Source organism: Mesorhizobium delmotii (assembly GCF_900149755.1).
Classification (GTDB): Bacteria; Pseudomonadota; Alphaproteobacteria; order Rhizobiales; family Rhizobiaceae; genus Mesorhizobium; species Mesorhizobium delmotii.
In genome coordinates, this window is the sequence record NZ_FUIG01000103.1 from 464 (window position 1) to 172768 (window position 172305).

Consider the following 172305-nt stretch of genomic DNA (forward strand, 5'->3'; position numbering starts at 1 on the left):
CGCCTTCGCCCAGGAGACGGCCGAGGCCGCCAGCACCCAATGGCGCGCCGTCGCCGACCAGATCCGGCCGAAGGTGCCCAAGCTCGCCACCATCATGGACGACGCCGAGCCCGACGTGCTCGCCTACATGACCTTCCCCAAGGAGCACCGCGCCAAGCTGCATAGCACCAACCCGATCGAGCGCCTCAACGGCGAGATCAAGCGCAGGACCGAGGTCGTCGGCATCTTCCCCAATGACGAGGCCATCGTCCGTCTCGTCGGCGCCCTGCTGCTCGAACAGAACGATGAACGGGCCGTGCAGCGGGCCCGCTACATGACGCTTGAGACCATCAGCCAGATGAGCGATGATCCGCTCATCAGCCTGCCGGCAGTGGCGCGCTGATCAGTCCGGCCCATGCCGGAGAGCACGGCGTCCAATGCCGTCAGCTACACCACGCCAGTGGGCACGATCGATTGTCGTGCGATACATATCCGCGCAAGCCAACAGGGCAAGTCGTAATGAGGCAGCCTCATTCAAGATTCATGCGGCATTCGGCGACGCTACAGACCCGCGAACGCGGCCATGTGGAAGGCCTGAACCTGTGGTGGATAACGGTAGGCCGCGCCGTACGGACAGGCGTTGCGGTCGAGGCAGCCGCCGGTTCGGCAAGGCGCGCCGTTTTGCCCACGCACATGCGCCAGACAGGTTTTGTGCGCGAAACCATCCGCAGAATAAGCGTCGACCGGACAGGACTTCAGGCAAGGTTTGTCGACACATGCATCGCAAAGGTGAATCACGTCGCGAGGTTCCGGAAGCTCAATCTCGTCCTCGAACAGCAGCGCGCCGCGATAGGCGTGCCAGAGCCCGTATTGCGGATGCATGAGGATGCCGAGCGGCGACGGCCGCAAGCCCTCCGCCCGCATCGCCCATTGCTGGAACGGCAGATATGGCCTGTCGGAGGGCGAAGCGGCGCGCGCCCCGAATGTCTCAGCCACCGCGCCGATTACTTCTCGCGACCATGTGTCCAGCGGATTGGCGATGGTCCGTGATCGGCTTTCCTTCCAGCGCAGGAAATGCGGCCACGGCGCGGCGCCCGCCTGACCCACCAGCAGAGCGGATTTGGCGGCAGCGCCGGACGCGCCAGGCGGAGGCGGGTCACTGGTTGCGAAATTGAAGCTGCCGCGAAGCACGAGGCCGTGGGCGGAAAGCGCTGCCGCGATATTTTCGATCAGGCTGCGCGCAGGAGTCACCCCTTCTTGTCCGGCTCGGAAAAGGCGCTCCGCCAGACTTCCTTGTGGATGATGTTGGCGACTTTAGCCCCGCCTGACTCGGGCTCCTTTCAGGTGAAGGCGTCGGCCATCGACGCCTTCTTCCTGGCGATGAACTCCTTCAGCCCATCGTCGATACCCTGATCGAGATGCGGCGCCTCGTAGCTTTCCAGCCAGCGGCGGGCGAGTTCGTTGGCGCGCTGCGGCGCGGTTTTTTCGCCCTCGGCCAACCACTGCTCGTAGGAATTGTTGTCGGCAATATTGGAACGGTAGAAGGCGGTCTGGAAATTGGCCTGGGTGTGGTCACAGCCGAGATAGTGGCTGCCCGGACCGACCTGGCGGATGGCGTCCATCGCCTGGCCGTTCTCCGACAGGTCGACGCCTTCGGAGAACTTCTGCGTCATGCCGAGCTGGTCGATGTCCATCATGAACTTTTCGTAGCAGGAAGCGAGCCCGCCCTCGAGCCAGCCGGCCGAATGCAGCACGAAATTGGTGCCGGCGAGGATCGTCGAGTTCAGTGTGTTGGCGCTCTCATAAGCCGCCTGCGCGTCCGGTATCTTCGAAGCACACAGCGAGCCGCCGGTGCGGAACGGCAGGCCAAGCCGGCGGGCGAGTTGCGCCGCACCATAAGAGACGAGCGACGGCTCCGGCGTGCCGAAGGTCGGCGCGCCCGACTGCATCGAAATCGACGAGGCGAAGGTGCCGAACAGCACCGGCGCGCCCGGCCGGATCAGCTGCGTGAACGACGCGCCGGCCAGCACTTCGGCCAGAACCTGGGTCAGCGTGCCGGCGACCGTCACCGGGCTCATTGCGCCGGCGAGAATGAACGGCGTGACGATACAGGCCTGGTTGTGGCGCGAATAGACTTTCAGCGCGCCCAGCATGGTCTCGTCGAACACCATCGGCGAGTTGGCGTTGATCAGGCTGGTCAGCACCGTGTTGTTCTCGACGAAATCGTCGCCGAACACGATCTTGGCCATCGCAACCGTGTCTTCGGCGCGCTCCGGCGCGGTGACCGAGCCCATAAACGGCTTATCCGAATATTTGATGTGGCTGTAGATCATGTCGAGATGGCGCTTGTTGACCGGCACGTCGACCGGCTCGCACACCGTGCCGCCCGAATGGTGGATCGACGGCGCCATATAGGCGAGCTTCACGAAATTCTGGAAATCCTCGATCGTCGCATAGCGCCTGACGCCATCGAGGTCGCGCACGAAGGGCGGGCCGTAGACCGGCGCGAAGACCGTGGCGTTGCCGCCGATCTGCACCGAACGTTCTGCATTGCGGGCATGCTGGGTATAGACGGACGGCGCGGTTTTCAAAAGTGAGCGGCAGAGCCCCTTCGGGAAATGCACGCGCTCGCCCTTGACGTCGGCGCCGGCTTCTTTCCAGAGTTGCAGCGCCTCGGCGTCGTCGCGAAAGATGATGCCGATCTCCTCGAGCACCGTGTCGGTGTTCTTCTCGATCAGCGCCAGCCCTTCCTCGTCCAGCACCTCATAGACGTTGATCTTGCGCTTGATGTAGGTGAGCTGGGTGCCGGGGCCGCCACCCGAGCGCGCCGCCCGCCGGGCAGCGGCGCCACCGCTGGCGGCGCGTCCGCGCCGCGCGTTTGACGCTTCCTGGTCGACCGGCGCGTTCTCACTCATGATCGTTCTTCCCTGACTTTGTTCTGGCGCAATTGTTACGGCCGCATATCGCGGCTTCTGGCCGGATCGTAGTCATGCACCCTATTCGAAACGGCCCGCCAGCGCCAACGCCTGTCGCAAAATCGACAAGAATTCCAATAGATTTGCAGTCGCTTTCCTTTTGCGGGAAGTCGCAAATCAGCTATGGACGCAAGCCTGTAGCGGGTTAGGTATTGACGTGATATTTGAGGCCCCGCAACTGTATCCGTGCGGCAAGGAGCTGGATTAAAAATGGCCGACGACGAGATCATCCTTTCCGAGCTTTCCGACGACGAGCTCGTGCAGCAGATGCACGACGATCTTTATGACGGGCTGAAGGAAGAGATCGAGGAAGGCACCAACATCCTTCTCGAGCGCGGCTGGGCGCCTTACAAGGTGCTGACCGAGGCGCTGGTCGAAGGCATGCGCATCGTCGGCGAGGACTTTCGCGACGGCATCCTGTTCGTGCCGGAAGTGCTGTTGTCGGCCAACGCGATGAAGGCGGGCATGTTCATCCTGCGTCCGCTGCTCGTCGCCACCGGCGCGCCAAAGCAGGGCAAGATGGTGATCGGCACCGTCAAGGGCGACATCCACGACATCGGCAAGAACCTTGTCGGCATGATGATGGAGGGCGCCGGCTTCGACGTCATCGACCTCGGCATCAACAATGCGGTGGAAAAATATCTCGACGCCATCGAGCAGCACCAGCCCGACATCATCGGCATGTCGGCGCTGCTGACGACGACCATGCCCTACATGAAGGTGGTCATCGATACGATGAAGGAAAAGGGCATCCGCGACGACTATGTCGTGCTGGTCGGCGGCGCGCCGCTCAACGAGGAGTTCGGCAAGGCAGTCGGCGCCGACGCCTATTGCCGCGACGCGGCGGTGGCGGTCGAGACCGCCAAGGACTTCATGAAGCGCAAGCACAACGTCCGCGCTTCGGCCTGAGCTTTTTAACGAATTCATGCAACAATTTCAAATACTTAGACTCAGATCTGTTACCAGGCTTAGCGCAACACGTTGCAACATATTCCGCGCATTTCCGCGCTTTGCAACGTGTTGCAATTCAGTCCATGCAACACAGACGCAACACAAAACCAAAAAGCCCGCGCGAGGCGGGCTGGTGGACGCGGCAGATGTTGCCTGAGCCGCCGGCATCGGTGTTGCCGAAAACGGTTCACCGCCGCGCCCGACTTGAGACTACGGTGAATCGGGATCACGGCGGTAGTGACGAATTGTGTCTTCGGGAACCGGCGCAGTGTTCAAGCGCCACGCGTTTAGGTTCGTTTCCTGTGCATTGACCATCATTCGCGGTTGCCGCAACCTGACATTGCGTTAGGTTGACGCTGCGACTCGTATGTACCAAACCGACACACTATATAACGGAAGTCGCCCGCACATTAACGGCAAGCCGTCGATTGGAAGAGATCACCACGCTTTCGCCCAAAACAAAGGGAGAAGCGATATGACCTTCAACCGCGCAACGGATCCAGCACAGCTTTCAATGCTTGCCGCGGTGGTCGACGATTATTGCCATCAGGCCGGGATAGCAGTTGGCGATCCGGCCAGGAGGCGTCTTGGCCGTCAAATTATCGAGTTATTCCAAAGCGGTATCAACAAGCCAGACGAGTTGTTGTTCGCCTTAAACCATCACTACGACGAGTGGCTCGGTGAGGTTGGCCTACCGTCGTCTTCTTCAGAACTGACAGCCGAGGCTGGTCCTTCTAAGGAACTGGCGCATTACCCTTCAGTTTCTCCGCAACGCTTCCCTCAACGAAAAACCCCGCCGAAGCGAGGTTTCTAGGTTGCGGTGCGAGGCGGTCAGGCGACGCAGTATGCCCAAGTGCCTGCCACGTAGCCCGGTCCCATGCACTCGGCAGCATAAACTGCCGTCTCAATATCTGGCGCCTTTCCAATCCATTCCACCGGCAAGCCACGCTCATCCACCAGGAGCGCATGGGGCACGCGTCCGTTGCGATCACGGCTGGCACATACGCGCATCTATTTCCGCGCGGCGACGATGCCGAGGAACTCGCCTCTGGCGTGGCCGCGATCCTTGGCTAGAATGCAACATCTGGCAACATAATCGAGATTCAGGCAATAAAAACAACGATAAAAGGCGGACACAACGTCCGCGCTTCGGCCTGAGCTTTTTAGCCAATTCCCCGCAGGGACTGGCCCGGTGCCGTCGGCCCCGCGCCCCATCGCCACTGGATTTCTCGATCGGCATAGGCATTGCCGTCGTCATGGCGCTGGCCGGCTAGCTATTGGAAGCACGGTACTTCCGCGATCACGCCATACCCACGGTCCTAACCTGTGTTAGCTTATTCGTACGGCGGACCCCAACGCCGCCCGGCCGGCGCCCTACAAGGCACTCTACCCCAACGCCCCCCAAAGCGGCGCCGGCCACCCCTTATCTGCATCGCACTGACAAGGAGAGGCCCGCGCTCCTCCTCTGAGCGCGGGCCGATCTGGCTGCGGCCCGATCTGCAGCGGGAGGCTAAGCGGGGGGATAGGTCCACTGCTCCCAGACAACAGTTAGAAACTACTAATGTTCCGCTTGATCAGCACCGCAAAACGGAGGCGGGATGCCGGTCACTCTTCCTCCCGTTAGGCACCAAATTGACTCTAGGCTCATCCGGTTTGATGACTAAGGGAACGGATCATGACCATTTTACTAAATTAGAAATGTTGCATGAAATGCCTATAGTTCGGCCCAACCGGCGAACGGACCCAATTGCCCGCTGGTTAGGCCCGGCGGCCAGCTTGTCGCCCCCCGATTGGCTGTCGGGCCGTCTATCAAACGCACGGTAGCGACCAAACGTGAGACGAGATCGAATCAACAACCCCGCAACCAGCGTCAAGGGCAAGCGCCACGGGACGCCTGCCAACGACGAGGAAGGCTACCTCGAGTTCTGCCCCGTTTGTGGCCAAACGTTCGACAAGCGGAACCTTGCCGAGGTGCTGCATCATCATCTCCCCCACCACGAGCCGCTGCCGGCCGAACAATAGGTTCCGCCAGCCTCTCGACATGGGGGCAAAATGCGGCTCCTCATAGTCCGCTGGCCTGCCTTGAGCAGATTGAGCGCCCTTCGGATGTCCAGCATCAGGAACATGCTGACGAACAGCGTTCGTTCGAATGATGCTATTCCGTTGCCGTGAGCGTAAGTTTTTGGTCAGCCAGCACAGCGCCTCCTCTTAGGTAGCTGGTCAAGGCCCAGCGGCCTCCAGCTGCCAGTCCCCCTCGCAACCAAGCCGCTGGGCCGTTCCCGCTAGAGCGAAGCGCGTTGTCTCGTATATCAGCAACCTCTTGACGTGGTGGCGATCACAGCCACAGTGCGAAGGCGGGTAAGCGAGGGACCGCGCAAGCGTCTCCATCCCCTCCTACGGATTCCCGCACTCCATCCGCGATTCTACAAAGGTCAAGCGCGGCCAGCATATTGAGCTTTCTGGCGAGATTACGCGCATAGACGAGGGGGCCGGCAAGGTGACGATCGACCTTGGATCGCTGGTTACGGTGGGTTTGGATAAGGTCAGGCGGGTGGAGAAATACCGGCCGCAGGAGCGCAAGAAGCCGCTGCGTGACATGGTGGGCTAGCATGGAAGTCCAACAGAACATCCGCAGCGCCTGGGCCGCCCTCAAACTTGTTCGCATGGCTATTGAACAGACCTGCCGGCCCGGCTTGCTTCCAAGCGAGGAAGCAGTTTTGTTGCTATTCGGTTCCGAGCCTGTCCATGAAGGCGAAGCCCTTGCCAAAGCCATCATTGAGACGGTTGAAAGGCTGGCCCGATGATTCGCCTTGAATCAGTGCCGCGACGAGGAGCGAGCAATCGAGCTCCTCCGGAAACGAAACATTCAAGTCACTCTGAGTTGCCATGCGAAGGGATTTCAATCTTGCCGTCTTTGCGGCGCGTTCGGCGCGCTCAGCCTCAGCGATTACCTTCGCGGAGCGCCTAACTGTGCTATTTCCCAGCCAACACATCTATTCGATCCAGCAGAATTCCGATGCGCCGGTCATGCCCTGACTCTTTGAGATTGTCGCCGTTCATTGTGATGAAGTCGGTTTCGATCGGTGAGGTTAAAACCTGCACTCCCGCCATGCGCGGGCCGATCGCCTTGGGAATAGCCGTTGGCTTGGCGCGCGCCGCCTAAAGCCGACCCTTGGGCGCGCGTCTGGACTCCAATCGGCAACAAACGCATTGCTGACTCTGGGAGTGGGAGGAGTGGAAAAATCGCGCTACGATAATCGGTCTGGCCAGTGGCGAAAGCGCGCTAGACACCGCCGACACTGGCGACCTTCGCGCAATGCGACTTGGTGGGCGTCGATTGCTGCGGCAAGCGCAATCCTGATCGGCCTGATCGCCCTGAAAGGCGGATCTCCCTAGGCGCACTGCAAACGTTCATTTGCCACCACCCTAGGTGCCATAGCCACCACGCCAGCACCACCTGTTGCTGCTTCCTCGTCACGGCGTTGCAATGGGCTTATGGGAATAGCCGTTGGGATGGCGATCGCAGGATATTTAGATATTCCGCCCGCGCGGCTGGGGGATGGCAGACCAGGGAGGAGACCGAAGCATAAGTACGACAGCCCGTACTTATGCTATGCTAGGCCGAGGCGGCGCGCGACGCTGGCATGTCTTGACATCGACAAGCAACAGCGCCCCGCAGCGAACATACCCGGTGAAACTTTGGACGGGAAGTTGAGCGCGGCAAGCCTCGCTCGGAGCGTTCGGGCCGGTTGAAGCGCCTATTCTGACTCTTTCGCCTCTTCCTTTTTCAGGATCGGCGTTTCGGCAGTTGTCGGCGTATTCGCGACGCTTGCGACTTTGGTCTGCTGATCTACGCTTGCAGCTTTGGTTTGCTGATCTACGGAAGCCGTCGTTTTAGTGTGGCCAACACATTCCGCTGCGGCGCCAGACACCGAAAGGCCCAGAGCGGCGACAACTAAGAGAGCGGTCTTCATCCTATGGCTCCTAGCTTCGTTGTTGAGGGTACAGGGAAAGATTAACGGCATATCCCCCGCTCGAAAAGTCAACTTTTCGTGCCCGCCCCAACGAAAATAATTGCAATAGGCGGACACGACGTCCGCGCTTCGCCCTCATCTGGGCGAATTCGGCATGGACCATAAACCGATCCGCGCCTTGCAGCACGACTTTCTTGTTCCCAGATGTTACAAGGACTTAATGCGCATCGCTTGAACTGTCTTGAGAGCAATGCGCTTTGGCGAGACTGCGGATCAGGGGTTCTCGACCGTGTCCTCAACCGCGTTGGCTGTCGATTTGACGTCCCTGCCGACGCCACGGACAGTGTTGGCACAGGCCGAAAGTGCCAGCGCGCAAGCGAGAATGGCGATCGGTGCAATGCGTAGCGGTTTCATGAATGGTATCTCCCTCAACAGATAGATTCGTGGGACAGCAACGAAAATCGGTTAGACTGGTTCCATGAGCATTGCGCGAAAGCTACAACCCGATCAAGGCGACAGGCTGCTTGTCATCGCCTGCGGGATGATTGCGCGCGAAGTTCTGGCCGTCAAGGAGCAGCTGGGGCTCGACCATCTCGACCTGACCTGCCTGCCGGCGGAGTTCCATTTCTACCCGGACCGCATCGCGCCGGCCATGGACAAGGCAATTGAGAAGGCCAAGGCGGACGGCTATAGAAACATCTTCGTCGGCTACGCCGATTGCGGCACCGGCGGCCTGCTTGACCGCGTCTGCGAGAAGCATGGCGTCGAGCGCATGGCCGGTCCGCACTGCTTTGCCTTCTACCAGGGCATGGACGCCTATGCGAAGGTCGCCGACGACGACATGATGTCGTTCTACATGACCGATTTCCTCTGCCGGCAGTTCGACGCCTTCTTCATGAAGCCGCTCGGCCTCGACAGGCATCCGGAGCTGATCAAGGACTATTTCGGCAATTACGAGAAGCTGGTCTATATCGCCCAGACCGACGACCCGGAACTCGACAAGGTCGCCGAGAAAGCCGCAAAAATGCTCGGCCTCGCCTATGAGCGCCGCTCGACCGGCTATGGCGACCTGACGACGGAGCTGGCCAGCGCCGCGGCACACGGCTGACCGTTCGATCAGGCGGCGCCATCTTCCGCCGCAAGCGCGGCAAGCACATTGGCAAAGCTCGTCTTGCAGACGAAGCCCAGCCTGTCCCGCGCCCGCGAGGCGTCGTAGACACGGTCGATCGAGGAAAACATCGTCCAGCCCTTTCGCGCATAGAGCGCCGGAAATTCCGGAAAATGGCGGGCGACGACGGGCGGCGCGTCAGCGATCAATGCCTCGCAATCATCAGGCCGGAACGGCGTTGGCGCCGAGATGATGAAGATGTCGAAGCCTAGTTGTGGCGCCTTCTCCAGCGCCGCGACATGAGCCTCGGCGGCATCTTCCACGGTCAGCCGGCGGAACAACAGTTCATTGGCCTTGGTGTTGGCGTCCGACTGCTCGATCGCATGCGCCATGTCGTCTGCTTCGGGAAAGAACCGGGCAGTGCGCAGCACGATCACCGGCAGTCCGGACTGGATGTGATAGAGGCGGCAAAGATGCTCGGCCGAAAGCTTGGTGACGCCGTAGATGTTGCGCGGCTCGGGCGACATGTCTTCCGTCAGCCAGGCGGCCTTGCGCGTACCGCCGGTCAAGCCGGCGCGTATGGCTTTCGAGATCATCAGCGAGGTCGTCGACGTGAAGATGAAGCGCTGAACGCCTGATACCACCGCCGCGTCGAGCAGGTTGAGCGTGCCGCGCACATTCGTCTCGATGAAATCCTCATTACGTTGGTGTTCGATGTCAGGCTTGTGCAGCGCGCCGCTGTGGATGATCGCCTCGATGCGGTTTTCCCTGACCGTCCGCATGACCAGATCACGGTCGGCGACCGAGCCGATCACCTGCGTTTGCGCCGACGGGGCGGGATCGAGGCCGATGACGCCATGGCCAAGAGCCCGCAGGCGCGGCGCTAGCGCGCTGCTCAGCCAGCCTGACGATCCCGTAAGCAAGATCCGCATCGGCGAAATCACGATTTTTAACCCGATCGCTGTTAAGCACGGATGACAGGTCGCCGCGAACGGGTAAGTTGTATGCCAAACGAGAAAACAGGCTGATCCAGCTTTCGACTAGGAAACGCATCGATGGTCGCTCGCCTCCTGATTGCCGCAGGCGTTGTCTGCTTCGCTCTGCCCGCGCTCGCCGATGGCGAGGTGCAGAAGCTGATCACGCCCGCCGACAAGGTGCGGCTCGACAAATATGACGAGACGCGCAAGGCAGCCTTGACGAAGCCAGGGCTGGCGACGCCGCCGATATCAAGCAGCTCGACGCCTTGCTGGCAAAGCCGTTGGTCTCGTTTTCCGACAAGGACCTGACCGGCAACTGGCAGTGCCGTACCATCAAGGCCGGCGGGCTGAGCCCGCTCGTCATCTATGGCTGGTTCAAGTGCAAGGTGAGCGACGACGGTTCGGGCTGGATGCTGGAAAAAATCACCGGTTCGCAGCGCACCAAGGGACGTTTCTTCGACGACGGCGAAAAGCGCTCGATCTATCTCGGCTCCCTTTCTGTCAACGACGATCCTGCAAAACCCTATGGCGGCGGCCCACAAAGCGATCAGGTCGGCTATACCTTTCGCAACAGTGCCAACGAATGGCGCATCGAGTTCCCGGCGCCCTATTATGAATCGAAGCTCGACATCCTTGAATTCAAGCGCTGAGCCCGCGATCCCTGGCTTGCGGCGTGCTGCGGCAGGTGCGCGGCAAGCCTGAGGCAGGCGATACGATTTCAAGCTACGCGCTGCGGCAGGCGGCATTCTCACGCGATAGCATCGAGGCGGTCAGGGATGCGCAGCCGGCAAGTTTGCCACATCATATCCCGGCCTGCCCTCGAAACAGTGGCCATCCGACGATCTGGTTCTATTTCTGGACCGGCGTAAAAACCGGCGTCTGTTAACGAGCACCGATTTACCGGACAGCGCCCCGGCGATAAGCTTGGCCCCCATGAGCGAAATCGACCACCGCACCATCATCGCCAGTCTGTCGGTAGAGGATCGTCGCGACCTCACCGCCAAGCTGGACAGGCCCGGCATTGTCCGGCTCGCCGTGCATGGCGGGCTGGTTGTCGTGCTGGGCGTGCTGATCGCCGCGCGCATTCCGTTCTGGCCGGTTCTCATGCTGCCGCAGGGAATCCTGATCGTCTTCTTCTTCACGCTGTTGCACGAGACCATCCACGAAACGGCATTCAGGACGCCGTGGCTCAATCGCGCCATCGCCACCGTGACCGGCTTCCTGATCCTGCTGCCGCCCGCATGGTTCCGCTATTTCCATTTCGCGCACCACCGCCACACGCACGATCCGGACAATGATCCCGAACTGATGAGCCCGAAACCGGAGACCATTGCCCAGTATCTGCGCTATCTCTCCGGCGCCCCCTACTGGACCGGCATGGCGCGCGTGATCGTCGTCAACGCGGCCGGCCGCAACCGCGACGGCTTCGTGCCGGACAAGGGCCGCGACAAGGTGATTTCGGAAGCACGTTGGTTTCTGATCGCCTATGCGGTGCTGCTGGCGGCCTCCCTGGCCGTGCAGTCGGCGCTGCTACTGTGGGTCTGGATTGTGCCGGTGCTCGTCGGCCAGCCGTTTTTGCGGGCCTATCTGTTGGCCGAGCACGCGCTCTGCCCGCAAGTCGCCAACATGCTCGAAAACACCCGCACCACCTTTACCACACGGCTGGTACGCTTCGGGGCGTGGAACATGCCTTACCACTCCGAGCACCATTCCTATCCGGCCGTTCCCTTTCACCGCCTGCCGCGTTTCCACCAGATTGTCGCCGAACATCTGCGCACGACCGAGCGAGGCTATGTCCGCTTCCACAGGAAGCTTGTCGGCAGCTTCGATCGTCGCGCCGGCTGATCCATACCAAGCCAAATACCGAAAACTTTCATCTTTCCCTAGCGGCCTCCAATTGCGTCGCTTTTGAATGCGCGCGCGTCGTCCCATAACAAGCAGCCCAACAGCGCTTCCGGCAATGCTCGGAACCACTGCATCGGCCCGAAGATCGATCTCCGGAAAGCACGATGCAGCTGAGTCAAAGTAGTAGAGCGTCCTTTGTCCATCCGATTGGACGCACGGCGCTCTACGGGAGTAGGAATTCATGGCCGATCTGATCGTCGTCTACTGGCGCGACATCCCCGCCCAGGTCATCGTCAAGAAAGGCCGGCAGAACGCCAAGCGCGAACTGCCGCTGCGCTTTACCGAGGCGATCGACATGTGCGCGATGCGCACCGGCGCCGGCGGCACCGACGACTACCTGGCCGAATGGCGCAAGGCCGACCCCGTGCCGGTCAGCGACGATCTTGAAGGCGAGGCTGAAAAAGCCTTTCAGGACATCGACGCGAAATACGACCGCGAGCGGCTGGTCGCTCTGGTCAAGGCGGGCGGAAAAGAAGATGTCTGAAACGACCCCGGCGATTACCCAGGCCACTCTGGTCAAGAAGGCAGCGCCGAAATCCGACTACAAGCCGGCCGACGTGTCGCCGCAGCGGCGCGTGCAGCGCTCCTTCGCTGTCCGGCTGTGGTCCGTCCGCCACTCGCGACTGCTCGAATGGTTCTACGCCAGGTTCTCCGACATGTTTTTGCTCCTCCATCCGCTGTGGAAGGGCATCGGTTACGGCCGCGTCGAAGGTCCGATCAAATTCGTCGAAAAACGCGTCAAGGGTTTTATGTTCGACTGCCGCATGTGCGGCCAGTGCATCCTTTCTTCTACCGGCATGTCGTGCCCGATGAATTGCCCCAAGCAATTGCGCAATGGCCCTTGCGGCGGTGTGCGCGCCAACGGCAATTGCGAGGTCGAGCCTGATATGCCGTGCGTCTGGGTCAAGGCCTGGGAAGGTTCGCGAAACATGGTGCATGGCGACAAGATCCTCGACGTGCAGAAGCCGGTCGACCAGTCGCTGCGCGAGACCTCGGCATGGCTGCGGGTGACCGCACAGGCCGCCGCCGCGCGCGAGACCGCGCGCAACGCTCCGAACACCGGGGCACCGGCATGATCGGCCGCCAGCCCGACGAGAACCCGGCCGGCATCCATCTGCCGCTCGACCCGCTGCCCGGCCACACCTCGCGCGGCCGGCTGGAGCGCGTCCTGAGGCGCGGCGAGTTCGCCGTGACGACCGAGCTCAACCCGCCCGACAGCGCCGATCCGGAAGACGTCTACAACCGCGCCAAAATCTTCGACGGCTGGGTCGACGCCATCAACGCCGTCGACGCGTCGGGCGCCAACTGCCACATGTCGTCGGTCGGCATCTGTGCGCTGCTGACCCGCATGGGTTATGCTCCGATCATGCAGATCGCCTGCCGCGACAGGAACCGCATCGCCATCCAGGGCGACGTGCTGGGCGGGGCGGCGATGGGCGTCGCCAACATGCTGTGCCTGACCGGCGACGGCGTGCAGGCCGGCGACCAGCCAGGCGCCAAGCCGGTATTCGACCTCGACTGCATGTCGCTCCTGGAAACCTGCCGCATCATGCGCGACAACGGCAAGTTCCTGTCCGGCCGCAAGCTGACGACGCCGCCGCAGCTTTTCCTCGGTGCGGCGATCAACCCTTTCGCGCCGCCGATCGATTTCCGCCCCTACCGGCTGGGCAAGAAGATCGCCGCCGGCGCGCAGTTCGTGCAGAGCCAGTACTGCTTCGACGTGCCGATGTTCCGCACCTACATGCAGCAGGTCCGCGATCTCGGTTTCACGGAAAAATGCTTCATCCTGTGTGGCGTCGGGCCGCTGGCCTCGGCCAAGACGGCCAAGTGGATCCGCTCCAACGTGCCGGGCATTCATATCCCCGATTCGATCGTCAAGCGGCTGGAAGGCGCCCAGGACCAGAAAAAGGAAGGCAAGCAGCTCTGCATCGACATCATCAACGAGGTGAAAGAGATTCCCGGCGTCTCCGGCGTCCATGTGATGGCCTATCGCCAGGAGGAGTACGTCGCCGAGATCGTCGATGAATCGGGCGTGCTGAAGGGCCGCCAGCCCTGGAAACGCGAAATCCGCCGCGACGACCAGCTCGTCGCCGACCGTCTCGACCACATACTACACGACGAGATCACCGAAACGCAGGTCGACATGGTCAAGACCGCGCATTGATGGCGCGGACGGTCACCATTCGCTTGATCGAAATCAGAAACGATATAAAGAAGTCTTTATATCACGAGGGAGAGATTTCATGACCCGGACGATCGTCGCCTCGGCGACACGAGAAATCATTATCGGCTTCGACCAGCCCTTCTGCGTGATCGGTGAGCGCATCAATCCGACCGGGCGCAAGAAGCTCGCGGCCGAGATGATCGCGGGCAATTTCGACACCGTCATCAGGGACGCGCTGGAACAGGCGGCCTGCGGCGCGACCATGCTCGACGTCAATGCAGGCGTCACCTCGGTCAACCCGAACGAGACCGAACCCGGCCTGCTGGTGCAGACGCTGGAAATCGTGCAGGGGCTGGTCGACCTGCCGCTGTCGATCGACAGTTCGGTGACCGCGGCGATCGAGGCGGCGCTCAAGGTCGCCAAGGGCCGGCCGCTGGTCAACTCCGTCACCGGCGAGGAAGAAAAGCTCGAAGCCATCCTGCCGCTGGTCAAGAAATACAATGTTCCGGTGGTCGCCATCTCCAATGACGAGACCGGCATTTCGATGGATCCGGACGTGCGTTTCGCCGTCGCCAAGAAGATCGTCGAGCGCTGCGCCGATTTCGGCATTCCGGCGCATGACGTGGTCGTCGACCCACTGGTCATGCCGATCGGCGCGCTGGGCGATGCCGGCCGCCAGGTCTTTGCCCTCCTGCGCCGGCTGCGTGAAGAGCTCAAGGTCAACACCACCTGCGGCCTGTCAAACATCTCGTTCGGCCTGCCGCATCGCCACGGCATTAATGCCGCCTTCATCCCGATGGTGATCGGCGCCGGCATGACCTCGGCGATCATGAACCCGGTGCGGCCGCAAGAGATGGAGGCCGTGCGCGGCGCCAACGTGCTGAACGGCACCGACGAGAACTGCACCAACTGGATCAGGACCTACAAGGACTACAAGCCAGCCGAAGGCGGCCAGGCGATCGCGGCGCCCACACAAGTCAATGCGCCGGGCGAAGGCAATGGCAATGGCGGCCGCCGGCGCGGTGGCCGTGAAGCCCGTATGGCCCGAGGATAAGCGCGCAATCGTGAACTCTCCTGCCAACATCACCGATCCGCTCGTGCTGTTCATGCCGTCCGGCAAGCGCGGGCGGTTTCCGGTCGGCACGCCGGTGCTCGATGCCGCACGCCAGCTCGGCGTCTATGTCGAGAGCGTGTGCGGCGGACGCGCCACTTGCGGGCGCTGCCAGGTCGAGGTGCAGGAAGGCAATTTCGCCAAGCACAAGATCGTCTCCTCCAACGACCACATCTCGCCCAAGGGCGCCAAGGAAGAGCGCTACGAACGCGTGCGCGGCCTTCCCGAACGGCGCCGCCTGTCCTGCTCGGCGCAGATCCTCGGCGATCTCGTCGTCGACGTGCCGCAGGATACGGTCATCAACGCACAGACCATCCGCAAGGACGCCGACACCAGGGTCATCGCCCGAGATTCGGCAATCCACATGTGCTATGTCGAGATCGAAGAGCCCGACATGCACAATCCATCAGGCGATCTCGATCGCCTGAAGATCGCGCTGATGAAGGACTGGGGGCTCAAGAGCCTCGATTTCGACTTCCATCTGTTGACGCAGGTGCAAGGCATATTGCGCAAGGGCAACTGGACCGCGACCGCAGCCATCCACAAGGATGCCGAAAGCGAGACCGCGCGGGTCATCTCTTTGTGGCCCGGCCTCAAGAACGAGGCCTACGGGCTTGCCTGCGACATCGGTTCGACCACCATCGCCATGCATCTGGTGTCGCTGCTGTCGGGCCGCGTCGCCGCCTCGTCGGGCACGTCGAACCCGCAGATCCGCTTCGGCGAGGATCTGATGAGCCGCGTTTCCTATGTGATGATGAACCCCGACGGTCGCGAGGGCATGACGGTCGCGGTGCGCGAGGCGATCTCTGGTCTCGTCGACAAGGTCTGCGCAGAAGGCAACGTCCAGCGCAACGACATCCTGGATTCCGTCTTCGTCGGCAATCCGATCATGCACCATCTGTTCCTCGGCATCGACCCGACCGAACTCGGCGGCGCGCCTTTCGCGCTGGCCGTCTCGGGTGCCGTGCACATCAAGGCCTCGGATATCGGCCTCAAGCTCAACCAGGGTGCCAGGCTCTACCTGCTGCCTTGCATCGCCGGCCATGTCGGCGCCGACGCTGCGGCGGTGACGCTGTCCGAAGGCCCGCACCGCCAGGACGAGATGATGCTGATCGTCGACGTCGGCACCAATGCCGAGATCGTGCTCGGCAATCGCCAGCGGGTCGTGGCGGCCTCCTCGCCCACTGGCCCGGCCTTTGAGGGCGCGGAAATCTCGGGCGGCCAGCGCGCCGCTCCCGGCGCCATCGAGCGCGTCCGCATCGATCCCGACACGCTGGAACCGAAATTCCGGGTCATCGGCTCGGAACTCTGGTCCGACGAACCCGGCTTCCTCGACAGCGTGCAGGCGACCGGCGTCACCGGCATCTGCGGCTCCGGCATCATCGAGGTGGTAGCCGAAATGTATCTGGCCGGCATCATCTCCGAGGATGGCGTCGTCGACGGCGGGCTCTCCGCCCGCTCGCCGCGCGTCACCGCGAATGGCCGCACCTTCTCCTACGTGCTGAAGGAGGGTGAGCCCAGGATCACCATCACCCAGACCGATGTGCGCGCCATCCAACTCGCCAAGGCGGCCCTCTATGCCGGCACCAAGCTGTTGATGGAAAAGCAGCATGCTGATCATGTCGATCGCATCCACTTCGCCGGTGCCTTCGGCTCCTTCATCGATCCGAAATACGCCATGGTGCTGGGACTGATCCCCGACTGCGATCTCGACAAGGTCTCGGCCGTCGGCAATGCCGCCGGGGCCGGCGCGCGCATGGCGCTCTTGAACCGCGGCTATCGCCGCGAGATCGAGGAAACGGTGAGCCGGATCGAGAAGATCGAGACCGCTCTGGAGCCGAGATTCCAGGAGCATTTCGTCTATGCCATGGCGCTGCCGAACAAGGTCGACCCGTTCCCGAAACTATCGGCGGCGGTGAAACTGCCACCGCGCAAGACCGTCAGCGAGGACGGCATTGCCGGCGATGCCGCCCCGCGGCGGCGTTCGCGCGAAGGCCACGCGGCACGGCGCGGCCGGGGGTAGCATCCCGCCGGCGAAAGCCGCACTTCGTCCTCATTTTCATTTGCATGCAAATGTTTCCGGATCAGCTCAAACTGAAACAAGACGCTGTTTTCCGTGAAATCCACCAGATACATGCACGGCGCATTTAACCGGCATCGAACGGCAGGCAGGAAATAACTTTCAGCCGCCGCAGCACTCCAAGGGAGATGAAGATGTCGATGTTCGAAAGCCTCGGCCGCTATGGTATGGCCATCAAGCATGCACACAACAGGAACAAGTCGGTCCGGGCCATGAACAGCCTGCCGCCCGAAATTCAGAGGGACATCGGCTGGCCCGTGTCGCCGCGCAACGACCCGCAGGCCACCTTGTCGGCCCTGCTTCTCGGTTCAGCGCGCTGATGACCTTCGCTGACAAATTTAAGCGACTGGCCAAGCGCCGGAGCCGTCATGCGGCTCCGTAGCAAGCGACCGTCGGCTGCGCGCCGCACTGCTGCCCCCGCGATGAGCGTTGCGGCAGCACATGGGCAATGACCACCGCCGGTCTTTGCTTATGGCTGGATCACACAACCGTGTTGAAACCGCGCAAATCTTGACATTCTGGGCGAAGGCACGATCTTCGATAGCGAGGGGTTCTCTTAGTCGGCTCAGCCGAAGTCCGTGTGTCCGCATGCCCAGTATCAAAAGCCACGTCGTTTCCTTCGTGCTCAGGTATAGCCGCAAGAAAGCCTTTTCCAGCCCGGAAAACCTGCAGCGCTGGATCGCCTATGCGCGCAAGACGGAGAACCATCAGCCGCCCGCCTCGCTGCGATCACGTTTCGACATCACGACGCGCAGCGTTGACGGCTTTCCCGTCTACGAAATCGCGCCCAAGGCCGGCGAGCGAAAGCGTATCCTCTACCTACATGGCGGTGCCTATGTCTTTCAAATCACGTCCTATCATTGGGGGCTGATCGCCGATATGGCCGACCGGCTGGGCTTCGGCATCACCGTGCCGATCTACCCCATTGCTCCCGAACACGATTTCCACGCCATGTTCGGCATGGTCGGCGAGGTCTACCGTCAGATGCTCGACGAAACGGAAGCGCAGGACATCGTCTTCATGGGCGATTCCGCCGGCGGCAACATGGCCGTGGTGCTGACCATGATGGCCGCGGAGGAAGCCCTGCCCTTGCCGTCGCGCCATGTGCTGATTTCGCCAGGCCTCGACATGTCGCTCGCCAACCCCGAAGTATTCGAGGCGGAACGCAACGATCCCTGGCTGGGCATTCCGGGTGGCCTCGAGGCGATCCGGCTTTACAGCGCCGGCATAAATCCCAGCGACTGGCGCATCAGCCCGCTTTACGGCGACCTCTCGGTGTTGCCGAAAACGCTGCTTCTGACCGGTTCGCGCGATATGCTAACCCCTGACAACCTGATCTTCGCGCAAAAGGCCGGTGCCGCCGGTGTCGAGATAGAGGTCGTCCACGAGCAGGGCATGTTCCATGTCTGGCCGCTGATCGACATGCCAGAGGCGCGGCGCGCGCGGGACAGCATCGTGACGTTCTTGACCAGCGACAGCGAAAGCTATCACGCCAAAGCCGGCGAATTGGCGCTGCAAGCAGCAGGTAAAGACGTGACCGCTCACGACCTGGCTGCGCCCTTGAGGTTATAGCTAAGTCAGAACTTGCCGGTTTCCCTGAACACTTCGAAGGTCGCGCGGATATGGTCGGCGACGGCCTTCACTGGCGCGCTGGCGTCCGGCGCCACGACCATGGCCAGATTGTAGGTGCCGATATCCGGCATGCCGTCCTTCGGGCAAAGCTCAACCATGTCGCTGCCAAGGAACGATTTCGGCAGCGGCGCCACCGCGAGGTCGGACATGATCGCGGCGCGCTGGCCGGCCGTGTGCGCGCTCATGTAGGCGACGCGATAGTTGCGGCCCTCACGGCCGAGCGCCTCGAGTGCCCCGGCCCGCCAGGCGCAGCCCTCTTCCCACAAGGAGACCGGTAGCGGCTCGCGCAGATGCGCGCAGCCGCCCTTGGCGCCGGCCCAGACGATCGGTTCGGTGAGCAGCACTTCGGCGCCGAGCGCGCTGGTCTTGTAGGAATTAGTGAGCAGCGTGATGTCGAGCGCGCGGTCGTCCATGCGCCGGCGCAGATTGCTGCTCTGGTCGATGGTGACGTCGACCGCGATCGAGGGATGCGACTGCGCAAAACGTTTCAGCACATGCGGCAGCACGCGCTCGCCATAATCGTCCGGCGAGCCGAGCCGCACCACCCCGACAATGTCGGGGATGATGAACTTCGACACCACCTCGCGGTTGATCGACAACAGCCGACGAGCGTAGCCGAGCAGCATCTCGCCATCCGTGGTCAGCGTCACCGAGCGCGCGTCGCGCGCGAACACTGAACGGCCAAGAATGTCCTCAAGCTTCTTGATCTGCATGGAAACGGCCGAAGGTGTGCGGAAGACGGCATTGGCCGCGGTGGTGAAACTGCCGGTCTCGGCGATCGCCACGAAGGTGCGCAAGACGTCGAGATCGAGCAGCGGCAACGGATGATTGAGTGGGGCGTTCATTGGGATTGACCTTCAATTTTTCTGATGCAAACTATCATTCCATTTCGTTTGATTGAACATCACTTTGGGAGGATAGTCAACTCCATCGAAGGCAGACGTATCGAAAGCGCCTTGAAACGGCCGATGACACGGATCTGCAATCGACACGAAATGAAGCTGAAACAAACCTGAAGTAGCGCTTCGTATGTGGAGCGACCGGCAAACTCCCGGCTCAACGTAAAGGAGAATGAAAATGTCCATCCTGTCATCCATTGGCCGCATCGCGACCGAATTCAGCGCGGCCCGCGCCCGCTACCAGACCGAACGCGCCATCCGCTCTCTGCCGATCGAACTGCAGAAGGATATCGGCTGGCCCGAAGCCGCCGACACCAAGACCGGCACTCGCTATGGCGTTGGATCCTGGGCTGGTGGAGCAAAATAGATCGTGTGTATTCAAAGCTGAAGGCCTGCCGCGCAGATCATGTCCGGCAGGCCTTTTTATTTGTAATCAAATGTTTTTTGAGCCATGTCACCGCTGCATGTCGCATATGAGCAGGCTGCATAGCAGCCCACATTTCGAGCTAACGCCTTGTAAGTGATCACAAATCTTGGCAGTTGCCAAAATTTGTCGCATTCCGTGTCGCTTTTCATGTCAAGTGCTTCGCTTTTGCGATCTAGTTTCCCCTTACGTAAGCCTATATCAGCGCCAGCCAACGAGCTGCCCCACTCCATCAAGCGAAGGCGACCCGTCTGAGCAACCGAATGGAGATGATCATGAAGCTTTTTGCCCGCCTTTTTGCTCGCCGTGAAATGAACCTGACGACCGCGCTCGAGCGCCAGCGCCTTGCCAACACCATGCCTGGCCAGACCGGCGCCGTGGCCGCCGCGCGGCTCGGCTTCGTCGCCTGATCTGACAAGTTCGCAAGCGGCGCTCCCTGCTGCTTCGAAGTCGATCACAGCGCCGCTTCGGTTTGCCGAGGCGGCGCATTTTTTCATACGCCAACCACATGCGGCATATCTGCTCAATCCGGCAGCATGTTGGGTCGGTCACCGCATAGCGATTGCCCATTTGCGACCCATGTCGCAAATAAAGTCTTTCCGTTGCAGCCTAGCCAATTGACAGGAAAGGTTTTTCCTGATGTCGCTATGCTGATCGCGACATCCTGTTCGCGCCATTGCAGCGTGAGGGCTACCCTGTGAACGTCGTAAATCATCCGATCAGGCGATCGTTTGTATTCTTCCTGGTCCCCGATTTCACCATGATCGCCTTTGCAACGGCGCTCGATCCGTTGCGCTCGGCCAACCGGATGCTCGGCTACGAGGCCTACCGCTGGCGGCTCGCCAGCATCGACGGCAAGCCGGTGCGCGCCTCTAACGGCGTCGAATGCGCCGTCAACACCTCGCTGGAGGACGAACGCAAGAAGATGTCCGGCCCCGAACGGCCGAACATGGCGGTCGTCTGCAGCGGCATCAATGTCGAGCGCTACCAGAACAGATCGACCTTCGCCTGGCTGCGCGAGGAATACAACCGCGGCGTCGCCATCGGCGGCCTGTGCACTGGCGCACATATACTGGCCGCCGCGGGCCTGCTGTCCAACAAGCGCTGCGCCATTCATTGGGAGAACCTGCCGGGCTTTTCCGAGGCGTTCCCGAAGGCCAATGTCTTTGCCGACCTCTTCGAGATCGACCAGAACATCTACACCTGCGCCGGCGGCACCGCGGCGCTCGATATGATGCTGAAGCTGATCGGCGACGATTTCGACGACAACCTCGTCAACCGGGTCTGCGAGCAGGTTTTGACTGACCGCGTACGCAGCCCGACCGATCGCCAGCGCCTGCCGCTGCGCGCACGCCTTGGCGTGCAGAACTCCAAGGTGCTGACCATCATAGAATTGATGGAGGCAAACCTGTCCGAGCCGCTGTCGCTGATCGAGATCGCCGATCATGTCGACCTGTCGCGCCGGCAGATCGAGCGCCTGTTCCGCACCGAGATGGGACGATCCCCTGCCCGCTATTATCTGGAGATCCGCCTCGACCGGGCCCGGCACTTGCTGATCCAGTCATCGATGCCGGTGGTCGAAGTGGCGGTCGCTTGCGGCTTCGTCTCCGCCTCGCATTTCTCCAAATGCTACCGCGAGCTCTATGCGCGCTCACCGCAGCAGGAGCGCGTCGACCGCAAGCAATTGCTGGTCGCGTAAACAAGCAACATCTTGAATGTGTGGCCGCCGGCGGGGAATGCTCGCCAGCTCTAGCGGATGTCGAACATCCAGCTTCGGTCGCGCCACATTTTCTCGCCGACCAGGCAGTCGGTGGCCGGCTTGTCTTGCGCCAGCACGACCGGCGGATGCGCCGCTTCTTCCGCCGCCCATCGCGGTGAGTCAGGCCCGGCAAGCTCGAGCACCAGCTTGCGGCGGATCGCTTCGGGAAACTGCGTCCACTCATTGACCGGGATCATGAACGCGCCGGGCCCACCGATGACGCAGTCGGTGTAGTAGCGGTCGAGATAGTTGACGTCGTAGACGCTGGTGAAGCCGCTCCGGGTCATCAGCGGCAGGCCGTTGATGGTGATGCCTTGCTTGACCAGCCCGTCACGGGTGATGTCGACGGGAGCACCTTGATTGTTGGGGCCATCGCCCGAAATGTCGATGACGCGCTTGACGCCTTGAAAGCCGCTTTCGGCGAAGAGATCGCTGCCGAATTGCAAGGCACCGGAAATCGAGGTGCGCCGGGCGCTGTTGGGCATATGGGCGGAGAGTTGCTCGACCACCCGCTCGGCGTCGGCACGATTGGCGATTACCGTCCACGGCACGATGACATGCTGCCAGGTCGTGCCGGCCCATTCGACATAGGTGACGGCAATCTTGCCATGGGCGCCATCGGCGATGGCCTGCAGCACCGTGTCGTGCGTCAGCGCCGCGACATAGCCGCGACGCTGGATTTCGAGTTCGGCCGGCGACATCGAGAGCGAAACGTCGACCGCCAGCACCAGTTCGATGTCGACGGGTTCGGCGGCGCGGGATTCCGGCGCCAGCCCGAGCGTCAGCGCCAGCGCGGCGGCGCCTGAAAGGAGATGTCTTGCGCGGGCAAAAGCAGACATGCCGCAAGGTAAGCGAGAATCGTCGTGCCACAAAGCGAAAAGCCCAGCGCCGGGCTAATGCATGTCGCCCAAAAGTGCGCAGCGGCTTTGGGATAACGACATGCATAAAAACAAGGACTTAAAGCGCGTCGCATGAATCCCTTCAGACGCAACGCGCTTCAAGTCTTTGCGTTCACATTTTTGCGAGTCCGCACCTTACCCTCTTGTGGGGATCGCTAGACAACCGACGCTCAGCTGCGTGGGTTGAGGTTCTCCGGGTCGTAGAGCGGCCTGTAGCCGACGGCGGCCACTTCGACCGGGTATTTCTCTCCGAAATATTCGACAGTCAGCTTGCGGCCCTCCTGGCAATACGCCCAGGGCAGATAGGCGAGGGCAATGTTCTTGCCGATGGTCGGGCCGTAGGCGATCGAGGTCGTGAAAGACCGGCGGCCGAGTTCGTCGACCAGCGTCTCACCCGTTTGCGGGTCCATCACCGGCATCGTGCCGACGGGATAACGGGCAACGCCCCTGGAATCGACATTATCCGTCATGACAAGCGTGCAAAGCATGGCCGGCTGATGCGCGCGGGCGCGATATTCCAGATGCTTTGCCTTGCCGCTGAAATCAGCCTCCTTGACCTTCGGGCGGGCAAGATCGGCCTCCAGCAGATTGTACTCGGTCAGAAGGTCGGCATTCTGCAAGCGCAGGCTCTTCTCCATGCGACGAGTGTTGGCATAGGTCTCGACGCCAAAAGCCATCACGCCGGTCGAACGCAACGCGTCCCATACGGCCAGGCCGTCTTCGTATCGCATATGCAGTTCCCAGCCCTGCTCGCCGACATAGGAGATGCGGAAAGCGGTCACGTCCTTTCCGGCGATCCTGACAGGCTTGATTGCCGCAAAGGCAAAGTTCTCTGGCGTCAGGCCATCCGGGTCTTCCACGACCTTGCTCAATGTTGCCCGGGCGTTTGGGCCCCAGATGCCGACGGTGACGTACTTCTCGGTCACATCGGTGATGGTGACGTCGAACCCTTTGTCTTCTGCCGTCCGCCGCATGTACTGGAAGTCGCGCGGGCCGGCATCTGCGCCGTCGATGACCCGGCAGCGGTCGGCCATGCGGATGACCGTCAGGTCGGCGCGCACCATGCCGTGATCGTCGAGGAAATGGGTGTAGATGCCTTTGCCGATATTGCCGTCGCCGCCGATCTTGGCCGCGCACAGCCATTCCATCAGCGCGACATGATCCGGGCCTTCCACATCGTACATCGCGAAATGCGATAGATTGACGATGCCGCAATCCTCGCTCATTGCGAGATGCTCGGCATTGGAGACGCGCCAGAAATGGCGGTTGTCCCACTCGTTTTCGCGTAACGGCACCCGGTTGCCGTATTTTTCGAGGAGGTGCTCGTTGGCGGCATAGCCATGGGCGCGCTCCCAGCCGCCGAGCTCCATGAAATAGCCGCCGAGTTGCTTCTCGCGCTCCCAGAAAGGCGAGCGGCGCACGTCGCGGGCCTTGGAGAAGGGCTCGCGCGGATGGACGGCTGGATTGTAGACCTTCATCGCCGTTTCGGTGCAGCGGTCCCAGATGAACTGCTCTTGCGTCTGGTGCGGATAGAAGCGCGAATAGTCGATGGCGTGGTGGTCGATCGACGTCCGGCCGTCCGTCATCCAGTCGGCAATGAGCTTGCCCATGCCGGGGCCGTCCTTGACCCAGATCGCGACGGCATACCAGAGGCCCCGCACCTTTTGGCTCTCGCCCATGGAGGGGCCGCCATCTGCCGTCACCTGCAGAAGCCCGTTGAAGGAATGGCTCTCATTGTAGCCCAGTTCGCCCAGGATCGGCGTCAACTCCATGGCCCGCTCGAGCGGGGCGAGGATCTGTTCCATGTCGAGGTCGCGCTGCGAGGGCGAAAGACGGGCCTGGTCCTTCTCCAGAAGGTCGCGCGGATGGCAAAGGCGCGGATTGGTCTCTTCGTAGTAGCCCCACTCGATCTGCCCGCCTTCGGCGGTCTTGGGATCGCCGGTGTCGCGCATGTAAGCCGAGTTGCCCTGGTCGCGCAGCAGCGGCCAGCCGATCTCCTTGCCGGTCCCGGCGAACTCGGTATACGGCCCGAAGAAGGTGAGCGGATGGTCGATCGGCATCACCGGCAGGTCCTCGCCCACCATTTCCGCGATCAACCGGCCCCAGATACCCGCGCAAACAATCACGTAGTCGGCTTCGATTGTGCCGCGATCGGTCACCACGCCCTTGATGCGACCGTTCTCGACGATAAGTGACCTAGCCGGCGTGTTGGCGAAGGATTTGAGTTTGCCGGAGGCTTCCGCCTGGTCGACCAGCTTGCCGGCGACCGTTTGCGAGCGCGGGATGACGAGACCGGCATCGGGATCCCAGAGGCCGCCCTGCACCATCTCTTCTTCGATCAGCGGGAACTTCTGCTTGATCTCGGCCGGTTCGATCAGGCGGGCACGCGTGCCGAAAGCCTTTGCCGAGGCGATCTTGCGCTTGATCTCCTCCATGCGGGCGTCATCGCCAACGCGGGCGACCTCAAGGCCGCCGATGCGGGCGTAATGGCCCATCTTTTCGTAGAAATCGATGGAGTAGAGCGTCGTCCAGCAGGACAGGAAATCATGGCTGGTCGTGTAGCAGAAGTCGGAGGCGTGCGCCGTCGAGCCGATATCGGTCGGGATGCCTGATTTGTCGATGCCGACGAGGTCGTCCCATCCGCGCTCGATCAGGTGGTGGGCGACCGATGCACCGACAATGCCGCCCAGCCCGACGATGACGACCTTCGCCTTTTCCGGAAACCCTGCCATTGCCCGCGACTCCAAAAGTGCTGCTGCGGGCGCCAGGCGCCCCGGTTGATCGGCGCACAATATGCAGGCGACGGCCATCGTGCTACCGCCTGTTTGCGACACGCTGCAGGTGCGGCGCGACCCCGGCGCATGACCCCGAAAAATCGGAACCGATTTTCGCTAGGATCATGCGCAGAAAAAATTCTACAGCGTCCTTTGCGCGTCCAAAAGGAGGCGCGGCACTGGTGGTTGAGATCGGCGCTTCAAAGGAAAATGATGCGCGCCAGGCTGGGAACGGAACTCATGATCCATTTTTTGGAACGATGTGCAACACTGCGGCGCGATGCCCTTTGATGCTCGCCCACAGCGCCATGAAGGGACCGGCGAGCAGCAGGAACGGCGGGATCAGATTGGGAAAGTAGATGCGGGTGTCGTGGGCCAGCACCCCGAGCACCAATGCCGTAGACAGGACGCCGGCGGAGCGGGAATCGTTAAGTTTCGATGATCCAAAACCATAAAAGCCGGGCATTTGCCCGGCCTTCGAAAAACAAGTCGTCAATGTTTTTTGACGCGGTTACTTGATACGGGCGACGCCGCCTGAGATTTCGATCGTTTCCGAACCGGTCAGCGCCTCGAGGTCGCCATTCGGCATGGTAACGAAACAGCCGGTCGGGCAGAATTCCGCGGTTTCGCCGGCGGCCAGCGCCAGCTCCGTCTTGCCACCGCCTTCGGTCACGACCAGTGTGCGGGTCTCGGCGTCCTTGTTGGTCGCGCTGGCGGCGAAGGCTGAACCGCCCACGGCAAGAAAAGCGATGGCGGCGACGAGAGACTTCCACATTTGCAATATCGGTGTTTCCACCGCCTCTGTTGCATTTCGCAAGGCATTCTCGCCCTTTGCATGTGAGCTTATATGAGATGCAAGCTGAACAGCAACTGAATGCCGCATTCATGCCGCAATTGGTTTTCGGAACGTTCAGCCGAAGCGCCGTGTCGTTCCACAGCAGTGTTGGGAAGTGAAATAGATGAATGGCAAAAAGCCTTATCCATACCCGCCGCACACCAACCGTGAACTGGAGATGATGCTTGCTGGGGCCAAGCCCTTTGCGATGTTCGCCCACGAGCGCGTGGACGGCTTTGAAAAATCCGATGCATTGGCCAATCAGGACTTCGCGACCCATGTTGCAAATGGAACGCTGTCCGAGCATCTCCGAGCTTTCGAAGCAAAAGGACCGGGAGGAACCCGGCTCAACATCGACTATTATTTCTACGCCCGCGAGGGCGAAGCATGGAGAGTGGAAGCCTTTTCGCTGCTTCTCGAGCTTCTACACCGCGACGCCTGGTGCCCGCAGTTGGAATGGCTATCGGGAAAGCTCCTCGGATACACCGACGAGCAGAACCGGCATCACCTCTCAAGAACCTATCCGTCAGATCAACTCGATCACATAAACTTCTAGGGTGATCCGCCTTCCACGCTTTTGCTTGGATCTCAGCCTTCAATCGGGATCCGGCTTGCGGGTCTTGCGCCCGGATCTAGCCAGGCGTTTCGTCTCGGCCGCGGCTTCAGCAGCCGCGCGTTCCTGCTCGGCGAATTCGGCCTCGATCTGATCGTCATCGATCGGCCACGCCTCATGCTTCTTCTTCTCGACGACGGCGCGCGGCGCCGATGGAATTTCGATATGCTGGTCGGCGAACTCATCGAGGACGGCAAACCGGATGTCGTTCTGCACGATGTTGCCGTTCATCACGTCGGCCAGGAACACGCGGATTTCGAATTCGAGAGCGGCCGGCCCGAAATTGGTGAACAGCACGAAGGGTTCCGGATTTTTCAGCACCAGCGGATGGCCGCGCGCAATCTCCAAAAGGACAGCATGGGCCTGCTTGACGTCGCTGCCGTAGGCGACGCCGACCTTGATGTCGATGCGACCGAGCTTGTTGCGGTGCGTCCAGTTGCCGACGGCATTGTTGATCAGGTTTGAATTGGGCAGGATCACCGACTGCCGCTGGAACGTCTCGATCTCGGTAGCGCGCACGCTGATCTTCTTGACCGTGCCGCTGATCTCACCGGCGACGATCCAGTCGCCGACCTTGAACGGCCGCTCGGCCAAAAGGATCAGACCGGAGACGAAGTTGGAGACGACATTTTGCAGGCCAAAGCCGATACCGAGCGACAGGGCGCCCGCGACAAGCGCCAGATTGGAGAGATCGATCCCCGCCGCCGAGACGCCGACGAGTGCTGCGAGCGCCACGCCGGCATAGCCGACCGCCAGCCGGATCGAGTTGCGCACGCCGGTATCGACCTTGCCGCGCGCCATCACCGAGCCGTCGAGCCAGCCCTGGAACCAGCGCGTCAGGAAATAGCCGATAATGAAGACAATGATGCCGGTCAGGATGCCGGTCACAGAGATCGTCACCGAGCCGATGGTGAGGCCCGTCGCCAGCTTGTAGCCCCAGGCCTGGATGTCGCCGGGCTGGAAGCCCCACATCAACAGGATCAGCGGCAGGAACACCAGCACGATCATCAGGTTGATGGCGACGCTGACGACCAGGCCGAGCTGGTCGAGCGCGGACTCCTCATAGCTGGAATTGGTCGATAGCCAGCGCCCGATCGACGTGTTGGCAAAGCCGCCTTCCTCGCTGATCGCCCGCGCCGACAGGAAGCCGATATAGGCGGTGACCAGAATGGTTCCGGTGACCACGACCTGCCGCGAGACGAAGATGGCGAGGCCGATATAGCCGAGCAGCGCCGTGGCGATCGTGAAAACGCCGAGCGCGACGGCCGTGTAGCGCAGCCACGCCGGCCAGGGACGCCAGCTTCCGTCGGCGGCCTTGAACGGTTTCAGCAGCCCCATCAGGATCAGGATGACGCCGACGATAATGGTGGCGACAAAACTTCTGGCGATGGTCAGCGACAGCGGCGAGCCCATCTTGTCGTTGACGACCGACAGGAAATTGTTGACGCCGATCACCACCGCCATAGCGGTCGTCAGCCGCACCAGCCAGCGGGCCGGACCCGATTCAACAGGTATCAGCCGCCAGTTCGGCAGCCGCGGTTCCAGCGCCGCATTGGTCAGCCGGTTGACGCAGAACACCACCGCGATGACCGCAACCACCGCATTCAGGAAAACGCCAATGTCGCCGCGCAACACGTTGTAGTAGTTGAAAAAGAACACGGTCGAGACCAGGAAGACGCCGACCGCCAGCGTCGGCAGCAATGTCGACCAGAACGCCACCGACAGCCGGCTGAGATAGGACGGATCCTCGACGGAAGGGTCAGCTTCGAAGACACGCCCGAACAGGCGCCGCCCACCGACAAAAAGTACCGCCGCCAGGGAAAGTGCCGTCAAGGTCGCGGCCAGAACGGCCTGGAACTTGAACTTGAAGGCGAAGGTCAGCCACGATGACACCGCCTTGTAGAAGCCGGTAAATTCACCGTTGGCATCGGAAATGACCTCAGGGCTCAGGGCGTCGGACAGCACGTAGTGCTTGGTGAGCAGATTGCGAAACAGCTCGCTGCGCATATTGGCGATCTTGGCGATGAGGCCGCTGATGCGGATCGACAGATTTTGCGCCGCGGCGATGACAGCATTGATCTCGGCCTTTTCGGACGCCAGCGCCTGGCGTTCGCTGGTCACGATGTCGGGCTCGGGCGGCTGGCCCGCAGCCGGCAGCGCCCCAAGCTGATCGAGCCTTGCGTTGATCTCCGAAAGGCGCGGGCGGAAGGCAAGCGCGCTGTTCAGCGCACCTCGCGACATTTCCTCGAGCTGCAGGCGGATATCGACGAGGCTGGCGTCGTCGTCACCGTCCTCCTGGACTTTCTTTTCGAGATTGTCGGTCCTCGTCGTCAGGTCCTGCAGGATTTTCTGCTGGTCGGCGACCACCCCGGAGGCAGCCTGGTCAAGCCCCTGCGCCACCGCATCAAGCGACAGCGGCGCCGAGGCAACGATCGCCAGGACCAGAACGAAGCGGAGCAGTCGGAAAAGCATGATCGTTTGGCGACTCACAGGCGGCAAGGCGTTCTAAAGCTCGTCCTTGATAAAGACGCTCATACCAGGGAGCAAGCCGTCCCGCTCTGCTCGTCGATCTTGGCGTCGGCCAGTCGAAAAGCGATGGCGCAATATTGGCTTTGCGGCAGCGGCCTGCTCTATAGTGTGCCGCATCGCCCAAAACGGATGACAAAAAGCCAGAACGGATAACAAAAAGAATGGCGGAATATTCGGCCTTCTCGCTTCTCAAAAACGCGCTGACCGGCAACAAGGACTGGAAACCGGCCTGGCGCAAGCCGGACCCGAAGGCGTCCTATGACGTGATCGTCATCGGCGGCGGCGGCCATGGCCTGTCGACCGCCTATTATCTGGCCAAGGAGCACGGCATCACCAATGTCGCGGTGCTGGAAAAGGGCTGGCTCGGCTCCGGCAATGTCGGCCGCAACACGACGGCCGTGCGCTCCAACTATCTGCTGCCGGCCAACACGCGCTTCTACGAACATTCGATGAAGCTGTGGGAGAACCTCTCGCACGACCTCAACTACAACGTCATGTTCTCGCAGCGCGGCTGCCTCAACCTCGCGCACACACCCGCCCAGCTCGACGATTTTGCCCGCCGCGGCAACGCCATGCGCCATCTCGGCGTCGACGCCGAACTGATGACCACGGCCGAGATCGCACGCCTGGTGCCGGCGCTGGACGTCTCCGCCACGGCGCGCTTCCCAATCGTCGGCGGCCTGATGCAGCGGCGCGCCGGCACCGCCCGCCACGATGCCGTCGCCTGGGGCTATGCGCGCGGCGCCGACCGTCGCGGCGTCGACATCATCGAGAATTGCGAGGTCACCGGCTTCCTGCGCGACGGCGACCGCATATCAGGCGTCTCGACCTCGCGCGGAGAGATCCGCGCCAGGAAGGTGGCGGTCGCGGTGGCCGGCAGCACCGGGCAAGTCATGCGGCTCGCCGGCATCGATACGATGCCGATCGAGAGCCATGTGCTGCAGGCCTTCGTGACGGAATCGCTGAAGCCGTTCATCAACACGGTCCTGACTTTCGGCATGGGCCATTTCTACATGTCGCAGTCGGACAAGGGCGGCCTTGTCTATGGCGGCGACCTCGACGGCTACAACAGCTACGCCCAGCGCGGCAGTTTGCCTGTTGTCGACGAGGTGATGAGCGAGATGCTGGCGCTGTTTCCAGCTCTCGCCCGCGTTCGCATGCTGCGCTCCTGGGGCGGCGTCTGCGACATGTCGATGGACGGCTCGCCGATCATCACCATCGGCCCGCTGCCGGGCATGTATCTCAACTGCGGCTGGTGCTACGGCGGCTTCAAGGCGACGCCCGCCTCCGGCTGGTGCTTTGCCTGGACCATCGCCAAGGATGAACCGCACGACATCAATGCGCCATTCACGCTGGATCGCTTCCATCGCGGCCTGGTGATCGACGACAAGGGCCAGGGCGCGACGCCGCGGCTGCATTAGGAATTTCCATGCTGATTACCTGCCCCTATTGCGGCCCGCGCGACGTCATCGAGTTCACCTATCAGGGTGACGGCAACCGTGAGCGCCCTCAACCTGCCTCGCAGGACCTCGATGCTTGGAACGCCTATGTCTACGACCGGTTGAATCCGGCGGGTGACCACAACGAGATCTGGCAGCATTCCGGCGGCTGCCGCGCCCATCTCAGGGTCGTTCGCAACACGCTGACACACGAGATCTCCAGCGTCGCCTTCGCGCGCGGCGACCACAAATCCGTTGCGCGGCACAAGACGGAGGGCAAGTCATGAGCCCGCGCCGCACCGATTCCGGTGGCCGGATCGACCGGCTGCGAACCATCCGGTTCACCTTCGACGGCGCGCCCTACACCGGTCATGCCGGCGACACGCTTGCCTCAGCGCTGCTGGCCAACGGTGTCACCCTGTTCGGGCGCTCGTTCAAATATCACCGCCCGCGCGGCGTGCTGACATCAGGCGTCGAGGAGCCGAACGCCCTGGTGACGGTGTTGCGGGACGAGGTTCGCGAGCCCAACATCGCCGCAACCATGGTCGAGATCTATGACGGGCTGACCGCCGTCAGCCAGAACCGCTTTCCATCGCTGGCCTGGGATGTCAGCGCCGCCAACCAGCTCGGCGGCAGGCTTCTGTCCGCCGGCTTCTATTACAAGACCTTCATGGGACCCGCGATCGGCCCGCTGAAGAGCACGCGTTTCTGGATGTTCTGCGAGCATTTCATCCGTCGCGCCGCCGGTCTCGGCCGCGCCGGGACCGCTGCCGACACGGCGCGTTATGAGCGCATGAACGCTTTCTGCGATGTGCTGGTGGTCGGCTCCGGTCCGGCCGGGCTGATGGCCGCCAGGGCAGCCGCCGATCAGGGCGCGCGTGTCATCCTCAGCGAGCTCGAACCGCGTTTCGGCGGCTCGGCCAACTGGTCGGGCGAGACGATCGACGGGATGCCCGGGGCGGACTGGGCAGCGCGAGCCGCCGGCCAGCTCGAAGGCTATGACAATGTCCGCCTGCTGCCGCGCACCACGGTCTGGGGCTATTACGACGGCAACGTGCTCGCCGCGCTCGAACGGGTTACCGACCACAAGGAGAGGCCCGGCAAGGGCGAACCGCGCCATCGCTACTGGATCATTCGCGCCAAGTCGGTGGTCCTGGCCACCGGCTCCTTCGAGCGGCCGCTGGTGTTTCCGGGCAACGACCGGCCAGGCGTGATGCTGGCCCAAGCCGCCGAGCGCTATGCCAACGAGTACGGCGTGCTGCCGGGCCACAGGATCGCGCTCTTCACCAACAATGACAGCGCCTATCGCTCCGCCCTGGCGCTGAAGAAGGCCGGTGCGGCGATTGTCGCCATCGTCGACGTGCGGCCGGAGCTTTCGAGCGAGATGCGCGAGCTGGCAGATGAAGCGGAAGCCAAAATCCTTTCCGGTCACGCCGTGGTCGCCACCGAAGGCGGCAAGGCGCTGTCCGGCATCAAGGTGCAGCGCTTCGACATGGCCAACGGCGCGCTTGCCGGCGAGGCGCGCAGCATTCAAGCCGACTGCCTGCTGATGTCGGGCGGCTGGTCGCCGACCATCCATCTGGCCAGCCAGGCCGGCGCCAAGGCGGAATGGAATGCCGCCCGACAGGCCTTCCTGCCACCGAAGCCAACACAGCAGTGGCCAACCCAGCGATGGATTGGCGCCGGCGCCTTCACCGGCAGTTTTTCCACCGCCGAGGCAATCGCCGAAGGCCGCGCCGCCGGCCTTTCCGCGGCGGGTGGAACGGGTACGCCAGCGGCCTTGCCGGTCGTCGAAGCCGCACCCGGCGATCCCGATCCGGCGCCGGTGTTCGAGATCAGGGCCGATGGAAAAAGCTTCGTCGATTTCCAGCACGATGTGACCGCGGAGGATGTGCGGCTTGCGCATCGCGAAGGCTTCATCTCGGTCGAGCATCTGAAGCGTTACACCACGCTCGGCATGGCGACCGACCAGGGCAAGAGCTCCAACATACCCGGCCTCGCCATCATGGCCGAAGCGTTGGGCAAGCCGATTCCCGAAGTCGGTACGACCCGTTTTCGTCCGCCCTTTTCGGCCGTGTCGATCGGCTCGCTGGCCGCCGAACGGTTCGGCGACCTGAGGCCCGAGCGGCTGACGCCGATGCATGACTGGCATGTCGCCAACGGCGCGACCATGTATTCGGCCGGCCTCTGGCATCGCCCGATGATCTACGGGCTTTCAGGCGAGACAATCGAGCAGGCCTATGTGCGAGAAGCCAGGGCGACGCGCGAGAGCGCCGGCATCGTCGATGTCTCGACGCTGGGCAAGATCGCCGTGCAGGGCCCGGACGCGGCAGAATTCCTCGACCGGGTTTACACCAACATGTTCTCGACATTGGCCGTCGGCAAGGCCCGCTACGGGCTGATGCTGCGCGAGGACGGCCTCGCCTTCGACGACGGCACGACGTGGCGGCTCGGCGAACAGGACTTCTTGATGACCACCACCACCGCCAATGCCGGCAAGGTGATGCAGCATCTGGAGTATTTCCTCGACGTCATCTGGCCGGAGCTGAAGGTCCATGTCACCTCGGTGACCGACGAATGGGCGGGGGCGGCGATCGGCGGGCCAAAGGCGCGAGCCATTCTTGCTGCTTGCGTCACCGGCACTGCCGTCGACAACGCCGCACTGCCCTTCATGGGCATCGTGCACGGCAAGATATCAGGCGTGCCGGTGATGATCTGCCGGCTTTCCTTCTCCGGCGAAATGGCGTTCGAAGTTTACTCCGGCGCCGGCTACGGCACCCATGTCTGGGAAGCGTTGATCGAAGCCGGCAAGCCGTTCGGACTGGTGACTTACGGGCTTGAGGCGCTCGGCACGATGCGCATCGAGAAAGGCCACGTCACCGGCGCCGAGATCGACGGCCGCACCACGGCACGCGACCTGCATCTCGACTGGATGCTGTCCAAGAAGAAGCCCTTCATCGGCTCGGCGATGATGGATCGCGAGGGCCTGATCGCGCCCGGCCGTCTGGAACTCGTCGGCCTGATTTCGCTGGACAACCAGCCGCTCAACGGCGGCGCGCACATCGTCGAGGCGCTTGACGAAGCCAATCCGCACGACTCCATCGGCCACATCACCGCTTGCTGTTATTCGCCGGCGCTCGGCAAGTACATCGCGCTCGCTTTGGTCAAGGACGGCAAGGCGCGGCGCGGCACGCGCGCCCATATCTCCGATCCCCTGCGCAACCGGTTCGGCCCGGTCGAGATCGTCTCCAACCACTTCTTTGATCCGGACGGGAGCCGCATGCATGGTTGAGCGCCAATCACCGCTCGAGTTGGCACCGCTTGAGCCGGAACTGCGCACCGGCTCGCACGGCGATTTCGAACACGGCGTCGATGTCATCCTCTCCGAAACCAGGCCGGGGTCGATCCTGCAGCTCGCTGCCTGGCCGGGCCAGGAGAAGGAGTTGATATCAGGTATCCGCGCCGTGACCGGCCTCGCTCTGCCCGATGGCGCCGGCGCCGGCAGCACCGACGGCGTGAGGTCGGTGTTCGGCTTTGCGCCGGGAAAATTCACTGTCGTCGATGAGGCCGAAGGCTTGGCATCGGCCTTTGCCAATGTCGTCACCCCGGCGATCGGCACGGTGACCGACCTGTCGCATGGCCGCACCGCGATCCGCATCGCCGGACCGAAGGCCGAATGGGTGCTGGCGAAATTCTTCGCCATCGACTTCGCGCTGCCGGCCTTCCCGGTCGGTGCCGGCCGCTCGACCATGCATCATGACGTCTTCGCCCAGATCCAGCGCACCGGCGCCGACCAGTTCGACATCTATGTATTCCGTTCGTTTGCGCGCTCGTTCTGGAAGGCGCTCTGTCACGCCAGCGAGGAAGTCGGCTACGAGGTACAGTAGACCGAGACGGCGTATCGTCACCCTCACTTGGCGAACGTCACCCACTCTTCCAGCGGCGCGCGGTCAGTGCGGAACTCGTTCTCGGGCTTGGACGTGTCCTCATGGCCGAGCGCCATGCCGCAGACGACGATCTCCTCGTCGGGAATGTTGAGCACCGGCCTGATCTGCTTGTGATAGGGTGCAAAGGCGGCCTGCGGGCAGGTGTGCAGGCCCCTGCCCCGTGCCGCCACCATGATGTTCTGCAGGAACATGCCGTAGTCGATCCACGATCCCTTGTTCAGCCGCCGGTCGACGGTGAAGATCATGCCGACCGGCGCGTCGAAGAAGACGAAGTTGCGGTCGTGCTGCGCGCGCATCCTGTCGACCTCGCGACGGCCGATGCCGAGCACGCCGTAGAGACCGAAGCCGTTGGCCCGCCGCCGGGTGAGATAGGGTTCGAAGAACTGGTCGGGATAGTAGCGATACTCGTCCCAATCGGCCTTTTCGGCGCGGATGCCGGAGTTGAGGATGGCGTCGGTGATCTGCTGCTTGACCTCGCCTTTGGTGACGTAGACCCGCCAGGGCTGCATGTTGGTGCCCGAAGGTGCACGCGCGGCAACAGAGAGAATGGCGCGGATCGTCTCGTCATCGACCATGTCAGGCAGGAAGGCACGCACCGAACGGCGCGAGGTTATCGCCTCGTCGACGATCGCCGCATCCTTGGCAATTCGGGTGTTGTTTTCCAGCATGGGCCGTCCTTAGCGCATGACCCCGGAAACCGGAAATCGGTTTCCGGAAAGGATCATGCGCAGTCTAGAAATGATAGAGCGTCCTTTGCGCGTCCAATTGGACGCGCGGCGCTCTATCGTGGGTCTCGACCGGGCGCCCTCACTCGCCGTTCGTGGCCGAGCCTTTGCCTGAACCGTCAAAATGGCGCAAGCAAATCTTGTGGCCTCATGAAAATCCTCTTGATTTTTTCACGAACTTGACCTCTCATGAAATTTGCCCCGAATTTTTCACCAAGAGAAATTTCATCAAGAAAAATGGCTTTGCCCTCATCCGCCGTCAGATCGGAGCAGGAAAACCGCGAACGGCTGCTGGCCGGCGATATCAGGGCGCTGCGCAGGGCGCGCGGGCTGACGCTTGCCGAGACGGGACTGAAGCTCGGCCGCTCCGTCGGCTGGGTCAGTCAGGTCGAGCGCGGCCTGTCGATACCATCGCTTAGCGATCTGCGCGCCTTCGCAGAATTGTTCGGCGTGCCGGTCAGTCTGTTCTTCAGTCACGACGTGCCCGTCGAGAACGAGCGCGGCGTGGTCGTGCGCGCCGGCAGCCGCCGCACGCTTGGCACAAGCGATTCCGGCCTGGTGGAGGAGCTTCTGTCGCCCGATCTCGGCGGTAGCTTCGAGATGCTGCGTTCGGTCTTCGCGCCGGGTGCTGAACTGAAGACCGAAGCGCGCCGACCGACGGAGGAAGCCGGATATGTCGCTTCCGGCAGCTTCGACATCGAGATATCAGGCGTCTGGCACAAGCTTGGCGAAGGCGACTCCTTTCGCTTCGACGGCAAGCCGTTCCGCTGGCGCAATCCTGGAGCGGAGCCAGCGGTAGTCATTTGGGTGGTTTCGCCACCTGTTTATTGAAGGTTTGGAGAAGAATATGGCCGGTTTTCCGACCACGGCACGTGTGGTGATCATCGGAGGCGGTGTTGTCGGCGCCTCCTCGCTCTATCATCTCGCCAAGGCGGGCTGGACCGACTGCTTGCTCCTGGAAAAGAACGAGCTCACCTCCGGCTCGACCTGGCATGCGGCCGGCAACGTGCCGACCTTCTCCTCGTCATGGTCGCTGATGAACATGCAGCGCTATTCGACGGAGCTCTATCGCGGGCTGGCCGACGCGGTCGGCTATCCCATGAACTACCACGTCACCGGCTCGCTCAGGCTGGCCCATACGGCCGAGCGCATGCAGGAGTTCCAGCGCGCCAAGGGCATGGGCCGCTATCAGGGCATGGACATCGATGTGGTCGGGCTCGACGAGATCAAGCGCCGCTACCCGTTCATCGAAACGCATGAGCTGAAGGGCGCGCTCTACGATCCGAGCGACGGCGACATCGACCCGGCGCAGCTGACCCAGGCGCTGGCCAAGGGCGCCCGCGACATGGGTGCGAAGATCATTCGCTTCTGTCCAGTCACCGGCGTGCGCCGCGAGAAGGACGAGTGGGTGGTCGAGACCGCGCAGGGCGAGATTCGCTGCGAGATCGTCGTCAACGCCGCCGGCTACCGTGCGGCCGAAGTCGGCAAGATGTTCGGCCGCGACGTGCCGATGATGGTGATGAGCCATCAATATATCCTGTTCGAGGAAATCCCCGAACTGGCCGCGTGGTCGAAAGAGCAAGGCAAGAAACTGCCGCTGCTGCGCGACGTCGACACCTCCTATTATCTGCGCCAGGAAAAGAACGGCATGAATCTCGGCCCGTATGAGCGCAATTGCCGTGCGCATTGGGTCGGCCACAATGACCCGATGCCTGATGATTTTTCGTTCCAGCTGTTCCCCGACGATCTCGACCGGCTGGAGGACTATCTGGCCGATGCCGTTGCCCGCGTGCCGATTCTCGGCACCGCCGGACTGTCCAAGGTCATCAACGGCCCGATCCCCTACGCGCCGGACGGCAACCCGCTGATCGGCCCGATGCCCGGCGTGCCGAACGCCTTCGAGGCCTGCGTCTTCACCTTCGGCATCGCCCAGGGTGGCGGCGCCGGCAAGGTGCTGGCCGAATGGGTGACTGGGGGCCAGACCGAATGGGACATGTGGTCCTGCGATCCGCGCCGCTTCACTTCATTCGCCGCCGCGCCGGACTATTGCGTCGCCAAGGGCATGGAGATCTACGGCAACGAATACGCCATCCAGTTTCCGCGCCATGCCTGGCCGGCTGGGCGCGACCGCAAACTGTCGCCGATCCACGATCGCATCAAGGCAATCGGCGCCTGCTTCGACGCCTATAATGGCTGGGAGCGCGCCACCTGGTACGCACAAGCCGGCGACGACGTCTCGGAAGCCGCGACGCTGACCTTCCGCCGCGACGGGCCCTGGCAGCATCGCGTCCGCGAAGAGTGCCTCGCCGTGCGCGATGCCGCCGGCATTTTGGATCTGCCCGGTTTCAGCCGCTTCAATCTCGACGGTCCGGGTGCCGCCGAATGGCTGAGCCGACAGGTTACCGGGCTGGTGCCGAAACCCGGCCGCATCGGCCTCGTCTACTTTGCCGACGACAAGGGCCGCATCGTCACCGAAATGTCGGTGGTGCGCCACGACGAGAATTTGATGACGCTGATTACCGCCGCAGTGGCGCAGTGGCATGATTTCGAGTGGCTGAAATCCCGCATGCCGAAGGACGCTTCCTTCAAGCTGATCGATCGGACGGAGGAATACGCCACGCAGATCCTCGCCGGTCCCAACGCGCGAAAAATCCTCGCCGATGTCTGCGCCGCCGACCTTGCTCTGCCCTGGCTGACGCACCAGGAGACGACAATCGCCGGCCGTTGGGCAAGGCTTATGCGTGTGTCCTTCGCCGGCGAACTCGGCTGGGAAATTCACACCAAGGTCGACGACACCGCCGCGGTCTTCGACGCCGTCTGGGCGACCGGCCGGAAGCATGGCCTGAAGCCGTTCGGCATGTACGCGCTGGATTCGCTGCGGCTCGAAAAAGGCTACCGCGCCTGGAAAGGTGACCTGTCGACCGACTATTCGATCCTGCAGGGTGGGCTGGAGCGCTTTGTGAAATGGGACAAGCCGGATTTCCGTGGCAAGGCGGCACTGCAGAACGAGAAGCAGCAGGGCGTAAAGAAGCGTTTCGTCACACTGGTCGTCGAAAACCCCGGCGACTGCGATGCGCCCGCCATGTCGACGCTGTGGCATGACGGCCGGATTGTCGGCGAGACAACGTCCGGCGGCTGGGGTCATCGCATCGACAAATCGATCGCGCTCGGCATGCTGCGCGCCGATCTTACTGAGCCGGGAACCGCGGTCGAGGTCGAAATCTTCGGCGAGCGCTTCAGGGCAATCGTGCAGAAGGACGAACCGCTGTGGGATCCAAAGAACGAGAGGTTGCGCGCGTGAAGACTGTCATTCTCACCGATGGCGGCATGGGCCAGGAACTGGTATGCCGCAGCAGCTCCGAACCCACCCCGCTATGGTCGGCCAGGGTGCTGATCGACGAACCGGACCTGGTGCGCGACCTGCATGCGGAGTTCATCCGGGCCGGCGCCCGCGTCATCACCATCAACACCTATTCCGCGACGCCCGAGCGGCTGGCGCGGGAGGGCGCGGAAGAGCTGTTCAAGCCGCTGCAGAAGCGCGGCATCGAGCTGGCAAGGCAAGCTCGCGACCAGGCCGGCGATGCGGCCATCGCCGGCTGCCTGTCGCCGCTGTTCGGCAGCTATGCACCGGCACTGACGATCTCCTTCCAGGATACGCTCGACATCTACCGCCGCATCGTTGCCGAGCAGGCTGACGGCGTCGATCTGTTCCTGTGCGAGACCATGGCGTCGGCCGAGGAGGCGCGCGCCGCTGTCACCGCAGCTTCGGAAAGCGGCAAGCCGGTGTGGGTGTCGTGGACGCTTGCCGATCACGGCACGCCGCGCCTGCGCAGCGGCGAAGCCATAGCGGCTGCGTTGAGCGCTCTCGACGGGCTGCCGGTCGCAGCTAGACTGATCAATTGCTGCCGGCCCGAAGCGATTGCTGCAGCACTGCCCGAACTGATCGGCCTCGGCAGTCCGGTTGGCGCCTATGCCAACGGCTTCACCTCGATTGAGGCGCTCAAGCATGGGGGCACCGTGGAGGTGCTGCACGCCCGCCACGACCTCGATCCGGATGCCTATGCCGGCCAGGCGGTCGGCTGGGTCGAGGCCGGCGCCGCCATCGTCGGCGGCTGCTGCGAAGTCGGACCGCCCCATATCGCCGCCCTGCGCGACCGGCTCGAACAGGCCGGCTACGAAATTTCGGGAGTAGCATAAATGCCCAGACCATCATCGCGCATTTCCGGCATCGTGCCTTCCGGCAAGGACGGCTGGGAGGTTCATTCCGCCGCCTGGGCGCGCAAGCAGGCCGGCGAGGACATCATCATGCTGTCGGTCGGCGACCATGATTTCGACACGCCGGCGCAGACGATCGAAGCCTGCGTGACCGCGGTTCGCGCCAGCAACCACCACTACACCCCGCTTGCCGGCATTCCGCGCCTGCGCAAGGCAATGGCCGCGGCCTCGACTGCGTGCACCGGCGTTACGACCAACCCAGATCAGGTCATCGCCACACCAGGCGGGCAGGCAGCGCTGTATGCGGCGGTGCAGGCCGTTCTCGACCAGGGCGACCATGCCATCGTGGTCGCGCCCTATTACGCGACCTACCCCAACACGTTCAGTGCAGCGGGCGCCGATTTCACGGTGGTCGAGACGCCCGCCGAGGATGGTTTTCAGCCGCGAGAAGCCGACATTCGCGCGGCGCTTCGGCCGAACACGCGCGCCATCCTGATCAACACGCCGAACAACCCGACGGGTGCTGTCTATTCGCGCCAGCGGCTTGAAGAGCTGGCGCAGATCTGCCGGGAATATGACCTCTGGCTGCTGTCGGACGAGGTCTATTGGACGCTGGGCGGTGGCGAGCACATCTCGCCGCGTTCGTTGCCCGGCATGGCGGATCGCACGCTGGTCATCAATTCGATGTCGAAGAGCCACGGCATGACCGGCTGGCGCATGGGCTGGCTGACCGGGCCCGAAGAGATGATCTCGCTGCTGACCAGCCTCAATCTGGTGACGACCTACGGCCTGCCGGCCTTCATCAGCCTCGCTTGCGCCGAGGCGCTGGAAAACGGCTACGGCGTCAAGGAAATTGCCGAACGCTATGCTGCAAGGCGCACCGTCGTCCTCGATGCCATGCGCGGCATGAACAACGTCACCGTGCGCGGCTCCGAAGGCGGCATGTATGTCATGCTCGACATCTCGGCTCTGGAGCCGGACGACGAGAAATTCGCCTGGGCTCTCCTCGACAAGAAAAAGGTCGGCGTGATGCCGGGCTCAAGCTTCGGCGAGGCGGCCGCCGGCCATATTCGCGTCAGCCTCTGCCAGCCCGAGGCGGTGCTTTTGGAAGCAGCCCTTCGGCTGCGCCGCTTCGCGTCCGGCTATCGCCGTGAGGCCGCATGAGCGCCCCGTCCCTCAAAACCATTCCGACCAGGGCCATTCCTCCCAAGGCAAGGGCTGTCATCATCGGCGGCGGTGTCTCAGGCTGCTCGGTCGCCTACCATCTGGCCAAGCTCGGCTGGACCGACATCGTGCTGCTCGAACGAAAGCAGCTGACATCGGGCACGACATGGCACGCCGCCGGCCTGATCGGCCAGTTGCGCGGCTCGCAGAACATGACGCGGCTGGCGAAATATTCGGCCGATCTCTACGTCAAGCTGGAAGCCGAGACCGATGTCCGCACCGGCATGCGCCAGGTCGGCTCGATCACCGTGGCGCTGACCGAGGAGCGCAAGCACGAGATTTATAGGCAGGCGTCTCTCGCCCGCGCCTTCGATGTCGACGTGCGCGAGATTTCGCCTGGTGAAGTCAAGGAGATGTATCCGCATCTCAACATTTCCGATGTGGTCGGCGCCGTGCATCTACCGCTCGACGGCCAATGCGACCCGGCCAATATCGCCATGGCGCTGGCCAAGGGTGCGCGTCAGCGCGGTGCGACGATCGTGGAAAATGTGAAGATCACGAAAGTCCATACCAGGGATGATCGCGTCACCGGCGTTTCCTGGACGCAGGGCGACGAGCAAGGCATGATCGAAGCCGATGTCGTCGTCAATTGCGCCGGCATGTGGGCGCGCGAGCTCGGGCGCCAGAACGGCGTCACCATCCCGCTGCATGCCTGCGAGCACTTTTACCTCGTCACCGAACCGATCCCCGGCCTGGCCCGCCTGCCGGTGCTGCGCGTGCCGGACGAATGCGCCTACTACAAGGAAGACGCTGGCAAGATGATGCTCGGTGCTTTCGAGCCGGTGGCCAAGCCCTGGGGCATGGACGGCATAAGCGAAGATTTCTGTTTCGACCAGTTGCCCGAGGATTTTGAGCATTTCGAGCCGATCCTCGAAATGGGCGTCAACCGCATGCCGATGCTGGCCAGCGCCGGCATCCACACCTTCTTCAACGGTCCCGAGAGTTTTACCCCCGACGACCGCTATTATCTTGGCGAGGCGCCGGAGCTTTCCGGCTACTGGATGGCGACCGGCTACAATTCGATCGGCATCGTCTCCTCCGGTGGCGCCGGCATGGCCCTGGCGCAATGGATCAACGACGGCGAGGCACCCTTCGACCTGTGGGAGGTCGATATCCGCCGCGTCCAGCCGTTCCAGAAGAACCGCCGTTACCTGAAGGAGCGCGTGTCCGAGACGCTCGGCCTGCTCTACGCCGACCATTTCCCGTACCGCCAGATGGCGACCTCGCGGAACATCAGGCGCTCGCCTCTCCACGAACATCTGAAGGCGCGCGGCGCCGTGTTCGGCGAAGTCGCCGGCTGGGAGCGCGCCAACTGGTATGCTAGGCCCGGCCAGGAGCGCGAATACCGCTATTCCTGGAAACGGCAGAACTGGTTCGACAACCAGCGCGACGAACATCTGGCCGTCCGAAACGGCGTCGGCCTGTTCGACATGACCTCGTTCGGCAAGATCCGCCTCGAGGGCCGCGATGCCTGCGCCTTCCTGCAAAAGCTCTGCGCCAATGACATGGACGTGGCGCCGGGCAAGATCGTCTACACCCAGATGCTCAACCAGCGCGGCGGCATTGAGAGCGACCTCACCGTCTCGCGCCTGTCGGAAACGGCCTTCTTCCTCGTCGTGCCCGGCGCGACGCTGCAGCGCGATCTCGCGTGGCTGCGCAAGCATCTCGCCGACGAGTTCGTCGTCATCACCGATGTCACCGCTGCCGAAGCCGTGCTCTGCCTGATGGGTCCGGATGCGAGGAAGCTCATTCAAAAGCTGAGCCCGAACGATTTCTCCAACGAAACCAATCCGTTCGGGACGTTTCAGGAGATTGAAATCGGCATGGGGCTGGCCCGTGCCCATCGTGTCACCTATGTCGGCGAACTGGGTTGGGAGCTTTATGTCTCGACCGACCAGGCAGCCCACGTGTACGAGGCGATCGAGGAGGCCGGCGCCGATGTCAGCCTGAAGCTTTGCGGCCTGCACACGCTGGATTCCTGCCGCATCGAAAAGGCCTTCCGGCATTTCGGTCACGACATCACCGACGAGGACAATGTGCTGGAGGCAGGCCTCGGCTTCGCAGTGAAGACCGTCAAGGGCGATTTTCTTGGCCGCGATGCCGTGCTGAGGAAGAAGGAAACCGGATTGAACCGACGGCTGGTCCAGTTCCGCCTGAAAGACCCTGAGCCATTGCTCTTCCATAATGAAGCGATCCTGCGCGACGGCAAGATCGTCGGCCCGGTCACCTCGGGCAATTACGGCCATCATCTCGGCGGCGCCATTGGGCTCGGCTACGTGCCGTGCCAGGGCGAGAGCGAGGCGGATGTGCTGTCGTCGTCCTACGAGATCGAGATCGCCGGCGAGCGCTTCGCCGCCGAGGCGTCGCTGAAGCCGATGTATGATCCGAAGGCGGAACGGGTGCGGATGTAACCTTTTTCCTTCTCCCCTTGTGGGAGAAGGTGGCCTCGCGAAGCGAGGTCGGATGAGGGGTGTTGGACGGATCGCTGCGCCGAAAAGCTAAGCGCCTCGAAACGGTTGACTTTCCCATGGCCTCGTTTCTTCCAGCACCCCTCATCCGTCTCGGCGCTGCGCGCCGATCCACCTTCTCCCACAAGGGGAGAAGGAAATTTCCGCCGGCTCAAAACCGCTCCAGCTTCGTTCGCACTTTCTCCAGGAACGCCGCCCTCGTCTTCGGTGTCGACGCATCCATCAGGTAGTGCGCCAGAAAGAACGTCCTGCAGCGGGTGGCGCAGAGCGCCCGCATGCCGCGCAGGATTGTCTTGCGTCCCGGCTGGCCGACGACGACGCTCCACCAGGTCGGTGCGCCGCAGGTCGTGATCACCCCGATCTTCGTCACATGCCTCACCAGCGACTGAATCCGCCCCTTGCCGGCCGGCAGCCGGAAGGCGACGTCGGTCGCCCAGACCCGGTCGAGCCAGCCCTTCAGCATTGCCGGCAACCCGTACCACCATGTCGGATAGATGAAGAGGATTGCCTGGGCCCAACTGAGATTTTCGATATGCGGCTTGAGCGCCGGATCCTGCGGGGCGTGTTCATTGTAGGAGCGTCGCTCGCCGCAGCCCATGACCGGATCGAAATTCTCCGCATAGAGGTCGAGCAGCCGCACCTCCCAGCCCCTCGCCTTCAGCACCTCGATGGCACTATCCCGGATCGAGGCGCAAAAGCTTTCGGGCACAGGATGGCAGTAAACCACCAAGACCCGCATCAGAACGCTTCCATGCTGGCCGCGACCTTCGCCGTGAATCTCTTCCGCGTTTCATCGGTCGACAGGTTCATCGAATAATGTGCCAGATAGGACACCGAGGCACCTGGCTTGACCGCGGCGCGCAACACACGCTTGACCAGCTTGCGCGGCGGGTCGCCCATCAGCATGGCGTGGAACCGGCTGCCGCCATAGGTGGTAACCGCCGCCAGCTTGCAGATGTTGTGCAGCGACGGCTGCACCTTGCCATTGGCCAGCTTGAACGACACGCCGGGCAGGAAGACGCGGTCGAAAAAGCCTTTCAGGATCGCCGGATAGCCGAAGTTCCACACCGGAAACGACAGCACCAGCGCCTCTGCCCGCAGCAGGCGCTCGACATAGGGCGCTGCCGGATCACCGGCGCCGCGCTCGTCATGATAGCCGAGCCGCTCGGCCCGCGTCAGCCGCGGATCGAAATTCTCGGCATAGAGATCGCAGTCGTCGACCGCGTGGCCGGCGGCCGTCAGCCGCTCGACGATCACCTTGTGCAAACCGGCATTGAAGCTGATCTCGACCGGATGGGCGTAGAGAACGAGGATGTTCATCACCCCGCCTTCTGCAACCCCTTGAACAGGAACGACTTGCCCGAGCGATAGTCGTAATCCGGGTTTTCCCAGGCGATCATCTTGCCGGGGTTGAGCAACCCTTGCGGATCGGTCTCGCGCTTGAAGGCGAGCTGCACCTCGTCCGTCTGCTTCATGCCGCCCTCTTCCAGCGTGTAGCGGTGTGGATTGAAGACCCAGCAGCCATTGTCCTCGTGGATGCGGATGATCTCGTCGAGCCGCTCGGCCGTCGTGAAGCGGACCAACGGCAGTCCGGCCACGCCGATCGCGCCGTCGAAGCGGATGAATTCGAGATGTGTCGGCACTTCGTCGCCGAAGCGGTCGATCATCGCCTTGACGTGAGCGAGATGATCCGGCGACGGGTAGCGGGTCTGCAGATATGTAATCGTCGGGTCGACCCTGATGGCGCGCAGCGTCGTGTGGTTCCAGGTCAGCTCATAGGCCGGCGGCAGGCCCTTGAGATCGGCCTCCTTGTCGGCGCGGAAGACGATCTCGCCCTTGCTGCGTCCCGTGAGGGCGACAAAGGCGGCCATCGCCTGCGGCGCGATCATGCAGACGACGATGCTTTGCTCGCGCCGGAAGAACCTTTGATGCCGCTTGAAATAGTCATAGGGGATCGGCGCGGCGATCGGCGTGATCAGCTTCGCCAGAATGCCGTCCTGGATGGCCAGGTCATTGCCGAAGCCGGCCGCATCCATGAAGTCGTCGAAGCCGACGATGACGTCGATCCAGTCGTAAGCAGCGGTCAGCGGCATCTCGACCTCGGTGATGATGCCATTGGTGCCGTAGGCGTGCATCACCTTCAGCACCTCCTCGCCGCTAAGTTCCATGATGCGAGGCTCCGCCTCCATCGTCACGGTCCGCAGCCGGATGACATTGCCGAGGTCGCGCAGGCCACCCCAGCGGATCGAGCCGACACCGCCCGAACCGCCGGCGACAAAGCCGCCTATGCTCGCCGTGTTGTAGGTCGATGGCGACATCCGCAGCTCCTGGCCGGAATGCGCGCGCGTCGCTCTGTCGATCTCGGCGAGGACCGCACCCGGTCCGGTCACGACGCGGCCGGGCGCGATCGTCTTGACTGCGTTCATCTCGGCGAGATTGAGCACGACGCCGCCGGACAAAGGCATCGCCTGCCCGTAATTGCCGGTGCCGCTGCCGCGCGGCGTCACCGGAACGCCATGCCGGTGGCAAGCGGCAAGCACACGGATCACCTCGTCTTCCGTCTTCGGTGTCACGATCATGTCGCCGGTGACATGGTCGAGTTGCTGCTTCAGCACCGGACTGTACCAGTAGAAGTCGCGGCTCTTCTGCTGGACGATCGCCGGATGGTCGTCGATCTTCAGGCCGTCGAGATCGCTTTTCAGGGCAGCCAGGTCCATCATTCCACCATCAGATCATCGAGTTCGGCATAATCGGGCAAGCGGCGTTCGATGGTGCGACCCTCGCGTACCACGATGCGATCCGATTCGGGCCGCGACAGCAATTCCGTCCAGTTCCGTCCCCTAAAGACGACGAAGTCAGCAGCACCGCCGGCGGCGAGCGTGCCGAAGCCATCGAGCCGCATCATCTGGGCTGGTGTCGAAGTCACCGCTTGCGGCCAGTCGCCGACCGGGTGATCGAAATGCAGGATGCGCGTCGCCATGCGGTAGACCTCCAGCATATCGAGATCGCCATAGGCGTAGAACGGGTCTCGGGTGTTGTCGGAGGCGACGGCCACAGGAATGCCGCGCGCCTTCATCTCGTGCAGCAGCGTTACCCCGCGCCAGCGCGGCGTGGTCTTGTCGCTGCGCCGGTCCTGCAGATAGAGATTGCACATCGGCAGCGAGACCACAGCAAGCCGCGCCTTCGCCACCTTGTCCAGCGTGTCGAGCACGTCGAGATCGGGCTGGCGTGCCAGCGAGCAGCAATGGCCGACGAGGATGTTTCCCTCAAAACCGTTCCACAGGGCCGCCTCGGCGATCTTCTTCAGCGAGATCGCCGAGATATCATCGGTCTCGTCGGCGTGGAAATCGAGGTCGAGGCCATGCTTGATCGCCTGCGCGAACACCTGGTCGAGAAGCTCTTCCAGGTCCGGCAGCATATAGGTGACGACGCCGAGCACACCCTTGGCCGCAGCGACGCGTTTGGCCAGTCTCTCGAACCATTTCTTGTCGCGTACGCCTTCGATGCCGAGCAGGCAGGCCGCCTGCAGTTCGATGCGGCCACGCCATTTCTCCCGTATCGTCTCGAACACCGGCCAGGAGATCTCTTCCTGCGGCGCGACGCTGTCGAGATGGGTGCGCAGTGCCCTGGTGCCGTGCGCGTAGGCGCAACGCAGCGAAAAATCCATGCGGCGGGCGACGTCGTCGGCGCTCCAGCGTGCAGCACGATCGGCGCCGGTGGCGTTCAGCGCGCCCATGAACGTGCCGTCCGGATTGGGTTTTCGAGGCCAGATATGGCCTTTGTCGATATGGGTGTGGCAGTCGACGAAGCACGGCATGACGATACGGCCGCCAAGGTTGATGGCGCCTGCGGGCGTATTGGACTGGCGATTCGCGACGATGCTGGAAATCCTGCCGTCGGCAATGGCTATGTCGGCGAGCGCAAACCCATCGCTGTCATAGGCAGCGGAGAGTCCCGGTGCCAGAGATGAATGAAGCCGGGCGTTGGTGAGATGATAAGGACCAGAGGCCGGTATCTCGAACATTTCATCGCTCCTGCTTCAGCGCGCTTTCATGCCAGCGCCGCAGGATCAGATGCGAGATCAGCGACAGCACCAGGAAGATCAGAATGCCGGTGAACGAGATCAGGATCAGCGCCGCGAACAGCCGCGGTGCGTTGAGCCGGTAGCCGGCCTCGATGATGCGCGAGGCAAGCCCCGACGACTGGCCGGTGGCCCCGGCGACGAACTCCGCCACCACCGCGCCGATCAGCGACAGGCCGCCGGCAATCTTCAGCCCGCCGAGGAAATAGGGCATCGCCGCCGGCAGGCGCAGATAGCGCAATTGCTGCCAGCGGGTCGCGCCGTTGAGCTTGAACATGTCGCGCAGGTTGCGGTCGACGGAGTTGAGGCCAAGCGTGGTGTTGGACAGGATCGGGAAAAAGGCGACGATCCAGGCACACAGCAGGAGCTTCGTCGTCTGGTTGTCGACATAGATGTTGATCAGCGGGAAGATCGCGACGATCGGCGTCACCTGCAGGACGATGGCAAACGGGAAGAACGACATCTCGACCCATTTCGATTGCGCAAACAGCACCGCCAGCCCGACCCCGCCGATGACGGCCAGAAGCAGGCTGAGGAAGGTGATCCTGAGAGTCACCAGCAGCGAGGAGAACAGCAGCCCGGCATCGTCAAACAGCGTTTGCAGCACCACGCCGGGGCGCGGCAGGATATATTTCGGGATGCCATTCCAGACGCAGATGCGGTCCCACAGCCAGATCGCCAGGATCATGATCGCCAGCGGCAGCACCCATCGGCCGATCCGCTCGAGCCGCTCCTGGCGCACGCGACGCGCCTCCTCGGGATCCAGGGTTACGGCAGGATGATCAATGGCCGTCATGATGCGGTCCGGCAGTTGAGTTGATGGCGCCGATCAGCACATCGGACGCCTTTCGGCAGAGCGCGGCATAGTCGGGCGAAGTGCGGAAGGCTTCGTTGCGCGGATAGGGCGCCTCGATGACGAGTTCTTTGAATACCCGGCCCGGTCGGGCCGCCATGACAACGACGCGGTTAGAGAGGAAAACGCTTTCGAAGACGCTGTGGGTAACGAAGACGACGGTAAAACGCTCGTCCTGCCACAGTTCCAGAAGATCATTGTTGAGCTTGAAGCGGGTGATCTCGTCCAATGCCGCGAACGGCTCGTCCATCAAAAGCACGCGCGGCTTGGTCACCATGGCGCGGGCGATCGAGACGCGCATCTTCATGCCGCCGGACAGCTCGCGCGGCACGGCATTCTCGAATCCGGTCAGGTGGACCCGCGCCAGCATCTCCATCACGACAGGCGCAGCCTTGGCCCGCGACACGCCCTTCAGCCGGAGCGGCAGCCAGACATTGTCGAAGACATCGGCCCAGGGCAGCAGCGTCGGCTCCTGGAAGACGAAGCCGATATTCGAGCGGTCGACAGAGCTGCTGCCGCGCCAGTCGAGCAGGCCGGAGGTCGGCGTTGCAAGACCCGCAATGAGGCGCAAGGCCGTCGACTTGCCGCAGCCGGACGGGCCGAGAAGGCTGAGAAAGTCGCCTTCCCGGATCGTCAGGTCGACGGCGCTGAGCGCTGTCACGCCATTGGAAAAGACCTTGCCGACGCCGCGCAGCGCGAGCAGCATCGGACCCTTGCCCGATGCGCTCGCCGGCGCTTGCGCCACTTTTTCCTGCATCATGCCTGGGCGCTATTTCTTCAGCTCGATCCCGACGCCCTTGTTGACGAAGGCCAGCGTGTAGGACTTTTTGATGTCGACGCCGGCCGGCACGACCTTGGCCTTGACCATCTTGTCGTAGAAGCTCTGGATGCGCGCGTCAGTCATCGCGCCGATACCGAGTTTTTCGGTGTCGCCGGAATCGACGATGCCGAATTTCTTCATCTGCTCGATCGAAAACGCGATCTGCTCGTCGCTGATGTCGGGGTTGTCCTTCTTGATCGCGGCGTTGGCGGCAGTGTTGTCGCCGTAGAGATAATTGTACCAGCCCTTGGCCGAGCCATCGACGAAGCACTGAACCACTTCCGGCCGCTTGTCGATCGTGGCCTGCATGGTCTCGATCGTCGTCGCATAGGTGTCGAAGCCGTAGTCGGCGAGCAGGAACAAATTGGGCTGGAAGCCGCCTTCCTTGGCGACGGCATAGGGCTCTGAGGTCACGTAGCCTTGCTGGATCGATTTTGGATTGGCGATGAAAGGTGCGGGATTGAAAGTGTAGGGCACGCGCTTGGCCGGATCGAAGCCGAATTCCGTTACCATCCATTGGAAGAAGCTCTGTGCACCTTCGTCAGCGATGATGTACTGGTCCGCGTTCTTCAAATCTTCCCATCTGTCGAGCCCCTGACCTGGATGGGCCATGATCACCTGCGGCTCTTTCTGGAAGGAGGCGGCGACCACGCGCAGCGGAATCTCCTGCTGAACGGCGTCGAAGGCCTGCAGCATGTTGCCGCCCATGTAGAAGTCTATCTTGCCGGCGAGCAGCAGCGGCCGACCGCTGACCTGCGGGCCACCTTGCATGATCGTTACGTCGAGCCCGCAAGCGGCATAGGTGCCATCAGCGGCCGCCTGATAGTAGCCGCCGTGCTCGGCCTGGGCGAGCCAGTTGGTGCCGAACGTGACTTTTTCATTTGCTGCCGCGCTCAGCGTGCTTGCGGCAAGCAGCACGATCGCGCCCACCGAAATCTTAAGTTTTCCGTCCATCCACACCACCCTCTGTTGGCTCCGGCGCGCCACGCACCGGGCTCGACACCATCGATTCAAGAAGCAAGACACATGCCATCGCCGAGACCGCCCGCCTGCGCAACGGTGGTGCGCGAAGGCCGGACGGTCATGCTGTACCGAAGGCATCGTGCCTATTTTTTGAACGCCTGTCCACAATCGCCCTGATAACATGCACTGCATCTTGAAGGGGCCGCCAATCCGGCTTTAAGCTGGCGGCAGACTGGAGATTGTCGTGTTCAAATTCCTCACGCCGAAGTCGATCAAGCCGCCCTTCGCCCGCTACAGCCATGGCGTCGAGGTGCCTCCCGGCAAGAGGCTGGTGCTGTGTTCGGGCCAGGTCGCCATCACTCCGGACGATCAGATCCCGGAGGATGCCGGCGCGCAGGCCGAACTCTGTTTTCAGAACATCGCCGCGATTCTCGGCGAGGCCGGACTTGGACTCTCCGACATCGTCCGCATCAACGCCTATGTCACCGACCACGCCTTCCTGCGGCCCTATATGGACGTCCGCGACCGGTTGTTCACCAGCCAGGCGCCGGCTTCGACGCTGATGATCGTGTCCGGTTTCGCCCGGCCGGAATTCAAGGTCGAGATTGAGGTCATCGCGGCAGGGCAAGGAGCGCTGGCCGAAGGCTGAGAATCGACAGGCCAGCGATCTCAAGTTACACGACAAATGCTGGTGCTGCCCCTCATCCGCCTGCCGGCACCTTCTCCGCGTTAGTGATTGGGAGAAGAGGCTGGCCGCAACACTGGCGATCCCCTCTGCCCGTCCTTTACGGGGAGAGGGCAAGGGTGAGGGGCAGCGCAGACGCGTATTCAGTCTCTTCGAGGTTCAAAATGGCCGGAACAAAAAAACGCGTGTGGTGGGGCGATTACCGGACCACCGAATACGCCACCGTCGATCCGGAGGCGACGATCGCCGTCCTGCCGGTGGCGGCGATCGAACAGCACGGGCCGCATCTGCCGGTTTCGACCGACACCTCGATCATGAACGGCATGCTGGAAACGGTGATCGCTCGCCTGCCCGGCGATCTCGACATCCGCATCCTGCCGGTCCAGGCGGTGGGCAAGTCGAACGAGCATCTGCATGCACCGGGAACGCTCACTTTGCCGGCGGCGACCTTGATCGAAGCCTGGACCGAGCTTGGCCTGTCGATTGCGCGGGCCGGCGTCAGGAAACTGATCGTCGTCAACTCGCATGGCGGTAACGAGGAGATCATGGGCATCATCACGCGCGAATTGCGCGTGCGCGCCAAAATGCTGGCGGTGAAGACGAGTTGGCAGCGCTTTGGCCGGCCGGCCGGCATGTTCACCGAGCTCGAGGACCGTCACGGCATCCATGGCGGCGACGTCGAGACCTCGCTGATGCTGCATTTCCGGCCGGAACTCGTCGACATGGCCAAGGCCGACAATTTCATTTCCAACGTCGCTCGCGCCGAAAAGGAGTTTTCGCTGCTGCGCCATACGGGAACGCACGCCTTCGCCTGGATCGCCACCGATCTCAACCCGAACGGCGTGGTCGGCGACGCCGGCATTGCAGCAGCCGAAAAGGGCCGGCTGACCGCCGAGCATCAGGCCGACGGTTTCATCGGCCTGATCAGAGATGTGAGAAAGGCCAAGCTCGCCGACTGGCTGACCTAGAGCAATTCCAGGAAAAGTGTGAAACGGTTTTCCGTCCGGAATTGCGTCAAACAAAGAGTTAGAGCGGTTCATCGTTTCCGTGAAACGATGAACCGCTCTAGGTGTTTGATCCCAACAGCTCAGGCCTCGCTCACGAGGGGCGATTCCATTCGCGCGCGAGGGTCCTCACTTCACCTCTTGAAGCGGCGACACCGTGTAGATTTCGTCCAGTATCTTCACCATCAAGGTGTTGGCGGTCGCCTGGCCGTCGAGCGCGAGAGTCAGGTTGGTCCATATGACCAGGGTGACGTCATTAGCCGGATCGTAGCCCATGAAGGACTGGTAACCGGGCATCTCGCCTTCGTGATAGTAGATTTCGTTAGGCCCGAAGGTCAGCGTGAGGATGCCATAGCCGTATTTTTGCATGGCAGGTTCGCCCGGCTCCGGCGCCTCAGGGCTTGCTAGCCACTGCCGCTGGAAGTCGGCATTGAAGAGCTTGCCCCCGACCAGCGCGCGCATCCAGGTCGCGAGGTCATCCGCGGTGGAGATGACTCCGCCAGCCGCAAAATAGGCGGACGGATTCTGCCATGTATCGTCGTTGGGTTTGAGCGTTCCCGCCCTGGCCGCAGCCTGGAGGTCGTCCGGATAGGGCGAATCAGCCAGGGCGTACGAGGTACTGCCGTAGAGGTAGCCGTTTGAGTATGGCTCGGGGATGTCGTTCGACGTGGCCGGCGGCAACGCCGTGTTCTTCATGCCGAGCGGCCCGAACAGACGGTCCCGGAAGATGGTCGAGAGCGGCTTGCCGTCGATCTTCTCGGCAACAAGGCCGAGCAGATAGTAGTTGGTGTTGTTGTACTCGAATTCGGCACCCGGCGCGAAGTCCGGCGGCCGTTTGAACGCCATGCCGAGTACTTCGTCAGCGGTCCATACCCTGTAAGGTTCCTTGTCCAGGCTTTCGGCAAGTTCCGGCGCATTGGTGAAGTTAGGGAGGCCGCTCCGCATTGTTATGAGCTGCCGAATGGTGATCTCGTCGCCGTTGGGAACGCCCTGGACGTATTTCGAGATCGGATCAGCGAAACTCAGTTTCCCTTCCTGCACCAGTTGCACGATGACAGCGGCGGTCATCGTCTTGGTGTTCGAGGCCGCACGGAAGTGGGTATCGGCGCGCGGCGGGTTCGTGGCACCCAGTTCAGTCGTACCGTAGCCGAAGACGAGGTTGCCCCGCGGAGTCGTGAGCAAAACCATGGCACCGGGCAGCATAAGTTCCTTGGCCAAACCTTCGACGGTGGCTTGGAGCGCTGCCAGGTCGATCGACTTGAGAGCCGGCATGGACGCGGCCGTGGCGCTGCCTGTCGCGCAGACCACGCTAACAAAGATGGCCAAAATTCTCCCGATCATCATTCGCCCCCTTTGGCCGCGTCCTAGAACTCCTACGCACTTTTCCTGAAATTTGTTTTTAGGCTCAGATTCTCAATTCGAACGGCGTGCCTTCGAAAGCATCCGCGCCGCGCCCGATCGCCTGGATCGCTTCGATCATCCGGCCGTTGCGATCAAGCAGCGTGTCGGCCACCGAAATCAATCGCGGATTGGGTGTTGCCGAGGGCGACAGCGCGCGCAAAGTCTCAGCCAATTCGACCTCGTCGCGCTTCGGCGCCAGTGCTGCCGCAATGATGTAGGCCGAGGCGGTCGACCGGCTGATGCCGGCATAGCAATGCACGACCAGCGGCCTTGCACGATCCCATCGGCGCGCGAAATCGAGCAGGTTGCGGACATGCTCCTCGCCCGGCATGGTCATGCCCTCTTGCGCCACGGCAATGTCGTGCATGACCAGATGCAGATGGTTTTCCCGGGAGATCGAGGCCGGGCGCGTCACTTCGGTACCGGCGGCCAGCAGAGAAAGCAGCCACTCGGCGCCGGTCTTCGCGACTGTTTCCTCGATTTTCGACAGCGAACAGACATGGATCATTGTTTGATCTCCTTGGCGTCATCGTCGCGCTGTTGCGCCCAGTCGGCAAGAGCCGATTCGAGCCGCTGCCATTCCTCGTCGCCGCCCGGCAGCCCGGCGCGCAGCACATGCGGACGGTCGGAGAAATGGCGAAGCAGGATGCCGCGCTCGCCAAGCACCGAAAACAGACCGGCGGCGTCCGACAGCCTGATATAGCGGAACAGCGTGGTGCCGCCGGCAACAGCAACGCCGAAGCGGCCGAACAGCGCATCGACCCGCGCGGCATCCTCTGCCAGACGGCGCCGCATTTCGGCCTGCCAGCCGCTGTCGGCAAGCGCGCGGAGCCCATATTCGAGCGCCGGTCCGGCAACCGCCCACGGCCCGAACTGCGCCTCCAGCCGTTCGACCGTCAGCGCGTCGGCCAGTGCAAAGCCAAGCCGCAGGCCGGCAAGACCAAAGAACTTGCCGAAGGACCGCAGCACGACAACGCCACCCTGGCCGACATCGCCGGCCAGGCTTTCCGCGCGCGGGCCGACATCCATGAACGCCTCGTCGACGACCAGCAGACCGCCTCTGGCGCGCAATTTTCCGGCAAGCTCAAGCAGCCTCTTGCGTGCGATGACGCGCCCGTCCGGATTGTTGGGGTTGACGACGATGGCGAGGTCGGCTCCTGCCAGGGCCTCGAAATCGTCGACCTCCATCACCGCATGACCGACGATCGCCGCCGCCCGCTGATGTTCGGCATAGGTCGGCCCGAGCACCAGCGCCTTGCCGGGGCTCGCCAGCGAGGCGACGCGCGGCAACAGGATCTGCGTGCCCGGCGCGGCCACCACATTCGCTGCCGATGGCGCGCCGTAGGCGCTTGCCGCAACGTCGGCCAGATCACGGACCCGCGCAGCTTCCGGCAATCTTGACAGAGCGGTGGCGGGCAACTCAAAAAACGGGTAGGAGTGCGGATTGATACCGGTCGAGAGGTCGACAAAGGGCTGCGGCGCATTGGGAAAAAGCGCCATCGCCCGGCCAAGGCTTCCGCCGTGATCCAACACTGCCGCCGCTCCATCAAGAGACTTCATGTCGATCCTGATCGCTTTCCTGTCACTGGTTGTTGAATTCGCTGTCGGCTACCCGGGCTGGCTGCTTGGCGCCATCGGCCATCCCGTCACCTGGTTCGGCAGGCTGATATCCTTTCTCGACCGCAGGCTCAACCGCGCCACTGATTCCGACGCCGTCCGTCGTCGGCGCGGCATTGATGCACTGCTGATCATCGTGCTGGTGCCGGCCACCATCGCTTTCGCGGTTGAAACCGTGCTTTCGGGCATTCCAGCCGGACTGGTCCTCACGGCAATTCTGGCGACATCGCTGCTGTCGCAGAAGAGCCTGGCCGAGCATGTCGAGGCGGTGGCCGACGGGCTCGACAATGGCGGACTCAAAATCGGCCGTGCTGCCGTCTCACGGATCGTCGGCCGCGATCCGGAAAAGCTCGACAGAGCCGGCGTCTGCCGCGCGGCGATCGAAAGCCTGGCCGAGAATTTTTCCGACGGCGTCGTCGCGCCTGTCTTCTGGATCGGCGTCGGCGGGCTGGCCGGCGGCGTCGCCTACAAGGCCGCCAACACCGCCGATTCGATGATCGGCCACCGCACGCCGCGCCACGAGGCCTTCGGCCGGGCGGCGGCGCGCTTCGACGATCTGATCAACCTGCCGGCGTCGCGACTGACCGCACTGCTCATCGTGCTGGCCGCCTTCCTCGTCAAAGGCGCCGATGCCGGTAACGCCTGGCGCACAGTGCTGCGCGACGCGAAGAAACACCGCTCGCCCAACGCCGGCTGGCCTGAGGCCGCGATGGCCGGCGCGCTCGGCCTGGCGCTAGCCGGGCCGCGCTCCTATGACGGCGTCATGGTCGACGATGCGTTCATGGGCGAAGGCGGCCACCGCGATGCCGAGAGCGCCGATATCCGACAGGCGCTGAAACTCTACCGGGTTGCCGATTTTCTGCTGATCGCGCTGTTCGGCTTGCTGTCGGTGATCGTCATCGCTGCGTGACGTCCAGTCCAGACCTGCAACGCGGCCGGTCGACATCGGCTGAAACAAAAAACCCGCCTCGGAGGCGGGTCGCTGGGGCAAATCAGCAGCATATTCATTTCAATAGCATAACTGCCGGCACAAAGCAAGAACAAAATAGGAAGCCTTCAGCCTTGGAGGTTGGTAAGCCGAGACGGAGAGGGGGAACCGCGCTCTACGACAAGCCCCCTCTCCGGCCGCTTGGCGGCCACCTCGGTGGGCGAGGAACCCACGTCTTGAGGCTTCGAGGGACAGCACCCCTTCTGCCCTGCCGGGCATCTCCCTGCAAGGAGGAGATCGGCCGCTTCGCCGATGACGCCTCCTTCGGAATGTTCAGAACTCTATGCCTTGCTGTGCCTTCACGCCGGCGGAAAAGTGATGCTTGGTCACGCCCATCTCGGTGACAAGATCGGCGGCATCGACCAGCGCCGGCTTGGCGTTGCGGCCGGTGACGACAACATGCAGGTTTTCGCGGCGCCCTTTCAGCGCCGCCACCACTTTGTCGAGATCAAGATAATCGTAGCGCAGTGCGATGTTCAGCTCGTCGAGCACCAGAAGGCTGATCGAAGGATCGGCCATCAATTCGAGCACCTTGGCCCAGGCAGTTTCGGCGGCAGCGATGTCGCGCTTCAGATCCTGCGTTTCCCAGGTGAAGCCCTCGCCCATTGTGTGCCAGACGACCCGGTCGCCGAAGGCGGCAAAAGCATCCTTCTCGCCGGTGTGCCATTTGCCCTTAATGAACTGGACGACGCCGACGCGCCTGCCGTAGCCGAGCATCCTCAGCGCCAGCCCGAAGGCGGCAGTGGTTTTGCCCTTGCCGGGCCCGGTGTTGACGATCAGCAGCCCCTTCTCGACCGTCTTTGCCGCGACCTCTGCGTCCTGCACCGCCTTGCGCTTGGCCATCTTGGCGCGGTGGCGTTCCTCGTCCCGGTCGTCGATATCGGTCATCTCATTTCACCTTGAGCGGCAGTCCCGCCACCATCAGCAGCACTGTGCCGGCGACGGCCGCGACCTGCTGGTGGAGCCGGCCGGCGGCATCGCGAAACCGGCGAGCCAGCGCATTGTCGGGCACGATGCCCTGGCCAACCTCGTTGGAAACCACGAACCACGGCCCTCGCGGCCGCGACAGCACATCCGCCAGCCATCGGCATTCGGCCTCAATGTCATGTTCGGCCAGCATATGGTTGGTCAGCCACAGCGTCAGGCAGTCGATCAGGACGGGCCGGCCGTCAGGCAGCGCCTTGATCGCGCCGACGAGATCGAGCGGCGCGTCGATGGTCGTCCAGCCCTCGTCGCGCCGCGACCGATGCAGCGCGATGCGTTCGCGCATCTCGTCATCATAGGCTTGCGCCGTGGCGATATAGGCCCACGGCGCCGGACAGGCCGTCACCAATCTTTCGGCATGCGCGCTCTTGCCGGAGCGCGCACCGCCGATGACCAGGGTCAGCCTCCCGCCGGGAGCAACGGGATCAGGCAAAGCTGTCGCGCAGGCCGGTCGCGGTGCCGGTCAAGCGGCCGCGCACCGCGCCGACGACGGCGCCGAGCACCAGCCAGAACACCAGATTGGTCAGCGTCACCGCCACCACGAACTGGTGGTGCAGGCCTTCCGGGATCGGCGATTTGAAACTGTCGGGCTGCGGCGCGCCGACGATATGCGGCGCCACGATCAACGCCATGGCAAGCAGCGCCAGCGGCAGCGATTTGCGAAATGCGAGCAGCCCGAGACCGGCCGCGGTCGCCACCACCGTCGCCGTCCACCATATCTGGCGCTGGGTGAGATCGGCCGCCGGCATAGCCGGCAGTTCGGGCGGCAGGCCGAGGTTTGGAGCCAGCGTGAACACCGCAAAGCCGGCAAGGCCCCAGAACAGGCCCTGACGCCAATTGCCGATGCCGCCGGCGAACTCCGAAGCGGCGACCAGGATCAGCGCAAAGCCGATGCCGGTGACGACGTTGGCAACGACATTGAAGGCGAATCGTTCAAAACCGTCGGCCGGCGCCCAGCCTTCGTCTTCCGCAGCCGGAGCGGCAGCTTCGGCCGGTTCGGCGCTGCTCATTGCATTGGCGTCCGTGGCGTTCGCGGCGGGCGCCGCGGTATGGTCATGCGTGTGACCACCGCCGGCCTGTTCGTAGACTTCCGCCTTGAGGATGAGCGGCACGGTGGCAAAGGCCTGCATGCAGGCGAGAACGACGCCAGCCACAAGCCCTGCGATCGCCGCGATGAACACGACGTTGCGAAACAGTGTCATGATGTCAGCCCCTCGTCAGTGGCAGGGAAACGCCATCGAATGGCGATAGTCGTGGGCGGCATTGTGGACCGCATCGATATGCGAGAAGCCGACAAAGCCCATGACGAAAATGCCGAGAAATGCAGCAAGCGCCAGCTGCACGAAGCGCGACTGCGAGGAGACGGAAGCGCCGAGCGAGACGGAAGCGGTATTCATGTCTTGTCCTTTCGCCCTCCACCCGAGGGCATAGAAGTCAGTTCTCCTGTCGCCGGCAGGTCTCCTGGCTCGCGGATCAGCGCCCTTCCCCACCTTCCCGAAGAAACTCTTCAGTGGCACATGGAGAGGACTACCGCACACAGTTGCGGGGGCAGCCACGGCATTGGGCAAAAAAATCGCCCTCACCGCATTCCCTCTTGGTTCCAAAACGGAACCGACGACGGCTGCGACTATAGGCAGAATCGCTGCGCCCGGCAAACCAAATTCCGCCAGCTACCAGCGCGAAAGCGCCACTTGGCTTCAGCCTTCCAATGAGACGATCTGATTGCTTCAACGCTTCAACGCTGCAACGCTGCAACGCTGCAACGCTCCAAGGTCACGGCCGTGGAGTGCTGCGATCCAGAGGTTAAAAGCGAACCTTGGGGCGGTACCGGCGATAGCCCGCCTTCTTTTGTCCGGGGCAACCATGATAGTCGTCTTGCAGTGCTGAATCAGATTGCGAGATCATGAGCATTCCTACGCCGGCCGTTCAGGACCGATCCAAGCGCATCATCTCCATCGACGTCGCACGCGGCTTCGCCTTGCTAGCCATGGCGAGCTACCATTTCACCTGGGATCTCGAATTCTTCGGCTACACCGATCCCGGCCTGACCGCCTTCGGCTGGTGGAAATTCTACGCGCGCTGCATCGCTTCGACCTTCCTGTTCCTGGTCGGCGTCAGCCTGTTCCTTGCCCATGGCAAACAGATCCGCTGGAGCGGCTTCTGGAAACGCTTCGCCATGGTCGCCGGGGCGGCGCTCGCCATATCGGCCGCCACAAGGCTTGCCACGCCCGACAGTTTCATCTTCTTCGGCATCCTGCACGAGATCGCGCTCGCCAGCCTGCTCGGCCTGGCGTTCCTGCGGCTGCCGGCGCTGCTGACGCTGGTTGTCGCGGCTTTCGTCATCACCGCACCGCTCTACCTCAGGTCCGAGATCTTCGATCATCCGGCCCTGTGGTGGGTCGGCCTGTCGGCAACCAATCCGCGCTCCAACGATTATGTCCCGCTGTTTCCATGGTTCGGCGCCGTGCTTGCGGGCATCGCGACGGCAAAACTCGCCTCCGCTTCCGGCCTGCTGGCGCGGTTGGCAGGCCTGACGCCCGGCCGCTGGACAAATCCGCTGGTCTTTATCGGCCGGCACAGCCTCGCCTTCTATCTGATCCACCAGCCGGTGCTGATCGGCTCGATCTGGCTTTTTTCGCAAGTCATGCCGGCACCGGTCGAGACCAGGCAGGTCACCTTCCTGAAAGAATGCCAGACTTCGTGCGAGCAATCGCGCGACACGGAGTTCTGCTCCAGCTATTGTGTGTGCATGCTCGATACGCTCGAGGGCGAGGCCACGCTTGATCGGCTCTACCGCAACGACCAGGCTGCGGAATGGAAGGCACATCTCGACGAGCTCGCCGGCGCCTGCACTGCCAAAGCCGACAGCACTTTGATGGAGGGAGGAGCACAATGACCGACCATCAACAGAAACCTGGGCAACAGAAACCGGGGCAGCCGAGACCGGGGGGTATACCCTGGCCGCCGCTGATCTATGTCGCGGCCATCGCCGTCAGCGTCGCGCTTGGCTTGCTCTATCCGCTGCCATGGATCGGCGGCCTTTTGGGCGACATCCTGTTCGCGGCCGGCTGGGTGGCATTGTTCGGCGTCGTCGCGCTCTGGTTCACGGCGATCCGCACCATGATCCGGGCAAAGACGACTCTCCACCCAAACGCCGTGCCCGATCACCTGGTCACATCAGGCCCCTTCGCCGTCAGCCGCAACCCGATATATCTGGCCAACACGCTGCTGCTGATCGGCGTGGCCCTTATCTCGGGGATCGTATGGTTCCTGCCGCTGGCGATCATCGCCGCCTTCGCAACGCAGAAGATGGCGATCGAGGGCGAGGAAAGAGTTCTGACGGCGAAATTCGGCAAGAAATACCGGGATTACGCTAAAAAGGTGCGGCGCTGGATTTGAGGCGTGCGGCAAGGTCTTTTTAAGAATTCGCTCTGGCAGAAAACCACGCTAGCTGAGCGCCAGTAGAATTATCAAAAATGCCGCTCAGGTGTTGACGCCGAGTTCCACCAATCGCTCGACGCAGGATTCCTCGGCCTGGTCGAGTTCGGCCAAGGTCTCTTCGAGGTCGCGGCGCTTCTGGCGCAGATCCTCGCGCTTTTCCTCGATGCGCTTGATCATCAGGTTGAGCTGACCGACCTCCCCGGGCGGCTCCTTGTACATCTGGATGATTTCGCGGATTTCGTTGATCGAGAAGCCGAGCCTTTTGCCGCGCATGATCTGGCGGATGAGGTGCCGGTCCGACGGGCGAAACAGCCGCGTGCGGCCGCGCCGTACCGGCTGCACCAGCCCTTCGTCCTCGTAGAAGCGCAGAGTCCGCGTCGAAACATCGAATTCGCGGGTCAGTTCGGTGATCGAATAATATTCCCGCATCGTTACTCCAAAACCCCGGAAAACGGCGCGATTGCCATCATGCGGCGATGCCTTCATTCACAAAAGGGCTCGTCCCGCACCGGAATCGACCGGCAGCTCTCCATCCAAACCTCGCACGCAACTTACGTAAAAGTCAATTGAAACGCCTTATCCGGCTCCCGCGCCCAGATGCAACCACCAGGTGGCAAGGCTAAGGAAGGCGAGGAAACCGATAACGTCGGTAATCATCGTCGTGAAGATTGATGATGAAATCGCCGGATCGGCGCCGAGCCTGTCGAGGAACAGCGGAATCAGAATGCCGCCGAGTGCCGCAGCCAGCATGTTCACGATCATCGCCGCGGCAATGACGAAACCGAGATCGGGATTGTGAAACCAGAGGCCGGCGACCAGCCCGAGGATCGCCGCAATGACCATGCCATTCAGCAAGCCGACCACAACCTCGCGGCGAATGACGCGACCGGCATTGTAGATATCGAGGTCGCGTGTGGCGAGCGCGCGCACGGTCACTGTCATCGTCTGCGTGCCGGCATTGCCGCCCAGCGAGGCGACGATCGGCATCAGTGCGGCAAGTGCGACCATTTCCTCGATCGTCGCACCGAATATACTGATCACCGAGGCCGAGATGAAGGCCGTCCCGAGGTTGACCAGAAGCCACGGAACGCGCGAGCGCGAGGTCGAAAGAATGCTGTCCGACAGTTCTTCATCGCCGACACCACCCATGCGCAGCAGATCCTCCTCTGCTTCCTGCTGGATGACGTCGACGACATCGTCGATGGTGAGCACGCCGACCAGCCGGTCATTCTCATCGACGACGGCGGCGGAGAGAAGGTCGTATTGCTCGAATTCGCGCGCCGCCTCTTCCTGGTCCATCGTGGCCGGAATGGCGTGCCTGGTCTCATGCATCACCTCTTCGACCTTGATCGAGCGCTTGGTGCGCAGGATCTGGTCGAGGTCGATGGCGCCGAGCAGCTTGAAGCTTGGGTCGATGACGAATATCTGGCTGAAGCGGTCGGGTAGGTTCTGGTCCTCGCGCATGTAGTCGATGGTCTGGCCGATCGTCCAGAACGGCGGCACCGCGACGAACTCCGTCTGCATGCGGCGGCCGGCGGTCTCTTCGGGATAGTCGAGCGAGCGGCGCAGCCTGATCCGCTCGGTGAACGGCAGTTGCGACAGGATCTCGTCCTGATCTTCCTTTTCGAGATCCTCGAGAATGTAGACCGCGTCGTCGGAATCGAGATCCTGCACCCCCTGGGCAATCTGCGCGTTGGGCAGGCTGTCGACGATGTCGCGGCGGATCGCCTCGTCGACCTCGGTCAGCGCGGAAAAATCGAAATCGGCGCCTAGCAATTCGACCAGCGCGCGGCGCTGTTCGGGATGAAGCGCCTCGAGCAGATCGCCGAGTTCCGATTGGTGCAGGTCGTCGACTTCACGCTTCAGCGTCAGCGTGTCGCGATCGGCGATCGCGGCGCCGATCTGGGCCAAGAACGACGACAGAATGGCGCCGTCCTCGCCATAAATGTCGGCATGGCTGCCGTCAGCGGCCCTGGCGCCGGTCGTCTGTTCGTCCTGGCCTTCCACCAGCGCCTCCCGCCATCAGAATTCCGGAAAAGGTGCCTGTCACGTCTAGAACATTGGACCCAAAAGTGGAAACCGGTTTTGGGAAAAATCCGATGCTCAAACACAAAGATAGTGCGGCGGCACGATTCGACCTGAGAGTCCGCCTCTGCGCAACGCGTGGGAATATCAAACGAAATACGCCCTTCCCCGCCGTGGAGCGAAGGCTGGTGCAACCGGATCGCCCGACAGACGTTGATGCCGCACTCGGCCCTCTCCTCAAGGACGCGAAGGCTCGGGCGATGAGGTCAGAGACCAACGGGCGCAAGGGATGACAGACTGATCGAAATGGCAGCCGTTGGACACCGTAAATCCTCGAAGAACCGTCGAACGTCGATTCCAGGCAACTCGGTGACCGAAATATGCGACAGAGCCGGTTTGCCTTATCATCACGTCAAATGCGTTGACCTGAGCGCATGCTCGGAATTTGCGAATGGAGGGTGGAATCCTTATAGTTGTGAATTGGCGCACGCTTTCGACTGCGGGCGTGCAGAATCGTAGAGAAGGATACAGATGCCGGACGTCAACTCGGATGCGGCGACACCTCGAATTGCACTCATTTCAACCCACGGCTACGTAGCTGCCAACCCACCACTCGGCGCGGCCGATACCGGCGGACAGGTGGTCTACGTCCTGGAGCTTGCAAAAAAGCTGGCCCAGTTGGGCTATGCCGTCGATATCTGGACGCGGCGATTTGAAGACCAGCCTCCTGTCGATGAAGTGGCAGACGGGGTTCGTGTCCTGCGTGTCGCCTGTGGCGGACGCGATTTTATTCCGAAGGAATATCTTCACCGCCACCTTCTCGAGTGGTGTGAAAACGCGCTACGCCTCATTCGCAGGGAAAACCTCTCCTACGACTTCATCAACAGCCACTACTGGGATGCGGGCGTGGCGGGGCAGCGACTGTCGGAAGCGCTCACTATCCCGCACATCCATACGCCGCATTCCCTCGGCATATGGAAGCAGCGCCAGATGAAGACGGACTACCCGGACAAGGCCGATACATTCGAGGCCGAGTTCAATTTTACGGAGCGCATAAAGCACGAGACGATCATCTATCGAAGCTGCGCGATGGTGATCGCAACAACGCCGCCGCAGGTGGACATGCTGGTCGAAGACTACAGTCTCGAGCGCGACCGCGTGCACATGATCCCGCCCGGTTACGATGACAACCGGTTCTTTCCTGTCAGCGAGGCTTCTCGCCGGCTGATCCGCCATCGGCTCGGCTTCGAGGGGCGAACGATCCTGGCGCTCGGCCGGCTCGCCACCAACAAGGGCTACGACCTGCTGATCGACGCATTTTCCGTGGTGGCGCCGCGCGTGCCGGATGCGGTCCTGAGGCTCGCTGTCGGCGGCGAGAATATGGACGAGCAGGAACAGAAGATCCTGAACCAGCTCAAGGAACAGGTTGAACAGCTAGGCTTGCAGGATCGTGTCGTCTTTTCAGGCTATGTTGCCGACGAGGATCTGGCCGATACTTATCGGGCGGCTGACATGTTCGTCCTGTCGAGTCGCTACGAGCCGTTCGGCATGACCGCGATCGAGGCGATGGCCTGCGGAACGCCGACCGTGGTTACGATCCATGGCGGCCTCTATCGCGGGATCAGCTATGGCCGCCACGCGCTTTTTGGCGATCCGTTCGACAAGGAAGATCTCGGCATCACCATCGTCAAGCCTATGAAGCACCCGCGCCTCTATGGCCGACTGGGCCGCATGGGTGCGCACAAGGCGCGCAGCCTGTTCACCTGGACAGGTATCGCGCAGCAGCTGGTCAGCCTTGTCGAGGGACGTCCAGTGTTGAAGGCGGTCGACGACCATGATTGGGACGAGCCGTGGAACGACGGCGATTGAAACCGATCGCGCTTCTATCGAGTGATCTCGACGGGACTCTGGCGGGCGATCCGCCGGCGACGTCACGCTTTCGGTTAAAATGGGAAGCTCTCGATCCCGAGCACCGGCCGGTTCTCGTCTACAACAGCGGTCGTCTGGCCGACGACATTTTGAACTTCGTCGACGAAGTCGCCCTGCCAGCGCCGGACTACGTGATCGGCGGTGTCGGTACGATGCTCGCCGGTCCGCGGCACACCTCGCGCCTCGGGCATTTTACCCAGAGGTTTTCGGAAGGCTGGTCTCTTGAAAAGGTCGATGCGGTGCTCGGATCGCTCGAAGACACCGTCCGTCAACCCGACGGCTATCAACACGCCTTCAAATCGAGTTGGTACCTGCTCGACGCAAGTCCGGAAGCCCTTGCCAGCATCGAGCGTGCTCTGGCCGAAGCCGGCCTGTCGGTGACGATGGTTTATTCGAGTGGACGCGATCTCGACATCCTGCCGCGTTCAGCAGACAAGGGGCAGGCGCTGGCCTGGCTCTGCAATGAACTCGGCATCGGTCTGGATGAGGTGGTGGTCGCCGGCGATACCAACAACGATCGCAGTATGTTCGACCTGCCGGGTGCGCGTGGGATTGTCGTTGCCAATGCCCTTCCCGAACTGCTTGACATGGCGCGGGACAACCCGCTGATTTACAGCGCGAAGAAACAGTTCGCCCTTGGCGTCGTCGAAGGCCTCGCTCATTGGTCGGTGTTTGCGGACGCCCGATCCTGAGCTGAAAATATTGATCTCCCTGTCAAGGTTTGAGCGCCCATACCGTCGCGTGTAGAACGGCCCCCGTCTCGGCGATGAGACGTGCCGATTGTACCGGCTCAAAACCGCTGATCCGCTTCGTGCCAGCCCAACGACCGCGATCCGCAAAAACCTCTATCGATCCGTAGTCGAGGAATATCCGCAGCCGTTTTGGACGGGCTCCCTTGGCGATATAGTGAGGAGATTCCGCTGCGCCGCCGTCTTCATGACAAATGGCAAGTCCCTCGTCGTCAACCACAACTTCAAGTCGGACAGTTGGATGTTGGAGTTTCAGGCGGAAATGGGCACCCGGCCTTTCCAACTCGAACAGGATTTCGACGGCGCCATTGATAAAGCTTACCTGCTCTCCGGCTGCAAGGCGTGTTCGGTCCAGAATATGGCTCCGCAGGCTCTCGGCAGCACCGATGGGCGGGGTATGCAACTCGCCTGCAGACAGATGGATATTGCGAGGTAACGTCATGGCTGTGGGGAAATCGATCGCCGGTCCGGTGTCGGCCCAGTTGGCAAGCCATCCTATACCGACAATGGCATCACCGTCGACGAAGGCCTGGAAGGCGTAGTTATCCGTCCCGAAGTCCAGTTCCTGTTCGAATTCCTTGGCAAAGGTCTGACCATCGAACCAGCCGACAATAGCCATTGTCAGGTTCTTGCGCCGGGTGGACTGGTCCTCGCTGTTCATCAGCCCGAGAATTAGAACCCAGCGCGTCGCGGGATCGGTCGCGGGCCCGTCGAGCGGCAGCAGACAGGGACATTCGATCGCCGTCGTCCGATAGTGTTTCTCGACCAGAAGCTTGCCGATATATGTCCAGCCGGTGGCGGCCGTATGGTCATGGGTTTCGTAGAGCAGGACAACGCCACCCTCATCGCTCTGGCTGCCCAGCAGCATTTTCCAACGGCCATCCGGTCCCTTGAAGACGTACGGGTCGCGAAAATCGGTGGTCAATCCTTCGTCAAGCGGGCGGTAGGGCAGGATGACGTCAGCATTTCCCGCCGTGATGAGGTCGCTGGAAGTGGCAGTGAGCTGGATTTGCTGTTCCGGGCTACGGTCCTGTACCTGCTCGGTGAAAAAGACGCGAATGCCCGGGCCATCGGCAAGCGGGACGGCTGAGCCGGAATATGCACCGCCCCGTTTGTCGGGCCTTGCGGTAAGATCTTCCGACGGGAACAGGAAGATGGGCATGTGACGCCACCGCAAATAGTCGGAAGAGACGGCGTGGCCCCAATGCATCGTATTCCACCGAAGTCCATGTGAATAATGCTGGTAAAAGAGATGTGGGCGACCTCCAAACCGACCGAATCCGTTTGGATCGTTCATCCAGCCGAAGGGCGGACGAAAATGATAGCTGTCAGGGATGTTCGGCGGCGCATTTCCGGGATTGGTGTGGAGAACTGTAATGCCTGTCTCCAGCACGTCGGCCAATGCGAACCAATAGGCAACCGATACCGATGTTTGGTAGGTGTCGTAATCCAGTTCGACACTGCCGCCGCCGAAGACGTGAAAAATTCTGAATTCATACTCTTCGGCGTTCGTAACGCTCACCTCGCCGAACTTGCCACGGACATTGGAAAAAGACAGCGAGCCCGGAACGTCCGGCTTGGTCGCCTTAAGCCAGATATGGAACGTGGCGTTGACTGGCAGGTCGGCATGCAGGCTTCGAATGGTGTCCCCTCCTGCAATCCTCACCTGGCTGTCACTCATAAAGATGCCTCCATTGCGTCCGGCTTTCCCAGGCAGGTCGAGTATCAAAACCGGGTGCTCGACCTGGAATGCGTTGCGGAAGGTTAAAGCTGGATTTTCACTTTGGCAAAGTCATTCCCCGGATCGACGCAAGACCTTCCCTTTTCCGCGGGTTGCCTCTGGCTGACATTGCCAGGCGCTGCGCACCTAACCTTCTATGGGTTGGCGTATCACAAACTGTGTCTCAATTTGCGCTGGCCGGCGTCCGGTTACCCACCAGATCACCGACACCACAATGATGGAGACGTAGCCGTCAACAGCATAGTGCCATCCGGTATATACCGAACCGTACATTATCAGGGCTGCGAAGATCCAACCGAGAACACCGAGCCAGCGATTGAGGGAAGAAAGCAGATAGGCATTCAGTGTGGCAAAGGCGACGTGCATGCTTGGCATGGCCGAGATGCCGCCGCCAAGGTCTGGCCGGCCGCTCTGGTAAGCCGTCAGCAGATATGCAGCGGGCTCCCGCACCATGTGGCTATAGTCGAGACCGTCCATGGCGGCGTTGAGTCCGTTGAAGCGGTCTTCGCCAACAAACTGGTGGTAGTAGATCGGCCCAACCGATGCCAGCGCCAAGGCCAGGACAGTGCCGAGGATGGATAACGTCAGCGCGGCTGCCCAGAGGTAGCGGACGCGGCCAATCTTGTCCGACCAGAGAGACACGAAAAGCATGGTGCCGAACCACTGGAAAAACCAAATGACCTCATAGCTGTTGAAGACGACGATCGACCAAGTGTTGCTGTCGAGCTTGTGCGTGAGTTCCCACGGCGCTGCCCCGTGCAACCATTCATCCAGATCGGCTAACCAGTTGTCCGCATAGAATGGAACGACGAACGGGATGGCCATCTTGTAGGTAGAGAACGCGGTCAAGCTGGCGAAGAAGAACAGCAGCACCAGAAAACAGCCACGCCAGCGCGCTCGGACCAAATCTACGGCGTAGCGAGTTGGTTTTCCTCGACCATAAATAAGCGCAGCGGAACAGACACCAGCAACAAACAAGATCGGAATACCGGCGGCGAACTTCTGGGCATAAACCAGCGTTAGGTGGAAGAAAGACTGTGGACTTATTGCAGACGCGCACACCACGTAGATTGCTAAAAAGAACGCAAGGCGCAATGACCATTTTGTCGATGGACTGTAGTCCCCTGCCTCCGCAATTAAGAGCATACTAATTTACCAAGGTTCAAATGCCGACATCGGTAGCATTATGAATGTGATAGCGAAGCAAGCTTACCATGCGGTTACTTCAATGCCTGGCTGTCACTCAAAAGATGGCTCCGTTCCGCACTGGCACGACAACGAGCAGATCCTTGTCATGGTATCGGGCATGTGTAAGCTCACCATTGACGGCAAGATCTTCGACGCACATCCGGGCGACCTTCTTTTCTTTCCCGCCGGCCCCGCCATTGCGCGATCGGCACGGGACCGGAAGGCTGCGTCCATTACGAAATCTTCGCGCCCGCCCGTCCGGACCAACTGCCGGGTTGGATCGGACCATCGGTCCTGCGCTACGACTGAAAGCTGAATTTAGGAGGATCTCATGGCCATCGGTCCTGACACCAAAGGTGTCTACACCATTGCCCCGACGCCGTTCGAGGCGGATGGCAAGATCGACTGGGAATCACTTGATTCGATGGTCGATTTCTACGAGCGCTGCGGCGTCGATGGGATGACAATCCTCGGCATCATGGGTGAGGCCCCGAAGCTCGACGCCGGCGAATCGCTCGAGATCGTCAAACGTATCGTGGCGCGCACTAAGCTGCCGGTCATCGTCGGCGTCTCTGCCCCTGGCTTCGCCGCCATGCGCAGCCTTGCGCGCGCCTCGATGGAAGTTGGCGCGCAGGGCGTGATGATTGCGCCGCCGCCGGCGCTGCGCACCGACGACCAGATCGTCACCTATTTCCGCAACGCATCCGAAGCGGTCGGCGAGGATGTTCCTTTCGTCCTGCAGGACTATCCGCTGACCCTCTCGGTCGTCATGACGCCGGCCGTCATCCGCCGCATCGTCACCGACAATCCGGCCTGCTTCATGCTCAAGCACGAGGACTGGCCGGGCCTGGAGAAGATCAGCGCGCTGCGCGGCTTTCAGAAGGACGGCTCGCTGCGGCCGCTGTCCATCCTCACCGGTAATGGCGGACTCTTCCTCGACTTCGAGATGGAGCGCGGCGCCGATGGCGCGATGACCGGCTACGCCTTCCCCGATATGCTGGTCGACGTGGTGAAACTGTCTGCCGCCGGCGAGCGCGACAAGGCGCACGATCTTTTCGACGCCCACCTGCCCTATCTGCGCTATGAACAGCAACCCGGCGTGGGACTTGCGGTACGCAAATATGTGATGATGAAGCGGGGTGCCATCGCGTCCGATGCCCAGCGCAAGCCGGGCAGTGCGTTGTCGGCGGCGGCCAGACAAGAGGTCGACTACCTGCTCTCGCGGCTGGAAAGCCGCGTCTAGAGCGCTTGCGTCTCGATGGAACCAAAACCGCGCTCTAACTCTTTGTTTCAACGCATTTTGTCGAACGCCAGACGAAGACGTTTTGGCTGCCTAACGCTCTAGCTTTCGTCTTCAGCTTTTTGACTTTTGGTCGCGGGCGTGAGCCTCGACCGAGGGCGCATTGACGCCGGGTCCGGTCGGCGAACCCGCCAAGGGGAGCGAGTGGCACCACCGGACTGCGCTACGGGCCAGGATCCGCAGAGCCTCGGCTCGCGCCTGGCGCGCCCTATGCTCCAGCGCCAGCAGATCCAAAGGACCCTGCCGCTGCCGCCAGTTGAACAGAAGATCATCGGTTTCTCGGGTTTGCCGATCCTTGTTCGGACACATCGGTGTTGTCCCTCCCGGCTCGTTGGGAAAAAGCGATACCGAACCGAGTCAGCGGCTGGATCGCTGATAGCCGGCGTGTTTTCGGCGCGAGCCGTAGCGCTTCTCGTAAAGCGGTCGCAGCAGCGACTGAATGTCAGGATCTGACACGCGCCTGCCTGCGGTTCTTGCCGAGTTGATTCCCTTGATCTGTCCATCGAGGGCTCGGCGCACTTCGTGCGGAAAAATGCCGTTTCGATACATCGCGCTCTCCTGATTGACGAGAATGTTGGGCGCGATAGTCGATGGGCGGCACTACGGAATAATTTCAAGGAGGAGGAATTTGATTACAGTTGTAGCAACGGAGATCAGCGCATTGTCGCCGGCAACCACAGGGCAATCTGCGGGAAGATGATCAGCAGCACTGTCGTCACGCCGAGCGCAATCGTCAGGATGCTGGTGCCCTTGTAGACCTTCGTCAGGTCGGCTCCCGCGGTTGTGCCAACGACGAACGCGACAAGGCCGATCGGTGGGAAGACAAGCCCGATAGTGACCATCATCATGGAAACGACGCCGAACCAGATCGGATCGAAGCCGAGCGAAGTGATGAGCGGGAACGTCAGTTGCAATGTCAGAAGCAGCAGCGGGATCTCGTCCATGAACATGCTGATGACGAAGTAGACCGCCAAAATGGCGATGATCACCACCCAGCGATTGAGATCGATAGCGGTCACCAACGCGACGATCTCCTGCGGGATACGGCTGAGCGTCATGTAGTGGCCGAACAAGGTCGCGCCGATCAGGATCAGGAAAATCATCGCGGAGATGCGAATCGTCGATTTCAGCGCCTGCAACACGTCGTGCGCCGACAACCTGCCTAATGCGACGCCGATCACGCCCGCCATCAACGCGCCGACCGCACCGACCTCGGTCGGAGTCGCGATTCCGAGGTAGAGCAACGCGATCACGACGACGATGAGCAACAGGCTCGGCCATACGCGCGCCAGGCTTGCCCAGCGCTCCCTGGCCGGAGCGCGATAGGTCTTAGGCGCATGCGCCGGGCTGATCGTGACCCAGAGATAGATCGTCAATGCCAGCAGGATGCCGGCCAGAATGCCGGGCACGATGCCGGCGACCAGCAGCTTGCCGACGGAAGTTTGCGTGGCGAGCCCGTAGATCACCATGGCGACGCTTGGCGGGATCAGGATGTCGAGCGTCGCGCCGACGCCGATCGCGCCGGCGGCAAGCTCGTCGGAATAGCCGTGCCGGCGCATCTCCGGCATGGCGATGTTCGACATCACCGAGGCCGCGGCGACGCTCGCACCAGACATCGCGCCGAAAACCCCGCAGGAGAACATGGTGGCGATAGCAAGCCCACCGCGGATGAGCGACAACCAGTTGCTCGCCGCCGTGTAAAGGTCGCGCGCCAGCCCGCTCGAAGCCGAGAAATAGGCCATCAGGATGAACATCGGGATCGTCGTGAGCGCATAGTTCGCCACCGTATCGAACGGCGTCAGGGCGACGATGCCCAGCATCTTGGCGAGATCGCCGGTCACCACATAAATGCCCAGCATGCCCGACGCGGCAAGCGCGACCGCGATCGGCACGCCGAGCAGCAGAAGCGCGACCAGGGCGACAAGGGGAAGCGCGGTAAGCATCGGCTAACGTTCACGATGCGGCGGACCGGTCAGGACGCGGCGGACTGGTCAGGATTGCCAGCACAAGAACAAGGAAGCCGAGCGGCGCCAGCAAGTACGCCGGGCTGACCGGAACTGGAAGCGCACTCAGTGTCGTTGGGTCGGAGAGCGAGCGGTATGCCTGCTGCACGGTCGCCGCCGCGAATACCAGGCAGCACAGTATGGCAATGACGTATGCGAGGTGCTCAGCAATCGATCGCAGCGACAGCGAAAGCCGATCCACCAGAAAGGTCACCCGGACGAAGGCTCCGCCTCGAAATGCGGAGGGCAGGCCGAGAAAGATTGCCGCGGTCATCAAGTATTTCTCGGTGAGCTCGTAGGCGATCAGGATCGGGCTGTTCAAAAAATAGCGACAGGCGGCGTCGGCGCTGGTCAGCAGCATCATGATTGCGGTCGCGGTGACGGCGACGTAAGCGAGCATGAGCTCGCAACGCCGCTGCCACGTCTCGATTCGTCCAAAAACGGTCATGTCGTGGGAAGGTGGCATCGTGTCGGACATCGGCTTCTTGAAGGATGAATTTTCGTCGAGGCGTCGTCTCGCTCTGGGAACCGGCGACCGTCAGTCGTTCAACATCTCGACGGTGGCTTCGAGAATCTGTCGAGCCTCCCCGTGGCCCTTGGCTTCCATTTTTTTTGACCCACGCGTCCCAGAGCGGCTGAGCGGCGATCTTGTTCCAGCGCGCCACCTCCTCCGTCGGCATCGCGTAGCGGATCATCTCACGGTTTTCCGCCTCGGCCCTGTCGAGGGCTGCCTGTTCGGCTGCGTCGAAGAAGTTCCTGCCCCACAATTTCGAACCTTCGAGGCCGCTGACGCTCATGATGGCGTCGCGGATGTCCGTGGGCAGCCTCTCCTATTTCTGTTTGTTGGCGCACAGCGAGCCGTACACGGCAGAAAGCGGCGCGATCGTGTCGTATTTCGCGACCTCGTAAAGCCGGAAGGCATTCACCGCCTCCCAGGGCGCTCCCATGCCGTCGACCAAGCCCTTGTCGAGAGCCTGGTAGACATCCGGCATCGGGACCAGTGTCGGCACGGCGCCCAGCGCCTTCATCTGCTCGGTCGGCGGTCCGCCGGTCACGCGTATCTTGAGACCCTTCAGGTCATCCAGCGTCTTCACCTGTTTGCTAGTGGTGAGGAGGAAGTACGGATGGCTCGTCCGCAGCGCCAGCGGCTGGATCTCGGCATATTCCTTCCGCATGGCGGGGAACTTTTCGTAGAGCTTCCACAACACCTCGCTGCCTTTTTCGGCGGACGTGATCGGCAGGCCAGGCAGGGTGATCACGTCCGACAGCGGGGTGATGTCCGGCCAGTAGCCGTGGAAGCACCAGCCGATGTCGACGATGCCGGCGCGCACCGCGTTCCACGTTTCCGTCCCTTTCACCAGGGTCTGGCCCGGATAGTCGGCGGATTCTGGTCGGCCACCGTCAGTGTCACTTCCTGCGCGGGTGCCGCCGCGATCAGAGCAAGTACGGTGGCCATGATCCCGACCGCCGAGACAAGGTTTCTGACGACGTTACATGACTGGTGATAGGCTCATCCTTCGCGCTCCGCTGCTCTCATGTCGAGAACGGCATTGTCTCGGAGAATTTCGCTACAGAATGATTTCAGCGAAACGGAGTTTGGTTACGTCTGTAACAACGGGGAGCTTCGTTGTTGATCGCCCGCGGCGCCTTATGGCACTTTGCTGTGGAAGGAGGCGGGCCGCTTGGCGCCGATGCTGGCCCAACGTGAGCGTCAATAGCAACCAGCGGCAATAGCGATTGGGGAAAAACCCATGGCCAAGGCAGAGGAACTCCGGACCTACATCATCAAGGGTGGCGAGGAGGGGCGGTCGCGGCTCACCCTCATTTCGCGCGTGCTGGCGCCGGCAACCCGGGCGCTTCTCGACCGCTTCGAACCACTGAACGGAATGTTGGCGCTGGACGCCGGTTGCGGCGGCGGTCACGTCAGCTTCGAACTGGCGGCTCGGATCGGTTCAAACGGCCGCGTCGTCGGATTCGATCTCGACGAAGAGAAGCTGGCGGCGGCCCGCGAAGAGGCAGCCAACCGCGGCCTCGCCAATGTCGCGTTTCACCAGGCCAGCGTGCTCGATCCGTGGCCGGTCTCGGGCGCCGCGTTGGGCTATATCCGGTTCGTACTCACGCATCTCGCGAGGCCGGAGGACGTGCTGGCGAGAGCGAGGGCGGCACTGGCGCCCGGCGGGGTCTTGATCGTCGAGGACATCGACTATGCCGGCCAGTTCTGCGATCCGCCTTGTCCGGCCGTCGACCGCTATCGCGAGCTCTTTGTCGCGACGCTCAAGGCGCGCGGCGGCGACCCGTTCATCGGGCGCAGGCTGGTCCGCCTTCTGGAGAGCGCGGGCTTTGCCAGTGTCGACTCCTGTCTCGTCCAGCCCTTCGGGCGAAGCCGCGACGTCAAGCAGACCACGTCGCTCACCATGGCGGCGATTGCCGAGGCGATCGCGACATCGGGCATCGCCTCCGCCGAAGAGGTCGACCATGTGACGCGCGAGATCAAAGCCTTTGCCGACCGGCCGGACACGACCATATCCCTGCCGCGCATCTTTCAGGCGTGGGGGCGAATGAGTAGCTGAGAGATGCATTGCCTTCCGGCAACGGCCTTGCCGTATGACGGCTTTGCGTCAAACCACGCGGTTAGTGCGCGGCGTTCCGCGCCCAAACCACCCGCAGGTCCGGGCAGTGTTTCAGCTTGCATAAACAGTCTTGGGAAGAACTGCAGGGAAACACAAAATTGCGCAATAAAAATAGTAGCTTATTGGATAAAGCTGGTGCGGTCGAGAAGACTCGAACTTCCACGGGTTGCCCCACAGCGACCTCAACGCTGCGCGTCTACCAATTCCGCCACGACCGCACGTGGTAGGAGCCGGAACGAACCGGCTCGCGGCGTGTAGCAAATCGTTTCCGGCGAAACAAGGGCGCGTCGCGCAATAATTGCCCGGCATTCAGCATAACCCTCCAAAGGGGTTGGAACGCGCCCGGAACTGGACGTTTCAACTGATTGCCGCCATATGTGGGGCGACACGAGACACACCATGACAGAACGCAGCCAGATCGCCACGTCGTTCCTGCCCCAGCCCGGTTCGGCGCCGGTCGAATGGCGGATCGAACCCGGCCTCACCGCCTATCCGGATGCGCTTGCCGTGATGGAGGCGCGTGCCGAAGCGATCCGAAGCGGCGCCGCCGGCGAGATGGTCTGGCTGGTCGAGCACCCGCCGCTCTACACCGCCGGCACCAGCGCCCGCATCGAGGATCTGATCGAGCCGGACCGTTTCCCGGTGTTCGCGGCCGGGCGCGGCGGCGAATACACCTATCATGGGCCAGGCCAGCGGGTCGCTTATGTGATGCTCGACCTGAAGCGGCGGCGCGAGGATGTCCGCGCCTTCGTCGCGGCACTTGAACAATGGATCATCGGCACGCTCGCCGCCTTCAACGTGCGTGGCGAACGGCGCGAGGATCGCGTCGGCGTCTGGGTGGTGCGGCCGGATCGCCCGCCCCTGGCCGACGGATCGCTCGCCGAGGACAAGATCGCCGCCATCGGCATCAGGCTGAGGCGCTGGGTGAGCTTTCACGGTATTGCCATCAATGTCGAGCCGGATCTCGCCCACTTCAGCGGCATCGTGCCGTGCGGCGTACAGGATCATGGCATCACCAGTCTCGTCGATCTCGGTCTTCCCATAACGATGGCCGATCTCGACCTCGCGCTAAAATCCGCCTTCGAGCATGTCTTCGGACCCGCGGCACCTTTGCTTGTCGAAACGGCCCGCAAGGCCGGCTGAAAAGCGGCGCTGAACCACCGAGCTCCGACGCAGCCCCTCACCCCGTGAAGAACGGGGCGCGCTGCCTCACATCGCTCCGATCCAGATCGCCATGGAAATGAGAAACGTGCTCATGCACACTAGTGACACGACATCCTGAACAAGACCGGTCATAACGCTCTCCTGTTTTCAGTATGTTCGTATTTTGTTCTAATTTTGTTCGAATGTCAACGACCGCAATCAGAGCGTGTCGCGAAATTCGGGCGCTCAGTTCGGCAGGGTTAAGGAAAGGTTGAGAACGGATTTCGCTGTTTCCGCGCTGGTTGCATGTGGCGAAAAATGCAGCCAGACGGCACGCTGGCGATCAGCCCGTTAGGTGTATCGAGATTCAGGTCAGGCCGAGCCGGAGTCGAAGAGGGCGCGATGCAACCAGACTGGGTGAGTTCCGAGAACCGGAACGGAGCGTACTGTTGGGTATGTGAGTACCGGAAGCGTGGGTATCAGCCGTTCGCAGGCCGGCTGAATACTGATATACCTAAAGCGGAACAACCTTGCCGTCGGCGAGCGTGACGCGACGGTCCATGCGCGAGGCAAGCTCGTGATTGTGGGTGGCGATCAGCGCCGCCAGCCCCGATTGCCGGACCAGCGCTCCCAATGCCTCGAACACATAGGAGGCGGTGACCGGGTCGAGGTTGCCGGTCGGCTCGTCGGCAAGCAGCACCAGCGGCGCATTGGCGACGGCGCGCGCGATGGCGACGCGCTGCTGCTCGCCGCCGGACAGTTCGGAGGGGCGGTGCTGCGCGCGCTTGCCGATCTGCATGTAGTCGAGCAGTTGCGCCGACCGCTCGGCAGCCTCCTTGCGCGTCAGGCCTTTTATCAGCTGCGGCATCATGATGTTTTCCAGCGCCGTGAACTCCGGCAGCAGGTGATGGAACTGATAGACGAAGCCGACATCGTTGCGGCGGATCGCCGTGCGCTCGTCGTCGGAAAGCCGCCCGCAGGCGCGGCCGGCCAGAATGACATCGCCGGCGTCCGGCCGCTCCAGCAGGCCGGCGGTGTGCAACAGCGTCGATTTGCCGGTGCCCGAAGGCGCCACCAGCGCCACGATCTCGCCGCGCTTCAGCGAAAAATCGGCGCCGTTGAGAATGGTGAGCTTGCGCGGCCCCTGGACATAGTGCCGCTCGACGCTCTTCAGCTCGATAATGGCCTCGGCCATCATTCGTACCTCAGCGCTTCGACCGGATCGAGCCTGGCCGCGCGCCATGCCGGAAACAGCGTCGCCAGGAACGACAGCACAAGAGCCATCAGGATCACCGAGATCGTCTCGCTGGCGTCCATGCGGGCAGGCAGTTGGCTCAGGAAATAGAGCTCGGGATTGAACAGCCTCTCGCCGGCCAGCCAGGAGAAGAACTGGCGGATTCGCTCGACGTTCAGGCAGATTACAACGCCCAGCAGCACCCCTGCGATGGTGCCCACCACGCCGATCGCCGCGCCCGTCATCAGGAAGATGCGCAGGATCGCGCCGCGCGTGGCGCCCATGGTGCGCAGTATGGCGATGTCGTGGCCCTTGTCCTTCACCAGCATGATCAGGCCCGAGATGATGTTGAGCGCCGCCACCAGCACGATCAGCGTCAGGATCATGAACATGACATTGCGCTCCACTTGCAGCGCATCGAAGAAAGTCCTGTTGCGTTCTCGCCAGTCGACCATGGTGATCGGCCGCTGCGACGCCTCCTCGACCTTCGGCTTCAGCGCATCGACATTGTCGGGATTGTCGACATAAATCTCGATCGCCTGAGCCCGGCCATCCATGTTGAAATAGAGCTGTGCTTCCGAGAACGGCATGTAGACGATGGAGCTGTCATATTCTGACATGCCGACCTCGAAGATCGCCGTGACCGGATAGCCTTTCATGCGCGGTGTCGTGCCGAGCGGCGTCACATCGCCGTCGGGCGCGATAAGCGTGATGGTGTCGCCGAGCACAAGACCGAGATTGTCGGCCATGCGGCTGCCGATGGCGACGCCCTCGCCTGTGTCGAAGCCGGCGATCGAGCCCTGCTTGATATTGCTGGCGACGATTGAAATCTTGCCCAGATCTTCACCGCGTATGCCGCGCACCAGCGCCCCTGATCCGCCGCCGATATTGCCTTGCGCCAGGACCTGCCCGTCGATCAGCGGAATGGCGTATTGGACGCCGGGCACGCCGTTGATGCGGCCGGCAACCTGCGCATAGTCCTCCAGCGGCATGTCGAGCGGCTGCACGATCAGATGGCCGTTGACTCCGAGGATGCGCGTCAGGAGCTCGGCGCGAAACCCGTTCATGACAGCCATCACGACGATCAGCGTGGCGACGCCCAGCATGATGCCGAGGAAGGAGATCGATGCGATGACGGAGATCACCGTCTCCTTGCGGCGCGAGCGCAGATAGCGCCATGCGACCATGCGTTCGAAAACGGAAAAAGCTCCGGCGGCCGGGGGTTTCGCTGCGGCTTCGCTCATCCGGCAAAACCGAAGCGTTTCTTCATGTCCACGATCGGCAGCGTCTCACGCTCGCCGGTCCTGCGATTCTTGATCTCGACCTCGCCGGCCGCCACGCCGCGTGGCCCGACGATGACCTGCCACGGCAGGCCGATCAGGTCGGCGGTGGCGAACTTGCCGCCCGGCCGCTGGTCGGTGTCGTCGTAGAGCACGTCCTTGCCGACGGCGACAAACGCCGCATGGAGTTCGTCGCAGACGCGGTCGCAGTCGGCGTCGCCGGCTTTCATGTTGATCAGGCCGATGTCGAAAGGCGCCACCGCCTCCGGCCAGATGATGCCGTTGTCGTCATGGCTGGCCTCGATGATCGCCGCGACCAGCCGCGTCGGGCCGATGCCGTAGGACCCCCCGGAGGCAAAATGATCCTTGCCGTCGGGCCCGGTCACCTTGGCACCCATCGGCTTCGAATATTTGTCGCCGAAATGGAAGATGTGGCCGACCTCGATGCCGCGCGCCGAGACCCGGTCGCTTGTCGCAACCTTCTCCCACGCCGCCTCGTCGTGCATCTCGTCGGTCGCGGCATAGGGCGTCGTCCATGTCTTGACGATATCGCCGATCGCGGCATCGTTGGAGAAGTCCGTGTCCGCCCCCGGCACATCAAGCGCGAGATAGTCGCGATGGCAATAGACCTGGCTCTCGCCGGTGTCGGCCAGGATGATGAATTCGTGGCTGAGGTCGCCGCCGATCGGCCCGGTGTCGGCACGCATCGGGATTGCCTGCAGCCCCATGCGCGTGAACGTCCTGAGATAGGACACGAACATCCTGTTATAGGCCGCCTTGGCGCCTTCGAAATCGAGATCGAAGGAATAGGCGTCCTTCATCAGGAACTCGCGCGAACGCATGACGCCGAAGCGCGGCCGCACCTCGTCGCGGAATTTCCACTGGATGTGATAGAGATTGAGCGGCAGATCCTTATAGGACTTCACATAGGCGCGGAAAATCTCGGTGACCATCTCCTCGTTGGTCGGTCCATAGAGCATGTCCCGGTCTTGCCGGTCCTTGATGCGCAGCATCTCCTTGCCGTAGTCGTCATAGCGGCCGCTTTCGCGCCACAGCTCGGCGGACTGGATGGTCGGCATCAGGATCTCGAGCGCGCCGGCGCGGTCCTGCTCCTCGCGAACGATGCGGCAGACCTTGTCCAGCACCCTTTTGCCGAGCGGCAGCCAGGAAAAACTGCCTTGCCCCTGCTGGCGGATCATGCCGGCGCGCAGCATCAGCCGGTGCGAGACGATTTCGGCCTCGCGCGGATTTTCTTTGAGGATAGGCAGGAAATAGCGCGACAAACGCATGGACTGGTCCGTGAGAGAGAGGATTGCCGCACCGGAATCGGCGCAGCGCAGGCTTGCTTGCCCCGGCTTCATAGCCATTTCATGACGGAATGGAAACCCGCCCCTCGGGACGCCGCAAAGGGTCCGCAGTGCCTCATCCGCCTTGCTGGTCGTTTCGCAAGCAACGCCTGCCATACTATTGTGCACTGCAGCACGAGATTGCTTATTTCCGGGCAAAATTCTGCGTGACATTTTCACCTGCCTTGGTCTAATGTGCCCCGATAACCGAGAGGGCGGAAAGAAATCTGCCCTCCTACGCGGTCAAAGTCTTGGGAGGATGCGATCTAGGCGCGGTTACTCGCTGCCGCCGGACACCGGAAACAGATCGGACGCGTTTAAATTGCAAGGCCTCGTGCCTTGCATTTTTTTTGTGCAATCATTTGGTTAGCACGACAAATTGCTAAACCACTTTACCTAAAGCGCCGCGTTTGACCGGCCCCATGCGACGCGCTTTAGGTTGCTGTTTTATGCATGTCGTTATCGCAAAACCGCTGCACACTTTTGCGCCGACATGCATTAGCGCCAGCACAGCGGGTTCGGAACCTGCATCGGCTTCCAGCCCGGATTGGTGCTCGCATACAAGATGTGGCCAGCCGTGCCCGGCGGTCTAATTTTCGGGTCTCTGGCTGAAATCCGGCACGATGTGCGGGATGTCGTCGATGCCGAGGCCGAGCCCCCTCGTAATGCCATAGAAGATGCCAAGAAGAACCATCGTGACGATCGTCGTCCGCAGCACGGCGCGCAGCATATGCGGTCCGCGCGGTGCGCTGGGTACCGTGCCCAGCGTCACGTCCTCATCCTCGTCCTGCGTCCTCAGACTGAACGGCAGGATGGCGAACAGCACCACCCACCATGTGATGAAGAACAGGGCGAGAAACGAAACCCAGCTCATGCTTGCTCCAGTTCGACCAGCGTGCCGAAGAAATCCTTGGGATGCAGGAACAGCACCGGCTTGCCATGCGCGCCGATCTTCGGGTCGGCGTCGCCAAGGACGCGGGCGCCGCTGGCCTTGAGGTGATCACGCGCGGCAAGAATGTCGTCGACCTCGTAGCAGACATGATGCATGCCGCCCGAGGGGTTCTTCTCGAGGAATGCCGCGATCGGCGAATCCTCGCCGAGCGGCTCCAGCAATTCGATCTTGGTGTTGCCGACATCAACGAACACCACCGTCACGCCATGCTCCGGCAGCGCCTGCGGCGCGCTCACCCGAGCGCCGAGGGTATCGCGATAGGCCGCCGTCGCCGCGGCCAGATCCGGCACGGCAAGCGCGACATGGTTCAGGCGTCCGAGCATAGGTTTTCCTCAGGGCAGTAAGGCAATAGGGCAGTATGGGAGTAGGGAAAAACTACTTCTCCCCCTACTGCCGTACTGCCCTACTCCCCTATTCCCTTACCTTGTGACGAACACCGTCACCAGCGGCTTCTTGCCCCAGGCTTCATTGGCGGCGCCGCGGACGGCGCGGCGCACTGCCTCCTGCACGAGGTCGAGATCTCTTCGGCGCTGACGGGGGATGGAGTCCACGGCGCCGATTGCCGCATCGATCATCAGGTCTTCCAGGCTCTCGCCGCGGGCATCGGCCTCGGCGACGCCGATGGCGACCAGATCGGGATCGCCGGCGAGCTCATACCTGTCGTCGAGCACGACATTAACCGCGACATGGCCGGCAAAGGACAGCTTGCGCCGGTCGCGAATGCCCATCGCCTGGTCAGTGCCGATCAGCCTGCCGTCCTTGTAGATGCGGCCGAACGGCACCTGGTCGATGATCGTCGCCGCACCGGGATAGAGCCGCAGCATGTCGCCGTCGCGGACCTGCGCCACCTGGCCGATGCCGGACACCGACATCAGCGACCCCTGCGCCACCAGATGCGCCGCCTCGCCATGCACCGGCACGCCGATCTGCGGGCGCACCCATTGATACATCTTGCGCAATTCGCTGCGACGCGGATGTCCGGAGACATGCACCAACGCATCGCCGTCCTCGATGATCTTGATGCCGAGATCGATCAGGCGGTTCTTGATCTCGAGAATCCCCTTCTCGTTGCCGGGGATGGTGCGCGAGGAAAACACCACCGTGTCGCCTGCCGTCAGCGACACCGATTTCATCTCGTCGCGCGACAGTTTTGCCAAGGCCGCAAGCGGCTCGCCCTGGCTGCCGGTGCAGATGATGACGAGGTTTTCGCGCGGGATGAAGCCAAAGTCCTCCTCGGCGATGAATTCGGGCAGCCCGTCCATATAGCCGAGCTCGCCGGCAACATCGATGACGCGCTTCAGCGAGCGGCCGAGCACCAGGCACTGGCGGCCGGCGTCGCGTGCCGCCTTGGCAATGGAGACGATGCGCCCGACATTGGAGGAAAAAGTGGTGACCGCGACCCGGCCCTTGGCGCTCTGGATGACGCCCTTGAGGCCCTCGCCCACCGCCACTTCCGACGGCGACTCCCCTTCCCGCAGCGCATTGGTGGAATCGCAGATCAGCGCCAGCACGCCGTTGTCGCCATAGGCGCGGAAGCGGGCCTCGTCGGTCATCGGCCCGATCGTCGGCGCAGGATCGATCTTCCAGTCGCCGGTATGGATGACGGTGCCGGCCGGCGAGGTGATCGCCAGCGACATCCGTTCGGGGATCGAATGCGCGACCGGGATGGCCTCGATCTCGAACGGGCCGACGCTGAATTTTTCGCCGGCGCGGTAGATCGTCACCGGGATTTTCGGTGCACCTTGCACGCCCTGCCGCTTGGCTTCCAGCAATCCAGCGCCGAACGGCGTCATCCAGACCGGCGCCTTGAGCTTCGGCCATGTGTCGAGCAGCGCGCCGTAATGGTCCTCATGCGCGTGCGTGATGACGATGCCGCGCAGATTGGCGATGTTCTCCTCGATGAAGCGCGTGTCTGGCAGCACCAGGTCGACGCCGGGCAGGCTGGCATCGGGAAAGGTGACACCGACATCGACGACGATCCATTCGCGCGCATTGGCCGGGCCGTAGCCATAGAGGGCGAAGTTCATGCCGATCTCGCCGACGCCGCCGAGCGGCACGAAGACGAGTTCGGCGTTTTCCGCTGTCGCCATGCTCTTTCCTTTCCTGGCCGGTCAAGCCAAGCCCTTCCAAACGGGGCCTGTCAAACCTGACCCGTCAAAACTGGGCCGACGCGACTGCACCGAAATGCACATCGCCGGCGGCGATCGTCAGAACCGAACCCTCATCGTCGCGGATCACGAAACGGCAGTCCTCGTCAATGGTCTCGAACGTGCCGCGCACCACATTACCGTCAATTCTGACAGCAACCTGCCCGCCAAGCCCTGCCGCGCGCGCCAGCCAGCGCCGCCTGACGGCGGAAAGCCCGCGCCCATCATTCCACAGCCGCGCATTCTCGCTCCAGGCATCCGACAGCGCCAGAAACAACGTCTCGGCATCGCAAGCAGCGCCCAGCGCCCTGAGCGATGTCGCCGGATAAGGCAAATCTTTGGGATAAGCCACAACATTGACACCGATGCCCACAGCCACCGCGAAGCGATCGCCTTCGAGTATCGCCGATTCCAGCAGGATGCCGGCAAGCTTGGCGCCGGAGGCGAGCACATCGTTTGGCCATTTCAGCTCGAAACGGCTTCTTCCATCGCTGCCGCCGTCGAGGCCGATTGCGATCCGGCCCTTCGGCACGACGGCGTCGAGCGCATCGGCCAGCGCCAGGCCGGCGACGAAGCCGAGCGTCGCAGCCAGGCGAAGCTCGGCATTGGTGACCACCAGCAGCGTCGCCGCCAGATTGCCCTCGGGCGTCGCCCAGACCCGGCCTCGCCGGCCACGACCGCTTTCCTGTTTTTTTGAAACGACCCAGAGCTTGCCCGGATCCCCCGCCCGCGCATGGTCCAGCGCCAGCGCATTGGTGGAAGCGACCGTGTCATGTGCCTCGAGCCGAAACCCTTCCGAGGCCGCTGTTGGAGCCAGCCGAAATGCCATCCCGTCAGAAAAATGTCTTGGCTGCGGCTTCGGCATAGGTGCCGATCGGCCCGCCGATCAGCACGTAGAACAGCACGAAGGCGCCGCAGACGCCGAGCACGACGCGAAGCTCGGTCGCCATCGGCACGAAGCCGCCGACCGGTTCGTCGAACCACATGATCTTGATGATGCGCAGATAATAATAGGCGCCCACCACCGAGGCCAGCACGCCGATGATCGCCAGCGCGTAGAGGTTGGCGTTGATGGCGGCGAGGAACACGTACCACTTCCCCCAGAAGCCGGCCAGCGGCGGGATGCCGGCCAGCGAGAACATCAGGATCGTCAGGATCGTCGCCATGATCGGATTGGTCGACGACAGGCCGGCGAGATCGCTGATCTGCTCGACATTGCCTTCCTTGCGCCGCATGGCGAGGATGAAGGCGAAGGTGCCGAGCGTCATCACCAGATAGATCAGCATGTAGATAGCGACGCCACGCACGCCGGCCTGGCTGTTGGCGGCGAGGCCGACCAGCGCGTAGCCCATATGGCCGATGGAGGAATAGGCCATCAGCCGCTTGATGTTGGTCTGACCGATGGCCGCGAAGGCGCCGAGCACCATCGAGGCGATCGAGATGAAGACGATGATCTGCTGCCAGTCGGCGGCGATCGGCTTGAACGCGCCCATGGTGACGCGCACGATCAGCGCCATCGCCGCCATCTTCGGCGCCGCGGCGAGAAAGGCCGTCACCGGCGTCGGCGCGCCTTCATAGACGTCGGGCGTCCACATGTGGAACGGCACCGCCGATATCTTGAAGGCGAGACCGGCCAGCACGAAGACCAGGCCGAAGACGAGGCCAAGCTGCCGCTCGCCGCCGCCCAGCGCCGTGGCGATTTCCTGGAACCCGGTGTTGCCGGTGTAGCCGTAGACGAGACTGATGCCGTAAAGCAGCATGCCCGACGACAGCGCGCCGAGGACAAAATATTTCAGTCCCGCCTCGGTCGAGCGCAGATTGTCCCGGTTGATCGCCGCCAGCACGTAGATCGCCAGCGACTGCAATTCGAGGCCGAGATAAAGCCCGATCATGCCGTTGGCCGAGATCATCAGCATCATGCCGAGCGTGCACAGCAGGATCAGCACCGGATATTCGAACTTGTCGAAATGCTCCGCCTTGGCAAAGCGCATCGACATGACCAGCGTCACCGCCGACCCGATCAGCGCCAGCACCTTCATGAAGCGGGCGAAGGGATCCTGGACGAAGGCTTCGCCGTAAGCGTTGCCCTGCCCGGTGGAAACGATCGTCCAGACGCCCGCAACCACCAGGAAGGCGACGGCAAGGCCGCTCACCGTGGTGGTGGTGTTGGCGCGCGAATAGGCGCCGAGCATCAGCAGCGCCAAGGCGCCGACGGCGAGGATCAGCTCTGGTGTCGACAGCGACAGGCTGGAGAGAAGGTCCGGCGTCATGGTTCGCAAAACCTCTCAGTCAGTTCGCCGCCGCGGTCTGCGCGGTGTCGATGGATGCGGTGACATTGGTAACGAGCGCCTTGACCGATTCGGCCGTCGCGTCGAAGACCGGCGCCGGGTAGACGCCGAAGAAGATGACCAGCGCGGCCAGCGGATAGATGATCACCTTCTCGCGCGCCGACAGGTCGAGCAGGCCTTTCAGGCTGTCCTTGGTCAGCGCGCCGAAGATCACCCGGCGATAAAGCCAGAGCGCATAGGCCGCCGACAGGATGACGCCGGTAGCGGCGAAGAACGCCACCCAGGTGTTGACCCGGAACACGCCGAGCATGGTCAGGAACTCGCCGACGAAGCCGCTGGTGCCGGGCAGGCCGACATTGGCCATGGTGAAGATCATGAACACGGTGGCGTATTTCGGCATGTTGTTGACCAGCCCGCCATAGGCGTCGATGTCGCGCGTGTGCATGCGGTCATAGATGACGCCGACGCAGAGGAACAGCGCGCCGGAGACCAGGCCGTGCGACAGCATTTGGAAGATCGCCCCCTGGACGCCTTCCTGGTTCATCGCGAAGATGCCCATGGTGACGAAGCCCATATGGGCGACCGACGAATAGGCGATCAGCTTTTTCATGTCCTCCTGCATCAGCGCCACCAGCGAGGTGTAGATGATGGCGACCACGGACAGCGCGAAGACCAGCGGCGCGAACATCTCCGAGGCGATCGGAAACATCGGCAGCGAAAAGCGCAGGAAGCCGTATCCGCCCATCTTGAGCAGGATGGCGGCCAGGATCACCGACCCGGCCGTCGGCGCCTCGACATGCGCGTCCGGCAGCCAAGTGTGCACAGGCCACATCGGCATCTTCACGGCAAAGGAGGCAAAGAAGGCGAGCCATAGCCAGGTCTGCATGGTGGCCGGGAAGTTGTGCGTCAGAAGCGTCGGAATGTCGGTGGTGCCGGACTGGAAGAACATCGCCATGATGGCGAGCAGCATCAGCACCGAGCCGGCCAGCGTGTAGAGGAAGAACTTGAACGAGGCATAGACGCGCCGCTTGCCCCCCCACACGCCGATGATGATGAACATCGGGATCAGGCCGGCTTCGAAGAAGACATAGAACAAAACGATGTCGAGCGCGCAGAACACGCCGATCATCAGCGTCTCCAGCAGCAGGAAGGCGATCATGTAGGCCTTGACGCGTTGCTCGATCGATTCCCACGAAGCCAGGATGCACAGCGGCATCAGGAAGGTGGTCAGGATGACGAACAGCATGGAGATGCCGTCGACGCCCATATGGTAGGAGATGCCGGAATCCAGCCAGGCAAACTTCTCGACGAACTGGAAGCCAGGCTCCGAATTGTCGAAGCCGGTCCAGATGAACAGTGAGATGATGAAGGTGATGCTCGTCGTCCACAACGCGATGGCGCGGATGTTGCGGCGGGCATTTTCGCTGTCGTCACGCACGAACAGGATGAGCAGCACACCAACCAGCGGCAGGAAGGTGACCAGCGAGAGGATCTTCATCAGAGCATCATCCAGGTGACGAGTGCGGCAACGCCGATCAGCATGGCGAAGGCATAGTGATAGAGGTAGCCGGTCTGCAGCTTGACGACCCGGTTGGTGACGTCGACCACGCGCGCCGAAACGCCGTCCGGACCAAGCCCGTCGATGACGGTGCCGTCACCGGTCTTCCACAGGAAGTGGCCGAGGCGTTTTGCCGGCCGCACGAACAGGAGGTCGTAGAGTTCGTCGAAATACCACTTGTTGAGCAGGAAGGCGTAGAGCCCGCGATGCTGCGCCGCCAAATTCTTCGGCATTTCCGGCGCGCGGATGTAGAATTGCCAGGCAATCGCAAAGCCGATCAGCATGGCGATGAACGGCGCCAGCTTCACCCATAACGGCACTTCGTGGATGTCGTGCAGAATATGGTTTTCCGGCAGCGTGAACAGCGACGCCTTCCAGAACTCGGCATAGCCCTCGCCGATGAAGGCGCCATGGAAGATCAGGCCGGCGAACAGCGAGCCCGCCGCCAGGATGAACAGCGGCACCAGCATGACCGGCGGCGATTCATGGACATGGTGCATCACCTCGTGGCTCGCCCGCGGCTGGCCGTGGAAGGTCATGAAGATCAGCCGCCAGGAATAGAAGCTGGTGAAGCAGGCGGCGACGACCAGCAGCACGAAGGCAAGGCCGGCGACCGGATTGTGCGCGGCAAAGGCGCTTTCGATGATCGCGTCCTTGGAGAAGAACCCGGCGGTGCCGATGACCGTCACCGGAATGCCGACGCCGGTCAGCGCAAGCGTACCGATCACCATCATCCAGTAGGTCTTCGGAATGAGCGTCCGAAGGCCGCCCATCTTGCGCATGTCCTGTTCGTCGGAGACGGCGTGGATTACCGATCCCGAGCCGAGGAACAGCAGCGCCTTGAAGAAGGCGTGCGTGAACAGATGGAAGATCGCCGCGCCATAGGCGCCGACGCCGAGCGCCACGAACATGTAGCCGAGCTGCGAGCAGGTCGAATAGGCGATGACGCGCTTGATGTCGTTCTGGACGAGGCCGACGGTCGCCGCGAAGAAGGCGGTGAAGGCGCCGATGAAGGTGACCACGATCAGCGCCGAATGCGACAGTTCGAACAGCGGCGACAGCCGCGCCAGCATGAACACGCCGGCCGTCACCATGGTGGCGGCATGGATGAGCGCCGAGACTGGCGTCGGGCCTTCCATGGCGTCCGGCAGCCAGGTGTGCAGCGGCACCTGGGCCGACTTGCCCATGGCGCCCATGAACAACAGCAGGCAGACGACGGTCATCGCAGCCTGCTTGTCGAGCGCATAGCCGAGAAAGGTCAGCACGGCAGCACCTTGCGGGGCGCCTTCGGCCGGAATGAACGTCGCCGCATTGGCGAAGATGGTGCCGAGATTGACCGAGCCGAACAGCACGAACACACCGAAGATGCCGAGCGCGAAGCCGAAATCGCCGACACGGTTGACGACGAAGGCCTTGATCGCGGCGGCATTGGCCGATGGCTTCTTGTACCAGAAGCCGATCAAGAGATAGGAGGCGAGGCCGACGCCTTCCCAGCCGAAGTACATCTGCACGAGGTTGTCGGCGGTCACCAGCATCAGCATGGCGAAGGTGAACAGCGACAGATAGGCGAAGAAGCGCGGCCGGTTCGGGTCGTGATGCATATAGCCGATCGAGTAGATGTGGACCAGCGCCGAGACCGTGTTGACGACAACCAGCATCACCGCGGTCAGCGTGTCGATCCTGAGCGCCCATGCGGCCTCTAACCCGCCCGACTGGATCCAGCGCAGCACCGGCACAGTGAACACCTCGCCCTCGCCGAAACCGACGGCGAAGAGGGCGACCCACGACAGCACGGCTGATATCACCAGGAAGCCGGAGGTGATGTATTCGGACGCCTTGGCGCCGAGCGACGTGCCGAACAGGCCGACGATCAGGAAGCCGAGCAGAGGAAGGAAGACGATGGCCTGATACATGGTGGTTTCCGTCAACCCTTCATCATGTTCACGTCTTCGACCGCGATCGAACCGCGGTTGCGAAAGAAGACGACGAGAATGGCGAGGCCGATCGCTGCTTCAGCCGCCGCGACCGTCAGCACGAACAGCGCGAACACCTGTCCGACGAGATCGCCGAGTGCTGCCGAGAAGGCGACGAAATTGATGTTGACCGCGAGCAGGATCAGCTCGATAGACATCAGGATGACGATGATGTTCCGGCGGTTGAGAAAAATGCCGAACACGCCGAGCGTGAATAGGATCGCCGATACGGTCAGAAAATGTGCGATGCCGACGACCATGGCCAAATCAAACCTTTCCCGGCGTTTGTTGAATGATTGAACGCGCAGATACGATGGCGTCCAACAGACTGTTTATTGCAGAAGCCTCGAAGGTGACTGTTGCATCATTCCGACCTGGTGCCTGCACGTAGGAAAAGTCCTGGCTCCTGATGTTAAGCGTCAATTTCCCATCGCGATTCCAGACAAATACCGACGCCTTTTTGGCGGAAGCAACTGACTTGGAGTAAATCTCCTCCCCCCAGTATTTTTTCTTCAAACGGTCGAACATTGTCAGATTCCTTCGCCCGTCTTGACCTTGCGGATTTCCATTCCCGTTGCCGGCGTGCGGCCGACCTGGGCGGCGATCGACTGCCGTTTGACGCCCGGCTTGTGGCGCAGCGTCAGCACAATGGCGCCGATCATGGCGACCAGCAGCACAAGGCCTGCAATCTGGAAATAGTAGAGGTAGTCCGTATAGAGGATGTCGCCGAGCGCTGCCGTGTTCGAGCGCGCGGCAAGGTCCGGAATGGGTTTTGCAACCGTCGCCGCCAGTTGCGGCGCGAACGTATAGCCGCCGAGCACCACGATCAGCTCAGCCGCCAGGATCAGCCCGACCAGCGCGCCGATCGGCGCGTATTGCAGGGCGCCTTCCTTCATTTCGGCGAAATCGACGTCGAGCATCATGACGACGAACAGGAACAGCACCATGACCGCGCCGACATAGACGACGAGCAGGATCATCGCCAGGAACTCGGCGCCGGTCAGCATGAACAGGCCTGCGGCATTGAAGAAGGTCAGGATCAGGAACAGCACCGAATGCACGGGATTGCGCGCCGAAATGACCATGAACGCCGACGCCACCGCGACAAAGGCGAAGAGGTAGAAAAAGGCCGCCTCTAGTCCATTCAGCATGGGTTCCCCCGGGGTTCCTGTCGGACCGGCTTTCGCACTGTCCGTTGTGTGCTTCGTTCCGCCTCCGGTGCCGAAGCCGCGTGTTCCTTAAACGAGGCCCTTCGCCTCGTCCATGCGTCAAATGTCAGCGGTACGGCGCGTCCAGCGAGATGTTGCGCGCCAATTCGCGCTCCCAGCGGTCGCCATTGGCCAGCAGCTTGTCCTTGTCGTAATAAAGTTCCTCGCGCGTCTCGGTCGCGAATTCGAAATTTGGCCCCTCGACGATGGCGTCGACCGGGCAGGCCTCCTGGCAGAAGCCGCAATAGATGCACTTCACCATATCGATATCGTAGCGCACGGTGCGGCGCGTGCCGTCGTTGCGGCGCGGGCCGGCCTCGATGGTGATCGCCTGCGCCGGGCAGATCGCCTCGCACAGTTTGCAGGCGATGCAGCGTTCCTCGCCGTTCGGATAGCGGCGCAGTGCATGCTCGCCGCGGAAGCGCGGGCTGGTCGGCCCCTTCTCGTGCGGATAGTTGATCGTCTCCTTCGGCGCGAAGAACTGGCGCATCGACAGGAAGAAAGCGCTGACGAAGTCCTGCAGGAGCAGCGATTTTGCGGCTTGGGCTAGAGCAGACATCACGCAAACCCCGTGATCTTGAGGAACGCGGCGACAATCACCACCATCGCCAGCGAGATCGGCAGGAAGACCTTCCAGCCAAGCCGCATCAGTTGGTCGTAGCGGTAGCGCGGCACGAAGGCCTTCACCATCGAGATCATGAAGAACACCAGGCAGACCTTGAGCACAAACCAGATCAGGCCCGGAACCCAGGTGAAGGGAGCGAAGTCGAAAGGCGGCAGCCAGCCGCCGAGGAACAGGATGGTGGCCAGCGCGCACATCAGCACGATGGCGACATATTCGCCGAGGAAGAAAAGCAGGAACGGCGTCGACGAATACTCGACCATATGGCCGGCGACGAGTTCCGATTCGGCTTCCACAAGGTCAAAAGGCGGGCGGTTCGTCTCGGCCAGCGCCGAGATGAAGAAGATGACGAACATCGGGAACAGCGACAGCCAATGCCAGTCGAGGAAGGTGTTGGGCAGGCCAACCCGCGTGCCCAGCCCATCCTGCTGCGACAGCACGATATCGGACAGGTTGAGCGAGCCGACGCAAAGCAGCACGGTGACGATGACGAAACCGATCGAGACTTCGTATGACACCATCTGCGCCGCCGAGCGCAACGCGCCGAGGAACGGATATTTCGAGTTGGACGCCCAGCCGCCCATGATCACGCCATAGACCTCGAGCGAGGAAATGGCGAAGACATAGAGGATGCCGACATTGACGTTGGCGATCGCCCAGCCCTCATTGACCGGAATGACAGCCCAGGCCGAGATCGCCAGCACCGCCGAAACCAGCGGCGCCAGCAGAAAAACGCCCTTGTTGGCGCCGGACGGAATCACCGGTTCCTTGAACACGAACTTCAGAAGGTCGGCGAAAGCCTGCAGCGTGCCCCATGGGCCGACGACGTTGGGGCCGCGGCGCAGCTGCACCGCCGCCCAGATCTTGCGGTCCGCATACAGGATGTAGGCGACGAAGATCAACAGCACGACAATCAGCACGACTGACTTCAGCAGGATGAGCAGCGCCGGCAGCACGTAGAAGGAGAAGAAGGTGTCCATGCTTATTCCGCCGCCTGCCTGAAGCCGTTTTTCGCCAGCGCCGAGCATTCCGCCATCACCGCGGAAGCCCGCGCGATCGGGTTGGTCAGGTAGAAATCCTTAACCGGCGAGGTGAAGCTGCCCTTGTTAAGCCGCCCGCCGAGCTTCGCCACCCTGGCGACATCGTCAGCGTTGCCGGCCGCGACCTGGTCGATGCGGGCAAGATGCGGGTATTCGCCATAGAGTTTTGCGCGAAGCTGCGGCAGTGAATCGAACGACAATCTCTTGCCCAACACATCCGACAGCGCCCGCAGGATCGCCCAGTCCTCGCGCGCATCGCCCGGCGCGAAGCCGGCACGGTTGGTCTGCTGCACGCGGCCCTCGGTGTTGACGTAGGTGCCCGACTTTTCGGTATAGGCGGCGCCCGGCAGGATGACGTCGGCGCGGTGCGCACCGTGGTCGCCATGGGTGCCGATATAGACGACGAAGGCGCCGCCGGTCTTGGCCATGGCGATCTCATCGGCGCCGAGCAGGAACAGCACGTCCATGTCGCCCAGCATGCCGGCGACGTTCTTGCAGCCCTCGCCCGGCACGAAGCCGACATCAAGACCGCCGACACGCCCCGCCGCAGTGTGCAGCACGGCAAAGCCGTTCCAGTCGGCTCTCGCGGCATTGACGGCCAGGCTAAGCTTCGCCGCCTGGCCGAGCACGGCCGCGCCATCCGAGCGTGCCAGCGCACCTTGGCCGACGATAACAAGCGGATGCGTCGCCTTCTTCAGCACCTGGAAGAACTTGCCATTGCCGTCGGCCAGATCCTTCAGCGATTCCGTTCCGGCGCCGAGCTGCTCATAATCGTAGCGCGTATCGCCGACATCGCCGATGACGCCGACCGGCAGGTTGCCGACCCGCCAGCGCTTGCGGATGCGAGCGTTGAGCAAGGACGCTTCGAAGCGCGGATTGGCGCCAATGATCAGCACCGCGTCCGCCTGCTCGATGCCCTCGATGGTCGGGTTGAAGATATAGCTTGCCCGGCCGAGCGACGGATCGAGCGCGGCACCATCCTGGCGGCAGTCGGTGTTCTTCGAGCCGAGCGAGGCCATCAGCAGCTTCAGCGCATAGATCTCCTCGACGGCGGCAAGATCGCCTGATATGGCGCCGATCTTGTCGGGTGCGGTCCTCGACACCGCTTCCTTGATCGCGGAGAAAGCCTCGGCCCAGCTTGCCGGGGCCAGCTTGCCGTTCTTGCGTACGTATGGCCGGTCGAGGCGCTGGGTGCGCAGACCGTCCCAGATGAAGCGGGTCTTGTCGGAAATCCACTCCTCGTTCACCGCCTCGTTGGTACGCGGCAGGATGCGCATCACCTCGCGGCCTCTGGAATCGACGCGGATCGCCGAGCCGACGGCGTCCATGACGTCGATGGATTCGGTCTTAGTCAGTTCCCACGGCCGCGCCTGGAAGGCGTAGGGTTTGGAGGTCAGCGCACCGACCGGGCAAAGGTCGATGACGTTACCCTGCAGTTCCGAGGTCATCGCGCTTTCGAGATAGGTGGTGATCTCGGCGTCCTCGCCGCGGCCGATCAGGCCGAGCTCTGAAATACCGGCAATTTCGGTGGTGAAGCGGACGCAGCGCGTGCAATGGATGCAGCGGTTCATGATCGTCTTGACCAGCGGCCCGATATATTTGTCTTCGACCGCCCGCTTGTTCTCGTGATAGCGCGAGGAATCGACGCCGAACGCCATCGCCTGGTCCTGCAGGTCGCACTCGCCGCCCTGGTCGCAGATCGGGCAATCGAGCGGATGGTTGATCAGCAGGAATTCCATCACGCCTTCCCTGGCCTTCTTGACCATCGGCGTGTTGGTGAAGATTTCCGGCGTTTCGCCATTCGGTCCCGGGCGCAGATCGCGCACGCCCATGGCGCAGGATGCCTGCGGCTTGGGCGGCCCGCCCTTCACCTCGATCAGGCACATGCGGCAATTGCCGGCGATCGAAAGCCGCTCATGGAAGCAGAAGCGCGGCACTTCCGCGCCGGCGTCCTCGGCTGCCTGCAGCAGCGTGTAGTGGTCGGGTACAGTAATCTCTTTCCCGTCGACCTTGAGCTTTGCCATGTCGTCTCAAACCCCTGCGGACATTCCGCAATCTTTCTTTCCGGGCGCAGCCGAAACCGCGCCCGGCATTGAATTCAATGTTTGGCCGCGGCCAGCACCGCCGCCTGGCCAAGCCAATTGTCGCGACCGACGCGGCCCTTGAATGACAGATAATCGTCAACCCAGGCGATCTCTTCCGGCGTCCATGCCGCGATCTGGCCGTACGTCCAGATGCCCAAGCCGTTCAGCACCTCTTCCAGCTTCGGCCCGATGCCCGATATCGCCTTGAGGTCGGCCGGATTTGCCGGACGATCCATGGCTTTGGGCTGCTTGAAGTCCTCCGGCATCAACCCGGCCGGTGCGGCGGCCGCATCCACCACGCTGCGTGCATCATCCATGCTGCTCGCGGCTATGTCGTTCACGTCCCTGGCGAAGGACTGCGCCTCGGCAATCAAGGTTTTCGTCGCCGCGCGCGCCTTGGTCGAGGAGCTCGTCCCTGTCTGCGAAAAGCGTTCGATCCTGGCATCGAAATCGTCGACCATCGGCTGGAAGAGCCGCTGCGAGGCCTCGGCGGCACCCGAGAGCACGCCCATCCATACCCCAAAGGCGTGATTGGCAAGCCCGATGCCAAGCGCCGACATCGCTGCCGCACCCGCGACAGGGTGCGCCAGGAGATTGACGGCGCTGGCCATCTCCTTCGGCATCATCCTGGTCAGGTCCTGGTTCATTTTTTCGAACGGGTCCAAATCTGGCATCAAATGATCGAGTCTCGAATTCAGCGACATAGGTGGTCTCCTGGTCGTTTCTTCCGTATGCCCCGGCCTGTTTCCTCAAATCGGGCACTTGCCCGTATTTCAAATTGGGCATTTGCCCGTATTTCAAATCGGGCAGTCGCCCGAATTCCAACCGGGCACTCGCCCGTATTTCGAATTCGTCTCTATTCCGCAGCCACCATCACCGGCTCTGCGCGGTGCGCGTTGCGGGAAAACTCGTCGATACGCCGCTCCACCTCGCCACGGAAATGCCGCATCAGGCCTTGGATCGGCCATGCCGCCGCATCGCCCAGCGCGCAGATCGTGTGGCCTTCGACCTGTTTGGTCACGTCGAGCAGCATGTCGATCTCACGCTTCTGCGCTTCGCCGCGCACCAGCCGCTCCATCACCCGCCACATCCAGCCGGTGCCTTCGCGGCACGGCGTGCACTGGCCGCAGCTCTCGTGCTTATAGAAGTAGGAAAGCCGCGCAATCGCCTTCACGACATCGGTCGATTTGTCCATGACGATGACAGCCGCCGTGCCAAGGCCCGATTTCAGGTCGCGCAGCGCATCGAAATCCATCGGTGCGTCGATGATCTGCTCCGCCGGCACCAGCGGCACCGAAGCGCCGCCCGGAATGACCGCCAGCAGATTGTCCCAGCCGCCGCGAATGCCGCCGCAATGCGTCTCGATCAGTTCGCGGAACGGGATCGACATCGCTTCTTCGACGGTGCACGGATTGTTGACGTGGCCGGAGATGCAGAACAGCTTGGTGCCGACATTGTTGGGCCGGCCGAAGGACGAGAACCAGGCCGCGCCACGGCGCAAAATGGTCGGCGCCACGGCGATGGACTCGACATTGTTGACCGTCGTCGGGCAGCCATAGAGGCCGACATTGGCCGGAAATGGCGGCTTCAGCCGCGGCTGGCCCTTCTTGCCTTCGAGGCTTTCGAGAAGCGCCGTTTCCTCGCCGCAGATGTAGGCGCCGGCGCCATGATGCATGTAGATGTCGAAATCGTAGCCGGACGTGTTGTTCTTGCCGATCAGCTTGGCCTCATAGGCCTCGTCGATGGCGCGCTGCAGCGCCTCGCGCTCGCGGATGAACTCGCCGCGCACATAAATGTAGGCGGCGACCGCGCCCATGGCGAAGCCGGCGATCAGGCAGCCCTCGACCAGCGTGTGTGGGTCATGGCGCAAAATGTCGCGGTCCTTGCAGGTGCCGGGCTCGGATTCGTCGGCATTGACGACGAGATAGCTCGGCCGGCCGTCGCTCTGCTTGGGCATGAACGACCATTTCAGCCCGGTCGGGAAGCCGGCGCCGCCGCGGCCGCGCAAGCCTGATGCCTTCATCTCGTTGACGATCCAGTCGCGCCCCTTGGCGATGATGCCGGGCGTGTTGTCCCAGGCGCCGCGCGCCATCGCGCCGGCCAGCGACTTGTCGAAGCGGCCGTAGATGTTGTTGAAGATGCGGTCTCTGTCCTGAAGCATTGTTCGTTCCTCAGACCGGTTTCTTGCCGAAGACGCGGAAATATTCGGCGATCCCGCCCTTGGCGAGCGCCTTGGCCTGCTTGACCCAGTCTTCGCGCTCGATGCGGCCGTGGAAGCTGAGATAGCCGTCAACCCACTCGCGCTCGGCCTTCTTCCAAGACGCGACTTGCGCGTAAGTGAAGATGCCAAGCGAATGCAGGATGCCCTCGATCTTCGGACCGACGCCTGAGATCAGCTTGAGATCGTCGACCAATGCCGGCCTTGCGATGCCGGCCGGCCGGTTCTTGTCCTCGAGCGAAGGCTTGGCAGGCTTGGCATTGGTCGTCTTCGCGGCGGCCGTCTTACTGGCAGCGCCGAGCTGCGTGCCCTTGGCTTCCGGCGCCTTGAAAGCGGCCGCTGGTTCAGCCTTGATTATGGGACCGCTGCGCTGTTTCAAAACCTTTTCGACTTCCGGCGCGGCCTTGTTGGCGTTGGCGGCCGAATGCCGCGGTGCGGCGACGCTCGCCGCCTTTTCCGTCTCTGGTGCCACCTTGACTGGCGAAGGCGACTTCAGCGCCGGGCTGGTTTCGGGCGCATCGGTCTTCGGCTTGCTGGCCTTCGACGGCGCAACGGGGCCGGCCGGTGCCTGGGCCGGAGCGGCTGGCGTCGCGACAATTGCCGCTGGCGCTGCCTCCCTGGCTGCCTTGGCGGCTGCCTTGGCTTCCCTGTCGCGGGTCGTCTTCAGGATCGCCTTTTCGTTCTTCAGCGTCGTCAGGCCGGTGATCGGCTCGGAGGTGATGCGGCCGTTCTGCGGCCCCGGCTTCACCGAGGCACCCTTGCCGGCGTCATAGAGATCGATGATCTCGGCAAGCCGCTCTGGAGTCAGGTCCTCGAACGTGTCCTTGAAAATCATCACCATCGGCGCGTTGACGCAGGCGCCAAGACATTCGACCTCTTCCCACGACAGCGTGCCCTTGTCGTTGGTGTGGAACTGGTCGTGATGGATCTTCGAGCGGCACACGTCCATCAGTGCTTCCGAGCCGCGCAGCATGCAGGGCGTGGTGCCGCAGACCTGGATATGCGCGCGGGTGCCGACCGGATTAAGCTGGTACTGCGTGTAGAAGGTCGCGACTTCGAGCCCCCTGATGTAGGGCATGTCGAGCATGTCGGAGATCGTCTCGATCGCCGCCTTGGTCACCCAGCCTTCCTGCTCCTGCGCCAGCATCAGCAACGGGATGATCGCCGACTGCTCGCGGCCCTTCGGATACTTCTTGATCCATTGCTTCGCCGCTGCCGCATTCGCCCGGTTGAAGGCGAAGGCGGCTGGCTGGAGGCTGGCTTCTGCGAGACGGCGGACTGACATCTAGCGATCGACCTCACCAAACACGTATAGGTTCGTCATCTTGCTGCAGCCTCCTTACAAAGTTTCGCCGTACCGTCGAAACAATGGAAAGTCGGCGAATTTGTCATGACAGGCGGGCAAACGCCGGACTTGCCAGTCAATCGAGCGACTAGCCGCACGAGCCCTGCTTTGCCGGAAGCGGCTGCTGATACTTCCGCCTTAGAGAAACTCGCGCCATCCGGCGCTGCGACGCTACACTCGCACGTATCTCTCTTGAAATAGAAAGCATCGACATCGGCAGATTCAGCTGTCGCACTTTCTTGCATGCCAAGCGTGACGTAGCTCAGCTTGAAGTGCTGCTTCACGAGATCGGAAGCATCGATAGACGCCCCGCACTCGAATGCATATGCAGGGTGCAATGCGACAGCAGTGAAGATTAACACAGCAGTGAAGATCAACATTGGGCTCAGAAGGCGAATCACCGATCGACCTCCCCGAACACGATATCGAGTGAACCCAACACAGCGGTGACGTCGGCCAGCATGTGGCCGCGGCACAAAAAGTCCATGGCCTGCAGATGCGCAAAGCCCGGCGCTCGCAGCTTGCAGCGATAGGGCTTGTTGGTGCCGTCCGAGACCAGATAGACGCCGAACTCGCCCTTCGGCGCTTCAACGGCCGCATAGACCTCGCCCGCCGGCACGCGGTACCCCTCGGTGTAGAGCTTGAAGTGATGGATCAGCGCTTCCATCGAGCGCTTCATTGCCGCGCGCTTTGGCGGCACCACTTTGCCGTCGAGGTTTGACACCGGCCCCGTGCCTTCTTTGCCGAGCAGCAGGTCGACACATTGGCGCATGATCTTCGCCGACTGGCGCATCTCTTCCATGCGTACGAGGTAACGGTCGAAACAGTCGCCGTTCTTGCCGATCGGAATGTCGAAATCCATCTCGGCATAGCATTCATAGGGCTGCGACTTGCGCAGATCCCAGGCGACGCCGGATCCGCGCACCATGACGCCCGAAAAGCCCCACGCCCAGGCATCGGCCAGCGAGACGGTGCCGATATCGACATTGCGCTGCTTGAAGATGCGGTTGCCGGTCAGCAGTGCGTCGAGATCGTCGAGCGATTTCAGGAACGGGTCGATCCAGTTGCCGATGTCCTCGACCAGCTGCTGCGGCAGATCCTGGTGGACGCCGCCGGGCCGGAAATAGGCCGCATGCATGCGCGAGCCGCTGGCCCGCTCATAGAACACCATGAGTTTTTCGCGCTCGACGAAGCCCCACAGAGGCGGCGTCAGCGCGCCGACATCCATCGCCTGCGTCGTCACATTGAGGATGTGCGACATGATGCGGCCGATCTCGCAGTAAAGCACGCGGATCAGCTGGCCGCGCTTTGGCACTTCGATGCCGAGCAGCCGCTCGGCGGCCAGCGCAAAGGCATGCTCCTGGTTCATCGGCGCGCAATAGTCGAGCCGGTCAAGATAGGGCACGGCCTGCAGATAGGTCTTGGCTTCGATCAGCTTTTCGGTGCCGCGATGCAACAGCCCGATATGCGGATCGACGCGATCGACGACTTCGCCGTCCAACTCAAGAACCAGCCTCAAAACACCATGCGCTGCAGGGTGTTGAGGTCCAAAATTGATGTTAAAATTACGGACGGAAGTTTCAGCCATTTTGGCGTCTCAATTCGTCTTGGCTTTTTCGTCGCCTGGAAGGACGTAATCCGTCCCCTCCCAAGGGCTGAGAAAATCGAAATTGCGGAATTCCTGCTTGAGTTCGACCGGCTCGTAGATGACGCGCTTGGCCTCGTCGTCGTAGCGCACCTCGACGAAACCGGTCAGCGGGAAATCCTTGCGCAGCGGATGACCCTCGAAGCCGTAATCGGTCAGAATCCGCCTGAGATCGGGATGACCCGAAAACAGCACGCCATAGAGATCGTAGGTTTCGCGTTCGAACCAGTCGGCGCCGGGATAAACGCCGGTGATCGACGGCACCACCGTCTCCTCGTCGGCCTGGACCTTGATGCGGATGCGAATATTCTGCTTCGGCGACAGCAGGTGATAGACGACGTCGAAGCGCTTGGCCCGCGACGGATAATCGGCGCCGCAGACGTCGATGATCGAGATGAACTGGCATTTTGGATCGTCGCGCAGGAAGGTCACCACCTCGATCAGATCGTGCGGCTCGACAGAGATGGTGAGTTCGCCATAGGCAAACACCGCATCGCCGATCCGGCCGCTCAGCTTCTCGCCGAGATAGGTCGAGAGTTCATTCAGGCTCATCATCCCGCTCACCGCTCGATCGTGCCGGTGCGGCGGATCTTCTTTTGCAGCAGAAGGATGCCGTAGAGCAGCGCTTCCGCACTGGGCGGACAGCCGGGCACGTAGATGTCGACAGGCACGACGCGATCGCAGCCGCGTACCACCGAATAGGAGTAGTGGTAATAGCCGCCGCCATTGGCGCAGGAGCCCATCGAGATGACGTAGCGCGGCTCCGGCATCTGGTCATAAACCTTGCGCAGCGCCGGCGCCATCTTGTTGGTCAGCGTGCCGGCGACGATCATGATGTCGGACTGGCGCGGCGACGCGCGCGGCGCGACGCCGAAACGCTCGCTGTCATAGCGCGGCATCGAGGTGTGGATCATCTCGACCGCGCAGCAGGCAAGACCGAAGGTCATGAACATCAGCGAGCCGCTACGCGCCCAGGTGATCAGCGCCTCGGTCGAGGTGACGAGAAAGCCCTTGTCGGCCAGCTCGTTGTTGATCTCGAGGAAGAAAGGATCATTCGCCCCCACCGGCTTTCCGGTGCTGGGGTCGAGAATGCCCTTTGGCTTCGGCGCGACGAGCGTGCCGGAATTGTCGCTCAATCCCATTCCAGCGCTCCTTTCTTCCATTCATAGGCAAAGCCGATGGTCAGCACCGCCAAAAACACCATCATCGACCAGAAACCGAGCATGCCGATCTGGCTGAAAGACACTGCCCACGGAAACAGGAAGGCCACCTCCAGATCGAAGATGATGAACAGGATCGACACCAGGTAGAAACGGATGTCGAACTTCATGCGGGCGTCATCGAACGAGTTGAAGCCGCATTCATAGGCGGAAAGCTTTTCCGGATCGGGGTTGCGGTAGGCCACCAGGAAGGGTGCGGCAAGCAGCGCCAGGCCGACGACCAGCGCCACGCCGATGAACAGGACGATGGGCAGGTACGAACTCAACAATGCGTTCATGCTGCAGCTTTCCGTTGGCGGCCAATCCACTCTGATTACAGCACCGGACCCACTTGCGGAAGCGTGACAGTTTAACCACTGAACCGTTTTAGGGGGCTCTATGCTGCAATGCGGCGAGGGTTAGCGCAGGGCTTTCGGCGAAGCAAGTCAAACCTTGTTCAAAACACGGTGCTGAACGGCATATCCGGATAAACTGGTCTGATCCGCTCCTGTTTGATTTCCTTCACCTTTTACTCCACTTTTCTCTCCTGACATAGATGCCGCCACAACCCTGCTAGCATGACGCGGAATCATTCGCCCGAACCTTGGTTGAACGCCAACAGAGTGCCGTCTGCATGAAGGACAAAATCCCGCTCGCCATGGCCCGGCGCATCGCGCTTGCCGCCCAGGGGTTTGCCGATCCTCGCCCTAACAGCACGCCCAATCGCCGCCATCTGGCCCGTGTGCTTGGCCGGACCGGCCTGCTGCAGATCGATTCCGTCAGCGCGGTGGTGCGTGCCCACTATATGCCGCTTTATTCGCGGCTTGGCCCCTACCCGCTTGCGCTGCTCGACAACGCCGCCGTGACGCGTAAGCGCACGGTCTTCGAATATTGGGCGCACGAAGCCTCCTTTCTGCCGGTCGAAACCTATCCGCTGATGCGCTGGCGCATGGAGCGGGCCGAACGTGGCGAGGAAATGTATAACGGACTGGCCAAGTGGGGCCGCGAACGCGCCGCCTACATTGAAGACATTTATCGCGAGGTCGTCGAACGAGGGCCGGTCGCCGCATCCGCCCTCGAAGGCCAGAAGGGAAACGGCGGCTGGTGGGGCTGGAGCGACGCCAAGCACGCTTTCGAATGGCTGTTCTGGGCCGGCCGTATCACCACGGCGTCGCGTCGTGGCTTCGAGCGGCTTTACGATCTGCCGGAGCGCGTGCTGCCGCCGGCAGTACTTGCTTTGCCGGTGCCCTCCCCGGAGGATGCGCACCGCGAATTGCTGCGCATCTCCGCCCGCGCCCACGGCGTCGCGACAGCGGGCGACCTGCGCGACTATTTCCGCCTCTCTCCCGCCGACATCAAGGGCCGCATCGAGGAACTGGTCGAGGCAGGCGACCTTTTGCCGGTTCGCGTCGAAGGCTGGGACAAGCCTGCCTATCTTCATAAGGACGCCCGTTTTCCGCGCAAGATCGAGGCGCGCGCCTTGCTCGCTCCGTTCGATCCCGTCGTCTTCGAGCGGGCGCGCACGGAAAGACTGTTCGACTTCCGCTATCGCATCGAGATCTACACCCCTGCCGAAAAGCGCCAATACGGCTATTATGTGCTGCCGTTCCTGCTCGGCGACAGGATCGTGGCGCGCATCGACCTCAAGGCCGACCGCCCCGCCGGCGTGCTGCGCGTCCATGCCGCCTATGCCGAGCCCGGCGCCCCGCCGCAAACCGCCGCCGAGCTTTTCGACGAGTTGAAGCTGATGCAGGGTTGGCTCGGCCTGGAACGCATCGAGGTGGCGCCGGCCGGTGATCTGGGTTCGGCTCTCGCCGACATTGCCGCGTCGTAGACGTGCGTTGACACGACTGCCTGCACAAGCCTAAATCCGGTTCAGACGGTCTCCTCTCGGCAAAGGGAGGAGCCAAGAGGGAATGCGGTGCGAAATCCCCGATTTCAAATCCGCGGCTGTCCCCGCAACTGTAAGCGACGAGCCAAGGCCGAAAACCACTGGGACGGTCCCGGGAAGGCGGCACCAAGGCGATGACCCGCGAGCCAGGAGACCTGCCGTCTAGGACATAAGAATCCGATCGCCTGGCGGGTTTTCCGGGCAAGGAGCCTGATTTGGAACGCGACAGCAGTTTTTCGGCTGAGACAGCGGGCGTATTGTCCGGCGATGATGATGCTCTGGCCGACGTCACCGTGATCGTCTGCGCCTCCTGCCGGGACGAAACCGGCTCCGACGGCCATCCCCGCGCCGGCGAATTGTTGGCCGAAGACACGCGCCGCGCTGTATCAGGCGAAAATATCAGTATCCGCACCGTCGAATGCCTCGGCAACTGCAAGCGCCGGCTGAGCGCCGCGATCCTGCGCGACGGCTGCTGGAGCTATGTCTTTGGCGACCTGACCGTGACCAGCGGCGCCGATCTGGTCGCCGGTGCAAAGCTCTTCGCCACCTCGACGGACGGCCTCATTCCATGGCGCGGCCGGCCCGATTGCCTGAAACGCGGCCTCGTCGCCCGCATTCCTCCCCTCGACCTTGTGAAGGATCAGATATGACCACTTCCGTCTCCCGCGTGCCCTGCACCGTCGTCACCGGCTTCCTCGGCGCCGGCAAGACGACGCTGATCCGCCACCTGCTCGAAAACGCCGGCGGCAAGCGGCTGGCCATCATCGTCAACGAGTTCGGCGATATCGGCATCGACGGCGAGATTCTGAAGGGATGCGGCATCGACACCTGCCCTGAGGAAAACATCGTCGAACTGGCCAATGGCTGCATCTGCTGCACCGTCGCCGACGACTTCGTCCCGGCGCTCGACCAGATCCTGTCGCTATCGCCGAAAGTCGACCATATCCTGATCGAAACCTCCGGGCTGGCTCTGCCCAAGCCGCTGGTCCAGGCCTTCCAGTGGCCGACGGTCAAGAGCCGGGTGACCGTCGATGGCGTCATTGCGGTCGTCGACGGACCGGCGCTGGCGGAAGGCCGCGTCGCCAACGACATGGACGCCCTGCAGGCGCAGCGCGCGCAGGACGAGACGCTCGACCACGATGATCCGGTCGAAGAGGTGTTCGAGGACCAGCTCGCCTGCGCCGACCTGATCATATTGTCGAAGAGCGACCTGATGGACGCCGCCGGCTCGGCCCGTGCCAATGCCATCATCGGCGAGCATGCCGCGCGCGCCGTCAAGATCGTGCCGACCTCGCAGGGTAAGGTCGATCCGTCTGTGCTGCTCGGCCTCGGCCTTGCCGTCGAGGACGACATCGAGAACCGCAAGACCCATCACGACGACGAGCTCGATCATGAGCATGACGATTTCGACTCGTTCGTCATCGACATTCCATCGATCGCCAATCCCGACGAGCTGGCGTTGCGCGTCGCCACCGCGGCCGAGGAAGAAAACGTGCTGCGCGTCAAGGGTTTCGTCGAGGTCGGCGGCAAGCCGATGCGGCTCCTGCTGCAGGCCGTCGGCCCACGCGTCAATCACTATTACGACCGCGCCTGGACCGCCGAGGACGAGCGCCGTTCGCGCCTCGTCGTCATCGGCCTGAAAGGGCTGAACCGCCCGGCCATCGAGCGTATTCTCGCCGGCTGACCTCAGGCACGAGCCGCGATGCACATCCTCACCACAACATCCGCCTCGCTCGACGATCTCGCCGAGCCTGTTGATCTCAGGCAGACGCCTGCCGATGTCGTGGCGCTGTCTTTCACCGACAGCGATCTGGCCGGGCTGGCAGCAGCGTGGAAGACGGACGCGGAACGCCTGCCCTCGATGCGGCTGGCGGCTTTGCGCGATCTGCGCCATCCGATGTCCGTCGATCTCTGGATCGACAGCGTCGCCCGGCACGCCAGGGTTATTCTGGTTCGCATCCTCGGCGGCTACGACTGGTGGCGCTACGGCTGCGACCAGATCGCCTCGATCGCCCGCGCACGCGGCATAAAACTGGCACTGCTGCCCGGCGAATGCCGCGACGAGGATCTCCGGCTGATCGAATGCTCGACGCTGCCGCGCGAAGAGCTCAACGGCCTGCTCGGCTATTTCCGCGAGGGCGGCCCGGAGAATATGACGGCGCTGGTGCAGAGACTGGCAAGTCTCGCCGGATCAGGTGTGGCGGTCGCTGAACCTGTCAGCGTGCCAAAAGCCGGCTACTATCAACCGGGACTGGGGGTCGAGCGCGACGTCCCCCTCCCCCTCGAGGGGAGGGTCCGGCCGCAGGCCGGGGGTGGGGTCGCCTGTGAAGTGCGCCAACAGCAAAAAACGTCGAGCACTGCCGCAACGACCCCACCCGGCCCTGCGGGCCACCCTCCCCTCGAGGGGGAGGAGGACGTCGTGCCAATTCTCTTCTACCGTTCGATGCTGCTCGCCGCCGATGTCGCGCCGATCGACGCATTGTTCGAAGCGCTCGGGCAGCGCGGCATCATCCCTGTCCCCATTTTCGTCTCCAGCCTCAAGGACCCGGCATCGCTGGCCTTTGTCGAGACTGCGCTTGCCGCGCTAAACCCTGCCGCGATCATCACCGCCACGGCCTTCGCCTCCGGTGCTGAGCCCGGCGTCGAAACCCTGTTCGACCGCGCCGGCGTTCCTGTCTTCCAGGTCATCGTCGCGACGACACGCCGCGATATCTGGCAAAACAATCAGCGCGGCCTGGCGCCTGCCGACCTGGCCATGCATGTCGTGCTGCCCGAACTCGACGGCCGCATTCTCGCCGGCGCCATTTCCTTCAAGGGAGAGAGCGAGGTCGATCCCGCATTGGCTTTCCGCGCTTTCGCCAACCGGCCGGAGCCGGACCGCGTGGCGCAGGTGGCGAACCGTGTCGAGGCGTTCGTGCGCCTGCAGCGCACGCCGCGCGAAAAACGCAAGCTCGCCATCCTGATCCCCGACTATCCGAGCGCCCCCGGCCGCACCGGCTACGCCGTCGGCCTCGACGTGCCGTCCAGCGTGCTGGCGATGCTGCATGACCTCAGGGAACAGGGCTACGCCGTTGAAGGGATTCCGCAAACGCCGCGGGAGTTGCTGGAGATGCTGGAGTCGGCCGACCAAGGGTTGGCATTGAAGGAGTATCTGACGTTCTCGAAGGAATTGCCGCCGGCGGCCATCGCTGCGGTAGAGGCCGCGTGGGGGAATGCGGCAGATGAGACAGGTTTGTGCGATGCGCCCCCCTCTGTCCTGCCGGACATCTCCCCCTCAAGGGGGGAGATTGCGCTGTCGTCGCTGCTTTCGCCAATTACCGAGGATGTTAAGGAAGAGCCGTCGGCGGAACTGCCGATCTCCCCCCTTGAGGGGGAGATGTCCGGCAGGACAGAGGGGGGTGTTCAAGCGCCCACCACCGCAAAATTCCCCTTCCGCGCCGCCACCTTCGGCAACATCACCGTAGCACTCGCCCCCGATCGCGGCCGTTCCACGAACCGCCGCGCCGACTACCACGACCCGACCTTGCCGCCCCGGCATGCGCTGATCGCCTTCGGCCTGTGGCTGCGCAAGACGGTCGGCGTCCATGCCCTCATCCATGTCGGCGCCCATGGCACGCTGGAATGGCTGCCCGGCAAGACCGTGGCACTCGGCGAAAACTGCTTCCCCGAGATCGTCACCGGTCCCCTGCCCGTCGTCTATCCCTTCATCGTCTCCAACCCGGGAGAGGCCGCACAGGCCAAGCGGCGCATTGCCGCCGTCACCCTCGGCCATCTGCCGCCGCCGCTGACCGGCGCCGGACTGGACGAAAACCAGCACCAGCTTGAACGGCTGGTCGACGAATATGCCCAGGCTGACGGGCTCGACCGCCGCCGTCGCGATCGCCTGGCGAGGCTGATCGTCGAAACCGCTGAAAAGACCGGTCTCGCGTCAGAGGCGGGCGTCGCCGGAACCGACGCGCCGGACGAGGCGCTGCGCCGCATCGACGCCTGGCTCTGCGACCTCAAGGATTTCGCCATCAAGGACGGCCTTCACATCTTTGGCCGCTCGCCCGCGGGCGAGACCGATCCGCTGCGCCAGCAAAGTGCGGCGGCCGAGAGGTCTGCGCTGATCGCGGCCCTCGACGGCCGCCATGTCGCTGCCGGTCCTGCCGGCGCGCCGGCGCGTGGCCGGCGCGATGTCCTGCCGACCGGCCGCAACCTGTTCACATCAGATCCACGTACCATGCCGACGCCGACATCCTTCGATCTCGGCGGGGCGGCCTCCGACGAGGTCTTGCGCAGCTACATGCAATCGCATGGCGACTGGCCGCGCTCGCTGGTCATCGACCTGTGGGGCTCGGCCTCGCTGCGCACCGGCGGCGAAGAGATCGCGCAAGGGCTGGCGCTGATGGGCTGCCGGCCGCAATGGGATTCTGCCACCGGCCGCGTCACCGGCATCGAGGTGCTGCCGCCGGCCACCCTTGGCCGCCCGCGCGTCGATGTCACCTGGCGCATTTCAGGCCTGTTCCGCGATATGTTCCCGACCCAGATCGCCCTGATCGATGCGGCCGCCAACGCCGTCGCCGCCCGCGACGAGGACGCGACGGAAAACCCGCTCGCGGCCAAGGCCCGCGCTGACGGTAAGATCAGCCCGCGCATTTTCGGCACGTCGCCCGGCACCTACGGCGCCGGCGTCGAGGATTTATTGTCGAGCGGCGACTGGGCCGCGCGCGAAGAGATCGGTCGCGCCTATCTCGACGCCACTTCGCATGCCTATGGCGGCGCCGACGGGGAAGGGATTTCGTCGCCAGGCGCTTTTGAGGATCGTGTCTCCGAGGCCGACCTTCTCGTCCATACGGGAGATGACCCCGGCCGCGACATCCTCGAAGGTTCCGCCGATGTCGCCTTCATTGGCGGCTTTTCAGCGGCGCTTGCGACGCTCGGCAAGAACGCCGACGTGATCGTCCTCGACACCACGGACCCGCAAAAGCCGAAGCCGCGCTCGATCGGAGAAGCGGTGTCGCGCGTCGTGCGGGCGCGTGCCGTCAACCCGCGCTTCATTGCCGGCCAGATGCGGCACGGCCCGCGCGGCGCTTCGGAATTCGCCGAGACGGTCGACCGGCTGGTCGGCTTTGCCGAGACCACTCATGCCATATCGGGCGCGCTGATCGAGGCCGTGCACGACGCCTATCTTAGCGATCCCACGGTTCGCGCCTTCATCCTGCGCGAGAACCCGGCGGCGGCGAAAATCATCGCCGAGCGGTTTCTGTCGGCGCGGCGGCGCGGTCTCTGGCACCCGCTGCGCAATTCCGTCGACGACGACCTCGCCGCATTGATCGCCCAAGCCCAGGGGGTGGCGGCATGAACGCCTTCTCCCGACGCGGCGCCTGCCCCGCTTTGTCCGCGCCGATGCAGACCGGCGACGGGCTTCTGGTGCGGCTCAACCCGGTCGCTGGAGGACTCTCGCCGAAGTCCTTGGTCGCACTCGGTGAATCCGCATCGCGGCACGGCAACGGCATCATGGAAGTGACTGCTCGCGGCAGCCTGCAGATACGCGGTCTGACGCCGGCCAGCGCGCGGCTTCTGGCAATGGAGGTCGACGCGCTCGGCATCGCCGTGCGCACCGGCGTGCCGGTGGAGCGCGGACCGCTGGCGGGGCTCGACCCGCAGGAGATCGCAGATCCGCGCCCACTAGCCGAGCGCACTCGTGCAGCGATCGAGGTAGCAGGCCTTCCGCAGCGCCTCGGCCCGAAGGTTTCGGTAATTGTCGATGGTGGCGGACAGTTGAGCATGGATGCGGTTACGGCCGATGTCAGGCTCGTTGCAACGCGCACCGATGCGGGAATCAAGTGGCAGGTGTCTGTCGCGGGTGATAGGCAGAATGCGAGGCCGCTCGTAACGGTGGAAGACGATGCGGTGCGCGATATTGCAGTCGCGATGCTCAGGATGGTTGCCGAAAAAGGCCGCGAAGCTCATGCAAGGGATTTGACGGAGAGGCAGTTAAGATCTCTCGCAAGTTGGCATTCCTTCGCGCCCCCCTCTGTCCTGCCGGACATCTCCCCCACGAGGGGGGAGATTTCGCCCTTGTCTCCGCTTTCGCCAATCACCCGAGGTGCTAAGGGGGAGCCGCCGGCGAAGCTGCCGATCTCCCCCCAAGTGGGGGAGATGTCCGGCAGGACAGAGGGGGGCGCCGTGGAACGCCTTCCTGGGCCGGCTCGCTTGCCCATTGGCGTTTTCGATCTGACAGATGGCACCGCCCTTGGCATCGGCCTTCCCTTCGGCAGCATGCCGGCGCAAAAACTCATCGAGCTCACGCAACAGGCCCTCACCCTCGGCGCAACCGAAATCCGCCTGGCGCCGGGCCGCGCGCTGCTTTTTCTCGGCCTGCCACCGGCCGCCTGCCCCCAGCTGCGGGACATCGCCACCACCCTCGGCTTCGTTACCGACGCTGCCGACCCACGCACGAAAATCGCCGCTTGCCCCGGTGCCCCCGCCTGCGCCTCCGGCCGGATCGCCGCGCGCGACATTGCCGAGACCATCGCCGCAGAAAACCGCGACCTCCTCGATGCCTCCGTCACCCTGCACATTTCCGGCTGCGCCAAGGGCTGTGCCCATCCCGGCCCGGCAGCGCTGACACTGGTCGGCGGCGAAAACGGGGCCGGACTTGTCGTGGACGGGACGGCAAAAATCCTTCCCGCCGGATACAGGCCTGGTTATGACGCTGCGCGCGGCATTGGCCGCATTGCCGCAGCCATCCGCGAAGCACGATTTCGAGGCGAGACCACCGCCGCCTGCCTCACAAGGCTTGGCGCGGTCGGTGTCACCGAACTCTACCGACAGGACTGAACATGCCCGCCCACACCGCCTACGACTACATCCATGACGGCACGGCGATCTATGAGCGCTCCTTCGCCATCATTCGCGCCGAGGCCGACCTGTCGCGCTTTTCCGATGCCGAGGCCGATGTCGCCATCCGCATGATCCATGCCTGCGGCCAGGTAGAGGCCGCGCAGCACTTTGTTTTTTCCGAGGATTTTGTTGCCGCCGCACGCGCGGCTTTGGCGGGTGGCGCGCCGATCTTCTGCGACGCTCAGATGGTCTCGCACGGCGTGACACGCGCCCGGTTGCCGGCCGGCAACGAGGTGATCTGCACGCTGCGCGATCCGCGAACCTCCGACATCGCGAAAAGGATCGGCAACACCCGCTCCGCTGCAGCCATCGACCTGTGGGGCGAGCGGATGGCCGGTTCAGTCGTCGCCATCGGCAATGCGCCGACAGCACTTTTCTACCTGCTGGAAAGGCTGCGCGACGGCGCGCCAAAGCCTGCGGCGATCATCGGCATGCCGGTCGGTTTCGTCGGCGCTGCCGAATCGAAGGACGCGCTGGCCGACAATTCCTATAGCGTGCCCTACGCAATCGTGCGCGGCAGGCTGGGCGGCAGCGCCATGACCGCCGCAGCACTCAACGCATTGGCGAGGCCGGGCCTGTGAACGCGATTGCAAAAGGCAGGCTTATAGGCGTCGGCACCGGTCCCGGCGACCCCGAACTGCTGACGCTCAAGGCCGTGCGAGCGCTGGCCGAGGCCGACGTGGTTGCGCATTTCGCCAAGCGCGGCAACAACAGCAACGCGCGCGCCATCGTCGGCGCACATTTTCGTCCTGATTTGATCGAGTTGCCGCTGCTCTATCCCGTGACCACTGAAATCGACAAGGATCACAGCGATTACCGGTCGCAGATAATGGATTTCTACGAAGAGTCGGCCGAAAAGGTCGCCGAGCATCTCAGCGCCGGCAGGATGGTCGCGGTGCTTTCGGAAGGCGACCCGCTGTTCTACGGCTCCTTCATGCACCTGCATGTCAGGCTGGCACATCGCTTCCCAACCGAAGTCATTCCCGGCGTCACTGCCATGTCCGGCTGCTGGTCGGCGACCGGAACGCCGATCGTCCAGGGCGACGACGTGCTAACCGTGTTGCCGGGCACGATGAGCGAATTCGAGCTGACGCGCCGCCTCGCCGATACCGATGCCGCCGTCATCATGAAGGTCGGCCGCAACCTGCCCAAGATCAGGCGCGCACTCGAAGCGACCGACAAGCTGGCGCGCGCCGTCTATGTCGAGCGCGGCACCATGCCGGGCGGCGTCTCGATGCGGCTGGCCGACAAGCAGGACGATAAGGCGCCCTATTTCGCCATCGTCCTGGTCGCCGGTTGGTCAGGCCGGCCCGCCGCATCGGGAGCCGAAACATGAGCGGCCGCCTGACCGTCATCGGCCTTGGGCCCGGCAATGCCGACCAGGTGACGCCGGAGGCAAGCCGCGCCGTCGCCGAGGCAAAATTCTTCTATGGCTACAAGCCGTATCTCGACCGGCTCGATCTGCGCCCCGACCAGACCCGCGTCGCCTCGGACAATCGCGAGGAGCTGTCCCGCGCCAAGGACGCGCTGATAAAGGCTGCGCAGGGCCACGATGTCGCCGTCGTCTCGGGCGGCGACCCCGGCGTCTTTGCCATGGCGGCAGCCGTCTGCGAGGCGATCGAGGCCGGCCCGGCCGAATGGCGTGCCGTTGACGTGGCGATGCTGCCGGGCATCACCGCAATGCTCGCGGTTGCGGCCCGCATCGGCGCGCCGCTCGGCCATGATTTCTGCGCCATCTCGTTGTCCGACAATCTAAAACCCTGGGACCTGATCGAGCTGCGGCTGCTGGCGGCGGCGGGCGCCGGCTTCGTCATCGCGCTCTACAATCCGATCAGCAAGGCTCGCCCCTGGCAGCTTGGCCGCGCCTTCGAATGCCTTACGGCGATCCTTCCGGGCACCACACCGGTCGTCTTCGGCCGTGCCGCCGGCCGTCCCGACGAGCGCATCGAGGTTTTTCTGCTGGCGGACGCCGATGCGGAAAAGGCTGACATGGCGACCTGCATCATCATCGGCTCGCCGGAAACCAGGATCATCAAGCGCGGTGAAAAACCGGCGCTGGTCTACACGCCGCGTTCGGCGGCGGGCGCAAGAAAATGACTGACCAGAAAATGATCGACCATTGCGGCAAGCGCTTCGACGGTTTCCGCCGACGGGACATCCGGCAGCGCCGGCCTGCGGATCATGACCACCTCGATGCCGAGTGCCCGCGCTGCGGCGATCTTGCCGTAGGTCGCCTCGCCGCCGCTGTTCTTGGAAACGACGACGTCGATGCAGTGTTCCAGAAGCAGTGCACGTTCGTCGGCTTCCCGGAACGGCCCGCGCGCCAAGAGATAGGTAGCATCAGGCACAGCGAGCCTTGGCTCGACCGGATCGACACTGCGGATGAGATAGTGATGTTGGGGTGCGGCCTCAAAAGCGGCGACCTCCTGCCGGCCCAACGCCAGGAGGGCGCGGCGCGACACAGCGCCCAGCGCCGTCACCGCGCTGGAAACGCTGTCGACCAGCGTCCACCGGCCACCTTCGGCAGGCTCCCAGCCTGGGCGCCTGAGCGCAACGAGGGGCACGCCGGTGTTGCCCGCCGCCTCCGCTGCGTTGGCGGAGATTTTCGCCGCATAGGGATGCGTGGCGTCGATCAGCAGGCCGACGTCGGTCTCGCGGAGATACGCCGCCAGTCCATCGGCGCCGCCGAAACCACCCACCCGCGTCGGCACACCTTGCGCGACAGGATTTTCGGTGCGGCCGGCCAGCGACAGCGTGAGCGACACATCGGTGCGCGCGGCCAGCTTTCTCGCCAGTTGCCGGGCTTCGGTGGTTCCGCCGAGGATCAGAATGCGGTGGGTCATCATGCCTGCTGAAGGTCCGCGCGCCGCCCGGCTCACACAAAAATGGCTAACGATCGTCGGCATCGGCGAGGACGGTGTAGCGGGTCTCGGCGAAGAGGCCAAGCGGCTGATCGCCGAGGCCGAATTCGTCTTCGGCGGCAAGCGCCACCTTGCCCTTGTCGCGTCATTCGCCAAAGGCGAGGCACGTGCCTGGCCGATCCCTTTCGATGCCGAGATGCGCGACGTGCTGGCACTTGCGGGTAAAAAGGTCTGCGTGCTGGCTTCAGGCGATCCGTTCTTCAATGGCGTCGGCGTCACCCTTGCTCGCAAGATTCCTTCCCAAGAGATGCAGGTGATCCCCGCCCCTTCGGCCATGTCGCTGGCCGCCGCCCGCCTCGGTTGGGCGCTGCAGGATATCGAGACCATTTCGCTGCACGGCCGCTCGATCGACCTGATCCGGCCGCTGCTGCATCCGAGCACCCGCATCCTTGCGCTGACCTCGGACGGTGATGCACCAGCGGCGATTGCGCGCCTGTTGACCGAACTCGACTTCGGCGCCTCACGGCTGACGATTCTGGAGGCACTGGGTGGCCCGAACGAAAGGCTGCGCTCGGCGCGCGCGGACGCCTTCGACCTGGAAAAGATCAATCCGCTCAACGTTCTGGCAATCGAAGTTGACTCAACTTCGGAAGCACGCATCCTGCCGCTGACATCGGGCCTTGGCGATCATTTGTTCGAGCACGACGGCCAGATCACCAAGCGCGAGGTGCGCGCCATCACCCTGTCGGCCCTCGCTCCCAGGCGCGGCGAATTGCTGTGGGACATCGGCGCCGGCTCGGGCTCAATTGGCATCGAATGGATGCTGGCCCATCCCACGATGCGCGCCATTGCCATCGAGGCCGATCCAACCCGCGCCGCTCGCATCCACCGCAACGCTTCACACTGTGGCGTGCCCGGCCTTGTCGTGGTCGAAGGTTCGGCACCAAAGGCGCTTGCCAGGCTAGGCACGCCCGATGCGATCTTCATCGGCGGCGGCGGCAGCGATACCGGCGTGCTGGGCGCGGCGATCAAGGCCCTGCGCGTTGGCGGCCGGCTGGTCGCCAGCGCGGTGACGCTGGAGATGGAGGCGCTGCTTCTCGCCCGTCACGCCGCGCTCGGCGGCGATCTCACCCGCATCGCTGTATCCCGCGCTTCGCCGGTTGGCTCGATGCAGGCCTGGCGGCCGGCCATGCCGGTCACCCAATGGAGCTGGGTCAAGCCATGATGGTCGCGGGCATCGGCAGCCGCAAAGGCGTGAGTGTGCAAGACGTTCTTGCGGCGATAGAAACCGCGCTGGAAGCGCATGGGCTGGCGATGACGGCGCTGTCTGCCTTGGCGACGACCGAATTCAAACGCAGCGAAGAGGCCATTTTTGCTGCCGGCCGTAAACTCGATCTCCCGGTCATAGTGGTGGATGTTGCTGGTCCTGAACCGTCGCTCCCCCTCACCCGGCCTCCGCTTCGCTCGGCCGACCTCTCCCCGAGGGGAGAGGAGATCACGCACGCTGGCGCCAGTCTCTTCTCCCCAGCGGGGAGAAGGTGGCCCGAAGGGCCGGATGAGGGGGCCGCTTTGCTCAGCCGTTCCGACCTGTCGCAGGCGCGTGCCGGCACGCCGTCGGTTTCCGAAGCCTCGGCGCTTGCTGCCGTGGGCGAAGGCGCAAAACTGCTCGGGCCGCGCACCGTGCTTGGCCCGGTCACCTGCGCCATCGCCATCAGCGGAGATGCGGCATGACCGTCCACTTCATCGGCGCCGGACCCGGCGCGGCCGACCTCATCACCTTGCGCGGCAGCCGGCTGCTGGCAAGCTGCCCAATCTGCCTCTATGCCGGCTCGATCGTCGCCCCGGAGCTGTTGCAGCACTGCGCGCCCGGCACGGAATTGATCGACACCGCGCCGATGTCGCTCGACGAGATCGAAGCGGAATATGTGGCGGCCCACCGGGCCGGCCACGATGTCTCCCGCCTGCATTCCGGCGACCTGTCAGTGTGGAGCGCTGTCGCCGAGCAGATCCGCCGGCTGGAGAAGCACGGCATCGCCTATACGCTGACGCCGGGCGTGCCCTCCTTCGCTGCTGCCGCGGCAGCGCTGCGCTGCGAGCTGACCGTTCCCGAAGTCGCGCAAAGCCTGGTGCTGACCCGCATCTCCGGTCGTGCCTCGAAAATGCCGTCCGGCGAAACGCTGGCCGGCTTCGGCCGCACCGGCGCGACGCTGGCCATTCATCTTGCCATCCACGCCATCGATCGTGTTGTCGCCGAGCTGACGCCGTTCTATGGCGCCGATTGCCCGGTGGCAGTCGTCTTCCGTGCCTCCTGGCCGGACGAGCGCGTGCTGACCGGCACACTGGCCACCATCGAGGCGCAATTGGCCGCCGATCCGATGGAGCGCACGGCAATCATCTTCGTCGGCCGTTCGCTGGCAGCGGAAGGCTTTCGCGAGAGTTCACTTTACGACGCCGACTACCAGCGGCGTTTTCGCGGGCGGGACGGATTGTGAACGACGGCACCGGAAACAACAGCGGAAACGCCACGATCGAACAGGCCTTGGCCCGGCTGAACTTCAAGCCGCGCCAGCTGAAGCCGGGCCATGTCTGGCTGGCCGGCGCCGGCCCCAGCGATCCCGGCTGCCTGACGCTGGAAGTGCTGGCCGCGCTTGGGCAGTGCGATGCCCTCGTCTACGACGCGCTGGTATCGCCCGATATCGTCGCCGTCGCCGAGGCCGCGGAGCTGTTCTACGCCGGCAAGCGCGGCGGCCGGCCATCGATGAAGCAGGACGACATCACCGCTCTGCTGGTTCGGCTGGCGCGCGAAGGCCGCCGCGTCGTCAGGCTGAAGGGTGGCGACCCCTATATTTTCGGTCGCGGCGGCGAAGAGGCGCTTGCGCTCGCCCGCGAAAACATCCCGTTCCGCGTCCTGTCCGGCCTGACTTCGGGCCTCAGCGCGCTTGCCGGTGCCGGCATCCCGGCCACCATGCGCGGCATCAACAAGGCGGTGATCCTGGCCACCGGCCATGCCGCCGGCACCGATGACGACCTCGACTGGGCAGCAATCGCCCGCACCGGCCAGCCGGTCGTCGTCTACATGGGCATGGCCAATCTGCCGCTGATATCAGCCTCGCTGCTCGAGGGCGGGCTGGCGCCGTCGACGCCGGCCGCGGTGATTGTTGCCGCGACGACGCCGCGGGAGCGTATCGTCGTCGCCACGCTCGCCACCATTGCCGAGGAAGCGGCTGCAGCCGGGTTGACCTCGCCGGCGCTGATCGTTGTCGGCGGCATCGTCGCGATGCGCGCGGCATTGGCGGGCGAGCCATGACCCGCGCGATCATCATCGGTGCGCCGCGCTCGGGCTCGGGCAAGACCAGCGTCACCATCGGTCTCCTGCGCGCGCTCGCCAGGCGCGGCCTGAAAGTGCGCGGCGCCAAATCCGGCCCCGATTATATCGACCCCGGCTTCCACACCGCTGCCACCGGACTTTCCGGCGTCAATCTCGACAGCTGGGCGATGCCGCCTGCGTTGCTCAACGCACTCGCCGGTGACGCAACTGAAGATGCCGATTTCATCTTCCTCGAAAGCGCGATGGGCTTGTTCGACGGGATTCCCGCTGCTCCGGGCCGCACAGGCTCGGCCGCAGACCTTGCCCGGCTCTACGGCCTGCCGGTACTGCTGGTGCTCGATGTTTCCGGGCAGTCGACCACGGCGGCGGCCGTCGCCAAGGGTTTTGCTACATATGACCCCGATGTGCGCATGGCCGGCGTCGTGCTCAACCGGCTGGGCAGCGAGCGTCACCGCCGGCTTTGCAGCGACGCGATCGAAGCGCTCGATCTGCCAGTGGTCGGCGCGATCCTGCGCGATCCGACGCTCAACCTGCCGGAGCGCCATCTCGGCCTCGTCCAGGCCGGCGAATATGAGAATTTGATGGTGCATCTCGACCGACTGGCCGACATGGTCGAACGCTCGCTCGACCTCGACGCCATTATGGCACTGGCGGCACCATTTGAACCTGCGCCGGGCAACTTCAGCGACGCGCTGCCACCGCCCGGCCAGCGCATCGCACTGGCCGAGGACGCTGCCTTCACCTTTCTCTATCCGCATGTCGCGGCGCATTGGCGCAAAGCCGGGGCGGAAATCGTCCCCTTTTCGCCGCTCGCCGACGAACCGCCCAGCGACAGTTGCGATGTCTGCTGGCTGCCCGGCGGCTATCCCGAGCTTCACGCCGGCCGCCTTGCGGCGGCCGCGAATTTCCGGGCCGGCATTGAGGCGTTTTCGGCAACGCGGCCGGTGCATGGCGAGTGCGGCGGCTTCATGGTGCTCGGCGAAGCGCTGGAGGACGCATCGGCAGAGACGCACGGGATGCTCGGCCTGCTCGGCCACTCGACCAGCTTTGCCAAGCGAAAGATGAATCTCGGCTACCGCGAGGCGCGGCTGCGCGCCGATTGCCTGCTTGGAGCCCAAGGCGCGCTGATCCGCGGCCACGAATTCCACTATGCGCAGATGAGCGCGACTGGCAATGACGAGCCATTGGCCGACCTCGCTGACGGCCAGGGCAATCCGCTCGGCGCCTCCGGTTACCGCCGCGGCCATGTCAGCGGCACGTTCTTCCATGCCATTGCGAGAGGCTAGAGCATGATCCCGAACCGGAGGTCCGCGTCAGCGAAAAGTGGGAACCGGTTTTCGGAATAGATCATGCTCAAACTCAAGGACATGCCCCCTTCGCCCCGCCAAGCGCTCTATGACATCGCGCTCTGCTTCGTCTTCTTCACCCGGCTGCCGCTGCCGGTCGTCGATTTCCGGGACCGCAGCCTTGCTGCCGCGATCTGGGCAGCGCCGGTCGCCGGCCTCGCCGTCGCTCTGATTGGCGCCTTGGTTTACGCGATCGGGACCTGGCTCGGCCTTGCATCTGGCCCGGCAGCGGCACTTGCCCTTGCCGCGACCTTGCTCGCCACCGGCTGCATGCATGAAGACGGACTTTCGGATGTCGCCGACGGTTTTGGTGGCGGCAAGACACGCGAGAAAAAACTGGAGATCATGCGCGACAGCCGCATCGGCGCCTATGGCGCTTGTGCGCTCGGCCTCTCGCTGCTGATCCGCTGGAGCGTGCTTTCCGAATTCGCCAGCCCGGCGCAGGTTCTCGCCGCTCTCATTGCCGCGCATGCCGGTTCGCGCGGCCTGGTCGGCGCTTTCATGCATCTGTTGCCGCCGGCGCGCAGCGACGGTCTCTCGGTTGACGCAGGCACCGTGTCGGCCGAAACCGCCATTGCCGGTGCCGTGCTCGGCGCCGTCGTACTGCTGACGCTAGGGTTCGGTGGCGCGGTCGCCGCGCTCATCCTGCACGGCCTGTTGTTTGCCGCCTTCCGCGTACTGTGCCGCAGCCAGATCGGCGGCCAGACCGGCGACACGGTCGGCGCGCTGCAGCAGTTTGGCGAGATCGCAATCCTGCTCGTCGCTTCCGTTCACCTTTCCTGACTCTGTTTCGGAGACATTGCCCCCATGCCTTTCAAATCGCTTAATGAATTGCGCGCGGCCTGCCTCGACCTGCCTGCCGGCAGCGACGCTGCGGCAAATGCCGTCGCCCGCCGCCAAAACACGCTGACCAAGCCGCAAGGCAGCCTCGGCCGGCTGGAAACCATAGCGGCTTGGCTTGCTCGCTGGCAGGGTCGCGACATGCCGCAGCTCGATCGCGTCAAAGTCTTCGTCTTTGCCGGCAACCACGGCGTCACCGCACAGGGCGTGTCGGCCTTCCCGTCAGAGGTCACCGTGCAGATGGTGGCGAATTTCGCCGGCGGCGGCGCCGCGATCAACCAGCTCGCCCGCATCGCCGGCGCCGAACTCGACGTCATTCCGCTAGACCTCGACCGTCCGACCGGCGACTTCACGCAAGAGCCGGCGATGGACGACGAGGCGTTCCTCGCCGCCGTCTCGGCCGGCTACGGCGCCGTGACGAAAGACCTCGACCTCGTCTGTTTCGGCGAGATGGGCATCGGCAACACCACGCCGGCGGCAGCCATTTCAGCCGCCCTTTTCGGCGGCGGCGCGGAAAAATGGACCGGCCGCGGCACCGGCGTCGACGATGCCGGCTTGGTGCGCAAGATCACCGCCATCGAGGCCGGCCTCAAGCGCCAAGCCGAGGCCCTCGCCGACCCGCTGAGGATCGCAGCAGCCCTTGGCGGGCGCGAACTCGCCGCCATTTTTGGCGCTACGCTGGGCGCGCGCCATCACGGCGTGCCGGTGCTGCTCGACGGCTTCGTCTGCACCGCCGCCGCCGCACCGCTGGCAAGATTGCACCCCGACGGCCTCGCCCACACGCTTGCCGCCCATGTCTCGGCCGAATCCGGCCATCGCCGCCTGCTCGAGGCACTCGGCCTGCCGCCGCTGCTCGATCTCGGCATGCGGCTCGGCGAAGGCTCCGGCGCCTGCCTCGCCGTCAACATCGTCCGCTCGGCGCTCGAATGCCACGCCCGCATGGCAAGTTTTGCTGAGGCCGGCGTGTCGGAGAAGTAAATGCTCGCAAACTCATGAGAGGCGACACGGCCCGATACAGGGGCGTGAGACGGCATTTATCGTCTCACGTTCTCACCCTGTTCCAGGGAACTTTCCACCTAAGTCTTTGAAATCTTTGGTGGGTGCGACAGGGATCGAACCTGTGACCCGCTGATTAAGAGTCAGCTGCTCTACCAACTGAGCTACGCACCCACTCGCCGGTAAAACCAGCGTCGGCGGGCATATAGCCGCCGCCATCCGCCATGTCCAGCCCTGCCGGATTCATTTCCCGACAAATCGCTGAAGTGCCGCACATCGTCAGACAAACAGCTTGCCTTCCGCCACTTTTACCGCATGGCCGCCGATGCGGGCGGCGGCGAGTTTGCCGCCTTCGACATTCAGTTCGAGGCGGATGCGCGAAGGCCGGCCCATCTCCAGCCCTTGCTCGATCCACAGTCGCGAGACTCCGTCTCGCGGGCCGTCGAAATGCATGATCGCGCCGGCGAAGGCGGCCGCCGCCGAACCGGTCGCCGGATCTTCATAGGAAGGATTGCCCGGCACCATCATGCGGACATGGAAGGCGCTGTCGTGGTTCACCGTTTCGCGGCAGTAGACATACGGGCTGGCGAAGGCCCATTCGCTCTTGCGGGGTGCCAATTCCGACCACGCCTGGTTGTCCAGCCTTATCCGGGCCGCCGCCTCAAGGTCGGCGACGGGGATGGTCACATAAGGCACGCCGGCCGACCAGAACGAGACGCGGTGATTCTCGAAGCCGACTTCGTGTGGCCCCAGCCCAAGTGCTGCGCCGATCGCCTCCGGGTCAGCGACAAGTTCCAGTGGCTCCGGCAGTTTGGCCAGGTCGAACTCGGCAAAGATGGCGCCATCGTGCTTGCTGACGGCGCAGCGCACCGGGCCGATATTCTCCTCCAGGACGAAGATGCCGGCGGTGTCGCCATCGCCAGCCATTTCGGCAAGCGCAATCGCAGCACCCACCGTCGGATGGCCAGCGAACGGCATCTCATAATCGGGCGTGAAGATGCGGATGCGGGCGCGGTGCTTGGGATTGTCAGGCGGCAGCACGAAAACGGTTTCCGACAGGTTGAACTCGCGTGCGGCGGCCTGCATCGCGGCCGTGTCCAGCCCCTTGCTGTCAAGCACGACGGCCAGCGGATTGCCGGCCAGCCGCTCGGTGGTGAACACGTCGTAAAGTAAGTAATTCCGGGTCAGCATTGTAGAAAGCCTTCTGCCTCAATCCCAACATGGGCGAAATTTAATTTGATATTTGAACCATTAGGCCTGATCTGTGCCCTGATGGGATCATCACTGTTAATAGGGGTCCAGCGTGGACCAGATTGTCAATCTGCCAAAGACGGAATCCACTTCCGACATAGAGACGGCGCTCGGACTTGACCACCTGGGTCTGAAGAAGAAACGCCGGCGCGGCTGGCTTTATGGCCTGCTTGTGCTGGTCGTCATCGCCGCAAGCCTTGCCGGCTACCAGTGGTATGCCGGGTCTCCAGCCAAGATCGACTATACCACGGTGCCGGCCGCTGTTGCCGACCTCACCGTCGAGGTGTCGGCGACCGGCACGCTGCAGCCGCTCACCCAGGTCGACATTTCGAGCGAACTGTCCGGCGTCGTCCGCTCGGTCGCGGTCAACGAGAACCAGCAGGTGAAGAAGGGCGATGTGCTGGCGGCGCTCGACACCGCCAAGCTGGAGGTGCAGATCGAGCGCGCCGAGGCTTCCGCCAAGGCGGCGGCCGCCAATGTCGAGACCGCCACCGTAACCCTCACCGAAAACGAAAGGGCGCTTGTGCGCGCGGCGGCGCTCACCAAACGCGGCATGGCGACGGACCAGTCGCTTGAAGCGGCGACAGCGACGCGCGACCGCTCCAAGGCAACGCTCGACAGCGCCAAAGCCAATCTTGCCATCGCCAATGCCGATCTCAAGGCGCAGCAGACGGACTTTGCCAAGAGCACCATCTATGCGCCCATCGACGGCATCGTGCTGACGCGCTCGGTCGATTCCGGCCAGACGGTTGCCTCCTCGCTGCAGGCGCCGGTGCTGTTCGTCATTGCCGCCGACCTCAGAAACATGGAGTTGAAGGCAGCGGTCGACGAGGCCGACATCGGCGCCGTCAAGCCCGGCCAGCATGCGCGCTTCACCGTCGACGCCTTTCCGGAACGGCCGTTCGATGCCGAGATCCGCGACATTTCCTACGCTTCGGTCACCACCGACGGCGTGGTCACCTACGACGCGCGGTTCGAAGTCGACAACAACGAGCTTCTGTTGCGGCCCGGCATGACTGCCACCGTTTCGGTCGTCACCAGAGAGGCCAAGGGCGTGCTCACCGTGCCGTCGACAGCTTTCCGTTACCGGCCGGCGCAAACAGCCGCCCGCAGGTGGAGCCTGAGCGACCTGTTCACGGGCCGTATGGGCCGTCCAGGCGGCAACCGCCAGCGCCAGGCGACGGCGCAGCCCACCGACGGCTCGCGCACGCTCTACGTGCTGGAGAATGGCCGGCCCCGACCGGTCAACGTCAAGATCGGCTCCACCGATGGCGAACTGACCGAGATCACCTCCGGTCTCGCACAAGGTGCGCAAGTCATCACCGCAGCGCAGCAGCGGAGCTGAAATCATGTCAGGCTCGCTGCTCATCACCTTCGACAAGGTCTGGAAAAGCTATGGCCAGGGCGAAGCCACGGTCCATGCGCTGGCCGGCGTCGACCTTGCTATCCGCGGCGGCGAATTCGTCGCCATCATGGGCCCGTCCGGTTCGGGCAAGTCGACGGCGATGAACATCATCGGTTGCCTCGACACGCCGACGGCCGGAACCTACAGCTTCATGGGCATCGACGCCGGTCGTCTCGACCGCAACCGCCGCGCCATGCTGCGCAACCTCTATGTCGGCTTCGTCTTCCAGGGCTACAATCTCCTGCCGCGCACCACGGCGGTGGAGAATGTCGAACTGCCGCTGATCTATCGCGGCGTCGCCGCCCGCGAGCGTAATGACCTCGCCATGAAAGCGCTGGCCGAGGTCGGCCTTGTCGGCCGCGAGCACCATACGCCGGCCGAGCTTTCCGGCGGCCAGCAGCAGCGCGTGGCGATCGCCCGCGCCATCGTCACCAGGCCAACCCTGCTCGTCGCCGACGAGCCGACCGGCAATCTGGACACCGCCCGCACGCACGAGATCATGGAACTCCTGACGCTGCTGAACACCGGACTTGGCCTCACCATCGCCATGGTCACGCACGAGGCCGACGTCGCTGCCTATGCCGAGCGCATAATCCGCTTCCTCGACGGCCATGTCGCATCCGACACTGTGAATCTCGAGGTGGTGTGACCGTGATCTGGGAAACCGTCCGCCTCTCGCTGCTTTCGGTCCGCCGCAACGTGCTGCGCTCGTTTCTGACGCTGCTCGGCATCGTCATCGGCGTCGCCGCCGTCATCGCCATGCTCACCATCGGCTCGGGCACCACCGAAAAGGTAAAGGCCGACATTTCCAAGCTCGGCAGCAATTTGCTCGTTGTCCGTCCCGGCCGCCCAGCCGGACCCGGCGGACCGGGAGGGCTCGACCAGGCCACACGTCCGCTCGGCAGCAAGGAACTTGCCGCGCTTGTCGCACACCTGAGCGGCGCCCGCGCCATTTCGCCCGCATCGCAAAAGCAGGTCCGCGTCATCTTCGGCACCGAAAGCCTGACGTCGGGTGTCACCGGCACCGACAGCGCCTATCTCGATGCGCGCGACTGGAAGCTGGTTTCGGGCCGCCCGTTCAGCGATTCGGAAATCCGCTCGGGTACCGGCGTCTGCCTGATCGGCGAAACCGTACGCCAGCAGTTCTTCGGCGCCGGCGACCCCGAAGGCGAGATCATCCGCGTCAACCGCACCTCGTGCAAGATCATCGGCTTGCTCGAGCCGAAGGGTTATACCGGCTTCGGCCAGGACCAGGACAATGTCGTGCTGATGCCGCTCGCCGCCTACCAGCGCCGCATTGCAGGCAACCGCGACATCGACTCGATCTACGTCGCCGCCGACGACCGGACGCCGACCACCGAGCTGCTGCCGCGAGTCGAGGACATCTTGCGCGACACGCGCCGCATCACGCCGGACCGCGAGGACGATTTCTCGATCCGCGACATGACCCAGATCGCCGACGCCATGGCCAGCGCCACCACGACGATGACCGGCATGCTGGGAGCGGTCGCCGGCGTCAGCCTGTTGGTCGGCGGCATCGGCATCATGAATATCATGCTGGTGTCGGTCACCGAGCGCACCCGCGAGATCGGCATCCGGCTGGCCATCGGCGCGCATGAAAGGCACATCCTCATCCAGTTCCTGGTCGAGGCGACCGTGCTGTCGCTGCTCGGCGGTATCATCGGCATCCTGATCGGCCTGGCGCTGGCCGGCCTCGCCTCTCTGACGCTGGCCATCCCGTTCGCGCCAAGCCTGGCGGTGATCCTGCTCGCCGTCGGCTTCTCGGCGCTGATCGGCATGGTGTTCGGCTTCTTCCCGGCGCTGCGCGGCGCACGGCTCGATCCGATCGACGCACTGAGGCATGAATAGAGCGGCGGAAGCGTGCGCCGCCTTCAGACGTCCCCGAAATTTGTGACGCTGCCCTCACCCTGCCCTCTGTCGCGAAACAATCCGCGGTGATAGCAATCGCCTGGGGACAAAGGGGAATAGTGGGATGAGCAAGAAAGAGCGCGTGGTTTTGGTGACGGTGATCATCGAGGCCGCATTGGCGGGGCTTTGGTGGTACTTGGCCAGCATGGCCAATCCCGATCATGTCACCGCCGATTTCCAGCAGGTTGTCGGTCAGACGATGGGAACGGCGATGGGTGCGCTGCTGGCTATCGGCGTTATGCTGTTCTTCATCGCCGCGCGCAACGATCGCAAAACCATCGAAGACAACATGCGTCGTTAGAGCGACGTGCGTCCACTTGGACGCACAAGGCACGCTCTAACACTTTGAATATGCGCATCGTGCTTTCCGAGAATCGATTCCGATTTTCGGGCCGATGCGTTAGTCCTTGTCGGCAAAATGCCACTCGATCAGTGGCTTCATATGCGGCATCAGCCCGTCCGGCAGGTCATCGGCATTGCGGATGATGACAGGCCCGTCGATTTCCGGCTCTGCCTCGGCGGCGACAAAGGCACTGATGCGCTGCGCGACCTCGTCGGCGGATGCCGTCTCGCGATAGCGGCGAAAGATCACCGTGCCGGTTGCCGTCGACAGGGCATAGGAGCGCCTGCCGCGTGTCGCGCCGGCAAGGTCGAGGCCGGTTTCTTCCCGCACCTCGCGGATCATGTTGAAGTCGACATCGACAAGGCCATCGCGGAAATCGGTCGGCTCGAACGAGCCGGCGGCGAAGTAGACGCGGCCGGCATTGACCGTGTGCGACGCCATGCGGATCGCCACCAGCGCATTTGTCGCCGGCGACCAGCATGGCATGGGCATAGGCGTGCTCGGCCCCAGCCACCTGGCGATTGCCGCGCCAAAGCATGAAGGTCGAGTAGCGCACCGCATGGCAGCGGCCGACGAGGCTGTTGTCGCGATAACTGAGCGCCGAAAGCAGCACCACGGTGCCGTCGAACAGCGCCGGGTTGGCCACGGTCTCACGCCGCCAATTCTCGGCGATCGCTTGCGCATTATCGCGTTCGAACGGATGCGGGCCGGGGTCGAGTCTGACGTCGACGGCGTCGACCGGCAGGATGATGTTGCGCGGCAGGTCGAAGCTCAACGAAACGATCCTCAGGCCATTTCCAGGGTGATCGCCACCGGACAATGATCCGAGGCCTTCGGCCGGTCCCAGCCGGCACGCGGAAAGCGGTCCACCTCCTGGCCCGCCGGAAAGATCGTGCGCCAGGGCTGGCCGTTGCGGATGATGTCGGGAACGGCGATCGCATTCTTGGCTGCCAGTGCCTTCGACAACAGGATGTAGTCGAGCTGGCACAGATGCCGCTCTTGCGGTCCGCGCGTATGGTATAAGGTCCAACGGTCGATCTCCGGGCGCCGCTCGACCGCATTCTCGCAAAAGCCGCCGGCGGTGAGCACGTTGAGGCAGGACTGGCTCTCATCGATCACCTCGAAGCGGTAGCCGTCAAAGGCGTCGCCGGAGATCTTCACGCGCTGCCGATAGTCATTCATGTCGCCGCAGATCGCCCAGCTTTTATCGGCGGCATGATCCCCACCGAAACGCTCCTCGATGATCCGGCGCACCGCTTGCGCCTCGGCGATGCGCAGCGGCATTGTCGCCTGGCGCCCGTCGAGACCGTTGCGGGGCGAGCCCATCGACTTGAAGTGCACCAGATAGAGCGTCAGCGGCACGCCACCGACGGTCAGGTCGATTTCCAGGCAGTCGCGCCGGAAGATGCGCTGGTTGGCCTGATGCCCAAGCGCTGCCAGTTGCGGCGTGTGCAGGCCGAATTGTTCGAACGTGACATAGGCGTGGCTTGTCATGCGCACGAATTCGATCGGCTGGCCCTGCGCGGTCTCGTTGCGCATCATCACGGCGACGTCGATGCCGCGCGAATCATTGCCGGCTGTGGTGTATTTCTGGCGGTAGCCATGCCCGACCATCTTGAACAGATAGCCGTATTCGAAAGCCTTCAGCGCCTCGATATTGTCGACCTCCTGCATGCAGATGATGTCGGCGCGGGTGGCTGCGATGGCCAGTGCCGTCAGCTGGCGCGTGTCGTCGGATAGCGCGATCGCCCGCGCCTGTTCCAGCATTTTGTATTCGGCCTCGCTCTGGATATCGAAGAGCGCCAGCGTGCGATCTTCATGGAGCTGGTTGCGGTATCCGGAAAAATCGAACCTGTTCATCAGGTTTTCGACATTGAAGGTGGCGAGGCGCAGGGACATGGCGGTGACCTTTGCCCACAAGCGCAGCCGAAAACAAGGGGGCTGGGCGATGCCCATTCATGGTTGATGGAACCTTTCCGTTCATCTTCCGTTCAGACGCAAAGGTCCATGATTAAGGGTTAGTCTGAGTGGGGCCTGAATCTTCGGAGAGTGAAATGAAACCGCTCTTTTTGACTACCATTCGATCGGGCATGTTGACCTTGGGTCTTGTTTCCGGCCTCTCGGCGCCTTCCATGGCCGGGCCCATTCAGCCTGACGTCCCGCTCCCAACTGCTGCCGCGGCACGCGAAATCGTGCCGGTGCGCGATAGCTGGGCTGGCGGCAATAATAACGTCTGGATGCGTGGCCGTAATTTCTCCCGGAACTGGAACCGTGGCAATTGGAACCGTGGCAACTGGAACGGTGGGCGGCACTGGCGCCGCAACTGGAACGGTGGGCGGCACTGGCGCCATAATCGTGGCCGGTACTACGGTGGCGGCCATTACGGCCGGTACTACGGTGGCGGCTATTACGGCCGTTACTACGACGACGACGACGACGACGCCGCCGCCGCGCTTCTCGGTTTGGGCCTTGGGTTCGGGCTTGGCAGCCTGTACCAGGGCTACTACAACCAGGGCTACTACAACCGGGGCTACTACAACAACGGTTCCTATTCGAGCGCCCATGTCCGCTGGTGCTACAATCGTTACCGGTCGTATCGCACCTGGGACAACACGTTCCAACCCTATAACGGCCCGCGCCGGCAATGCTGGTCGCCCTATAGCTGATCGACTGATGCATTCCAGACGGCGCCGCCCCTCGCGGCGCCGTTTCCGTCTGGCTCAGCCTTCTTCTGAACTGTTCTTTGTCCGGCCAGGGCACCGCGAATCGTTTCGCCGCCGACGATAACGCTATGTTTATCCGGCAGGCCTAGTTATCTTGCCGATCGCACCACATGAAATGCGACGATCGCCGGGGATTGGCGCGCGATGGCTGAAGACGAACACCGGGACAAACGCAGGCAGCGCGTCTTCAAGGGCGCGACGATCCTGACCGGCATGACCAGGTCCGAGGTCACGTGCACGGTGCGCAACATGCATGACGGCGGCGCCGAACTGAAGGTCTCGATCGATGCTCGCGTGCCCGACGAATTCCTGCTCTATGTGCCGACCGACGGCATCGCCTACAAGGCAGTGGTCCGCTGGCGCCGCGAGGACCGCATCGGCATCATGTTCACCGGCACCGAGCCAAAGCCCCACTGGCACTACGGCTAAATCCCCCGAACCGCGTCCTCTGAGCAGTCGACGAAGTTAGGAGAGAGAATCTCCTAGAATACCCCGACGAGCAGTGCGGCCCCGGCAAGGAAGGCAGAGGCGGAGACCCACAGGACCCAAAGTCCCCGCACCCTGCAGTCGAGAACGGCCGCAGTTGGATTGGCGGGATCGTAGTGGACCTCGACCTTGTCGCCCTCGAGGTAGCGTGCGATTGACCGCTGACGAGGCCTGGCAGCGAGGCCGTCAGGTTCGAGCCGAAAGCGACGCGGTCGGCGGCATAGCGCTGGCCGGCGACGCTATAGCTGTAGACAACGCGGGATTTGAAGACCGTGCGCCAAGGCCGGTATCCACCGCCGCCCTCTATGCTGTCGCGGATCTGGAATTTCTGCAGCCCCGAAGCGTCGATATGTCCCGTGGCGACAGGCCATCTGGCCGCCTGTTCCGCGAGCGACTTCTGGGCAAAGCCCATGCGCAGGGTAAACAGTCCCATGACAAGCAGCAGGGGCCCCGCGCCGAGGTTGTGCGGCTTGGGCAAATGCGGTCCGATCGCCTCCAGGACGCCGCCGACGGAGAACACCAACACCATGGCGCCAATCACCAGCCCCGTCGAAAGCTGGATCATGAACTTGAGGGCGCCGTCGGGCATGGTGCGCTCAATCACGGCCTTGGCCGGATCGGACGGGTCGTAGAAAACGGTTACGTCGGCTCTCTTGGGAAACCGCGCAAGGGTTTCGGCAACGGCAAAATTTCCGACATTCTCCTGCACGCTATATTGCGAACTGCGGAACATTTTCCCACCGGCATTGTACTCGAAGGTGATCGCCGGGAAACTTCGCGTCTCGGTTGAGCCTCTGCGTTGCGAACCGGATCCCGAACTGGTCACCTCGCGAGCCTCCGCTCGTGACGAGAGGATCTTTCCAGGGGTCGGAAACCAGCGGCTGACCGCCCTCACCTCTCTCCACTTCAACAGCGTAGCAACGCTCAGCATGCCGGCGACCACGCAGGCGTACCCGACCAACAGAAGTTTGAGTTCCAAATCTGCCCCCTCGGCAACGCATGCCTGCGCATGCATACCACGACAGCGAGAATACCGCGTCTTTTCAAAGACCGGCGAGATCACCAGCCATTGATGTGAAGAAAGCCGGCGGAACGCTCCGCCGGCTTTTCTCGGCATTGATAAAATCGTGAATTAATTCTTGGCCTTGTCGACCAGCCTGTTCTTCGAAATCTCCCGCGCGCCCACAGGGCGAAGCCCGAGGACGCGCAAGCAAACGAACGTGGATTTCGATCAGTTCTTGGCCTTGTCGACCAGCTTGTTCTTGGAAATCCATGGCATCATCGCGCGCAGCTTGGCGCCGACTTCCTCGATCTGGTGGCTGTCGTTGTTGCGGCGGATGCCCTTGAAGCGCGACATGCCGGCGCGGTATTCCTGCATCCATTCCGAGGTGAACTTGCCGGTCTGGATATCCTTCAGCACGCGCTTCATCTCGGCCTTGGTGTCGGCGGTGATGATGCGCGGACCCGAGACATATTCGCCCCATTCGGCGGTGTTCGAGATCGAGTAGTTCATGTTGGCGATGCCGCCCTCATAGATCAGGTCGACGATCAGCTTGACCTCGTGCAGGCACTCGAAATAGGCCATTTCCGGCGCATAGCCGGCTTCCACCAGCGTCTCGAAACCGGCGCGGATCAGTTCGACCAGGCCGCCGCACAGGACAACCTGCTCGCCGAACAGATCGGTTTCGCATTCCTCGCGGAAATTGGTCTCGATGATGCCCGAACGGCCGCCGCCGACGCCGCAGGCATAGGACAGAGCGAGATCGAGCGCATTGCCCGAAGCATCCTGGTTGACCGCGACCAGGCACGGCACGCCGCCGCCCTTCTGGTATTCGCCGCGCACCGTGTGGCCAGGCCCCTTCGGCGCGATCATGACGACGTCGACCGATGCTTTCGGCTCGATCAGGCCAAAGTGCACGTTCAGGCCGTGGGCGAACGCGATCGCCGCGCCATCGCGGATGTTCGGCGCGATCTCGGATTTGTAGATGTCGGCCTGCAGCTCGTCTGGCGTCGCCATCATCATCAGGTCGGCCCATGTGGCGGCCTCCGCCACGCTCATCACCTTGAGCCCGTCGGCCTCGACCTTTTGGGCGGTTGCCGAGCCGGCCTTGAGGCCGATGGCGATATCCTTGACGCCGGAGTCCTTGAGGTTGAGCGCGTGCGCCCTGCCCTGGCTGCCATAGCCGATGATGGCGACCTTCTTGCCCTTGATCAGGTTGAGATCGGCGTCGCGATCGTAATAGACACGCATTTTTCTTTCCTTCCCGTTTTGAATTCAGAGGCCTTGCGGCCCGGTTTTTGCTCCATAAAGAGCGAGAAACTGCTGCGTCGCCCGGACGGCATCGCCGCCGATAGCCGCCTCAGTCAATTCCAGCCGGTCGCCGAGCAGCAGGCGAATCTGCACGTCACGGGCGACCAGCCCGAAAAAGGTGCGGAATGCCGCTTCGGCATCCGAGAACTCGAGAAGCCCGGCCTGCCGGCCGGCCTCCAGCACCGGCTTCAGGCGCCGGGCCAGCGCGAAGCGGCCGTTCTCCAGGACGATGGCGCCAAGATCGTCGTTCCCCGAGCCAGCACGGCCAATGGCGACGCGGTTCAGCGCGATCGATGTGTCGCTCGAAATCACCTTGAGCCAGTCCGAAGCGAAGCGTGCGAGGCTCACTGTCAGCGAAGCAAGGACGAGCCCCTTGCCGTCGACCGGCGGCACGCGCACCTTGGAGGCCTGCCATTGCACCGTTGCCGTCAACAGCCCGTCGCGATCGCCGAACCATTTGTAGAGCGTCTCCTTGGAACAGCTCGCCCGCCGCGCCACGGCGGTCATGGTCAACTGATCGCCCTCCTCGACCAACAGGCGAAGTGCGGCGTCGAGCACGGCTTTCTGCCGCTCCGTCAGCGATTCGCCGGTGTCGATATCGACGGTTGCCTGCAACAAGCTGTTTTCCTGCTCGATAACGGCGGCAGCCAGGCCGTACCGTACGTTACGGTTCGGCTTGGCTATGACGTATTGTCGGACCCGGTGCAAGCCCTATCTCCGCTTTTTGACGCATTCCAGGCCGGAACGACCTCCACTGGAAGGGCATGTCACGGAGGGAAGATGCTTGTCGGTCTGCTTGCTTACCGCCGCTTTCGCGGGCGCCGCCATCTATATCAGTGTCGCCGAGCAGCCGGCGCGGCTTCGCCTCGATGACAGGGCACTGCTGCAGGAATGGCAGCCTTCCTACAAGCGCGGCGCAGCCATGCAGGCGTCGATCGCCGTCGTCGCCTGTGTTCTTGGTGTCGTTGCCTGGTGGCAGACCGGCAGTCTCGCGCATCTGGTCGGGGCGGTGCTGATCATCCTGCCCTGGCCATGGACGCTGATCGCAATGATGCCGACAAACCGATTGCTGGAGGCGATGAACGCGGGCGCTGTCAATCCGCAAGCGAGGGCATTGATCGTTAAATGGGGCAATCTGCACTTGGTCCGCGTCGCGCTTGGCGTTCTGGCGGCACTGGCATTCCTCTGGGGGAGTGCCTGACATCGCCGCAACCGATCTTCAGCGCCAATGGGCCACATCACTCCAGCATGGCCGGATGACGCAGCCGCCCAAGCAGAGCCGACAAGGTTTCCAGGTCTTCATTGGAAAGCTTGGCACCGACCAGCTCCGCGATCGATCGTCCGTAGACGGCCCACATGTGGCGGCGCGTCTCACGCCCTTTCTCAGTAATGCGGATGGTCTGTCCGCGCCCGTCATCGGCAACCCTGAGCTTCTCGACCAGCCCGTCCGCTTCGAGCCGCGCCAGCAGCCGCGAGATGTTGTATTGCGCAAACAGGGTGCGCTCAATAAGCTGGAATGGTCGCAAGCCGCCCTCGCCGGCTTCGGCAAGCTCATGCAGCACGTCGTACCAGGCAAGCGGCGGTAAGCTGCTGTCCTTCAGCGCGTCTTCGGCTCTTTCTACCAGCTGGCGCGAAACGCGCATCAGGCGCGCCCAGGCCTTGATGGCCGTCGGCGAAGGGTCGGCTTTCTCCGTCATGATTGCAGCATAGCCGATAGATGCAATTGCATCAAGCTTGACGATCGATGCAAATGCATCTATATAAATGCAATTGCATTGATATCGGAGCACTGCCATGAAACATGAAATCTGCAAGGTCGCCGACATCCCGGAGACGGGCAGCCTGGTGGCCGGCAAGCTCGTTCTCGTCAGCCATCACCTTTGTCCCTATGTGCAGCGCGCGGCGATCTCGCTCGCCGAAAAGGACGTGCCGTTCGAACGCCTCACCATCGATCTCGCCAACAAGCCGGCCTGGTTCAAGGCGATATCGCCGCTCGGCAAGGTGCCGCTGCTGCGCGTGCAGCAGAATGGCGAGGAAACCGCGATCTTCGAATCGGCAGTCATCCTCGAATTTCTTGAGGAAACGCTTGCCAACCCGCTTCACCCTGCCGACCTGCTGGCCCGCGCCCGGCATCGCGCCTGGATCGAGTTCGGCTCGGCCATCCTCAACGCAATCGGTCGACTCTATTCCGCTCCGACCGAGGCTGCCTTTCTTGCCGAAAACGAAGGTCTGTCGGCAATGTTCGATCGTCTCGAAATAGAACTGACGGCTGGCCGAGCTGGGCCATGGTTTGCCGGCGAGCGCTTTTCACTGGTCGATGCTGTCTATGGACCAATCTTCCGCTATTTCGACACCTTCGATCGGATCGGCGAGTTCGGCATCCTGAGTGGAAAGCCGCGTGTCGAGGCCTGGCGGAAGGGATTGCACGAACGCAAGTCGGTGAAGAACGCTGTCGCCCCGGATTACCCACAGCGCCTTCTTGCATTCCTGCAAGCGAAGGGTTCACATCTTTCGAACCTCACCCGCCGCAACGAGGCGGCCACCGCGCTTCCTTGATACCGATCCGCTTGAACGGATCGACCACGGTTCCAGCCACCATCGAGGCAAGGATGTTTGGCGCCGGCGGGATTTTCGCCACCGACGCCACCAGCCAGTCGCGGACGAACGGCATCACGGTCGAATCCGACTGGTAGAAGGGCGTCAGCATCAGCGACAGCGCCTGAAACACCCGGACATGCCATCGCCGCGCCCGGACGTAGGCCTCGAGCGCAGTATCGACACGATCCGTTCCTATGAGCGCGTAATTGAGCGCTGCTGCATCGAGCAGCGCCATGTTCGCCCCTTGCCCGAGCTGCGGGCTGGTCGAATGCGCGGCATCGCCGATGACCGCCCATCGCCTTCCGGCCGGCATCTTGAGCGTGTGATGGCCGTAACGCGCCAGCGAGAGCTGGTCGAAATTGTCGATCTGGCGCGTGAACGCCTCGCATTCGGGCCACAGCCGAACCAACCTCGCCTTCCACGCGTCGAGACCCTTTGCCCTTACCTGCTCTGCGTCCGCCGGCTTCAGGCTCCAGAAGAATGCCGCCATCTTCTCAGCGCCGGGTTCCGGCCTCCCGATCGGCAGCACGCCGATCATCACGCTCGCTCTGTCGTAGCGCTGCAGCAGGGCGTGCTCGTCGAAACCGTCGCCGCGCCAGCCGAGCGACGCCCAGAACGCGCCATAGGCGAGCGGCCGCGGTTCACCCGGATTCTGCACACACTGCCGCAGTTTGGAGCGCGAACCGCTGGCATCGACGATTAGGTCGAATGGCCCTGTCCTTCGCCCGTTGCCGCAGATCAGCGTTGTCCGTTCGCCGGTTTCCAGCGTCTCGAGCTCGACGCCGGTTTCGATGGCGATCGCCTCGCGCCGAACGGCACGGAAAAGCACGCCGAACAAGGCCGCCCGGTGCACCGCCAGCCCGAAACGACTGCGGCGCTGCGCATCATAGCGGACGTCGAGTACGGTGCGGCCGGTTTGCGCATCGGCGCCATGCAGACGGTCGATGCGGCTGCCCAGCGCCAGGATGTCGTCGAGCAGGCCGAGATCGGCAAGCACCGTCAGCCCGGTCGGCTGCAGGATCAGCCCGGATCCGACCGGCTTTGGCTCGTCGAAGCGCTCGAAGACGGTGACCCGATGCCCGGCACGTTTCAGATAGAGTGCCGCGGCCAGTCCGGCCGGGCCGGCGCCGGCAATCGCGATGTCCAGAGAAATGCCCATTGCCCGCCGAATCTTCTCGCCCAAGCCGGACAATCCTTCAGCGGTATCGCCAAATCAAGCCGTCGCGCTTGGCGTTGCCGCTCCGGCACTGATGGTTAGGTCTCGGTAGCGTCGAATGCGTTCCGCGCGTCGCGCACAGCGCCATGATTGAGCTCGGCCCACTGGAGCAGCTGGTGCAGGGGTCCGAACATCGAGCGTCCGAGATCGGTCAGGCTGTATTCGACGCTCGGCGGCTTGGTCGGGAACACCTCGCGATGGACGTAACCGTCGCGCTGTAAATCGTGCAGCGTCTGGGTGAGCATGCGCTGTGAAATGTCGGGCACCAGCCGCCGCAATTCGCCGAACCGGTACGGCTTTTCGGCCAGCGCCATCATCAACAGCGAACTCCATTTGTTGCTGATGCCCTGGATCACATCGCGAACCGGACAGTCCGCAATGTTGCCCCCGCCGCTGCCCGCTTTGTAAATCTCGAGTTTCGATCTCAGACCGACGATTTTGCTGTCCATCGCTGGTTCCCTGCGCCTGCCTACCTCCCGCAAAACTGCCTTCTTTACGGAGGTCGGTCAATTCCTATTTTAGTGCTGGTCTCTTTTTGAGACTTATATAAGCACCCGCCGCTCCGGCGCAACGACAGGACTTCCCATGACCGAAACCCTTCTCGTCACCGGCGCCTCCGGCCAGCTCGGCCGCGGCGTCATCCATCATCTACTGGACACGCTCAAGGTTCCGCCCGCACGCATCATCGCCGCCACCCGTAATCCGGAAAACCTCGCCGACTTGGCGACGCGCGGCGTTGCCATCAGGCAAGCCGATTTCGATGACACGACGTCGCTCGTCGAGGCATTCAAGGGCGCCGGCAGGGTCCTGATCATCTCGACCGGCGAGATCGACCTTGGGGGCAAGCGCCTCAAGCAGCACGAGAATGCAGTCGCAGCCGCCAAGAAGGCTGGTGTCTCGCATCTGCTCTACACCTCGATGCCCAATCCTGAGCCGGGATCGCCGGTGCTGTTTGCGGGCGATCACTACGGGACCGAGCACGCGATCAAGGCGAGCGGCATCCCCTACACGATTTTCCGCAACGGCTGGTATCAGGAGAACCTGTTCATGTCGCTGCCGCATGCCATTGCCTCGGGGCAGTGGTACACATCGGCGGCCGACGGCCGCATCGCCCATGGCGCTCGCGACGACATGGCCGTGGCGATCGCCGCCGGCCTTGCCTCGGGCGATACTGAAAGCACCACATACACGCTGACGGGTCCGCAGGCCTACACGGTCGCCGAGATCGCGGCCCTGGTGACCGACGTCACCGGCAAGCCCATCGAGGTCGTTCAGCTTTCGGATGAAGCCTTGACCGAGGGCCTGAAGGCTGCCGGCGTTCCCGAAGGTTTTGCCCCCGTCGTCACCTCCTTCGACACCAACACGCGCTCCGGCCGCATCGGCATGGTGACCGACGCGATCGAGACACTTTCAGGCAGGAAGCCGAAATCGCTGAAGCAATTTCTTGAAGCGAACAAGGCAGCGCTAACCGGCTGAAGTCGGCCGTGGTCAGGGGCATGTCGAGATTCAGGTCAGGCCGAGTCGAGAATGGTGGGTTCCGAGAACCGGAGCGGAGCGTACTTTCGGGTACGTGAGCACCGGAAGCGCAGGTATCAGCCGTTCGCAGGCCGGCCCCACCTGAATATCGGCATGCCCTAGATAGCCACCTGCGTTCCGATCTCAACCACACGTCCGGTCGGGATCTGAAAATACTCCGTCGCATCCGCTGCCGTGCGCGCCAACCCGATGAACAGCTTGTCCTGCCACACCGGCATGCCGGAGTTGGGTGACGCCTTGAGCGAGCGCCGCGACAGGAAGAACGAGGTCGTCATGATGTCGAACTTCCAGCCCTGCTTGCGGCAGATCGCCAGCGCACGCGGGATGTTGGGCTGCTCCATGTAGCCGAAGGTCAGCGTCACCCGCATGAACAGCTCGTTGATCGTTTCCATCTTGACCCGGTCACTGTCGGGCACCATGGGCTGCTGCGCCGTCACCACCGAGAGGATGACGTTCTGTTCGTGCAGCACCTTGTAGTGCTTCAGGCTGTGCATCAGCGCGGTTGGCGCGCTGACGGGATCGCTGGTCAGGAACACGGCCGTACCGGACACCAGCTGCGGTTTCTTCTTCAACAAATTGCCGGCAAGGAAATCGAGCGGAATCTCGTTCCTGCGCGTCTTGTCGAACAGATAGCGACTCCCGCGTATCCAGGTCCCCATGATCAGCCCCATGATGCTGGCAACAGCGATTGAAACCCATCCGCCTTCCATGAATTTCACAATATTTGCCAGGAAGAAGCCGGTGTCTATCGTGCCAAAGAGCAGCGCGAGCGCCGCAGCGAGCGCGGTCTGCCATTTCCATTGCCACCGCATCACCACGAACAGCAAAATAGTCGTCATCAGCATTTCGCCTGTCACCGAAATTCCATAGGCGGAAGCCAGGGAACTCGAACTGCCAAAGCCCACGACCAACAGCATTACGCCGAGCGCGAGAATGAGATTCACGCGCGGCATGTAAATTTGGCCGAGTTGCATTTCGGAAGTATGCTGAACTTCGATTCTGGGCAGAAGATTGAGCTGCACCGCTTGCCTGGTCAGCGAAAACGCCCCGGAGATAACGGCTTGACTGGCGATGACAGTCGCTGCTGTTGCGAGCCCGACCATCGGTATCAGTGCCCAATCTGGCAGCATCTGGAAAAACGGATTGTCGGGCAGCCCCCCGTGAGCAAGAACGAATGCGCCTTGCCCAAAATAGCTGAGCAGCAGGCAGGGGAAGACGATCCAGAACCAGGCTAGCACGATTGGACGGCGACCGAAGTGTCCGAGATCGACGTAAAGCGCTTCAGCACCGGTAACCGCCAGAAAAACCGCGCCGACGGTGAGAAATGCACCCGCTTTGGCTTCGGCAAGGTAGACGACTGCATAATAGGGGTTGATTGCCAGAAGTACCGAGACATCGTCAAGAATATGCACCAACCCGAAAATGCCGATCGCCAGAAACCAGAGCGCCGTCACCGGCCCGAAAACGGAGGCCACTCTGCCGGTCCCGAAGCGCTGCACGGCAAACAAGACGGCAAGAATCACCAATGTAATGGGAACCACGTACGGATCGAACGCCGGGGTCACGACGCTCAGCCCTTCCACCGCTGAAAGCACCGAGATGGCCGGCGTTATGATCGCGTCGCCGAAAAACAGTGCGGCTCCGCAGAGACCAATGGCAAGAATGATGCCGGAACCAGCCGGATAAGCTTTCCGGGCCAGCGCCATAAGCGACAGGGTACCGCCTTCACCCTTGTTATCCGCCCGAAGCACGAAGGCGACGTATTTGATTGTCACGATAATCGTCAGTGCCCAGACGATCAGCGACAGAATGCCCAGAACGGCACTGCGCGGATCGGTGCCGGACGAAGCATGCAGTGCTTCGCGAAGCGCATAGATCGGGCTGGTGCCGATATCGCCATAGACCACGCCGAGAGCGCCCAGCATCAAAACCTTGGTGCTGTGCTTTTCGACCTCAGGATGGCTTGATTGTTCGACGGGTTCTGCCTCACTACCACTGTTGGTAAGGGCCATGGACGACACTCCGATAAGCGCGCGGTGCTCTACGCTTGCTGCGATGCAATATCAAGTGCCCCAACGTGATGGCTGCCATGTCCGCAAAGCGCGGCTTCCATCCCTACCACCCACAGGCCTTCAGAAATCTTTTGACCGTGCCGGCCATGCCATACTCCAACGCATCGGCTGTCAACCCATGTCCAATCGACACTTCGGCCAATGCCGGGATGCGCTTTGCCAATGCCGGCAGGTTGCTCACCACCAGATCGTGGCCGGCATTGACCTGAAGCCCGGCGGCAAGCGCGGCTTCCGCGGTTTTTCCCAATCTTTCCAGCTCCTTTGCCGCTTTTACCGAATCAGAATGATAGCTGCCATATGGACCCGTGTAGAGCTCGATCCGGTCGGCGCCGGTGTCGCGCGCGGCCTTCATGCCTGCCGGATCCGGGTCGGAAAACAACGATACGCGAAAGCCTCCCTTTTTCAGGCGCTTGACGATCGGTGTCAGGAACGCCGCCTCGGCGGCGAAGTTCCAGCCATGGTCGGAGGTGGCCTGGGCAGGGTCGTCGGGCACCAGCGTCACCTGCTCCGGCTGGTGCTTTTCAACAAGCGCCAGGAAATCCTCGCTTGGATAGCCCTCGATGTTGAACTCCGCCTGGGGGAATTCGTCGTCGATCAACGCCCTGATCTCCGGCAGGTCGGAATGCCTGGTGTGCCGCTCGTCGGGCCGCGGATGCACGGTCAGCCCATGCGCGCCCGCGGCCAGCGCCAGTCGCCCGAGCCCGGTCACATCAGGCCACGGCAGGTCGCGCCGGTTGCGCAGCATAGCGATGGCATTGAGATTGACGGAGAGTTTTGCAGGCATGGGTTCTCGGGTCCGGGTGTATTTGCGGCCATCTATACCGCCTTTGGCGGGAACAGACAGGGGGTTTCCGGTGTTCCAGAGGGACGTATAATATCCAGCAAGAGGAAGACCCGTGAATTATCTTGAAGCCGTGCCGGCGGTTCGCCGCATCGACACCGACCGCGACGACCTGTTCGCCATTGACGTCGTCGGCCATGTCACGGCGGCCGATGCGGAAAACCTGTTCGGTTTGCTGGAGGCGGCTTACGCGCTGCACCCGAAAATCGACGTGCTGGTGCGCCTGATCGACCATGATGGCGTCGATTGGGTCGATGTGTCGGACGAAACGCTTGAACAGGGCACTGCCCATGCCGTGGAGCATGTCGGCCGCTGCGCTGCGGTCGGCGAGCCGAACTGGGTACCCAGCGCACAGAGCTTGCAGCCTGCTTCCTCGCCCGTCGAGATCAGGCATTTCGAGGCAGAGGACGAAGCATCCGCCTGGGAATGGCTCGGCGCCAGACCGCTTGCGCCACGCTGACGCAGTCACAGTCCTGGCTCGATCCGCCTATCTGACAATCGTCAGCCGTTCGGCCGCGCGCGTGATCGCGGTGTAGAGCCAGCGCTGACGGGTTTCCTTGAACGCCCAGCTTTCGTCGAAAAGCACGATCTCGTTCCACTGCGAGCCTTGCGACTTGTGCACGGTCAGCGCGTAGCCGTAGTCGAAATCGTCGAAGCGCTTTTTCTGCTGCCAGGGAATGTCGGCGTCCGGGTCCTCGAACGCTGCCTTGAGCAGCTTGATCTTGGCGACGCCGCGGTCCGGATCGTCCTCCTCCGGCGAGACCAGCAAATTGATGCCGGGTTTCACCGTCTCGCGCGACGAGGTCATCACCTTCCACAGCGAGCCGTTGAGCAATCCCTTGGCAGGGTCGTTACGCAGGCAGACGAGCTTGTCGCCCGCTTGTGGAAAGTCGGCATTGAACCCCTTCAGCTCGCGCAGCCGCTGATTATAGCGACGCCGCGTCCTGTTGGTGCCGACCAGCACCTGGTCCGCCTTCAGCACCAGTTCCTGGGTGACGTCTTCCTTGCCGATCACGTGCGCCGTGCCATAGTCGCCGCGCATGAATTCGCGCCCCTCGCGCACGTCGAGCGCCAGCCGGATGATCGGGTTGTCGCGCGCCTGCCGGTGGATCTCGGTGAGAAGAATATCCGGCTCATGCTCGGTGAAGAAGCCGCCGCCCGAGATCGGCGGCAACTGGCCGGGATCGCCGAGAACAAGGATCGGCGTGCCGAAACTCATCAGGTCGCGGCCGAGCTGTTCGTCGACCATCGAACATTCGTCTATGACCACGAGCTTGGCCCGCGAGATCGGGCTCTGCCGGTTGAGCGAAAAGGTCGGCGATATCGAAGTCTTGCCGGTCACCTCGTCTGCTACCGATTCCTCGCCCTTCGGCCGGTAGATCAGCGAATGGATGGTGCGGGCATTGACCGCGCCCTTGGAACGCAGCACCTGCGCCGCCTTGCCGGTGAAGGCTGCGAATTGCACCTGGCCGTCGACATGTTCGGCGAAATAGCGCGCCAGCGTCGTCTTGCCGGTGCCGGCATAGCCGAACAGCCGGAAGAGCTGCGGCTTTCCAGACTTGAGCCAGGTGGCGACCGCTTTCAGCGCGTCGTCCTGTTGAGGAGAGAATTCCATCAGCGCGAGAGACCGGATTCGCGAGGGAAAGACAAGGCCGACGGCCACTAATCAAGTTCGTCGGCAGCGGGCCGCACCGCCTCCAATGACGCTATTTATCAGGCAGAGGTCGGAACGTAAAGAGAACGAAGTCGAGCCGCCACGACCTAGCCGGTCGGGCCGCCACGACCTTCGGTCGGGCCGGGATCGTTGTCGAGCAGGATCGGCTTGCCATGCGGCGTCGAATGCGCGGCGCGTTCCCAGGCGGCAGCGAGCGAATCGACGTCGCCCTTGCCGGCAACGCCTTTGGCCGACAGCAAATTCTCCAGCGCCGCCAGCCAGTGCTCGTAATAATCGTGGCCATCGCTTGCGACACCCGGTTTCCTGACCTCGGCGGACAAGGCGTCTGCCCATTCGCTCCAGGAGAACAGGCCCTTGTCGTGCAGCGCAACCGTCATGGCGAAGGCTTCCGCTTGCCATGGCTCTGCGAACACCGGCGCATCGACGCCAGCAGGCAGCGTGGCGGTGACTGACTTCGCCTCACGCCGGCTCAAGATAGCTCTCCCAGGCGTCGATCGACACGGTCAGCGTCGGGTCGGCGCCCTCGCCCCAGATCTCCGCGCCGTCAAAAACCACGGTATAGACCCATTGCGGGTTTTCGCCTTGCCCATGCGCATTCGTGTCGGGGAAGACAAAACCATCGCGCACCGCCTCGACGGCGCCCTGCTTGCCGCGTGCGTAGCGCGGCAGCCTTGTGTGGCCGGTCGGATGGAAATTCTTCGTCCGCACGAGGTCGCCAGCCTTGAACCGCGCCGGTGTGGCAACCGGCCGGTCGCAGGGGCCGCCCTTAGCCAACACTGCCGGCACGTTTTCGGCCTTCAGCACCCGCTTTGGCGTTGCGGCAGGGTCGACCGCCTTGCCCGCGGCCAGATCGCGGTCGCTGACAAAACCATGCCGCTTCAGCAAGGTTTCGAGCGCCTTGATCCAGATCTCGTAGTAGCTGGAGCCATAGTAGTCGGCGGGATGCAGCGATTCCCGCGCATGCCGGCTCTCGTCGATGGTCCAGGCGCCCATGGCGCCCGCGCACAGCGTCACGCCAAGCGCCCGTCTTTCCCATTCGGCATGGAAATAGGGTTCGTCCTTTTCGGGTGCGACCGGCCCGAACCCCATCTGCCCGCCGAGATCCTGCGGCCCGTTCATGCCGGCTCCCGCGCCAGTCCGGCGCCGATCATCGCGTCGCGCGTCACCAGATCGGCCAGCCGCTCCTCGCTCCAGCCATCGGTGCCGTTCGGCCGCATCGGCACGACCAGGTAACGCAGTTCGGCGGTAGAATCCCATACCCGGATCTTTGTCGTTGCCGGCAAGATCAGCCCGAATTCCTCGAGCACGCCGCGCGGATCGATGACCGCGCGCGAACGATAGGGCGGGGCCTTGTACCAGACCGGCGGCAGGCCGAGCACCGACCACGGGTAGCAGGAGCACAGCGTGCAGACGATGAGGTTGTGCGTGTCCGCCGTGTTGAACACGGCCTGCATGTGCTCGCCCTGCCGGCCGGTGTAGCCGAGCGAACCGATCGCCGCCGTCGCGTCGCGTTTCAGCCGGGCGGCAAAGTCAGGGTCGACCCACGCCTTCGCCACCACCTTGGCGCCGTTGCGCGGACCGATTTTTGTCTCATAGGTGTCGACGATCACGTCGATCGCGGCCGGATCGATCAGCCCTTTCTGGGTGAGGATCGTCTCCAGCGCGCGCACCCGGGCGGCAAAAGGATCAAGCTCGTTGTCGTGGTCGTGGTTACGGGACATGGCCGTAAATTACGGCTGCAAGCATTCCACCGCAAGCGCCACGGCTTGGGCCAGCCCTATCGACTTCTACTCGGCTGCCGCCTTCTGCGGCTCGCCCTGCGACTCTTCTCCGTGCTCGAACAGCGACGGCTGGTCGACAGCTTCGACCGGTGGCTGCTCGTCCCGGCGCTTCGGCCACGGCCCGACAAGCCAGCCGGAAAAATGCTCCATGTAGACAAAGATGACCGGCGTGACGAACAGCGTCAGCGCTTGCGAAGCGACGAGGCCGCCGACCACTGCCACGCCGAGCGGCTGGCGCAGTTCGGCGCTGGCGCCGGTGCCGAGCGCGATCGGGATCGTGCCCATCAGCGCCGCCAGCGTCGTCATCATGATCGGCCGGAAGCGCATCAGGCAGGCCTTGTGAATGGACTCGAGCGGCGACATCCCCTCGCGCCTGAGTTCGAGCGCGACGTCGATCATCATAATGCCGTTCTTCTTGACGATGCCGATCAGCATCAGGATGCCGATGACAGCGATCACCGAAAGATCCATCCCCGCAAGCCGCAACGCAACAAGCGCGCCGAGCACCGCGGACGGAAGTCCGGTCAGGATGGTGAGCGGATGGATGAAGCTCTCGTAGAGGATGCCGAGGACGATGTAGATGGTCAGGATTGCGCCGCCGATCAGCAGGCCCTGGTTGGCAAGCGAATCCTGGAACGTTTTCGCCGTGCCCGAAAAAGTGGTCGAGATCGTCGCCGGCATGCCGATCTTTTCCTTCAGCGCATTGATGCGGCTCACGCTGTCGCCGAGCGCGACGCCTTGCGGCAGATTGTAGGAAATGGTCACCGCCGGAAGCTGGCCGAGTTGGTTGACGGTCAAGGCACCGGCGGTCCGATCGACACGAGCGAAGGCGCCGAGCGGCACCAGGCTGCCGCTGGCCGTCCTCACCTTGATCGCCAGCATCCTTTCTGGCGACCACTCGATCCTCGGGTCGAGTTCCATGATCACTTCATAGCTGTCGGCCGAACCGAAGATGGTCGACACCTGCTCGGTGCCGAACCCGCCATAGAGGCTGGAGCGCAACGTATCGGTGTCAACGCCGAGCGTCGCCGCCTTGTCGCGGTCGACCACCAGCGACGCCTGCAAGGCGTTGTTCTGCAAATCATTGGTGACGTCGGTGAAGGCGCTAAGGTCGGCGGCCATCGCATCGGTGAGCTTCTGCGCCCAAGCGTCCGCCGCGCCGATGTCGAGGCCCTGCACGACGAGCTGATAGGCGCTGGCCGAAGCGCGCGCGCCGAGCCGCAGATTCTGCACAGGCTGCATGAAGGTTTCGATGCCGGGGACATTGGCCAGCTGCCGCCGCAGATCCGAGAGCACCTTGTCGATATCGGGGCGCTGGTCCTTGTCCTTCAATTGCACATAGAGCCGGCCCTGGTTGAGCGCGCTGTCTCCGCCGCCTACCGACCACCCTACATGCGAGACATAGGGTGAATGGGTGAAGACATCGGCCACTTGCCCCTGCAACTTCACCATGGCGTCGAACGAAATGTCCTGGCGCGCGGTGGTCGTCACCGAAATTTGGCCGATATCCTCCTGCGGGAAGAAGCCTTTCGGCGAGGTCTGGATCAGCCAGACCGACAGTGCGGCCGTCCCAACGAAGACGAGAAAAACCACGAAACTGTGCCGCAGGCAAAACGTCAGCAGCCAGTCATAGCCCCGCATGAAGACATTGTGCCTGTGGCCTTCGCCCTGCGCTGCTTCGCGCTCGGCCTTCACAGATAAAAGCCGCGAGCACAGCATCGGCGTCAGCGTCAGCGACACGAACATCGACGCAAGAATGGCGACCGTCACCACCACCGCGAACTCGTTGAAGATGCGCCCGATCACTCCACCCATCAAAAGCACGGGGATGAACACAGCAACCAGCGAGATTGAGATCGAGATGATGGTGAAGCCGATTTCGCGGGCGCCCTTGAGCGCCGCTTCGAGGGCCGAGAGCCCGTCCTCCTCCATGTGGCGGAAGATGTTCTCCAGCATCACGATCGCATCATCGACGACAAGGCCGACCGCCAGCGTCAGCCCCATCAGCGAGATGTTGTCGATGGAAAAGCCGAACAGGAACATGGCGCCGAGCGTGGCGATCAGCGAGATCGGCACCGCCACCGTCGGGATGATCGTCGCCGATACCCGGCGCAGGAACAGGAAGATCACCATCACCACCAGCACGATGGTGAGCAGCAGTGTGAACTGCACGTCGTCGACCGCCTCGCGGATCGAAGTCGAGCGGTCGTTGAGCAACCGGATACTGGCCGCCGCCGGCATTTGATCCTGGAAGGACGGCAGCATCGCCTTGACGCGGTCAACGACGTCGACGGTATTGGCATCGGGCTGGCGCTGCACGGCCATGATGATCGCGCGGGTGCCGTCGTACCAGCTGGCCGTCGTCGTGGTCTCGACCGAATCGATGACGCGGGTCACCTCGCCGAGCCGAACCGGACGGCCGTTCCTGGTGGCTATGATGATTTTGGAAAATCCCGCCGCGTTGTTCAGCTGCGTATTGGCGGTGATCGTCAGCTGCTGCTTGTCGTTCTGCAGCACGCCGAGCGGCGTGTTGCTATTGGCCGAGGCGATCGCCGTCTGCAGCTGGTCGATCGAAATGCCGCGTGCGGCGAGCGCAGTCGGATCGATCTGGACGCGCACCGCGTATTTCTGCTGGCCGAAGATCGAGACCTGCGCCACGCCTTCGATCGTCGACAGCGACGGCGAGATTACATTCTCGGCAAAGCCATCGAGATCGGTCAGCGGGACCGTGTCGCTGACCAGCGACATCAGGAGGATCGGCGCATCGGCCGGATTGACCTTACGGTAACTCGGCGGGCTGGTCATCTCAGGCGGCAATTGCCGCTGCGTTCGTGCGATCGCCGCCTGCACGTCGGCAGCGGCCGCATCGATATCACGATTGAGCACGAACTGGATGGCGATCGAGGTGGAGCCGAGCGAATTGGTGGTCGAGATCGAATCGATGCCCGCGATGGTGGTAAACTGCTTGATCAGCGGCGTTGCCACCGAGGTCGCCATGGTTTCCGGCGAGGCGCCGGGCAGCGAGGCCGAGACGTTAACCACCGGAAGCTCGGCGCTAGGCAGAGCGGCCACCGGCAGGAACTTGTAAGCGAACAGCCCGCCCAGCACGAGCGCAAAGGACATGAGCAGGGTGGCGACAGGCCTGCGGATGCAGAATTCGGAGATCATGGCCGCGTCCCGCCCGCCTTGCCAGCCTCGGCAACCCTAGGAGACGCCTGATCACTGGCCTCGCCTTCGTGGACTGGTGAGCCGTTCTTCAGCTTTGCCTGGCCCTCGACGACGACACGTTCGCCGCTTTTCAGCCCTTCGCCGATAGCGCTCTTGTCGCCTTCGCTCAGTGCGACCTGCACGGGCCGCACCTCCACCGTGTTGTCGGGCTTGATCACATAGACGAATGGCCCCTTCTGGCTAGGCTGCACCGCAACCGTGGGAACCGAGGTCATTTGCGGCATGATGCCGGCATCGAGCACGACATTGACATATTGGCCTGGCCACAACCAAAGATCGGCATTGGGCACGCTGGCCCGCGTCGCGATTGTGCCGGAGGCGGTGTCGACGCTGGAATCGACGAAATCGAGGGTCCCCTTGCCGATCGGTGTCGGATCGCCGTCCCTGGTCAGCGTGACTGCACCTTCCTGCGGCTCCGCCAGCGCCTTGTGCAGCAAGGCAAGATCGCTATCCGGAAGGTTGAAGTTCACCTGCAGCGGGTCCACCTGGGTGATGGTCACCAGCGGGGCCGACGTGCTGTTGCCGTTGCTGGTGGTGACGAGATCGCCGATCGCGACGTTGACCGCACCCAGCCTGCCGGAAATCGGCGCCGTGATCGTGGCAAAGCCAAGCTGGACCTCGTCCGCATCGATCGTTGCCTTGTCGGCATCGACCGTGGCCGCGGCGGACTTCTGCGCGGCGATCGCCTGGTCGTAGGTCTGCTGCGTGCCGGCCTGCTTGGCGACGAGATTCTTGGCGCGCTCAAGATCGGCCGTGGCATTGGCAAGCAGCGCCTGGTCCTTGGCGAGCGTCGCCTGATCGCGGGCCAGTTGCGCCTTCAGCGCGCGATCGTCCAGCGAGAACAGGAGGTCGCCAGCCCTCACCATCTGCCCGTCCTTGACGGCGATCGATGTGATCTGGCTCGAGATCCGTGCGTTGACGCTGACTACGGCGGGGGAGGATACGAAGCCGATGGCGTAGCGCCGGATCGGGAAGTCGGCCGTCGAAGCGGTGGCGGCAACCACCGAGGTCGAGCGTGCTGCATTTGCGGCCGCCGATTTGTCAGGCGCCGCCTGGCCCGCTGACAGCATCTGCCAGACTTTGTCCGTCGCCGCGGGCGAAAGGTACAGCCCGGCCGCGACAAGGCAGGCGACCGCAAGCACGATCTTTCCACGCATCGTCAAAGGCCTTTTATCCGACACGCCGTGGTTCGGTGGTCACATCTGGCGTAACTCGCAGCCTCGTGCCGCGGTTTCACCAAATAGAATAGATAGAGGGCGCCGAAGGCGAAAAAGGGCCAAAACCCGGCATTACGAAGATTTAATGTGCAGTGCACAACAAGCGTCAGCTACCGCAGCATCGGCCACAGCGTCGCTGCCAGCAGCACGCCCATGGCGATGTTGAACCATTTAAGCCGCACCGGGTCCGACAGAAAACCGCGCAGCGCCATGCCGAAACCTGCCCACACCGAAACACTCGGCAAATTGACGACGGTGAAGGCTATCGAGATCAACGCCACCGAGAGAAACGGATGCTCCGGAATGGCATAGACGGCCATGGCGGTGATCGCCATCACCCACGCCTTGGGATTGACCCACTGGAACGCTGCCGCATCGATGAACCGCATCGGTCGCGATTTGGCCTCGCCCTTGCCGCTGAGCGAACGCGACACGGCGATCTTCGAGGCGAGATAGAGCAGGTAGACGCCGCCCGCGATCTTCAATCCGGTGTGCAGCACCGGAAACGCAGTCAGCACCGCGCCCAGCCCGAAGCCGACGGCAAGCAACAGCACGAGGAAGCCGATGCTGATGCCCAGCATGTGCGGAATGGTTTTGGCGAAACCGAAATTCACGCCGGAAGCCAGAAGCATGAAGTTGTTCGGACCCGGCGTGATCGAGGTCACGAAGGCATAGACCAGCAAGGCAAGGAACGCATCGAGGGTCATTGGCTTCTCCCAAGCAGGTCAGCAATATTGTCCTTTTACCTCAGACGCACAAAGGCCACCTCGCGGCGGCAGCCGGGCCAGAAGGTCAGGATCAAGCCGACAGAATAGATACAGGCGGTGCCAGAGCACTGGACCCAAAGCGCCGGATGATCACATCCCTTGGGGGCCGCGGTTCAACGCCGCCACGCCGGTGCGGCAGATTTCGACCAGGCCGAGCGGTTTCATGATGGCGATGAACTGGTCGATCTTGGAGCCTTTGCCGGTGATCTCGAAGATGAAATGCTCGGTGTTGGCGTCGATGACGCTGGCGCGGAAGGCATCGGCCAGCCTCAGCGCCTCGACGCGGCCTTCGCCGGTGCCGGCCACTTTCACCAGCGCGAGTTCCCGCTCCAGCGGCCGTTCCTGGCCGAGCTCGTGCGAGCGCACGGTGAGATCGACGACACGGTGCACCGGCACGATGCGCTCGAGCTGGTGCTTGATCTGCTCCAGCACATGCGGCGTGCCGCGCGTCACGATGGTGATGCGCGACAGATGCTTCTCATGTTCGGTTTCGGAGACCGTCAGGCTCTCGATATTGTAGCCGCGTCCGGAAAACAGGCCGATGACCCGGGCAAGCACGCCCGGCTCATTATCGACCAGCACGGACAGCGTGTGAGTCTCCGGCTTTTCAGTTTCCTTGGCGATGAAGTAGGCCGAGCCGGTCGGTTGAAGCTGTGCGTTCATGACATGAATCTCGATTTCAAACTTTTGAACTGTTTTTCTGTTTCCGCACGGCTTCTTCCGACAGCCCTGCCTCGGCTCGGGCGTTAGGCGTTACACCAGTTCCCTGCCTTTGGCGTCGATGGCGTTGGCCACCGCCTCGTCGGTCGCCTCGTCCGGCAGAAGCATCTCGTTATGCGCCTTGCCCGACGGGATCATCGGGAAACAGTTGGCAAGCGTCGCCACCCGGCAGTCGAAGATCACCGGCTTCTTCACCGAAATCATCTCCTTGATCGCTTCGTCCAGTTCGTCCGGCTTCTCGCAGCGGATGCCGTGGCCGCCATAGGCTTCGGCAAGCTTGACGAAATCCGGCATCGCTTCGGTGTAGGAATGCGACAGCCGGTTGCCGTGCAGAAGCTGCTGCCACTGCCGCACCATGCCCATATACTGGTTGTTGAGGATGAAGATCTTGATTGGCGCTTCGTGCTGCACCGCGGCACTCATCTCCTGCATCGTCATCTGCACCGAGGCATCGCCGGCAATGTCGATGACCAGCGCATCCGGGTGCGCGATCTGCACGCCGAGCGCCGCGGGCAGGCCGTAGCCCATCGTGCCGAGCCCGCCGGAGGTCATCCAGCGATTCGGCTTCTCGAAATGATAGTGCTGCGCCGCCCACATCTGGTGCTGGCCGACCTCGGTGGTGATGTAGGTGTCCATGTCCTTGGTCAGCGCGTAGAGCCGCTGGACGGCATATTGCGGCATGATCACATCGTGGTTCATCTTGTAGGCAAGCGAATCCCGTGCGCGCCATTTCGCGATCTGCTCCCACCACGGGTGCAGCGCCTTCTTGTCGGCCTTGGCGGTCGCCCGCCACAGCCGCACCAGATCCTCCAGCACCCGGCCGACATCGCCGATAATAGGCACATCGGTATGGACGTTCTTGTTGATCGACGACGGATCGATATCGATATGGATCTTCTTCGAGTTCGGCGAGAACGCGGTGAGCCGGCCGGTGATGCGGTCGTCGAAGCGCGCGCCGATGCAGATCATGACGTCGCAATCATGCATCGCCATGTTGGCTTCATAGGTGCCGTGCATGCCGAGCATGCCCATCCAGTTCTTGCCCGAAGCCGGATAGGCGCCAAGGCCCATCAGCGTCGAGGTGATCGGGAAGCCGGTTAGGTCGACCAGTTCGCGCAGCAAATGGCTGGCTTCCGGGCCGGAATTGATGACACCGCCGCCGGTATAGAGGATCGGCCTTTTGGCGTTGGCCATCAGCTCGACCGCCGCCTTGATCTTTTCCAGATCGCCCTGGACCTTAGGCTGATAGCTCGTGCGCGGCGCCGTCTGTGGCGGCACATAGATGCCCTTGGCGAACTGCACGTCCTTCGGGATATCGACGACGACCGGACCGGGGCGTCCTGTCGTCGCGACGTGGAAGGCCTCGTGGATGATTGCCGCGAGCTCGTTGACATCCTTCACCAGCCAATTGTGTTTGGTGCAGGGGCGCGTGATGCCGATCGTGTCGCACTCCTGGAACGCGTCCGAGCCTATCAGCGAGGTCGGCACCTGACCGGTCAGGCAGACCAGCGGGATCGAATCCATCAGCGCATCCTGCAACGGCGTCACCGCGTTGGTGGCTCCCGGCCCCGATGTCACCAGCATGACGCCGGCCTGGCCGGTCGAGCGCGCATAGCCCTCCGCCGCATGACCCGCGCCTTGCTCGTGACGGACGAGGATGTGCTCGACCTCGTCCTGTTGGAAGATTTCATCATAGATCGGGAGAACCGCGCCGCCCGGATAGCCGAAAACATGCTTGACGCCATTGTCCTTCAGCGCCTGCACCACCATTTCGGCGCCAGTCATTTCGGTTCTTGGCATTTCGCGCCGTTCGTTCCGTCCACTGCTCATCGGTCTGGTCCCGTACTGTCCGCCATCGGGCGATTGCTGGTCGTTTAGTCGTGTTTCGGGCAATAAAAAAGGCCCCCGAGGGAGCCTGTGTCTGCGCATGGGAGGTTTTCGCCCGGCGGTTACACCGCCTTGCCCACGCGCTTTCCTACTACGAGAATGAGTGCCGTTTTCATGGTGGCGGACAATAGAATTGGTTTTGCGCCGCTGTCAACGGCGAATGTGCACGACGCCAAAAGGCTTTGAACCCGGCCGTATCAGACGCGCCGGTTGTCCATCATCGCATCGAGCCAGCTATTTTTGTCACAAGACACCGCTCCGGTACGATCGCCGGCAGTACAAAGCTCCGCGATCGGCCCGATAAGCCATTGAAACCACGCCAAACTATTTGACGACGTGACGCGGCGCACAGTTTGCCGCGATACTCCGGTCAACCGGGCTGGGAGGGTCCGGCAAAGCCACGATGACGACCAGGACTTCACGGGAGGAAATTTGATGCTCGACAAGGCTCCAGCCAAGAAACTGTCCGACCTGCTCGACCAATTCGGTGCGGCGCTCGCCGCCGGCGACATCGACAAGGCGGTCGGCTGCTTTCAGGAAGACTGCTACTGGCGCGACCTGGTGACCTTCACCTGGAACATCAAGACCATGGAAGGTCGCGACCAGGTGCACGACATGCTGACGAGCCAGCTGGCGAAGACAAGACCTTCGAACTGGGCGATCGCCAAGGGCGAAGACGCCACCGAGAGCGACGGGCTGCTCGAAGGTTGGATCAGTTTCGAAACGGAAGTTGCGCGCGGCTTCGGCCATATCAGGCTGAAGAACGGCAAGATATGGACGCTGCTCACCACCATGGTCGAGCTGAAGGGTCATGAAGAACCCGCCGGCTTCGCCCGGCCGTTGGGCGCCAAGCATGGTCACGGAAAAAACCGGCCGACCTGGAAAGAGGAGCGTGAGAAAGAAGCCGCCGAACTTGGCTTTGTCAGTCAGCCCTACACGCTGATCATCGGCGGCGGCCAGGGCGGCATCGCGCTCGGTGCCCGGCTGAGGCAACTCGGCGTGCCGACCATCATCGTCGAGAAGAACGAGCGTGCCGGCGATTCATGGCGCAGGCGCTACAAGTCGCTCTGCCTGCACGACCCGGTCTGGTACGATCATCTGCCCTATATCGACTTCCCCAGGAACTGGCCGGTCTTCTCGCCCAAGGACAAGATCGGCGACTGGCTGGAAATGTACACCAAGGTCATGGAGCTGAACTACTGGCCCTCCACACAGGCCAAGAGCGCCGCCTATGATGACGAGAAAAAGGAATGGACGGTCGTCGTCCATCGCGATGGCAAGGACATAACGCTGAAGCCGACGCAGCTGGTGCTGGCCACCGGCATGTCTGGCCGGCCCAACATCCCGAAGTTCAAGGGCATGGAGAATTTCAAGGGTGATCAGCACCATTCTGCCAAACATCCCGGTCCGGACGGCTACGTTGGCAAGAAGGTCGTCGTCGTCGGTTCGAACAATTCCGCGCACGATATCTGCGCCGCACTCTGGGAAGCCGGCATCGAGGTCACCATGGTGCAGCGCTCGACCACCCATATCGTCAAATCCGACACGCTGATGGATATCGGGCTCGGCGCGCTCTATTCGGAGCAGGCCGTGCAAAACGGCATGACCACGGCCAAGGCCGATCTCATCTTCGCCTCCCTGCCCTACAAGATCCTGCACGAATTCCAGATTCCGCTCTACGAAAAAATGAAGGAGCGCGATGCTGCCTTCTACGAGGGCCTGGAAAGGGCCGGCTTCATGCTCGACTGGGGCGAAGACGGCTCCGGCCTGTTCATGAAATATCTCAGGCGTGGTTCCGGCTACTATATCGATATCGGCGCCTCACAGCTCATCATCGACGGCGCCATCAAGCTGAAGAGCGGCGTCGACGTGACCGAGATCAAGGAACATTCGGTCCTGCTCAGCGACGGCACCGAACTGCCGGCCGATGTCGTCGTCTATGCCACCGGCTACGGTTCGATGAACGGCTGGGCGGCGGAGCTGATCTCGAAAGAGGTCGCCGACAAGGTCGGGAAGTGCTGGGGTCTCGGCTCGAACACCACCAAGGATCCCGGTCCTTGGGAGGGCGAACAGCGCAACATGTGGAAGCCGACGCAACAGGAAGCACTCTGGTTCCATGGCGGCAATCTGCACCAGTCACGCCACTATTCGCAGTTCCTGTCGCTGCAGTTGAAAGCACGGCACGAGGGCATCGCGACGCCGGTCTACGGGCTGCAGGAGGTCCACCACACGGGATAGAAATTCGGGCTGTCACCGGCACTGGCCGATGCGCTTCCAGTAGATAAGGGTACCGGTAAGTCCACCATGCGGCTTCAATGCATAGTCCGGTATCTCACCGGCAAGCGTGAAGCCCAACCTGTCATAGAGACCGGAAGCGCCCTCCTCTGTCGCTGTATCCAGGACCAGCAGTGTGCGGCCCTTCTCGACGGCGAGGCTTTCGGCCGCCCGCATCAGGCGGGTGGCCACGCCTTTGCCGCGATGGTCGACGCGGGTCATCAGCTTGGCGATCTCGGCCCGGTGCGGCTGGTTGGGGGGACAGTCGAGCAGCAAGGTAACGGTGCCGACCAGAGCCTCGCCGTCCCAGGCGCCGAGCACAGCTCTTTCGCCCCTTGCAGCCGCAATAAGCGACTTCCTCCAGAAGGCACCTGCCGCGCCCGGCGCCAGCGGATGCATGAAACTGACCGATCCACCGGCCGCAACCGTCTCGATCAGCATATCGACCAGCATTGCGTGCGTTTCCGCGGTTTGTGTCAGAGCCTTGATTTCGATGGAACTCATGCGTGCGCTGATCCTTGAACAAGATGAAACGTCTGTGAAGTCGCGATCGTCGCTGCCGTCAGTCGGAAAGGTTGACACGCCTTCGCCTCCTGGCCCGACGAATTTCTGCGATGCGCTCCGCATCTTCTTCCTGCAGATGCCGCCCGCGCTCCAGCAGTTCGAGCGTGTATTCCTCATAGGTCAGGCCCAGCCGCTCGGCCTTGTCCAGCCGCATCAACATGACGTCACGGCCTGGCGCTTTCCAGGCTTTGGCGTGGGCTGCCTGCCAGGCAAGGAAGATGTAGGCGTCGCCCTTGCCCCATGGCGGCCCCTCATAGTCGTCAAGAGGCGGCCCGCCATTGTCGGTGCGTTTCGGGCGACGCATCATTGCCTCAGCCTCTGGCCAGCGCGACCAGATAGTCGGCGGCGGCCGGTCCCGGAGCATGGAAGGTGCAATCCGATGGCGCGCCAAGCGCCAGGCAGTCACCCGGTTCGAGGCCGTGGACGATGTCGCCCTCGGTGAATTCCAGCCGTCCGGAAATCAGCCATATCTGCTGCCTGATGAAGGCATAGGACGCTGCCGGAAAGCTCACCTTGGCCCCCGCCGGCAATTGGACCCGGATCAGTTCGAGCGGCATGTCCGAAACCGGCGAAAGATGCCGCCGGACATAGCCGGTTGCGGGATCGCGCCAAAGCGGCTGATCGTTTTCGCGAAGCAGCCCGCCGCCTTGCAGCTCGGCCCGCGCGATGAGGGTGGAAAGCGTCATGCCGAAGGCCGCGGCGATGCGCACGAGAAGTGCCGCGGTCGGGCTCGTCTTGCCACGCTCTATCGTGCTGAGCATGGCTTTCGAAACGTCGGACCGGTCCGCGAGCTCCGCCAGCGACCAGTCCCTCAAGGCTCTTTCGGAGCGTATTCTCTTGCCGATGGTCGAGGAGATATCGTTCGCTATATCAGCCATTCATCCGGTATATCGAAATTTTGGAGTCGAGCAAGGGGCCGATCGGTCCAATTTTTGCGAATGGTTTAATGTCCCCTACACCATCCGACCTCATCCCCCCTTAACCCCGTCGGTGTAAGGTCGATTGCCTGGGGAAATGGGAAACAGCCTGTCCATGTTCGTCGACCGCGAAGCCTCCGTCGGAGAGCCGACTTTGCAGGAGCGCCGCAAGGCGGAGCAGAACGACAAGCGCGTTCTGGGCAATGTCGTCCAGTGCGACGGCGCGCGCGCCACCATCAGCGCCCATGCCGCCGATGTCGAAGGCACGGTCACCGGCCATTGGAGCGTCGGCAAGATGATCTCCATCAACCTTGGCGCCACGCGAACCGTCGGGCTGGTCTACGAGGTCGGCAAATCGGATCGCGCCTGGCACAATGCGGGCCAGAACCCGATCGAGGTCAGTATCGAGCTCATCGGCGAGGTGCGCGACGGCGCCGAGCCCGGCGCCAAACCGATTTTCGACCGCGGTATCACCACCTATCCGCATATCGGCGCCATCGCCCACCGCATCCGCAGCCGCGACTTGCAGGCGGTCTATGACCTCGCCGGGCGCCATTCGATCACCATCGGCACGCTGTCACAGGATGAGGCGATCGACGCCAACATCGCCATCGACGACACGCTGGCGCGCCATTTCGCCATTGTCGGCACCACAGGCGTCGGCAAATCCACTGCTGTCTCGCTGCTTTTGCGCAAATCGATCGCCGCTCGACCCGACCTGCGCGTTCTCATCCTCGATCCGCACAACGAGTTCGCCGCGTCCCTGCCGGAGCACTGCGTCAGGGTCGATTCGACGACGCTGGACCTGCCCTTCTGGATGTTCAAGCTCGAGGAATTTGCCGAAGTGCTGTTTCGCGGGCGCGAGACCGTGCCGGAAGAGGTCGATGCCTTGCGCGATCTCATTCCCGCGGCCAAGAACCTGTATCGCAACCCGAATTCGGGCACGTATCTAAAGCGCGGCACTGATGCACTGACCGCGGACACCCCGGTGCCCTATCGCGTTGTCGATCTTATCAAGCAGATCGACGAGCGCATGGGACTGCTGGAAAGCAAGAACGACCGCCCCACCCTCAAGTCGCTGAAGACGCGCATCGAATCGGCAGCCTCGGATCCGCGCTACCGCTTCATGTTCAATTCGCGGCTGATCGAAGATACGATCCACGAGACGATCGGCAATATTTTCCGCGTGCCGCACCACGGGCGCCCGGTGACCTGCTTCGAGATGGCCGGCATGCCGTCGGAAGTGGTCAATTCCGTCTGTTCGGTGCTGGCGCGCCTGGCCTTCGACCTTGCACTGTGGAGCGAAGGCCGGCTGCGGCTGCTTTTGCTGTGCGAGGAGGCACACCGCTACATGCCGGCCGATCCGCGCCTTGGTTTTGCGCCGACCCGACACGCCCTGTCGCGCATCGCCAAGGAAGGCCGCAAATATGGCTGTTATCTCGGTATCGTCACGCAGCGCCCGGGCGAGCTCGATCCCACCATCCTGTCGCAGTGCTCGACCTTTTTCGCCATGCGGCTTGCCAATGAGCAGGACCAGGCGATCATCCGCTCGGCGATCGCCGATTCCTCGGCCTCGACGCTGGCATTCCTGTCTTCGATGGGCCAGCGCGAAGCCATCGCCTTCGGTGAGGGCGTGGCGACGACCATGCGGCTGAAGTTCGAAAAAATGTCCGATGAGCTGATTCCCGGCACGGCCAAGCGCGAGGAAGCGTTGCCGTCCGAAATCGGCAATGATGTCGACCTGGTGGCGATCGTCGAAAGGCTGCGCAACGTGCCAAAACCGCAGCAGGCGATGGCCTTCGCCGAAGTCGTGGATTCCGGCCGTCAGGCCGGCGATCCCGACTACCGCAAGCCGCCCGTCCCGCGCGTCCAACCCGACGACGATTTCGACATGCGTTATGGCCTGAAACCCGCAACCTTCGGCCTGCGTCCGCAGAACGATTGAGCCGGACGGCTTTAGCCTAGGAGGCCAAAGCGCTTGTCACCTAGGAAATCGAGGCGAATCCCGGAAGGGAATTCATCAGGCCGGATCGAGTGACGTGGCTTTCGAGAACCCGGAGCGGAGTGGACATTTGAGTCCATGAGCACCGGAAGTCGAGAAAGCTGCGTCAGTCGGCCGGCCTCATGAATTCTCTCCGGGATTTCAGGCGCAGACGCGGTTTCGGCCTTGCCTCTTGGCCTCGTACAGCTGGCGGTCGGCGCGGCGATAAAACTCTTCGGCGGTTTCCTTACGGTCCCAGACGGCAAGGCCGACGCTCGTGGTGATCTTCAGCCGGACATTGCCTGACAGTATCGACATGTTGGCGATCGCCTTGCGGATGCGCTCGGCGAATTTGGACAGAAGTTCGGCGTCCATGTTGGGCGTGACCACTGCGAACTCCTCGCCACCCAGGCGCGCCACCACGTCGTGATAGCGTGTCATGTCCTTGAGACAGCTGGCGACCGCGCGTAACACCTGGTCGCCGACATCATGTCCGTGGGTGTCGTTGACCTGCTTGAAATGGTCGAGATCAAGGATCATCAGCCCGACCGGCTTCTCGATGCGGCGGAATTCCTCGAGATATTCCTTCAGTGCATCGTCGAAATAGCGCCGGTTCTGCATGCCGGTCAGGCCGTCGGTCAGCGCCGCGTGCTCCAGCGTTTCCGAACGGGCGCTGAGCGAAACCGTCATGGCGCGCAGCTTGCCTTCTTCTGTCGCCTGCTTGCGGATCAGCGGGTAGATGAAGAAAATCCCGAAGAACAAGGCAGTCGCCAAAAGGACGCCGGTCCCAAACAACAGCTTGTTGAGATAAATGATCTCGTCGACCCTGGCGGGTGTATGAACCTCTTCGGCGAAGGCTTGCAGAAGCCCATAGGCGTGAAGCGTCACCAGGCCGGCGGCCAGGATCACGAAGATGAAGACGAAAAAGGCTGATTCCGCCTTGTGAAAACGCATCTGCTCCCCGTTGGAAAATTTCCAAAGACGTTATGGCATGGACGGGCTTACGGAGGGTTAATTAGGACAACTTCAACGGGAAGCCTCCCCTCAAAGTCAACTTTTCAGGTTGCACTGGAAAGGATATCCGAGATCGTGGATCCCGCACGATCATCGGGGCGCAATCGCAGCCATTCCGGACCCAACTGATGCCTGAACCAGGTCGCCTGGCGCTTGGCGTATTGTCGCGTCGCGATCTTCGCGCGTTCGATCGCTTCGGGAAAACTCAACTCGCCGGCCATTGCGGCCTGCAGTTCGCGAACGCCGATCGCTTTCATCGCCGGCAAATCGGGATCGAGGCCAAGATCGGTCAGCCGCCTGACCTCGTCGAGAGCACCCTTCTCCAGCATGCGGTCGAACCGCGCCTCGATCCGCTCCACCAGTGCCGCTCGGTCCGGTTCGATCACAAAGAAGCGCGTGCTCGCCCTGTCGATCAGTGGGCGGCCGCGCGCCGCCTGCCATTCCAGGATGGAACGGCCCGACGCGTCGAGCACCTCCAGCGCTCGCACGATGCGCTGGCCGTCGGTCGGCTTCAGCATCATACCGGCTGCCGAATCCTCGCGCAGCAGGATGCGGTGCAGCTTGGCCGCGCCCTGCTCCTGGAGTTCGTAGCGCCAGCGATCACGGATCGACTGCGGAATGTCGGGCATTTCCGAAATGCCTTCCGCAAGCGCCCGGAAATAAAGTCCGGTACCACCGACGAAAATCACCGGCCTTTCGAAGAACGTGCCCTCGTCGATGAGCTTCATCACATCGCGCAGCCAGGCGCCGGTGGAATAGGCGGTGGAGGGATGGACATGACCGTAGAGAAAATGCGGGACGCGGGCGAGTTCGGCAACAGTCGGCCGCGCCGTCAGCACGTCGAGCACCGAATAGCCTTGCATGGAATCGGCGTTGACGATGACACCGCCGTTGTGCCCGGCGAGGTCAAGTGCCAGGGCGGACTTGCCGCTGGCGGTCGGCCCGGCTATCAGGATCGCGTTGTTAATGCGGCCCTCGCCCGCCTGCCCGCCGGAATTTTCGATGCCGCTGATCGCCACGCTTGTGTCCCATCCCGCCGGCCGCGCATTGTCGCCGGCGCTTGCGAATATGGTGTCACTGTCGGTCGGCGCAAGCACCGTTCGCTGGCTGGCCGAAGACATCGCCTGCGAGTTCGCTTTGCCCGAGGCGGCCGAAGCGGCTGAAACGACCGCCAGCCTGCGCGCCGTGCTCGCACCCGAACCGGTCGACGTTATCGTCCAGCAGGCCGAGGGAAGGCGGAAGAAAATCCTCATCGCCGATATGGATTCGACTGTTATCGATCAGGAGTGCATCGACGAGCTTGCCGACGAGATCGGCGTCAAGGATTACGTCGCCGCCATCACGGCGCGATCGATGAATGGCGAGATCGCTTTCGAGCCGGCCTTGCGCGAACGGGTGGCGCTGCTGAAAGGCCTCGACACTGCCGTGGTCGACCGCGTCATCACCAACCGCCTGACGCTGGCTTCCGGTGGCCGCGCGCTTGTCCAGACCATGCGGGCCGACGGCGCATGGACTGCACTCGTGTCGGGTGGCTTCGACGTCTTCACCTCACGCATCGCCGCCATGCTCGGCTTTCAGGAGAACCGCGCCAACCGCCTGATCGAGCAGGACGGTCGCTTCACCGGGCTGGTGGCCGAGCCGATCCTGGGGCGTGCCGCCAAGGCCGACGCGCTGCTCGAGATTTCGGCGCGTCTCGGGCTGACGACCGCCGACGCCCTTGCTGTCGGCGACGGCGCAAACGACCTCGACATGATCCGCCTTGCCGGCGCCGGTGTGGCACTTCATGCCAAGCAGGTCGTGGCGGCGGAGGCAAAATTCCGCATCGACCATGGCGACCTGACCGCGCTTCTCTATCTGCAGGGCTACCGGCGGGAGGAATTTGTAGAGTGACGCCGATCCGCACCGAGCGCCTGATCCTGCGCAACTGGGAAGATTGCGACCGTGAGCTCTTCTACCGCATCAACTCCGACGAGCGCGTCATGGAATTCTTTCCGTTTCGCCGCGACCGCGCGCAGGCCGACGCCAAGATGGATGAATTGCGCGCCGTCATCGACCGCGACGGTTTCGGCTTCACAGCCGCCGAGATCGCAGTCACCGGCCATTGCATCGGCTTCGTCGGCATAACCCGAACCGATCATTTGCCCTTCTTGCCGGCCGGCACCGTCGAGATAGGCTGGCGCCTGGCGCCCGAATTCTGGGGCCATGGCTATGTCACCGAGGCAGCCGAAGCCTGGCTCGCCTATGGTTTCGAAACGCTTGGCCTCAAGGAAACGGTTTCCTTCGCCGTCAAGGATAACAGCCGGTCCACCGCCGTCATGGAACGCCTGGGCATGACCGCCGACCCGGCCAGCGATTTCGACCACCCCGGCATTCCGGACAGCCACGCCATGCTCAAGCGGCATGTTTTCTACAGGCTGACAGGCAAGGATTGGCAAGCAAGAAAAAAGGCGGCTCGCTAGCCGCCCTTTTCCCTCAAAATCAAAGTGTTGCGCCTTTACCGGACTCAATCCATCCGGATCGTCACAAACCGCAATTCGCCGGTCTTTGAAGCCAGCATCAGCAGCGCGTTCTTGCGTCCCTGCTCCTTTAACGCGGCAATCCGGTCCATGACATCCTTGGGCGTGGCGACCGATTCCTGCGCGATCTCGGTGATCACCTCGCCGGCCTGGATGCCGCGTTCGGCAGCGGCCGAATCCTTAGCGACATCAGTGATGACAACGCCGGAGACTTCGGCGGCAATGCCGAATTTCGTCCGCGTCTCGTCGTTGAGCTCGCCGACGGTCATGCCGAGCACGGAAACCGTCGAAACGGCAGGCGCCTCGTCGCCATTGTCCTTTTCGGTGTTGCCGTTCTCGCCGCTGGCAAGCTTTTCGCCATCTTCGAGCCGGCCGAGCGTCACCTTCACGGTTTGCTCGACGCCCTTGCGCACGATGACCACGTCGACAGCCTTGCCGACCGTGCTCTCCGCGACAACGCGCGGCAGGTCGCGCATTTCATTGACGTCCCTGCCGTCGAATTTGATGATGACGTCGCCCGCCAGGATGGTGCCGTTGTCGACAGGCCCGCCCTTGATGACGCCGGCAACCAGCGCGCCTTTGGCAGTCGCCATGCCGAGGCTTTCGGCAATGTCGTCCGTCACCGGCTGGATGCGCACGCCGAGCCAGCCGCGCCGCGTCTCGCCGAACTGGCGAAGTTGGTCGACGACGCCCAACGCGAGTTGCGAGGGAATGGAAAAGCCGATGCCGATCGAGCCGCCGGACGGCGAGATGATCGCCGTGTTGATGCCGATCACCTCGCCGTCGCTGTTGAACAGCGGCCCGCCGGAATTGCCGCGGTTGATCGCGGCATCGGTCTGGATGAAGTCGTCATAGGGACCGGAATTGATGTCGCGGTTGCGGGCCGAGACGATGCCGACCGTCACGGTGCCGCCGAGGCCGAACGGATTGCCGATCGCCATCACCCAGTCACCGACGCGCATCTTGCTGGAATCGCCGAATTTCACCGCCGTCAGTTTGTGCCCTTTTGGATCGACCTTGAGCACCGCCACGTCGGTCTTGGTGTCGGTGCCGACCAGCGTCGCCTTCAGCGTCACGCCGTCGGAGAAATTCACCTCGATGTCGTCGGCATCGGCGATCACGTGATTATTCGTCACCACGATGCCCTGCTCGGCGTCGACCACGAAGCCGGAGCCCAGCGACTGCACCTTTTGCGAGGGGTTGCCCTGTTCGCCGGGACGGTTCTTGAAGAAATCGTCGAAGAAATCCTGGAAGGGCGAGCCCTCCGGAAGCTGCGGCATCGGTACCGCGCCCGGGCCTTCCGTGCCCTTCACCCTCTGCGAGGTCGATATGTTGACCACGGCGCCGAGCAGGCCCTGCGCGAGATCGGCGACCGAAGCCGGGCCGTCGGCGGCGGCCGCAGGCGTCACCAGCGACGGGACGGTAGCGGCGCCGATAAGAAGTGCTGCAGCACCCGCGGTGAACGTCCGCCTCGCCGCGCGCAAAAACCTGTTGGATGTCATCGAGAAGTCTCCCGGTGTCTCTGAGAAGAAAAGCGCTCGCCGAAAACGCTGCGTCGAACCATGTTGGCAAGAAATACGGCACGTTTGCGGCTATGGCTATCGGCGGAGGATAAAACCTCCGTTATCCCGAAATCATAAACCGTCATCCACGCACCAGCCAGACGAGGCCGACGCCAACGGCGATGGCAATCAGCCCGGCGACCCGCAGCGCATTCTCCGGCATCGACAGAACTTCGCCGGCAAGTTTCTTGGCGAGGCCGGGAAAGCCGCCATAGACCAGGCCCTCTACCACGAGAACCAAGCCTATTGCCGCCAGAAAATCCTCCACCGGCCGTTACTGGCCGGTGCCTGGCTGCGCTGCCGGTGCAGCAGGTGCTGCGGGCGGCGCTGCCGGCGCATCCGCGCCGGCGGGATTGCGGAAGAAACGGAAGAATTCCGAATTCGGCGACAGCACCATCGTCGTCCCAGTATTGTCCAGCGCCGTGCCGTAGGCATTCATCGACCGGTAAAAGTCGAAGAAGGCTGGATCGCGCTGGTAGGCATTCGCGAAGGTGGCGCTGCGTTGAGCTTCGCCTTCACCGCGCAGGATTTCAGACTCTCTCCGTGCCTCGGCGACGATCTCCACCACTTCGCGGTCGGCGCGCGCCCTGATGCGTTGCGCCGCCTCGTTGCCGCGCGCCCTCAGCCGCTCGGCTTCGGCCAGACGCTCAGCCTTCATGCGATCATATGTCTGTTGCGAGACTTCCGCCGTCAAATCGGTTCGGCGAATGCGGACATCCTCGATCTGCAGGCCGAGCGACGTGGCGTCGGGCCTCAGCTGGTCGCGCACTTCACGCATCATCACGGCTCGCTCTTCCGAGAGCGCCGCCTCGAAGTCGCGCAAACCGTAAACCCGACGCAAGGCGGCGTCGAGACGCGTCCTCAACCGTGCCTCGGCCAGTTCGATCTGGCCGGACACCGCGGAGCGGAACACGCGCGGATCGGAGATCCGATATGCGATGAAGGCGTCGACCTCATAGAACTTGCCGCCTGAAACCTGGACGCGGATGTTGTCGAGGTCGAAGCGCAGCACCCTGTTTTCGATCAACTGCACGCTGTCGGCGTCGAAGAAGGCGAACGGCGCCTTGAAGTAGATGCCCGGCTGGCTCTTGACGTCTACGATTTCGCCGAACCTGAGCACCAGCGCCTGCTGGCGCGCATTGACAACGAAGACCGACGAATAGAGCAGGAACAGGATAACCGCGGCGATGACGGCGATGATGGGAAGACGGTTGGCCATCACTGGGTTCCTCCGAGGACCGGCGCCGGCGCCTTCTGCTGCAGGGCAGGCAGCGGCAGATAGGGAACGACCCCTGGTCCGCTGCCTTGCTCGATAATGACCTTGCTGGAATCCTTCAGAACCCTCTCCATCGTTTCCAGATAAAGCCGCTGGCGCGTCACATCCGGCGCCTTGGCGTATTCGTCATAGACCGAGATGAAGCGCTGCGCCTCGCCTTCGGCCTCCTGCACGACCCGGTTCTTGTAGCCGGCCGCCTCCTCGCGGATCTGTGCGGCCTCGCCGCGCGCCTGGCCGAGCTTCTGGTTGGAATACTGGTTGGCCTGCTCGACGAACTTGTCCTCGTCCTGCTCGGCGCGCTGCACCTCGTCGAACGCGTCGGCCACTTCGCGCGGCGGTGCGGCATCCTCGATCGAAATCGCGTTGACGTTCAGGCCGGCCTGATAGCCGTCCAGCGTCGTCTGGATGATTTCGCGCACGGACGCCGCAATGCCCTCGCGATCATCGCGGAAGATGTCTTGCGCCGGCCGCCGACCGACCGCTTCGCGCATGGCGCTTTCGGCGACCTGCCGCAGCATGCCGTCGGGATCGGACACGTCGAACAGATAGGCCCTCGGATCGGAGACCTGATAGGCCACGGAGAACTGGACGTTGACGATGTTCTGGTCGCCCGAAAGCATCAGCCCTGAGCCGTTGCCGGAGGCCGTGCCGCCGCCGATGTTGACGAGTTGCTCGGCAATGTTGGCCGTCTCGACCGTCTCGATGGGCCACCAATGGAAATGCAGGCCTGGCTGCGAGAACTCCGCCTTTGGCACGCCGAACCTGAGTTCGACCGCAACCTCGTCGGGCTGCACGGTATAGACCGCCTTGAACGCCCACAGCACGACAAGCGCCGCCGCGATCAGCCCGAACACGGCTGGGCTGGCGCCACCGCCACCTGGCAACGCGCGCCGCAACCTGTCCTGGCCGCGCCGGATGATATCTTCGAGATCGGGAGGCGAGCCCTGCGGACCGCCAGGCCCCTTCGGTCCCTGCCCCCAGGGTCCTGGATTGTTGCCGCCGCCCCATGGGCCGCCACCGCCGCTTTTGTCATTCCAGGGCATGAATGTCCTTTCGCTCCCCCACGCGCCGGTCTGACGACGCAAAATCCAGTGTTGTTCTTCTATAGGGATGCGACGGCACGCTTTCAACGCGATCGGTCGTCGTCACCGTCCGTTTTGGACCGTCGCGACCCTTTAATGTCTCTCAATGCACGTCGCGGCGTCGCTCGTAAACCGAATAGCGTGTCGCATGACTATCCTTTTCACCGGCCGGAACGTCCTGCGTGCGGACAATGTGCCACAAATCCGGGTCGATCGGCGGGAAATGGGCGTCGCCGTCGACCGCGGCAAGGATATGGGTGACATGCAAGCGGTCGGCCAGCGGCAGCGCCTGGGCATAGATCTCACCGCCGCCGATGACGCAGATTTCGTCGGCGCCGGCCATGCAGCGCCCGCGCACCTTCGCCAGACTGATCGCCTCGTCGAGCGAATGCACGATTTCGACGCCCTCGGCGCGCCAGGCCCTGTCGCGGGTCACCACGATGTTGAGCCTGCCCGGCAGCGGCCGGCCGATGCCTTCATAGGTCTTGCGACCCATGATGATAGGTTTGCCCATCGTGTCGGCCTTGAACCGCTTGAGATCGCTGGAAAGCCGCCACGGCAAGCCGCCATCGCGCCCGATCACGCCGTTTTCGGCGATGGCGACATAGATCGCGACGTCCATCAGCCGCCGCTCCCGCCATCGCCCGAAGGCGCCAGCAGCAATATGTCGATGTCGTGCTCAGGGTAGAAATTTTCTGCCGTCATCTCGAAACGCGTCGGCCCGACTTTCCTGACGTTTTCGCCACAGAACGAGACCAGGTTTTTCGGATGGCCCTTGTCGACGGTCAGCTTGAACTTGCCGATGGAGCCCGTCGCCCAGTTGCCGCCAGTGGTCAGGATATAGGCGATGCGGTTTTCGAAGTATCTCGGGGTGCCGTCGGGATTACCCTTTGCCGCCTTGCGGATCGCATTCTCGAACGTGCCGTCCATGCAGTAACGGGTCTTGTAGGCGGCGTATTGGCCCTGGAACTGGCCGTCATAGAAGAAGCTGACCGAGGACGTGCCGCCGACGCTCGGCTTGTAGCGGTGTGCGACTTGGACTGCGCTGTTGGCTGGAAAGGTCGAGCGCCACCAGTAGGTCGAGCGCAATTGCCAGAACGGCACATAGGCGGTCTTCATGCCTGAACCGTCGTCGGTGGTGTCCTCGATGATGAGGCCGCGATCGATCCAGTCGTCGGTAACCGTTTGCGGCAGCTTTGCCAATGCCGCCCTGGCCGCGTCGCCGAACGGGTAGAACGGCACGTTTTGCGCCTTCAAATCGGCGCTGATGTCGATGCCGAGCGCAAACGCCTTCTGCTCGAGCTGCGGTTCTGCCGGCACGCCGTCGATCGTCACCTCGAAACCGAGGAAATTGTTGCTCTGGCCGTCGGGGATCGCCGGCATCTCGTTCGGATCGCCTTCGATGTCGGGCATCGGAAAGGCGACGATCGCGTCGACATCCTTGTCCGTGTTGTTTCGGAAGACGTAGTCGACCGTCACCTTTTCCGGCGAGATGTAGAGGTCCTCACTCTCCATGGCGACCGCGTCGCTGCGCGACAGGATCAGACCGCCCGTTCCCAATTCGGCGATCGAATCATTGGCGAATACGGGCGTGGCCGAGAGCGCCAGCGCGGCGGTCAGGACATAACGGAACATGGAAGCTCCTTTGGCGAGATGCCGGTATGACTCTATCGCACCAGCCCGACAATCGGAATCGATTTTCGAAAAGCACGATGCTGGGATTTAAGGTGTTAGAGCGTACTTTGTGCGTCCGATTGGCCGCACGTCGCTCTAGCCGTTTCAACGTGGCATTTCAAAGCCCTTCCGTGCACTCGTCGGCGCTTGCGCACAAGCCATGACCACCGTGCCATCACCGTGCCAGGCTTGTCTGGACAGCGACGTTCCGATCGGGCAGGAGTTCGCCCATGCGCAAGCTTCTCGTCATCGGCATCGGCGCCGGCAATCCCGACCACATGACCGTGCAGGCCATCGGCGGCTTGAACCGCGCCGACGTGCTGTTCATTCCCGACAAGGGCGCGAAAAAGAACGATCTTGCAGAACTGCGCCGCCAGATCTGCGACCGCTTCGTCACCAATCCAGGCTCGCGCCGTGTCGAATTCGACGTGCCGGTGCGCGCCGAGCCGGCGCCCTCCTACCGCTCGACCGTCGATGACTGGCATGAGGCGATCGCCGCGACCTATGAAGACCTGATCCGCGACGAGCTTTCGCAAGATGGCTGCGGCGCCTTCCTGATCTGGGGCGATCCCTCGCTCTACGACAGCGCGCTGCGCATCCTGGAGCGTGTGCGCATGAGAGGCAATGTCGAGTTCGAGCTCGAGGTGATCCCCGGCATCACTGCTGTCCAGGCGCTCGCCGCCGGCCATAAGATAGCGCTGAACCGCATCGGCGACGCAATTCAGATCACCACCGGCCGCCGGCTTACCGAGGAAGGTTTGCCCGACAGTGCCGGCAGCACCGTCGTCATGCTGGACGGTAAATGCGCTTTCAATAGGCTGGACGACAAGGACCTCGTCATCCACTGGGGCGCCTATCTCGGCACGCCCGACGAGATTCTCATTTCCGGTCGCCTCGGCGATGTCGGCGACGAGATCGTGAAAACCCGCGACGAAGCCCGGCGGAAAAAGGGCTGGATCATGGACACTTATCTGCTGCGCAAGCCCGGCGAGCCGGAGGAGTAATGCATGTCGCGCAAAAGTGCGCAGCGGTTTTGCGATAACGACATGCATAAAAAAGAACCTAAAGCGCGTCGCATGAATCCGTTCAAATGCGACGCGCTTTAGGCTCGGCCGGTACAGATTCCACCGACCTCACCCAGCATCGATCTCCGCCTGTAGTGCCTCCATATGAGTGGCCGCCGCGGAAGCCGCAGCCCGTTCGATGGCTCGAAAGCGGCTGACCACCGCAAGCCCCACCGGAGTCAACTGAGCGCCGCCGCCCTTTTTCCCTCCGGTCTGCGCCGCGACCAGCGGCTTGCCGAACACCCGGTTCATGTCCTCGACGAGATCCCAGGCGTGTTTGTAGGACATTTCCATGCCGCGCGCCGCAGCCGAGATCGAGCCGAAAGCGGCGATCTGCTCCAGAAGCTCGATCTTGCCCGGCCCGATGCGCCCTTCTGGATCGAGGTTTATCCGCAAGCTCAGCGACGGCATTTGCTCCTCCGCAGTCACGCCACATCCATCCTAGAAGCTCTCCGGCGATACCGCTATTCTAAAATAATATAGCGACAATCATCCGCCGGTCATCCATCCGCCTCGACAGGCAGGCCGGCGGTCGTGTTCGCCCGGTCGAAGCTTACCGTCTTGACCACCGCGTAGACGTTTCGGCCGGGCCGGAGTTTCAGCGTCTGTCGCGATTGCTCGGTGACCCGGGCAACCACGGTTGCGCCATTGCAGTCTATGCCGATCTCGACCGTAGGCCCTTCACCCGGCTCTATCGCCACGATCGTGCCCGGCAGGATGTTGAGCGCGCTGAGACCCGTCGGCTGTTCGATGGCGATCATCACATCGCGGGCACGGATGCGGATGCGCACCGGCGCACCGACCGGCATTGCCAGAAGCGGCACGCGGATCTCGCCCGCCGCCGAGCCAAGCACGGTCATGCCAAAGACTTCATCGTGGCGCAGCACCGCGGTATCCAGCACCGCGCCGCCCTCGCCGCGCTCTTCCGCCGGCAACAGGTCGAGCCGCTGCATGATCGCCCCGGTCGGGCCGCAGGCGGCGACCTTGCCTTGCGCCAGGACCACCACGTCGCTTGCCAGCCGCGCCACCTCCGAGATCGAATGGCTGACATAGACGATCGGGATTCTCGTCTCGTCGCGCAGCCGCTCAATGTAAGGCAGGATTTCTGCCTTGCGGGCGTCGTCGAGCGAAGCCAGCGGCTCGTCCATCAGCAGCAATTTCGGGCTGGCGAGCAGCGCCCGGCCGATCGCCACACGCTGTTTCTCACCGCCGGAAAGCTTTGCCGGCCGCCGGTCGAGCAAAGGACCGATGCCGAGCAGGTCGACCACGGCATTGATGTCCGCATAGCGTTCCGCCGTCGGCGTGAACCAGCGGCCGTAGCGCAGATTGCTGGCCACGCTCATATGCGGAAACAGCCGCGCGTCCTGGAACACCATGCCGATGCGGCGCTTGTGCTTCGGCACGAACTGGTGCGCATCGGTATCGACCAGCACACGGCCATCGGCCTCGATCCGCCCTTTGTCAGGCCGGATCAGTCCGGCAATCATGTTGATCAGCGTCGTCTTGCCGGAGCCCGAAGGCCCGAACAGCGCGGTCAGCCGCCCGGCGCTCCCGAAGCGGACGTCGAGCCCCAAATCTCCAAGCCGGTGGCTGATATCGATCACGACCGTCATTCGATGTCCATCCGCTTGCCGACGCGCCGCGCCAGCACCTCCGATGCGACAAGTGCTGCCATCGAGATGACGATCGAGATCAGCGTCAGCCTGAGCGCTTCGGCATCGCCGCCCGGCACCTGCGTGAACGTGTAGACCGCCGACGGCAGCGTCTGCGTCTCGTTTGGGATGTTGGAAACGAAGGTGATCGTTGCGCCGAATTCGCCCATCGCCTTGGCGAAAGACAAGATCGCGCCGGTAATCAGGCCGGGCAGGATCAGCGGCAGCGTGATCGTCCCGAACACCCACAGCGGATTGGCGCCAAGCGTCCCGGCCGCCGCCTCGAATCTGCGATCGACCGCCTCGATCGACAGCCGGATCGCCCGCACCATCAAGGGAAAGCCCATGACAGCGCAGGCCAATGCGGCACCCGTCCAGCGAAAGGAGAAGACAATGCCGAAATGCTCGGCCAGAAAGGCTCCGGCCGGGCCGCGCCTGCCGAAGGAGAGCAGCAGCAGATAGCCGACAACCACCGGCGGCAGGATCAACGGCAGATGCACCAGCCCGTTGAGCAGCGTTTTGCCCCAGAATTGGCCACGGGCCAGCACAAGCGCGATCAATATGCCGGGCGGCAGGCTGGCGATCATCGCCACGGTCGCCACCTTGACGGACAGCCGGACCGCATTCCATTCGTCGGGAGTGAGGTCCAGCAACCAATTCATCTTTTGGTGTGCCTCAGTTGCTCGGCGTAAGGACCGTAAAACCTTGCGCCTTGAAGACCTCGCCTGCCTTGGCGGATTGCAGGCATTCCAGGAATGCCAGCGCATCCTTGTCCTTGGAATCCGCCATCTCGGCAACCGGATAGACGATCGACGGGTGCGAATCCTCCGGGAAGGTGCCGATCACTTTGACGCCGGGCTCGGCGGACGCGTCGGTGGCGTAGACGATGCCGAGTGCTGCCTCGCCTGTCGAGACCAGCTTGAGCGCTGCGCGCACGTTCTCGGCCTGTGCCACCTTGCCTTCGATCGAGGACCAGACGCCGAGCGATTCAAGTGCGGCCCTGCCATATTTGCCGGCCGGCACCGCTTTGAAATCGCCCATGGCAAGCCTGCCGTCGCCGATCAGCCCAGCAAGATCAAAACCCTTTTCGATCCTGGTTTCGACCGACGAATCCTTCGGCGCCACCAGCACGATTTGGTTGCCGAGCAACTTCACTTCGGTATCCGGCTTGGTCAGCTTCTTGTCGGACAGATATTTCATCCAGTCGAGGTCGGCTGAGATGAAGACATCGGCTGGCGCGCCGCCCTCGATCTGCTTGGCCAATGCAGAGCTTGCCGCATAGGAAATGATCGCCGCCTCGCCGACATCGGCCTCGCAGGCGGTGTTCACGGCATCCAGTGCGTTCTTCATGCTTGCCGCGGCGAAGACGATCAGTCTGTCATCCGCATGGGCAATCGGCATGGCGGCGATCAACATCGCTGCGAGACCGCCAATGGCGGGTGCCTTCAATCCGAAACCCTTGCGCAGCAGCATGAACTCTCCTGGGGCTTGAAAAAATCCGATCGGCGCGAGCCAGCCAATCGATATATCCATCTGAATATAACAAGGGAACGGCTTTTGCCAGACTCAGCCCGAACAATGGCCCAGCCAATGGCCCCGCTAATGGCATTGCGTGTTGCCGCCACCGCTCACGATAAATAGCAGTGCATACAGCGCAAACGTTGCAGGCCGACGTGGATCAAAGCATCGGATACGGTACTCGCGGCGGACGACCCAGAACCGCCACCGAGCAATTTCGAGACAGGGTACAGTAGAAGCCCGATGTTTGCGGCTCACACCGCGATGGGCGCCTTGATCGTCGCATCGGCGAGGTAGTTTTCCAGCCGGAAATCTTCAAAGCTGAAGGCAAAGAGGTCCTTCACCTCCGGATTGATCCATAGCGTCGGCAGCGCCTTGGGCGTGCGCCGCAGCTGTTCGCGCGCTTGTTCGAAATGGTTCGCGTAAAGATGCGCATCGCCCAGCGTATGGACGAAGTCGCCGGGTTTCAGCCCCGTCACCTGCGCCACCATCAGGGTGAGCAGCGCATAGGAAGCGATGTTGAACGGCACGCCGAGAAAGATATCGGCGGAACGCTGGTAAAGCTGGCAGGAAAGCCTGCCCTCCGAGACATAGAACTGGAACAGGCAGTGACAGGGTGGCAGCGCCATGTCTTCCACTTCGGCCGGGTTCCATGCCGAAACGATCAGCCGTCGGGAATTAGGATTCTTGCGTATCTCCTTCAAGAGGTTGGCAATCTGGTCGATGGCGCCGCCATGGCCGTCCGGCCAGGAGCGCCATTGCTTGCCGTAGACCGGACCGAGGTCGCCATTCTCGTCGGCCCATTCGTCCCAGATCGAGACGCCGTGGTCGTTGAGATATCTAATGTTAGTGTCGCCGGCCAGGAACCACAGAAGTTCATGCACGATCGACTTCAGGTGAAGCTTCTTGGTGGTGGTGACCGGAAAGCCGCGCGCAAGGTCGAAGCGCATCTGATAACCGAACACCGAGCGCGTTCCGGTGCCGGTGCGGTCGCCGCGATCGGTGCCGTTTTCCAGCACGTGCTTCAAGAGGTCGAGATACTGGCGCATCGGCTTCTGCTCGATTCGGGGCTCGATTCGGGTTACCGGCCATCATAACCGACTGGCTGCCGGCCGAACATGTCAAAGTGCAGAATGTTCCCACAGGCGCCTACATTGTGGGCCGGCGTGGAAATCGCGCCAGCATTCCGCCGATGCAGGATGCCTGATGCAGGACGGTTGTCAGAGGCTGGCGAGCTTACCCAGATCCTTGGCGACCAGGTAATAGAACGTCACGCGGCTCTTGGTGTTGTCGGCCTCCATCGCCTTACAGGTCTTTTCGATGGCGGCGTCCGCCTTGCTGCCGTCGGCGATGCCGAGCTTTTTGGCGACCCAGTTCGTTTTGACGCGATCGAGTTCCTTGGGGTCCGTGCAGGATACCAGCGAGGAATCCCGATTCCTCAGCGCAATGCCCAAATGTTTCACGATCTTGGCGACCGCGTCGGCATCTGCCGCGGCGTCGTATTTCTTCACGTCTGCGAGATAGTCGGCCATCAAAATTCCCCTCGTCGGCGCCACGGGATCGGGTCGATGAGGGTCGTGGCGCGCTGCCGCAAAATGTACGCTAAGTCGGTAACTCCTCACCGCCGCAAGCTTCGGTTGAGACCGTTGACAAGTCAAGCCTTCGCGAGGCTGTTTGACACAACGACAAGGCATCAATTGAGGCCTTTCATTTTCCACGATCGGTCCCTATATCTGTTTCGTCGGCTCGACCGACTATGGCGATAAACAGGCGATGAAATAAGCCGTTCGGACCCGGGGGCGGTACCCGGCGCCTCCACCAAAAACCGCTTTATCGAAGAGCGGCTTTTGCTGGGGGCGAAATAGGATCGACGAAGGTGTAAAGATCGTACTTTTGCCCGGCATTGTACCACCGTTATCGGGCTAAACTTATAGTTGCCAACGACAACTATGCGGAAGCACGTCTCGCCGCGTAAGCGGTGCGATAGCTTCATTTCAAGCCCTAGTGGTTCGCACTTCTAGGCGGGGTTCGGAGGTACCTGGCAACAGAAACCTCCACTTCTTCCCTTCGATACGATTACGGCAGCATGCTCGCTGGCCGCGCTCTTGCGCTATTTCCTTCGCGACGCTGTCTTGCTGTCCTGGGAACTGCGACATGAAAAAGGCCGGGACTGACCCGGCCTTTTCATGCTCTCGCTGGAAAGCATCTACTCTGCCGGCGCTTCGACAACCTCCCGCCCACGGCCGAGCGTCACCTTGGCCAGCATGAAGGAGATCACCGCGCAAAGCGTGATGCCGGCCACCATCGGCAGCGGCGTGCCGTCGAAGAACACGCCGGCGATGCCCATGGCCACCGCACCGATGGCGAAGTGCAGCGTGCCCATCAGCGCCGAGGCCGTGCCGGCGATCGCGCCATGCTCCTCCATCGCCAGCACCGACGTCGTCGGGATCACCAGGCCGAGGAACCCGTAGCCGACGAACAGCAGCACCGCCATCACATCGAGCCGGTCGACGCCGGACGCCATCACCGCGAACAGCACCACCATCGTCGTCGCATAGCCGACCACCGCGACCCGCACCACCGGCCTCAGCCCAAACCGTTCGGACAGCAGCCCCGTCAACTGCGACATGCCGATGAAGGCGACCGCGTTGATCGAGAAGAACATGCTGTAGACCGACGGCGACAGCCCGTAGTGATCTATCAGGATGAAGGAGGAACTCGAGAGATAGACGAAGAAGCTCGCCAGCCCGAAGCCGCCGATGGCCGCCAGGCCAAGGAAGTTGCGGTCGCCCATCAGGAAGCGGTAGGCCGAGAGCGCGGTGCCGAACGAACTGCCTGCACGCGTCTCGACCGGCCGCGTCTCCTTGAGCGAGGTCGCCAGCAGGATGGTGGCAAGCACCGCCCCACCCGTTACCGTCCAGAACACGGCACGCCAGCCGAAATTCTCGATGATGACGCTACCGGTCAGCGGCGCCAGGATCGGCGACACCGAAAACACCAGCATCAACAGCGACATCAGCTTGGCAGCCTCGGTGCCGGTGTGCAGGTCACGCACGATGGCGCGCGGCACCGCCATGCCTGCGCTGGCGCCGAGCCCTTGCAGGAAACGGAAGGCGATCAGCCATTCGACCGAGGGTGCCAGCGCCGAGCCGATGCCGCCGACCATGAACAGTGCGAGGCCGCCATAGAGCGGCAGCTTGCGCCCGACCATGTCGGAGATCGGTCCGACGACGATCTGGCCAAAACCCATGGACAGAAAGAAGATCAGCAAACTCATCTGCACGGCAGCGGTGCTGGCCTGCAGATCCGCGCCGATCGAAGGCAGCGCCGGAAGATACATGTCGATGGCGAACGGACCGATGGCGGACAACAGGCCGAGCACGACTGCGATGCGGAGGAATTGGGGACTCATGATAGCGGGTTTCTTTCAAATCTGGTTTGCCGACCGGCGCATAATCCTAGGACGTACCATCCCGTGAAATTCCGACTTCCTGCAGAGGAAATTCCTTTAAGCTAAGTCCATAAAATTAGACACTCTTGTCTAATTCGTCAATCACTTCTATATAGTTTTCATGAAGCACGACGTTTCTCCTGACACCATCCCGCCACGCGGCCATGAGGCCAAGCGCGCCTCCATCATGGACGCTGCCGGCGAGGTGTTCTGCCGCGAAAGCTTCGCCGGCGCCAATATCGATATGATTGCCGCCGAGGCCGGCGTTTCGCGCCAGACGATCTACAACCACCATGGCGACAAGGAGAAACTCTTCGTCGCCATCGTCCGCGACCTTACCGAGCGCTGCAATGCCGGCATCTTCGCCACCATTTCCACCTTTCCGGACCAGCCGAAGGATCTCGAGGCCGATCTGATCGCTTTTGCTGTGCGTATGAACCGCAACTGTATCTGCAACCGCGATGGAAAATTCCTGCGCAAGCTGATCCAGACCGAGGGCGAGCGCTATCCCGAGCTCTTTGCCGAATGGCGCGAACAGGGACCGGGCAGGACATGGCCGGCTATCGCCGCCCGTTTCGCCCGCCTCGCCCATGCCGGTTTCCTCGACATCGAGGATCCCGACGTCGCAGCCCGCCAGTTCCTGGCCCTTGCCAATGCCGAATTGCAGACGACCTTCATGCTTGGCGGCACGCCGACCGATGATGAGGTGCTGCAATCGGCGACACATGGCGTGCGCACCTTCCTGCGCGCCTTCGGCAAGCGGCAGCCGGCGGCCGACGCGCAAAAGCACAGCGCGCTCGCTGGCGCCTGAGCGATCAAATCTGAGGCATGCCCTCTCGCATCTGCGCTGCCGGCGTCTATATCCGGTTTACGCCGCGCTCAAGCTTGATTACAGCTATGCGGACGATTCAACGGAACCCGACAGCCACATGGCCGACGACCACATTCGCTACGACATTCTGGCCCAGGAGGCATTGCGCGGCGTCATGCGCAAGGTCCTGGCCGAGGTCGCGCGCACTGGGCTTCCCGGCAACCATCATTTCTTCATCACTTTCCTGACCGGCGCCCCGGGCGTGCGCGTATCTTCCCGCTTGCGCGAGCGCTATCCCGAACAGATGACCATCGTCATCCAGTTCCAGTATTGGGACCTGAAGGTGACCGACACCGGCTTCGAGGTCGGGCTGTCTTTCTCCGACGTGCCGGAAAAGCTGGAAATCCCGTTCTCGGCCGTGCGCGGCTTTTACGACCCGTCCGTCAATTTCGAGCTCGAATTCGACGTGAAGACGGAGACCTCGGCAGAAGAGGAGTTGGCCGGCCAGCCCGCTTCCGAACCGCTGGCCGCCGTCGCCGAGAAAAAGCCGGAAAAGAAGAAGACCGCTGAGGCCGAAAAGAAGCCTGCCGCGGCCGACGCCGCCGCCAAGGGCGCCGAAGTGGTGTCGCTCGACGCCTTCCGCAAGAAGTGATCCGACGGGCCGCGCGATATGGCCGACATCGTCAATCTCCGCCAGGCCCGCAAACAGAAGGCACGAGCCGAGAAGGGGCGCCTGGCCGAACAGAACCGGACGCTGCACGGCCGTTCCAAGGCCGACCGTGAGCGTGACAGTCTGATCGCCGACAAGGCAGAAAAGTTTGTCGCCGGCCATCGCCGCGAAGCCTCTGGCGATCCGGATTCCCCGAGCATCGGACCGAAAAGTGCGCCGCGGTTTTCGGATAAATCCGATGCTTGAAGTGAAATGAGTCACGTCCGGTGAGCCCGGTCGAGAAACGCTCGGTGACCATTCGCGGCCATCGCACCAGCTATTCGCTCGAAAAGCCGTTTTTCGACGATCTCGTCGCCATCGCGGCCGCGCGCAAACTGACGCTCGCCGCCCTCGTCGCCGAAATCGACGAGGCCCGGCCGCGCGATGCCAACCTGTCCTCGGCGCTCAGGCTCTACGTCCTGGATTGGGCGAAGCGAGGGATGAAACCGGTCTAGGTGGAGCTATCCGCCGCCCAGCGACTTCAGCAGATTGTCGATCGACGAAGGTTCAAGCGTGGGTTTTGGCGCGGATCCTGCTGGCGGCTGGTTGTCATTGGCCGGCGGCTGACGCGCGCGCTCGATTTTCTGCGCCTGCTCAGCCGCCGCCCTGCGCCGGGCGTCGAGCTTTGCCTGTTGTTCCGCAGCGATCCGCCTCGCCTCTTCCGCTTTCCGGCGTTGCTGTTCCTCGGCTTTCGCCGCCTCGTCCGCCGCTTTTTGCGCCGCCTTGGCTCTCGCTTCGGCATCCGCTCTGGCCCTTGCCTCCGCCTCGGCCTTGGCTTTGGCCTCCGCTTCAGCCCTCGCCCTTGCCTCCGCCT

Annotated in this window: 169 protein-coding genes, 2 tRNA genes, 1 other RNA gene, 4 pseudogenes and 2 riboswitches; of the genes and pseudogenes, 74 read left to right on the forward strand and 102 right to left on the reverse strand. The window is 62.8% G+C overall.

Annotated features, from left to right (window positions below):
- A partial coding sequence (locus tag BQ8482_RS39930; RefSeq protein ID WP_244603123.1) for a transposase occupies positions 1-382 on the forward strand: 382 nt, incomplete at its 5' end.
- A 158-nt stretch (positions 383-540) separates the two neighbouring features.
- On the opposite strand, the gene BQ8482_RS35655 is transcribed toward BQ8482_RS39930, so the two are convergent.
- Complete coding sequence (locus tag BQ8482_RS35655; protein ID WP_123151809.1) at positions 541-1230, reverse strand: hypothetical protein; 690 nt, start codon at positions 1228-1230, stop codon at positions 541-543.
- A gap of 89 nt (positions 1231-1319) precedes the next feature.
- Positions 1320-2894 (reverse strand): trimethylamine methyltransferase family protein, encoded by a 1575-nt coding sequence (locus BQ8482_RS35660; RefSeq protein ID WP_095494577.1) that lies wholly within the window; start codon positions 2892-2894, stop codon positions 1320-1322.
- 270 nt (positions 2895-3164) lie between these two features.
- On the opposite strand from BQ8482_RS35660, the gene BQ8482_RS35665 reads away from it, so the two are divergent.
- The 4 genes from BQ8482_RS35665 to BQ8482_RS35685 all read left to right on the forward strand — a co-directional run bounded on the left by BQ8482_RS35665 (position 3165) and on the right by BQ8482_RS35685 (position 6709).
- Entirely contained in the window at positions 3165-3863 is a 699-nt protein-coding gene (locus BQ8482_RS35665; protein ID WP_095494578.1) for a corrinoid protein, read from the forward strand.
- 517 nt (positions 3864-4380) lie between these two features.
- A complete protein-coding gene (locus tag BQ8482_RS38860) occupies positions 4381-4719 on the forward strand; it encodes a hypothetical protein (protein ID WP_208867956.1) in 339 nt (112 codons plus the stop codon).
- 1019 nt (positions 4720-5738) lie between these two features.
- Positions 5739-5927 carry a hypothetical protein gene (locus BQ8482_RS37930; RefSeq protein WP_133254898.1) on the forward strand — a complete coding sequence of 63 codons (189 nt, stop codon included), beginning with the start codon at positions 5739-5741 and terminating at the stop codon, positions 5925-5927.
- A 587-nt stretch (positions 5928-6514) separates the two neighbouring features.
- The gene (locus tag BQ8482_RS35685; RefSeq protein WP_123151811.1) at positions 6515-6709 is read left to right on the forward strand and encodes a hypothetical protein; all 195 of its coding nucleotides are present in this window, start codon (positions 6515-6517) and stop codon (positions 6707-6709) included.
- Positions 6710-7663: 954 nt separating this feature from the next.
- On the opposite strand, the gene BQ8482_RS35690 is transcribed toward BQ8482_RS35685, so the two are convergent.
- Positions 7664-7879 (reverse strand): hypothetical protein, encoded by a 216-nt coding sequence (locus BQ8482_RS35690; RefSeq protein WP_029351924.1) that lies wholly within the window; start codon positions 7877-7879, stop codon positions 7664-7666.
- A 273-nt stretch (positions 7880-8152) separates the two neighbouring features.
- Complete coding sequence (locus tag BQ8482_RS35695) at positions 8153-8293, reverse strand: entericidin A/B family lipoprotein (RefSeq protein ID WP_023798937.1); 141 nt, start codon at positions 8291-8293, stop codon at positions 8153-8155.
- A gap of 64 nt (positions 8294-8357) precedes the next feature.
- On the opposite strand from BQ8482_RS35695, the gene BQ8482_RS35700 reads away from it, so the two are divergent.
- Positions 8358-8987, forward strand: a complete 630-nt coding sequence (locus BQ8482_RS35700; protein WP_123151812.1) for a DUF1638 domain-containing protein — start codon at positions 8358-8360, stop codon at positions 8985-8987.
- A gap of 8 nt (positions 8988-8995) precedes the next feature.
- Here the strand turns inward: BQ8482_RS35700 and BQ8482_RS35705 are convergent, their stop codons facing one another.
- Complete coding sequence (locus BQ8482_RS35705; RefSeq protein ID WP_123151813.1) at positions 8996-9919, reverse strand: NAD-dependent epimerase/dehydratase family protein; 924 nt, start codon at positions 9917-9919, stop codon at positions 8996-8998.
- Between the two features lie 123 nt (positions 9920-10042).
- On the opposite strand from BQ8482_RS35705, the pseudogene BQ8482_RS35710 reads away from it, so the two are divergent.
- From BQ8482_RS35710 to BQ8482_RS35755, 10 genes and pseudogenes are all read left to right on the forward strand, one after another.
- Positions 10043-10614 (forward strand): annotated as a pseudogene (locus BQ8482_RS35710) (DUF4893 domain-containing protein).
- 23 nt (positions 10615-10637) lie between these two features.
- The gene (locus tag BQ8482_RS35715) at positions 10638-10850 is read left to right on the forward strand and encodes a hypothetical protein (RefSeq protein ID WP_244603124.1); all 213 of its coding nucleotides are present in this window, start codon (positions 10638-10640) and stop codon (positions 10848-10850) included.
- Between the two features lie 47 nt (positions 10851-10897).
- Complete coding sequence (locus tag BQ8482_RS35720) at positions 10898-11809, forward strand: fatty acid desaturase (RefSeq protein ID WP_244603125.1); 912 nt, start codon at positions 10898-10900, stop codon at positions 11807-11809.
- A gap of 241 nt (positions 11810-12050) precedes the next feature.
- Positions 12051-12353, forward strand: a complete 303-nt coding sequence (locus BQ8482_RS35725; RefSeq protein WP_095494585.1) for a virulence factor — start codon at positions 12051-12053, stop codon at positions 12351-12353.
- Entirely contained in the window at positions 12346-12945 is a 600-nt protein-coding gene (locus BQ8482_RS35730; RefSeq protein WP_123151814.1) for a methylenetetrahydrofolate reductase C-terminal domain-containing protein, read from the forward strand. Before BQ8482_RS35725 ends, BQ8482_RS35730 begins: the two co-directional genes overlap by 8 nt.
- On the forward strand, positions 12942-14033 hold the full coding sequence (locus BQ8482_RS35735) for a methylenetetrahydrofolate reductase (RefSeq protein ID WP_123151815.1): 1092 nt from the start codon (positions 12942-12944) through the stop codon (positions 14031-14033). The genes BQ8482_RS35730 and BQ8482_RS35735 overlap by 4 nt, the downstream gene beginning before the upstream one ends.
- A gap of 79 nt (positions 14034-14112) precedes the next feature.
- The gene (locus BQ8482_RS35740) at positions 14113-15087 is read left to right on the forward strand and encodes a methyltetrahydrofolate cobalamin methyltransferase (RefSeq protein ID WP_077383680.1); all 975 of its coding nucleotides are present in this window, start codon (positions 14113-14115) and stop codon (positions 15085-15087) included.
- Entirely contained in the window at positions 15038-17167 is a 2130-nt protein-coding gene (locus BQ8482_RS35745; protein WP_123151816.1) for an ASKHA domain-containing protein, read from the forward strand. Before BQ8482_RS35740 ends, BQ8482_RS35745 begins: the two co-directional genes overlap by 50 nt.
- A gap of 191 nt (positions 17168-17358) precedes the next feature.
- Positions 17359-17544 carry a hypothetical protein gene (locus BQ8482_RS35750; protein WP_123152081.1) on the forward strand — a complete coding sequence of 62 codons (186 nt, stop codon included), beginning with the start codon at positions 17359-17361 and terminating at the stop codon, positions 17542-17544.
- Between the two features lie 268 nt (positions 17545-17812).
- Complete coding sequence (locus BQ8482_RS35755) at positions 17813-18796, forward strand: alpha/beta hydrolase fold domain-containing protein (protein WP_123151817.1); 984 nt, start codon at positions 17813-17815, stop codon at positions 18794-18796.
- A 5-nt stretch (positions 18797-18801) separates the two neighbouring features.
- Here the strand turns inward: BQ8482_RS35755 and BQ8482_RS35760 are convergent, their stop codons facing one another.
- Entirely contained in the window at positions 18802-19701 is a 900-nt protein-coding gene (locus BQ8482_RS35760; protein ID WP_029351948.1) for a LysR substrate-binding domain-containing protein, read from the reverse strand.
- 232 nt (positions 19702-19933) lie between these two features.
- On the opposite strand from BQ8482_RS35760, the gene BQ8482_RS35765 reads away from it, so the two are divergent.
- A complete protein-coding gene (locus BQ8482_RS35765; RefSeq protein ID WP_029351950.1) occupies positions 19934-20122 on the forward strand; it encodes a hypothetical protein in 189 nt (62 codons plus the stop codon).
- A 56-nt stretch (positions 20123-20178) separates the two neighbouring features.
- Here BQ8482_RS35765 and BQ8482_RS38560 read toward each other — a convergent pair whose 3' ends face one another.
- A complete protein-coding gene (locus BQ8482_RS38560; RefSeq protein WP_165848847.1) occupies positions 20179-20637 on the reverse strand; it encodes a hypothetical protein in 459 nt (152 codons plus the stop codon).
- Positions 20638-20876: 239 nt separating this feature from the next.
- Here BQ8482_RS38560 and BQ8482_RS35775 point away from each other — a divergent pair, with 239 nt between their 5' ends.
- Positions 20877-21878 (forward strand): GlxA family transcriptional regulator, encoded by a 1002-nt coding sequence (locus BQ8482_RS35775; RefSeq protein WP_123151818.1) that lies wholly within the window; start codon positions 20877-20879, stop codon positions 21876-21878.
- Between the two features lie 50 nt (positions 21879-21928).
- Here the strand turns inward: BQ8482_RS35775 and BQ8482_RS35780 are convergent, their stop codons facing one another.
- The 4 genes from BQ8482_RS35780 to BQ8482_RS35795 form a co-directional block, all read right to left on the reverse strand.
- On the reverse strand, positions 21929-22777 hold the full coding sequence (locus BQ8482_RS35780) for a DUF1194 domain-containing protein (RefSeq protein ID WP_123151819.1): 849 nt from the start codon (positions 22775-22777) through the stop codon (positions 21929-21931).
- A 230-nt stretch (positions 22778-23007) separates the two neighbouring features.
- Positions 23008-25569, reverse strand: a complete 2562-nt coding sequence (locus tag BQ8482_RS35785; RefSeq protein WP_123151820.1) for a GcvT family protein — start codon at positions 25567-25569, stop codon at positions 23008-23010.
- A gap of 280 nt (positions 25570-25849) precedes the next feature.
- On the reverse strand, positions 25850-26077 hold the full coding sequence (locus BQ8482_RS35790) for a hypothetical protein (protein ID WP_342211012.1): 228 nt from the start codon (positions 26075-26077) through the stop codon (positions 25850-25852).
- Between the two features lie 45 nt (positions 26078-26122).
- Positions 26123-26386, reverse strand: a complete 264-nt coding sequence (locus tag BQ8482_RS35795) for a hypothetical protein (RefSeq protein WP_023798910.1) — start codon at positions 26384-26386, stop codon at positions 26123-26125.
- 184 nt (positions 26387-26570) lie between these two features.
- On the opposite strand from BQ8482_RS35795, the gene BQ8482_RS35800 reads away from it, so the two are divergent.
- On the forward strand, positions 26571-27002 hold the full coding sequence (locus BQ8482_RS35800) for a hypothetical protein (protein ID WP_123151821.1): 432 nt from the start codon (positions 26571-26573) through the stop codon (positions 27000-27002).
- 39 nt (positions 27003-27041) lie between these two features.
- On the opposite strand, the gene BQ8482_RS35805 is transcribed toward BQ8482_RS35800, so the two are convergent.
- Positions 27042-29531 carry a mechanosensitive ion channel family protein gene (locus BQ8482_RS35805; RefSeq protein WP_123151822.1) on the reverse strand — a complete coding sequence of 830 codons (2490 nt, stop codon included), beginning with the start codon at positions 29529-29531 and terminating at the stop codon, positions 27042-27044.
- A gap of 218 nt (positions 29532-29749) precedes the next feature.
- Between BQ8482_RS35805 and BQ8482_RS35810 the strand changes: the two genes are divergently transcribed.
- The 4 genes from BQ8482_RS35810 to BQ8482_RS35825 are packed head-to-tail and all read left to right on the forward strand — an operon-like array spanning position 29750 to position 34914.
- Positions 29750-31009, forward strand: coding sequence for a sarcosine oxidase subunit beta (locus BQ8482_RS35810; protein WP_123151823.1), 1260 nt, complete (start codon positions 29750-29752; stop codon positions 31007-31009).
- A gap of 8 nt (positions 31010-31017) precedes the next feature.
- Positions 31018-31314, forward strand: coding sequence for a sarcosine oxidase subunit delta (locus tag BQ8482_RS35815; RefSeq protein WP_123151824.1), 297 nt, complete (start codon positions 31018-31020; stop codon positions 31312-31314).
- Positions 31311-34319 carry a sarcosine oxidase subunit alpha gene (locus tag BQ8482_RS35820; protein ID WP_123151825.1) on the forward strand — a complete coding sequence of 1003 codons (3009 nt, stop codon included), beginning with the start codon at positions 31311-31313 and terminating at the stop codon, positions 34317-34319. Before BQ8482_RS35815 ends, BQ8482_RS35820 begins: the two co-directional genes overlap by 4 nt.
- Complete coding sequence (locus tag BQ8482_RS35825; RefSeq protein WP_123151826.1) at positions 34312-34914, forward strand: sarcosine oxidase subunit gamma; 603 nt, start codon at positions 34312-34314, stop codon at positions 34912-34914. Before BQ8482_RS35820 ends, BQ8482_RS35825 begins: the two co-directional genes overlap by 8 nt.
- A gap of 23 nt (positions 34915-34937) precedes the next feature.
- On the opposite strand, the gene BQ8482_RS35830 is transcribed toward BQ8482_RS35825, so the two are convergent.
- Positions 34938-35642 carry a nitroreductase gene (locus tag BQ8482_RS35830; RefSeq protein ID WP_123151827.1) on the reverse strand — a complete coding sequence of 235 codons (705 nt, stop codon included), beginning with the start codon at positions 35640-35642 and terminating at the stop codon, positions 34938-34940.
- A gap of 294 nt (positions 35643-35936) precedes the next feature.
- On the opposite strand from BQ8482_RS35830, the gene BQ8482_RS35835 reads away from it, so the two are divergent.
- The 5 genes from BQ8482_RS35835 to BQ8482_RS35855 are packed head-to-tail and all read left to right on the forward strand — an operon-like array spanning position 35937 to position 43549.
- Positions 35937-36530 (forward strand): helix-turn-helix domain-containing protein, encoded by a 594-nt coding sequence (locus tag BQ8482_RS35835; protein ID WP_123151828.1) that lies wholly within the window; start codon positions 35937-35939, stop codon positions 36528-36530.
- A 16-nt stretch (positions 36531-36546) separates the two neighbouring features.
- A complete protein-coding gene (locus BQ8482_RS35840; RefSeq protein ID WP_123152083.1) occupies positions 36547-39000 on the forward strand; it encodes a GcvT family protein in 2454 nt (817 codons plus the stop codon).
- Positions 38997-39896, forward strand: coding sequence for a homocysteine S-methyltransferase family protein (locus BQ8482_RS35845; RefSeq protein ID WP_123151829.1), 900 nt, complete (start codon positions 38997-38999; stop codon positions 39894-39896). The genes BQ8482_RS35840 and BQ8482_RS35845 overlap by 4 nt, the downstream gene beginning before the upstream one ends.
- Positions 39897-41078: a pyridoxal phosphate-dependent aminotransferase gene (locus tag BQ8482_RS35850; protein ID WP_123151830.1), complete on the forward strand. Its 1182-nt coding sequence runs from the start codon at positions 39897-39899 to the stop codon at positions 41076-41078. It abuts the gene before it with no gap.
- Entirely contained in the window at positions 41075-43549 is a 2475-nt protein-coding gene (locus BQ8482_RS35855; protein ID WP_165848848.1) for a GcvT family protein, read from the forward strand. Before BQ8482_RS35850 ends, BQ8482_RS35855 begins: the two co-directional genes overlap by 4 nt.
- 208 nt (positions 43550-43757) lie before the next feature.
- Here BQ8482_RS35855 and BQ8482_RS35860 read toward each other — a convergent pair whose 3' ends face one another.
- Genes BQ8482_RS35860 through BQ8482_RS35890 form a run of 7 tightly spaced genes read right to left on the reverse strand, consistent with a single transcriptional unit; the run spans position 43758 to position 50314 of the window.
- Positions 43758-44345: an NAD(P)H-dependent oxidoreductase gene (locus BQ8482_RS35860; protein WP_123151831.1), complete on the reverse strand. Its 588-nt coding sequence runs from the start codon at positions 44343-44345 to the stop codon at positions 43758-43760.
- Positions 44345-44926 (reverse strand): NAD(P)H-dependent oxidoreductase, encoded by a 582-nt coding sequence (locus BQ8482_RS35865; RefSeq protein ID WP_165848849.1) that lies wholly within the window; start codon positions 44924-44926, stop codon positions 44345-44347. Before BQ8482_RS35865 ends, BQ8482_RS35860 begins: the two co-directional genes overlap by 1 nt.
- On the reverse strand, positions 44926-46323 hold the full coding sequence (locus tag BQ8482_RS35870) for an FAD-binding oxidoreductase (protein WP_123152085.1): 1398 nt from the start codon (positions 46321-46323) through the stop codon (positions 44926-44928). The genes BQ8482_RS35865 and BQ8482_RS35870 overlap by 1 nt, the downstream gene beginning before the upstream one ends.
- Positions 46323-47630, reverse strand: a complete 1308-nt coding sequence (locus BQ8482_RS35875) for a cytosine deaminase (RefSeq protein WP_123151833.1) — start codon at positions 47628-47630, stop codon at positions 46323-46325. The genes BQ8482_RS35870 and BQ8482_RS35875 overlap by 1 nt, the downstream gene beginning before the upstream one ends.
- 1 nt (position 47631) lies before the next feature.
- Positions 47632-48483, reverse strand: coding sequence for an ABC transporter permease (locus tag BQ8482_RS35880; RefSeq protein ID WP_123151834.1), 852 nt, complete (start codon positions 48481-48483; stop codon positions 47632-47634).
- The gene (locus BQ8482_RS35885) at positions 48470-49300 is read right to left on the reverse strand and encodes an ABC transporter ATP-binding protein (RefSeq protein ID WP_123151835.1); all 831 of its coding nucleotides are present in this window, start codon (positions 49298-49300) and stop codon (positions 48470-48472) included. The genes BQ8482_RS35880 and BQ8482_RS35885 overlap by 14 nt, the downstream gene beginning before the upstream one ends.
- Before the next feature lie 9 nt (positions 49301-49309).
- Positions 49310-50314, reverse strand: coding sequence for an ABC transporter substrate-binding protein (locus tag BQ8482_RS35890; RefSeq protein ID WP_123151836.1), 1005 nt, complete (start codon positions 50312-50314; stop codon positions 49310-49312).
- A gap of 253 nt (positions 50315-50567) precedes the next feature.
- On the opposite strand from BQ8482_RS35890, the gene BQ8482_RS35895 reads away from it, so the two are divergent.
- Both BQ8482_RS35895 and BQ8482_RS35900 read left to right on the forward strand, forming a co-directional pair.
- The gene (locus BQ8482_RS35895) at positions 50568-50972 is read left to right on the forward strand and encodes a RidA family protein (protein ID WP_123151837.1); all 405 of its coding nucleotides are present in this window, start codon (positions 50568-50570) and stop codon (positions 50970-50972) included.
- Positions 50973-51172: 200 nt separating this feature from the next.
- Positions 51173-51976 (forward strand): creatininase family protein, encoded by an 804-nt coding sequence (locus BQ8482_RS35900; RefSeq protein WP_077383631.1) that lies wholly within the window; start codon positions 51173-51175, stop codon positions 51974-51976.
- A gap of 165 nt (positions 51977-52141) precedes the next feature.
- Here the strand turns inward: BQ8482_RS35900 and BQ8482_RS35905 are convergent, their stop codons facing one another.
- The 3 genes from BQ8482_RS35905 to cobD form a co-directional block, all read right to left on the reverse strand.
- The gene (locus BQ8482_RS35905; RefSeq protein ID WP_208867957.1) at positions 52142-53338 is read right to left on the reverse strand and encodes a serine hydrolase domain-containing protein; all 1197 of its coding nucleotides are present in this window, start codon (positions 53336-53338) and stop codon (positions 52142-52144) included.
- Between the two features lie 79 nt (positions 53339-53417).
- Positions 53418-53921, reverse strand: a complete 504-nt coding sequence (locus tag BQ8482_RS35910; protein ID WP_123151839.1) for a tyrosine phosphatase family protein — start codon at positions 53919-53921, stop codon at positions 53418-53420.
- The gene (gene cobD, locus BQ8482_RS35915) at positions 53918-54973 is read right to left on the reverse strand and encodes a threonine-phosphate decarboxylase CobD (protein ID WP_123151840.1); all 1056 of its coding nucleotides are present in this window, start codon (positions 54971-54973) and stop codon (positions 53918-53920) included. Before cobD ends, BQ8482_RS35910 begins: the two co-directional genes overlap by 4 nt.
- Here cobD and cbiB point away from each other — a divergent pair.
- Positions 54972-55940, forward strand: a complete 969-nt coding sequence (cbiB, locus tag BQ8482_RS35920; protein WP_123151841.1) for an adenosylcobinamide-phosphate synthase CbiB — start codon at positions 54972-54974, stop codon at positions 55938-55940. The two genes, cobD and cbiB, sit on opposite strands and share 2 nt — an antisense overlap.
- Before the next feature lie 351 nt (positions 55941-56291).
- On the opposite strand, the gene cobO is transcribed toward cbiB, so the two are convergent.
- Genes cobO through BQ8482_RS35940 form a run of 4 tightly spaced genes read right to left on the reverse strand, consistent with a single transcriptional unit; the run spans position 56292 to position 58399 of the window.
- Positions 56292-56906 carry a cob(I)yrinic acid a,c-diamide adenosyltransferase gene (gene cobO / locus BQ8482_RS35925; RefSeq protein ID WP_123151842.1) on the reverse strand — a complete coding sequence of 205 codons (615 nt, stop codon included), beginning with the start codon at positions 56904-56906 and terminating at the stop codon, positions 56292-56294.
- Position 56907: 1 nt separating this feature from the next.
- Positions 56908-57405 carry a bifunctional adenosylcobinamide kinase/adenosylcobinamide-phosphate guanylyltransferase gene (gene cobU, locus BQ8482_RS35930; protein WP_123152086.1) on the reverse strand — a complete coding sequence of 166 codons (498 nt, stop codon included), beginning with the start codon at positions 57403-57405 and terminating at the stop codon, positions 56908-56910.
- Between the two features lie 22 nt (positions 57406-57427).
- A complete protein-coding gene (locus BQ8482_RS35935; RefSeq protein WP_123151843.1) occupies positions 57428-58204 on the reverse strand; it encodes a CbtA family protein in 777 nt (258 codons plus the stop codon).
- 15 nt (positions 58205-58219) lie between these two features.
- Complete coding sequence (locus BQ8482_RS35940) at positions 58220-58399, reverse strand: CbtB domain-containing protein (RefSeq protein ID WP_095494621.1); 180 nt, start codon at positions 58397-58399, stop codon at positions 58220-58222.
- Positions 58400-58436: 37 nt separating this feature from the next.
- Positions 58437-58633: riboswitch (cobalamin riboswitch) on the reverse strand.
- Between the two features lie 272 nt (positions 58634-58905).
- Here BQ8482_RS35940 and BQ8482_RS35945 point away from each other — a divergent pair.
- Positions 58906-59898 carry an acetyltransferase domain-containing protein gene (locus BQ8482_RS35945; RefSeq protein ID WP_123151844.1) on the forward strand — a complete coding sequence of 331 codons (993 nt, stop codon included), beginning with the start codon at positions 58906-58908 and terminating at the stop codon, positions 59896-59898.
- Positions 59895-60401, forward strand: coding sequence for a methyltransferase family protein (locus BQ8482_RS35950; protein WP_123151845.1), 507 nt, complete (start codon positions 59895-59897; stop codon positions 60399-60401). The genes BQ8482_RS35945 and BQ8482_RS35950 overlap by 4 nt, the downstream gene beginning before the upstream one ends.
- 84 nt (positions 60402-60485) lie before the next feature.
- Here the strand turns inward: BQ8482_RS35950 and BQ8482_RS35955 are convergent, their stop codons facing one another.
- Together BQ8482_RS35955 and mgtE are read right to left on the reverse strand one after the other, a co-directional pair.
- Positions 60486-60872: a MerR family transcriptional regulator gene (locus tag BQ8482_RS35955; RefSeq protein WP_023685221.1), complete on the reverse strand. Its 387-nt coding sequence runs from the start codon at positions 60870-60872 to the stop codon at positions 60486-60488.
- 147 nt (positions 60873-61019) lie between these two features.
- Positions 61020-62450 (reverse strand): magnesium transporter, encoded by a 1431-nt coding sequence (mgtE, locus tag BQ8482_RS35960; protein WP_123151846.1) that lies wholly within the window; start codon positions 62448-62450, stop codon positions 61020-61022.
- Positions 62451-62999: 549 nt separating this feature from the next.
- On the opposite strand from mgtE, the gene BQ8482_RS35965 reads away from it, so the two are divergent.
- Positions 63000-64337 carry a glycosyltransferase family 4 protein gene (locus BQ8482_RS35965; RefSeq protein WP_123151847.1) on the forward strand — a complete coding sequence of 446 codons (1338 nt, stop codon included), beginning with the start codon at positions 63000-63002 and terminating at the stop codon, positions 64335-64337.
- Entirely contained in the window at positions 64319-65089 is a 771-nt protein-coding gene (locus tag BQ8482_RS35970; RefSeq protein WP_342211013.1) for an HAD-IIB family hydrolase, read from the forward strand. The genes BQ8482_RS35965 and BQ8482_RS35970 overlap by 19 nt, the downstream gene beginning before the upstream one ends.
- A gap of 22 nt (positions 65090-65111) precedes the next feature.
- Here the strand turns inward: BQ8482_RS35970 and BQ8482_RS35975 are convergent, their stop codons facing one another.
- Together BQ8482_RS35975 and BQ8482_RS35980 are read right to left on the reverse strand one after the other, a co-directional pair.
- Positions 65112-66827 (reverse strand): GH32 C-terminal domain-containing protein, encoded by a 1716-nt coding sequence (locus BQ8482_RS35975; protein ID WP_123151849.1) that lies wholly within the window; start codon positions 66825-66827, stop codon positions 65112-65114.
- A 186-nt stretch (positions 66828-67013) separates the two neighbouring features.
- Positions 67014-68033 carry a phosphatase PAP2 family protein gene (locus BQ8482_RS35980; RefSeq protein WP_123151850.1) on the reverse strand — a complete coding sequence of 340 codons (1020 nt, stop codon included), beginning with the start codon at positions 68031-68033 and terminating at the stop codon, positions 67014-67016.
- An 82-nt stretch (positions 68034-68115) separates the two neighbouring features.
- Between BQ8482_RS35980 and BQ8482_RS40865 the strand changes: the two genes are divergently transcribed.
- Positions 68116-68391 carry a cupin domain-containing protein gene (locus BQ8482_RS40865; protein WP_425294171.1) on the forward strand — a complete coding sequence of 92 codons (276 nt, stop codon included), beginning with the start codon at positions 68116-68118 and terminating at the stop codon, positions 68389-68391.
- Between the two features lie 15 nt (positions 68392-68406).
- Complete coding sequence (locus BQ8482_RS35990; RefSeq protein ID WP_123151851.1) at positions 68407-69318, forward strand: dihydrodipicolinate synthase family protein; 912 nt, start codon at positions 68407-68409, stop codon at positions 69316-69318.
- Positions 69319-69429: 111 nt separating this feature from the next.
- On the opposite strand, the gene BQ8482_RS40870 is transcribed toward BQ8482_RS35990, so the two are convergent.
- The 4 genes from BQ8482_RS40870 to dctP form a co-directional block, all read right to left on the reverse strand.
- The gene (locus BQ8482_RS40870) at positions 69430-69684 is read right to left on the reverse strand and encodes a hypothetical protein (protein WP_123151852.1); all 255 of its coding nucleotides are present in this window, start codon (positions 69682-69684) and stop codon (positions 69430-69432) included.
- Between the two features lie 344 nt (positions 69685-70028).
- Positions 70029-71318: a TRAP transporter large permease gene (locus BQ8482_RS36005; RefSeq protein WP_123151854.1), complete on the reverse strand. Its 1290-nt coding sequence runs from the start codon at positions 71316-71318 to the stop codon at positions 70029-70031.
- Positions 71319-71328: 10 nt separating this feature from the next.
- Positions 71329-71856 (reverse strand): TRAP transporter small permease, encoded by a 528-nt coding sequence (locus BQ8482_RS36010; protein WP_123151855.1) that lies wholly within the window; start codon positions 71854-71856, stop codon positions 71329-71331.
- A 352-nt stretch (positions 71857-72208) separates the two neighbouring features.
- Positions 72209-72736 (reverse strand): TRAP transporter substrate-binding protein DctP, encoded by a 528-nt coding sequence (dctP, locus tag BQ8482_RS36015; protein WP_208867962.1) that lies wholly within the window; start codon positions 72734-72736, stop codon positions 72209-72211.
- A 393-nt stretch (positions 72737-73129) separates the two neighbouring features.
- On the opposite strand from dctP, the gene BQ8482_RS36020 reads away from it, so the two are divergent.
- Positions 73130-73948, forward strand: a complete 819-nt coding sequence (locus BQ8482_RS36020) for a methyltransferase domain-containing protein (RefSeq protein ID WP_123151857.1) — start codon at positions 73130-73132, stop codon at positions 73946-73948.
- Positions 73949-74141: 193 nt separating this feature from the next.
- On the opposite strand, the gene BQ8482_RS36025 is transcribed toward BQ8482_RS36020, so the two are convergent.
- A tRNA-Leu gene (locus tag BQ8482_RS36025) sits at positions 74142-74226 on the reverse strand.
- A 181-nt stretch (positions 74227-74407) separates the two neighbouring features.
- On the opposite strand from BQ8482_RS36025, the gene lipB reads away from it, so the two are divergent.
- Positions 74408-75151: a lipoyl(octanoyl) transferase LipB gene (gene lipB, locus BQ8482_RS36030; protein WP_123151858.1), complete on the forward strand. Its 744-nt coding sequence runs from the start codon at positions 74408-74410 to the stop codon at positions 75149-75151.
- A 514-nt stretch (positions 75152-75665) separates the two neighbouring features.
- Here lipB and BQ8482_RS36035 read toward each other — a convergent pair.
- The 24 genes from BQ8482_RS36035 to BQ8482_RS36150 all read right to left on the reverse strand — a co-directional run bounded on the left by BQ8482_RS36035 (position 75666) and on the right by BQ8482_RS36150 (position 99589).
- Positions 75666-76349 (reverse strand): ABC transporter ATP-binding protein, encoded by a 684-nt coding sequence (locus BQ8482_RS36035; RefSeq protein ID WP_174654574.1) that lies wholly within the window; start codon positions 76347-76349, stop codon positions 75666-75668.
- Positions 76346-77629, reverse strand: coding sequence for a lipoprotein-releasing ABC transporter permease subunit (locus tag BQ8482_RS36040; protein ID WP_123151859.1), 1284 nt, complete (start codon positions 77627-77629; stop codon positions 76346-76348). The genes BQ8482_RS36035 and BQ8482_RS36040 overlap by 4 nt, the downstream gene beginning before the upstream one ends.
- Positions 77626-78954, reverse strand: coding sequence for a proline--tRNA ligase (proS, locus tag BQ8482_RS36045; protein ID WP_123152087.1), 1329 nt, complete (start codon positions 78952-78954; stop codon positions 77626-77628). Before proS ends, BQ8482_RS36040 begins: the two co-directional genes overlap by 4 nt.
- A gap of 646 nt (positions 78955-79600) precedes the next feature.
- A complete protein-coding gene (locus BQ8482_RS36050; RefSeq protein WP_123151860.1) occupies positions 79601-79885 on the reverse strand; it encodes a DUF1467 family protein in 285 nt (94 codons plus the stop codon).
- A complete protein-coding gene (gene mce / locus BQ8482_RS36055) occupies positions 79882-80286 on the reverse strand; it encodes a methylmalonyl-CoA epimerase (protein ID WP_095494636.1) in 405 nt (134 codons plus the stop codon). The genes BQ8482_RS36050 and mce overlap by 4 nt, the downstream gene beginning before the upstream one ends.
- 96 nt (positions 80287-80382) lie before the next feature.
- Complete coding sequence (locus BQ8482_RS36060) at positions 80383-82053, reverse strand: ribonuclease J (protein ID WP_123151861.1); 1671 nt, start codon at positions 82051-82053, stop codon at positions 80383-80385.
- Positions 82054-82117: 64 nt separating this feature from the next.
- Positions 82118-82939: a biotin--[acetyl-CoA-carboxylase] ligase gene (locus BQ8482_RS36065; protein WP_123151862.1), complete on the reverse strand. Its 822-nt coding sequence runs from the start codon at positions 82937-82939 to the stop codon at positions 82118-82120.
- A gap of 4 nt (positions 82940-82943) precedes the next feature.
- Positions 82944-84380 (reverse strand): NADH-quinone oxidoreductase subunit NuoN, encoded by a 1437-nt coding sequence (gene nuoN, locus BQ8482_RS36070; RefSeq protein ID WP_095494639.1) that lies wholly within the window; start codon positions 84378-84380, stop codon positions 82944-82946.
- Between the two features lie 19 nt (positions 84381-84399).
- Positions 84400-85896 (reverse strand): NADH-quinone oxidoreductase subunit M, encoded by a 1497-nt coding sequence (locus tag BQ8482_RS36075; RefSeq protein WP_123151863.1) that lies wholly within the window; start codon positions 85894-85896, stop codon positions 84400-84402.
- Entirely contained in the window at positions 85896-87869 is a 1974-nt protein-coding gene (gene nuoL, locus BQ8482_RS36080) for an NADH-quinone oxidoreductase subunit L (RefSeq protein WP_123152088.1), read from the reverse strand. Before nuoL ends, BQ8482_RS36075 begins: the two co-directional genes overlap by 1 nt.
- Positions 87870-87880: 11 nt before the next feature.
- Positions 87881-88189: an NADH-quinone oxidoreductase subunit NuoK gene (gene nuoK / locus BQ8482_RS36085; protein ID WP_123151864.1), complete on the reverse strand. Its 309-nt coding sequence runs from the start codon at positions 88187-88189 to the stop codon at positions 87881-87883.
- A 7-nt stretch (positions 88190-88196) separates the two neighbouring features.
- A complete protein-coding gene (locus BQ8482_RS36090) occupies positions 88197-88457 on the reverse strand; it encodes a hypothetical protein (RefSeq protein WP_123151865.1) in 261 nt (86 codons plus the stop codon).
- Between the two features lie 2 nt (positions 88458-88459).
- Positions 88460-89080, reverse strand: a complete 621-nt coding sequence (locus BQ8482_RS36095) for an NADH-quinone oxidoreductase subunit J (protein WP_123151866.1) — start codon at positions 89078-89080, stop codon at positions 88460-88462.
- A 124-nt stretch (positions 89081-89204) separates the two neighbouring features.
- Entirely contained in the window at positions 89205-89696 is a 492-nt protein-coding gene (gene nuoI, locus BQ8482_RS36100; RefSeq protein ID WP_023798861.1) for an NADH-quinone oxidoreductase subunit NuoI, read from the reverse strand.
- The gene (gene nuoH / locus BQ8482_RS36105) at positions 89696-90739 is read right to left on the reverse strand and encodes an NADH-quinone oxidoreductase subunit NuoH (protein WP_023798860.1); all 1044 of its coding nucleotides are present in this window, start codon (positions 90737-90739) and stop codon (positions 89696-89698) included. Before nuoH ends, nuoI begins: the two co-directional genes overlap by 1 nt.
- Before the next feature lie 2 nt (positions 90740-90741).
- Complete coding sequence (gene nuoG / locus BQ8482_RS36110) at positions 90742-92823, reverse strand: NADH-quinone oxidoreductase subunit NuoG (RefSeq protein WP_123151867.1); 2082 nt, start codon at positions 92821-92823, stop codon at positions 90742-90744.
- A gap of 74 nt (positions 92824-92897) precedes the next feature.
- On the reverse strand, positions 92898-93587 hold the full coding sequence (locus tag BQ8482_RS36115; RefSeq protein WP_123151868.1) for an NADH-ubiquinone dehydrogenase: 690 nt from the start codon (positions 93585-93587) through the stop codon (positions 92898-92900).
- Positions 93588-93739: 152 nt separating this feature from the next.
- The gene (gene nuoF / locus BQ8482_RS36120) at positions 93740-95044 is read right to left on the reverse strand and encodes an NADH-quinone oxidoreductase subunit NuoF (RefSeq protein ID WP_123151869.1); all 1305 of its coding nucleotides are present in this window, start codon (positions 95042-95044) and stop codon (positions 93740-93742) included.
- Between the two features lie 10 nt (positions 95045-95054).
- On the reverse strand, positions 95055-96386 hold the full coding sequence (locus BQ8482_RS36125; protein ID WP_123151870.1) for an NADH-quinone oxidoreductase subunit E: 1332 nt from the start codon (positions 96384-96386) through the stop codon (positions 95055-95057).
- A 35-nt stretch (positions 96387-96421) separates the two neighbouring features.
- Positions 96422-96847 (reverse strand): hypothetical protein, encoded by a 426-nt coding sequence (locus BQ8482_RS36130; protein WP_133254899.1) that lies wholly within the window; start codon positions 96845-96847, stop codon positions 96422-96424.
- Positions 96844-98034 carry an NADH-quinone oxidoreductase subunit D gene (locus BQ8482_RS36135; protein ID WP_095494650.1) on the reverse strand — a complete coding sequence of 397 codons (1191 nt, stop codon included), beginning with the start codon at positions 98032-98034 and terminating at the stop codon, positions 96844-96846. The genes BQ8482_RS36130 and BQ8482_RS36135 overlap by 4 nt, the downstream gene beginning before the upstream one ends.
- A gap of 9 nt (positions 98035-98043) precedes the next feature.
- Positions 98044-98646 carry an NADH-quinone oxidoreductase subunit C gene (locus tag BQ8482_RS36140; RefSeq protein ID WP_123151872.1) on the reverse strand — a complete coding sequence of 201 codons (603 nt, stop codon included), beginning with the start codon at positions 98644-98646 and terminating at the stop codon, positions 98044-98046.
- Positions 98647-98651: 5 nt separating this feature from the next.
- Positions 98652-99233 (reverse strand): NuoB/complex I 20 kDa subunit family protein, encoded by a 582-nt coding sequence (locus BQ8482_RS36145; RefSeq protein ID WP_027156092.1) that lies wholly within the window; start codon positions 99231-99233, stop codon positions 98652-98654.
- Complete coding sequence (locus BQ8482_RS36150) at positions 99224-99589, reverse strand: NADH-quinone oxidoreductase subunit A (protein WP_023798850.1); 366 nt, start codon at positions 99587-99589, stop codon at positions 99224-99226. Before BQ8482_RS36150 ends, BQ8482_RS36145 begins: the two co-directional genes overlap by 10 nt.
- Before the next feature lie 335 nt (positions 99590-99924).
- Between BQ8482_RS36150 and BQ8482_RS36155 the strand changes: the two genes are divergently transcribed.
- From BQ8482_RS36155 to BQ8482_RS36190, 8 genes are all read left to right on the forward strand, one after another.
- Complete coding sequence (locus tag BQ8482_RS36155; protein WP_123151873.1) at positions 99925-101124, forward strand: winged helix-turn-helix domain-containing protein; 1200 nt, start codon at positions 99925-99927, stop codon at positions 101122-101124.
- A gap of 29 nt (positions 101125-101153) precedes the next feature.
- A riboswitch (cobalamin riboswitch) is annotated at positions 101154-101358 on the forward strand.
- Positions 101359-101396: 38 nt separating this feature from the next.
- Positions 101397-101831 carry a DUF1636 family protein gene (locus BQ8482_RS36160; protein WP_123151874.1) on the forward strand — a complete coding sequence of 145 codons (435 nt, stop codon included), beginning with the start codon at positions 101397-101399 and terminating at the stop codon, positions 101829-101831.
- Positions 101828-102865, forward strand: a complete 1038-nt coding sequence (cobW, locus tag BQ8482_RS36165) for a cobalamin biosynthesis protein CobW (protein WP_123151875.1) — start codon at positions 101828-101830, stop codon at positions 102863-102865. Before BQ8482_RS36160 ends, cobW begins: the two co-directional genes overlap by 4 nt.
- An 18-nt stretch (positions 102866-102883) precedes the next feature.
- Positions 102884-106525 carry a cobaltochelatase subunit CobN gene (locus BQ8482_RS36170; RefSeq protein WP_123151876.1) on the forward strand — a complete coding sequence of 1214 codons (3642 nt, stop codon included), beginning with the start codon at positions 102884-102886 and terminating at the stop codon, positions 106523-106525.
- Entirely contained in the window at positions 106522-108006 is a 1485-nt protein-coding gene (cobG, locus tag BQ8482_RS36175) for a precorrin-3B synthase (protein WP_123151877.1), read from the forward strand. Before BQ8482_RS36170 ends, cobG begins: the two co-directional genes overlap by 4 nt.
- A 2-nt stretch (positions 108007-108008) precedes the next feature.
- Positions 108009-108650 (forward strand): precorrin-8X methylmutase, encoded by a 642-nt coding sequence (locus BQ8482_RS36180; protein WP_123151878.1) that lies wholly within the window; start codon positions 108009-108011, stop codon positions 108648-108650.
- A complete protein-coding gene (locus BQ8482_RS36185; RefSeq protein ID WP_123151879.1) occupies positions 108647-109405 on the forward strand; it encodes a precorrin-2 C(20)-methyltransferase in 759 nt (252 codons plus the stop codon). Before BQ8482_RS36180 ends, BQ8482_RS36185 begins: the two co-directional genes overlap by 4 nt.
- Entirely contained in the window at positions 109402-110166 is a 765-nt protein-coding gene (locus tag BQ8482_RS36190; protein WP_123151880.1) for a precorrin-3B C(17)-methyltransferase, read from the forward strand. The genes BQ8482_RS36185 and BQ8482_RS36190 overlap by 4 nt, the downstream gene beginning before the upstream one ends.
- Here BQ8482_RS36190 and BQ8482_RS36195 read toward each other — a convergent pair.
- Complete coding sequence (locus BQ8482_RS36195) at positions 110130-110912, reverse strand: cobalt-precorrin-6A reductase (protein ID WP_123152089.1); 783 nt, start codon at positions 110910-110912, stop codon at positions 110130-110132. The two genes, BQ8482_RS36190 and BQ8482_RS36195, sit on opposite strands and share 37 nt — an antisense overlap.
- Before the next feature lies 1 nt (position 110913).
- Here BQ8482_RS36195 and cbiE point away from each other — a divergent pair, with 1 nt between their 5' ends.
- The 7 genes from cbiE (at position 110914) to cobT (ending at position 117422) form a co-directional block, all read left to right on the forward strand.
- On the forward strand, positions 110914-112155 hold the full coding sequence (cbiE, locus tag BQ8482_RS36200; RefSeq protein ID WP_123151881.1) for a precorrin-6y C5,15-methyltransferase (decarboxylating) subunit CbiE: 1242 nt from the start codon (positions 110914-110916) through the stop codon (positions 112153-112155).
- On the forward strand, positions 112152-112661 hold the full coding sequence (locus BQ8482_RS39935) for a cobalamin biosynthesis protein (RefSeq protein ID WP_244603126.1): 510 nt from the start codon (positions 112152-112154) through the stop codon (positions 112659-112661). The genes cbiE and BQ8482_RS39935 overlap by 4 nt, the downstream gene beginning before the upstream one ends.
- Entirely contained in the window at positions 112658-113422 is a 765-nt protein-coding gene (gene cobM / locus BQ8482_RS36215) for a precorrin-4 C(11)-methyltransferase (protein WP_123151882.1), read from the forward strand. Before BQ8482_RS39935 ends, cobM begins: the two co-directional genes overlap by 4 nt.
- Positions 113419-114237, forward strand: coding sequence for a uroporphyrinogen-III C-methyltransferase (gene cobA, locus BQ8482_RS36220; protein ID WP_123151883.1), 819 nt, complete (start codon positions 113419-113421; stop codon positions 114235-114237). The genes cobM and cobA overlap by 4 nt, the downstream gene beginning before the upstream one ends.
- Complete coding sequence (locus BQ8482_RS36225) at positions 114234-115544, forward strand: cobyrinic acid a,c-diamide synthase CobB (RefSeq protein WP_123151884.1); 1311 nt, start codon at positions 114234-114236, stop codon at positions 115542-115544. The genes cobA and BQ8482_RS36225 overlap by 4 nt, the downstream gene beginning before the upstream one ends.
- 63 nt (positions 115545-115607) lie before the next feature.
- Positions 115608-116387: an adenosylcobinamide-GDP ribazoletransferase gene (locus BQ8482_RS36230; RefSeq protein WP_123151885.1), complete on the forward strand. Its 780-nt coding sequence runs from the start codon at positions 115608-115610 to the stop codon at positions 116385-116387.
- Between the two features lie 24 nt (positions 116388-116411).
- Entirely contained in the window at positions 116412-117422 is a 1011-nt protein-coding gene (gene cobT / locus BQ8482_RS36235) for a nicotinate-nucleotide--dimethylbenzimidazole phosphoribosyltransferase (protein WP_123151886.1), read from the forward strand.
- 116 nt (positions 117423-117538) lie between these two features.
- Here cobT and BQ8482_RS36240 read toward each other — a convergent pair.
- Together BQ8482_RS36240 and BQ8482_RS36245 are read right to left on the reverse strand one after the other, a co-directional pair.
- Positions 117539-117614 (reverse strand) — tRNA-Lys (locus tag BQ8482_RS36240).
- A gap of 105 nt (positions 117615-117719) precedes the next feature.
- Positions 117720-118631, reverse strand: coding sequence for a PhzF family phenazine biosynthesis protein (locus BQ8482_RS36245; protein ID WP_123151887.1), 912 nt, complete (start codon positions 118629-118631; stop codon positions 117720-117722).
- Positions 118632-118743: 112 nt separating this feature from the next.
- Between BQ8482_RS36245 and BQ8482_RS36250 the strand changes: the two genes are divergently transcribed.
- From BQ8482_RS36250 to BQ8482_RS36265, 4 genes are all read left to right on the forward strand, one after another.
- A complete protein-coding gene (locus BQ8482_RS36250) occupies positions 118744-120036 on the forward strand; it encodes an efflux RND transporter periplasmic adaptor subunit (protein WP_123151888.1) in 1293 nt (430 codons plus the stop codon).
- Positions 120037-120040: 4 nt separating this feature from the next.
- Complete coding sequence (locus BQ8482_RS36255; RefSeq protein WP_425294170.1) at positions 120041-120745, forward strand: ABC transporter ATP-binding protein; 705 nt, start codon at positions 120041-120043, stop codon at positions 120743-120745.
- Between the two features lie 2 nt (positions 120746-120747).
- Entirely contained in the window at positions 120748-121965 is a 1218-nt protein-coding gene (locus tag BQ8482_RS36260; RefSeq protein WP_123151889.1) for an ABC transporter permease, read from the forward strand.
- Between the two features lie 124 nt (positions 121966-122089).
- The gene (locus BQ8482_RS36265) at positions 122090-122326 is read left to right on the forward strand and encodes a hypothetical protein (protein ID WP_123151890.1); all 237 of its coding nucleotides are present in this window, start codon (positions 122090-122092) and stop codon (positions 122324-122326) included.
- A gap of 99 nt (positions 122327-122425) precedes the next feature.
- On the opposite strand, the pseudogene BQ8482_RS36270 reads toward BQ8482_RS36265, so the two are convergent.
- A pseudogene (locus BQ8482_RS36270) lies at positions 122426-123143 on the reverse strand (hypothetical protein).
- Between the two features lie 11 nt (positions 123144-123154).
- Entirely contained in the window at positions 123155-124267 is a 1113-nt protein-coding gene (locus tag BQ8482_RS36275) for an endonuclease/exonuclease/phosphatase family protein (RefSeq protein WP_123151891.1), read from the reverse strand.
- A 155-nt stretch (positions 124268-124422) separates the two neighbouring features.
- On the opposite strand from BQ8482_RS36275, the gene BQ8482_RS36280 reads away from it, so the two are divergent.
- A complete protein-coding gene (locus tag BQ8482_RS36280) occupies positions 124423-125034 on the forward strand; it encodes a BA14K family protein (protein WP_123151892.1) in 612 nt (203 codons plus the stop codon).
- Positions 125035-125235: 201 nt separating this feature from the next.
- A complete protein-coding gene (locus BQ8482_RS36285; RefSeq protein WP_123151893.1) occupies positions 125236-125520 on the forward strand; it encodes a PilZ domain-containing protein in 285 nt (94 codons plus the stop codon).
- Between the two features lie 53 nt (positions 125521-125573).
- Here BQ8482_RS36285 and BQ8482_RS39940 read toward each other — a convergent pair whose 3' ends face one another.
- From BQ8482_RS39940 to BQ8482_RS36300, 4 genes and pseudogenes are all read right to left on the reverse strand, one after another.
- The gene (locus BQ8482_RS39940; protein ID WP_244603142.1) at positions 125574-125732 is read right to left on the reverse strand and encodes a DUF3592 domain-containing protein; all 159 of its coding nucleotides are present in this window, start codon (positions 125730-125732) and stop codon (positions 125574-125576) included.
- A gap of 494 nt (positions 125733-126226) precedes the next feature.
- Positions 126227-126694 (reverse strand): annotated as a pseudogene (locus BQ8482_RS39945) (hypothetical protein); the annotation flags it as partial.
- Positions 126695-126808: 114 nt separating this feature from the next.
- The gene (ilvC, locus tag BQ8482_RS36295) at positions 126809-127828 is read right to left on the reverse strand and encodes a ketol-acid reductoisomerase (RefSeq protein ID WP_123151894.1); all 1020 of its coding nucleotides are present in this window, start codon (positions 127826-127828) and stop codon (positions 126809-126811) included.
- Between the two features lie 24 nt (positions 127829-127852).
- Entirely contained in the window at positions 127853-128503 is a 651-nt protein-coding gene (locus BQ8482_RS36300; protein ID WP_425294172.1) for a TetR/AcrR family transcriptional regulator C-terminal domain-containing protein, read from the reverse strand.
- A 169-nt stretch (positions 128504-128672) separates the two neighbouring features.
- On the opposite strand from BQ8482_RS36300, the gene BQ8482_RS36305 reads away from it, so the two are divergent.
- The gene (locus BQ8482_RS36305) at positions 128673-129089 is read left to right on the forward strand and encodes an anthrone oxygenase family protein (RefSeq protein ID WP_244603127.1); all 417 of its coding nucleotides are present in this window, start codon (positions 128673-128675) and stop codon (positions 129087-129089) included.
- A 37-nt stretch (positions 129090-129126) separates the two neighbouring features.
- Here BQ8482_RS36305 and BQ8482_RS36310 read toward each other — a convergent pair whose 3' ends face one another.
- Positions 129127-129585 carry a MarR family winged helix-turn-helix transcriptional regulator gene (locus tag BQ8482_RS36310; RefSeq protein WP_123152091.1) on the reverse strand — a complete coding sequence of 153 codons (459 nt, stop codon included), beginning with the start codon at positions 129583-129585 and terminating at the stop codon, positions 129127-129129.
- A 97-nt stretch (positions 129586-129682) separates the two neighbouring features.
- Between BQ8482_RS36310 and BQ8482_RS36315 the strand changes: the two genes are divergently transcribed.
- Positions 129683-130444 (forward strand): glutathione S-transferase family protein, encoded by a 762-nt coding sequence (locus BQ8482_RS36315; protein ID WP_123151897.1) that lies wholly within the window; start codon positions 129683-129685, stop codon positions 130442-130444.
- Here the strand turns inward: BQ8482_RS36315 and BQ8482_RS36320 are convergent.
- Both BQ8482_RS36320 and BQ8482_RS36325 read right to left on the reverse strand, forming a co-directional pair.
- Complete coding sequence (locus tag BQ8482_RS36320) at positions 130407-131645, reverse strand: FAD-dependent oxidoreductase (RefSeq protein WP_123151898.1); 1239 nt, start codon at positions 131643-131645, stop codon at positions 130407-130409. The genes BQ8482_RS36315 and BQ8482_RS36320 overlap by 38 nt on opposite strands.
- 95 nt (positions 131646-131740) lie before the next feature.
- The gene (locus BQ8482_RS36325) at positions 131741-132151 is read right to left on the reverse strand and encodes a winged helix-turn-helix transcriptional regulator (protein ID WP_029352119.1); all 411 of its coding nucleotides are present in this window, start codon (positions 132149-132151) and stop codon (positions 131741-131743) included.
- Positions 132152-132287: 136 nt separating this feature from the next.
- Here BQ8482_RS36325 and BQ8482_RS36330 point away from each other — a divergent pair, with 136 nt between their 5' ends.
- Positions 132288-133178 (forward strand): SDR family oxidoreductase, encoded by an 891-nt coding sequence (locus BQ8482_RS36330; protein ID WP_123151899.1) that lies wholly within the window; start codon positions 132288-132290, stop codon positions 133176-133178.
- 158 nt (positions 133179-133336) lie between these two features.
- On the opposite strand, the gene BQ8482_RS36335 is transcribed toward BQ8482_RS36330, so the two are convergent.
- Positions 133337-135250: a potassium transporter Kup gene (locus tag BQ8482_RS36335; RefSeq protein ID WP_123151900.1), complete on the reverse strand. Its 1914-nt coding sequence runs from the start codon at positions 135248-135250 to the stop codon at positions 133337-133339.
- Between the two features lie 103 nt (positions 135251-135353).
- A complete protein-coding gene (locus BQ8482_RS36340) occupies positions 135354-136094 on the reverse strand; it encodes a pyridoxine 5'-phosphate synthase (RefSeq protein ID WP_123151901.1) in 741 nt (246 codons plus the stop codon).
- Between the two features lie 112 nt (positions 136095-136206).
- Here BQ8482_RS36340 and BQ8482_RS36345 point away from each other — a divergent pair, with 112 nt between their 5' ends.
- Positions 136207-136611, forward strand: coding sequence for a SpoIIAA family protein (locus tag BQ8482_RS36345; protein ID WP_123151902.1), 405 nt, complete (start codon positions 136207-136209; stop codon positions 136609-136611).
- A 27-nt stretch (positions 136612-136638) separates the two neighbouring features.
- Here BQ8482_RS36345 and BQ8482_RS36350 read toward each other — a convergent pair whose 3' ends face one another.
- The 9 genes from BQ8482_RS36350 to BQ8482_RS36390 form a co-directional block, all read right to left on the reverse strand.
- Entirely contained in the window at positions 136639-137766 is a 1128-nt protein-coding gene (locus tag BQ8482_RS36350) for an ATP-dependent DNA helicase (protein ID WP_123152092.1), read from the reverse strand.
- A 146-nt stretch (positions 137767-137912) separates the two neighbouring features.
- Positions 137913-138299, reverse strand: a complete 387-nt coding sequence (locus BQ8482_RS36355; protein ID WP_165848851.1) for a nitrile hydratase accessory protein — start codon at positions 138297-138299, stop codon at positions 137913-137915.
- Entirely contained in the window at positions 138286-138945 is a 660-nt protein-coding gene (gene nthB / locus BQ8482_RS36360) for a nitrile hydratase subunit beta (RefSeq protein ID WP_123151903.1), read from the reverse strand. The genes BQ8482_RS36355 and nthB overlap by 14 nt, the downstream gene beginning before the upstream one ends.
- The gene (gene nthA, locus BQ8482_RS36365; RefSeq protein WP_123151904.1) at positions 138942-139547 is read right to left on the reverse strand and encodes a nitrile hydratase subunit alpha; all 606 of its coding nucleotides are present in this window, start codon (positions 139545-139547) and stop codon (positions 138942-138944) included. Before nthA ends, nthB begins: the two co-directional genes overlap by 4 nt.
- Positions 139548-139613: 66 nt before the next feature.
- Positions 139614-142775, reverse strand: a complete 3162-nt coding sequence (locus tag BQ8482_RS36370) for an efflux RND transporter permease subunit (RefSeq protein ID WP_123151905.1) — start codon at positions 142773-142775, stop codon at positions 139614-139616.
- Positions 142772-143992 carry an efflux RND transporter periplasmic adaptor subunit gene (locus tag BQ8482_RS36375; RefSeq protein WP_123151906.1) on the reverse strand — a complete coding sequence of 407 codons (1221 nt, stop codon included), beginning with the start codon at positions 143990-143992 and terminating at the stop codon, positions 142772-142774. Before BQ8482_RS36375 ends, BQ8482_RS36370 begins: the two co-directional genes overlap by 4 nt.
- 170 nt (positions 143993-144162) lie before the next feature.
- On the reverse strand, positions 144163-144759 hold the full coding sequence (locus BQ8482_RS36380; RefSeq protein ID WP_123151907.1) for a LysE family translocator: 597 nt from the start codon (positions 144757-144759) through the stop codon (positions 144163-144165).
- A gap of 150 nt (positions 144760-144909) precedes the next feature.
- Positions 144910-145482, reverse strand: coding sequence for an acetolactate synthase small subunit (gene ilvN, locus BQ8482_RS36385; protein WP_123151908.1), 573 nt, complete (start codon positions 145480-145482; stop codon positions 144910-144912).
- Positions 145483-145572: 90 nt separating this feature from the next.
- On the reverse strand, positions 145573-147369 hold the full coding sequence (locus tag BQ8482_RS36390; RefSeq protein WP_123151909.1) for an acetolactate synthase 3 large subunit: 1797 nt from the start codon (positions 147367-147369) through the stop codon (positions 145573-145575).
- A 492-nt stretch (positions 147370-147861) separates the two neighbouring features.
- Here BQ8482_RS36390 and BQ8482_RS36395 point away from each other — a divergent pair, with 492 nt between their 5' ends.
- Positions 147862-149664 (forward strand): NAD(P)/FAD-dependent oxidoreductase, encoded by a 1803-nt coding sequence (locus BQ8482_RS36395; protein WP_123151910.1) that lies wholly within the window; start codon positions 147862-147864, stop codon positions 149662-149664.
- Positions 149665-149676: 12 nt separating this feature from the next.
- On the opposite strand, the gene BQ8482_RS36400 is transcribed toward BQ8482_RS36395, so the two are convergent.
- Genes BQ8482_RS36400 through BQ8482_RS36410 form a run of 3 tightly spaced genes read right to left on the reverse strand, consistent with a single transcriptional unit; the run spans position 149677 to position 151142 of the window.
- Positions 149677-150204, reverse strand: a complete 528-nt coding sequence (locus BQ8482_RS36400) for a GNAT family N-acetyltransferase (RefSeq protein ID WP_123151911.1) — start codon at positions 150202-150204, stop codon at positions 149677-149679.
- A gap of 58 nt (positions 150205-150262) precedes the next feature.
- On the reverse strand, positions 150263-150571 hold the full coding sequence (locus BQ8482_RS36405) for a hypothetical protein (protein WP_123151912.1): 309 nt from the start codon (positions 150569-150571) through the stop codon (positions 150263-150265).
- A 4-nt stretch (positions 150572-150575) separates the two neighbouring features.
- Positions 150576-151142 (reverse strand): helix-turn-helix domain-containing protein, encoded by a 567-nt coding sequence (locus BQ8482_RS36410; RefSeq protein ID WP_123151913.1) that lies wholly within the window; start codon positions 151140-151142, stop codon positions 150576-150578.
- Positions 151143-151296: 154 nt separating this feature from the next.
- Here BQ8482_RS36410 and BQ8482_RS36415 point away from each other — a divergent pair, with 154 nt between their 5' ends.
- Positions 151297-153126 carry an ATP-binding protein gene (locus BQ8482_RS36415; RefSeq protein ID WP_123152094.1) on the forward strand — a complete coding sequence of 610 codons (1830 nt, stop codon included), beginning with the start codon at positions 151297-151299 and terminating at the stop codon, positions 153124-153126.
- 198 nt (positions 153127-153324) lie between these two features.
- On the opposite strand, the gene BQ8482_RS36420 is transcribed toward BQ8482_RS36415, so the two are convergent.
- Complete coding sequence (locus BQ8482_RS36420) at positions 153325-154116, reverse strand: GGDEF domain-containing protein (RefSeq protein ID WP_095494699.1); 792 nt, start codon at positions 154114-154116, stop codon at positions 153325-153327.
- A gap of 104 nt (positions 154117-154220) precedes the next feature.
- Positions 154221-155189, reverse strand: coding sequence for a tRNA (adenosine(37)-N6)-dimethylallyltransferase MiaA (miaA, locus tag BQ8482_RS36425; protein ID WP_123152096.1), 969 nt, complete (start codon positions 155187-155189; stop codon positions 154221-154223).
- Here miaA and serB point away from each other — a divergent pair.
- Positions 155179-156066, forward strand: a complete 888-nt coding sequence (gene serB, locus BQ8482_RS36430) for a phosphoserine phosphatase SerB (protein WP_123152095.1) — start codon at positions 155179-155181, stop codon at positions 156064-156066. The genes miaA and serB overlap by 11 nt on opposite strands.
- Entirely contained in the window at positions 156063-156635 is a 573-nt protein-coding gene (locus BQ8482_RS36435) for a GNAT family N-acetyltransferase (RefSeq protein ID WP_123151914.1), read from the forward strand. The genes serB and BQ8482_RS36435 overlap by 4 nt, the downstream gene beginning before the upstream one ends.
- A gap of 44 nt (positions 156636-156679) precedes the next feature.
- On the opposite strand, the gene BQ8482_RS36440 is transcribed toward BQ8482_RS36435, so the two are convergent.
- From BQ8482_RS36440 to BQ8482_RS36465, 6 genes are all read right to left on the reverse strand, one after another.
- Positions 156680-158194 carry a DegQ family serine endoprotease gene (locus BQ8482_RS36440; RefSeq protein ID WP_123151915.1) on the reverse strand — a complete coding sequence of 505 codons (1515 nt, stop codon included), beginning with the start codon at positions 158192-158194 and terminating at the stop codon, positions 156680-156682.
- A gap of 142 nt (positions 158195-158336) precedes the next feature.
- On the reverse strand, positions 158337-158522 hold the full coding sequence (locus BQ8482_RS36445; protein ID WP_123151916.1) for a DUF2065 domain-containing protein: 186 nt from the start codon (positions 158520-158522) through the stop codon (positions 158337-158339).
- A 6-nt stretch (positions 158523-158528) separates the two neighbouring features.
- Entirely contained in the window at positions 158529-159473 is a 945-nt protein-coding gene (gene hflC, locus BQ8482_RS36450; RefSeq protein ID WP_095494704.1) for a protease modulator HflC, read from the reverse strand.
- Positions 159473-160573, reverse strand: coding sequence for an FtsH protease activity modulator HflK (gene hflK / locus BQ8482_RS36455; RefSeq protein ID WP_123151917.1), 1101 nt, complete (start codon positions 160571-160573; stop codon positions 159473-159475). The genes hflC and hflK overlap by 1 nt, the downstream gene beginning before the upstream one ends.
- Before the next feature lie 142 nt (positions 160574-160715).
- Positions 160716-161234 (reverse strand): dihydrofolate reductase, encoded by a 519-nt coding sequence (locus tag BQ8482_RS36460; protein ID WP_123151918.1) that lies wholly within the window; start codon positions 161232-161234, stop codon positions 160716-160718.
- Positions 161234-162247 (reverse strand): DUF4424 domain-containing protein, encoded by a 1014-nt coding sequence (locus tag BQ8482_RS36465; protein WP_123151919.1) that lies wholly within the window; start codon positions 162245-162247, stop codon positions 161234-161236. Before BQ8482_RS36465 ends, BQ8482_RS36460 begins: the two co-directional genes overlap by 1 nt.
- Before the next feature lie 269 nt (positions 162248-162516).
- Between BQ8482_RS36465 and cobF the strand changes: the two genes are divergently transcribed.
- Positions 162517-163290, forward strand: coding sequence for a precorrin-6A synthase (deacetylating) (cobF, locus tag BQ8482_RS36470; protein ID WP_123151920.1), 774 nt, complete (start codon positions 162517-162519; stop codon positions 163288-163290).
- Positions 163291-163419: 129 nt separating this feature from the next.
- Here the strand turns inward: cobF and BQ8482_RS36475 are convergent, their stop codons facing one another.
- From BQ8482_RS36475 to BQ8482_RS36500, 6 genes are all read right to left on the reverse strand, one after another.
- A complete protein-coding gene (locus BQ8482_RS36475) occupies positions 163420-163761 on the reverse strand; it encodes a winged helix-turn-helix domain-containing protein (RefSeq protein WP_095494709.1) in 342 nt (113 codons plus the stop codon).
- Positions 163762-163850: 89 nt separating this feature from the next.
- Positions 163851-164963, reverse strand: coding sequence for a molybdenum ABC transporter ATP-binding protein (modC, locus tag BQ8482_RS36480; RefSeq protein WP_123151921.1), 1113 nt, complete (start codon positions 164961-164963; stop codon positions 163851-163853).
- Positions 164960-165664 (reverse strand): molybdate ABC transporter permease subunit, encoded by a 705-nt coding sequence (gene modB / locus BQ8482_RS36485; protein WP_123151922.1) that lies wholly within the window; start codon positions 165662-165664, stop codon positions 164960-164962. The genes modC and modB overlap by 4 nt, the downstream gene beginning before the upstream one ends.
- 13 nt (positions 165665-165677) lie before the next feature.
- Positions 165678-166475, reverse strand: a complete 798-nt coding sequence (gene modA / locus BQ8482_RS36490; RefSeq protein WP_165848852.1) for a molybdate ABC transporter substrate-binding protein — start codon at positions 166473-166475, stop codon at positions 165678-165680.
- A 299-nt stretch (positions 166476-166774) separates the two neighbouring features.
- Complete coding sequence (locus BQ8482_RS36495) at positions 166775-167569, reverse strand: thymidylate synthase (RefSeq protein ID WP_123151923.1); 795 nt, start codon at positions 167567-167569, stop codon at positions 166775-166777.
- 171 nt (positions 167570-167740) lie between these two features.
- Positions 167741-168052: a DUF2853 family protein gene (locus BQ8482_RS36500; protein ID WP_123151924.1), complete on the reverse strand. Its 312-nt coding sequence runs from the start codon at positions 168050-168052 to the stop codon at positions 167741-167743.
- Positions 168053-168221: 169 nt separating this feature from the next.
- Here BQ8482_RS36500 and ssrA point away from each other — a divergent pair.
- Positions 168222-168579, forward strand: a transfer-messenger RNA (tmRNA) gene (gene ssrA / locus BQ8482_RS36505).
- Positions 168580-168726: 147 nt separating this feature from the next.
- On the opposite strand, the gene BQ8482_RS36510 is transcribed toward ssrA, so the two are convergent.
- Positions 168727-169932 (reverse strand): multidrug effflux MFS transporter, encoded by a 1206-nt coding sequence (locus BQ8482_RS36510; RefSeq protein WP_123151925.1) that lies wholly within the window; start codon positions 169930-169932, stop codon positions 168727-168729.
- A gap of 160 nt (positions 169933-170092) precedes the next feature.
- On the opposite strand from BQ8482_RS36510, the gene BQ8482_RS36515 reads away from it, so the two are divergent.
- The 4 genes from BQ8482_RS36515 to BQ8482_RS36530 all read left to right on the forward strand — a co-directional run bounded on the left by BQ8482_RS36515 (position 170093) and on the right by BQ8482_RS36530 (position 171946).
- Positions 170093-170782: a TetR/AcrR family transcriptional regulator gene (locus BQ8482_RS36515; protein ID WP_123151926.1), complete on the forward strand. Its 690-nt coding sequence runs from the start codon at positions 170093-170095 to the stop codon at positions 170780-170782.
- 118 nt (positions 170783-170900) lie between these two features.
- Positions 170901-171434, forward strand: coding sequence for an SspB family protein (locus BQ8482_RS36520; protein WP_123151927.1), 534 nt, complete (start codon positions 170901-170903; stop codon positions 171432-171434).
- Between the two features lie 18 nt (positions 171435-171452).
- Entirely contained in the window at positions 171453-171698 is a 246-nt protein-coding gene (locus BQ8482_RS36525; RefSeq protein WP_123151928.1) for a DUF4169 family protein, read from the forward strand.
- 20 nt (positions 171699-171718) lie between these two features.
- Positions 171719-171946: a ribbon-helix-helix domain-containing protein gene (locus BQ8482_RS36530; protein ID WP_023798778.1), complete on the forward strand. Its 228-nt coding sequence runs from the start codon at positions 171719-171721 to the stop codon at positions 171944-171946.
- Between the two features lie 6 nt (positions 171947-171952).
- On the opposite strand, the pseudogene BQ8482_RS39950 reads toward BQ8482_RS36530, so the two are convergent.
- Positions 171953-172305 (reverse strand): annotated as a pseudogene (locus BQ8482_RS39950) (hypothetical protein); the annotation flags it as partial.

Bases quoted from the DNA above. Each gene is read 5' to 3' on its own strand.
- BQ8482_RS35660 (WP_095494577.1), bottom strand. From the start codon at position 2,894: ATGAGTGAGAACGCGCCGGTCGACCAGGAAGCGTCAAACGCGCGGCGC.
- BQ8482_RS35665 (WP_095494578.1), top strand. From the start codon at position 3,165: ATGGCCGACGACGAGATCATCCTTTCCGAGCTTTCCGACGACGAGCTC.
- BQ8482_RS38860 (WP_208867956.1), top strand. From the start codon at position 4,381: ATGACCTTCAACCGCGCAACGGATCCAGCACAGCTTTCAATGCTTGCC.
- BQ8482_RS35685 (WP_123151811.1), top strand. From the start codon at position 6,515: ATGGAAGTCCAACAGAACATCCGCAGCGCCTGGGCCGCCCTCAAACTT.
- BQ8482_RS35690 (WP_029351924.1), bottom strand. From the start codon at position 7,879: ATGAAGACCGCTCTCTTAGTTGTCGCCGCTCTGGGCCTTTCGGTGTCT.
- BQ8482_RS35695 (WP_023798937.1), bottom strand. From the start codon at position 8,293: ATGAAACCGCTACGCATTGCACCGATCGCCATTCTCGCTTGCGCGCTG.
- BQ8482_RS35700 (WP_123151812.1), top strand. From the start codon at position 8,358: ATGAGCATTGCGCGAAAGCTACAACCCGATCAAGGCGACAGGCTGCTT.
- BQ8482_RS35705 (WP_123151813.1), bottom strand. From the start codon at position 9,919: ATGCGGATCTTGCTTACGGGATCGTCAGGCTGGCTGAGCAGCGCGCTA.
- BQ8482_RS35720 (WP_244603125.1), top strand. From the start codon at position 10,898: ATGAGCGAAATCGACCACCGCACCATCATCGCCAGTCTGTCGGTAGAG.
- BQ8482_RS35725 (WP_095494585.1), top strand. From the start codon at position 12,051: ATGGCCGATCTGATCGTCGTCTACTGGCGCGACATCCCCGCCCAGGTC.
- BQ8482_RS35730 (WP_123151814.1), top strand. From the start codon at position 12,346: ATGTCTGAAACGACCCCGGCGATTACCCAGGCCACTCTGGTCAAGAAG.
- BQ8482_RS35735 (WP_123151815.1), top strand. From the start codon at position 12,942: ATGATCGGCCGCCAGCCCGACGAGAACCCGGCCGGCATCCATCTGCCG.
- BQ8482_RS35740 (WP_077383680.1), top strand. From the start codon at position 14,113: ATGACCCGGACGATCGTCGCCTCGGCGACACGAGAAATCATTATCGGC.
- BQ8482_RS35745 (WP_123151816.1), top strand. From the start codon at position 15,038: ATGGCGGCCGCCGGCGCGGTGGCCGTGAAGCCCGTATGGCCCGAGGAT.
- BQ8482_RS35750 (WP_123152081.1), top strand. From the start codon at position 17,359: ATGTCGATGTTCGAAAGCCTCGGCCGCTATGGTATGGCCATCAAGCAT.
- BQ8482_RS35755 (WP_123151817.1), top strand. From the start codon at position 17,813: ATGCCCAGTATCAAAAGCCACGTCGTTTCCTTCGTGCTCAGGTATAGC.
- BQ8482_RS35760 (WP_029351948.1), bottom strand. From the start codon at position 19,701: ATGAACGCCCCACTCAATCATCCGTTGCCGCTGCTCGATCTCGACGTC.
- BQ8482_RS35765 (WP_029351950.1), top strand. From the start codon at position 19,934: ATGTCCATCCTGTCATCCATTGGCCGCATCGCGACCGAATTCAGCGCG.
- BQ8482_RS35780 (WP_123151819.1), bottom strand. From the start codon at position 22,777: ATGTCTGCTTTTGCCCGCGCAAGACATCTCCTTTCAGGCGCCGCCGCG.
- BQ8482_RS35785 (WP_123151820.1), bottom strand. From the start codon at position 25,569: ATGGCAGGGTTTCCGGAAAAGGCGAAGGTCGTCATCGTCGGGCTGGGC.
- BQ8482_RS35790 (WP_342211012.1), bottom strand. From the start codon at position 26,077: ATGCCCGGCTTTTATGGTTTTGGATCATCGAAACTTAACGATTCCCGC.
- BQ8482_RS35795 (WP_023798910.1), bottom strand. From the start codon at position 26,386: ATGTGGAAGTCTCTCGTCGCCGCCATCGCTTTTCTTGCCGTGGGCGGT.
- BQ8482_RS35800 (WP_123151821.1), top strand. From the start codon at position 26,571: ATGAATGGCAAAAAGCCTTATCCATACCCGCCGCACACCAACCGTGAA.
- BQ8482_RS35805 (WP_123151822.1), bottom strand. From the start codon at position 29,531: ATGCTTTTCCGACTGCTCCGCTTCGTTCTGGTCCTGGCGATCGTTGCC.
- BQ8482_RS35810 (WP_123151823.1), top strand. From the start codon at position 29,750: ATGGCGGAATATTCGGCCTTCTCGCTTCTCAAAAACGCGCTGACCGGC.
- BQ8482_RS35815 (WP_123151824.1), top strand. From the start codon at position 31,018: ATGCTGATTACCTGCCCCTATTGCGGCCCGCGCGACGTCATCGAGTTC.
- BQ8482_RS35820 (WP_123151825.1), top strand. From the start codon at position 31,311: ATGAGCCCGCGCCGCACCGATTCCGGTGGCCGGATCGACCGGCTGCGA.
- BQ8482_RS35825 (WP_123151826.1), top strand. From the start codon at position 34,312: ATGGTTGAGCGCCAATCACCGCTCGAGTTGGCACCGCTTGAGCCGGAA.
- BQ8482_RS35830 (WP_123151827.1), bottom strand. From the start codon at position 35,642: ATGCTGGAAAACAACACCCGAATTGCCAAGGATGCGGCGATCGTCGAC.
- BQ8482_RS35835 (WP_123151828.1), top strand. From the start codon at position 35,937: ATGGCTTTGCCCTCATCCGCCGTCAGATCGGAGCAGGAAAACCGCGAA.
- BQ8482_RS35840 (WP_123152083.1), top strand. From the start codon at position 36,547: ATGGCCGGTTTTCCGACCACGGCACGTGTGGTGATCATCGGAGGCGGT.
- BQ8482_RS35850 (WP_123151830.1), top strand. From the start codon at position 39,897: ATGCCCAGACCATCATCGCGCATTTCCGGCATCGTGCCTTCCGGCAAG.
- BQ8482_RS35855 (WP_165848848.1), top strand. From the start codon at position 41,075: ATGAGCGCCCCGTCCCTCAAAACCATTCCGACCAGGGCCATTCCTCCC.
- BQ8482_RS35860 (WP_123151831.1), bottom strand. From the start codon at position 44,345: ATGCGGGTCTTGGTGGTTTACTGCCATCCTGTGCCCGAAAGCTTTTGC.
- BQ8482_RS35865 (WP_165848849.1), bottom strand. From the start codon at position 44,926: ATGAACATCCTCGTTCTCTACGCCCATCCGGTCGAGATCAGCTTCAAT.
- BQ8482_RS35870 (WP_123152085.1), bottom strand. From the start codon at position 46,323: ATGGACCTGGCTGCCCTGAAAAGCGATCTCGACGGCCTGAAGATCGAC.
- BQ8482_RS35875 (WP_123151833.1), bottom strand. From the start codon at position 47,630: ATGTTCGAGATACCGGCCTCTGGTCCTTATCATCTCACCAACGCCCGG.
- BQ8482_RS35880 (WP_123151834.1), bottom strand. From the start codon at position 48,483: ATGACGGCCATTGATCATCCTGCCGTAACCCTGGATCCCGAGGAGGCG.
- BQ8482_RS35885 (WP_123151835.1), bottom strand. From the start codon at position 49,300: ATGATGCAGGAAAAAGTGGCGCAAGCGCCGGCGAGCGCATCGGGCAAG.
- BQ8482_RS35890 (WP_123151836.1), bottom strand. From the start codon at position 50,314: ATGGACGGAAAACTTAAGATTTCGGTGGGCGCGATCGTGCTGCTTGCC.
- BQ8482_RS35900 (WP_077383631.1), top strand. From the start codon at position 51,173: ATGGCCGGAACAAAAAAACGCGTGTGGTGGGGCGATTACCGGACCACC.
- BQ8482_RS35910 (WP_123151839.1), bottom strand. From the start codon at position 53,921: ATGATCCATGTCTGTTCGCTGTCGAAAATCGAGGAAACAGTCGCGAAG.
- cbiB (WP_123151841.1), top strand. From the start codon at position 54,972: ATGTCGATCCTGATCGCTTTCCTGTCACTGGTTGTTGAATTCGCTGTC.
- cobD (WP_123151840.1), bottom strand. From the start codon at position 54,973: ATGAAGTCTCTTGATGGAGCGGCGGCAGTGTTGGATCACGGCGGAAGC.
- cobO (WP_123151842.1), bottom strand. From the start codon at position 56,906: ATGACCGATATCGACGACCGGGACGAGGAACGCCACCGCGCCAAGATG.
- BQ8482_RS35935 (WP_123151843.1), bottom strand. From the start codon at position 58,204: ATGACACTGTTTCGCAACGTCGTGTTCATCGCGGCGATCGCAGGGCTT.
- BQ8482_RS35940 (WP_095494621.1), bottom strand. From the start codon at position 58,399: ATGAATACCGCTTCCGTCTCGCTCGGCGCTTCCGTCTCCTCGCAGTCG.
- BQ8482_RS35945 (WP_123151844.1), top strand. From the start codon at position 58,906: ATGAGCATTCCTACGCCGGCCGTTCAGGACCGATCCAAGCGCATCATC.
- BQ8482_RS35950 (WP_123151845.1), top strand. From the start codon at position 59,895: ATGACCGACCATCAACAGAAACCTGGGCAACAGAAACCGGGGCAGCCG.
- BQ8482_RS35955 (WP_023685221.1), bottom strand. From the start codon at position 60,872: ATGCGGGAATATTATTCGATCACCGAACTGACCCGCGAATTCGATGTT.
- BQ8482_RS35965 (WP_123151847.1), top strand. From the start codon at position 63,000: ATGCCGGACGTCAACTCGGATGCGGCGACACCTCGAATTGCACTCATT.
- BQ8482_RS35975 (WP_123151849.1), bottom strand. From the start codon at position 66,827: ATGAGTGACAGCCAGGTGAGGATTGCAGGAGGGGACACCATTCGAAGC.
- BQ8482_RS35980 (WP_123151850.1), bottom strand. From the start codon at position 68,033: ATGCTCTTAATTGCGGAGGCAGGGGACTACAGTCCATCGACAAAATGG.
- BQ8482_RS40865 (WP_425294171.1), top strand. From the start codon at position 68,116: ATGCCTGGCTGTCACTCAAAAGATGGCTCCGTTCCGCACTGGCACGAC.
- BQ8482_RS35990 (WP_123151851.1), top strand. From the start codon at position 68,407: ATGGCCATCGGTCCTGACACCAAAGGTGTCTACACCATTGCCCCGACG.
- BQ8482_RS40870 (WP_123151852.1), bottom strand. From the start codon at position 69,684: ATGTGTCCGAACAAGGATCGGCAAACCCGAGAAACCGATGATCTTCTG.
- BQ8482_RS36005 (WP_123151854.1), bottom strand. From the start codon at position 71,318: ATGCTTACCGCGCTTCCCCTTGTCGCCCTGGTCGCGCTTCTGCTGCTC.
- BQ8482_RS36010 (WP_123151855.1), bottom strand. From the start codon at position 71,856: ATGTCCGACACGATGCCACCTTCCCACGACATGACCGTTTTTGGACGA.
- BQ8482_RS36020 (WP_123151857.1), top strand. From the start codon at position 73,130: ATGGCCAAGGCAGAGGAACTCCGGACCTACATCATCAAGGGTGGCGAG.
- lipB (WP_123151858.1), top strand. From the start codon at position 74,408: ATGACAGAACGCAGCCAGATCGCCACGTCGTTCCTGCCCCAGCCCGGT.
- BQ8482_RS36035 (WP_174654574.1), bottom strand. From the start codon at position 76,349: ATGATGGCCGAGGCCATTATCGAGCTGAAGAGCGTCGAGCGGCACTAT.
- BQ8482_RS36040 (WP_123151859.1), bottom strand. From the start codon at position 77,629: ATGAGCGAAGCCGCAGCGAAACCCCCGGCCGCCGGAGCTTTTTCCGTT.
- proS (WP_123152087.1), bottom strand. From the start codon at position 78,954: ATGCGTTTGTCGCGCTATTTCCTGCCTATCCTCAAAGAAAATCCGCGC.
- BQ8482_RS36050 (WP_123151860.1), bottom strand. From the start codon at position 79,885: ATGAGCTGGGTTTCGTTTCTCGCCCTGTTCTTCATCACATGGTGGGTG.
- mce (WP_095494636.1), bottom strand. From the start codon at position 80,286: ATGCTCGGACGCCTGAACCATGTCGCGCTTGCCGTGCCGGATCTGGCC.
- BQ8482_RS36060 (WP_123151861.1), bottom strand. From the start codon at position 82,053: ATGGCGACAGCGGAAAACGCCGAACTCGTCTTCGTGCCGCTCGGCGGC.
- BQ8482_RS36065 (WP_123151862.1), bottom strand. From the start codon at position 82,939: ATGGCATTTCGGCTGGCTCCAACAGCGGCCTCGGAAGGGTTTCGGCTC.
- nuoN (WP_095494639.1), bottom strand. From the start codon at position 84,380: ATGACGCCGGACCTTCTCTCCAGCCTGTCGCTGTCGACACCAGAGCTG.
- BQ8482_RS36075 (WP_123151863.1), bottom strand. From the start codon at position 85,896: ATGAAGATCCTCTCGCTGGTCACCTTCCTGCCGCTGGTTGGTGTGCTG.
- nuoL (WP_123152088.1), bottom strand. From the start codon at position 87,869: ATGTATCAGGCCATCGTCTTCCTTCCTCTGCTCGGCTTCCTGATCGTC.
- nuoK (WP_123151864.1), bottom strand. From the start codon at position 88,189: ATGGTCGTCGGCATCGCACATTTTCTGACCGTATCGGCGATCCTATTC.
- BQ8482_RS36090 (WP_123151865.1), bottom strand. From the start codon at position 88,457: ATGTTCGACCGTTTGAAGAAAAAATACTGGGGGGAGGAGATTTACTCC.
- BQ8482_RS36095 (WP_123151866.1), bottom strand. From the start codon at position 89,080: ATGCTGAATGGACTAGAGGCGGCCTTTTTCTACCTCTTCGCCTTTGTC.
- nuoI (WP_023798861.1), bottom strand. From the start codon at position 89,696: ATGTCTGCTCTAGCCCAAGCCGCAAAATCGCTGCTCCTGCAGGACTTC.
- nuoH (WP_023798860.1), bottom strand. From the start codon at position 90,739: ATGGACACCTTCTTCTCCTTCTACGTGCTGCCGGCGCTGCTCATCCTG.
- nuoG (WP_123151867.1), bottom strand. From the start codon at position 92,823: ATGGCAAAGCTCAAGGTCGACGGGAAAGAGATTACTGTACCCGACCAC.
- BQ8482_RS36115 (WP_123151868.1), bottom strand. From the start codon at position 93,587: ATGTCGCTGAATTCGAGACTCGATCATTTGATGCCAGATTTGGACCCG.
- nuoF (WP_123151869.1), bottom strand. From the start codon at position 95,044: ATGCTTCAGGACAGAGACCGCATCTTCAACAACATCTACGGCCGCTTC.
- BQ8482_RS36125 (WP_123151870.1), bottom strand. From the start codon at position 96,386: ATGTCAGTCCGCCGTCTCGCAGAAGCCAGCCTCCAGCCAGCCGCCTTC.
- BQ8482_RS36135 (WP_095494650.1), bottom strand. From the start codon at position 98,034: ATGGCTGAAACTTCCGTCCGTAATTTTAACATCAATTTTGGACCTCAA.
- BQ8482_RS36140 (WP_123151872.1), bottom strand. From the start codon at position 98,646: ATGATGAGCCTGAATGAACTCTCGACCTATCTCGGCGAGAAGCTGAGC.
- BQ8482_RS36145 (WP_027156092.1), bottom strand. From the start codon at position 99,233: ATGGGATTGAGCGACAATTCCGGCACGCTCGTCGCGCCGAAGCCAAAG.
- BQ8482_RS36150 (WP_023798850.1), bottom strand. From the start codon at position 99,589: ATGAACGCATTGTTGAGTTCGTACCTGCCCATCGTCCTGTTCATCGGC.
- BQ8482_RS36155 (WP_123151873.1), top strand. From the start codon at position 99,925: ATGAAGGACAAAATCCCGCTCGCCATGGCCCGGCGCATCGCGCTTGCC.
- cobW (WP_123151875.1), top strand. From the start codon at position 101,828: ATGACCACTTCCGTCTCCCGCGTGCCCTGCACCGTCGTCACCGGCTTC.
- BQ8482_RS36170 (WP_123151876.1), top strand. From the start codon at position 102,884: ATGCACATCCTCACCACAACATCCGCCTCGCTCGACGATCTCGCCGAG.
- cobG (WP_123151877.1), top strand. From the start codon at position 106,522: ATGAACGCCTTCTCCCGACGCGGCGCCTGCCCCGCTTTGTCCGCGCCG.
- BQ8482_RS36180 (WP_123151878.1), top strand. From the start codon at position 108,009: ATGCCCGCCCACACCGCCTACGACTACATCCATGACGGCACGGCGATC.
- BQ8482_RS36190 (WP_123151880.1), top strand. From the start codon at position 109,402: ATGAGCGGCCGCCTGACCGTCATCGGCCTTGGGCCCGGCAATGCCGAC.
- BQ8482_RS36195 (WP_123152089.1), bottom strand. From the start codon at position 110,912: ATGACCCACCGCATTCTGATCCTCGGCGGAACCACCGAAGCCCGGCAA.
- cbiE (WP_123151881.1), top strand. From the start codon at position 110,914: ATGCCTGCTGAAGGTCCGCGCGCCGCCCGGCTCACACAAAAATGGCTA.
- BQ8482_RS39935 (WP_244603126.1), top strand. From the start codon at position 112,152: ATGATGGTCGCGGGCATCGGCAGCCGCAAAGGCGTGAGTGTGCAAGAC.
- cobM (WP_123151882.1), top strand. From the start codon at position 112,658: ATGACCGTCCACTTCATCGGCGCCGGACCCGGCGCGGCCGACCTCATC.
- BQ8482_RS36225 (WP_123151884.1), top strand. From the start codon at position 114,234: ATGACCCGCGCGATCATCATCGGTGCGCCGCGCTCGGGCTCGGGCAAG.
- BQ8482_RS36230 (WP_123151885.1), top strand. From the start codon at position 115,608: ATGCTCAAACTCAAGGACATGCCCCCTTCGCCCCGCCAAGCGCTCTAT.
- cobT (WP_123151886.1), top strand. From the start codon at position 116,412: ATGCCTTTCAAATCGCTTAATGAATTGCGCGCGGCCTGCCTCGACCTG.
- BQ8482_RS36245 (WP_123151887.1), bottom strand. From the start codon at position 118,631: ATGCTGACCCGGAATTACTTACTTTACGACGTGTTCACCACCGAGCGG.
- BQ8482_RS36255 (WP_425294170.1), top strand. From the start codon at position 120,041: ATGTCAGGCTCGCTGCTCATCACCTTCGACAAGGTCTGGAAAAGCTAT.
- BQ8482_RS36265 (WP_123151890.1), top strand. From the start codon at position 122,090: ATGAGCAAGAAAGAGCGCGTGGTTTTGGTGACGGTGATCATCGAGGCC.
- BQ8482_RS36275 (WP_123151891.1), bottom strand. From the start codon at position 124,267: ATGTCCCTGCGCCTCGCCACCTTCAATGTCGAAAACCTGATGAACAGG.
- BQ8482_RS36280 (WP_123151892.1), top strand. From the start codon at position 124,423: ATGAAACCGCTCTTTTTGACTACCATTCGATCGGGCATGTTGACCTTG.
- BQ8482_RS36285 (WP_123151893.1), top strand. From the start codon at position 125,236: ATGGCTGAAGACGAACACCGGGACAAACGCAGGCAGCGCGTCTTCAAG.
- ilvC (WP_123151894.1), bottom strand. From the start codon at position 127,828: ATGCGTGTCTATTACGATCGCGACGCCGATCTCAACCTGATCAAGGGC.
- BQ8482_RS36310 (WP_123152091.1), bottom strand. From the start codon at position 129,585: ATGACGGAGAAAGCCGACCCTTCGCCGACGGCCATCAAGGCCTGGGCG.
- BQ8482_RS36315 (WP_123151897.1), top strand. From the start codon at position 129,683: ATGAAACATGAAATCTGCAAGGTCGCCGACATCCCGGAGACGGGCAGC.
- BQ8482_RS36320 (WP_123151898.1), bottom strand. From the start codon at position 131,645: ATGGGCATTTCTCTGGACATCGCGATTGCCGGCGCCGGCCCGGCCGGA.
- BQ8482_RS36325 (WP_029352119.1), bottom strand. From the start codon at position 132,151: ATGGACAGCAAAATCGTCGGTCTGAGATCGAAACTCGAGATTTACAAA.
- BQ8482_RS36330 (WP_123151899.1), top strand. From the start codon at position 132,288: ATGACCGAAACCCTTCTCGTCACCGGCGCCTCCGGCCAGCTCGGCCGC.
- BQ8482_RS36335 (WP_123151900.1), bottom strand. From the start codon at position 135,250: ATGGCCCTTACCAACAGTGGTAGTGAGGCAGAACCCGTCGAACAATCA.
- BQ8482_RS36340 (WP_123151901.1), bottom strand. From the start codon at position 136,094: ATGCCTGCAAAACTCTCCGTCAATCTCAATGCCATCGCTATGCTGCGC.
- BQ8482_RS36350 (WP_123152092.1), bottom strand. From the start codon at position 137,766: ATGGAATTCTCTCCTCAACAGGACGACGCGCTGAAAGCGGTCGCCACC.
- nthB (WP_123151903.1), bottom strand. From the start codon at position 138,945: ATGAACGGGCCGCAGGATCTCGGCGGGCAGATGGGGTTCGGGCCGGTC.
- nthA (WP_123151904.1), bottom strand. From the start codon at position 139,547: ATGTCCCGTAACCACGACCACGACAACGAGCTTGATCCTTTTGCCGCC.
- BQ8482_RS36370 (WP_123151905.1), bottom strand. From the start codon at position 142,775: ATGATCTCCGAATTCTGCATCCGCAGGCCTGTCGCCACCCTGCTCATG.
- BQ8482_RS36375 (WP_123151906.1), bottom strand. From the start codon at position 143,992: ATGCGTGGAAAGATCGTGCTTGCGGTCGCCTGCCTTGTCGCGGCCGGG.
- BQ8482_RS36380 (WP_123151907.1), bottom strand. From the start codon at position 144,759: ATGACCCTCGATGCGTTCCTTGCCTTGCTGGTCTATGCCTTCGTGACC.
- ilvN (WP_123151908.1), bottom strand. From the start codon at position 145,482: ATGAACGCACAGCTTCAACCGACCGGCTCGGCCTACTTCATCGCCAAG.
- BQ8482_RS36390 (WP_123151909.1), bottom strand. From the start codon at position 147,369: ATGAGCAGTGGACGGAACGAACGGCGCGAAATGCCAAGAACCGAAATG.
- BQ8482_RS36395 (WP_123151910.1), top strand. From the start codon at position 147,862: ATGCTCGACAAGGCTCCAGCCAAGAAACTGTCCGACCTGCTCGACCAA.
- BQ8482_RS36400 (WP_123151911.1), bottom strand. From the start codon at position 150,204: ATGAGTTCCATCGAAATCAAGGCTCTGACACAAACCGCGGAAACGCAC.
- BQ8482_RS36405 (WP_123151912.1), bottom strand. From the start codon at position 150,571: ATGATGCGTCGCCCGAAACGCACCGACAATGGCGGGCCGCCTCTTGAC.
- BQ8482_RS36410 (WP_123151913.1), bottom strand. From the start codon at position 151,142: ATGGCTGATATAGCGAACGATATCTCCTCGACCATCGGCAAGAGAATA.
- BQ8482_RS36415 (WP_123152094.1), top strand. From the start codon at position 151,297: ATGTTCGTCGACCGCGAAGCCTCCGTCGGAGAGCCGACTTTGCAGGAG.
- BQ8482_RS36420 (WP_095494699.1), bottom strand. From the start codon at position 154,116: ATGCGTTTTCACAAGGCGGAATCAGCCTTTTTCGTCTTCATCTTCGTG.
- serB (WP_123152095.1), top strand. From the start codon at position 155,179: ATGCCGCTGATCGCCACGCTTGTGTCCCATCCCGCCGGCCGCGCATTG.
- BQ8482_RS36440 (WP_123151915.1), bottom strand. From the start codon at position 158,194: ATGACATCCAACAGGTTTTTGCGCGCGGCGAGGCGGACGTTCACCGCG.
- hflC (WP_095494704.1), bottom strand. From the start codon at position 159,473: ATGGCCAACCGTCTTCCCATCATCGCCGTCATCGCCGCGGTTATCCTG.
- hflK (WP_123151917.1), bottom strand. From the start codon at position 160,573: ATGCCCTGGAATGACAAAAGCGGCGGTGGCGGCCCATGGGGCGGCGGC.
- BQ8482_RS36460 (WP_123151918.1), bottom strand. From the start codon at position 161,234: ATGGACGTCGCGATCTATGTCGCCATCGCCGAAAACGGCGTGATCGGG.
- BQ8482_RS36465 (WP_123151919.1), bottom strand. From the start codon at position 162,247: ATGTTCCGTTATGTCCTGACCGCCGCGCTGGCGCTCTCGGCCACGCCC.
- cobF (WP_123151920.1), top strand. From the start codon at position 162,517: ATGCGCAAGCTTCTCGTCATCGGCATCGGCGCCGGCAATCCCGACCAC.
- BQ8482_RS36475 (WP_095494709.1), bottom strand. From the start codon at position 163,761: ATGCCGTCGCTGAGCTTGCGGATAAACCTCGATCCAGAAGGGCGCATC.
- modC (WP_123151921.1), bottom strand. From the start codon at position 164,963: ATGACGGTCGTGATCGATATCAGCCACCGGCTTGGAGATTTGGGGCTC.
- modB (WP_123151922.1), bottom strand. From the start codon at position 165,664: ATGAATTGGTTGCTGGACCTCACTCCCGACGAATGGAATGCGGTCCGG.
- modA (WP_165848852.1), bottom strand. From the start codon at position 166,475: ATGCTGCTGCGCAAGGGTTTCGGATTGAAGGCACCCGCCATTGGCGGT.
- BQ8482_RS36495 (WP_123151923.1), bottom strand. From the start codon at position 167,569: ATGCGCCAGTATCTCGACCTCTTGAAGCACGTGCTGGAAAACGGCACC.
- BQ8482_RS36500 (WP_123151924.1), bottom strand. From the start codon at position 168,052: ATGGCCGACTATCTCGCAGACGTGAAGAAATACGACGCCGCGGCAGAT.
- BQ8482_RS36510 (WP_123151925.1), bottom strand. From the start codon at position 169,932: ATGAGTCCCCAATTCCTCCGCATCGCAGTCGTGCTCGGCCTGTTGTCC.
- BQ8482_RS36515 (WP_123151926.1), top strand. From the start codon at position 170,093: ATGAAGCACGACGTTTCTCCTGACACCATCCCGCCACGCGGCCATGAG.
- BQ8482_RS36520 (WP_123151927.1), top strand. From the start codon at position 170,901: ATGGCCGACGACCACATTCGCTACGACATTCTGGCCCAGGAGGCATTG.
- BQ8482_RS36525 (WP_123151928.1), top strand. From the start codon at position 171,453: ATGGCCGACATCGTCAATCTCCGCCAGGCCCGCAAACAGAAGGCACGA.